At 73.2% G+C, this 169754-nt stretch carries 108 protein-coding genes and 1 pseudogene (1 of these 109 only partly in view); 58 read left to right on the top strand and 51 right to left on the bottom strand.

Features of this window, described 5'->3' with window-relative positions:
• Positions 1–974 carry the 5' portion of a catalase/peroxidase HPI gene (gene katG, locus V1L54_RS11730; protein ID WP_330117879.1) on the bottom strand. Its footprint begins 1261 nt before the window's first position, so only the first 974 of its 2235 coding nucleotides appear in the window; the start codon lies at positions 972–974; its stop codon lies beyond the left edge, outside the window.
• Between the two features lie 461 nt (positions 975–1435).
• Here katG and V1L54_RS11735 point away from each other — a divergent pair, with 461 nt between their 5' ends.
• Positions 1436–1846 (top strand): Fur family transcriptional regulator, encoded by a 411-nt coding sequence (locus tag V1L54_RS11735; protein WP_330117880.1) that lies wholly within the window; start codon positions 1436–1438, stop codon positions 1844–1846.
• Between the two features lie 129 nt (positions 1847–1975).
• On the opposite strand, the gene V1L54_RS11740 is transcribed toward V1L54_RS11735, so the two are convergent.
• The 7 genes from V1L54_RS11740 to chvE form a co-directional block, all read right to left on the bottom strand.
• A complete protein-coding gene (locus V1L54_RS11740; protein ID WP_330117881.1) occupies positions 1976–3571 on the bottom strand; it encodes a non-reducing end alpha-L-arabinofuranosidase family hydrolase in 1596 nt (531 codons plus the stop codon).
• A gap of 153 nt (positions 3572–3724) precedes the next feature.
• Entirely contained in the window at positions 3725–4702 is a 978-nt protein-coding gene (locus V1L54_RS11745) for an arabinan endo-1,5-alpha-L-arabinosidase (protein WP_330117882.1), read from the bottom strand.
• Between the two features lie 180 nt (positions 4703–4882).
• On the bottom strand, positions 4883–6277 hold the full coding sequence (locus V1L54_RS11750) for a glycoside hydrolase family 43 protein (protein ID WP_330117883.1): 1395 nt from the start codon (positions 6275–6277) through the stop codon (positions 4883–4885).
• Between the two features lie 101 nt (positions 6278–6378).
• The gene (locus V1L54_RS11755) at positions 6379–7893 is read right to left on the bottom strand and encodes a family 43 glycosylhydrolase (protein ID WP_330117884.1); all 1515 of its coding nucleotides are present in this window, start codon (positions 7891–7893) and stop codon (positions 6379–6381) included.
• A 101-nt stretch (positions 7894–7994) separates the two neighbouring features.
• The gene (gene mmsB, locus V1L54_RS11760) at positions 7995–9242 is read right to left on the bottom strand and encodes a multiple monosaccharide ABC transporter permease (protein WP_330117885.1); all 1248 of its coding nucleotides are present in this window, start codon (positions 9240–9242) and stop codon (positions 7995–7997) included.
• The gene (gene mmsA / locus V1L54_RS11765) at positions 9239–10807 is read right to left on the bottom strand and encodes a multiple monosaccharide ABC transporter ATP-binding protein (protein ID WP_330117980.1); all 1569 of its coding nucleotides are present in this window, start codon (positions 10805–10807) and stop codon (positions 9239–9241) included. The genes mmsB and mmsA overlap by 4 nt, the downstream gene beginning before the upstream one ends.
• A 56-nt stretch (positions 10808–10863) precedes the next feature.
• A complete protein-coding gene (chvE, locus tag V1L54_RS11770; RefSeq protein ID WP_330117886.1) occupies positions 10864–11976 on the bottom strand; it encodes a multiple monosaccharide ABC transporter substrate-binding protein in 1113 nt (370 codons plus the stop codon).
• A 470-nt stretch (positions 11977–12446) separates the two neighbouring features.
• Here chvE and araB point away from each other — a divergent pair, with 470 nt between their 5' ends.
• The 4 genes from araB to V1L54_RS11790 all read left to right on the top strand — a co-directional run bounded on the left by araB (position 12447) and on the right by V1L54_RS11790 (position 18120).
• On the top strand, positions 12447–14156 hold the full coding sequence (gene araB / locus V1L54_RS11775; protein WP_330117887.1) for a ribulokinase: 1710 nt from the start codon (positions 12447–12449) through the stop codon (positions 14154–14156).
• Between the two features lie 73 nt (positions 14157–14229).
• Positions 14230–15738, top strand: a complete 1509-nt coding sequence (gene araA / locus V1L54_RS11780) for an L-arabinose isomerase (RefSeq protein WP_330117888.1) — start codon at positions 14230–14232, stop codon at positions 15736–15738.
• Between the two features lie 92 nt (positions 15739–15830).
• Positions 15831–16544, top strand: a complete 714-nt coding sequence (gene araD, locus V1L54_RS11785; RefSeq protein ID WP_330117889.1) for an L-ribulose-5-phosphate 4-epimerase AraD — start codon at positions 15831–15833, stop codon at positions 16542–16544.
• Between the two features lie 130 nt (positions 16545–16674).
• Entirely contained in the window at positions 16675–18120 is a 1446-nt protein-coding gene (locus V1L54_RS11790) for a family 43 glycosylhydrolase (protein WP_330117890.1), read from the top strand.
• A 190-nt stretch (positions 18121–18310) separates the two neighbouring features.
• Here the strand turns inward: V1L54_RS11790 and V1L54_RS11795 are convergent, their stop codons facing one another.
• Complete coding sequence (locus V1L54_RS11795; protein WP_330117891.1) at positions 18311–19297, bottom strand: LacI family DNA-binding transcriptional regulator; 987 nt, start codon at positions 19295–19297, stop codon at positions 18311–18313.
• A gap of 360 nt (positions 19298–19657) precedes the next feature.
• Between V1L54_RS11795 and V1L54_RS11800 the strand changes: the two genes are divergently transcribed.
• The 4 genes from V1L54_RS11800 (at position 19658) to yjfF (ending at position 24261) form a co-directional block, all read left to right on the top strand.
• Positions 19658–20626 carry an ABC transporter substrate-binding protein gene (locus V1L54_RS11800; RefSeq protein WP_443076603.1) on the top strand — a complete coding sequence of 323 codons (969 nt, stop codon included), beginning with the start codon at positions 19658–19660 and terminating at the stop codon, positions 20624–20626.
• A gap of 88 nt (positions 20627–20714) precedes the next feature.
• A complete protein-coding gene (locus V1L54_RS11805; RefSeq protein ID WP_330117892.1) occupies positions 20715–22262 on the top strand; it encodes a sugar ABC transporter ATP-binding protein in 1548 nt (515 codons plus the stop codon).
• Positions 22259–23266, top strand: coding sequence for an ABC transporter permease (locus V1L54_RS11810; RefSeq protein ID WP_330117893.1), 1008 nt, complete (start codon positions 22259–22261; stop codon positions 23264–23266). Before V1L54_RS11805 ends, V1L54_RS11810 begins: the two co-directional genes overlap by 4 nt.
• Complete coding sequence (yjfF, locus tag V1L54_RS11815) at positions 23263–24261, top strand: galactofuranose ABC transporter, permease protein YjfF (RefSeq protein WP_330117894.1); 999 nt, start codon at positions 23263–23265, stop codon at positions 24259–24261. The genes V1L54_RS11810 and yjfF overlap by 4 nt, the downstream gene beginning before the upstream one ends.
• An 81-nt stretch (positions 24262–24342) precedes the next feature.
• Here the strand turns inward: yjfF and V1L54_RS11820 are convergent, their stop codons facing one another.
• The 3 genes from V1L54_RS11820 to V1L54_RS11830 form a co-directional block, all read right to left on the bottom strand.
• Positions 24343–24762 (bottom strand): PPOX class F420-dependent oxidoreductase, encoded by a 420-nt coding sequence (locus V1L54_RS11820; protein WP_330117895.1) that lies wholly within the window; start codon positions 24760–24762, stop codon positions 24343–24345.
• 115 nt (positions 24763–24877) lie between these two features.
• The gene (locus tag V1L54_RS11825) at positions 24878–25465 is read right to left on the bottom strand and encodes a TetR/AcrR family transcriptional regulator (protein WP_330117896.1); all 588 of its coding nucleotides are present in this window, start codon (positions 25463–25465) and stop codon (positions 24878–24880) included.
• Between the two features lie 54 nt (positions 25466–25519).
• Positions 25520–27034 (bottom strand): FAD-dependent monooxygenase, encoded by a 1515-nt coding sequence (locus V1L54_RS11830; protein ID WP_330117982.1) that lies wholly within the window; start codon positions 27032–27034, stop codon positions 25520–25522.
• 314 nt (positions 27035–27348) lie between these two features.
• On the opposite strand from V1L54_RS11830, the gene V1L54_RS11835 reads away from it, so the two are divergent.
• Positions 27349–28185: a class I SAM-dependent methyltransferase gene (locus V1L54_RS11835; protein ID WP_330117983.1), complete on the top strand. Its 837-nt coding sequence runs from the start codon at positions 27349–27351 to the stop codon at positions 28183–28185.
• 89 nt (positions 28186–28274) lie between these two features.
• Here the strand turns inward: V1L54_RS11835 and V1L54_RS11840 are convergent, their stop codons facing one another.
• Positions 28275–30143 (bottom strand): LamG-like jellyroll fold domain-containing protein, encoded by a 1869-nt coding sequence (locus V1L54_RS11840; RefSeq protein ID WP_443076592.1) that lies wholly within the window; start codon positions 30141–30143, stop codon positions 28275–28277.
• Between the two features lie 305 nt (positions 30144–30448).
• Between V1L54_RS11840 and V1L54_RS11845 the strand changes: the two genes are divergently transcribed.
• A complete protein-coding gene (locus V1L54_RS11845) occupies positions 30449–31303 on the top strand; it encodes an SCO6745 family protein (RefSeq protein WP_330117898.1) in 855 nt (284 codons plus the stop codon).
• Positions 31304–31508: 205 nt separating this feature from the next.
• Here the strand turns inward: V1L54_RS11845 and V1L54_RS11850 are convergent, their stop codons facing one another.
• Positions 31509–32390, bottom strand: a complete 882-nt coding sequence (locus V1L54_RS11850; protein ID WP_330117899.1) for a CAP domain-containing protein — start codon at positions 32388–32390, stop codon at positions 31509–31511.
• A gap of 547 nt (positions 32391–32937) precedes the next feature.
• Positions 32938–33342, bottom strand: a complete 405-nt coding sequence (locus V1L54_RS11855; RefSeq protein ID WP_330117900.1) for a DUF5997 family protein — start codon at positions 33340–33342, stop codon at positions 32938–32940.
• A 118-nt stretch (positions 33343–33460) separates the two neighbouring features.
• Between V1L54_RS11855 and V1L54_RS11860 the strand changes: the two genes are divergently transcribed.
• From V1L54_RS11860 to V1L54_RS11875, 4 genes are all read left to right on the top strand, one after another.
• Positions 33461–34207 (top strand): LysR family substrate-binding domain-containing protein, encoded by a 747-nt coding sequence (locus tag V1L54_RS11860; protein WP_330117901.1) that lies wholly within the window; start codon positions 33461–33463, stop codon positions 34205–34207.
• Positions 34208–34891: 684 nt separating this feature from the next.
• Positions 34892–35218, top strand: coding sequence for a MerR family transcriptional regulator (locus V1L54_RS11865; RefSeq protein ID WP_443076594.1), 327 nt, complete (start codon positions 34892–34894; stop codon positions 35216–35218).
• Positions 35219–35582: 364 nt separating this feature from the next.
• Positions 35583–35786, top strand: coding sequence for a cold-shock protein (locus V1L54_RS11870; protein ID WP_006604579.1), 204 nt, complete (start codon positions 35583–35585; stop codon positions 35784–35786).
• Positions 35787–36080: 294 nt separating this feature from the next.
• Positions 36081–37517: a DEAD/DEAH box helicase gene (locus tag V1L54_RS11875; RefSeq protein WP_330117903.1), complete on the top strand. Its 1437-nt coding sequence runs from the start codon at positions 36081–36083 to the stop codon at positions 37515–37517.
• Between the two features lie 93 nt (positions 37518–37610).
• Here V1L54_RS11875 and V1L54_RS11880 read toward each other — a convergent pair whose 3' ends face one another.
• Positions 37611–39011 (bottom strand): FAD-dependent oxidoreductase, encoded by a 1401-nt coding sequence (locus tag V1L54_RS11880; RefSeq protein ID WP_330117904.1) that lies wholly within the window; start codon positions 39009–39011, stop codon positions 37611–37613.
• 196 nt (positions 39012–39207) lie between these two features.
• Here V1L54_RS11880 and V1L54_RS11885 point away from each other — a divergent pair, with 196 nt between their 5' ends.
• Complete coding sequence (locus V1L54_RS11885; protein ID WP_330117905.1) at positions 39208–39828, top strand: L-threonylcarbamoyladenylate synthase; 621 nt, start codon at positions 39208–39210, stop codon at positions 39826–39828.
• A gap of 48 nt (positions 39829–39876) precedes the next feature.
• Here V1L54_RS11885 and V1L54_RS11890 read toward each other — a convergent pair whose 3' ends face one another.
• Complete coding sequence (locus tag V1L54_RS11890) at positions 39877–40440, bottom strand: snapalysin family zinc-dependent metalloprotease (RefSeq protein ID WP_330117906.1); 564 nt, start codon at positions 40438–40440, stop codon at positions 39877–39879.
• 401 nt (positions 40441–40841) lie between these two features.
• Between V1L54_RS11890 and V1L54_RS11895 the strand changes: the two genes are divergently transcribed.
• The 6 genes from V1L54_RS11895 (at position 40842) to V1L54_RS11920 (ending at position 46696) form a co-directional block, all read left to right on the top strand.
• Positions 40842–41969, top strand: a complete 1128-nt coding sequence (locus V1L54_RS11895) for a glycerophosphodiester phosphodiesterase family protein (RefSeq protein WP_330117907.1) — start codon at positions 40842–40844, stop codon at positions 41967–41969.
• A 325-nt stretch (positions 41970–42294) separates the two neighbouring features.
• Positions 42295–43914, top strand: coding sequence for a sensor histidine kinase (locus V1L54_RS11900; RefSeq protein WP_443076595.1), 1620 nt, complete (start codon positions 42295–42297; stop codon positions 43912–43914).
• Positions 43915–44048: 134 nt separating this feature from the next.
• Positions 44049–44468, top strand: a complete 420-nt coding sequence (locus tag V1L54_RS11905; RefSeq protein WP_330117909.1) for a roadblock/LC7 domain-containing protein — start codon at positions 44049–44051, stop codon at positions 44466–44468.
• The gene (locus tag V1L54_RS11910) at positions 44465–44824 is read left to right on the top strand and encodes a DUF742 domain-containing protein (protein ID WP_330117910.1); all 360 of its coding nucleotides are present in this window, start codon (positions 44465–44467) and stop codon (positions 44822–44824) included. The genes V1L54_RS11905 and V1L54_RS11910 overlap by 4 nt, the downstream gene beginning before the upstream one ends.
• Positions 44805–45422 carry a GTP-binding protein gene (locus V1L54_RS11915; RefSeq protein ID WP_330117911.1) on the top strand — a complete coding sequence of 206 codons (618 nt, stop codon included), beginning with the start codon at positions 44805–44807 and terminating at the stop codon, positions 45420–45422. The genes V1L54_RS11910 and V1L54_RS11915 overlap by 20 nt, the downstream gene beginning before the upstream one ends.
• Complete coding sequence (locus V1L54_RS11920; RefSeq protein ID WP_330117912.1) at positions 45419–46696, top strand: cytochrome P450; 1278 nt, start codon at positions 45419–45421, stop codon at positions 46694–46696. Before V1L54_RS11915 ends, V1L54_RS11920 begins: the two co-directional genes overlap by 4 nt.
• Positions 46697–46763: 67 nt before the next feature.
• Here V1L54_RS11920 and V1L54_RS11925 read toward each other — a convergent pair whose 3' ends face one another.
• Positions 46764–47984: a cytochrome P450 gene (locus tag V1L54_RS11925; protein ID WP_330117913.1), complete on the bottom strand. Its 1221-nt coding sequence runs from the start codon at positions 47982–47984 to the stop codon at positions 46764–46766.
• A gap of 278 nt (positions 47985–48262) precedes the next feature.
• Between V1L54_RS11925 and V1L54_RS11930 the strand changes: the two genes are divergently transcribed.
• From V1L54_RS11930 to V1L54_RS11940, 3 genes are all read left to right on the top strand, one after another.
• On the top strand, positions 48263–48505 hold the full coding sequence (locus V1L54_RS11930) for a type II TA system antitoxin, ParD family (RefSeq protein ID WP_100201457.1): 243 nt from the start codon (positions 48263–48265) through the stop codon (positions 48503–48505).
• Positions 48505–48882, top strand: coding sequence for a toxin Doc (locus V1L54_RS11935; RefSeq protein ID WP_330117914.1), 378 nt, complete (start codon positions 48505–48507; stop codon positions 48880–48882). The genes V1L54_RS11930 and V1L54_RS11935 overlap by 1 nt, the downstream gene beginning before the upstream one ends.
• A 167-nt stretch (positions 48883–49049) precedes the next feature.
• Positions 49050–50141, top strand: a complete 1092-nt coding sequence (locus tag V1L54_RS11940) for a sugar-binding transcriptional regulator (protein ID WP_330117915.1) — start codon at positions 49050–49052, stop codon at positions 50139–50141.
• 143 nt (positions 50142–50284) lie between these two features.
• Here V1L54_RS11940 and V1L54_RS11945 read toward each other — a convergent pair whose 3' ends face one another.
• The 14 genes from V1L54_RS11945 to eccD all read right to left on the bottom strand — a co-directional run bounded on the left by V1L54_RS11945 (position 50285) and on the right by eccD (position 102465).
• Positions 50285–51610 carry an RICIN domain-containing protein gene (locus tag V1L54_RS11945; protein WP_330117916.1) on the bottom strand — a complete coding sequence of 442 codons (1326 nt, stop codon included), beginning with the start codon at positions 51608–51610 and terminating at the stop codon, positions 50285–50287.
• Positions 51611–52390: 780 nt separating this feature from the next.
• Positions 52391–53623 (bottom strand): ricin-type beta-trefoil lectin domain protein, encoded by a 1233-nt coding sequence (locus tag V1L54_RS11950; protein ID WP_330117917.1) that lies wholly within the window; start codon positions 53621–53623, stop codon positions 52391–52393.
• Positions 53624–53713: 90 nt separating this feature from the next.
• On the bottom strand, positions 53714–56623 hold the full coding sequence (locus tag V1L54_RS11955) for a hypothetical protein (RefSeq protein WP_330117918.1): 2910 nt from the start codon (positions 56621–56623) through the stop codon (positions 53714–53716).
• A complete protein-coding gene (locus V1L54_RS11960; protein WP_330117919.1) occupies positions 56620–57651 on the bottom strand; it encodes a type VII secretion system-associated protein in 1032 nt (343 codons plus the stop codon). Before V1L54_RS11960 ends, V1L54_RS11955 begins: the two co-directional genes overlap by 4 nt.
• 548 nt (positions 57652–58199) lie before the next feature.
• Positions 58200–59135, bottom strand: a complete 936-nt coding sequence (locus tag V1L54_RS11965; protein WP_330117920.1) for a type VII secretion system-associated protein — start codon at positions 59133–59135, stop codon at positions 58200–58202.
• Between the two features lie 424 nt (positions 59136–59559).
• The gene (locus V1L54_RS11970; RefSeq protein WP_330117921.1) at positions 59560–92925 is read right to left on the bottom strand and encodes a lonely Cys domain-containing protein; all 33366 of its coding nucleotides are present in this window, start codon (positions 92923–92925) and stop codon (positions 59560–59562) included.
• 10 nt (positions 92926–92935) lie between these two features.
• Complete coding sequence (locus V1L54_RS11975) at positions 92936–93289, bottom strand: hypothetical protein (protein ID WP_330117922.1); 354 nt, start codon at positions 93287–93289, stop codon at positions 92936–92938.
• The gene (locus V1L54_RS11980; RefSeq protein ID WP_330117923.1) at positions 93286–93789 is read right to left on the bottom strand and encodes a YbaB/EbfC family nucleoid-associated protein; all 504 of its coding nucleotides are present in this window, start codon (positions 93787–93789) and stop codon (positions 93286–93288) included. The genes V1L54_RS11975 and V1L54_RS11980 overlap by 4 nt, the downstream gene beginning before the upstream one ends.
• Positions 93790–93817: 28 nt before the next feature.
• Complete coding sequence (locus V1L54_RS11985) at positions 93818–97507, bottom strand: AAWKG family protein (RefSeq protein ID WP_330117924.1); 3690 nt, start codon at positions 97505–97507, stop codon at positions 93818–93820.
• A 63-nt stretch (positions 97508–97570) separates the two neighbouring features.
• Positions 97571–98038, bottom strand: coding sequence for a type VII secretion system-associated protein (locus V1L54_RS11990; RefSeq protein WP_330117925.1), 468 nt, complete (start codon positions 98036–98038; stop codon positions 97571–97573).
• Between the two features lie 249 nt (positions 98039–98287).
• Entirely contained in the window at positions 98288–98608 is a 321-nt protein-coding gene (locus V1L54_RS11995; protein WP_330117926.1) for a WXG100 family type VII secretion target, read from the bottom strand.
• A gap of 146 nt (positions 98609–98754) precedes the next feature.
• A complete protein-coding gene (locus V1L54_RS12000) occupies positions 98755–99159 on the bottom strand; it encodes a WXG100 family type VII secretion target (protein ID WP_330117927.1) in 405 nt (134 codons plus the stop codon).
• Between the two features lie 372 nt (positions 99160–99531).
• A complete protein-coding gene (eccB, locus tag V1L54_RS12005) occupies positions 99532–101022 on the bottom strand; it encodes a type VII secretion protein EccB (RefSeq protein WP_330117928.1) in 1491 nt (496 codons plus the stop codon).
• 66 nt (positions 101023–101088) lie between these two features.
• Positions 101089–102465, bottom strand: coding sequence for a type VII secretion integral membrane protein EccD (gene eccD, locus V1L54_RS12010; protein ID WP_330117929.1), 1377 nt, complete (start codon positions 102463–102465; stop codon positions 101089–101091).
• A 439-nt stretch (positions 102466–102904) separates the two neighbouring features.
• Here eccD and eccCa point away from each other — a divergent pair, with 439 nt between their 5' ends.
• Entirely contained in the window at positions 102905–106909 is a 4005-nt protein-coding gene (eccCa, locus tag V1L54_RS12015; RefSeq protein WP_443076598.1) for a type VII secretion protein EccCa, read from the top strand.
• A 578-nt stretch (positions 106910–107487) separates the two neighbouring features.
• On the opposite strand, the gene V1L54_RS12020 is transcribed toward eccCa, so the two are convergent.
• Positions 107488–108726: a S8 family serine peptidase gene (locus tag V1L54_RS12020; protein ID WP_330117930.1), complete on the bottom strand. Its 1239-nt coding sequence runs from the start codon at positions 108724–108726 to the stop codon at positions 107488–107490.
• 227 nt (positions 108727–108953) lie between these two features.
• On the opposite strand from V1L54_RS12020, the gene V1L54_RS12025 reads away from it, so the two are divergent.
• Together V1L54_RS12025 and V1L54_RS12030 are read left to right on the top strand one after the other, a co-directional pair.
• A complete protein-coding gene (locus tag V1L54_RS12025; RefSeq protein ID WP_330117931.1) occupies positions 108954–112298 on the top strand; it encodes a right-handed parallel beta-helix repeat-containing protein in 3345 nt (1114 codons plus the stop codon).
• 7 nt (positions 112299–112305) lie between these two features.
• Entirely contained in the window at positions 112306–114450 is a 2145-nt protein-coding gene (locus V1L54_RS12030; RefSeq protein ID WP_330117932.1) for a sensor histidine kinase, read from the top strand.
• A 39-nt stretch (positions 114451–114489) separates the two neighbouring features.
• Here V1L54_RS12030 and V1L54_RS12035 read toward each other — a convergent pair whose 3' ends face one another.
• From V1L54_RS12035 to V1L54_RS12050, 4 genes are all read right to left on the bottom strand, one after another.
• Positions 114490–114807 (bottom strand): SCO4225 family membrane protein, encoded by a 318-nt coding sequence (locus tag V1L54_RS12035; protein ID WP_330117933.1) that lies wholly within the window; start codon positions 114805–114807, stop codon positions 114490–114492.
• 180 nt (positions 114808–114987) lie between these two features.
• Positions 114988–115311: a DoxX family protein gene (locus V1L54_RS12040; RefSeq protein WP_330117985.1), complete on the bottom strand. Its 324-nt coding sequence runs from the start codon at positions 115309–115311 to the stop codon at positions 114988–114990.
• A gap of 100 nt (positions 115312–115411) precedes the next feature.
• The gene (locus V1L54_RS12045) at positions 115412–115738 is read right to left on the bottom strand and encodes a hypothetical protein (protein ID WP_330117934.1); all 327 of its coding nucleotides are present in this window, start codon (positions 115736–115738) and stop codon (positions 115412–115414) included.
• A gap of 126 nt (positions 115739–115864) precedes the next feature.
• Complete coding sequence (locus tag V1L54_RS12050; protein ID WP_330117935.1) at positions 115865–116449, bottom strand: sigma-70 family RNA polymerase sigma factor; 585 nt, start codon at positions 116447–116449, stop codon at positions 115865–115867.
• A 297-nt stretch (positions 116450–116746) separates the two neighbouring features.
• Between V1L54_RS12050 and V1L54_RS12055 the strand changes: the two genes are divergently transcribed.
• Positions 116747–117418 (top strand): response regulator, encoded by a 672-nt coding sequence (locus V1L54_RS12055; protein ID WP_330117986.1) that lies wholly within the window; start codon positions 116747–116749, stop codon positions 117416–117418.
• Here the strand turns inward: V1L54_RS12055 and V1L54_RS12060 are convergent.
• Entirely contained in the window at positions 117390–118382 is a 993-nt protein-coding gene (locus V1L54_RS12060) for a histidine kinase (RefSeq protein WP_330117936.1), read from the bottom strand. The genes V1L54_RS12055 and V1L54_RS12060 overlap by 29 nt on opposite strands.
• 285 nt (positions 118383–118667) lie before the next feature.
• On the opposite strand from V1L54_RS12060, the gene V1L54_RS12065 reads away from it, so the two are divergent.
• Positions 118668–119498, top strand: a complete 831-nt coding sequence (locus V1L54_RS12065; protein ID WP_330117937.1) for an AfsR/SARP family transcriptional regulator — start codon at positions 118668–118670, stop codon at positions 119496–119498.
• A 130-nt stretch (positions 119499–119628) separates the two neighbouring features.
• Here V1L54_RS12065 and V1L54_RS12070 read toward each other — a convergent pair whose 3' ends face one another.
• Positions 119629–120840 (bottom strand): RNA-guided endonuclease InsQ/TnpB family protein, encoded by a 1212-nt coding sequence (locus tag V1L54_RS12070; protein WP_330117938.1) that lies wholly within the window; start codon positions 120838–120840, stop codon positions 119629–119631.
• A 185-nt stretch (positions 120841–121025) separates the two neighbouring features.
• On the opposite strand from V1L54_RS12070, the gene V1L54_RS12075 reads away from it, so the two are divergent.
• Both V1L54_RS12075 and V1L54_RS12080 read left to right on the top strand, forming a co-directional pair.
• The gene (locus V1L54_RS12075; protein WP_330117939.1) at positions 121026–121355 is read left to right on the top strand and encodes an SCO4225 family membrane protein; all 330 of its coding nucleotides are present in this window, start codon (positions 121026–121028) and stop codon (positions 121353–121355) included.
• Between the two features lie 167 nt (positions 121356–121522).
• Positions 121523–121894 carry an MmcQ/YjbR family DNA-binding protein gene (locus V1L54_RS12080; protein ID WP_330117940.1) on the top strand — a complete coding sequence of 124 codons (372 nt, stop codon included), beginning with the start codon at positions 121523–121525 and terminating at the stop codon, positions 121892–121894.
• Between the two features lie 57 nt (positions 121895–121951).
• Here the strand turns inward: V1L54_RS12080 and V1L54_RS12085 are convergent, their stop codons facing one another.
• The 3 genes from V1L54_RS12085 to V1L54_RS12095 form a co-directional block, all read right to left on the bottom strand.
• Positions 121952–122383 carry an FhaA domain-containing protein gene (locus tag V1L54_RS12085; protein ID WP_443076600.1) on the bottom strand — a complete coding sequence of 144 codons (432 nt, stop codon included), beginning with the start codon at positions 122381–122383 and terminating at the stop codon, positions 121952–121954.
• Between the two features lie 39 nt (positions 122384–122422).
• Entirely contained in the window at positions 122423–122632 is a 210-nt protein-coding gene (locus V1L54_RS12090) for a hypothetical protein (RefSeq protein ID WP_330117942.1), read from the bottom strand.
• 80 nt (positions 122633–122712) lie between these two features.
• Positions 122713–123705, bottom strand: a complete 993-nt coding sequence (locus V1L54_RS12095; protein WP_330117943.1) for a magnesium and cobalt transport protein CorA — start codon at positions 123703–123705, stop codon at positions 122713–122715.
• Between the two features lie 103 nt (positions 123706–123808).
• Between V1L54_RS12095 and V1L54_RS12100 the strand changes: the two genes are divergently transcribed.
• The 7 genes from V1L54_RS12100 (at position 123809) to V1L54_RS12130 (ending at position 133310) form a co-directional block, all read left to right on the top strand.
• Positions 123809–124795 (top strand): NADPH:quinone reductase, encoded by a 987-nt coding sequence (locus V1L54_RS12100; protein ID WP_330117944.1) that lies wholly within the window; start codon positions 123809–123811, stop codon positions 124793–124795.
• Between the two features lie 69 nt (positions 124796–124864).
• On the top strand, positions 124865–125407 hold the full coding sequence (locus V1L54_RS12105; RefSeq protein WP_330117945.1) for an SRPBCC family protein: 543 nt from the start codon (positions 124865–124867) through the stop codon (positions 125405–125407).
• Between the two features lie 37 nt (positions 125408–125444).
• Positions 125445–127016: a class I adenylate-forming enzyme family protein gene (locus V1L54_RS12110; protein WP_330117946.1), complete on the top strand. Its 1572-nt coding sequence runs from the start codon at positions 125445–125447 to the stop codon at positions 127014–127016.
• Between the two features lie 115 nt (positions 127017–127131).
• Entirely contained in the window at positions 127132–128505 is a 1374-nt protein-coding gene (locus V1L54_RS12115; RefSeq protein ID WP_330117947.1) for an MFS transporter, read from the top strand.
• Positions 128498–130594, top strand: a complete 2097-nt coding sequence (locus V1L54_RS12120; protein ID WP_330117948.1) for a molybdopterin oxidoreductase family protein — start codon at positions 128498–128500, stop codon at positions 130592–130594. Before V1L54_RS12115 ends, V1L54_RS12120 begins: the two co-directional genes overlap by 8 nt.
• Positions 130591–131961 (top strand): FAD-dependent oxidoreductase, encoded by a 1371-nt coding sequence (locus tag V1L54_RS12125; protein WP_330117949.1) that lies wholly within the window; start codon positions 130591–130593, stop codon positions 131959–131961. Before V1L54_RS12120 ends, V1L54_RS12125 begins: the two co-directional genes overlap by 4 nt.
• 80 nt (positions 131962–132041) lie before the next feature.
• A complete protein-coding gene (locus tag V1L54_RS12130; protein WP_330117950.1) occupies positions 132042–133310 on the top strand; it encodes an NAD(P)/FAD-dependent oxidoreductase in 1269 nt (422 codons plus the stop codon).
• Here the strand turns inward: V1L54_RS12130 and V1L54_RS12135 are convergent.
• A complete protein-coding gene (locus V1L54_RS12135; protein ID WP_330117951.1) occupies positions 133196–133966 on the bottom strand; it encodes a DsbA family oxidoreductase in 771 nt (256 codons plus the stop codon). The two genes, V1L54_RS12130 and V1L54_RS12135, sit on opposite strands and share 115 nt — an antisense overlap.
• A gap of 283 nt (positions 133967–134249) precedes the next feature.
• Here V1L54_RS12135 and V1L54_RS12140 point away from each other — a divergent pair, with 283 nt between their 5' ends.
• The 8 genes from V1L54_RS12140 to V1L54_RS12175 all read left to right on the top strand — a co-directional run bounded on the left by V1L54_RS12140 (position 134250) and on the right by V1L54_RS12175 (position 144386).
• The gene (locus tag V1L54_RS12140) at positions 134250–135854 is read left to right on the top strand and encodes a carboxylesterase/lipase family protein (RefSeq protein ID WP_330117952.1); all 1605 of its coding nucleotides are present in this window, start codon (positions 134250–134252) and stop codon (positions 135852–135854) included.
• A gap of 71 nt (positions 135855–135925) precedes the next feature.
• Positions 135926–137782 (top strand): asparagine synthase (glutamine-hydrolyzing), encoded by a 1857-nt coding sequence (asnB, locus tag V1L54_RS12145; protein WP_330117953.1) that lies wholly within the window; start codon positions 135926–135928, stop codon positions 137780–137782.
• A gap of 58 nt (positions 137783–137840) precedes the next feature.
• Entirely contained in the window at positions 137841–138695 is an 855-nt protein-coding gene (locus V1L54_RS12150) for an arylamine N-acetyltransferase family protein (protein ID WP_330117954.1), read from the top strand.
• A gap of 471 nt (positions 138696–139166) precedes the next feature.
• Positions 139167–140339 carry a 3-deoxy-7-phosphoheptulonate synthase gene (locus tag V1L54_RS12155; protein ID WP_330117955.1) on the top strand — a complete coding sequence of 391 codons (1173 nt, stop codon included), beginning with the start codon at positions 139167–139169 and terminating at the stop codon, positions 140337–140339.
• A 68-nt stretch (positions 140340–140407) separates the two neighbouring features.
• Positions 140408–141178 (top strand): 2,3-dihydro-2,3-dihydroxybenzoate dehydrogenase, encoded by a 771-nt coding sequence (locus V1L54_RS12160; protein WP_330117956.1) that lies wholly within the window; start codon positions 140408–140410, stop codon positions 141176–141178.
• A gap of 128 nt (positions 141179–141306) precedes the next feature.
• Entirely contained in the window at positions 141307–141930 is a 624-nt protein-coding gene (locus V1L54_RS12165; protein WP_330117957.1) for an isochorismatase family protein, read from the top strand.
• On the top strand, positions 141927–143804 hold the full coding sequence (locus tag V1L54_RS12170) for an anthranilate synthase family protein (protein ID WP_330117958.1): 1878 nt from the start codon (positions 141927–141929) through the stop codon (positions 143802–143804). The genes V1L54_RS12165 and V1L54_RS12170 overlap by 4 nt, the downstream gene beginning before the upstream one ends.
• An 81-nt stretch (positions 143805–143885) precedes the next feature.
• Complete coding sequence (locus tag V1L54_RS12175) at positions 143886–144386, top strand: RrF2 family transcriptional regulator (RefSeq protein ID WP_330117987.1); 501 nt, start codon at positions 143886–143888, stop codon at positions 144384–144386.
• A 57-nt stretch (positions 144387–144443) separates the two neighbouring features.
• Here V1L54_RS12175 and V1L54_RS12180 read toward each other — a convergent pair whose 3' ends face one another.
• Positions 144444–147116 carry an ATP-binding protein gene (locus tag V1L54_RS12180; RefSeq protein ID WP_330117959.1) on the bottom strand — a complete coding sequence of 891 codons (2673 nt, stop codon included), beginning with the start codon at positions 147114–147116 and terminating at the stop codon, positions 144444–144446.
• A 156-nt stretch (positions 147117–147272) separates the two neighbouring features.
• On the opposite strand from V1L54_RS12180, the gene V1L54_RS12185 reads away from it, so the two are divergent.
• From V1L54_RS12185 to V1L54_RS12200, 4 genes are all read left to right on the top strand, one after another.
• The gene (locus tag V1L54_RS12185) at positions 147273–148346 is read left to right on the top strand and encodes an alkene reductase (protein WP_330117960.1); all 1074 of its coding nucleotides are present in this window, start codon (positions 147273–147275) and stop codon (positions 148344–148346) included.
• Between the two features lie 49 nt (positions 148347–148395).
• Positions 148396–149628: an MFS transporter gene (locus tag V1L54_RS12190; RefSeq protein ID WP_330117961.1), complete on the top strand. Its 1233-nt coding sequence runs from the start codon at positions 148396–148398 to the stop codon at positions 149626–149628.
• A gap of 103 nt (positions 149629–149731) precedes the next feature.
• On the top strand, positions 149732–150856 hold the full coding sequence (locus V1L54_RS12195) for a transaldolase family protein (RefSeq protein ID WP_330117962.1): 1125 nt from the start codon (positions 149732–149734) through the stop codon (positions 150854–150856).
• Between the two features lie 482 nt (positions 150857–151338).
• A complete protein-coding gene (locus tag V1L54_RS12200) occupies positions 151339–153279 on the top strand; it encodes a helix-turn-helix domain-containing protein (protein WP_330117963.1) in 1941 nt (646 codons plus the stop codon).
• 30 nt (positions 153280–153309) lie between these two features.
• Here the strand turns inward: V1L54_RS12200 and V1L54_RS12205 are convergent, their stop codons facing one another.
• Complete coding sequence (locus tag V1L54_RS12205) at positions 153310–154521, bottom strand: IS701 family transposase (RefSeq protein ID WP_330117964.1); 1212 nt, start codon at positions 154519–154521, stop codon at positions 153310–153312.
• A 449-nt stretch (positions 154522–154970) separates the two neighbouring features.
• Here V1L54_RS12205 and V1L54_RS12210 point away from each other — a divergent pair, with 449 nt between their 5' ends.
• Together V1L54_RS12210 and V1L54_RS12215 are read left to right on the top strand one after the other, a co-directional pair.
• Positions 154971–156065, top strand: a complete 1095-nt coding sequence (locus V1L54_RS12210) for a glycoside hydrolase family 5 protein (RefSeq protein WP_330117965.1) — start codon at positions 154971–154973, stop codon at positions 156063–156065.
• A gap of 124 nt (positions 156066–156189) precedes the next feature.
• The gene (locus V1L54_RS12215; protein ID WP_330117966.1) at positions 156190–157011 is read left to right on the top strand and encodes an SDR family NAD(P)-dependent oxidoreductase; all 822 of its coding nucleotides are present in this window, start codon (positions 156190–156192) and stop codon (positions 157009–157011) included.
• A 272-nt stretch (positions 157012–157283) separates the two neighbouring features.
• On the opposite strand, the gene V1L54_RS12220 is transcribed toward V1L54_RS12215, so the two are convergent.
• The 3 genes from V1L54_RS12220 to V1L54_RS12230 are packed head-to-tail and all read right to left on the bottom strand — an operon-like array spanning position 157284 to position 161108.
• Positions 157284–159494 carry a xanthine dehydrogenase family protein molybdopterin-binding subunit gene (locus V1L54_RS12220; RefSeq protein WP_330117967.1) on the bottom strand — a complete coding sequence of 737 codons (2211 nt, stop codon included), beginning with the start codon at positions 159492–159494 and terminating at the stop codon, positions 157284–157286.
• A 1-nt stretch (position 159495) separates the two neighbouring features.
• Entirely contained in the window at positions 159496–160464 is a 969-nt protein-coding gene (locus V1L54_RS12225) for an FAD binding domain-containing protein (RefSeq protein ID WP_330117968.1), read from the bottom strand.
• Positions 160461–161108, bottom strand: coding sequence for a (2Fe-2S)-binding protein (locus V1L54_RS12230; protein ID WP_330117969.1), 648 nt, complete (start codon positions 161106–161108; stop codon positions 160461–160463). Before V1L54_RS12230 ends, V1L54_RS12225 begins: the two co-directional genes overlap by 4 nt.
• A 275-nt stretch (positions 161109–161383) precedes the next feature.
• Between V1L54_RS12230 and V1L54_RS12235 the strand changes: the two genes are divergently transcribed.
• Positions 161384–162436, top strand: a complete 1053-nt coding sequence (locus V1L54_RS12235; RefSeq protein WP_330117970.1) for an NAD(P)/FAD-dependent oxidoreductase — start codon at positions 161384–161386, stop codon at positions 162434–162436.
• A pseudogene (locus V1L54_RS12240) lies at positions 162437–163041 on the top strand (SAM-dependent methyltransferase); the annotation flags it as partial.
• A gap of 122 nt (positions 163042–163163) precedes the next feature.
• Here V1L54_RS12240 and V1L54_RS12245 read toward each other — a convergent pair.
• From V1L54_RS12245 to V1L54_RS12255, 3 genes are all read right to left on the bottom strand, one after another.
• A complete protein-coding gene (locus V1L54_RS12245; protein ID WP_330117971.1) occupies positions 163164–163592 on the bottom strand; it encodes an OsmC family protein in 429 nt (142 codons plus the stop codon).
• Between the two features lie 165 nt (positions 163593–163757).
• A complete protein-coding gene (locus V1L54_RS12250) occupies positions 163758–164486 on the bottom strand; it encodes a class I SAM-dependent methyltransferase (RefSeq protein WP_330117972.1) in 729 nt (242 codons plus the stop codon).
• A gap of 51 nt (positions 164487–164537) precedes the next feature.
• Positions 164538–167042 (bottom strand): galactose oxidase family protein, encoded by a 2505-nt coding sequence (locus tag V1L54_RS12255; protein ID WP_330117973.1) that lies wholly within the window; start codon positions 167040–167042, stop codon positions 164538–164540.
• Positions 167043–167391: 349 nt separating this feature from the next.
• On the opposite strand from V1L54_RS12255, the gene V1L54_RS12260 reads away from it, so the two are divergent.
• The 3 genes from V1L54_RS12260 (at position 167392) to V1L54_RS12270 (ending at position 169711) form a co-directional block, all read left to right on the top strand.
• Entirely contained in the window at positions 167392–167997 is a 606-nt protein-coding gene (locus V1L54_RS12260) for a VanZ family protein (protein WP_330117974.1), read from the top strand.
• A gap of 96 nt (positions 167998–168093) precedes the next feature.
• Entirely contained in the window at positions 168094–168918 is an 825-nt protein-coding gene (locus tag V1L54_RS12265; RefSeq protein WP_330117988.1) for a YndJ family protein, read from the top strand.
• 328 nt (positions 168919–169246) lie between these two features.
• Positions 169247–169711 carry an FG-GAP repeat domain-containing protein gene (locus V1L54_RS12270; protein ID WP_330117975.1) on the top strand — a complete coding sequence of 155 codons (465 nt, stop codon included), beginning with the start codon at positions 169247–169249 and terminating at the stop codon, positions 169709–169711.
• Positions 169712–169754 lie beyond the last annotated feature (43 nt).

Below are 169754 nucleotides of genomic sequence, written 5' to 3' on the forward strand. Positions count from 1 at the left end.
GTCCAGGCACCCTCCAGACCGCTGGTGATCGTGTCGCCGCCCTTGCCGGCGCCGTGGGTGTTCTTCCAGCCCAGGCCCTGCTGCTCGATCGGGGCGGCCTCGGGGTCGGGGCCGACGCTCTCCGCCGGGCCCGCGCCGTGGGTCTTGCCGAAGGTGTGGCCGCCCGCGATGAGGGCGACGGTCTCCTCGTCGTTCATCGCCATCCGGCGGAACGTCTCGCGGATGTCGCGGGCCGAGGCGACCGGGTCCGGATTGCCGTTCGGGCCCTCCGGGTTGACGTAGATGAGGCCCATCTGGACCGCGGCCAGGGGTTCCTCCAGATCCCGGTCGCCGCTGTAGCGCTCGTCGCCGAGCCAGGTGGTCTCGGGGCCCCAGTAGACGTCCTCGTCGGGCTCCCAGACGTCCTCACGGCCGCCGGCGAAGCCGAAGGTCTTGAAGCCCATCGTCTCCAGGGCGACGTTGCCGGTGAGGATCATGAGGTCGGCCCACGAGATCCGCCGGCCGTACTTCTTCTTGACCGGCCACAGCAGGCGGCGGGCCTTGTCGAGGTTCCCGTTGTCCGGCCAGCTGTTGAGGGGGGCGAAGCGCTGCTGGCCGGCCCCGGCGCCACCGCGGCCGTCGCTGATCCGGTAGGTGCCCGCGCTGTGCCACGCCATCCGGATCATGAGCGGGCCGTAGTGGCCGTAGTCGGCCGGCCACCAGTCCTGCGAGGTCGTCAGCACCTCCGCGATGTCCCGCTTCACGGCCGCGAGGTCGAGGGACTTGAACTCCTCGGCGTAGTCGAAGTCCTCGCCGAGGGGGTTGGCCACCGCCGGGTTCTTGGCGAGGATCTTCAGGTTGAGCCGCTCGGGCCACCACTGGTGGTTTCCGCCGCCCTGGGTCGGGTGCGGGGCACGGCCGTGCGCGACCGGGCAGCCGCCGGTCTCGCCCTCCGTCTTGGGGTCTGTGACGATTGCGTCATGGTTCTCGGACAACTGGGAATCCTTCCGGACTGGGCAGATCGCGGTGCTCGGGAGCTGCGGGTGGTGGGACAGTGAGGTGTGGACTCCAGGGGTGGCCCGGGCTTCGCCGGCCGGGGGCCCGGGTCCGCCGGGCGCCGGCGGACGGTGCGGTGGCGGCTGCCGCCGGCGTCCTCCCCGGCCGTCCCGGTGACGGTCGCCCCGGTGCCGGGGTGGTCACCCTCCCGGGTGGTCCCGGGTGGTGTGACACGGGCGGCCGTCATCCGCGGGCCGGCACCGCGCAGCTCCCGGGCGGTGGTCCCGTCATGTCTGTCTCCTGCCGTGCTGGAGTTTTCCTGTCCCTTGGCTGTCGCCGGAGTCGATCCTACGATGGACAGAGTCCAAGTCAAGAAACATGCCAAGCACATATCCAGTCGAAAACCGGACGTCCCCTGTAAACTTCGGACATCCCGCCGAACCCGAATAGGTGAACCGATATGAGCGACCTGCTGGAGCGACTGCGAGGACGCGGCTGGCGGATGACCTCCCAGCGGCGTGTCGTTGCGGAGGTCCTCGACGGCGACCACGTGCACCTCACCGCCGACGAGGTGCACGCCCGCGCGGCGCGGCGGCTGCCCGAGATCTCCCGGGCCACCGTCTACAACACCCTGGGCGAACTGGTCTCCCTCGGTGAGGTCACGGAGGTCTCCACCGACGGCCGCGCCAAGCGCTACGACCCCAACGCGCACCGTCCGCACCAGCACCTGGTGTGCTCCGGCTGCGGCACCATCCGCGACGTCCACCCGACCGGCGACCCGCTGGCCGACCTCCCGGCGGAGGAACGATTCGGCTTCACGGTCTCGGAGGCCGAGATCACCTATCGCGGGCTGTGCCCGTCCTGCGCCTGACACCGTGACCGGCGCCGGCCGGCCGTGACCGGGCCGAAGGGGCGCGGACACGGCGCCCCTTCGGCCCGGCGGGCAACCCCTGCCCTCGGTGTGGCCGGCCCCCGCGAGAGGCGGGGACGCCGGACGGGATCAGCAGGCGGAGTCGGTCTGGGTGAGCAGGCCCATGCGCCAGGGCAGTGCGATGTAGTCGCCGCCGGCGTTCGGGTCGAGTCCCTGGTAGAGGAACTGCAGACGGCACGGATCGATGGTGAGTGTCTGGTCGTTGTCCGCCCTGATCAGTTCACCGTGGCTGAAGTCCCGTGTCCACGCCGGAGTTCCCGCCGGGAAGGTCACGTTGTTGGACCGGGCGAACGGGTTGGACTCGGTGTCGGCCAGCGGGTTCCACGGGCCCTCGATGCGGCCGGAGGTGAAGGACCGGTACCAGCGGCGGCCGTCGGAGCCGATGGCCTCCTGGAGCAGCAGGTACTCGCCGGTGTCCCCGACCCTGTAGACCGCGGTGCCCTCGAACAGGCGGTTGGGGTCGGAGTCCTCCATCGCGATGACCGTGTTGCCGAATCCGTTCGGGAAGTCCTGCACCGAGGTCTGGGCGCGGTAGATGTGGCCGTTGTCGTCACTGGAGAACAGGTGGCAGTCGGCCGCGTCGCAGATCACCCAGAAGTCGAGCCAGTGCCCGTCGCCCTTGTTCCGCGTCACGATCGCCGGCTCGGCGGACATGAAGTTGCGCGGCTCGGACCAGGACGTGGGGTCGCTGGGGTCGCTGCTGACCGAGTACGACGGCAGCCCGGTCTGGTAGACCAGGTACCACAGGCCCTGCGGCTCGAAGTAGAACAGATGGGGAGCGGCGCGATAGCCGGACCCGACCGCGGACTCGGTGTCCAGGAACGTGTGGTCCGCCCCCGCCGCCCGGTCCCAGTCGGGGAAGGAGAAGTGCCCCAGGTTCCAGCCGGTGCCCGGCACGGCGGTCGTGAAGTACACCTGCCACTCACCGTTGTGCCGGACCACGGTGTAGTCCTTGATCGCGGCCACGTCGGGGTGGCTCCCGTCGGTCTTCGGACCCGCCAGCACACCGCTGGAGCTCCACTGGAACGACGACGGCAGCGACGAGTCGGGCGAGTCGTCACCGCCCACGGGGACGAGCCGCCACTGCTGGTTGGCGCCGTTCCAGTCGCGGTACTGGACGACGTCGGCGCCGTCCGCGGTGGACGCGCCCTGCACCTCCACCGCCTTGCCGCTGTGGCGGTTGATCAGCTGGATGTATCCGCCGGACAGTTCCTCGATCCGGAACTGCTGGTTGGCGCCGCCCGAGTCGGCCCACTGGACGATGTCGCCGCCGTCGGAGGTGGACTGGTTGTGGACGTCCAGGACCTTGCCCGAGTGCCGGGACACCAGGCGGTAGTGTCCGCCGCCCGAGTCGACGAACCGCCACTGCTGCTGGGCCTGGTCGTTACGGGTCCACTGGACGACGTCCCCGCCGTCCGCGGTGGACAGGTTGTACACGTCCAGCGCCTTCCCGCTGCCGCGGTTCACCAGCACGTACCAGGTACCGGTGTCGGGCGCGGCCGAGGCGGGCGAGGCGCCGAGGACGGCCGTCAGGCCCGCCAGGAGGGAGGCCACGACGAACGCGACCGTCGTGCTCTGCCGACGGCGCCGCCGGAGCCGGCGGTGCGGCCCTCCGGGCGCCGGGGTCCGCGGCGCGGACCCCGGTAAGCCTTCTGTCCTGGTCATGGAATGCTCCTTTTCGATGGTCAGGGCCACATCGCGCGGTCCGCGTGTGACCGTCGGGCCGCCCCGCCTCCGGTCGCCGGTGGCCCGGTCGCCGTCCGTACCGGTGACACCGGTGCCGCTGCCGGGCGGCGGGCTCGTCGGAGGGCACGGGGCTCAGTGGACGTAGGGCCAGCCGGCCGAGTCGTAGGCCAGCAGGTTGAGGCCCAGCAGCGCCGCGCCGTTGTCGGCGTAGTAGTGGTAGCCGAGGATGTCGCTGTCGGTGTCGGTGAACACGTCCTGGTGGCCGGGGCCGTGGACGCCGCCGTGGCCGGCCAGCACCTCGGTGCCGCCGCCGGAGGTCATCGCCACACCGTCGCGGTCGCGGTACGGGCCGGTGACGTCGGTGGAGCGGCCGGCCATGATCCGGTAGGTGCTGGACGCGCCCCGGCAGCACAGGTCGAACGAGACGTACAGGTAGTAGTGGGCGCCGCGCCTGACGATGGTGGGGGCCTCGATCGCGCCGCCGCCGCGCCCGGCGAGGGAGTGGAGGGCGGTGCCGCTCCGCTTCCCGGTGGACGGGTCGAGCCGGATCATCTTGATGCCCGACCAGAAGGAGCCGAACGACAGCCACCAGCGGCCCTGGTCGTCCACGACGAGGTCGGGGTCGATGGCGTTGAAGTCGTCCGTCTCCCGGGACTCGATCACCAGGCCGTGGTCGGTCCAGGTGCCGGCGTTGCCGCTGGCGCTGGTCGCCAGGAAGATCGCCGAACGGTTGGAGCCGAAGGTCGAGGCCGAGTAGTACAGGTGGTAGCGGCCGTTGTGGTACGAGAGGTCCGGTGCCCACAGGTTGCGGCTGCCGCCGGTGTAGGCGGTGGTCCAGGGCGCTCCGCCGGGGAAGGCCGACCCGGCGTTGCGGAAGGCGGTGCGGTCGGTGGAGGTCTTCAGGGCGATGCCGTCGCCGGTGTGCGCGACCAGGTAGCCGCCGTCGGGCCGCTTGACGAAGGTCGGGTCGTGCACTCCGGTGTCCCCGGTGACGTGGCCGGGGCCCGGGTACGCCGCGGCGGTGACGGTACCGGCCGCCGCCGGCCGCTGCCCGGCCGTGCCGATGACGGACGTCGCGGCCAGCGCGCACACCGCCAGCAGCGCTCCCATGGTCCGGCTGGTCCGGCGTCGCCGGGATCGCGGCGCGGGACGCGGCTCAGGCCGGCCCGCGGGCGCCGCCGGTGCCGACCTTCCGGCCGCTTCGGTCGTTCCGGTGTTGCCGTTCACCGCCGTGGTCTCCTTACTCCGGTGTGAAGGGGTGGTCTTTCGCGGGAACGGGCAGGGCGGGGCCTAGTAGCCGATCCGGAAGGTGGCGTCCTGCCGGTCCGCGGCCGGTGATCCGCTGCCGACCGGGGCGATGCGCAGTCGGAAGCCCGTGTGCCGGATGTGGTGGTCGGGGAGGTTGTGGGACCGGAACGAGGTCCAGCCGCCGTCGGCGAGGCCGGGGACGCGGTGGAAGGTGGCGTCGGCGGCGAACGCGGCGGAGCCGTCGTTCCCGTTCAGCACCAGGGCGTAGTCCGCGTGCCGCAGGTAGCGGTCGGGGAAGTTGACGGACCGGAAGGAGAACCCCGCCGGGTCCGCGAGGCCGGGGACGAGCCGCCACTGGGCGTCCTGGTAGGGGTCGAACGGATAGGGGTCGATCCGTGCGGCGTTGTTCGCGTGCCGGATCAGGTGGTCCGGATAGTTGTAGGACGTGATCCGGTGCCACGCCGGGGCGCCCCACCGGGCGAGCAGGTTCGCGTGCTCGGTGCCCGTGATGGGGGCGATGGTGGGGTGTTTGGCGTTCAGGGGCTGGGCGTACCGGTCCTTGGTCAGGGGGGTCCAGGCGTCGGAGCCCAGATCGCGGCTGCGCCAGACGTAAAGCTCACCGTTGACGGGTGAGAAGGAGTCGCCCCACAGGTACCACTCGTCGCGGTCGTTGGCCCGCACCACGATCGGCGCCTCGATGCCTCCCTCGGCGACCCCGGCCGTGTAGGTGTTCCGGTCGAAGCTGCGGGGGTTCAGGGTGGTGGACCGCGCGCCGTGGAGCCGGCCGTCGGCGAAACTCTTGTAGTACAGGTAGTTCGTCCCGCCGGCGGTGTGCACCGTTCCGTCCAGCACGTCGAAGCCGGGGTCGAAGAAGACCTGGGGCGCGCCGACGTCGCGGAAGTCGGTGGTGTAGTTCACGTACAGGGCGTCGCGGCCGCCGCTGCGCGCCGAGTAGAGGATGCCGTACTGCCCGCGGGAGGCGTCCCAGAACGCCTCGGGTGCCCAGGTGTGCGTCGGCATGGAGTGCATCCGCAGCCGCCGGTATCCGGTGAAGGAGCGCAGATCGGCGGAGTCCCAGGCGTGGATGTACTGGTTGGGCAGGGTGAAGTCGGTTCCCGTCAGATCGGTGGCCAGAACGATGAAGGTGCCGTCCTGCCGGCGCATGATGAACGGGTCGCGCAGGCCCCCGGTGCCGGCGGTGGGGGTCGCCACGGGGTCGTTCTGGTTCAGGGGTGTCCAGTTCAGTCCGTCCGCGCTGACCGCCAGGTGGAGCCCGTAGTTGTCGGCGGTCTTCGCCGGGGACTCGGTGAAGTACCCCATCACGTATGCCGTGTGGGCGGGGGCCGCGTGGGCCGTGGTGGCCGTTTTGGCGACCTCGGCGCCGGCCGGCGCCAGCGAGGACAGTCCCCAGGACAGCAGCGTGCGTCGTTGCAGCATGACCGGTCGGCCTCTCTCACCCCGCCCGTTCCTCCTCCGGCGAGGTGGTGGAGGAGGAACGGGCGGGGCAGTGGTGGGGAGATGAGGGCGGCGGGGGCTCTTTACTCGCCGGACGGCGCGGTGAGCGGGACGCCCGTCCTGACCGGGGTGCCGAAGTCGGGTGTGCCGTCGGCGTTCCAGGTGAACTTCTGGGCGCGGGTGGACCGGTTCATGTCGCAGCCGCCGCTCGCCGAGTCGTTGGCGTGGTAGACGATCCAGTCCTCGGTGCCGTCGGGGGACTTGAAGAACCCGTTGTGCCCCGGCGCGAAGACGCCGTTGGCGTCACTGCGCTGGAACACCGGGTCCGGTGACTTGGTCCAGTGGTCCCGGTTGAGCGGGTCGGTGCCGGTGAGGGTGAGCAGGCCCAGCTTGTAGTCCGGGCCCCAGCAGGCGCTGGCCGAGTAGACGAGCATGGTCCGGCCGTTGTGGTAGAGGGGCTCCGCTCCCTCGTTCACCGCAGCGGTCTGCCGTTCCCAGGGCAGGGTCGGCGAGCTGATCGTCCGGCGCGGGCCGCTGGGGGTCCAGGGGTTGCTCAGCGGGGTGACGGACAGGCTCTGCGTGCCGTCCATGGCGCTGCCCAGGAGGTACAGTCTGCCGCTCACCTTCAGGATGCTGGGGTCGAGCTCCCAGGTGTTCCCCAGGTCCGCCTTGAAGTGGTACGGGCCCATCGGGTTCGTACCCTCGCTCTCCAGCACGTGCAGCCGCTGGGTGGGGTTGTAGTCGGAGACGTTCTGCCCGGCGGTGTAGTACAGGTACCAGCGCGGGCCGTTGGGGCCGTCGAGGAGGTGGAACTCCGGGGCCCACATGTTGCAGCAGCCGTTCGGCCGGCCGGACAGGTCGAACACCACGGTGTCGGGCGCGGTGGAGAGGCCGGCGAGGGTGGCCGAGCGCCGCATGGTGATCGTGGAGTTCCAGGTGGTCGTGGCCAGGTAGTAGTGGCCGTCGTGGTACTGCAGCCACGGGTCCGGGCCGTTGCGCTTGATCGGGTTGGTGAACGTGCCGGCGGCACCGGGGCCCAGCCTGACCAGCTGCCACTGCTGGTTGGCGCCGCCGGTGTCCGGCCACTGGATGATCTGGGCCCCGTCGGCGGTGGAGAAGTCGAGGACGTCGAGCGCCTTGCCGCTGTTGCGGTTGATCAGGCGCACATGGCCGCCGTCGGAGTCGGCCAGGCGGAACTGCTGGCTGGCCCGGTTCTGGTCGGTCTGCTGGACCAGTCCCGCCCGGTCCGCGGTGGAGCCGCCCTCGATGTCGAGGACCTTGCCCGAGTGCCGGGACCTGAGCCGGTACCAGCCGCCGCCGGAGTCGACGAACTGCCACTGCTGCCAGGCCCCGTCGTTGCGGGACCACTGGGTGATCCGCGCCCCGTCGGCGGTGGCCAGGTCGTACACGTCCAGCGCCTTGCCGCTGTGCCGGTTGACCAGCACGTAGGAAGCGCCGGGGTCCACCACCGCCGCCGAGGCCGTCCGCGGTACGGCGATGCCGCTCACCCCGATCAGGACGGCGGTCAGGGCGGCGGCGAGGCGGGCGCGCCACCACCGCGGGCGTAACGGTGTGCGCGGTGTTCCGCTGGCTGGCATCGTGTGTTCCTTCCTGGGGCGGCGGCCGGGGGGACGGGCCGCCGCGTACGGGCGGGTACCGCGCCGCCGCGGGGACGGCGGCGCGGTCGCCGGGGCACCGCTCAGGTGCCGACCTTCCGCTTGTTCCACACGTCGAAGCCGACCGCGGCGAGCAGCACCAGGCCCTTGATCACCTGCTGCCAGTCGGTGCCGACCCCGACGAGGTTCATGCCGTTGTTGAGCACTCCGAGGACCAGGCCGCCGATGATGGCGCCCAGGACGGTGCCGACGCCGCCGCTCATCGAGGCGCCGCCGATGAAGGCGGCCGCGATGGCCTCCAGCTCGAAGTTGATGCCCGCCTTGGGGGAGGCCGCGTTGAAGCGGGCCGCGAAGACCAGGCCGGCGAGCGCCGCGAGTATCCCCATGTTCAGGAACACCGCGAACGTGATCTTCTTGTCCTTGACCCCCGACAGCTTCGCCGCCGGCAGGTTCCCGCCGATGGCGTACACATGGCGCCCCACCACCGCGTTGCGCATGACGTAGCTGAACCCGACCAGCAGGACGGCCAGGATGATCAGGACCACGGGGGCGCCCTTGTAGCTGGCCAGCAGGAGTGTCGTCGTCAGCACGGCGGCGATCAGCGCCGTCAGCTTCAGGGCGAACAGGCCGGCCGGGAGTGTCTCCAGGGCGAACTCCCGCTGGCGGCGCCGGTCGCGCAGCTCCTGCCACACCACGAAGGCGATCAGCGCCAGCCCGAGGAGCAGGGTCAGGTTGTGGTAGTTGGTCGAGGGGCCGGCCTCGGGCAGGAAGCCGTTGGCGATCTTCTGCAGCTCCTCCGGGAACGGGCCCAGGGTCTGCCCCTTCAGGAAGATCTCCGTCAGGCCGCGGAACAGCAGCATCCCGGCGAGCGTCACGATGAACGACGGGATGCCGACATAGGCGATGAAGAACCCCTGGAGGGCGCCGGCGGCGGCTCCCAGCAGGAGGGTGATGCCCACCGCGACGGGCCAGGGCACCTGGTGCTGCACCATGAGCACCGCCGCCACGGCGCCCACCAGGGCCGTCAGGGAGCCCACCGACAGATCGATGTGCCCGGCGATGATGACGATCATCATGCCGATGGCCAGGATGAGGATGTAGCTGTTCTGCAGCACCAGGTTGGAGACGTTGCGCGGCAGCAGCAGGTCACCGCCCGTCCAGACCTGGAACAGGACGACGATCAGCCCGAGGGCGAACAGCATTCCGTACTGGCGCATGTTGCGCCGGGCGCCCTCCAGCAGGGCGCGTACCACCGGCGATCCGGTGCGGGGGCCCTGGGTGCCGCCCGTGGGTGCCGGGGCGGCCGGGCCGGTGGTCAGGTCGGTGGTCATGCCTGGTGTCCTTTGCTGGGCGCGCCGGTGGCAGCGGCAGTCGGTGCGTGGGTGTCCTGCGTCATGTGCCGCATCAGCACTTCCTGGGTGGCCTCCGCGCGCCCCACCTCCCCGGTGAGCCGGCCGGCGGCCATGGTGTAGATGCGGTCGCACATGCCGAGCAGTTCGGGCAGTTCGGAGGAGATGAAGAGGATGGCCTTGCCCTCGGCTGCGAGCCGGTCGATCACGGTGTAGATCTCGAACTTCGCGCCGATGTCGATGCCGCGGGTGGGTTCGTCCAGGATGAGCACGTCCGGACCGGCCAGGATCCACTTGCTGAGGACGACCTTCTGCTGGTTGCCGCCGGACAGGCGGCCGACCTTCTCGAAGACGTGGGGGGCCTTGATGTTCATGGTCCGGCGGTACCGTTCGGCCACCCGCCGTTCCTCGTGCTCGTCGACCACTCCGCGCCGGGCGAGCCTGCCCAGGGAGGTGAGCGAGATGTTCCGGCTGATGGAGTCGCCGAGGTTCAGGCCGTAGTGCTTGCGGTCCTCGGTGACGTAGGCGATTCCGTTGGCGACCGCCTCGGGCACGGTGCGGTTCCGGATCTCCCGCCCGTCCTTGTACACGGTGCCCCGTGCGTACCGGCCGTAGGAGCGGCCGAAGACGCTCATCGCCAGTTCGGTGCGGCCGGCGCCCATCAGCCCCGCGATGCCGACGATCTCTCCGCGGCGGACGGTGAGCGACACTCCGTCCACGACCTTGCGGTGCTGGTCGACGGGGTGGTGCACGGTCCAGTCGCGGATCTCCAGCGCGGGCCGGTCCCCGGCGGGGCCCGCGTACGGAGTGCGGTCGGGGAAGCGGCTGTCCAGGTCGCGCCCGACCATTCCGCGGATGATGCGTTCCTCGGTGGTCTCCGGCGCCCTGACGTCCAGCGTCTCGATGGAACGCCCGTCGCGCAGGATGGTGACGGAGTCGGCCACCTGGGCGATCTCGTTCAGCTTGTGCGAGATGATGATCGAGGTGATGCCCTGGTGCCTCAGCTCCTGGATCAGCCGGATCAGTTTCGCGCTGTCCTCGTCGTTGAGCGCCGCGGTGGGCTCGTCGAGGATGAGCAGTCTGACGTCCTTCGCCAGGGCCTTCGCGATCTCCACGAGCTGCTGCTTGCCCACCCCCAGGTCGGCGACCCTGGTCTCCGGGTGCTCGTCGAGGCCCACCCGCCCGAGCAGTGCGGCGGCCCTGCGCAGCGCTTCGCGCCAGTCGATGACACCGCGCCGGGACGGCTCGTTGCCGAGGAAGATGTTCTCGGCGATGGACAGCTGGGGAACGAGCGCGAGTTCCTGGTGGATGATGACGATGCCGCGCTGCTCGCTGGCGCGGATGTCCCTGAAGCGGCACGGCTCGCCCTCGAAGAGGATCTCCCCCTCGTACGTCCCGTGCGGGTGCACGCCGGAGAGGACCTTCATCAGGGTCGACTTGCCCGCGCCGTTCTCGCCGCACAGCGCGTGGACCTCACCGCGCCGCACGGAGAGCGTCACGTCGGACAGCGCCCTGACCCCGGGGAAGGTCTTCACGATGGAGCGCATCTCAAGGACGGGACCGGCCGTGGGGCCCGCCTCGCGGCGGGCCCCCGGGGTGGGGGTCACTTGAGCTCCCCGGCGTCGATGTAGCCGGAGTCGACCAGGACCTCCTGGTAGTTCGACTTGTCCACGCTGACCGGGTCGAGCAGGTAGGCGGGGACGGTCTTCTCGCCGTTGTCGTACGTCTTGTCGTCGTTGATCTCGGGCTTCTCGTCGTTGAGGACGGCGGTGACCATGTCCGCGGCGACCTTGGCCAGTGCGCGCGTGTCCTTGTAGACCGTCTGCGTCTGCTCCCCGGCGATGATCGACTTCACGGACGCGACCTCCGCGTCCTGGCCCGTGACGATCGGCAGGGGCTTGGCGGCGCTCCCGTAGTCGTCCGACTTGAGGGCCGACAGGATGCCGATGGAGATGCCGTCGTAGGGCGACAGGACGGCGTCCACCCGGGCCCTGGAGTAGGTGGAGGTCAGCAGGTCGTCCATGCGCTTCTGCGCCGTTCCGCCGTCCCAGCGCAGGGTCGTGACCTGGTTGAGGGCGGTCTGCTTCGACCGGACGACGAGCTGCCCCTCGTCGAGGTAGGGCTTGAGGACCTTCATCGCCCCGTTGAAGAAGTACTTGGTGTTGTTGTCGTCGTTGGAGCCGGCGAACAGCTCGATGTTGAAGGGCCCCTTCTCCGAGCCGTCCTTCAGACCGAGCTTCTCGACGATGTACGTGGCCTGGAGCTCGCCGACCTTCTCGTTGTCGAAGGAGGCGTAGTAGTCCACATGGGGGGAGCCCAGGATGAGCCGGTCGTAGGAGATCACCGGGATGTCGGCGTCCGCGGCCTGCTGGAGGACGTTGGAGAGCGCCTCGCCGTTGATGGCGGCCACGACCAGCGCGTCGACCCCCTGAGTGATCATGTTCTCGATCTGGGACACCTGCTGGTCGGGGTCGTCCTCGCCGTACTGCAGGGTGGTCCGGTAACCGGCCTTCTCCAGGACCTTGGTCATGTTCCGGCCGTCGGCGATCCAGCGCTCGGAGGACTTGGTCGGCATGGCGATGCCGATGGTGAGGTCCTCCTTGTCCTTCGCCTCCTTGCTTCCCCCCTCGCTGCTCTGTCCGCAGGCGGTGAGGAGGAGCATGGCGCAACTGGCGGTGACGGCCAGGGCGGCGGATACGGCTCGGCGGTTCTTCATAGTCTTTCCCTGCTGTCTCGTCCGTGGGGAAGCGGCTCTGTACGGTTCGAGACCCTGCGCGAGCGGGGTTGCGCCGGTGGGGAACCGTGTCCGCACGGCCGACCTGGAAGCGGTCAGCCTGCCGAGAAGATTGTTAGCGCTAACTTGCGGTCGCAGCAAGAGGTTGTACACGTTTTCCCTCACCGACACACATCTGTGAACAGCGCGGCGGGGAAGACGGCGCGTCCGCGGGTCCGGCCGCAGACGCCTCCGGCCTCCGTGAAGGATCATCCCGCGGGCGGCGTCCGACGGCAGGGAGCGTCCTCCGGCCCGGTCACGGCACCGGCCGTCCGCCCGGACCGGCCCCCGGGGGTTTCCGGCAAAACCACACGCACCTCTTGTCCAACCGTCTTGTTATCGCTAACAATCTGTTGGACCGGTCAGCTGCCTCTCCCTGACCGCCCCGCTGCTCCTGACGAGAGACCCATACTGTGACCACCACACCTGCCCCTGACGGCACCCCCGATCACCGGCACCCCGAGGCCTGCACGGTCGGAGTCGACTTCGGCACCCTCTCCGGCCGCGCCGTGGTCGTCCGGGTCCGCGACGGCGCCGAACTCGGGTCGGCGGTCCACGAGTACCGCCACGCCGTCATCGAGGAACGCCTTCCCGCCACCGGTGATCCGCTGCCGCCCGACTGGGCCCTGCAGCATCCCGCGGACTGGCGTGAGGTGCTGCGCACCGCCGTCCCCGCGGCGGTCGCCGAGGCCGGGATCGACCCCGCCCTGGTCATCGGCATCGCCACGGACTTCACCGCCTGCACCGTGCTCCCGACCACCTCCGACGGCACCCCGCTGGCCGAGACGGCCGAGTGGGCGGCCCGCCCGCACGCCTGGCCCAAACTGTGGAAGCACCACGCGGCCCAGGACCAGGCCGACCGCATCAACGCCCTTGCCCACGCCCGCGGCGAGAAGTGGATCACCCGGTACGGCGGCAGGATCTCGTCCGAGTGGCAGTACGCGAAGGCCCTGCAGGTCCTGGAGGAGGATCCCGAGCTCTACGCCGCCTGCTCCCGCTGGATCGAGGCCGCCGACTGGATCGTGTGGCAGCTGACCGGCAGCGAGTCGCGCAACACCTGCACCGCCGGCTACAAGGGAATCCACCAGGACGGCGCCTACCCCTCCGCCGACTTCCTGGCCCGGCTGCACCCCGGCTTCGCCGACTTCGCCGCCACCCGCCTGGAGCACCCGCTGTCCCCGCTGGGCTCCCGGGTCGGCGGACTGAGCCCGCGGGCAGCGGCCTGGACCGGGCTGCGCGAGGGCACGGCCGTCGCCGCCGGCAACGTGGACGCCCATGTCACCGCCCCCGCCGCGGACGCCGTCGAGAACGGCCGGCTGCTGGCCATCATGGGCACCTCGACCTGCCACGTCCTCAACGGCCCCGCCCTCTGCGAGGTCCCGGGCATCTGCGGCGTCGTCGACGGCGGCATCGTCGAGGGCGCCTACGGATACGAGGCCGGCCAGAGCGGGGTCGGCGACATCTTCGCCTGGTGGCTGCGGCAGGGCGTCCCCGACGACTACCGTGCCGAGGCCGCGGCCTCGGGCGAGGACCTGCACCGGCTGCTGACCCGCAAGAGCGCCGCGCAGCCCGTCGGCGCACACGGCCTGGTCGCCCTGGACTGGATGAACGGCAACCGCTCCACGCTGGTCGACCACCACCTGTCCGGCGTCATCGTCGGTCTCACCCTCGACACCCGTCCCGAGGACGTCTACCGCGCCCTGCTGGAATCCACCGCCTACGGCACACGTGTGATCGTCGAGGCGTTCGAGAACGGCGGCGTCCCGGTCGAGGAGTTCATCGTGGCCGGCGGCCTGAAGAAGAACCCCCTGCTCATGCAGATCTACGCGGACGTGCTCCGCCGTCCCGTCTCCCTGGCCACGTCCGAGCAGGGGCCGGCGCTCGGCTCCGCCATCCACGCCGCCGTCGCCGCGGGCGCCCACCCCGACATACGGTCCGCGGCCGCCGCCATGGGCAGTGTCCGGCGCCACGCGTACGTGCCCGACCCCGGCCGGGCCGACGCCTACGACGCGCTCTTCGCCGAGTACCGCCTGCTGCACGACCGTTTCGGCACCGGCGCCGACCTCATGCTGCACCGCCTGCGCCGCATCCGGAACGCCGCACGCACGGCCTCCGCCCGCTGAACCGGCCCCGACCGGCCCCGCCGGCGTTCCCCCACTTCCGCCCCACCCGTCCCGTCCGAGGAGCACGTCCGCCATGGCCATCGCCCAGCCCGACCACGAGATCTGGTTCCTCACCGGCAGCCAGGCTCTCTACGGCGACGAGACCCTGACCCAGGTCGCCGAGCAGTCGCGGAGCATCTGCGACACCCTCGGGGCGCAGCCGCAGATGCCGGTGCGCCTCGTGTGGAAGCCCGTGCTCACCGACGCCGCCGCCATCCGCAGGGTCTGCCTCGACGCCAACGCCGACGACCGCTGCATCGGCCTGATCGCGTGGATGCACACCTTCTCCCCGGCCAAGATGTGGATCTCCGGCCTGGACGCGCTGCAGAAACCGCTGCTGCACCTGCACACCCAGGCCAACCGCGAGCTGCCCTGGGCCACCATCGACATGGACTTCATGAACCTGAACCAGGCCGCCCACGGCGACCGCGAGTTCGGTTTCGTCCAGACGCGGCTCGGGGTCCCCCGCAAGACCGTCGCCGGCCACGTCTCCTCCCCGGACGTCGTCCACCGCGTCGCCGCCTGGGCGCGGGCGGCCACCGGCCGCGCCGAGCTGGCCGGCCTGAGACTCGCGCGGTTCGGCGACAACATGCGCGACGTGGCCGTCACCGAGGGGGACAAGGTCGAGGCCCAGCTGCGGTTCGGCGTCTCGGTCAACACCTACGGCGTCAACGACCTCGTCGCGGCGGTCGACTCCGCCGCGGAGGACACGGTCACCGCGCTGGTCAAGGAGTACCTGGAGCTCTACCGCCTCGCGCCCGAGCTGCGGCCGGGCGGTGAGCACCACGACTCCCTGCGGTACGCCGCACGGATCGAGGCCGGACTGCGCGCCTTCCTCACCGAGGGCGGTTTCCACGCCTTCACCACCAACTTCGAGGATCTCGGCGGTCTGCGGCAACTGCCCGGCCTCGCCGTCCAGCGCCTCATGGCGGACGGTTACGGCTTCGGCGGCGAAGGCGACTGGAAGACCTCCGTCCTGCTGCGCACGTTCAAGGCGATGGGGCAGGGCCTGCCCGGCGGCGCCTCCTTCATGGAGGACTACACCTACGACCTCGCCGAGGGCCGGGAACTCGTCCTGGGGGCCCACATGCTGGAGGTCTGTCCCTCCATCGCGTCCGCGGTCCCCTCGTGCGAGATCCATCCGCTCAGCATCGGCGGGCGCGAGGACCCCGTCCGTCTCGTCTTCGACGCCGCCCCCGGACCGGCCGTCGTCGTCGGCCTGGCCGACATGGGAGACCGCTTCCGCCTCGTCGCCAACCGCATCGACGTCGTCGCCCCGCCCGAGCCGCTGCCCCGGCTGCCGGTGGCCCGCGCGGTCTGGCGTCCCCACCCGAACCTGCGCACCTCCACCGAGGCCTGGCTGACCGCCGGAGCACCGCACCACACCGTCCTGACCACGGCACTGGGCGAGGAGGAGATCGAGGACCTCGCGGAGATGCTGAGCACCGAACTCGCCGTCATCGACGGCGACACCACCATCCGCCGGTTCACCCGGGAGCTGCGCTGGAACCAGGCCTACCACCGTCTGGCGCAGCCCCTGTGACCGGCATCGCCGCCGGACGCCCGGCCCTCCGCGCGGTCCGGAGGCGCGCGTGACCGGCCCCGGTTCCCCTCTCCCCCAGGACGGAGTCACCCATGGGTAAGACTGTCTCCGACGAGCTGCGCAACGAGGTGCTGAGAGCCAACCTCCGGATACCCGAGGCCGGCCTGGCCACCCTGACCTGGGGAAACGTCAGCGGCGTGGACCGGGACGCCGGGGTGTTCGTCATCAAGCCCTCCGGCGTGTCCTACGAGGTGCTCGGTGAGGAGCACCTGGTCGTCGTCGCCCTGGAGGACGGGCGTGTCGTGGAGGGCGACCTGCGCCCGTCCACCGACACGGAGACGCACCGCAGCCTCTACCGGGCGTTCCCCTCCATCGGCGGGATCACCCACACGCACTCCACCCACGCCGTCGCCTTCGCCCAGGCCTGCCGCTCCATACCGGTCCTCGGCACCACCCACGCCGACACCTTCAACGGTCCGGTCCCGGTCACGGCGGCCCTCACCGCGGAGCAGTGCGCCGAGGACTACGAGTACAACACCGGTCAGGTCATCGTCGACCTGCTGGACGGCGACGACACCCGGGCGGTGGAGGTGCCCGGTGCCCTGGTGGCGCACCACGGCCCGTTCACCTGGGGTGCCGACGCCGCCAAGTCCCTCGAACACGCCGTCGTCTGCGAGGCGGTGGCCGAGATGGCCCTCCACACCCTCGCCCTGGGCACGGTCGTGCCCCCGCAGCACCTGCTGGACCGCCACTTCACGCGCAAGCACGGCCCGGGCGCCTACTACGGCAATCCCGGTCGCGTGTGACCGGGACGCCCGGCGGCGGTGACGGCGCGCACGCCACCCCCGCCGGGCGTCCCGCGGCTGCCCCGCCCCACCGGACGAAGGAACACGGCACCCGCCGACAACCCGCAGCCGCCCCCCACAGGAGAACACCATGAGACGCCTCACCAGCCGCGGCCCGTTAACGGTGATCGCCGCACTGGCCGTGCTCGTCGCCGCCGTCCCCGCTCAGGCGGCGGTCCCCGCCTCCCCCGCCGTGAGCTTCACCAACCCGATAGCGCTCCAGCGCGCCGATCCCCATGTCTTCCGGCACACCGACGGCTACTACTACTTCACCGCGACCGTACCCGCGTACGACCGCATCGTGCTGCGCAGGGCCACCACCCTCCAGGGTCTCTCCACGGCGCCGGAGACCACGATCTGGACCAGGCACGCCACCGGCGAGATGGGTGCGCACATCTGGGCGCCGGAGATCCACTTCATCGACGGGAAGTGGTACGTCTACTTCTCCGCCGGCACCACCGACGACGTGTGGAAGATCCGCCCCTACGTCCTGGAGAGCAGTGCCGCCAACCCCCTCACCGGCACCTGGACCGAGAAGGGCCGCATCCGGCTGCCGCTGGACACCTTCTCGCTGGACGCGACGACCTTCGTGCACAACGGCACCCGCTACCTCAGCTGGGCGCAGAACGACCCGGCCGTCGGCAGCGGAACCAGCATCTACCTCGCCAGGATGTCCAATCCCTGGACCATCAGCGGCACCCCCGCGCGGATCTCCACGCCCACCCACGCCTGGGAGACCGTCGGACACCGCGTCAACGAGGCGCCGGCCGTCATCCGGAGGGGCGGCAAGGTCTTCATGACCTTCTCGGCCAGCGCCACCGACAGCAACTACTGCCTCGGGCTGCTGACCGCCGACGCCACCGCCGACCTGACGAGACCGGCCTCCTGGCGGAAGCACCCGGCCCCGGTCCTCACCAGCAACGCCGCGACCAGCCAGTACGGCCCCGGCCACAACTCCTTCACCACGTCCGAGGACGGCAGGTCGGACATCCTGGTCTACCACTCCCGCGACTACCGGGACATCAACGGCGATCCGCTCGACGACCCCAACCGCCGCACCCGCTACCAGAAGCTGTACTGGAACGCCGACGGCACCCCCAACTTCGGCATCCCCGTGGCGGACGGCGCCACCCCGGTCCGCTTCTCGTCCTACAACTTCCCCGACCGCTACATCCGGCACTCGGAGTTCCGGGCCAGGACCGATCCGAACGTCACCGACCTCGCCGACTCCCAGTTCCGCGTCGCCACCGGCCTCGCCGGTGACGGCACCGTCTCCCTCGAATCGGCGAACCATCCCGGCCACTACCTGCGCCACAAGGACTCCGAGGTGTGGCTGGAGAGGAACGACGGCTCGGCCGCCTTCGCGGAGGACGCCTCCTTCCACCGCAGGGCGGGCCTGGCCGACTCCGCGTCCGGCGTCTCCTTCGAGTCCCTCAACCGCCCCGGACACTACCTCCGGCACTTCGACCACCTGCTGTACGTCCAGGCTCCGGGCACCGCGCTCGACCGCGCCGACGCCACCTACTACGCCGAGTAGGGGCGGGGCTCGCCCGGCTCCGCCGCGCACCCGGGTCCGGCCCGACGGGGCCGGGTTCCGGGTGCCCGGAACCGCCATGGCCGACGGAAGGGAGACCGGGGGCATGCCCGCTGGAGGTACACGCCCCCGTGCACGCGGGCAGGCCGGCCCCGGGGTGTCCTCGCGGGCGCCCCGGGGCCGGGAAGCGGGGTCAGCGGGGCGGGGCCGCCACGCTCTGCCGCTCGACGAGCGTGGGGGTGATGATGCGCTGGGCGGGGCCCGTCTCCCCGGAGGAGATCCGGTTCAGGAGCAGGGACAGGGTCTCGGTGGCCACCGCGTCGAAGTCGGGCCGCACGGTCGTCAGCGGCGGGATGAAGTAGGCCGACTCGGGCACGTCGTCGAAGCCGACGACGCTCACCTCCCCGGGAACGGACCGGCCCCGCTCGCTCATCGCGCGCAGGATGCCCAGCGCCAGGTGGTCGTTCGCGGCGAACACCGCGGTCACGTCCGGGATACGGGCCAGCATCAGGCCCGCGCGGTATCCGGCCGCCGCGCTCCAGTCGACCGTGGTGACCGGCGGTACCTCCGCGCCCGCGTCCTCCAGCGCCCGCTGCCACCCGCGCACCCGGCCCGCGGCGTCGAGCCAGTCGGGCGGGCCGGAGACGTGCCAGACGGTCTGGTGTCCCGCGTCCAGCAGGTGCCGGGTGGCGGCGGAGGCGCCCGCCTCCTGGTCCACGGTGACCAGCGCTGCGCCCCGGCCGACGTCGCCGTCCACGGTGACCAGGGGAACGTCCGCGGGCACCTCGGCCAGTGCCTCGTTGGCCGAGACCGTGGGCGCGATGACCACCATGCCGGCGACCCGCTGGTCGCGGTGGTGCTCCACGGCGGCGGCGATCGACGGCTGGTCCAGCTCCCGGACCCGCCGCACGCTCACCGTGAAGCCCGCCGCCGCGGCGGCCAGTTCGAAGGCGGCCAGCAGTGAGGCCGGGCCGAACAGGGTGGAGTTCTGCGCCACCACCCCGATCAGCTGGGTCTGCCCGGTCACCAGGGCGCGGGCGGCACGGTTTGGCCGGTAGCCCAGCTCCTCGATGGCGGCGCGCACCCGCAGCCGGGTCTGCTCCCGGACGTTGGGGTGTCCGTTGAGCACGCGGGAGACCGTCTGGTGGGAGACGCCCGCGAGCCGGGCGACGTCGGTCATGGCCGGACTGCGTGCCGTCCGGCCGCCCGCTGAGGTGCCTTCCACCCGTACTCCCTCGGTTCCGGTGTTCCCGTCTGCCCTGCCGCTTGTCAACGATAACCACCCGGGTGATCAGCCATGGCGGGGAACCGGCGCGGCCCCGCCGCCCCGGCCGCGCCGCGGGGGACCTGCGCAAACAGGCGGCACCGGCTTGGATTAGCGCTAACATAGCCCATTCCATAGGCGCATCAGAAGTGCGAAATCCTGGTGTCAGAAGGGTTGACGCTCTTAATGTTAGCGCTCACTCTTACCGCTACGTGACGACGGTCACGCAGGCTCCCCAGAGCGGGCGAGCGCGGTCCCACGGAGGAATGAGCAGTGCTGAAGAAGATCGCCACGGCCGCCGGCGTGCTCCTGCTGGCCACACTGACCGCCTGCGGCGGGGGCGGGACGGGTTCCGCCTCTGGCGGGCAGGACGACGGCAAGATCACCATGGGCTTCGCACAGGTCGGCGCGGAGAGCGGTTGGCGGACGGCCAACACCAAGTCCATCCAGGAAGCGGCCAAGGCCGCCGGAGTCGAACTGCAGTTCTCCGACGCACAGCAGAAGCAGGAGAACCAGATCAAGGCGATCCGCTCCTTCATCCAGCAGAAGGTCGACGTCATCGCCTTCAGCCCGGTCGTGGAGACCGGCTGGGACGCGGTCCTGCTGGAGGCCCAGCGCGCCAAGATCCCGGTGATCCTCACCGACCGCGCCATCGACTCCGACGACGGCTCGCTGTACGAGACCTTCCTCGGCTCCGACTTCGTCGAGGAGGGCCGCAAGGCGGGCCAGTGGCTGGTGGACAACTCCGAGGGCCCGGTCAACGTGGTGGAACTGCAGGGCACCACCGGCGCCGCGCCCGCCATCGACCGCAAGAAGGGCTTCGAGGAGGTCATCGGCAAGCGTCCCGACATCAAGATCACGGCCACCCAGAGCGGTGACTTCACCCGCGCCGGCGGCAAGCAGGTCATGGAGGCGTTCCTCAAGTCCAACTCCGACATCGACGTGGTCTACGCCCACAACGACGACATGGGCCTGGGCGCCATCGAGGCCATCAAGGCGGCGGGCAAGAAGCCGGGCGAGGACATCAGGATCATCACCGTGGACGCGGTCAAGGACGGCATGCAGGCCCTGGCCGACGGCGAGATCAACTTCATCGTCGAGTGCAACCCGCTGCTCGGCGAGCAGCTGATGGACCTGGCCGAGAAGGTCGTGGCGGGCGAGGAGGTCCCCGAGCGCGTGGTCACCGAGGAGACCACGTTCACCCCCGAGCAGGCCCGGGCCGCCCTCCCGGACCGCAAGTACTGACACGAGCGGCGGTCCCCGCCGCCGCGACCTCGCCCGGTCCGGGCGAGCGGCGGCGGGGACCGCGTCCACCACGACGAAAGCACTGGTCATGACCGATTCCTCAGCGTGCGACGGCGCTCCGGTGGTCGACATGCGCGGCATCAGCGTCGAGTTCCCCGGCGTCAAGGCGCTCTCGGAGGTCGACTTCCGGCTGTTCCCCGGTGAGGTGCACGCCCTGATGGGCGAGAACGGGGCGGGCAAGTCCACCCTGATCAAGGCACTCACCGGTGTGTACCGCCCGAGCGCGGGCGTGATCCGCCTGGACGGCGAACCGGTCGCCTTCCCCGGCCCCGCCCAGGCGCAGGAGGCCGGGATCAGCACCGTCTACCAGGAGGTCAACCTCTGCCCCAACCTGTCGGTGGCGGAGAACATCCTGCTCGGCCGTGAGCCGCGCCGCTTCGGCGGCATCGACGGCAGGGCCACCAGGGCCCGTGCGGCGCAGCTGCTGGACCGCATCGGTCTGGCCGTCGACCCCGCCTCCACCCTGGGCAGTCATCCCATCGCGGTCCAGCAGCTCGTGGCGATCGCCCGGGCGCTGGCCGTGGACGCGCGGGTGCTGGTCCTGGACGAGCCGACCTCCAGCCTGGACGCCGGTGAGGTCGCCGAGCTGTTCCGGATCATCCGGGTGCTGCGCGCGGAGGGGGTGGCGATCCTGTTCGTCTCCCACTTCATCGACCAGGTCTACGAGATCGCCGACCGGATGACGGTGCTGCGCAACGGCACCCTGGTCGGTGAGTACCTGCCCACCGAGCTGGACCGGCTCGAACTGGTGTCGGCGATGCTCGGCCGCGCGGTCGGCACCCTTGAGGAGGTACGGCGCCGCTCCGAGCACCGGGTCCCGGACTCCGCCCCGGTGCTGACGGCCCGCGGCCTCGGCCGGGCCGGCGCGATCGAGCCGTTCGACCTGGAGATCCACGCGGGCGAGGTGGTGGGCCTGGCCGGGCTCCTCGGATCGGGCCGCACCGAACTGGCCCGGCTGCTGTTCGGCGCGGACCGCCCGGACACCGGCACCCTCACCGTCGGAGGAAGACCCGTCCGCCCCCGCGGCCCGCGGTCGATGATCGCCGGCGGTGTCGCGTTCTCCTCCGAGGACCGCAAGGCCGAGGGCCTCATCGCGGACCTGAGCGTGCGCGACAACCTGCTGCTGGCCCTGCAGGCCGCGCGGGGGTGGGCGCGCCCGATCCCGCGCCGCACCGCCGAGTCGCTGGTGGACGAGTACATCGCCAGGCTCGACATCCGTCCCGCCGACCCCGGTGCCGTCATCGGCACCCTCTCGGGCGGCAACCAGCAGAAGGTGCTGCTCGCGCGGTGGCTGGTGACCCGGCCCCGCCTGCTCATCCTCGACGAGCCCACCCGGGGCATCGACGTCGGGGCCAAGGCGCAGATCCAGCAGATGGTGGCCGACCTGGCCGCCGAAGGCATGGCGGTGCTGTTCGTCTCCGCCGAACTGGAGGAGGTGGTACGCGTGTCCGACCGGGTCGTCGTGCTGCGCGACCGGCACAAGGTGGCCGAACTGTCCGGCCACGACATCTCCGTGGACAAGGTCATGTCCGCCATCGCCGCGCAGGACGGGCACACCCCGGCGGTGGCCTCGTGAGACCGGGACGCCTGCTCTGGCCGCTGGCCGCCCTGGCCGCCCTGATCGTGCTCAACGTGGTGGTCACGCCCTCGTTCCTGGAACTCAGGATGCAGGACGGGCACCTGTTCGGCAGCACCGTCGACATCCTCCGCAACGGGGCGCCGACGCTCCTCATCGCCGTCGGCATGACCCTCGTGATCGCCACCCGCGGCATCGACCTGTCGGTGGGAGCGGTCGCCGCGATCGCGGGCGCGATCGCCTGCACCTGGATCGCCGGAACCGGCGACGCGGTCACGGCCGTGCTGCTGGCCCTGGGCGTGTGCGTACTGCTCGGGCTGTGGAACGGATTCCTGGTCTCCGTCCTGGGCATCCAGCCGATCATCGCGACACTGGTGCTGATGACCGCGGGACGCGGTCTGGCGATGCTGCTCACCGAGGGGCAGATCATCACCGTCAAGAACTCGCTGTACCGCCAGATCGGCGCGGGTTTCCTGATACTGCCGGTGGCGATCCTGATCAGCCTGGCCGTCCTGGTCGGCGTCGCGCTGCTGACCCGACGGACCGCCCTGGGCATGCTGATCGAGGCGGTCGGGGTCAATCCGGAGGCCGGCAGGCTGGCGGGGATCCGCTCGCGCACGATCATCTGGACGGTGTACGTCTTCGCCGCCCTGTGCGCGGGAGTGGCGGGCCTGATGATCAGCTCCAACGTCAGCGCCGCCGACGCCAACAACGCCGGACTGTGGATCGAGATGGACGCCATCCTCGCCGTGGTCATCGGCGGCACCTCGCTGGCGGGCGGCCGGTACTCGCTGACCGGGACCCTGGTCGGCGCCCTGGTCATCCAGACCCTGACCACCACCGTCTACACCATCGGCGTCCCGCCCAACGTCACCCTGGTGTTCAAGGCGCTCGTGGTGATCGCCGTGTGCCTGCTCCAGTCGCCGCGCACGGCGGGGCTCGTGCGGGCCCGGCGCAAGCCCTCGGCCTCCGCCGTCCGACCCCAGAAGGTGGGTGCCCGATGAGCGTCTCCGCTCCCACACGTCTCCCCCGGCGCCTGGTGCCCGGGCGCCTTCCCCGGCGTTTCCTGCCGGTGGTCGCGACGTTCGTGGTCTTCATGGTCACCTTCGGCGCCGGCTCGGTCCGCTACGAGGGGTTCGCCTCGGGGCAGGTCGTCACCAACCTGTTCGTGGACAACGCCTTCCTCATCGTGCTCGCGGTCGGGATGACCTTCGTCATCCTCACCGGAGGCATCGACCTGTCCGTGGGGGCGGTGGCCGCGCTGTCCACCATGATCGCGGCCGCCACGCTGAACGCGGGCTGGCCGCTGTGGCTGGCCGTGCTCACCGTGCTCGCCGCGGGCGGCACCCTCGGCCTGCTGATGGGCCTGGTCATCCACCACTTCGACGTCCAGCCCTTCATCGTCACGCTCGCGGGCATGTTCCTGGCCCGCGGGCTGTGCTTCCTCATCAGTGTCGAGTCGGTGTCCATCAAGGACCCGGTCTTCCGCTCCGTCGCGACCGGGACCATCGGACTGCCCGGCGGCATCACCCTGACCTACAGCGTGCTGATCGCCCTGGCCACCGTGGCGGCCGGGGCGTACGTGCTGCACCTGACCCGCTTCGGCCGCACCGTCTACGCACTGGGCGGCAGCGAGTCCTCGGCACGGCTGATGGGCCTGGCCACCGGCCGCACCAAGGTCGGGGTGTACGCGGTCAGCGGGTTCTGCTCGGCACTGGGCGGGCTGCTGTTCGGCCTCTACATGCTCTCCGGCTACGGCCTGCACGCGGTCGGCATGGAGCTGGACGTCATCGCCGCCGTGGTGATCGGCGGAACCCTGCTGACCGGCGGGGTCGGCTATGTGGCGGGCTCGGTGGCGGGGGTGCTGGTGCTCGGCACCGTGCAGACCCTGATCTCCTTCGAGGGCACCCTCAGCTCCTGGTGGACCAGGATCGTCATCGGTGTGCTGCTGCTCGCCTTCATCGTGCTCCAGCGCCTGATCGTACGAAGACGGCGCTGAGCGCCTCCGTGCCGGATCGGGGAGGGGGCGCCGCGGCGCCCCCCTCCCCGATCCGGCCTCCTCGCGGCGGCGGGCCGGACGTCAGCCGGGCTGGTCGCTGTCCTTCAGCGATCCCCAGCCGTGCCAGCGGTCGATCTCGATCAGGGCGCTGACCCGGCGGCGGTCCCGCCGCGGGTACGGCTTCCCCAGGTAGTGCCGGGCCAGCCGGTCGATGTCGGCCAGCTCCTCGTCGTCGCGGAGTTCGACGACGCGGCCGATGAGGCTGACGTGCGTGTACCAGTCGCCCTCGGCGAGCACCGTGAGCGTGACCCGGGGGTCACGGCGCACGTGCTCCAGCCGTTTGCGGCCCTCGTCCATGTTGACCAGCACCCGGCCGTCCTCCCACAGGTACCAGGTGGCGGTGGACACCGGCTGGCCGTCCGGCCGCAGCGTCGTGATGACAGCAGGATTGGCCTTCTCCAGCATCGCGACGGCCGTCTCGGGAAGCGGTGGTTTCGACATGCGCGGTACTCCTTGCTGCGTCGTTGCTCGCTGTCCGGCCCGTACTGCCTTCCCCATGATCACATGCCGCGGTGCCGCCGCCAGGGCGGCACGGCTCCCGCACGGCACCCCCGTCTCAGCCGTGCAGGGCCTCGAACGCCCGGTCCACCAGCGTCGGCAGGTCTTCGGCACCCTGGCCGTCCACCCACACGGTGAGGGCGATGTTCAGCGCGGCCAGTGCGGCCGCGGCGAGAACACGGGTGCGCAGAACGTCGGCTTCCGGCCGGCGGGCGGCGAGGGCCTGTGCGAACAACCGCTCGGTGGCGTACTGGTTGTCCCAGAGCCGGGCGCGGAGGGCCGGTGTGGCCAGAATGAGCCGGGTACGGGCCAGGAGCGCGTCCCTGTCGTCGGCGTACACGGTCTCCAGAGCCTGTGCCAGTGCCCGGCGCAGGGCGGTGAGCGCGTCCTCGTCCGGGGGCCGCTGCTCGATGAGCCGGACGATCATCGGGTCGTAGTCGTCGGTCTCGACGACGGCCTCCTTGGTGGGGAAGTTCCGGAAGAACGTCATGTGGGAGACCCCGGCGGCGGTGGCGATCTCCCCGACGGTGGTGTTCTCGTACCCCTTGCTCAGGAAGAGCCGCAGCGCGTGCTCCTGGATGGCGCGGCGGACCTGGGCCTTCTTGCGGGCGCGCAGACCCGTCGGCGGAGTCGCGGACGCCCTCATGGCCTTGTGCCTCCCGGAGCCGGTCAGGTACGGCGGAGCGGGATCACCGGACGATCACCGCACATGGCCGTCACCGAGCACACGGGCCAGCCACCGGTCCAGCGTAGCCGGGGAGGTCCCGGACCATGCCAGGTGGCCGTCGGGCCGCACCAGCAGCGCGCGCCTCCCTCCGGCGACAGGGACCAGCACGGCCGTGTTCGTCTCCCCGAGGCGGCGCCGGGCGGCAGTCGCGAGGTCCGCCGCGGCGGCGGCAGGGGCGACAAGGGCCCAACGGGCCCCGAGCTCGGGGTGCAGACGGGTCCGGCCGCCGTCCTCGCGGACGCACTCCAGGTCGGGAACGCGGTCACCGGCGCGCGGGCGGGGGGTCGCCGCGGTCCGAAGCCGCCGGGAAGCCAGCGGACCGCGGCGGTAGCTGACCTTGAGCTGGGACATCTCCTCCCAGACCAGCCGCTGGACGAGTGGCCGGTTCAGCAACGGGGCGAAGAGGCGGTCGCGCGCCATCCGGGCCGGCGGATTCTCCCCGACGACCAGGCGGGTCGCGGCACTGGTGGACTTCAGGACCCCCTCCGCGACGGGCCGCCGTTCGGCCTGGTAGGTGTCCAGCAGCGCGTCGTGAGCACGCCCGGTGGCGACGAGGGCGAGTTTCCAGGCCAGGTTCTCGGCGTCGCCCAGACCGGTGTTCAGGCCCTGGCCGCCGAACGGGCTGTGGATGTGGGCGGCGTCCCCGCCCAGCAGGATCCGTGCGCGCCGATAGGTGGAGGCCAGGCGGCGGTGGATGCGGAACGTGGAGGTCCACAGCGTCTCCCGTACCTCTTCCCCGGCCAGGCCCGCCTGGTCCCGCAGCACCCCGAGCAGCGCGGCGAGCACGGCATCGGTGCCGGTGCCGGTGTCGTCGCCGGTCCCGGCGGGTGCCGGGGCCATCAGGCGCCACAGGTCGGTGCCGGGCAGGGGGAAGACGCCGATCATCCGGTCGGCGCTCAACCACACCGACACCGCGTCCCGGGGCAACGGCAGGGCGACCCGCACGTCCGCGAGCAGGAAGCGCTCGACGACGGGGACGCCGGGGAAGTCGATGCCCGCCGCCTTGCGCACCCGGCTGTGCGCGCCGTCGCATCCCACCAGCCAGCCGGCGCGCAGCCGCTCGTCGGGGAGACGGACGGTCACGCCCTCACCGTCCTGGTCGGCGGCCAGCAGTTCCCGGTCCCACTCCACTTCGGTGCCCAGCTCGGCGAGCCGCTGCCGGAGCCGGGCCTCCACCTCGGCCTGGGACACGAGCAGGGCGGGTCTGGTCACCAGGCTGGTCCGCCGGCCGAACCGCAGCCGGGCCACGGGTTCGCCGTCGGCATGGAGGACCGTCTGGCGGACCGGCAGCGAACGCTGCGGCAGGCCGTCCAGCGCACCCAGCCGGTCCAGGACCTCCAGACCCCGCGGCTGCAGTCCCAGGGCCCGCGAGGTCACCGACGGTTCCCGCGCCTTGTCCACCACCCGTACGGAAATCCCGGCGGCCCGCAGTCCGCACGCCAGGGCGAGCCCGGTGGGACCCGCTCCGGCGACCACGACGGTCGGCATGCTCACCCGCACCCCATCCGTTAGGAAGTAACAGTTGTTAGAAGCTAACACCCAGGGCAGTGAAGTCAACAGCCCCACCGCACCGGGAGCGCCGGAGCCCGGCACCGCCCGCACAGCCGCCGGTGGCGGCGGGGAGCGGGATCGGCGCCGCCGAGGCCACCTGCGGAGTGACGGCACCTCCTCTCGGCCTCCCGGAAAGACGGTCCGCGGGGTTGGATGGAGGCATGACCACAGCATCGGAGCAGCCGCAGCCGCAGCCGCAGCCGCCTGACCAGGACCGGGGCCGGGCGGGGTTCGACCCCGCCGTCCGTGAGATGTTCCGCGCCAACCAGGCCAACTGGGACGCGCGGACCACCGTCCACGCCGCCAGCCGCTTCTACGACCTGGCCGGCGCCGGAGCCGGGCCCGAGGACGTCCTGGCCTGGTCCGCCCGGTGGTTCGCCCCCTGCGAATGGGAGGACCTCGGCGACCTGGCCGGGAAGGACACCGTGCACCTGCAGTGCCATCTGGGCACCGAGACCCTCGCGCTGGCCGCCCGCGGCGCGCGCACCACCGGACTGGACCTCTCGCACGCCTCCGTCGCCGCGGCCCGGGAACTGGCCGCCCGGACGGGGCTGGCGGTGGACTACCACCAGGGCAACGTCTACGACGCCGTGGAGATCCTGGGCGGACGGCGCTTCGACCTGGTCTACACCGGCAAGGGCGCCCTGCACTACCTGCCCGACCTGGACCGCTGGGCGCGGGTCGTCGCCGGTCTGCTGCGCGACGGGGGCCGGGCCTACGTGGTGGAGTTCCACCCCCTGCTGCACTCGCTGGGCGACATGCCGCAGGAGGGCGAGGGGAACGAACTGCTGCTGCGCCACGACTATCTGGGCGGTCACGGCCCCCGGCACCGCCGGGTGCGCCACACCTACACCGACGGGCCTCCCGTCGAGGGTGCCGCCGACAGCTACGAGTGGGCGCACGGCCTGGGCGAGACCGTCGGCGCCCTGGTCCGCGCCGGACTGACCCTCACCCGGCTCACCGAGAGCGACGAGCTGCCCTGGCCCCGCTGGCCGCACATGGTCCGCGCCTCCTCGGGCTGGTGGCGCCTGCCCGACGACCGGCCGCGGATCCCCCTGGTGTACGCCCTGCTGGCCACCCGGTCCTGACCCCGGTGCCCTTCCGGCGATCGCCGGAAGGGCACCGGGAGGCCGCCTCCCGCCGGGGCCGCGCACCCGCGGAAGGCGGGTGCGCGGCGTCAGGAGGGATAGGGCGCCAGGAAGTCGCCCGGGTCCAGGGCCCGGGCGACGATGCGGGTGTCGCCGATCCACCCGTGGAAGCCCTGGCCGAACCGCTCGGCGAACTGGGTCGCGCCGATGACGAAGGGCTTGCCGAGCGTGGCGATACCGGTCGAGCGCTGGGCGGGATTGCGGGCGATCTTCGAGCCGTCGATGTACATCACGGTGCGGCGGCCGTCGTTGACCACGGCCACGTGCGTCCAGCGGCCGACCGGGATCGCGTGGCTCCAGGAGGTGGGGTCGGCGTCCTGGCGGTGGGGATAGACGACGAACTGCACGAAGCGCTCGCCGGACAGGTTGAGGCTGCACGTCGGTTCGTCGGGCGACCAGCCGGTGGTCTTGCCCGCGTCGCCGCTGCGTCCCTCCCAGCTGAGGAGGCCCATCCAGGCGTGGTCGCCCTCGAAGGGGTCGGGAAGCTTGAAGAAGGTCTCGATGGTGTATCCGGAGGTGAACTTCCGGCTGTTGAGCGGGGCGTGGGGGCCGGTGGTCAGGATCGCGCCCCGGTCCGGGTTCTTGCCGCCGTCGAACCGGAGGCTGGCGTGGGCGGGCTGGCCGCCGTGGTGGTCGGCCGACCAGGTGAGCGCCCGCGGGCCGGAGGCGTGCAGCCGCCGGGCCGTCAGGTCGTTGCCGTGGCCCGACAGGTCGCGCACCACGCTCCCGTCCGGTACGGGGGCGCCGTCCTCACCGGCGGCGGCCGTCCCCGCGGTGTCGAACCGCCAGTAGGCGGCGGTGTCCGGCAGCAGCACCGCGGAGGCCGGGCGCGGCCGGGGCGGTGTGACGGGGGCGAAGCCCCGGAAACGGGCGGCGAAGTCGATGTCCATGCTGAACCGGTCGGCGGGACCGGTCAGTTCGACGGTCTCCGCCTCCAGCGGCGTCCGCTCGCCCGGGTCGCGGGCCAGCAGCCAGGGCGAGAAGGTCTCCACGTCCACGGTGTTGCGGACCAGGTCGAAGGAGTACAGGCGGAGCATCGCCGCACCGCCGTAGTAGCGGTCCTGGTAGTTGGTGATGTGGACGTGGACGTCGTTGCCCGCGCGGTTGGTCAGCACGGTGCGGCCGGGGGGCCAGTAGTGGCCGCCCAGTGCCAGGAAGATCTGGTCGTTGCGGTCGATGAGCGCGTCCCACAGCCGCTGCCCGTGGGGCGACAGCCGCGCGGTGCCGGCGGCGTCGGCGTGGGCCAGGTCGTGGGTGGTCAGGATGGCGGGCAGCCGGGGATGTCCGTCGAGCACCTCCTGCGCCCACCGCACCCCCTTGTCCGACACCCGCCAGTCCAGCGCCAGGACCAGCCACCGGCGGCCGCCGGCCCGCAGCACGTGGTAGGTGTTGTAGCCGTCCGGGGAGGCCCCGCCGAAGGTCGGCACGGAGGCGAGGCGCCCGGGCCCGAACGCGTCCAGGTAGGGGGAGTCGCCGCGCTGGTCGTCGGTGGAGCCCGGTATGTCGTGGTTGCCCGCCAGCACGCTGTAGGGCACCTTGCGGTGGAGGGTGCGGAAGGTGTCCGCGGCGAGTCCGGTCTCCTCCCGCGTGCCGTGCTCGGTGATGTCGCCCAGGTGCGCGACGAAGGCGATGTTCGTCCTCCCGCGCTCGGCGACCAGGTAGCGGAAGGTCTCCCGCAGCGGCGCGGGATCGGCGCTGTCGGCGTCGAAGAGGTACTGGGTGTCGGGGAGGACGGCCACCGTGAAACGGGGGCTGTCGGGGTCGAACCGGCCTCCGCCGCCCGGTGCCGCGGCGTGTGCCGGCCGGGCTCCGAGAGCCGTCGCCGCGGCACCGGCCGAGGGCGCGGCGACGGCGGTCCGCAGCAGGGCACGCCGGTTCACACCGTTCCGTCTGTCCATGTCTGTCATTCCGGCTCCCTGCGCGGCTGTGCGGTCGTGCGGTCGTCAAGGCACTGTGCTGACCTGCCGTGGCCGCACGGTGGCCCGGGGCTGAACGGCGGCCGCCGGTTCACCGTATGCCGGGCGGGAATCCGGCCGTACGGCCCGGATCGGGCGGTGGCCGCCGGAACGCGCCGCTCCCGGCGGTGTGCTCGTCGCACCGGTACCGGCCCCCTCCGCGCCGTCCGAGGTTTCCCCGGGGCCCCGCCGTGGGCAGCACCCTCAGGTGCCCCGGACGGCCGGCGGCCCGGCGAGGAGGTGGCGGCGTGGAGGACGCGGAGCACACCGCTCGCGCACTGTGGAAGCTGATCGAGCCGGTCCACGCGGTGACCTACTTCGCGCCGCAGGCCCGGGCCGCCTTCGAGGAGGCGGGCCTGCGCGGTTTCTGGCGGGGGTACTTCGCCGGGCGCGCCGCGCCGCTGGGAGAGGTCGGCCCGGGGCCGGTCACGGCCGCGTTCTTCGGCTTCGCCCCGGCCATGGTCGCGCGGGCGCTGCCGGGTGTCTGGGGGACGGCGTCTCCCGGGCGCGCGCTGGAGGCCCGGCGGGCCGGCGCCGCCGCGGCTCTGGAACACCTGCTGCCCGGGGACGGCCGCCGGGTGGCGGAGGCCGCCGCTCTGCTGGTGCCCGTGGCCCTGGGGGCGGACTGCGCCGGACGGGTGCTGGCCGCCGCCAACCAGGCCCTCCCGGTGCCGCCGAACGCCGTCGACCGTCTGTGGCACGCGGCGACCGTCCTGCGGGAGCACCGCGGCGACGGTCATGTCGCGGCTCTGGTCGCGGCGGGCCTGGACGGCTGTGAGGCCCTGGTGCTGCGGGCCGGTGTCGACCTGCCGCGCGCCGAACTCCAGCCCTACCGGGGGTGGAGCGACGAGCAGTGGCAGGCCGCCCGGCACCGGCTGACCGACCGCGGGTGGCTGGCCGGCGACGGGACGGCGACACCGGACGGACGCCGGGCACACCGCGCGCTGGAGGCGGCGACCGACCGGGCGGCCGCCCGCCCCTGGCAGGCTCTCGACGCCACCGCGGTGGACCGGCTGCGGTACCTGCTCACCCCCCTGGCCCGCGCGTGCGCGGCGGCTCTGCGGTTCCCCAACCCGATGGGCCTGCCCGCCCCGGCCGGGTGAAACCACCCGGCCGCGCGGCGCCGCACGGGCAGCGGCCGGCCCCGGTGCGGTGCGCACCGGTCCGGGCGGCGGGGCACCCGCCGGAAGCCCGGCGGGCCGCCGGTGAACGGCGTGCGTCCGTGCGGTCAGGGGCCGGTCCGGTTCCGGGGCTGCCGGGGCTGCCGGGGCGGGGCCGTACCGCGCGCTGTGGCCCGCCGGGCGCCGCTCAGCGGCCCGTGCCGAAGTTCTGGGTCCACCACGGGCCGCCGTCACCGAAGTGGACCCCGACGCCCAGCTCCTCGAAGGCGCAGTTGAGTATGTTGGCGCGGTGGCCGGGGCTGTTCATCCAGGCGTCCATGACCGCGGCGGCGTCGGGCTGGCCCCGGGCTATGTTCTCGCCCAGGTTGGACCAGGCGTATCCGGCCGCCTCCACCCGGTCGGCCATCGTGGAGCCGTCGGGGCCGGTGTGGGACATCACGCCGGACGCGGCCATCACGTCGCTGTAGTCGTCCGCGGCCCGCGTCAGCCGGGCGTTGGCGGTGACCGGTTCGCAGCCGGCGGTCTTCCGTTCCTCATTGACGAGCGCGAGCACCTGGGCCTCCGGCCCGCCGCCGTCCGGCGCGGTACCGGCTCCGGAGTCGCCGGGTGCGCGCTCCCCGCCGCCGTTCCCGGCGGTCCCCTCGGTGCCGGTCCCCTTGTTCCCCGTGTTGTTCCCCGTGTTCTTCTCGGGGGACTTCCGCGCGCTCTTCCTCGGGGCCTCGGCCCGCTTCGTCCTCCCGGGGGAGGCGGAGGAGGAAGCGCCGCGTCCGGGCTCGGCGGACGTTCCGGCGCCGGGTGAGGGGGAGGTGCTCGCGCCGGGGGCGGGTGAGGCGGAAGGGGAGGCACCGTCCGTGGTCTCGTCCACCGCCGTGTCGTTCGCGGTGTCGGTGGCGTTCGCCGTCACCCGCTCCGCCGGCCCGTTCCGGTCCCCGCTCGCGAGGAACGTGACACCGGCGCCCGCGGCCACGGTGAGCACGCTGAGCGCGAGCGCGATGTCGCGGGCCGGTGTGCCGCTCCGGGGACGGGCGTGGGAACGGGGCCGGGAACGATCGGCTCGGCGGGAGCTCATGCGGACGGCACCTCGGGGAGTCGCTCGAAGGGCGGCCGGTTCGGGGAAGATCCCGGCGGGCGCGGCCCCGCCCACCGGGATTCTCGGGAGTCGGACGAGAGCGTAGGCGAACCTGTGACCGAGAAAGCGACTGGTGCCGGCTTCCTCACAAAGCCTTAAGGAAGCCATGAGGTTCGGACAAGGTACGTGTGGCCTCCCGGCGGTGCCGGGCCCCCGGGGGCCGGAGAGCAGGGCCGCGGCGGCGGGACGTGTGTCCCGCCGGGTCGGCGCTTCCACCGGCTGCTCCCCCTCGTCAGGGGCCACCGGCCGCGCCAGGCGCGCCGAGAGGGCCACCGCCGGCCGGAGCAGGCGCTGCAGGCGGAGCTGCGGCACGGAGACCGAGCCCGGTGGGGGTCAGCGGCCGGCCGCTCTGACCTCCGTCAGGCCGGGGCACCGCCGCCGGTCCGCCGGTCTCCGTCACCCCGCGGCGGTCACTCCACGGCGCCCCCGGCGCGGGCCGCGCACCGGAGGGGCCCCGGCACCGCCGGGGGACGCACGGGAGCGGGCGTCAGGAACGCGGCTGGGCGGACTGCTCGTCCCGCCCGGCGTTCCTCTCCCTGATACGCGCCGCCTCCTTGCGGACCTCGGCCTGGGTGGCGCGTTCCTTCTGCAGCCACTCGGGGTTCTCCGCCTTCAGCGCTTCGATCTGCGCCGTGGTGAGGGGCTCGGTGATGCCGCCGCGCGCGAGTCCCGAGTTGGAGATCCCCAGCTTCGCCGCGACCACCGGACGGGGGTGCGGGCCGTCGCGCCGCAGTTCCCGCAGCCACTCGGGCGGGTCGGCCTGCAGCGCGTTCAGTTCGGCGCGCGAGACGACGCCCTCCCGGAACTCGGCGGGGGTGGCCTCGAGGTACACACCCAGCTTCTTCGCCGCGGTGGCGGGCTTCATCGTCTGGGCGGTCTGGTGCGACTTCATGGCGCCCAGGGTATCGAGCGGGCGCGCCGCCGCCGACCTCGCCCGGTAGCCTGGCGCGGTGACAGGCTCGACAGGTCCGGAAGCGTCCCCCTCGTTCCGGCTCGCGTACGTTCCCGGGGTGACGCCCGCCAAGTGGGTGCGGATCTGGCACGAGCGCCTGCCCGGCGTCCCGCTGGTCCTCCTCCAAGTGCCCGCCGCCGAGGCGGCCGACGTGCTGCGGGCCCGCGGCGCCGACGCCGGTCTCCTGCGGCTGCCGACCGACCGGACGGATCTCAGCGCGATCCCCCTCTACACCGAGACGACGGTGGTCGTGGTGCCGAAGGACCACTTCCTCACCGCGGCCGACGAGGTGTCCGCCGGGGACCTGGCCGACGAAGTCGTCCTGCACCCCCTCGACGACACCCTCGACTGGGAGTGCCCGCCGGGACGGCCCGCGGTCGAGCGTCCCGCCACGACGTCGGACGCCGTCGAACTGGTGGCGGCGGGGGTGGGCCTGCTCGTCGTCCCGCAGTCACTCGCCCGTCTCCACCACCGCAGGGACCTCACCTACCGGCCGGTCGCGGAGACCCCCCAGTCGCGTGTCGCACTGTCGTGGCGGGAGGACGGGACCACCGATCTGGTGGACGACTTCATCGGGATCGTCCGCGGCCGGACCGTCAACAGCACACGGGGCCGTCGCCGCGCCGCACCGGCGGAGACGGAGGCGAAGGGGGAGGCGAAGGCGGAGGAGGCGTCCGGGCGCTCCGGCAGGAGCGGCGCACGGCGGAAGCCGGCGATCGGCGGATCGGCCGGCCGCCGGAACCCGCGGAGCGGCTCCGGCGGCTCCAGGGGCGGCAGGCGGGGCAGACCCCGCCGCCGGTCGTGACCACCCGCACCGCGTTCCCCGGTCCCGCGCGGTCCTCCCGTCCGCCTCTTCGAAGGGGCGCCCCTTCCGCGGGGTGTCCCGGGGCCGGCCTGTGCCGCCGTCCTCTCCGTGCCGGTTCTCTCCGGAAGGGGACGCACCACCCCGCCGGGAGCGGTCCCCCTCCGGGTCCCGGGGCACCCGGCAACGGGCACACGGGCCATGGCGTACGTCACACCCCCGGCCCCTGCCCGTCCCCCGGCGGACGGACTCCGGCTCCTGACCTGACGGGGACCTCCCGGAACGCCTGAGGCCGTTCTGCTCCCCCAAGACCCGAAAACCTTCTCTGGTCACAGTAGACATCCATAGATCCCGGGGCTAGGATCTCTGACGTAGTCAGCGAAGTCCGAGACGCGCGGCGCAGCAGACACGAGCCGCCGCGAGGAAGTCCCCGGAGAGAAGACCGACAGAGAGGAGCAGACGCCATCAGGATCGCCCGGGCGGCCACCTAAACGCTCGGGTACCGCAGACCCCGGATTGGCAGGTGGTCCCCGGTCACGCGTTCACGATCCCCGCTCCCCCGCCCTCCGGGCGGCCGGGCGGACGACAAGGAGTCGGCGTACGGCGCCGACAGATGGTGTTGACACTCTCGGGGCCCTGGTGCCGTACGGCACCAGGGCCCCTCGACGCGTCCGACGAGAGGTGCAAGTGCCCCAGGAAAACCGACCGAACACCGCCGACAGGCTCGACGACGACGACTTCCCCGCCTACACCATGGGCCGCGCCGCGGAGATGATCGGCACCACCCCCGCCTTCCTCCGGGCCGTCGGCGAGGCCGGGCTCATCACTCCCCTGCGGTCCGAGGGCGGGCACCGCCGCTACTCCCGCTACCAGCTGCGCATCGCGGCACGCGCCCGCGAGCTCGTCGACCAGGGCAATCCGATAGAGGCGGCCTGCCGCATCGTCATCCTCGAGGACCAGCTCGAGGAGGCCCTGCGTCTCAACGAGGAGCTGCGGCGGTCCGCGGACGCCTGAGCGAAGGCTCCCGCCCGCGCCCGGGGACACCGCGCGGACGCCCCCGCCCGCGCAGGAGCGCTCCAGCCGGCGAAGACGAATATCTGCTGCCGCGAGAACAGAAAACAGCGGGACGGCGTACGAGTTCCCCGCGACACGGCGGAGGAGGCCGGAAAGTCTTCCTCCCGCCGCCGCCCTTCCCGTGCTACTGTCGATCTCAGTTGCAGTTGTGGTTCCCAAAGACTTACAAGTGCCCCCATCGACGCCCCGCGTCGTGGGTGCATTTTCTTGTTTCCGGCCTTGCTTTTCCGGACGGGGTAATCATCGCGGCGACTCGGGGATCGCACAAGGCGGTCTCTGACACTGCCCCGTTAAGGAGACAGACATGGCTACTGGAACCGTGAAGTGGTTCAACTCGGAAAAGGGCTTCGGCTTCATCGAGCAGGACGGCGGCGGCGCCGACGTCTTCGCCCACTACTCGAACATCGCCGCCCAGGGCTTCCGTGAGCTCCAGGAAGGCCAGAAGGTGAGCTTCGACGTCACCCAGGGCCAGAAGGGCCCGCAGGCGGAGAACATCGTCCCCGCCTGACGCCTGGCGCAGTCGAGAGCCGGGGCCCGCACCTTGGGGTGCGGGCCCCGGCTCTTCGCCTTTCCCCGGGCCACCCCGGCGTATGACGGCCCCCGGTTCCGGACCGTGGTCCGGCTCCCCCGCCGCCCGCCGGGTGAATCCCGCAGTTCCGCCGTTCCGGGGCTTCCCGGGCCATGTCATTTCCCGGCCCACCCGGATCGCATTCCACCGTCCACCGGCACGTTCCTGCGTTTTCCCGCACGTCTGCTTCAGTCAGGGGAATCCTCGACACGCGCCGTTTCGAGGAGGTTCCGCATGAACCGCACCACCCGTACGCCCAACCGTCACTCCTTCGCCGGCCGGGGTTCCTCCGCCGGTTCGGACAGAAGCGGTGGATTCCGCTCGCGGAACCCCGGCCGTTCGAACGGTTACGGGCGCCGGCCCGCCGCGCTCCAGGGGGAGTTCGCGCCGCCGGTCACCGTCACCCCCGCCCTGCCCGCGGTCACCGCGTTCGCCGAACTGGACATGCCGGCCGCGCTGCTGCGGACGCTCACCGGGCTGGGCATGAACGAGCCGTTCCCGATCCAGGCGGCCACCCTGCCGAACTCGCTGGCCGGCCGGGACGTCCTGGGCCGGGGACGCACCGGTTCGGGCAAGACCCTCGCGTTCGGACTGGCGCTGCTCGCCCGCATCGACGGGCAGCGGGCCACACCGCGCCGGCCGCTGTCCCTGGTGCTCGTGCCCACCCGGGAACTGGCCCAGCAGGTCACCGACGCCCTCACCCCGTACGCCCGGTCCCTGTCCCTGCGGATGGCCACCGTGGTCGGCGGCATGTCCATCGGCCGGCAGGCCGGTGCCCTGCGGGCCGGGGCCGAGGTCGTGGTGGCCACCCCGGGGCGGCTCAAGGACCTCATCGAGCGGGGCGACTGCCGGCTGGACCAGGTCGGCGCCGTCGTGCTGGACGAGGCCGACCAGATGGCGGACATGGGCTTCATGCCCCAGGTCACCGCGCTGCTCGACCAGGTGCGTCCCGGCGGGCAGCGGATGCTCTTCTCGGCCACCCTGGACCGCAACGTCGACCTCCTGGTGCGGCGCTACCTGAACGACCCGGTGGTCCACTCGGTCGATCCCTCGGCGGGCGCGGTCACCGCGATGGAGCACCACACCCTGCACGTCCACGGCGCCGACAAGCACGCCGTCACCACCGAGATCGCGGCCCGCGACGGCCGGGTGCTCATGTTCCTCGACACCAAGCACGCCGTGGACCGGCTCACCAGGCACCTGCTGAACAGCGGAGTGCGCGCCGCCGCCCTGCACGGCGGCAAGTCACAGCCCCAGCGCACCCGCACCCTCACCCAGTTCAAGGCCGGCCATGTCACCGTGCTGGTGGCCACCAATGTCGCGGCCCGCGGCATCCACGTCGACAACCTCGACCTGGTCGTCAACGTCGACCCGCCCAGCGACCACAAGGACTATCTGCACCGCGGCGGCCGCACCGCCCGCGCGGGCGAGTCCGGCAGCGTCGTCACCCTGGTCACCCCCGACCAGCGGCGCGACATGGACCGTCTGATGGCCTGCGCCGGCATCGTCCCGCGCACCGCCCGGGTCCGCTCCGGAGAGGCCGAACTGAGCCGCATCACCGGGGCCCAGGCTCCCTCCGGCATCCCCGTGACCATCGCCGCGCCGGCACCGGAGCGTGCCGGACGCGCCGGGCGCGGTGCCCCGTCGCGCCGCCGGAACCGCGGCCGCTGACCGCTTCCTGCCGCGCGGGCCGGAGGGCCCGGACCGTACGGTCCGGGCCCTCCGGCTCTCCGGACACGGCCGCGCGGCGGACGACCGGCCCGGTCAGTGCGTGCCGGCCACCCGCGCGGCCGCCTTCCGGGCCGCCACCAGGACCGGGTCCCACAGCGGGGAGAACGGCGGAGCGTACCCCAGGTCCAGGGACGTCATCCGCTCGACCGTCATCCCGGCGGTCAGCGCGACCACGGCGATGTCCACGCGTTTGCCCGCGCCCTCGCGTCCGACGATCTGCACGCCCAGCAGGCGGCCCGTGCGGTGTTCGGCGAGCATCTTCACATGCATCGGCGCGGCGCCCGGGTAGTAGCCCGCCCGGCTGGTGGACTCGACCGTCACGGTGACGAACCGCAGCCCGGCCGCGGCGGCCTGGCTCTCCAGCAGACCGGTGCGGGCGATCTCCAGGTCGCAGACCTTGCTGACCGCGGTGCCGACGACACCGGGGAAGGTGGCGTAACCGCCGCCGATGTTGGTGCCGATGACCTGGCCGTGCTTGTTCGCGTGGGTGCCCAGCGCGATGTGCCGGGTACGGCCCGAGACGAGGTCGAGGACCTCGGCGCAGTCGCCCCCCGCCCAGATGTTCTCCCGGCCCCGTACCCGCATGGCCAGGTCCGTCAGCAGTCCCCCGGAGTCCCCCAGCGGCAGTCCCGCCGCACGGGCGAGCCCGGTCTCGGGCCGTACGCCCAGCCCGAGCACCACCACGTCGGCCTCGTGCTCGGCGTCCTCGGTGACCACCGCGCGCGTCCGCCCGTCCCGGCCGGTGGCCACGGCGGTGGCGGTGGCGCCGGTGACCGTCTCGATGCCCATGCGGCACATCGCCTCGTGCACCAGCCGGCCCATGTCGGGATCGAGCGTGCTCATCGGCTGCTCGCCCCGGTCCAGCACCGTGACCCGGTAGCCGCGGCGGACCAGCGCCTCGGCCATCTCCACACCGATGTAGCCGGCGCCGATGACGACCGCACGCCGCGGGGTGTCCGCCGGGCGCCCGGTCTCGGTCTTCTCCAGGTCGTCCAGCAGGGCCCGGCCGTCGTCCAGGGTCTGTACCCCGTGGACGCCCGGCGCGTCGATGCCCGGCAGCGGCGGCCGCAGCGGAGCGGCACCGGTGGCGAGGACCAGGTGGTCGAAGCCCAGCCAGGTCCCGGACGCCGGGTCGCTCCCGCGGACGCGGACCCGTCCGCGGTCCGGGTCGATCTCGGTGACCTCGGTGTGCAGGCGCAGCTCGATGTCCCGTTCGCGGTGCTGTTCGGGGGTGCGCGCGATCAGGTCGCCGGCGTCGGTGACGTCACCGCCGATCCAGTAGGGGATGCCGCACGCGGAGTAGGAGGTGTGGCCGCCGCGTTCGAGGGCGATGATCTCCAGGTCCCCGGCCCCTCTGAGCCTGCGCGCCTGGGAGGCGGCCGACATGCCCGCCGCGTTCGCCCCGATGACCACCATGCGCTGTGCGGCCGCCATGCCGTGTCCTCCCTCCGCCGGGGCGGGCGTCCCCGGCCCCGGATCCTCGTATGCCCCGCCTCGCGCCGCGGCACCGCCGCCATCCGTGGACCGCGGCGGACGCGGCCCCGGTGCTCCGGCCGGACGGGAGCGCACCGCCCGGGACGTACGGCCCCGGGCGCGCCGGTCACGCGAGGTCATCGCATAAGGTCGGTGGATGGCGAAGTACTTCGATGTGCACCCCGACAACCCCCAGCAGCGCACCATCGGCAACGTGGTCGACAGCATCCGCTCCGGCGCGCTCGTCGCGTACCCGACGGACTCCTGTTTCGCACTGGGCTGCCAGCTGGGCAACCGTGACGGCATCGCCCGGATCCGGTCGATCCGGAACCTCGACGACCGTCACCACTTCACGCTGGTGTGCCAGAACTTCGCGCAGCTGAGTCAGTTCGTGCGCGTCGACAACACCGTGTTCCGGGCGGTCAAGGCCGCCACCCCCGGAAGCTACACCTTCATCCTCCCGGCGACGAAGGAGGTGCCGCGCCAGCTGATGCACCCGAAGAAGAGGACGGTCGGGGTCCGCATCCCCGACCATGTCGTCACCCAGGCGCTGCTCGCCGAGCTGGGTGAGCCGCTGCTGTCCAGCACACTGCTGCTGCCCGGGGAGGAGGAGCCGATGACGCAGGGCTGGGAGATCAAGGAGCGGCTCGACCACGTGGTGGACGCCGTGGTCGACTCCGGTGACTGCGGCACCGAGCCGACCACGGTCGTCGACTTCTCCGGGGGCGAGGCCGAGATCGTCCGCCGGGGAGCGGGCGACGTCACGCGGTTCGAGTGACCGCGCGCGGAGGGGGCGGGGGCGCGGCGTCGCCCGCGTCCGCCCGGCTCAGTCCGTGATCATCACCTTGTGCGGCAGTTCCGCGGGCCGGACGAGCGCGCCGCCGAAGTTGTCCTCGACCTCGGCCTTCTCCGCCGCGTTGGGGTAGGGGTTGGTGCACGCGGTCCCGGCGCTGGAGCCGGACATCAGGCTTGAGCAGGGGCCGGGCTTGCGGTCCGGCAGGCCCAGGATGTGGCCGAGTTCGTGCGCGGAGATCCGGACCGTGTCGTAGCCCTGGTCGACGGCCTGCCGACCCATGTAGACGACCCCGCGGCCCAGCGCGGTGGTCATGGCGCGGGGCCAGCCGTTGTCCGCCAGGATCCGTATGTCGGCCCGCTGCCCGGCTCTGGCCGGCCGCAGCTCGACGCTCTCGACGCTCTGGTTCCAGATCGCCGCGCCCCGGTCGACCGCGGCCCTGAACTCGGCGGACGCGCTCGCGTCGTAGGTCAGGACGCGGGGGGCGAGGGCGCGGTCGCCGACGGGGGCGGGGGCGGCCGCGGCCTGTCCGCCGACCAGGGCGAAGGCTGCCGCCAGGGCGGCGACGAGGACACGGATGAGCACACGGGAGTGCATGGTCGGCCTCCTTGTGGGGGAAAGGTGGACGTGCGCATGACATGCTCCAGGTCTCTGCCCACCGGAAACGGAAGCCAATCCGTCAATCGGCACGGCCGGCCGCAGCACGGCGGTACGGAAGCGGATGCGGCCCCCTCCGCGGGAACGGCACGGCGGAACCGCGGGACCAGCCGGGGGCGGGGGTCCGCGCGGGTCCCCTGCGGTCCGCCCGGGCGTTCCGGAGGACGGCACCTCCCCGAGAAGACCGGACACCGGAGCCCGCGAGGCCGTCCGCCGGGGCGGTGCGCGACCGACGCCGGTGCGCCACCAGGGGGCCACCCGCGCCTCGCCCGTGGTCCACCACGCCGTCGCATGCTCTGCCGTACGGAAGTCCCGGGTTCCTCCTCGGAAGAAGGTGTGGCATGGTGCACCACCCCCTGTCCGGCCGTTCCGGCCGCCCGCGCCGGTACGGACTGCCGGCAGCCGTACTCGCCGCCGTCTGCGTCATGACCGCGGCCCCCTCCCCCGCCGCCGCGGCGTCCCCCGCCGACCACGGGCACGACGGGGGACGGGGCATCAGGCACCACCACTTCGATCTGCAGGCCCACCGCGGCGGACTGGGGCTGGTGGTGGAGAACACCCTCGCCTCCTTCGCCAACGCGTTGGAGACCGGTGTCAGCACCCTCGAACTGGACGTGCAGATCACCGGGGACGGCCGGGCGGTGGTGACGCACGACCGGCGGGTCTCCGCGGCCAAGTGCCGCGACACCGGCCCGGTCCGAGAAGGGGATCCGCAGTATCCCTACGTGGGCAAGTACGTCGTCGACCTCACCCTCGCACAGGTGCGGACACTGGACTGCGGCTCGCTGACGCTCCCGCAGCACCCGGGCCAGCGCCCCAGCCCGGGGGCGCGGATGCCGCTGCTGTCGGAGGTCTTCGCGCTGGTGGACCGCTACCGGGCGCACAAGGTCACGGTGAACGTCGAGACCAAGGTGGAGGCCGGCGCGCCGCACGAGACCGCACCGCGGGAGCGGTTCGTCCAGGTGGTGGCGCGCGAGGTGCGCAGAGCGCGCATGCTGGACCAGGTCACGATCCAGAGCTTCGACTGGGGCGCGCTGATGCGCATGCGGCAGGTCGAGCCGCGGCTGCCGATCGTCGCCCTGACCAACGGCCGGCAGTTCCTGCAGCCCGGCGTGGAGGGCAGGTCCCCGTGGCTGGGCGGTATCGACATCGACGACTACGACGGCGATCCGGTCGCGGCCGCCGCGTCCTTCGGCGCCGACGCCCTCTCGCCGGTGCACGGGGACCCGCAGGACGGCGCGGTCGGCGATCCGGACTACCGGCCGTATGTGACCGCCGCGATGGTGGCCAGGGCCCACGCCGCCGGTATGAGGGTGATCCCGTGGACGGTCAACGACCCGGCCACCATGCACAAGCTGATCGACGACGGAGTCGACGGCATCATCACCGACTACCCGGACCGGCTGCGCACCGTCATGGCGCGGCACGGCATGAAACCGCCCCGGGCCTACCGGACGCCCCGGTCCTGATCCCGGAAGCGCGACGCAACCGTGGCGGCCGGCCCGGGGATCCGGTGACGGACGAGCCGTCCGCCGTACCCGGCAGGCGGGTGACCTGCTCCGACGATCCGAGTGATCACTTGTACGGGCAACCGCACACACGCCCCACCAGTCATGACTAGTATGACGGCACCAACGGTGTGAGCGAGCAACGCCCTTTCCCCAGAAGGACTTTGAGGCGTTGCGCGTCTTCCGACCCACATCACTCACCCCACACAGCCACAGGGAATGCGCGATGTCACAGCCCGCCGCCCCCAGCCCGCACCGAGCGCCCGGGGGGCGTCTGCCCCTTGCCGTGTCCGTCATCTGCCTGGCCGTGCTCGCGGCGGCCGGCGGCGCCGTCACCGCGGCGGCCCCGGACGACGCACGTCCCTGGGTGCTGGGCACCGCGGCCGCCGCCGGCCTGATCACCGCGGTGGCCGTCCTCGTCACCGCGCTGTCGGTGCGGAGGCTGCGCGCCTCCTCCACCACGGCGGCCGGTGAACTCGACGCGCTGCGGCAGCAGGTGGACCGGACCTCGGCGCAGGCCGCGCACCTGGTCAACGTCAGCCTGCCGGCGGTCGCCAACCGCCTGCGGGCCGGGGCGCGCGCCGAGGAGGCGCTGGCGGCGGTCCCCGCCCCGGACGGCGTCCAGCTGCGGCAGGTACTCCGCGTCTTCGCCGAGGAGGTGGCCGCCGGCGTCGGACAGCGGCAGGCCGCGCAGGCGGAACGCGACGAGGTCGTACGGCAGGCCGCGCATCTGGCGGAGGGCGTCGACCACCTCGTCGCGAAGACCCTCCCGGAGGCCTTCGAGCGGCTGCGTGCGGGGGCCTCGGCCGACACGGTCCTGGCGGATCTGCCGCGGCCGGCCGCGGAACGGCTGGGCGCGCTGGCGGAGTTCGTGGTCCGGGAGTACGCGACCAGTGAGCGGCGGTCCGCCGCCGCCCGGGTGGCCGGCGCCAAGGCGCTCAGCCGGGTGCAGGCCGCGGCCGTGAGCATGCTGGCGGACCTGCGCGAGATGCAGGAGCGCCACGGCGAGGAGATGCTCGGCGACCTGCTCAGGCTCGACCACAGCACCTCGCAGATCGGCCTGCTCACCGACCGGCTGGCCCTGCTGATGGGCGGACGGGCCAGCCGGGCGTGGAACAAGCCGATCGTGATGGAGAACATCCTGCGCGGCTCGGTGGGGCGGATCGCCGCCTACCGGCGGGTCCGCATGCACTGCGCAAGCGGCGCGGCGATCGCCGGTTTCGCCGCCGAGGGCGTGATGCACCTGCTCGCGGAGCTCGTCGACAACGCGGCGAACTTCTCCCCGCCCATCGACGAGGTCAACGTGTACGTCGAGGAGCGCACCGCGGGCATCGTGGTGACCATCGAGGACAGCGGACTGCGGATGTCGGACGCGGCGATGCGCCGCGCCGAGGAGGCCGTGTCCGGCAGGTCCACCGACCTGTCCTCCCTGCAGGGCACCCGGCTGGGCCTGGCCGTCGTGGGCCTGCTGGCCGACAAGTACGACATCTCCGTGAGCTACCGGCCGTCCTCCCGGGGCGGCACCGGTGTCGTGGTGCTGCTGCCGCCGCACCTGCTGGCCCAGCAGCGCGTCGAGGTCCCCGCCTCGACCGCCCTTCCGGCCTCCCCGGCGCCGCCGGAGACCGCCGCCGTGCCGGCCGAGCCCGAGCCCGCCGCTCCGGCCGTCGCCGCCCCGGCCGACGCGGCCGGGGAGACCGCCCACGGGCTGCCGGTGCGGCCCCGGGGCCGCACCATGGCCCGCGCCGACCGCGTCCGCGAGAGAGCTGCCGAGGCAGGCGCCGCCCGGGAACGGGAGCGTCCCGCCAGGGACACCGGAGCGCGCTTCGGGGCGTTCCACCGGGCCAGACGCCCCGAGCCGGGTTCCGGGACCGACTCCGGTACCGGCTTCGAGCAGGACTCCGAGTAGACGCGCGTCCGCGCCGTCTCCGGGACGCCCCCACCGCGGCGGGCACCCTATCCCTCCCCCTTTTGTAAGACCGTGAGATTGGAGGCACGGGCCGAGTGACGGGCCGGACGGCCCGAACTGGCCCGATGCAGATCATGGAGACCACCGACAACAGCCTGACCTGGTTTCTCGAGAGCCTGCTGCAGCGCACTCCCGGGACGCGACACGCCCTGGTGCTCTCCCGCGACGGCCTCAAACTGTGCTGGACCGGCAGCCTGTCCCTGGACCAGGCGGACCAGCTCTCGGCCATCTCCTCCGGCATACAGGCCCTGGCCCAGGGCGCCTCGGTGGAGTTCGGCGACGGGACCGGGGGCGTACGGCACTCGATGACGGAGTTCCACGGCGGCCTGCTGTTCATCGTCGAGGCGGGCCAGGGAGCCCACCTGGCCGTCGTGGCCGACGACACCGCGGACCCGGGCGTGGTGGGCCACCACATGGACGAGGCGGTCGAGCAGATCGGCGACCATCTGCGCGCGGAGCCCCGCAAGCCGACCCAGGACGGTGTCCCGTCGTGATCCGCAAACCCGTCGACACCGGGGACCCCCACCGGCTCTACACCGTCACCGGCGGGCGCAGCCATGCCGGGGACGTCCGGCTGGACCTGGTCACGCTCATCGTCAGCGAGTGCCGGCCGACGGAGGGCATGCAGTCCGAGCACACCCGGATCCTGGAACTGTGCCGCCACCCCACCGCGGTGGTCGAGATCGCCGCGGACCTGCAACTGCCCATCACCGTGGTGAAGATCCTGCTCGGCGATCTGCTCACCGCCGGGCGCGTCACCGCGCGGAACCCGCGCCCGGCCGCGGAGCACGGCGACACGCCCGACTCCGCCCTGCTGAAGGAGGTGCTCATTGGACTCCGCAACCTCTGAGGTCCCGGCGGCCCGCACACCGCTCGCGGACGCCGCCGAGACCGGACTGAAGATCGTCGTCGTGGGAGGGTTCGGCGTCGGCAAGACGACGCTGGTGCGGTCCGTCAGCGAGATCCGGCCCCTGAACACCGAGGAGGTGATGACCCAGGCCGGCGCCGGGGTGGACGACACCGCGGGGCTGCGGGGCAAGCACACCACCACGGTCGCCTTCGACTTCGGCCGCATCAGCCTGAACGAGCGCACGGTGCTGTACCTGTTCGGGGCGCCCGGCCAGGAGCGCTTCTGGTTCCTGTGGGACCGGCTGTTCTCCGGAACGCTCGGCGCGGTGGTGCTGGTCGACACCCGGCGGATGGCCGACTCCTGGTACGCCATCGACCGGCTGGAGCACCACCGGACCCCGTTCGTGGTGGCCGTCAACCGGTTCGACGACGACACCGCGCGCTTCTCGCTCGCGGAGATCCGTCAGGCACTGGACCTGTCGGAGGACATCCCCCTGGTCGACTGCGACGCCCGGGTCCGCGAGTCGGGCAAGAACGTGCTGATCACCCTTGTCGACCACCTCTACCAGCAGGCGCTGGCACGGGAGCTGACCCCATGACCGACACCTCCGTCCCGAACCGCGCGCCGGACGGCGCCGCGGCCCCGGCCTGCCCCGCAGCGCATCCCGACGCCGTGGCCCTGAGCGGCCTGCAGTACCAGCAGACGCCCTTCGAGCTGTACCGGGAGCTGCGCCGGAAGCACGGCGCTGTCGCCCCCGTGCTGCTGGAGGGCGACATCCCCGCCTGGCTGGTGCTGGGCTACGCCGAGGTCTCCTACGTCACCAGCCACGACGAGCTGTTCGCGCGCGACTCGCGGCGCTGGAACCAGTGGCCCAACATCCCCGCCGACTGGCCGCTGCTGCCGTACGTCGGCTACCAGCCGTCCGTGCTGTTCACCGAGGGCGCCGAGCACCAGCGCCGGGCGGGCGTCATCAGCGACGCCCTGGAGGGGGTCGACCAGCTGGAGCTGTCCCAGCACTGCCAGCGGATCGCCGACCAGCTGGTCGACCGGTTCGCCGGCAGCGGGCAGGCGGAGCTGATGTCCTCCTACGCCCATGCCCTGCCGATGCGCGCGGCGGTCCAGATGTGCGGCATGCCGCTCGACGGCGCCGACACCGAGGCGCTGGTGGAGGATCTGCGGATGTCCCTGGACGCCGCGGAGGGCGACGACCCGGTCGCCGCCTACGTCCGTGTCCAGGGGCGCATCCAGCAGCTGGTGGCGGACAAGCGCCGCTCCCCCGGCCCGGACGTCACCTCCCGCATGATCAACAATCCGGCGGGGCTGACGGACGAGGAGATCGTCCAGGACCTGATCTCCGTCATCGCCGCCGCGCAGCAGCCGACCGGCAACTGGATCGGCAACACCCTGCGGCTGCTGCTCACCGACGACCGGTTCGCCCTCAACGTCTCCGGGGGCCGGGTGAGCGTGGGGCAGGCCCTCAACGAGGTGCTGTGGCTGGACACCCCCACCCAGAACTTCATCGGCCGCTGGGCGGTGCGCGACATCCAGCTCGGCGGCCGTCAGATCAGGGCCGGCGACTGCGTGGTGCTGGGGCTGGCCGCGGCCAACACCGATCCGCAGATCTGGCCCGAGGGGCATGTCGGCGCCCAGGTCAACTCGGCCCATCTGAGTTTCAGCAACGGTGAGCACCGCTGCCCCTTCCCCGCGCCCCAGCTGGCCGACGTCATCGCCCGCACCGCCGTGGAGACGCTGCTGGAGCGGCTGCCGGACATCGTGCTGGCCGTGGAGCCCGAGGAGCTGGCCTGGCGGCCGTCGGTCTGGATGCGGGGCCTGACCGCCCTGCCGGTGGCCTTCACCCCGGTGGTGCAGTGACCGCCGTCCTGACCACCGTCGCCGCGGGACCGCGGTCCCGCGGCGACAGCCTCCGGCCTGCGTCCGGTCAGCCGGCGGGGGTGAACGTCACCCGCACGGCCTTCGGCCCGCGGGTGAAGACGCCGTCCTCGACGAACTCGGCACCGTCGGCCGGCCGTACGTCGGGCATGGCGTCCAGCAGCTGGTTGACGCCGATCTCCACCTCGGTCTTGGCCAGCAGCGCGCCGACGCAGAAATGCCGCCCCAGGGCGAAGGCCAGGTGGTCGGCCGCCGCGGAGAACGCGGTGGTGGTGTTCAGGTCGTCCCGGAAGATGTCGAAGGTGTCCGGGTCGCGGTAGCGGTCGGGGTCGCGGTTGGCGGCCCCGATCAGGCAGGTGACGGTCGCCCCCGCGGGGATGGTGCCGCCGCTGACGGTCACCTCCCGCGCCGTCTGCCGCATGATCATGTGGACCGGCGGCGTGTAGCGCAGGGTCTCGGCGAACGCCCGGTCGATCAGGGAGCGGTCGGCCCGCACGGCGGCCAGCTGGTCGGGATGGGCGAGCAGGTTGGCGAACAGGGCGGCGATGGCCTTGTCGGTGGTCTCCCCGCCGGCGGCCAGCAGCAGGCTGCAGAACGCCTTGATGTCCTCGTCGCTCATCCGCACGCCGTCGACCTCGGCGACGCACAGCGTGGACAGCAGGTCGTCCCCCAGGTTCTCCCGGCGCTGCCGGATGATCGGGATCATGTACTCGGCGAACTCCACCCTGGTCCGCTCGCCGTCCGCCGCCACCTCCGGGTCGCCGGAGAGGTTGCCGAGGAAGGCGATCACCGAGGTGTACCAGCGGTGGAACCTGTCGTGGTCGGCCTTGTCCAGTCCCAGCATGTCGGCGATGACGTTCACCGGGAAGCGGGTGGCGAAGGCGTCGACCAGGTCCACCGAGCCGGTGTGGCGGAAGCCGTCGATCAGTTCGCGCGCGTTGCGCTCGATCACCGGGAGGAACTTCTCCCGCAGGTCGCTGCCCCGGAAGGCGGGTGCCACCAGCGCCCGGCGCACCGCGTGCTCGCGTCCGCTCAGCTGCAGGATCGTCTTCCCGTGGACCGGCTCGATCTGCCACTCGTAGTTGTCGGTGGTGAAGGTCGCGCCGTCCTTGAAGGCCGCCGCCACGTCCTCGTAGCGGGAGATGATGTAGCTGCGGGTCGCCTCGTGCCAGATGAGCGGCGCGTCCTTCCGCATCACCCGGTAGGCGGTGTAGGGGTCGGCAGCGAATTCGGACGAGAGTATGTCGGGGATCTGCTGCGCGGTGGTCAAGGCGGAACTCCTCGATGAGGTGACAGGCCGTGGACCCAGAGTATTGATCTTCGGCCGGGGAGAACAGACTTGCCAAAACCGTCCAGTTGTGTCTCACACCTTTCCAACTGACCGGTCAGCACATGGAGTTGGAGCCCGGGACGGCGGCGATCCCGGCCGCCCGCGGCGAGCCCCCGGCGGGCCCGTGCCACGGCGCGCCGGAGCGGGCACGGGCCCGCGTCCGGTGCACGGCACCCTCTCACTGGCACGGCCGGTACCTACTAGGTACCATGCAGGGTATGCCGTCGCTGAACATCACCTTCACCGAGGAAGAGCTGGAGGCGGTCCGCGCCGCCGCCGCCGCCGAGGGAAAGTCCCTCAAGCAGTACGTCCACGACCTGCCGCTGCGCGAGAAACAGCGTCTGCAGTTCGTCGGCTACGCGCTCACCTGGGGCGACGAGCACCGGACGGAGTTCGACGAGGCGTTCCCGGACGAGGTCCCGCCGGTCCGCCACGGCGGCCGGGAAGCCGAAGCAGCCTGATGCCCCCGCTGTACGTCGACGTCTCCTGGCTGCTGGACGTCCAGGAGAAGGCCGTCCCCGAGGACCTGTCGGTGGCCGACTACTCCGCGCTGGTCGCCGCCGTCGCCCGCCACCGCACCCGCATCCCCCATCCGGACGCCACCGACCCCGACGCGGCCTGGCGCGCGGCCTCCCTGCTGCACACCCTGGTGCGGCTGGAGCCGCTGCCCTACCGCAACAGCCTGTACGCCTGCCAGGCCGCGGTCGCCTACATGCACGCCTGCGGTGAGGGGATCGACCCTCCGTACGGAGCGCTGGTGGAACTCGTCCGCGACATCCGGGACCGCAAGGCGAGTGTCTACCGGGTCGCCGACCGCATACGCGCCTGGCGGCTGTGACCGGGTCCGGCCGCGGCGGGGCAGGCGCGGGGCCGGGAGTTCGTCCATCTCGTCCGCGCGGCAGATGAACCCACGGCTCCGAACGGTCGTCGTACGAGGCAGAAGGGTAGGCTCCGGCCTTCCTTCCGTACCGATGTGAATCCCACAGGCCACACTCCCGGACGGACATGAGCGAGCACGACACCAGACGGGCCCGGGCGACGGTCCCGCCCGCACCCGGCGAACCGGCCGAGACCTCCCACGACGAGTTGCTGCTGGCCGCCACCGCCGCCAGGCGCTTCTACCTGGACCACGCCTCCAAGGTGGAGATCGCCCAGGAACTGGGCGTCAGCCGGTTCAAGGTCGCGCGCCTTCTGGAGCTCGCCCACGCCCGCGGCATCGTCCGCATCGACATCGCCTTCCCCACCGACACCGATCCCCGTCTCGCCGCGGCGCTGTGCGAACGCTTCGGGCTGGAGCACGCCGTCGTCGTCAATCCGCCCGGCACCGACCCGGGCGGCCCCGAACCGTTCACCGACCTGCTCGCCCAGCCCGCCGCGCGGCTGGTCACCGACCTGCTGGGCGAGGACGACGTCCTGGGGCTGGCCTGGGGCCGGGCGGTGACGGCCGTCACCCACGCCCTCACCCGGCTGCCGCCGTGCACGGTGGTCCAGATCACAGGGGTCCACCCGCCCACCGCCATCAACGACCAGACCGTCCGCGCCGTCCACCGCGCCGCCGCCCTCGCGCAGGGCCCCGCCCACCCCCTGTACGTCCCCCTGGTCCTGCCCAACGCCCTGACCGCGCACGTCCTGCGCCACCAGCCCGGCATAGCCGCCGTCCTGGGCCGCTTCCCCACCGTCACCACCGCGGTGGTCGCCATCGGCGCCTGGGGGCCGGGGCTGTCCACCGTCCACGACGCCCTGGAGGAGGACGAGCGGGACCGCTGCGCCGCCCTGGGCACCGTCGCCGAGATGGCCTCCCATCTCTTCGACGCCGAGGGCGGGCTCGTCGGCGCCGGCCTGGACGAGCGCACCGTCGCCATCTCCGCCGGGCAGTTGCGCGGTGTCCCCCGCGTCATCGGTGTCGCCGGCGGCCGGCACAAGGCCCGGGCGGTGCTGGCGGTGCTCCGGTCCGGTCTCCTCACCGGCCTCGTCACCGACGCCCACACCGCGCGCCGGGCCCTGGAGGAGTCGTCGCCCGTGCCGGTACCCCCGCGGTCCCGCGCCCACGGCCGCGCCGAGCCGCCGGACCGTTTCCCGGCACGCACCCGTCTCTGACAGGACCGTCCAGGCCGGAAACGCGAAGGACCCCCGGGGCTCCTCCCGCGGTGAGGCGGAAGAGGGCCCCGGGGGCCCGGTTCACCAGGAGGACGGTGTGCTCCGGCCGCGGCCGGAGCACACCACCCGGCCCGCCGCGGGTGCTATCCCCGCGTCCAGGTCTGGTTGGCGGTACCGACGCACGGCCACAGCTTCACCGGCGTACCGTCTTCCTCCTTGCCCCACCACACGTCCGCGCACTTGTTCCCGGCCTTCAGCGAGACCAGGTCCTCGGTGGCGTTGAGGCGGAACTTCTGCGCGTCAGAGCCGTTGCAGTTCTCCAGCCTCAGGGCGGTTCCGTCCTCGATGGAACCGCCGGCCAGAGCCATGCACAGCTCGCCGTTGCGGATGGTGTCGTCGGGGTGGAAGGCCCAGTACTGCTCCTCACCCGTCCCACAAGGCGCGATCGCCAGCTCCCCGCCCACCGAGCGGGCCGTGGTGACCAGGCACTTGCCCGTGTCGGCACTGACCAGCCGGTAGGCGTAGACGGTGACGACCTTCTTCTCGACGGTGGTTCCCTCCACCGCCTGCACCTGCTCCTGCTCCCGCGAACCGTCCGGAGCATCCGTCCGCACCGGGGCCTTGGCCTCGGCGCGACCTGTCTCCAGCTCGGCAGACTCGCGGGACTGCTCCTCCTCCGACTTCTCCGGCTTGCGCTGCTTCTCCGTCTCCTCCGTCCGGACCGGGGGTACCACCCCGCGTCCGTCGTGGAGCGCCTTGATCTCCTTCTTGGTGGGGATCAGGGCGACAGCAGGCTCCGACTTCTCCTCCGGCGCCCCGGAGGGCGAGGCGGAAGGTGAACCGGAGGGCGAGGCGAGGGTCTCGAACTCGTCTCCCTTCTCCTCTTCCTCCTTGTCCTCCCCGGCCTTGGCGGCAGCGGCCGCCTTGACGGCCTTCACCGCCTTCTTGTGCTTCTCCGGCTCGATCGTGGGAGCGACGGTCACCACACGCACCATCGGCTCCCGCTCCTGCTCGACCGGCTCGGTCATCAGCGGCACCGACAGCCCTCGCTTCGCGACGGTCTCCGGTGTCGCCGGCACGGCCGGCTCCTGGGCGGCGGTGTCGGGCTCCTGCTGATCCCCGGCACGCTGGTCGACCAGGACCGCGCCCGGAGCCGCCTTCTTCACCACCGTCACCGGCTGCTCCACATCCGGCTCCCCCGACTTCGGCGGGGTCGACACGGTGGAGGAGCCGGGTCCGGAGGCGCTGCCCTCCTCGGACTTCTGGGGGGCGTAGGTGCGGGGCGAGGATTCCAGACGCTCGTCGTAGAGCGTCTCGGTCTCCGCTTCCCGCTCTCCCCCCAGGCCCTTGGAGTCGGCGGCTATGGACACCCGCTCCCGCTCGGTCCGGTCCTCGGAGTCGTCGCCGACCATGACCAGCAGCGGCACGGAGATCAGCACCGCGCCGGCGATTCCCGCCGCGGCCAGCATGGGCTTCTTCGGCCTGCCCGGCGAACCGTCGCCGGCACCGTCCGCCGCACCACTGCCACCACGGGCCGACGCACCCGCCGCGGCCGCGGTACCACCCGCGACCGCGGTGAGGCCGCGGGTGGCCCCGGCACTCCGGGACTCGCCCTCGGCTCGCGAGCGCGTATCGGCCGCACCGGTCTGTGCGTCGTTCCGCGTGTCGGCCTGTGCGTCGGCAGGTGGCTCGGCCTGCGGCCGCGGCGCCGTCGCCGCGGTGTCCGCGGAGGCCCCCGAGGTGTTCTCCGCAGTGCCCTCCGGCCGTGTCACCTCCTCCGGGCGCCTCTCCCCGTCGGTGCCGGAGGACCGTGCCGCAGGCCGCAGGGCCTGCAGCGAATCCTCCCCCACCGACGGCATCGCCACCGCTCTGCGGACCGGTGGCCCGCCCGCGGCAGCGGCCGGACGGGCGGATTCCCCGCCGTCCGGCCTTTCCTGACCTGACATCAATCGTTCTCCTTAGGAGCTCTCGCTCTGTCGGCAGTACTCCGTCTCCCGACTGTCCGGAAGACGGTTTTCCGCAGAACCGGGCACCACGGGCATACGCCGGAGAAGGCCGTGTCCGGATCCTTCTCCGGGCCGGACCGGACGGGCGGACCCGCCCGGCTGTCTCCGGCAGTCCTGTGGGCGGCGGTCCCGGGAAACCCACACAGCAGGATCACGAACCGATCCCGCGGGTTCACCGCGCCGGGCCACCGGCTGAAACGGCATGCGGCAGCGGTATACGGCGGCCGGCGGCGGAGCCGGGACTCAGCCCCGCGTCCAGGTCTGGTTGGCGCTGCCGCCACACGGCCACAACTGCACCGGTGTGCCGTCCTCCTCCTTGCCCCAGGCCACGTCCACGCACTTGTTCCCGGCCTTCAGCGAGACCAGGTCATCAGCGGCGTTGAGGCGGAACTTCTGGGCGTCCGAGCCGTCGCACTTCTCCAGCCGGACCGCCGCACCGTCCTCGGTGGACCCGTCGGCCAGTGCCATGCACAGGCTGCCGCTGCGGACGGTGTCATCGGGATGGAAGGCCCAGTACTGCTCCTCACCCGTCCCGCAGGACCGGATCGTCAGCCGATCACCCACCGAACGGGCCCCGGCGCTCAGGCACTTGCCGGAGTCCGCGCCGACCAACCGGTAGGCGTAGACGGTGATGCTCTTCTCCTGCGCCACGGTCTTCCGCGGCGGCGCCTTCTTCGCCGCGGAAGTGTCCCGTTGCGGAGTGGCCTTCGGAGATCCGGCAGAGGGAGAGGACCGCCGCACCGGCTCGGAGCCGGACTTGCCGTCCGTCTTCTTCCCTTTCTCCTCCTCGCCCTTCCCCTTGCCCTTCTCCTCGGTCTTGGGGCTCTGGGGCGCGTAGGACTGCATGGGCCGCTCCCGGCCCTGTTCGTAGAGGGCCTCGGAGTCAGCGGCCGTGGCGGTCCTGTTCTTCTCCGGCTCCTCGTCGGAGTCGTCACCGACCATGACCAGCAGCGGAACGGAGATCAGCACCGCACCGGCGATACCCGCCGCGGCCAGCATCGGCTTCTTCGGCCGCCCCGGTGAGCCGCCACCGGCACCCGGACCATGGCCGGCCGCACCGGCGACGGCCGTACCGCCGACGCCCCTCGCGCTCCTCGCGGCGGCGGTGTCAGTGTCCGCGTCGGTATCGGCTGCGGCCCCGGGGCGGGCCACGGCGGTGGCGGACGCGGTGTCCTGACCGTCCGGCCGAGGTTCCGGTGTCGGCTCCGGCTGTGCGCGAGGCGCCGCCGCGGTGCCGGCGTCACCGTCCGCGGCGGTGCCGGAGGCGGTCCGCGATCGCCGCGCCGCCGACCGGTCCGTCCCCTCGGCGGTCGTCCCGTCGGCGGCAGTCGCCTCACCCCGCATGGCGGGCCTGAGTGCCTGCAGGGGCTCCTGTGCCACCGACGGCAGCGCCACCGCCCGGCGGACTGCCTGCCCGTCCTCGGCGGCCGCCGGACGGCTCGGCTCCTCGTCCTGCGGCCGGTGCTGGTCGGACATCTGTGTCTTCTCCTCGTTGTCGCTGTCGCTGTCGCTGGTGCGGGGCTTCCGGAGGTGCCGGGAGCGCCTCCGGGCGGCGGACGCCGCTTCTCAACCGACCGGCCCCACCGGCCCGGTGCAGCGCCGCGGCCAGTGCGGGCCCCGCCCGGCGTCGGCCTCCCCCTCCAGGGCCTTCTCCAGCCGGGCCAGTGCCGAGCGGTCCAGCGCGCCGAGTTCCTCGACGCTGTCCATCCAGGTGGCCGCGGTACCGGGCAACTCCCGCAGCAGGACCACCCGCGAGCCGCGCAGCTCCCGGGTGTCCAGCACGCGGAACCCCGTCCCCGGGGTGAAGACGATCTCCTCCTGCGGCTGCGGCGTCCCGCCGGCGGTGTCCAGCAGGTGCCGCACCCTGCGGCCGGTCACCGACCAGATGGCGTACCGCACCGGAGGGCCGTCGGGCTGCTTCCGGGGCAGCACCAGCGCGCTGACCGGACCCGGTTCCACCAGCAGGGTGCCCTGGTCCGGGTCGTGGCCGGGAGCGTCCGCGCCCCGCACCACCACACCCCGGTAGGAGGGCAGTCTGCGCAGGGCCGACGCCAGGCATGCGGCGTACGGCAGCAGGTTCTCCTCGCCGGTGCGCAGCTCACGGACCAGCGCGTCGTGGTGCAGTGCCGTGTCCTCCTCGGCGGTCAGGTAGGCGTGGACGGCCATCAGGTCCTCCCGGGCCGCCTCCAGTTCCAGGCCGCGCAGCGCGGGCATCCGGGTCAGCCACCGGGCCACGGCGGCACTGTGCCGCTCCCACTCCCCGGCGGCCAGCGCACGGAAGGCGGCGCGCTCGGCGGCACTGCTGACATGTCCCGGGGCGAGCGGGGCGGACATGGCCGGGGCCGCCGATCCGGGGGCCGTCCCGGACGGGTGGGCCGGTGGGGCGGAACCGTGCCCGGGGACGGACCTGGATTCGGGCCGGGGCTCGGACTCGGGCCGGGGCCCGGGGGTACGCACCGGAGCGGGTTCGGTGTCCGGCGCGGGCACTGGTTCCGGCTCGGGTCCGGACGCCGGTTCGGGTCCGGACGCCGGTTCGGGTTCCCGCTCCGGCTCCGGTTCGGGTTCCCGCTCCGGCTCCGGTTCGGACGGGGACTCGTCCACCGGGACGGGCCCGGTCTCAGGCTCCGGCCCGTCCGTGCCCTCCGCGGTCTTCCGTGCGGGAGCGGGCGTGGTGGACACGGCGGGCGCCGAGGAGGCCGACGCCGTCGCCGCGCCCGAGTCCGGCCGTGCCGCGGACCGTACCGGCGCGCTCCCACGCGCCGGCGGTTCCTCCGCTCCGGCTCCGGCGACCTCGGTGGGGGCTGGAGAGGACATGGTGGGCGGGACGGAGAGGGCGGAGGAGACTGTGGCGGCGTTCACCGGTGGGGCCGTGTCCTCCTGCCGTGCCGCACCGTCCCGCTCCCCGTGTCCGGTCCGCTCCATCGTCTGCGCCGCGGGGTGGCCGTCGGTACGCGGAGGCGTCCGCGGACCGGGCCGCGCGGCGCTCTGGGTCGGCACCGGGGCCGGCGAGACCGGAGCAGCCGCCGGGGCGGCCGGACGCGGCCCGGACAGGGCGAGATGCGTGATGTAGCGGATACCGGCCACCCGGTGCCGGGCCGCCAGTTCGCGCAGCGCCGTCTCCCCCATGGTCAGACGTCCGCACACCACCAGGGTCGCCCTGGCACGCAGTTGGGGACCCAGGTCGGTCAGCAGCCGGGCCAGGGCCGGGAGCAGGGATTCGTCCAGGGATTCGCCCCGCACGCCGAGTTCGACGGTGAGGCTGTCGGGGTCCACCGTGCGCGCGGCCACCGGCGGTGGCGGCGCGCCGACGGGGACCACCGCCACACCGGCCCGGGTCGGCGCCGCCGCCCAGCGGTCGGTCAGCCGTACGGTGCCCTCCTCCGTGAGCGGAACACCGGGCAGGGGCGAGTCACTGTGCAACGGCCGGGGCGCGGGCGGACGGCCGTCGGCGCCGGACGGGGCGCACATCACGGCCGTCACCAGTGGCTGCCAGGTCAGCTCTCCGCCGGCGCCGATCAGGGTCGGGCGGACCGTGCCCCCGGCCACCGCCTCGCCGGTGGCCAGCGGGAGCCCGGTGAGGACCTCGATCTCGCCGCCGAGCATGTCGGCGACCGACTGGCCCAGCCGTAGCAGGTCGCGCCGGCCCCCGGGAACCAGCCGGACCTGGGAGCGCTGGGCGACGGGCAGGGCCGCCAGCACCGCCGCCACCTCCTCGGCCGCCACGTCCTCCGCGTAGGGGGCACCGACCAGCACCACGGGCCGCCGGGGGTGGACGGGGACCGCGAAGGGCAGGTCGCCGGTGCCCGGCTGGGGAGCCTCGGCCGGGCGTACGGCCACTCCGGCCGGGATCGGGTGCACCACGCAGCCGCCCGAGGTCCGCTCGGGCAGGCGGGTGAAGGCGTCCTGCCAGGCGGGCACCGGGGTGCGCAGCCCCAGCAGCCGAGGTCCCGTGCCGGGGGCGAAGTGCCACCAGCCGCCTCCGCCGGGCCGGGGGGCGTCCTGCACGAACAGCACGCCTCCAGGGGTGATGAGCACGGCCCCGTCCGGGGCGATGACCTCCATCTCCCACGCGTCTGCGATACGGCGGGCCACACTCGGCGCCCCGGGGCGGTCGTGCCCGGCCCCGGAGAGCACCAGGCGTACCCGGGTGGTGCCCTTCTCCCGCAGGGTGTCCAGCAGGGCGGCCAGCCGCCCCCAGTGGCCGGCACCGCCGTCCCCGCCCTGCGGGGGCGCGCCGACCAGCACGGTGGCGGTGTCCTCCGCGTCGCCGTCGGCATGGACGGCACGGGCGACCTCGGCCAGTTCGGCCAGTGAGGGGAAGCCGTCGTCGACGGAGCGCAGGAGCAGGACGCCGTCGACCTCCTCCACCAGCGGCGGCGCGGGCGCCTCCCGCGAGCCGCCGTCCGCCGGGAAGGTGCCGCGCGACGGACCGGACCTGCCGTTCCTGCGCGAGAAGACCGAGGCCCAGCGGCTCACGCCTTGCGCTCCTGTGAGGTGTCGCCGCTGAGGATGCGCTGTGCCTGGGCCGCGGCGTCCAGGGCCTCGTTCTCGCCGTCACCGCCTCCGGAGGCGGCGGTGTTGTCCGCGCGGGTGTCGTCGGCCTCCGTACCCGTGCCGGCCTCGGCGTCGCCGGCACTGTCGGGCGCGCCGGAGCCGGGGGCAGCGGGGACGTCGGAGCTGGTGGTGATCATCGGGACGGGAGCCGCGGCGGGAGCGGTGGGCGCCGGGCTCCCCTCCCCGGCCGGGCCGCCGGTCTCCTCGGACTTCCCGGCGGGCCCCTCGTCGGACCTCCCGTCGGTCTCCTCGGTGCTTTCAGTGCTTCCGGTGCCCTCGACGGCCTCGCGCACCGGTCCGGTCTCCAGGGTCATGGAAACCGGACCGGAGGGGTTGAGGTACAGCAGGTGGCCCTCGGGCACCTGGTCCAGAAACTCCCTGTCGACCCGCATCAGTTCGAAACCGAACCGGCCGGAGGTGTGCAGGTACACCGGCGAGGTGTAGAGCGGGACGGCCGCGGCGCCGTCGGGGGTGGTGACCGACAGCAGGCCGCCGCCGGGGGCGGTGAGGACCGCCACCTCGTAGTCGGCCAGTTCCCTGGTCACCGCCTCGCCGGGGCCGTAGCCGGTGGCGGCCAGCTGCACGGCCTGGTCCACCTCGTCCTCCGGCTCGGGCCAGCCGAGGGCGCGGGGGGAGGGCCGGTACTCGGGGTTGTCCTGCCACTCGACGATCTCGCCCTCGGGGCTGGAGCGCCAGCGGCCGACCGTCGCCCACTCCGGCGGCTCGCCCTCGCCCGACCAGGTGGGGTCGACCATGCCCAGCCAGTGGTCGGGGGCGAGCCTGGCCGCCTCGCGGATCTCGTCGGGAACGGGCGGGGTGTTCTCATCGGCACCGGCGATCCGGGAGTCGGTGGCTTCGGGGGTCTCGGGGGTGCCCGTGCCGCTCTCGTCCGCCGCCGGGCCGGACTCCGCCTCGGGAACGGCGCTGTCGCCGGTGGTGCTCTCGCTCATCGTCGTCCTCAGCTCAGTGGTGGGTCGTCACCCGGCCCACCGCCCTCACGAGGACGTGCTCACCGTTCCGGTGGACCGGTTCCGCGGCCCTTGCCCGGTGTCGCATGCGGATGCGGTGCGACGGGGAGAGGCCTGTGACCGGTGAACGGGGAGGCGAGTACGCGCCCGAACGGCGGCGGGTGCCGTGTTGCGGTGTTCTCCTGCGGTTGCGGCGCTGTCCGTGAAATGTCACGTCGGCGCCCGCCGACCGGTTCACGTCCGCCCACGGACGCACCGGCCGTGCCCGGTCCCCTGCCGCGCCGCACGGGCGTGGCGGAAGGACCGTCGCTGACGACCCGGCCGTCGATGCCGCTCACGACTCCCGGCCGGCGGAGTGCCGTCCGCGGCCGGTCGGGTGAACTGTGCCGGGTACCGGCCCGCTCCGGGCCGGACCCCGCATCGAGGCCCCACTGCGCAGACATCTTAGCCACGCCTTCCGGGCCCGCGCAGCACGCGCCGTGCTCCCGCACACACCGCCCACGGACGGCCACGGGGCGTACTCGGATGGTTCATGTCCCGGCTGCCTGCCGGGACGCCGGGACATCCGGCGGGGCGGGGGTGTCCGCCGCGGTGGGCACCGTCTGTCCGCCGTCCCCGGCCAGCACGTCGTCCACCTCGACCACGACGCTCACCGGAGCGGTGGTGCTGAGGTACAGCAGCGGCCGCTCCCCCACCACGCCGGGCAGGTCCGCCACGGGCACCGTCCGGTGGGCGGGCAGGTCGGCGTCGGCCGGATCGGCGGCGGCCTGGCGGGGCGGCACGGTGAAGACCGGGACGGCGGTGGTCCCGTCCGGGACGGTGGCGAGCGCCGGTGTGCCGTCGTCCTCCAGGATGACGGCGACCTCGGCGACGGCGGCCAGCGCGCGCGGCACGTCCGCCATGGGGCCGTAGCCGGTCACGGCCAACTGGGCCGCGGCATCGGCCTCGTCGGCGGGCCGCGGCCAGCCCAGCGCCCGCGGGGACGGCCGGTACTCGTCGTTGTCCTCCCAGCCCGTGACCTCACCGCGTTCGTCGCTGTTCCACCGGCCGACGACCGCCCAGGCCGGCGGAGTGCCCTCGCCCTGCCAGGTGGGATCGGTGATGAAGAAGGCGTTTCCGGGGGCGACCCGGGCCAGCTCGACGATGTGCGGCGGGGGCGGGATGTCCTCCTCCGGCGGTTCCTCCGCCGAGAAGGACCGGAGCCCGCCCTCGGGCAGCATTCCCTCCGGCGCGGGCCGGGCACCCCCATCGGACGCTTCCTCCCCCGGTGCCGTGTCCGCCGAGGGCGGCGCCTCTCCGGTCACCGCCCGGTCCCGGCCGTCACCCCCGGCGGGTACGGCGGCGTCCCGCTCCCGGCTTTCCCGGTCCTTCGCCGACGCGTCGGCGGAACGGTGCTGCCCCACCGGCTCCTTCGCCGCCTGGCCCAGCAGCGCCGAGGTCACTCGGTCGGCGTCTTCGTCGTTCATGCGGTGCTTCCTCTTCTCACTGCCCTCTGCCGTTCTCTCACTGCTCTCCGGACTGCTGCCTCCGGGCGCGGCCGGCAGAGCGGTCGAGTATCCGGCGCGGTGCCCTGCCCGCCGGGTACAGTCCGCCGACGGGAGCCCTCGGCCGTCGATCCACCGGACGAGTTCCTCGGCATCACCGAGCACCCGCTCCCTCAGGGCCTGTTCCGGGAAGAGGAGTCCTCCCCGCCGTCCTCCTGGCCGGAGGAACCGGCAGGCATGGCGACGGAAACCGACGTCCAGGCCGGACCATCCGCCATGTCCAGATCCTGAACCGATCCCCCGTCGGAGGAACTGGCGAAGTCCTCATCGAGGGAGTCTTCCGAATCCGAGCTGTACACCGAGTGGATCGGCGCCTCGTCGTCATCCTCCTCGATATCCGCGCCGCCTAGCCCGAAGAACCACCGACGACACCTTTCATGGCCTCCACCAGCGCCGACCACACCCCTGCCTCCTGCCATCCCTGGAAGCGCGCCCGGATGTTCCTGGCCGTGCCGTACTGCTCGGGGATGCTGGTCCAGGCACCGCCGTTGCGGGCCAGCCATACCAGCCCATCGAGAACCTTTCTGTCCGCTATGAGAATTTTGTCGCCCTTACCAAGGCGCGAGGCGTTCTTCCTGTTCGCCCTACGGTGCGCCAGCAGAACCGGCTCCACCGCCGCCCACACCCCATCGGTGATCCGCTCGTCCTCCCCCACCAGAACATCCAGATCAAGCCCGTCGAGACTCCCCCGCAACCGCTCGAACGGACCTCCATACTTGCCCCGGCCCGTACCGACCCGAGGAAGCGGTCCGGCCGCCCCCTCTCCCTGTTCCCGTTCTCTCTGCTCGGAGGAAGACGCCTGTCCAGAGGAAACCGCCATGGCCTCCACCAGCGCCGACCACACCCCTTCCTCCTGCCATATCTGGAAGCTCTTCTGGATGCTGTTGTGTTTGCCGTACCGCTCGGGAATGCTGGACCAGCGACCACCCTTGCGGACCAGCCACACCAGCCCGCCAAGGGCCTCCCTCTGCGCCCCGAGAATTCTGTCGTCCTCGTTAAGGCGCGAGGTGTTCTTCCTCTTCGCCATACGGCGCGCCAGCAGAACCGGCTCCACCGCCGCCCACACCCCATCGGTGATCCGCTCGTCCTCCCCCACCAGAACATCCAGATCAAGCCCGTCGAGACTCCCCCGCAACCGCTCGAGCGGCCCTCCGTACGATCCCCGCGACGTGTCGGGCGGGCCCGGCTGCGCACCGGACGCTGCCGGAAGGCCGGTCTCCCCGTCGTCCTCCTGGCCGGAGGAACCGGCAGGCACGGCGACGGAAGCCGGCGCCCCGGCCGGACCATCCGCCATGTCCAGATCCTGAACCGATCCCCCGTCGGAGGAACTGGCGAAGTCCTCATCGAGGGAGTCTTCCGAATCCGAGCTGTACACCGAGTGGATCGACGCCTCGTCGTCATCCTCCTCGATGTCCGCGACCCCCTGGCCCGAAGAACCACCGACGGCACCTTCCATGGCCTCCACCAGCGCCGACCACACCCCTGCCTCCTGCCATCTCCTCACCCCTTCTTCCTGCCATCTCCACACCCTTTCCCTCTGCCATTTCCGGAAGCGCTTCTCGATCTCCTCGCTCGCGCCGTACCGGTTGGGAATGTCGGTCGAGGGACCACCGTGGCGGGCCAGCCACACCAGTCCGCCGAGAACCTTCCTGTCCTCAAGAGGTCTGTTGTCCTCGTCAGCGCGCGAGGTGTTCGCCCTGTTCGCCCTACGGCGCGCCAGCAGAACCGGCTCCACCGCCGCCCACACCTCATCGGTGATCTGCTCGTCCTCCCCCACCACAGCGCCCAGATCAAGCCCCGCGAAGCTCCCGCGCAACCGCTCGAACAGCTTTCCGCGCCGTCCACCCGGGTTGTCGGGCAGAGCTGGCCGCGCGCCGGGCACTGCCGGGGGGCTGGTTTCCTGCCGGTCCTGGGGATCGAGGTCCATCTCTCCGTCATGAGGTGCGGCATCCGTGTCCGCGGTCCGCACGTCGGACGGGGCTTGGCCCTCTCCCATGCCCTCCCACGGGGAACCGATCCCGGCATCCTCCCCCAGGGCGGCCAAAGTCCGGTCCAGTTCATCCAAGTCGAACTGATCGAACTCGTCCACGTTCCCCGGCACGCCGGTCCCGTCGACCGCTCCGTCACCACCAAGCCCATGTTGCGGAAGCCCATCCGGCCCCATGAACCCGAAGTCGCCGACACCCATACCACCGGCGAGCGGGTCCTGACTCTCTCCCATGCCCTCCCACGGGAAACCGATCCCGGCATCCTCCCCCCAGGTGGCCGGGACATCACCGAACTCCCACTGGCCGAACGAATCCAACTGATCGAACGGGACGAACGGGTCGACGTCCTCCTGCGCCGCCTGCCGGGGGATGTCGCCGGAAGGCATGGACGCTGCCGCGGTATCTGCGGCCTCCTGATCCTCCATGACGATGTCGCCGTCGTCCTGCCCGAACGAACCGGGGCCCTGCTGGAATTCAACGGCCCAGTTCAGGCCCATCGAGAAGTCCTCGAGACCCAGATCGTTCTCCAGGAAGGAGAAGTCCACCGGCGCGAGAGCGTCCGCACCGGACACGGACGCTCCCGGCTCCTCCGGCAGGCCCCTGGTGGAGAGCTCGTCGAGCCACGCGAGATGGCTGCCGACCTTGCGCTTCCTGAGGGCCTCCCAGGTCCCGTTGTCCTTCCAGCGGCGGAGGTGTTCCAGGGTCTGGTCGGGGAGGGCCGAGAGGTCCCGCGGCCGTGTCTCAGGACTCTTGCCGTATCCCACCAGGGAATCCAGCACATGGAAGACATCCAGGTCCGCGTGCTCGCCCCGCGCCTGCAGCCACGTCCTCAGCCGCAGCCAGGAACGGACGGTGAGACCGGGAGACTCCTGCCCGGCCCCCTCGCCGCCACCACCCGGCCCCTCCCGCGACTCGGCGGACACCGCCCGCAACGCGGCAGCCGTCAGGCCGTTCCACAGGTCATACCGCCCCCCGTCCCGAAGGGGGGCGTGGGAGGCAGATGTGTATCCGGGTCTCTCGCCGGAGGCGATGAGTTCACCGACCACGTCACGCAGCGCCCGGACTTTTTCAGTCTGCTCGGCGTCGAGCAGCAGGGGGGCCAGTTCTCCAATCTCCGATTCCGACAGGGGCCGCCAGTCCCCGTCCGGACCGATGCTCTCCCGGCGCCCGCCGATCCACTCCTTGACGATCTCGATCCCCGGCTCGCCCAGCCGCACACCCAGGTGGGAGACGGTGCGGGGGTCCACCCTGTACCTCGGCCCCGCCTCCGCGACCGGTACTCCGGTGGCGAGGTGGTGAACCAGCGCGTTGAGCTCCCCACGTGGGGAGGCCCGGACCTCGCGAGCCAGCAGATAGAGCTCCATCGCCCGCCAGGCGGCCTCCTTCAGACGTCCCTCACCGTCCAGCAGCGGGACCAAAGGCTCCTCCACACCGCCGACGCCACGGGCCCGCGTGTTCACCCGCAGCAGCCCGGCGCCCTGAGCCGCGGCCCGGTCCACCCCCGCAGCAGCCAGCATCTCCGCCCAGACACCGTTCCTGACCCAGTTCCCCATGGTCTCGCGGATGATCGCGCCGCTCCCGTACGCCGCGGGTATGTCGCGCCAGCCCCGGCCGGGGTTGCTCAGGTACCACAGCATGCCGCTGATCCATCTGCGGTGGGCGTCCTCCATCTCCGCGAAACGGTCCTCGGTCACGTTGCCGGTATTCGAGTAGTACAGCCGCAGCGGCTCCCGCATGGCACTCCAGGCCGCGTCGGTGAGCCGACGGTTCCCGAGGTCACCTTCCGTCAAGGAAGCCAGCAGCGCGGCCGCCTCCCCGCCCTCTTCCACTTCACCGGCAGGACTGTTCGACGCCGCCTCCGACCCCGGAAAGACCGGCACCAGCTCACTCTGGCTCGGCGGAATGCCGGACGGGACTTCCGTATCAAGGGGGTTCGCCTCCGGTGTGTTCCTGGCATCCGCTGTGCTCACAGATCCGTGGACATCCCTCATGTGGGAGTTTGTCCGGGAGGTGTCGTCGGCGGATTCCCTCTCTGCGACCTTGACGAATCGGCCACCGTTGTCGACGTTGATGCCCGCGAAGTGCGGAACGATGTTTATCGTTTCGGTCGGGGCGTGGACATCCCTGGGGTGACCTTGTCTCTTCAGTCTTGCACCGAAGTCGTGCCCGCCTCCGCCGGGCCTGCTCTCCTTTCCTGATTCACAGGCCAGTAGCGCCACCAAGGAATCAGGATTCTCTTCCAGGATCCTCAGGAAATGCCGGTTGCTGAGGCACATCTCGGCCAGAGTTTCCCCGTCCACTCGGAGACTCCGCCCGCTTTTGGTTTTTATCCTGAAAGTCTCGGGGTCCGCATGCAGGAAGACGAACACCGGAATCTCACCGAGGCCGCCCTCACGCCAGTGAAGCTTGGGGTAGGAGGGCGGACTCAACACCTGGTAAGCCACCACAGGCCGTTCGGTGGTCCGCCGACTCCACCACTCAACCATCCACGTGTCGCGCGGCTTACTGGGGAAGTAAACGCCGATGGACTTTCCATCGCCGTCGGTCATCACATCAAACTCTACGTCACTCAGCTTGAATGTCGTCGGCCTCTTGAGGATGCTCAGCGCAGGAAGTTCCTTGTCCTGGATCCACGGCGAATCCGGGGTTTCCGGTGCGGCAGCCTCCCGGATCTGTTCCGAACGGACGTCGGCGGGCCCGGAATCCGCCGGTGCTCCGCCTTCTCCCGCATCACCGGCAGGGCTGTTCCACGCCCCCGACTCCGGGAAGACCCGCGCCGGTTCGCTCTCCTCCCGGGACGTACCGGACGGGCCGGACTGCCCGGCCCGCTCCTCCCCCGAAGGCTGGGCAGACGGAGGCTGAGCACTCCGCCCGCCCGGCAGCGGGCCGTCGTCCCAGGCAGCCGGGTCCAGGGCGGCGGGCAGCGGATCGGCGGGCCCGGCAAGAGCCGCGGACTGCTCAATGAACTGGGTGAGCGTCAGCCCCGGAGCATCGGCCCGCGAGTCCAGCGCCTTGCCCAGCAGCTCACGCACCACCACCAGCTCGGACCGGCTCCCCGGACCGTGCCCCTGCCGGGACTCGTACTGCCCGGCGATCTCCACCAGCAGCGCCCAGGTCAGCGGACCGCTTCGGTCACCGGCGTAGGCCGGATCGGCCAGCCGCATCCGCTCCAGCCTGCCGAACGCATCCAGCAACCGCGGCTCGGACTCGGCACGGACACCGAAGACCTCGCTGACGGCGCGCACCATGCGCAGAACCCGCTCCTGCCGCTCCGCCGGCGGCAAGTGGCCCAACCCCAGGTACTGGTCCGCCAGTTCCAGCAGCCTCTCCCCGAACGGCTCCGGGTGGAACACCCGCGGAACCGCCTCGGGGACATCGCTGTAGCTCCACAGCCACAGCACCGCCGGATCCCCGCGGTACGGTTCTTTGAGACCGACCGATGCGGGCGTGGCGCGTATCACCTCTCCGGTGGCGTTGGCCGTCTTCTGGCCGTTGCGGGGTACGACCAGCGGGTCACCGCCCGCTGCCAGCCCGCCCGCCTGGCAGAATTGCACCTGCACGGCCTGGCCCGCCCGCAGCTTCCGGAAACTGGGCCTGCGCCGCATGATCCCGCCCAGCTCCCCGTGATCCACCAGCACCTTGGTGCCGTCGTCCAGGCACAACACGACGTCCGTCGTGCTGCCGTGGCCGGCCACCGAGTACCCGATCTCCGGGCTCTCCAGATCATGGAGAGGACCAAGGGCCTTCCGGTGCTCGTAGTACCGGCGCCAGTGCCGCACAGAAGACAGGTAGGAGTAGCCCTTCTCCCTCTTGGCCATGTCTTCGGCGCTGTGGCTGGCCCAGCCGTGGATATCCGTGCCGTCCTCGGTGAGCAGCGTGTACCGCATCAGCCGGCTGTCCGGGTACACCTGGCCGTCCACCGTGGTGAAGGACCCCGGTGCCGTGCCCGGCGGAAGGACATAACCGGGCCTGCTGGGAATCCACTTGCCTACCGGGACCTTCTCCTTCTCGGAGCTGTGACGGTGCAGCAGTGGACGGAGGGCGCTCCTGCCCGGGGCACGATTGAAAGCGATGTCGCCGTCGGTGGTCCACACCGTGCGGTTCGTACCGCCCAGCCGGTCGGCCACCAGCCGGGGCAACTCCAGACCCCGCGCCCCCGCGCGGCCAACCAGGAACACCACCGGACCATCCGGCGGCATCGCCGGGTCGTGCCGGAGCAGCTCCGCCAGCTCCTCCGCCCCCACCCGGTACACGCCACTGGGACCGGTCACGGTGACGGTCCGGTGGTCCCCGTTCGCCAGCAGCACATACGGACGCTCACCGGCCCACTTGGCACCCTCCAGCCTCAGCGTGTTGCCATCGAGGACACCGACCTGGTCCAGGTCCAGGGAACCGTACGCCGGGCCGAGCCAGTTGCGCCCCGGGAGCCGTCCGGCTGGGGTGTCCACACCATCCGGTCCCGAAAGCACCCCGAGGTAACGGTCGAGATGGAACGCCGCCAGCGCCGCCACACTCCCCGCCCGGCCGGCCTCCGCAGCCTGGACCGCGACGTCGTAGAGCTTCCACAGATGGTCGCGGGTGAGCTTCTGTCCACCGGACAGGTGGAGCACCCTGCGAGCCATCTCCCCCAGCACATCGAAATCCAGCGGACGGCCGGAGAGCTCACCGTCCGCGGCCCGCGCCGCATCCAGAACGTCGAATCCGGCGGCGAAGGCGTCGAAGCCCGCGTCATCCGGCTGAACGCCCAAGGCGTAGTTCAGCAGCTCTGTCCAGTCGGTGTCGGGTGCCACCGACGACGTCTCGCTGTCGCTGTCGGCGTCACTGCCGTCGTAGGAGTGGGCATCACTGCCGGTGCCGGGACTGTTCCACACCCCCGACTCCGGAAAGACCGGCGCCGACTCGCTCTGGGGCGGGGAGACAGCGGACGGTCCGGCCTGCCCGACGGTCGTCTCCGCCGGCTCCCCGGTTCCGTCGGTCTCGTCGACCTCCTCGATCGTGGGCATGGGGGAGGAAGTGGTGGCACGAGCGGCGTCCAGCAGGGGCTGGAGCGCGTCCTGCAGCCCGCCGTCGAGGGTCCTGCCGTCCTCGGCCAGCGGCAGTTTCCCGAACAGGGCGTGGTCCACGTCCAGCCGGACGGTCCCGCCGGGGCCGTGGAGGACCAGCCGCGCGTCGAAGGCGAAGTGGCGGAAGTGGCGGGTCCCCTCCTTGTTGCTCTCGTCGGTCTCGGCGACCTTGTATTCGTGCTTCTCGCCGTCCTCGAACGCGATGAGCTCGATCGGGTTCCGCTCGATGAGGTGGCCGTTGTCGTGGGAGTCGCCGCCTTCGGGGCCGAAGGCCAGTGACCAGCCCGAGGCCTTCTCGCGGCTGCTGCTCGGGGCCTGGTCGTCCTGCTGGTAGCGGCGGGCCTTGAACCTGGCCACGGCCTCGGGCAGCAGCGGGTGGGCGGCGGTCAGCTCAAGGCCCACCAGGACGGTGTCGTCTCCCACCGGGACCGGGTAGGCGCCGAGCAGCAGCGGAGCGATGTTCGCCTTCAGCATGCCCTCGTCGGTGTAGTGCTCGAACGTCGGCCTCGTCAGGTCGTTCAGCAGGCCGGCCGTGCGCGGAGGCCGACCGCCGGTGAGGTCCGGGGCCTTGTCCTTGGCATAGCGGCGGACGGCCAGCGGGGCCCAGCGCTGGACGGCCGCGGCGGCCGGGACCGCCCAGGGGTGAAGGTTGTCGACCAGTTCCCGCGGCGGGGTGCCGGTCATGGGGGCCGGGGCGTGGCGGTTGGCCTTGGTGGTGCGCTCCCAGCGCGGGTTGGTGCCGGGGGAGGCAGGCAGGTGGGCCGCGACGCTCTCGACCTCCGCGTCGGTCACGGTCCCGGCTCCGGTTCCGGCCGGGACGGTCAGGTGCTGGGGCACCAGCAGCCGTGCCGTTCCCGTCACCGGGGAGCCGCCAGCGGCGCTGTCCTCGTGCCACGTCCAGGGGCGGTGGGTCTCCCACAGCCGGTGCAGGGTGTTGGTGCCCAGCTTCCGCCCGAGGGTGAACAAGGCCCACTTGGCTCCGCGTACGGGCAGTTCGACGATCGCGGGCGGCCGGGTGCTCATTCCCATCTCGATGCGGAACACCATCGGGTGGGTGAACTCGTGGGCGGTGTCCTTGGGCGCGGTGCGGTAGATGTCCTTGATCTCGCGGGCCTCCCCCTGGCCCCGGGAGGTCTTGGACTCGTAGCCGGCGCCGAACTCGGCACCGCCGTGCTCACCGCCGACGCCGCCGCGGGTGCTGAAGTGGAAGCCGCCGTGGAGGCGGTCGGTGACGGAGTCCTCGGTCTCCTCCTCGGTGATTCCCTCACTGCGCAGGGTCAACGTGACGTCGGGACGCGGCCGGTCGTCGGTGGCGGGCTGGGGGACGGCGGTGACCTTGATCCACAGGTAGCGGGTGGCGCCGAACAGGCCGGGGAGGGGTATCCAGCGCCGTATCCCGGAGGTGATCAGGGAGGAGTGCCGGGCTTCCATCCGCTCGGAGGAGTAGGTGTCGGCCAGCGTGCGCATCAGCAGGTTCGGTCGGTTCCCGCCGTCCCCTTCCTTGCGCAGGACGCCGCGGGCGCGCAGCAGGGACAGGATCGCGGGCAGGACGTCGTCGGCCTTGAGCAGCTCGGGGTGGGCGATGCCGGGGAGCATGGCCGGATAGGCCACGGTGCGGGGTTCCGACCGCTCCCGCGGGGCGGGCGCGGCGCCGGGCATGAGGTCCTCCATGCGGCGCTCGGGCACCAGCAGGTCCAGGGCGTCGCGCACCGCCAGGTGGCGGGTGGTCTCCTTCCAGGTGTCCCCCATCCACCGCATGGCGGTGACCTCGAAGACCGGGGTGGTGCGCACGGTGTGGGTGACACCGCCGTAGGTGGCCCGGGTGATGGTGATGTTGCCGGACTTCTGCTTGCTGCTCTGACCCCACTTGTGCTGGCGTCCGAAGAGGAAGGCGAGGATGAAGCGGCCGCCGGGTCCCTTGCCCTTCTCCTCCCGCGCCGGTGCGCCGTGGCCTTCCTCGTCGCCCTCGTCCTGTTCCTGGGCGGCGTCGCTTCCCAGGAGGAACTGCGGACCGGCCGAACCGGCGAACTCCAGGCCCTCGTTGTACTCCACGCCCAGCTGGTGGTGGTCGGCCGCCTGCAGGTAGTGCTCGATCTCCGTGCCGTCCTCGGCGGGCGTCAGCCCCAGGTCGGTGGGGTTCAGGGCTCGCAGCCGCAACCGGACGGCCTGCTTGTGCCCGTCGCGGTCGGGCAGGTCGATCACCCAGCCCGCGGCGCCGACCAGGGCGCCGAACTGGTTGGCCAGTTCGGTGGGCGTGGTGTCGTTGCGGATGTCGTCGGGCCAGTTCTTCCAGTCCTCGGACCACTTCCTGGCCTCCTCCTCCGGCATGCCGTTGATCCGGGCGTGCAGGAAGGCCGCCAGGGTCGCCAGTTGCGGCATGGTGAAGAAGGCCGGGTAGACGCCCGAGGTGCCGCCCTGCTCGAAGGCCACCTGCGGCGCGTCGGCCCCGGGCACGATGCTGCTGACGGCCCACTGCCCGGCGGCACGGAGCTGGGCCGCGGTCAGAGGCCTGGCGGGCACGTGCTGGTGGGGGACGTCGACCAGGGTGATGTTCTCCCCGGGCCGGTCGATCCACCAGGTGGTGGGGGTGCTGTCTGAGTTGTCCGGGTCGGGGTGGAGGAACAGCTCGTAGACGATGTTGTAGCCGTGCTCGTCGACGTCCTTGGTGGTCTCGGTGCGACGGTAGCTCTTGACGCTGCCGGACAGCTCGTGGCTGACGTCCTTCCCGCCGCTGCCGATCAGGCGGAACATTCCGAGCTGGACGCGGAACCAGTCGCGGATCGACAGCCGCGCCCCGCCGCCGAAACCGACCTCCCAGGCCCACTTGCGCTTGAGGTGGCCGGCGGCCTTGCGGGCCGAGGCCGCCCGGGCGTTGACCGTGCGCGGGTAGGTGGAGGAGGCGTCCTCCAGCCGTTCCTGCAGGTGCCCGCGGACTCCGGCCCGGTAGGTGCGTCCGCCGACGGTGACGGTGTGCGCGATGCCGTGGAGCAGGGTCGGCAGGTCGGACTCCAGCGCCGGGGTGCCGAAGAACGTCAGCAGGTCCTTGTCGGCCACCGTCCAGTCGGCCTTGCCGGCCTTGTCCCCGAGGTCGTTCCGGATCGCCCAGCGCAGTTGTTCGAGGACCAGCTCCGAACCGGGCAGATTGCTGAGCATGCCCAGGCCCTGTCCCTTCCGGGTGGCCAGCGCCAGGGGCTCGCGGGGGTGCGGAGGCGGCAGGGGGAGGTCCAGGCGCGGGGGACGGGTGGTGGTACGGACCGGGGCCGTGTCCGAGGCCCGCAGCAGCGCGCGGACCCACGGCTGGGCGGCCACCGGACCGGGCGGGAGCTGACCGCGCAGGTGCAGCAGGGCGGGGGTGACCACCGCGCCCAGCAGGCGGTGTTCGAAGTCGCCCGCCTCCCGCAGCGGCATGCCGAGCTCGCCGGTGACGGAGCCGGTGGCCGGGGCGACGGTGTGGCTGGTGGAGCTGGTGGTCACCGTCAGACGCAGCCGACTGCGGTAGCGGGCCTGATCGGCCTTGGTGTTCAGAACGGTGTGCAACTGCCCCTGGGTGTTGAGGGAGTGACCGTCGGAGCGCTCGGAGGTGGCCTTGGGCCCGAAGGCGGGGAAGAAGCCGTCGGCGATGTCGCCGTCCTTGGTGCCGCCCAGGAGGTTGGCCAGGAAGGCCGCACCGGCCTTGGTGCCGCCGTCCTTCTTCTGCTCCGACGACAGGCCGCCGCCCATGTCGTCGCGGATACCCACGCCCTCGGTCGTTCCCAGGTACTGGACGGACTCGATCTGGGCGTGGATGTGGAAGTGGCCGCGGAAGGACTTGGCCGCCACGGTCGCGATGTGGACGGGGTTGGTCAGGTCGCCGCTGGTGAGCAGCCAGCGGCTGCGGTTGAGCAGGGACCGCTCGTTGATCGTGGCCTGCGCCTGCGCCGTGGCCTTCAGGGCGGCGTCGGCGCTCAGGCCCGCCGCGCGCAGGGCGCCCTGCAACTGGGCGACGATGTCCGTCACCTCAAGGGCGTTGAGGGTGATCTTCGCCCGTGTGGGCGTCTGGAAGGGCCCCTCGGCGTCCCCCTCCCGCCGCGGTGCGGCAGGGGGTTCGGGGACGTTGTCGTCCGGGCGCGGGGCGCCGGGGACGGAGTAGTCGGCGGGCAGTCCGACGCCCAGCTCGCGGGGGGTGACCACGCCGTGGCGGCGCTCCTGGCCGTCGACGAAGACCCGCACCTCCACGCCGGCGTCGAAGCCCGTGGTGTCGCTGATGAACAGCTTGCGGCCGGAGACCACGTCGCGCTTCCACTTGCGGACCTTCTTGCGGGACACCTGCGCGCTGATGCTGGGCAGGCCCAGCAGGAGCACGGAGGCCGCCCTGGAGGCGGTGTTGATGGCGGTCGTCAGGGCCGACTCGAAGCCGTGCGCGACGTCCCGCGACCTCTCCCCGCCGGTGGCCGTCGCCGCGAAGCCCACCGAGTAGTCGCGCACCGCCCCGGGGGCCTTCCTGGCCTGCGGACGCGGGTCGCGCACCTGGGGGCGCAGCCACACCAGGCGGCCGTCCGCGACCAACATCCGGCCCTTGGCCAGCAGTTCGTTCCACTGCTTGGGGTCGGTGGTGAGCAGCAGGTCGACCAGCGCGGTCCGCAGTGGCGCGTACAGTGCCTCGTCGCCCGGAGCGGCGTGGGCACGCAGGCCGTCGAGGACGGCGTCGGCCCAGTCCTCGGCCACGGCCCGCGGTGCCAGGACCCAGGAGGGCATGTCGGCGCGCTGTGTGAAGGCGTGGCCGAGCGCGCCGTGCTCCAGGTACCAGGGTGCCTCGGGCGGGTCCTCCCGCGGCGGTTCCTCCTGGTTCTGGGGCTGGTCCTGGATCTGGTCGTTCTCCTGGGGCTGGTCGTGCCGCTCCTCGTCCCGCTGCCGGTCCTGGAAGCCCTCGCCGCCGGGCTCCGTCGTCTCCTCCGCGCCCAGTGCCTCGGTGATCCGGCCGTGCACGTCTCCGGTCAGGTCCGTGGCCCGGTCCAGCAGCGCCTCCCGGATCTCTCCCAGCCACTCCCCGCCGTCGAGGCTCTCCGCGAGCGCGCTGATCCCCTCGGCCACCAGCCCGTCGAACTCCGCGTCCCGCGTCAGCAGCGTGGGGAAGGTGAAGGAGCCGTCGGCCAGTCCGTCCTCGACGGCCTGCTCTATCGCCTCCGCCATCGGGTCCGGGCCGCCCTCGGCGGGAGCGGTGGAGGCGTCCCCGGCGTCGAAGGCCCGCAGCAGCCGCGCGTCGGCGTCGTTGAACCCCGGCGGCAGCAGGACGGGCACGACGGGGGCGGGGAGCTCCTCTGCGGCCGGCTCGGGCGCCTGGCCGGGTTCGAAGGACAGTTCCTCGTCGGTGGCGGCCAGCACGGCGCCCGTCTCGCCGAGCAGGGGGGCCAGATGGAGGCCGGGGTCGTCGATGTGGCCGTCCGCCAGCAGTCGTTCGGCGGAGGAGCGCGCCATGCGCAGCGCCATGGGGACGTGCAGCGGGATCTCGATGCTGCCGATCGAGGTGGTGGCCGACTTGCCGTCGGCGGGACGGCTCGTGGCGGTGTCCTCGTCGGAGACCTCCTGGATCCGGGAGGAGTCGGCAGCGGAGTCCTCGAGTTCGGTCTCCAGGCGCAGGTCCACGTCGAACTGCACCAGCACCGACTCCTCGGTGATCACCGTGATCGGCAGTTCACCGGAGACCCGGGCGGACTCGGAGACCGTCGTGCGGGCCAGCGCGCGGTTCCCGGTGCCGATGTGCTGCTGTACGGCGCTGGGGGCGGGGTTCAGCCAGCCGCCGCCGGCCGGCGGCGAGCCGCCGGACTCGACCGCGGCGTTGACGGTGGCGGCCGTCTCCTCGGACGTCCGGGGGTGGCCGGAGGTGACGCCGGGGGTGTACTCGAACGTCATGGACTCCCCCACCCCCAGGATCTCCCCGTTGGTGAAGCGGGCGTTGGCCTGGAGCCTGAGCTTCTTGCCCTTCGGCAGACCGGAGACGAGATGGTCCGGCAGGGAGCCGCCCACGGCGGCGAGCGTCGGCAGCATGCTGGTGATCCACTCGGTCGCCAGCGCGTCGTCCACCGTCAGCGACGGCACGGTGCCGGTCATGTGGAAGTCCTTCGACGCCTTCAGCCCGGCCAGCAGCCGGCGCAGCCCGGCTTGGACCTGGGGGGTGCCCGCGAAGGAGAAGACGTGCGACTCGGGCGGCACCGGGGCACCGTTCCCCCGCCACCGCGCGAGGGACGGGGTGCGGGCCGCGGACTGCCAGTCCGGGGCGGGCAGTGCCCTGGCGGGCCGCATCCTGGCCAGCGCCCGTACGTCGGACTCCAGCATCCTCTGGACCAACCGGCGGTCGTCCTCGCCCTCCGCGGGCGCGGGCAGTGGGACGACCGCGGTCGGGTCGCCGTCCTCGTCCTGGCCCGGCTTGAACAGCTCCAGGGACGCGGTGAAGGAGGAGCGCATGTACAGCGCCGGAACGTCGGCCGACGCGGTCAGCTTCTTCTTGAAGCCGTACTTGACGGAGTCGACGCGTGCGTTGGCGGCGGTCGAGCCGACCGGCAGCGCGGCGGTGTAGGGGATCGTGCCCCCCTTGTCGCCGGCGACGTCGCCGATACCGAAGACCGCCGCGTTGGCGGTGTCGGTCACCGAGCGCACCGTGCCCCGGGACCGCTCCGTACCGACCTCGGCGGCGAAGATCAGGGACTTGCGGTCGGTGGGGCGGCCGTGGAAGACGCCGGGGCCGCGCCGGCCGGTGAGGCGGGCCACGTAGGCGACCTTGCCGTCCGGTTCGTACAGCGTCACCTTCACTCCGCCGTCCGCCACACCGGCCTGCAGTCCCCGGAAGCCGACCCGGCTCAGGACCGCCATCAGGCGCTGGGTGTTGCGGTGCCGGTCGGCCACCAGGTGACGCGGCAGAACGCGGTCGGCGAACTTCTGCCCGCGCAGCCGGGCCAGTTCGGTGCGCAGGGCGGGCAGCAGCCTGCTGAGATCGGGAGTCTTCTCCAGCGCCGCGAAGATCACCGCGCCGTTGTTCTCCAGGCGCAGGCCGGCGGCCTTGTCGACCGGTGCGGTGACGGACGGACCGGCGGGGACGTCGGTGGTCTCGTCGGCGGGTGTCTCCGCGGGACCGCCGTCGGTCTCCTCCGCGGGCGTCCCGGAGGAGTCGGCCGGTTCGGTGGAGACGGTGGACGGCAGGGGCGGCGCGGGCGGCAAGGACGAGGAAGTCTCCAGGCTGGGCCGGGCCAGGAACTCCTCAAGTTCCTCCGCCATGCCCAGTTCGCGCACCTGGGTCTCGGAGAGCCACACCGACACCACACCGGGCAGCTTCCCGCCGTAGGTCTCCAGCTTCGGGGTCCTGCCGCGGACGGAGACCTCCGCCGCCATCAGCACGTCCAGATCGGCCTGTACGAGCACCATCCGCTCGCCGGGCTCGGTGGAGGTGGAGTACTTCACCTTCGCCGAGACACCCGAGGAGAACTCCCGTGCCCAGCTCCAGGTGCGGTTGTAGCCCGTCCCGCCGAGCTGCCACACCAGTTTCGCCAGAGAGCCTGCCCCGCCGAGGAAGAGCTCCGCCGAGGCCGACGGGCCCCTCATCCGGTTGCCGACCGCCTGATGGCCGCCGATGGCCACCTCGTCGGTCGGGGGGCCGCCGGCCACATGGCGGATGCGGGGCCGTACCGCGTGCAGGCGCACTCCCACCGCGCCCAGCAGATCGGAGACACGCCGGTCGAAGTGGAGGTTGTCCGCCAGCCACACATGGTGGGCGGCGATCTCGAATCCCTCGTCGATCGCGTCCGGGCCGAAGACCTCCTCGATCTTCCGCGCCGGTTCCAGCCCCGGCGTGCCCAGCGCTCCGTCGCCGCCCGAGGCCCTGACCAGCAGCTCAAGTGCTCTCTCGTACAGGAACCGGGCCACCCCGGGGTCCTCCAGCAGCAGCCACTGGGTGATCCTGCGCTCCCCCGGCCGCGGCGGCGCCCACCCAGTCTCGTACATGTCGCTCAGACCGCGCAGCGGGGGTACGGGGATGGGTGCGGCCGACGGAAGCCGCCCGGCGGCGGGCGGGTGGGCGTCCCCGGGCCGCTGCGGCCCGGAGCGGGTCATCGAGGTGGGCGAGGTCAGCCGTACCGGGGCGGGGGGAACGCTCAGGGCGGCCGTACTCCGGTCGGAGAGGGCTCCAGTGCTGGCGATGAGCCGCGTCTCCGGGGTCTGGCGGCCCGGCCAGCCGGGGGTGGCCACCCGTCGCCAGTCGCGGGGCCGGCTCACCAGGGTGACGTCGACTTCCAGGTTCAGCACGGTGTCGAACCCGCTGACGGGAGCCTGTCCCTCGGTGAGGGAACCGGTGGCGGTACCGAGCAGTGTGCCGCCCTGCCCGTCGCGGACACCGGAGTAGGCGCCGCCGAACGTGCCGTTGAGGTACAGGTGGCCGGGGACGAGCGTGCTGTTGAGCCGGAACCGCAGCGAGAAGCCGCGCCGCCTGTTGTCCCCCGCCAGCAGTTCGCTGGTCAGCTCCGGCCCGTACAGCAGCTGCCAGGAGTCCACGTCGCCCAGGTAGCGGCTCGGGCCCTCCTGCCGGGCCCGCACCCGCACGACGGCGTGGTCGGTGCTGAGCGGGCCCTTGCGCACCAGATGGACGTGGACCCCGCCGCCCAGCAGCGCCTTGCGGTGGTTGTACAGGTACGCCGGGGAGAGCTTGTTGTCCAGCTCGCGCTGGTTGGAGCGCATCCGCCTCCCCTCGTTCTCGGAGGAGCGCCACACCGGGACCTCGTCGCGCCGGCCGAAGCCGGGGAGGAACCCCTTGAGCCGCGCGTCGTCGGCGAACAGCCGCATGAGACGGTCCAGCAGCGGCGCGGTGTCCAGTCCGGACCACACCGTGCTGGTGGCCGCGGGGCCCACGGCCAGCCACCGTTCGAAGCCCGGGTGGGTGAACAGCGGTTTCGGCTCCATTCCCGGCGGCAGCGGCAGCCCCAGGTCGGCCGCCTCCTGCGCGCGCAGGTACAGCCACGCGCGGACGTGGACCACCGACGGTCCGCGCCGCACCCGGGGGGAGGTGGGGCCGGTGCCCTCCACCTCCACCCGCAGCCGTGCCAGGTACAGCACCCGGTCCCCGCCGATCGCCGCGCCCTGGAGCGTCATTCCCTCCTGGGACAGAACCGACCGGCGGGACCGGGCGAGGGACAGGCCCGGCTGGAGGAAGAACCGGACGCGGGGACCGGCCGGCGGCAGGACGAATCCGGCCCCCGGCCCCAGCTCGACCGACCCGCCGTAGGCGTCGTCGTCCTGGACCGCGTGCTTGCGTGCCGCCAGTTGCAGGGAGACCAGTGTCGGGAAGGAGGGTGAGCCGGTTTCCAGGCTCTGCTTGTCGGTACCGGGGCGGCGGATCACCGGGGTCATCTCCGTGACCGCCGCCCGGATGCGGTAGCCGCCGGTGTTCTTGCCCCAGGAACTGGCCAGGTCCTCGGAGAGGGTCCAGCCGGTGAGCATCCGCGGCAGGTCCCGGGTGAAGACGTCGATCCTCGACGCGCTGTGTGCGTCCGACCGGCCGCGCGTGCCGGGTCCGACCAGTGCGGGGTGGAGCTGGGCCGTGATGGCGTCGAACACCCCTCTGCCGCCGGAGTAGGGCGCTCCGGGGTCGGCCCACAGCGGCAGCAGGCTGGGCGCGAGGGCGATGCGCCGCGCGGTGACCGCGTCGATCCGCCTGGTCGGTCCCAGCCTGCTCGGCTCCTTCTCGGGTACCAGTTCCTCCAGCGGCACCTTGGCGATCGCGTGTCCGTCACCCTTCAGTGACCTGGCGTTCGGCACCCCGGCCTTCTGGATCCGCAGGTTCCACTGCACCCGGCGCGGGACCTCCACCGTCCCGTCCTCGCTGATCAGGACCTGCACCTGCCCGCTGGTGTGCTGCTCGGCGCGGGTGGTGACGTGCCGCCTGAGGGAGAAGTTGACGTTGAGGGCCGCTCCCGCCAGGGCGGGGACGGGGATGTCGGGGATGGGGACCAGGAAGTAGCCGTTGCCGCTCAGTACCCAGCCGCGGGTGACCTGGGTGGCCCGACCGGTCACCGCGAGGGAAGTGCGCTCGACGGCGGCCGTGTGCGCCTCCGCCTTGGTGCCCGCGGTGGTGCCCGCCGGGGCGGAGGACGTGCCCAGCACGGTGATCAGCGGGCGCGGTTCGTCGGGGTGGCGGTTCATCGCCACGGTGACGTCGTACCAGCCGTCGCGGCCCTTGACCTGGAAGGAGCGGCCGTGGTTCAGGAAGGTCTCGGGGGTCTTCTTCAGAGCGGTGAGGATCTCCTGCGGGGAACCGCCCCCGGTGCTCGTCCCGATCTGCGTCCCGATCCAGTCGGTGCCCGTCAGGTCGTGGAAGGTCGTCGTGCCGGCGGCCTTCATCGATTCCAGGTAGGCCGGCAGGTGCCACCGGGGCTTCTCCGGGGCGGGGCCGGACCCGGCGTGGAGCGGTACCGGCGGGAGGTCGGAACCGTGCTCGGAGAGGTAGATCCACGGGGTCCGGACCGACGGGCCCGGTACCGGCGAGTCCTGCGCCGGTGCCGTCACCGGGCCGGCCTTGCGGGCGGAGACCGTCAGCGCCCGCTCCCGCGACCACTTCTCGGCCGGGACGGTGTCACCGGGGACGGGCAGGGGCAGGTCGTGGACCACCGGGCCGGAGTCGGTGGCGTTCTCGATCGCCGCCAGGTAGTCGGCGGGCAGCCGGCCGTCGGCCGGGGTGGTCAGATCGGCCATCACCCCGGTGGTGAACGCCTTGTCGGGGCGGTTGCGGTACAGCGACTCGGGGTCGAAGTAGCGGTCCGGCACGCCGCTGTACTGGAACAGTTCGTGCAGGACCGTGTTGTCGTCGAGCAGCCGGTTCGCCGCCCGCGGGCCGGCGTCGGCATCGCCGTCGGCGGGAGCGGTGTGCAGCCGGAAGTGCAGTTGGTCCGAACGCCCGGGCCGCTCGGTGCGGGAGATCTCCACCGCCTGCCGGTGGTGGGGCGCGTGGATCAGCCGGACACTCATGTGCAGTTGGTCGCCGGAGGCCGGCAGGGTGAAGCCGGTGTTGACCCGCTGGTTCAGCAGCGCGTTCACCTCGGCCTCGAAGGCGGGCAGCTCCTCCGCGGTGAAACCCTCGCCCGGCCGGACCGGCAGGGCGATCTCCAGGTCCCGCACCCACCGGCCGTCCGCCGCCTGGATCCGGCGGATGCGGGCGCGTATCAGACTCTGGCGGCCGGACAGCAGTCCGCGGCGGCCGTCCGGCCGCGGGGCGTCCGGACGGCGGGCCGGGTCGTAGCTCTCGGTGTACAGCGAGGCGGGTGCGGCCTCGGCTCGGCGGGACCACCAGGCATCCAGGGGGATCGGAGCGGCGGCCGGGGTCACCATCCGCGGGGCCCGGGTGCCGGGGGCCGAGGACGGGCCCGGCGCGAAGGCGGGCGGGAACAGCGAGAACTCGTCGCTGTTGTCGGAGGGCCTGCGCTGGGAGTTGCCCGAGCCGCCGGAGGCCGCCACCGCCTCGTTGATCGTTCCGGCGAGCTGGGCCAGGTAGTCCTGCCGCAGCCGGTTCCACGACTGCCGGTCCGACCGGTCCGCGCCGTTCGCCGCGATGTCCCGCAGCCCCAGCCGCCGCCCCAACTGGAGCGCCAGCTCCACCGGCGCGGCGTTCACCGGCAGGGTCCGGGCCGAGACCGTCCCGCCGAGCGTCACCTCGGCGTTCCAGTGCGCCCCCTCCGGGTCGTTGTCGTCCACCGGCTGCACGGTCACATGCAGCAGCCGCTCCCCGTCCGGCAGCCGCAGCCGGTGCCGGGGCGCGTTGAACAGCACCTCCACCTGCTCCCGCAGCCGGTCGAGGACCGCCTCCACCTGGGACGCGGTCACCCCCGGCCCGGGACGCAATGCCACCCGCACCGTCACGTCGACATAGTTCCGGCGGGAGAAGAACCGCCGCACGTCGAAGTCCCACCCCCGGTGCCGCTGGGCCGCCCTTCTCCGGTCCGCCCACATCTGGGTGCCCGGCCGGCCCGAGTCGTTCTGGCTCTGCGCGGCCCAGGTGGTCTGCTGGGTGATCTCCTCGGGTGTCGGCCTGCGGTCGATGGGACGGCCCTGCGGGTCGAGTTCGATCGAGCGGAAGTCGACGCCCTCGTACAGGGGCCGCTCGCCCACCCGACCGTACTGGCCGTCGATCCACAGCACCTGGTCCCCGTGGTTGACTCCCACGACCGCGTGCACGTTGCCGTTGGGACGCTGGAAGGTCACCACCGCCGCCGAGCCGTGACCGCGGGACCGCAGCGTGTGGTGCACCGAGGCCCACGCGGCGTCCGAGTTGCCGCCCAGGTTCCGCCAGCCGGCGTCCAGCCACCGGGAGGTCAGCCTTCCTCCACTGCCCTCGATGCCCTGGGCCGTGGCGGCCGCCACGGTGGGAACGCCGTACCAGGACGCCAGCACGCTGCGCGCGACGTCCATGCAGTTGTCGAGGCGGCCTTCCGTACCCCGGGTCTCGCGCTGTGCGTTGACCAGGCGCACCCACTCCGCCGCGCCCATGTCGGTGGCGAAGTTGTTGCGGACGTTCACCCGGTTCAACGCCCTGATCGGCCCGGCGAAGGAGTAGCTACCGCTCCGCGGATCCGGGTACTGCTGGAACCGCCCGTCCTGGACCGGGAAGACACGCTCCAGGGCGGCCTGCTCCTCCGGCCGCGGCGGCCGCAGCCTGCCCTCGGGAGATTCGCCCTCCCGGGTATAGGGGCGGATCTCCTCCAGCGGCCGGAAAACCCCCTGCCCCGCCGAGAACACCCGCGGATCGGCGAACGTCCCGCCCCTCCAGCTCCGCACGCCCGCCGTACCCGATGCCCGGGTGTCCCTGCCGACGGGGGAGTGCCAGCCGACGGGGGCGGCCGGGGCGGCTTCCAGCTCCTCCGCAAGTGTCAGCCCGGCGGTGTCCTCGACGAGTCGCTTCAGCTGCTCGTCATCGTTCTCCAACGATTCCGTGTCGCTCTCGTCGTCCTCGAGGACGTGCTCGTCCGGATCGGTGAACCGCGAGAACCACGCCACGCTCGGGTCACCGGGCGGAAGCGGTCCGGCCCTCCGTGCCTCGGCCCGCAGCACACCGCCGGTTCCGTCGTCCTCGAAGGAGACGATCCGCAGCAGCGCGCCCTGCGGAAAGCGAGCCTCGCGCCGCTCCGGATACGCGGAGAACGGTGACACGTCCCGCGCCCCGGCACCCTCCACCTTGACCAACAACGTACGGCGGTCACCGGATCCACCCGCCAGTCTGAGCGCGGCCAGAGCCGCCTCCTCGCTCAGATGGGCGACCCCCAGCTCCGACACCGTGAGCTCCTGGAAACGGGTGGTCCGGTCCGGCACGGGCACTGCCAGCCACACCGGACCGCCCGTCTCCGGCAGCCGCTCCAGCGCCTCCGCCGCCATTCCCAGGTGCTCCGGGATCTCCCGGTACAGCCGGTCGGCCAGCTCCTCGACCCGCTGCCACACCCGGCGCGTGTCTCCCCGGAACACCGCGTCGCGGTATTCCTCGTCCCGCCACAGCAGAAACGGGTGACCGCCGTGGCCGACCACAGTTCCCAGCCGCTGGAGCAGGAGCTCGGTACCGGACTCCGGATCGACGACGGTGAAACGCCGGTCCAGCAGAGCGCCGTCAGGGCCGCCCAGCAGGTACAGCGCCAGTACATGCCCCCAGCCCACCACTGCCAGCGGTGAGCGGCTCGGGTTCTCCGGCCGGGCCGGGTGACCCGCCATCCAGGCCGCCAGCGCCTCCTCCCGGGGGGCCGAGGCCGCGGGGGCGGTTCCGGAGCCGGCCATCAGGCCCTGGTGGAGCCGGCCCAGCTCGGCCCACAGCTCGGCGGGCCTTGTCCCGCCCGCGTCGATCAGTCCTGCGGACCAGGTATGGTGCCGCTCCTCGTAGAGCACATGGTGGGGGAGCCTCAGAGCGCTCTGGAGCTCCTGGGGCACATCTCCCGTCAACAGGTGGGTCAGTGCCCATACGTACGGCTGGGTTCCCCGGCCGTACAGCAGTGCCCGCTCCGCCGGGGCGATGGCGAGCAGCCGCTGCTCTTCGACGGCCTTCTTCCCGAGATCGGCGATCACCGCCTGCTCCAGGATGTCGGTCAGGCCGTGGCTGTTGCCCGGCAGCAGCCAGGCCAGCATCGACACCAGCAACTTCCGCAGATCGTTCTCGGACACACCGGCAACGTCCCGGAAGCCCGCCAGCATGCGGAAGACGTCCCGCACCGACGCGCCGGGCGGAGCCGCGGGGGCTGTCGAGCCACGGGTCGCGCGGTACAGGGCCGCCATCAGGTCCGACAGCGACGACTCACCGGCGGGACGGAGCAGCCGCTCCATCCGCTGCCGGGGGGAGGCGGGCGGGTCCCCCGGCGCTGGAGGCGCGAGGAACTTCTCCGCGGCCCGGTCCGCATCACTGCCGTCCTGACCGGCCAGATGTTCGTAGAGCGCCCTGACCGCACCGCGCGCACTCTCCAGCCACCGCGAATCGGCTGACAGCGCCCGTCCCAGCGCGTCCTCGAACCGTTTCGCGACACTCCTCCACTCGGGAGTGCCGTAGTAGGCCGCGAAGTCGGCGGCATGGCCGGGGACGTCCCGTACGGCCGACCGCCGGGCGGCCTCCTCCCACACACTGGCATCGGGCAGTCGCCGTCCTGCGCGCGACACCAGCCGCGGTCGGCGAATGGCCGGCTCGAGCCTTCCACCGATCGAGAAACGTCCGCCGCGCATCCTGGTGACGGCCAGCGTGTTGAAAGCGTGGCCGCTGAGCTGCCTGCTGTGATCAGTGATTGTCTGGAGCGCGGAAGGCTCGCCCCGGTACTCCGAACCCATGTAGCACGAGTCCACCACGAGGTCCAGCAACTCGCCCGGTCTGGTCGCCTCGATGATCCGCCGTACGGCCTTGCCGTAACCGACGGGGGTCTTCTGCATGCTCCCGCGCCGCGTCTGCACCGTCACGGTGTGCCCGGTGCCGTGCGCGGCGGCGTACACCGTGGCGTCCTCCGACCAGGGCGCGGCCAGTTCGGGCCCGATGTCGGAGGTGCTCCGGGTGCCCGGGGCCTGAGCGCTCTGGAAAAAGTAGGTGGTACTCAGCCTGACGGGCCTGGCCACAATCTTCTTGTAGGCGTCACGGGTGTTGAAGTTCCGGTAGGCGACGGCCTGGCCGGTGTCGCGGAGGTGGACCACCTGGGTCATGACCGGGCGCCGCCACACCTCCTCCGCCAGCGGTGCGTCCTGCTCCACCACAGTGACGCGCACGTACTCGTGGACACCGGTGCTGTCGATGACACTGCTGACGGTGACGTCCATGACCCGGAAGAAGACCGACTCCGGGTAAACCAGTTGCCGTCTGTAAGGGTTGCGGGCGAAGAGCGTCACATCCCGGGCGGTGGATTCCAGGATCTCCCACACCACCGGCCGCCCTCCCCGGCCCGAAGTGTCCGGCTGCCGCACAGCACGCATCACTTGCTGCCAGTCGGACGTCACCTGATGCAGAGCCGGCTTCTCCACCACCTCCGACCTGGTCGGCTGCCAGGCGCCCTCGTACGTGATCCACCAGGCGGCGGACATTTCCTCGGGCAGCCGCTCCACCGCAGCCATCGCCATCTCCCGGTGCACGGGCAGCTCCGGGCTGAACGATGTGTCCACCAAGTCCTGGGCCAGCGTGGTGAAGTAGTCCTTCCACTGCTGCCGGAGCTCCCCGGTGGCCGCGTGGAACACTCGCCCAGCCGCGCGGACGGCCGTGCGGAAACCGTCGTCCGCCAGGAACAACAGGGGCAGCGAGAACCACGGGGTGCCGGAGTCGAACGCCTCCGTTACCACCTTCCGGGCGACTTCCCTGAGCCGTTCCCGGTCCACGGAGCCGTCCGGGAGCACCGCGCTCAGCAGCCGGTAGTCCGGCCCGCTCAGATACAGCGCAGGCAGCATCTCCAGGGAGAGGTTCTCTCCCGGCGTGGAGTGGGGGTGGCGCAGGGTCAGCGACCGCATCGCCGCTTCCCTGACGGCTTTCTCCGGGAGCTGCCCGGCCTCGGCGGTGAGGTACCGGGACTTCTCCCCGCCCATGGTGATACGCGCCAGCCGACTGATGGAGGCCATGGCCGGGAGTGCGCCGAGGGGCTCGGAGTTCATCCACTTCGAGTGGTCGACGTACCACGCCCACTGCGGAAGGACCAGGTCGCTCCACGTCACGCCGACGTTCCCGGCTGCTTCCGGCGGAAGTTTGCCCAGCCATCTGACCGGATCGACCAGGGAGTCGGTCAGCCCGTACAGGTCCGCGCCGTCCAGCTCCGAGATCTCCGGCTCCCTGTCGTCGCGCACTCCCGCGCGGTGGGACGCCTCGTAGATGTCCGCCAGGGTCTGCCGCTGCCCGGGATCGGCATGCGTCAGGAGCCAGCCCATCAGCGCCTCACGGAAGAGCAGCGGGTGGTGCCTGTCGAACGACAGCGCCTGGTAGACCCGCAGCAACCACTCCACCTGGTCCGCCGGGTACTGGCCCATCACCAGTCCCCGTTCGCTGCGCTCCATCACCCACGGCCCGGGGTACTTCACCCGCCGGGTGACCGGTCCTGGCATCACCTGGTCGTCCGAGTGCCTGCGCGAACTCTTGCCCCAGAGCCCGCGCAGCACATCCACCACGTACTTGTCCGTGGTCACGCGGTAGAGGGCGTCCATCACCTCGGACAGCGGAACATCCTCGCCCAGCATCAGACGTTCGGCCTCGGCAAACGCCTCCTTCAGATTCCGGCTGTCCCTGGACGTGAGGAGCACGGCAAGCAGCTCCTCCTGGTCCTTCTCCGCACTGATCCCCCTCTTCTCCATGTCCAGGACCAGTTGGCCGGACAGCTCCTCGAGGACTTTCCGCACCTCTGCGAGCACGAGAGGGTCCGCGGCCAGCACCTTGCCGATGTGTCGCTCGTACGTACGGCCGAACTGGTACCAGTCCGCGGTTCGGTAGACGGACGAGAGCGCTGTCCGCGGCTTCTCCGGCAGCGCTGCCGGGCCGGCGGTGCTCCCGGTACCGCCCTCGGTGACGACCGTGCCCTGGCCGTCCGGGGAGTGCCAGCCGACGGGGGCGGCCGGGGCGGCGTCCGACGTTCCCGGGTCCGGGTGGAGGCTCATGCCCCGGGTGAGGTCCGCCAGGCCGTGCTCGTCCGGGGCGGTGAACGGCAGCAGCCTCGCCACCGCCGGACCGCCGTCCCGCACGGCCTGTCCGGCCTCCACCGCCTCGATCCGTTCGATCCCGTCGGCCCCGGCTTTCCGGCGGGAGACCACCCGCAGGGCCGCGCTCTGCGGGTACCACGCCTTGCGCCGGTCCGGATCCGGATCCGGGGAGAACGGCAGCACACGTGCCGAGGAGGCCGGCACCTTCACCAGCACCACCCGCCGCCCCGGTCCGGCATCCGCGGCACCCAGGGCGTTCAGCGCCGCCTGCTCGCTCAGGTGGACGGCACCAGATTCCGGCAGTGCGAGCTCGTCGAAACCGGTGGTCTCCCCGTCCGGCACGGACAGCGCCAGCCAGACCGGACCGTCTGCCTCCGGCAGCCGCTCCAGGCCGCCTGCCGCCATCCCCAGGTGCTCCGGTATCTCCGCGTAGATCCCGGGGGCCAGTGCCTTCGCCCGGTCCCGCGCCCGCTCCCGGTCCCCCGCCTCCACCGCGGCGCGGAAGTCCGTATCCCGCAGCAGCAGGAGGGGGAGGCTCCCGGAGTCGAACGCCTCGTCGACCAGGGTTTCGAGTTCCTGTGCCAGCGCCGCGGCGCCGCTCAGCGGACCGGCGTCGGTGAACTCCCGGTCCAGCAGCGGGCCGTCGGAGCCGCCCAGCAGGTGCAGCGCCAGTACGTGCGCCGCGTTCGGCGCGGTCCCGTCCGACGGCGGGGCGACCGTGCCGTCGAGCAGACCGCGCGCCTCCTCCAGCGCCGCACGCACCTCGCCGGGCAGCGGAGGGCCCCCGGCCGCGGCCTGTTCGGTGAACCACTCCAGATGCCGTTCCAGATAGACCCGGTGGTGCGGCAGCAGCAGACCGCCCCGGAGTCCACTGGGCACCTCACCCAGCGGCAGGCCCGACAGCGCCCACTCGTACAGGTGCGTGCCCTCGCCCACCAGCAGTGCCTGCTCGGCGACGGAGTCGCCGACCCCCGCCTCCTGCGCCTGCCGCAGAACATCGGCCAGGCCGTCCCGGTTCCCCGGCAGCCGCCAGGCCAGCACCGAGACCACCAGTTCCCGCAGGTCGGCGTCGGACAACCCGACGGTGTCGCGGAGATATTCCAGCAGGGCGGAGAGCGGGCCCGCAGAGCCGGTGGTGCTGAACGCCCTGCTCGGGACCACCGAGTACAGCACCTCCATCAGCTCCGGCAGCCCCGTGCCGGGCGGCGGCGCGCTCAGCCACGCCGCCTTCTCCTCCTCGGAGAGACCGTCCAGGCGGGCGGGGAAGGAGAACTTCCGGGTGGCCGCATCCGGACCGCTCAGCCCGGCCAGCCGCCCGTAGAGCCGCCGGACCGCCTCCCGTGCGGCCTCCGTCCGTCGCGGATCGGCCGCCAGCGCCCGGCCCAGCCCGTCCGTGAACCGCCGCACGGCCTCCGCCCACTCGGGCGTGCCGTAGTACGCCGCGAAGTCGACCGCGTGCCCGGGAAGATCCCGCGCCCCCGCGCGGCCGGCCGCGTCCGCCGCCGTCAGCGGCCTCGGGGGGTGGGATCGGAACTCGGCACGCGGACCGTCCGGGGTGGTCAGCAGGGACAGCCTCATGGGCTCCTGCTTCCGGAAGCGGGTCTCCACCGTGGCGCCGTCGGCGCTCACCGCTCCCAGGTGGTCGGTCATCGTCTGGGCCGCCGTCTCCACGCCCCGGCGCCGCAGGGAGATGTCGCACGGGAGCAGGCCGGCGACGAACCCGGTGCCTTCGAAGAAGGCCCTGTGGTGGGTGCCGTACTCGGCGGGGGAGAACAGTTTCTCCCCGTAGGCTGTCATGCCCGCGAGGACGGTGCCGTCGCTGTGCCCGGCGGAAAGCACGGTTCGGCCGGTCCTGCGGGCCCATGGTGCGTCAGGCTCGGCGACCAGGCGTCCCTGCCCGTCCTCCGGGGTGACCTCCCGCACCTCATAGGTGTCCTGCTCCAGCACCGCGGCGTAGAACCGGTCGTTCTGGGCCGAGTCCCGGGTGTTGTAGGTGCCGTATCCGAGGACCTCGCCGGTGTCCGGGTGCCTGACCTCGCGGACGGCGAGGGGGGTGTCCCATCGTCCGGGCCGCGGGGGCGCCGGCTGTTCCACCAGCGTGACCCGCACGTACTCACGGTCCCCGCCGGGCCTCCGGCCGAGAGCGCGGACGGTGGTCACATCCGTCGCACGGAAGGTGGCCCGCGCCGGGTAGACCAGCAGCCCGCCTTCCGCGTCGCGGGTGACATGCGCCACGCCCCGTGCCGTGGAGCGCTCGATCTCCCCCACCACCGGGCGGCTACGCCCCCCCGCTCCGGTGGAACCGGCCAGACGCCGGGCTGAGCGCACGGTCCGCGACCGGTCGGTGGTCACCTGGTGCAGCGCGGGCACCTCCACCGTCCGGCCGGGCAGGCCCTGGTCCTGTCCGGCCCTCCGCGCCCGCGCCTCGGCCACCAGCGCGTCGGCGTCCTGCCCCTGGATGATCCACCAGGCGGTGGACAGTTCCATGGGGAGTTGCTCCACCGCCTCGATCGCCATCTCACGCTGCTCGTGCAGTGTGTCCAGCACCGTGTTCGGGAGGGTGTCCACCAGCTCCTCGGCACGGCGGAGCAGTTGCTTGCGGAGCCTTTTCAGGTCCTTGGCGCGGCGGGGCGCGTCATGGGGCACCGCGCGGGCCCGGTCGGCGGCCTCGCGGAACTCGGGGTCCGCCAGGAACAGCAGCGGCAGCGAGAAGCGGAGATCACCGGAGTCGAACGCCTCCTCCACCACCTGCCGGGCGGTCTCCGCAAGACGCTGCCGGTTCACGGAGCCGTCCGGGGAGAACTCGCCCAGCAGCCGGTAGTCCGGCCCGCTCAGGTACAGCGCCGGCAGCAGCTCCTCCTGGATGTTGGCGGCGAGCAGCTTCGGGTAGGGGTGGCGCAGGTACCAGGACCGCAACGCCCGCTCGCGTGCCGGATCCACCGCCCGTGCGGATGTCTCCGGTCCCGCGCCGGGCGGTCCGTGGAGATGTCCGTGCGTCTCCCGCTCTCCGCGCCCGCGGAGCCGCAGCAGCTCGGCGATCGACCGCAGGGATGTGCCGTCTCCCACGATCTCGGGGGTCGTCCACTCCCCGGCCAGCTGTGCGTACAGCACCCTGTGCGGTTTGACCAGGTCACCGCGGTCGACCCCCTTGAGCGGAACCCGCCCCTGCATACCCGCCAGCCACCGCCGGGGGGTGAGCAGGCCGTCGGCCAGGTCGTACAGCCGGGCACCGTCCAGTTCCGCGACGTCCGGTTCCAGTTCGTCGCGCACCCCGGCCCGCTGGGCGGCGGTGTGGATCTCCACCAGCGACCGCCGCTGGTAGGAGTCGGAGTGGGACAGCAGCCACCCCGTCAGCGCCTCACGGAAGTGCACCGCGGGCGCCTCGCTCTCGATGCCCAGCGCCCGGTGGACCCGCAGCAGCCACTCCACCCGGTCCGCCGGTCCCCGCGTCAGCCGCAGCCCCCGGGCCCGGTGACTGTCGATCACCTCGCCGGAGTGCTCCTCCTCGTCGGCCGGAGGAGCCGGCAGCACTCCTCCCGGTTGTCCGGGACTCAGCGCGCGCAGCGTCCTGATGGAGCTCTCATGGGCGGCGGCGGTGTAGAGGGCCTCCATCAGCTCCTCGAGTGAGGCTCTCCGCTCCTCGTCCAGGAGACGGTCCACATCCTGGCGGGCCTCGAAGATGTCATCGGCGTAGGGGACGAGCACCATGTCCGCCGCGTCCGGCCCGTAAGCGTCCTTCAGGACTTCGCGCAGCCGCACCAGCGTCTTCCGCGCGACATCGGCCATGGCAGGGTCGGCGGCCAGCACCTTGCCGACGCTCAGCTCGTAGCGCTGGGCGCGTTCCTGCCAGCGGGGGTCGGCGTAGTAGGACGGGAACCGCGGTGGCTGCTCCGCACGGGTGGCCGGCGACGTGCCGCCCTCGACGGTGGTGGCGGTCCCCTGGTCGTCCGGGGAGTGCCAGCCGACGGGGGCGGCCGGGGCGGCGTCCGACTCCCCCGAGGGGGCGGCCGCGGGAGTGGTGTCGGTGGCCGGTCCGGCAGGCGCGTTCCCGGGTCGCGCCAGACCCAGACTCCGGAGGAACCGGTCGAAGTCACCGGCCTGGGCGGGCTGGTTCCTCTTCTGCCCCCCTGCCCCCTTGACCAAGGCGTTGAAGAACTCGCGGGTGAGCACGGGCGCATGGCCGGTGAGCCCGCGGCTCCGGTTCTCCCACTGCCGCAGCATCTCCGCGGTGAGAGGCTGCCTGTCAGTGTGAGAGGGGTCCGCCAGCCGCAGGTTCTCCACCGTCACCAGGGTCCGCAGAGCGTTCTCCAGGTCACTACGGCGGTTCGGGTCGATCGCGACGGCGAAGCGGAGGTAGCGGAGCGCCCGTATCCAGCGCAGGACACGCTCGGACCGCTGGTCGACACGGGTATCCAGTCCGATGCGGTCGGCGATTTGCGTGAGCTCTGCCTCAGTGGGTTCCGCGTAAAAGACATCCCATACGTGCCGGGGATTGTCGGGGTCGCCCTGGACGGCGATTCTCACCTCGGGTCGGTCGGGGTCGTCGACCTCGATGACCACACCGTCCAGCGCGTGGACCGGACGGCTTTTCCCTCTCCCCACCTCGTTCGCCATGTACTGCGCATGAGGGGGGTGGACGAGAGGGTCCCGGTGAGACCGGGAACCGGCAAGGCAGCTCACCTCGATGAGCGGTTTTCCCTCGTGCAGGCGTTCCAGACTCGGCCGACGCCTCAGATACCTGCCGTACTCACCGCCGCTGACCCTGACCATGGTTCCGTTCTGCAGCCAGAGTACGACGTTCTCCCTGTTCGCGTGGGCGAGTCCGACATAGGCGTCACCGACACCGGCTGCCGTGAAGGGCAAGGGCCTGGGCGGGCTCTGCCTCTTGCCGTCGGGTGACACGGTGGCGGTGTGGGTACCGTCCAGGATCCCCTCGTGGACCCTCGCCTGGACCAGGTGTTCCAGGTCCCCATGAGTCCGGCCGATCGGCTCGTGTCCTTTGAGTACGGTGTACGAGCGCACCGCGCTCATCGGGAAGGAACGACCGTCCAGGGTGCGCAGCATCTCCTGGGACGGATCGTCCGCCGGGCGCATCACGAAGCCCGGCCTGCTGGCTATCCACCGCCCGACGGGGACCTTCCCCGGCATGTGGTCGACCACGGAGATCAGGTGATCGGGATGGAGCACCCTCTTGGCACCCGTAACCGGCGGATCCAGCCTGCCGTCGTTGCTCCAGACCGTCGTCTCCGTCCCGTCGACCGCGCTCACCCGGGCGGCGATCAGCCTGGGAAGTTCCAGGTGCTGGGCACCGGCCTCGGACACCAGCAGGACGACGGGAGCACCCTTGGGGCGGTTCGGGTCGTGGGCCAGCAGCTCGGCCAGCTCCTCCGGCTTCACCTGGTAGGGGCCGCTGGGCAGGCGCACCTCCACGTGGGTGTGTCCCCCACGAGCGACCAGCACGTAGAAACTCTTGTGCCCGTCCCTGCCCCAGGGAGCCCGGAAGGTTCCTTCTGTCTTCCCCGACGCCGACTTCACCCGGTAGTTGTCCAGGAAGGGCGGGGAGATTTTGGCACCGGTCCAGTTCAGGCCGCTGACGCCGTCCTTGGGTTTCAGCGCGTTGTCCCCCGACAGGACTCCCGACCGCTGGAGGTGGTAGGCCTGCAGCGCGGCCAGCGTCTCCGCCCGCCCGGCCGCCTCCGCGTCGTAGACCAGATCGAGCAGCTCGCGGCGCTGCCGGTGCCCCACCGCCGAACCGGACCGCAGGTGCAGCACCCGGCGGGCCAGTTCGTCGAAGTCCATCCGCCCGTGCCGGAGGTCACGGTCACCGCTCCTGGCGGCCTCCAGCACGCCGACAGCTCGTGCCAGCCGCCCGAACGACGGATCAGCGGTGACACCCGGCCCGAACACCCGGTGCAGTACCTCGGCCGGCTGCTCGGGAGCCGTGGTGCCGGACGGGGAGTGCCAGCCGACGGGGGCGGCCGGGGCGCTCGTTCCCTGCATCGCGCCGTCGGTGCCGTCTCGCGAGGAGGTGTCGGCGACCGAAGTCGGGATGATCCGGCCGACGGGGCGTGAACGCGCTCGGAACGTACTGAAGAAGGTGGCTCTGCCGCGCTCGTCGTGGTCCAGGTAGATCGTACGCTTGCCGCTTCTGTCGAGTTGTGCGCCGACCTGGCCCAGCGTCGCGTCGACCGGCAGGTCGGCGACCTCGGCGACGATCTCGGCGACGGTCTGCGCCTCGGCCGGGCTCACTCTGCAGGAGATGAGCGCGACCCCTTCGAAGTTCTCGGGGCCGTAGCGCAGAAGCAGGTCCCGGACGTGGGCGCCGAACCTCCGCGCGTCCATGATCTCGGTGCTGCCGCCGTCCAGCGTGACGTGGAAGCCCTGCTGGTCGTGATGAGCGGCCACGAAGAAGGCCCTGCCGAACCTCTTCGGTGGCGCTCCCCTCCGGTAGACGGTTTCGCCCCGGTCGTTGACGGACTTGTGGGAGACACCGGCCTCCCGCAGTTCGGAGAAGTGCGGAAGGCGCTCCGCCAGCTGCTTCTCCGGCAGGGAGGCCACACCGATGATCTGCCCACTGCCGTCGGTGATGGGACGGAAGTCCACCGGTGAGTGGTTCCACTCCGAGCGGTCCGGTGCCGACTTGGGCGGCCGGGGCGGTGCGGCGGTGAAGACCGCCCGCTGCCGCGGCGAGGGGCCCCCTGTCCGTGAGGTCGCCGCAGTGGTGGCCTCACGGCCGGGGGCCGGACCGGTCGTCCGCACCGCGGCAGCGGTGGCCTCAGGCGATGCCGTGGTCGCGGGCGGCCCGCCCGCGACCACGGGAGCGCTCCGCTCCCGGACCGGCTGGGCGTGGAAGGAGAACGGACCGCTCTGCACCACGGGCCTGGTGAAACCGGAGGTCGGCTTCGGGCTCTGCGGCGCCGGGTGCGCGGGAGAACCGACCGCGGAGTTCGCGGGAGGAGCGGAAGACCCCGGGACGGCCGGAGTCCGGGAGGTGGCAGGTGGCGGTGTGGCCGGGTCCGTGCCGGTGGTCGCCACCGGGACCGGGGCGGCGGGCGCGGGTGCGACGGGCAGGTCGGCCGGGTCGGTGTCCTGGGTGGTGGTGGGCTGCCCCACGGTGTCCGGCTGCCCCGACTCGGGGAGGCTCGCCACCCAGCTGCGGATCTGGGTGTCCCGCTCTCCCGGGGTGGGAGCGGCGGGCAGGTCGGCCGGGTTCCGCGGAGCAAGACCGGTGGTGTCCTGCCCGTCCGGCCGCTCCGGCACCGGGCGGGCGGCGGGCGGGGCGCCGGTAGTGGTGAAGGCCGAAGAAACCGGCGCGGTACCACCGAGGTCGCTCGACGTACTGACGACGCTGTGGTCGACGGAGGGCGTGGCAGGGGTCACCTGATCGGTGGTGCCGGTGGTCTGTTGCCGGGTGTCCGGCTGTCCCGCCGGGGTCGCGCCGATGTTCTGGTCGGGCGTGTTCTGGTCGAGCGTGTTCTGGTCGAGCGTGTTCTGGTCGGTGACCGGTGCGGTGGTGTCCGGTGCGGGTTGTCCCGTCGCGAGGGGAGCGGGGGCAGCCGGGTCGTCGGTCCGCCGTCCGGTGAGGTCGGTCGGCACCTGCCCCCGGTTCTGGGTCTGTCCCTGGGGTTGTACCGGGCTCTGGCCCTGCTGGTGCTGGTTCTGGCCCGGGGACGCGGTGGACGGGGCGGAGAAAGGAGTGGTGGCCGGCACGCCGGGTGTGAGGGGCAGCCCACTGCCCGTGGTGTCGGCCGAGGGGTCTTTCACTCCGGTCCCGACAGCACTGGCGTCCGGCTCGGTGATCGCCGTGTCGTCACTGGCGACCGACCATGCGTCGTTATCGTCCCTGAGATCACTGACATCGCTGTACAGCGAGACGTTGTCGTCGAAGTCGCTCGCGGCGAGGTTGTGGCCGAAACCGGAAGAAGAAGAGGACGGGGACGGGGACGGGGTGAGACCCGCACCGTTCATCCCACCGGTGCCACCCGTGCTACCGGTACCGCTGACCTCACCGGTATCGCTGAGATCACTGACGTCGCTGTAGAGCGAGACGTTGTCACCGAAGCCGCTGAGATCACTGACATCGCTGTAGAGCGAGGCGTTGTCGTCGAAGGCACCGCGGGAGTCGGCGTCGCCGGGGGTGGGCGAGGAGTACGGCGAGACATGCGGCGCGGTGGGGGAAACGCCGGGGAGGTCGGGACGGAGGACGGTGTCGCCGCCCGCATACGGCGTCTCGGCGGTGAAGTCGCCGCCGGTGCCGGGGGTGTGCGAGGCGGCCGGGACGTCGGAGCTGGTCGGCGGCGGCTGGAAGGCGGGCAATGGGCCGGGAAGATTGACAGTGGCCGTGTCACCGCCGGCACCGACGACGCCCGTCGGCCCCGGCTGGAAGACACCGGTCCCGTACGCCGCCCCCGGCTGGAAGACGCCGTTGTACCCGTCGGCGGCCAGGGGGCCGCCGACGACCCCCGGGCCCAGCACCGGCTCCGGCCCGTCGGACCCGGAGGAGACCGTGGAGGGCTGCTTGCCGCCCGAGGTCTTGTCGACGGAGAACTTGTTGTAGAAGTCGTTGGCGTTGTTGGTGTACTGCGTACCGAACTTCTGGTTGAACTTGTGGGCCAGGAGCTCCGTGACCCTGATCGTCACATCGGCGGCGGCCTCGAACAGCACACCGCTGATACCGGCCTGCACGAAGGTGCTGGGCTTGAACTCCCACTTGCCGAAGACGACACCCTTGACGAACCATTCGGCGATCGACTCCGCGGCGCCCTCGTTGATGAAGGCTTCGGGGAACTGCAGCATTTCCTTGAACCACTGCGGCTTGTTCTTGAGGAAGTCCCTCAGCCCCCAGCGGGCCGCCTGGCCCAGTGCCCCGCCGATCAGACCGGCGGTCGCGCCGAAGAAGGCCGCGATCCCGATGTCCTTCCCGTCCAGCTCCTTCCGCTTCCGGTCCGGGTTGTCCGGCGCGATCATCGAGGTCAGCTGCGCGGCCAGGGAGGTGAGGGCCTCCTCGATCGCCTCCGTGACCGTGGTGGAGAAGATCGGGACCCGGCGTGACAGACGCTGCATGATCAGCATCATCCGCAGCGCGGTACGGGCCTCGACCAGCGGGATCTGAGCGGCCGCGGCACCACCGGAGAACGCCACCTCCACGGCGATCGCGGCCAGCTCGATCTTCATGAAGATGAATTCCCAGATGATCTCGTACTTGGCCTCGGCGAGCCGTCTGGAGTACTCCACCTGCCGCTCGCCGGCCTTGTCCGCCTCGTCGGCCAGCTCGCTGAGACGGTCCTTCCCGTCGTCGGAGACGAACTGCCGCATCGCCGCGGAGAACTGCTTCCCGATGGCAGGCGGAAGTGAGGTCTCGGCCCACGACAGCACGCGCTGGGCCAGGGCGCGGTACTCCCTGACATCGGTCGCCAGATCGTGGTAGGGCATACGGCTGTCGTAGCCCAGGTCCTCGTTGCCGCGGGCGACGTTCGCCCCCAGCCAGACCTCCAAGAACTCCGCCAGTCCCGGCGGGAAGTTGATCGCCATCGGTGGCCGGTCAGCGCCTCACGTCGGCGTCGTCGTCGAAGCTGCCGCGCTGGCGGTCGATGTCCACGTGTGCGTCGTCCTTCGGTTTCCTGATGGCGTCCGCCTCGGTCGCGAGGGTCTCGACAACCCCGTCGGCCACCTGGTCGACGGTCCCGGCCGCCCTCCCGAGCGCCTCCTTCGTCTTCCTCACCTGAGGGACCACGTTGTTGGCGAACTCGTCGTCGCCCTCCACTCCCCAGCAGCCCTCGTAGTACGAGGTGCCCTCCTCGAACCGCTGAACCATCTGCTTGCCGAGGTGCATCAGCTGGCGCAGCTCCCGGCTGCTGGCCAGGATCTCCTCGACATCGGCGGAGAACTCGCTCACCGTGCACCATCCTTCGGCCGCTGCCAGTCGCCGGCGGGCTGCCCTGGCGCGGCGGACGGCAGCTCGTCGTCCTCGTGGATCTCGTCGTGGAACCGGCTGGAACGCCTCGGCTGCCGCTGGGAGTCGTCGTCGAGCAGCGAGCCGAACACCTGGCCCCAGTCGACGCCCCGCACCTGTCGCGGGCTGCCGGCCGGGGCGCGCCTGGTGATCGGGTCGAGCACCTCCACCGCCGCGCGCGCCATGGCGGCACGGGCGGCGGTGAGGGCCTCCAGCACCGCGGTGGACAGCTGGGCGGCGGCCATGGTCCGGTACTTGCCGTCGAGGAACTCCACGGCGGTCACCTCGCCCCGGCCGTTGACGGTGGCCTGCACCGACCGGTCGGACGAACGGGCGGTGTGCGCGGCACTCTCCAGCCGTGCCTGGGCGGTGACCACGTCCTTCTCCAGCCGCTCGATCTCGGCCGTGGCCCTGGTGATGCGGTCCTCCAGTGAATCGCTCAACGCCCTCTCCCCTCTTCCCGGCCGGCTCTCATCGGCCCAGTGCCTGCGGGGCGCCGCCCTCGTCGGTGCCCCAGACGTCCTCGTCCTCGGCCAGCCAGGTGGTGCGCTCGCGGTCGCTGCTCTCGGTCTGCTGGCCTCCGTTCCCGCCGCCCATCGGGCCCATGGGGGGCATGAACGGCATGCCGCTGCTGGTGGTCTGCGTTCCGCGCGGCGCCACCCGGTGCTCCTCGTCCACCCCCGGGCCGCCCGCGGCCCGGACGGGGCGGGCGATGGAGGTGTCCAGCACCTGGCGGCCCCGCTCTCCCGAGCCGCTGCCCGAGGCACCCGCGCCGCCCATGCCGCCCATCATCGGCGGCATCATCGGCGCGCCGGGCGCCCCCGGCTGCGAGGAGCCGGCGCCGACCGCGGCGTCCTGGCGGCCCAGCGCGGCGGCGGGGGCGTCGGAGCCGTAGAGGTTGTCCTCGCTGAAGGCCGACGAGTAGGGGGAGGAGCCGTAGAGGGAGGTCGCGCCGACTCCGGCGGGAACACCGCCGGGCTCGGGGACGGGGGGCAGGTCCGCCAGGCGCTGCTGGATCAGTTCCCCGATGTTCTTGTCGCCGCTGTTCAGACGGTCCTGTTCGGCCTGGATCTCGGCCATCCGCTCGTCGTAGCGGGCCCGGGCGTCCCGGCGGGCCTCCTCGGCCTCGGCCCTGGCCTCCTGACGGGCCTCGCGGGCGGCCTCCCGCTCCTGCTCGTACTCGGCCCTGGCCTGGTTCTGGGCCTCGTCGGCGGCGGCGATGGCCTCGGCCTCGGTCCGGTCGATCTCGGCGAGCCGATCCTCGTACTGGGCGCGGGCCTCCTCCTGACTGACACGCCCCTCGGCCAGCTGCCGCTCGTACTCCGCCCTCGCCTCGGCGCGCTCGGCCTCGGCGTCGGCCCTGGCCTGCTCGCGCCGCTCCTCGGCGGCTTCCTTCGCCTGCTCGTACTCCCGGCGTGCCTCGGCCTCGCGCTCGTTGGCCTCGCGCTCGGCGGCGTCCCGTTCGGCGCGGACCTCGTTCTGCTCGCGCTGGAACTGCTCCTGGGCGTCGTTCTTGGCCTGCTCGGCCTCGAACCTGGCCTGGGCCTGTTCCTTGAGGGCCTGCTGGCGGAGCTCCTCCTGGGTGGCCTTCGCCGCCTCGCGCTCCTTCTCGGCTTCGGCGCGCGCCTCCTCCTGCGCGGCCCTGGCCTCGTTGCGCGCCTCTTCCTGAGCCGCCTTGGCCTCCGCCCGGTCCTGCTCCTGCTGGGCCCTGGCCGCCTCGCGCTCCTGCTCCGCCTCGGCGCGCGCCTCCTCCTGGGCGGCCTTGGCCGCCGCCTTCTCCTGCTCGTACTCGGCCCTGGCCTGGTTCTGGGCCTCGTCGGCGGCGGCGATGGCCTCGGCCTCGGTCCGGTCGATCTCGGCGAGCCGATCCTCGTACTGGGCGCGGGCCTCCTCCTGACTGACACGCCCCTCGGCCAGCTGCCGCTCGTACTCCGCCCTCGCCTCGGCGCGCTCGGCCTCGGCGTCGCTCCTGGCCTGCTCGCGCTGTTCCTCGGCGGCTTCCTTGGCCTGCTCGTACTCCCGGCGGGCCTCGGCCTGCTCGCGCTGGAGCTGCTCCTGGGCGTCGTTCTTGGCCTGCTCGGCCTCGGAGCGCGCCTCCTCCTGGGCCGCCTTGGCCTCGTTACGGGCCTCTTCCTGAGCCGCCTTGGCCTCCGCCCGGTCCTGCTCCTGCTGGGCCCTGGCCGCCTCGCGCTCCTGCTCCGCCTCGGCGCGCGCCTCCTCCTGGGCGGCCTTGGCCGCCGCCTTCTCCTGCTCCTGCTCGGCCTTGGCCGCCGCGCGGTCCTCCTCGGCCTGCTTGCGCTGCCGCTCCTGCTCGGCCTTGGCCTCCGCCCGCTGCTGGGCGGCGTACTGCGCCGCCAGGGCCTGCTGGTTCTGTGCTTCCTGCCGCTGTCTGTCCTGCTCGGCCTTGGCCTCTTCCCGGTCCTGCTGCGCCTGCCGCTGGGCCTCCTCCTGCGCGGCCTTGGCCTCGTTGCGGGCCTCCTCCTGGGCGGCCTTGGCCTCTTCCCGGTCCTGCTGCGCCTGCCGCTGGGCCTCCTCCTGGGCGGCCTTGGCCTCTTCCTGCGCCTTCTTCTGCTCGGCCTTGGCCTCTTCCCGGTCCTGCTGCGCCTGCCGCTGAGCTTCCTCCTGGGCGGCCTTGGCCTCTTCCTGCGCCTTCTTCTGCTCGGCCTTGGCCTCTTCCCGGTCCTGCTGCGCCTGCCGCTGGGCCTCCTCCTGCGCGGCCTTGGCTGCCGCCCGGTCCTCCTCGTAGTCCTTCTTGCGCTTCTCCTGCTCCTCCTTGGCCTCCTGCCGGTCCTTCTCGTAGTCCTCTTTCTGCTTCTTGAGGAACTCCTCGTTGTCCTTCTTCTGCTTGGCCGCCTCCTCCTTGGCCGCGATCTCGGACAGCGAGCGCTGGTCCTTGTCGGTGAGTTCGGGGACGAAGCTGTCCTTCGCGTCGGCGAACGCCTGCGAGATGTTCTTGATCGCCGTGGCGGCGATCTCGTTCAGATAGGCCTTCGCGGCTTCCTCCCAGCCCGAGACGGCCTTCTCGCCGATCTTCTTCCAGGTCGTCATATCGTCGGGCGGGCCGTAGGAGACTCCGTCGATGATGATGGCGTTCTTGAAGCCCTCCGCGGCCACCACCACCGTGCGGGAGGAGCCGTACATGCCACCGGTGGTGTAGGTCTCGAAGTCGATCTTGTCGTACTGGTGGTCGAACAGCTCGAAAGTGGCCTTCTCCAGCAGGTCGTACAGCCAGCGCTGCGGGGACCGCACGGGGCTCCAGGCGTTCCAGGCTGTGATGAGGTTGTTCACCTCGTCGATGATCGTCTGCTGGATGCGGGCCAGGGCACGGCCGGGCGCGGTGCTGACGGAGTAGCCGTCGATGGTGACCTCGGTCCCCTGCTGGCCCTCGGCTCCCTCGCTGAGCTGGTCGACGTAACCGCTGTAGTTGCGGGCCAGCTTCTCGACGAGTTCCTTGAAGATGCTCGCTCCGGTGCCGGCCCAGGACTCGCTGCCGTCACCGATGTCCTTCTTCTCCCAGTCCCCGACCGTCGTGGCGCTGTCCTGGAAGAACTTCACCGCCCGCTCGAAGGCCTTGGCGGTCTCGGTGAAGGAGGCCAGATCGACGTAGTCCTTGTCCTCCACCTTCAGACCACGGTCGGCGAAGCCCACGGTGGAGTGGTTGTCACGGAGATGTTTCAGCGCCAGGACCGACCCGTGTATGTACTGGGTCATGGGCTTGGTGCTCCACTTGATGTGCTCGCCCTCCTTGTTCCAGCCGCCCTTGTCCTTGAGGACCTTGCTGGTGAGGTCGACGCCGGCCAGGATGTCCTCGCCGCTGGGGATCTTCTCGTCGATGGTGCCCAGGATGGTGATGTACGCGTAGTAGTGGTAGAGCATCCTTCCCTTCTCGATGTCCTCCGGCTGGCTGTTGGGCGGCTTCATGTAGGGGATGATCAGGTCGGTGTTGTGCTTGCGCCACCCGATCGCCGAGTAGAAGCCGGACTGGTTGCCGGAGTTGTCATCCCCCACCTTGTGCAGCCGCACGTGCATCAGGGGGATGTCCTCATTGCCCTTGAGGGTGTCGAACAGTGTGCTGCGCGTCGGCAGGACGTAGCCGGTGAGCATGTCGACTGCCTGTTTCCAGTAGTCGTCGTTGTTGTTGAAGTCGTTCTCACTGGGCACTGAGGGCTCCGCGACGCGTTACAAGGAGGAGAGGACGGGCGGGGATACGGCTACCGGTTCGGGTCAGTCGTCATCGTCGTCATCGTCGTCACCGCCGGAGTAGGTGCCGCCCCCCTCCATACCGGCGTCGACGTCGTCGAAGATGTCCATGAACGTCTCGGCGGTGATCTTGTCCAGGCTGCCCTTCTGGTTCTTCGTCAGCTCCTCAACGGTCTCCTCAAGGGCTTCCTCGATGTCGTCGAACAGCATGCGGTGGTCCTTGATGACGCGGTGGATCGCGTCCGCGGCCTCCTGGATCTGCTCGTTCAGCGCGCTGCCGCCGACTCCGTTCTCGCCCGCCATCTGCCCGATCACCAGCGGCCGGGTGGACTTGAGCGTGGTGACCTCCGGGTCACCGACGGAGGAGATGGCCTGGCCGTCCGGGGAATCCTTGAGCATCTTGCCCAGGGCGGCCTTGAACTCGACGATCTCCTCATTGATGAAGTTCTTCAGGAACTCGCTGTCGAGCACCGTGGTCTTGTTCTCGGCCATGTCCTCACCTTCTGCCTGGCGGTGTCGGGACCACCGGCGTCCGCGCCGCGGGGTTCCCGCGCGACGCGGACGCCGACATGTGCTGCGTGTGGTGGCCGAGGGCCGGCCTCTCGCCCGGCACGGCGGGAAACCGGTGCCCCCGAACGGTGTGCGCCGTGGCCTCTCCGCGCCTCCCGCCCGCTCGCCCCGGGTCGTCGGGGGGGCTTGCGGAGCAGGGGTGCGGCAGGGCCGTCCGGCGAGGAAGGAAGGTCAGCGGCTGCCGATCGTGATGCTCGACCAGCGGTCGGAGAGGGCCTTCTCGGTGTAGCGGTAGTTGTCGGAGATGTCGGTCAGCAGGTGCGAGTTGCTGGCCAGCAGGTTCTTGATGTTCTGCACGGCCTGGTTCCAGTTGGCCTGCACCTGCCGGTAGACGTCGCTGTCCTCACCGATCCAGGTGTTCTTCAGCTCGGTCAGCTCCATCTCGAGGTTCTCGATGATGCTCATGATGGCCTGTGACTGTTCGACCATGTCGTCGGCCGCGTTCTCCGCGTGCCGGTAGTCGATGTAGATGTAGCCGTCGCTCAGGTTCACGGGGTCCTCGATTCAGCGCGGGTGCGGGCAGGGAGACGGTCGCCGCCTGTGGGCGGGGCGGGGACCGGCGGAAAGGGCGGGCCGGCGGTGGGCACGCCGGCGGGGTGGGGTGCGGCGTGCGGTGGGAGCACGCCGGGGCCGGAAGGTCAGCCGCCGAGCGGCTTGAGGCGCTCGTCCGAGCTGAACTCCGAGGAGGCCGTCCCCGGTTCGCCCGCGGGAGGCGGGTTCAGCTCGTCGAACACCGTGGTGGAGCGGTTGTACTGCTCGTTGATGGCCTCGTTGGAGGAGCCCTGCGCCAGGCCGTGCTCGCGCAGGGTCTCGTTCAACTCGTCGACCATCCGGTCCAGGTTGAGCAGGATCGTGTCGACGTTGCGGTCCCACTCGTCCAGGAGCTTTCCGAAGGCACCGCCGTCGCTGCCGCCGTACGAGGTGCCGAGGTTCTGGCGGGTACCCTGGACGTCCTGCTGACAGCGCTGGACCCCCTTGAAGGCCATGCTGAGCGCCTCAATCCCGTTCCGGGTGGATTCCTCCGTGGACTGCTGCAAAGACATGGGGGGTTCCCCTTTTCTCCACTGATTCGCCCCGTCGCAACCGAGTAAACGCCGCGCGCGGCAGCGTACGGCGCCGCTCTTGCCGCGACAGGCCCGCGACAGGGAATAGGGCCATTGAGTCGGAGCAGATGATAAGCACGCCCGAACGAGCCGCGCAAACACTCCCGCACCACCACCCCCTTTACCCAATTGCTCACCTGAGCAGAAATTCCGGGAATTCCTTGCTCGAACGAGCGAATAGCGTGCGCGAAGGCGGTCACAGCGGACATAAAGCCACCGGCGGAACCGGTGGCACGGCAGCGGCCGTCACCCGGGGTTGCCCGAGTGGACCCGGCATCGTTGCCCGCCGCCCGCCTCCGCGACACGGCCGGACTACCGGTTCTCCCGGTCCGGACGCGCGCAGCGCACCGAGATGCGCGGCTCACCGGTCGCGGCGGACTCCTTGGTCAGATCGGGGCCGGTGGGCAGCATCGACAGCACGTGCGCGGGCAGGGTCCGTTCCTCCACGCCGCCGTACCCCAGCGCCTCGACGGCCTCCTTGGAGAGCAGCCGGTGTTTCACGCCGGTGTCGGTGACCAGGAACGTGGTGTCCCCCAGGGTGCTTCCGGCCGCGCTCAGCGCCCGTACCAGCACTCCGGCGCCGGGCCGCACCGAGACGGCGTCCACCGGCAGGCAGGCCGGCTCGAACTCCGGCTCGGGGGCCTGGACGGGGTCGCCCAGCACCGTCTCGGGCAGTATCGCGGTGCCCACCCGGGCACTGCCGTCGGCGGACGCGACGTCCGCGCACACCGCCTGGTCCGGGGCGGCCCGGACGGGCTCGGGCGGAGTGGGCGGCAGCCCGGCCTCGTCCCCGGACCCGGCGGCACCGGGGGCCAGATGACCGGTGAGGGCGTCGGCTCCGAGGGTGGGCACCTGTGTCTCGCCGCCCCCGTAGGCCTCCTCGGCGGTACGCGGGTCCCCCAGGACGAGCGCGGCGACGGTGTCGCTGAGCGGCACCAGCCCCTCCTTGCCCAGCAGGTGGTACCGGGGGTCGGAGCCGGGCACGTCCACCCGGAAGACCTGGCCGACACGGGTGTCCCGCCCGCCCAGGCGCGGGCCGTCCTCGCCCCGGCCGGGCACCTCGGGCGGGGCCAGGTCGGGCCCCTGGGGGAAGGCGTCCAGGAAGGCCGCGGAGACCGGGCGGGGGGTGACGGACCCGTAGCCCAGCGCCCGGACGGCCTCGGCCTTCTCGTCCAGCCGCAGCCTGCTGCCCTGCCACAGCAGGTACTCCCGGTCGTCGGGGCCGGTGACGAGCACCCCGCCGCCGTCGCCCGGCCGCCGCGCCCCGGAGATGTCCTCGACCTCCCCGGCGCCGATGGCCAGGACGGTGCGGGCCCGGGGCTCACCCGTCTCGGTGGGCTCGGTGACCGAGCACACCAGCCAGGGGCCGGTCTCCAGCTCACCACCGCCGGGCAGCGCGTCGGGGGCACCGGGGACGCCCACCGGGGTGCCGTGGGGGGTGTCACCCAGGGAGGAGGTGCCCACCGAGGAGACCTCGGGGGCGCCGCCGGTGATCAGCCGGGCGGACGCGTAGTTGCGCACCGGGCGCAGCCGGCCGTCCAGATACAGGTAGGAGGCTCCGGTCTGCTTGTCGACCACGAGCTTGCCCTCGGCCTTCCAGGTGGTGTTCCCACCGGGTTTGAGCAGGCCGAAGACGAAGGCACCGGCACACACCAGCACGGCGATGATCAGGCCGATCACGGCCCCGCGGTTGGTGCGGCCCGACGGGCTCTCGGGGTCGTCGGGGTCCGCGCGCAGCATGGCCGAGGCCAGGCGGCCCATCACGAACAGGTGGGCCTGTACTTGATCGCGTTTGTTCTGCATCGGTGAAGTCGGGTTCCCGGGTCTGGTGGACGGTGGAGTGGGCCGGGGCGGGCCGTTCGGCCGGGGTCAGCCGTTGAGGCCGCGCAGCAGGCCGTAGACGCCCACCGACCACAGCATCAGCGGCAGCATGCTGATGGCGGCCGCGGAGTGCAGCAGTTCGGCCGCCCGGCCCCAGTAGGGCACCAGCCGGCGGCCGGGCACCGTCCACGAGGCGATCGCCAGGGTGGCGGTCAGGCCCAGCAGGGCGACGGCCACCGCCAGCCGGTCGCCGCCGTCCAGCCGCTGGGCCCCGGCGTACACCAGCAGGGCCGCTCCCCAGGCACCGGCGGCGGTCAGGGACAGCCGCTGCCAGACGTTGCCCAGGCCCCGACTGTGCAGCAGCAGCAGGAGGGACAGGGCCACCGTGACACAGATCTCGGCCCATTCGGGATCGGCGGTCAGCGCGATCAGGCAGGGCAGGCACACCAGGGCGATGGCGCCGTAGAAGGCGGTCATCCAGCCGTCGGCCAGGATGGAGCGGGTCTCGACCTCGTCGGTGGGGTACGGGTCGATGCCCTCCTGAAGCTGCTGGACGTTGGTGGGCAGCGGCGGCATCCGCATCCCCGCCAGCCGGAAGGACAGCGAGGGGACGAAGCCGCCGAAGAGCACCACCACCACCGCCACCACACTGGCGGCCCGCTCGCTGGTCAGCCCCGCCAGCAGCAGACCGGCGCCGATGGCGCCGGCCACCGCGACCGCGACCACGCCCAGGAACAGCGCCGGATAGGTGCCCACCGCCGCCAGGGCCAGGACGGCCGCGCCGGCGGCGGCGGCCGAGGCGGCCAGGGGGACGTTGCCGAGGGCGGGGGCGTCGCCCGGCAGCAGCCAGCCGGCCAGTGCGAAGTACGGGACGGCCGCCATGCCCAGCACGGCCGCGGCACCGGTGTCGCCCACCGCGCGGGAGGCCGAGCCGGCCCCGGCGATCAGCAGCAGTCCGAAGACGGCGGCGGCCAGGGCCCGTATCCAGGCATCGGCCCCGTTCTGGGCCAGCAGCACCAGGCCCAGGGCGAGGGTGGCGCCGACCAGGCCGTGCAGCAGACGGCGGCTGGCCAGCGGACTCCAGCCGTGCGGGCGGCCGCGCATGGTGGTGGAGATGCCGTCCACCAGGTCGTCCAGATGGACCTCGGGCAGGGCGTCCTCGCGGGGCCGCAGATACAGCACCTCGCCGTCGCGCAGGTTGAGGGAGTCCAGGGTACTCTCGGGGTCCAGCGGTGGGCCGCCCAGGCGCTGGAGCACCCAGCCGCCGTGTTCCAGCCCGGACTCCGCCAGCTCCTCCCCGCCGTAGCCGATCACCGTGGGCAGCAGGTCGGCGACGGGCACATCGGCCGGCACGGCCAGGTCGATGGTGCGGGCGGGAGCCCGTACGGTCAGGCGGCACAGGGCTGCGGTCTGGGTGTCAGTCATGGTCGTGGTTCGCGCTTCCTGGCAGACCGCACATTGTCGCGGTGGCATGGGAAAACCGGTGAAAAGGTGAAGAAGGGGCGGACACGCCGTCCGGCGGCCGGGTGCGGGGGCCGGTGGTGTGACACGTGTCCGGTGAGTTTGACCGGCGGCCGCCCCATTGTGCAACGTCCGGTGCGTCTCACGGACCACTGTACAAAGACCCTGTGCCGACGGCCGGGCGGGGAAAAGGGCAGGGGAAGTTGCCCTTTCACCCCTCCCCGGATCGACCGGCTGCCCGAAGGTTTCCCTATTCTATGCCCCGTCCGCACCCGGTCGCCGGGTATCGGCGGACCGGCCGAGGAATCCCGGCGATATCCCGCTCCGCACTCCGGGGCGGAACCGGGCATCCTGTTCCTTGCCGGAAAGCCGGCCGGAAAACCACGAGAAAAGGACGTTTTCGTTGAGCGTGATCCTGTTCCGCAGGCCGGCCCGGCGGCGCGGCCCGGACATGCCGTCCGGGGAGCTGAGCCTCCAGGAACCGCCGACGCTCCCGGAAGTGACGCCCGACTCCTCGGCGGTGTGGACCTACCTGCCGATGGCGCTGATGTCGGTGTCGATGATGCTGATGTTCATGCGGCCGGGCATGACCCGCGGCGGCGGCAGCTTCATCTATCTGGCGCTGGGTCTGATGGTGGTGGCCTCCGCGGCGATGATGCTGGGCCAGATCATGCGCCGCAACGCCGAGCGCAAGCAGCGGCTGAAGGGCGAGCGCCGCGACTACCTGCGCTACCTCGGCCAGGTGCGGCGCAAGGTGCGCTCGGCCATCGCCGATCAGCAGAAGGCCCTGGCCTGGCGCCACCCCCACCCCCACACGCTGGAGTGCCTGGTGCGCACCACCCGGCTGTGGGAACGCCGCGCCACCGACGAGGACTTCGCCGAGGTCCGCATGGGCGTGGGCGACCAGCGCATGGCGCTGAAGCTGAGCCCGCTGTCCACCAAGCCGGTCGAGGACCTGGAGCCGCTCTCGGCCCACGCGCTGCGCAGCTTCACCCGCGCCTACTCCACCGTCCCCGACCAGCCCATCGCGATCTACCTGCGGGCCTGGTCCAAGGTCCTCTTCCGCGGTGAGACCGAGGCGGTGCGCGCCATGGTCCGCGGCATGCTGGCCCAGCTCGCGGTCTTTCACTCCCCCGAGGACGTGTGGATCACACTGTGCGTGTCCGACGAGCGGCGCGAGCAGTGGGAGTGGGCCAAGTGGCTGCCGCACAGCCTCCACCGGCACGAGCAGGACGGCGCCGGCCCGGTGCGGATGATCGTCTCGGCCTTCGGCGAGCTGGAGAACCTGCTGGGCGCGGAGTTCACCGAGCGCCCCGCCGCCGACCCGGACGCCCAGGCCGGCCGGGAGGAGCCCTTCACCGTCGTCGTCATCGACGGTGTCACCGTCCCCGCCGGCCACCGCTTCGACTCCATGGGCTTCCGCAACGCGGTGGTCCTGGACATCGACGGAACGCTGACCTGGCGTCCCGGGCGGACCACGCTCCGTCTGGAGGTCGCCGACGGCCAGGTGGCGCTGGTGCGCACCGACCGGGAGCGCAAGGAGCAGACCACCTCCCTGGGCGCCCCCGACGCCCTGGGACCGGTCACCGCCGAGGCCCTGGCCCGGCTGCTGGCCCCCTACCGGATGAGCACCGGGGGCGTGGACGCCGCCCAGCCGCTGGCCAGCGACGTGGAGCTCACCACCCTGCTGGGCATCCCCGACCTGTACCGGCACGATCCGCCCACCCTGTGGGAGCGGCACACCGGCAGCGCCCGGCTGCGGGTGCCCATCGCCGTCAGCGCCGAGGGCACCCCGGTGGAGCTGGACATCAAGGAGTCCGCGCAGGGCGGCACCGGGCCGCACGGCATGCTCATCGGCGCCACCGGCTCCGGCAAGAGCGAGCTGCTGCGCACCCTGGTGCTGGCGCTGGCACTGACCAACTCCTCCGAGACGCTCAACTTCGTGCTGGTGGACTTCAAGGGCGGCGCCACCTTCCTGGGCCTGGACGAGCTGCCCCACACCTCGGCGGTCATCACCAACCTGGCCGACGAGGTCTCCCTGGTGGCCCGCATGCAGGACGCCCTGCACGGTGAGCTGATCCGCCGCCAGGAGCTGCTGCGCGCGGCCGGCAACTACACCTCCGCCCTGGAGTACGAGAAGGCCCGTGCCGCCGGCACCCCGCTCCAGCCGCTGCCCAGCCTGTTCGTCGTCGTCGACGAGTTCAGTGAACTGCTCGCCGCCCACCGCGAGTTCATGGACCTGTTCGTGGTGATCGGCCGACTGGGCCGCTCCCTGGGCGTCCATCTGCTGCTGGCCTCCCAGCGCCTGGACGAGGGCCGCATCCACCAGCTGGAGGGCCATCTGTCCTACCGCGTCGGCCTGCGCACCTTCTCCGCCATGGAGAGCCGCGGCGTCCTCGGTGTCCCCGACGCCTACGAGCTGCCGTCGCAGCCGGGCAGCGGCTACCTCAAGAGCGGGGTGGACGCCCTCACCCGGTTCCGCGCCGCCTACGTCTCCGGTCCCTACAAGCAGCGCCGGGTCACCGCGCCCTCCCAGGTGGCCAGCCAGGTGGTGCCCTGGTCCTCCGGCTGGGTGGTGCCGCGCACCCGTACCGACGCCGACGCCGCGCAGCCGGAGGAGCCCGGGGCCGACGAGCCGAAGGACGGGGACGAGGGCGAGGAGAACGCGCAGAGTCTGCTGTCGGTCGCCGTGGAGCGGCTGCGCGACTCCGGTCCGCCCGCCCACCAGGTGTGGCTGCCACCGCTGGACACCCCACCCACCCTCGACCAGCTGCTGCCGCCGCTCGTTCCCGACCCCCACCTGGGCCTGACCACCGCCGACTGGCCGATGCGGGGCAGGCTGACCGTCCCGATCGGCATCGTCGACAAGCCCTTCGAGCAGCTGCGCGACCTGCTGACGGTGAACCTGTCCGGGGCCGGCGGCCATGTCGCCATCGCCGGCGGCCCGCAGAGCGGCAAGAGCACCATGGTCCGCACCCTGATCACCGCGCTGGCACTGACCCACACCCCCCGCGAGGTGCAGTTCTACTGCCTGGACTTCGGCGGCGGCACCCTGGTCGGACTGACCGGCCTGCCGCACGTGTCCGGGGTGGCCACCCGGGTGGACACCGAGCGGGTGAGCCGCACCGTCTCCGAGGTCACCTCGCTGCTGGCCCGGCGCGAGAAGTTCTTCCTGGACAACGGCATCGACTCCATGGCCACCTACCGCCGCCGGCGCGCGAACGGGGAGTTCGCCGACGAGCCCCACGGGGACGTCTTCCTCGTCGTCGACGGCTGGTCCACCGTCCGCCAGGACCTCGACCGGCAGATTCCCACCTTCAACGCGCTGGCGGCCCGCGGCCTGAACTACGGCATCCATCTGATCGTCACCACCGCCCGCTGGGTGGAGCTGTCCGCCGGGGTCCGCGACCAGGCCGGCACCAAGCTGGAACTGCGCATGGGCGACGCGATGGACTCCCAGGTCGGCTCGCGCGTGGCCGCCACCGTCCCCCGCGTCCCCGGCCGCGGCCTGACCCCCGACAAGTTCCACTACCTCACCGCGCTGCCCCGCATCGACGGCGTCGAGGACGCCGAGGACCTCGCCGAGGGCATCGAGGGGCTGGTGGCCGCCGTCACCGAGAGCTGGACGGGCCCGGCCGCCCCGGCGGTGCGGATGCTGCCCGCCACCCTGCCCGTGGCCGAACTGCCCCCCGCCGCCGAGGGCGAGTACAACCTGCGCATCCCCCTCGGCCTGGAGGAGAACCAGCTGTCGCCGGTCTGGCACGACTTCTCCGAGAGCCCCCACCTGCTCGTGGTCGGCGACACCGAGTGCGGCAAGACCAACCTGCTGCGGGTGATCGCCAAGGCCATCACCGGCACCTACTCCCCCGCCCAGGCCCGTGTCATGACCGTGGACTACCGCCGCGAGCTGGTCGAGGCCGTTCCCGAGGAGTACCGCCTGGGGCACGCGGTCTCCATGGACGCCCTGAAGGAGTTCGTCGACGGGGCGGCCCGCGCCATCAAGCAGCGCATCCCCGGCGAGGACATCGCCCCCGCCCGCATGCGGCGCTCCGACTGGTGGCACGGGCCGCGGCTGTTCATCCTGGTCGACGACTACGACATGATCGGCTCCGGCCCGATGAACCAGCCCTTCGCGCCGCTCTACGACCACCTCGCCCTCGGCCACGAGGTCGGTCTGCACGTGATCGTCTCCCGTTCCGCCGCCGGTGTCGGGCGCGGCCTGAACGATCCGCTGCTGCGGCGCATGCTGGAGGTCAACACCCCCGCCCTGCTGATGTCCTGCCCGCCCGGCGAGGGCTACCTCTTCGGCAACATCAAGGGGCGCGAGCTCATCCCGGGGCGGGCACTGCGGATCGCCCGCCGCAAGAGCCTGCAGATCCAGACACCGCTGCTGGAGGAGGCCCGGTGACCGGGGCCCGGGCGGGCAGGTGCCCGGCGGGCCCCGCGGAGCGCCGCCCGGGCCCGGCCGCCCGGGGGCGCCCGGGGCAAGGACGGCCCCCCGCCGCACAGCCTCTCCCCCGTTCCCGGCGGGGACGCCCCGGGTACCGGGTACCACGGTTCCTCCGGCGTTCCTCCCCGGCCATGGCGGCCCGGGGGCGCTCCGGGAGGCACCCCCACCCCGGCTGCGACCGGGGAACGCCTCCCTCCGGTGCCACCGGAACCGCCCGGGTGCGCCCGGAGCGAGGACGGCCCCCCGCCGCACCGGCGGGCGGGGCTCCCGAAGACGCGCGGCCACGGGGCGGAAGGGGAGCCGTGCGCCCCCGCGAGGACACCATCGGCGCGGCGGTGCCGGAGCCCGTCCCGGCCGCGCCGCTCCGAGGGGACCGCGAAGCGGGCGGGAGCCGCCGAGCGGGGCCCGGCAGCCGGTCCGTGGCCTCCAGTGGGCCCGCGGCGCCGGCCCCCGTGTCCCACCGTGTCGTCGCACCGCCCGGACACCCCCCGGTGCGGGCGCCGGGGACCGGCCCGCGGCGGGGCGCGGGCCGGGTCTCAGCCCGAGCCGGGCAGCCCGGGCGGTGTCCAGCGGCGGGCCCGCCCCCGGGGGAGCACCACCGCCAGGGCGGCGAGCAGCGCCACCACCCCCGCCGAGACGGCGGCCACGGTCAGCGCCGTGACACGCGGCCCGGGGTCGGCCGGCGGCCGCACCCGGGCGGCGGGCGGAGCGGCGTACTCGTCCATCTCGGCCGTGGTCAGGGAGAGCGCGGCGTAGGGGTCCACCCGCTTCGGGTTGGCCGGGTAACCGGTGGCCGTCAGCCGCCGGCCGACCTCGGCGGCGCTCAGTTCCGGATGGCGCTCGCGCACCAGCGCCGCGGCCCCGGCGACGCAGGCGGCCGCCAGCGAGGCGCCGGAGGCGATGTAGTGGCCCTCGCCGCCCGGTCCGGCGCTGACCATCGACGCCCCCGGTGCCGCCAGATCGGGGTCGTGGGAGGGCGGCGCGTCGCGCTGCCGCAGCCCGTCGGGGCCGAACTCGACCACCGCCAGCACCTCGGGCACCGCCGCCGGCCAGTACGGCCCGCGCGGGGGCTGCCCGCCGTTCGCCTCCACCTCCTCGCGCGATACGGCGTCGGGCGCGGCCGGGGCGACCACCAGGGCGTCCTTGTCCGCGGCGTGCTCGACGGCGGCGGTCAGCTCCGCGCGGCCGGTGCGCAGCGTGTGGCCGACGTAGATGACGTCCGCGCCGCGGTCGGCGGCCTCCCGGATGCCGGCGGCGACCAGTTCCGGGGAGGGCACCCCGCGGTCGTCGGTGCCCTTGAGGGCAAGGATGTCTGCCCCGGGGGCCACCCCCGTGACACCGCTGTCGGAACGCACGGCCCCGGCGATGAGCGCCGCGGCGAAGCTGCCGTGTCCCGCGCAGTCCTGTCCGGCTGCCCCCTCGGCCGTCACCCGGCCCTTCAGCCCGGGGATGCCGGGTGCCACGCCGGTGTCGACGACCGCCACCGTCACACCGCTGCCGTCGGCCAGCCGGTGGGCCCGGGACAGGCCCAGGACCGGGACGGCCCACGGGGCGCCGGTGGCCTTCTGCGCGGAGGGCCCGGTGCACGGCTGCCCCTCCCCCAGCCGCACCGGCAGCGGCGGCAGCAGCGTCACGTCCCCCTCCCCGGAGGAGGGCCGCGACGCGCCGGGCGAGGGCTCGGCCCGCGCCACCGGGGCGGTTCCGGCCGCGGCCACCACGGCGGCGGCCAGGACGGCGGCCAGGAGGGGCGTGCGCTTGGCGGGGATGCTCGACATGGCGCGCATGATAGGCACGCCCCTTCGGCGCGCGCCGGTGGCCTCGGCGGCCGCCGGGACGGGGGGCCGGGTACGGCATACTCCGTCCTGAGCCGCCATCGGGCCCGCCCCGCACGGCGCCGTCCACCCACCCGTTCCCCGCTACCGGTTCTCCCCCCGCACCCTCTCCGCGCACCCGCACACCCCGCGGCGGGCGGCAGCGACGATCCCCAGGAGGTTCAAGGCGCGTGTCACGGCAGTTGCTGACGGTCGGCTCCCAGGGGCCAGGCGCTTTCGCCACCATCGGTGAAGCCCTGACCCAGGCCCGTACCGGGGCGGTCATCCGCGTCGGTCCCGGCCGCTACCCCGAGAACCTGGAGATCACCACCCGGGTGACCCTGGTCGGCGAGGGTTCGCCGGACCAAGTGGAGATCTGTCCCCGCCGGGGCAGCGCGGTCAGCCTGCGGGCCGACACGGTGCTGCTCACCGGGCTGACCCTGCGCGGGTTCGACAAGGACAACCCGGTGCTGGACGTCCCCGCCGGCCAGGTGGCGCTGGACGGCTGCACCGTCAACGGGGCCGGCTGGACCGCGCTGCTGACCCGCGGCTCCGGCTCCCTGGCCGTCCGCGGCTGCCGCATCACCAATCCCGGCGGTGCCGGGATCGTGGAGACCTCCCAGTCCCCGAGCACCATCGAGGACTGTGTCTTCGACAACTTCGGCACCTCCGCGGTGGTCATCGGCGAGCAGGGCCGCCCCACCGTGCGCGGCTGCCGGATGCGCGGCGCCCGGGGCAACGGCATCCTGGCCAACGGCGAGTCCGCCGGCGTGATCGAGGACTGCGACATCTCCGGCAGCGACAAGCCCGCCATCGCCCTGGAGGGCCACAGTTCCACCCGCGTGGTGCGCACCACCGTCCACGACACCGCCGTCGGGCTGCTGGTCACCAGCGTCGCCCGGCCCGAGGTGGAGGACACCGTCTTCGAGGCGATCTCCACCAACGCCGTCGTCATCACCGGCGGCGCCGACCCGTACCTGCGGCGCTGCACCACCCGCCGCACCCAGCAGAGCGGGCTGCTGGTGATGGACCGCTCCCGGGGCGTCCTGGAGGAGTGCGTCTTCCAGGACGCGCGGAACGAGCCGGCCGTCCGCGTCACCGAGGGCAGTTCCCCGCTGCTGCGCGACACGACGGTGCGCGACTGCGGGCACGAGGCCGGCGCGGTGGTCCTCGAACAGGACTCGGTGGCCGAGTTCGACCGGCTGACCGTCACCGGCGCGGCCGGGGTGGGCGTGGCCGTCCGCTCCGCGGCCGACCCGCTGCTGCGGCACGCCCGCATCACCGGCACCGGCGGCCACGGCTTCGAGGCCGCCGACGACGGGCGCGGGCGCGTCGAGCACTGCGAGATCGAGAACGCCGGCGCGGCGGCCGTGCACATATCCGACGACGCCCGGCCCCGCATCAGCGACAGCGTGCTGAGTTCCCCCGCGGCGGCGGGCGTGGTCTTCGGCAAGGGCGCCCTGGGCGAACTGCGCGACTGCCGCGTCACCGGCAGCGGCGAGGCGGGCGTCACCGTGGACGACGGCGCCGAGGCCGTCCTGGAGCGGCTGCGGGTGGAGGAGGCCGGCGCCCACGGCATCCACCTGCTGCGCGGCGCCCGCGCCGAGATCACCGACTGCACCGTCACCGGGGCCCGGGGCGACGGCGTCCGCGCCGACACCGACCAGTCCCTCACCCTCACCGGCTGCACCGTGCGCGAGAACCGCGGTGCCGGGGTGAAGCAGACCCGCCCCGGCGAGCACGTCACCGTCGAGCACCTGATCAGCGCCGACAACGGCGCCGAGGACGCCTGGGGCGAGAACGCCGCCGTCGGCGCCGCCGACACCGGCTCCGGCTCCGGCTCCTCCGGCGGCTCCGCCGGACCGCTGGAGGAGCTGGAGACCCTCACCGGTCTGGAGAACGTCAAGCACCAGGTCCGCACCCTGGTCAACCTCAACCAGCTCGCCGAGCGCCGCAGGCGGCTGGGCATGCCCGTCGCCTCGATGAGCCGCCATCTGGTGTTCGCCGGGCCGCCCGGCACCGGCAAGACCACCGTCGCCCGGCTCTACGGCGCCATCCTGGCGGAGCTGGGCGTGCTGCGCTCCGGCCACCTGGTGGAGGTCTCCCGCGCCGACCTGGTCGCCCAGGTCATCGGCGGCACCGCCATCAAGACCACCGAGGCGTTCAACAGCGCGCTGGGCGGGGTGCTGTTCATCGACGAGGCCTACACCCTCACCCCCGAGGGCGCGGCCTCCAACGACTTCGGCCGCGAGGCCGTGGACACCCTGCTGAAGCTCATGGAGGACCACCGCGACGACGTGGTGGTCATCGCCGCCGGCTACTCCGAGCAGATGGCGTCCTTCCTGTCCGCCAACCCGGGCATGGCCTCCCGCTTCACCCGCACCGTGGAGTTCGCCAACTACTCGGTGGAGGACCTGGTCACCATCACCGAGAGCATGTGCGCCCGCCACCAGTACGTGCTGGGGCCGGGCACCCGCGAGGCGCTGGCCGAGCACTTCGAGCAGATGACCCGGGACGAGACCTTCGGCAACGGCCGCGCCGCCCGCGGGGTGTTCGAGGAGATGATCGACCGACAGGCCTTCCGGCTCGCCACCATGGCCGACCCCGGCGAGGACGACCTGACGCTGCTGCTGCCGCAGGACATCAGCGAGGCCGCCGCCGCGGCCGCGAGCGGCACCGCCGACGGCTCCGGCGGCGCGGAGGAACCCGGCCCGCTGGAGCGGCTGGAGGCCATGGTGGGTCTGGGGGCGGTCAAGCGCGAGGTCACCGACCTGGTCAGCCTGCTGTCCACCGCCCGGCAGCGGGCCGCGGCGGGGCTGCCCGCCCCGAAGCTCAGCAACCACCTGGTCTTCACCGGCCCGCCCGGCACCGGCAAGACCACCGTCGCCCGGCTCTACGCCGAACTGCTGCACTCCCTGGGCGTGCTGCGCTCGGACCGCCTGGTGGAGGTGGCCCGCGCCGATCTGGTGGGCCAGTACGTCGGCCACACCGCCCAGCTCACCAAGGAGGTCTTCACCAGCGCGCTGGGCGGGGTGCTGTTCATCGACGAGGCCTACACCCTCACCCCCGAGGGGGGCTCCGGCAACGACTTCGGCCGCGAGGCCGTGGACACCCTCCTCAAGCTCATGGAGGACCACCGCGACGACGTGGTGGTCATCGCCGCCGGCTACACCGCCGAGATGGACCGCTTCCTGGCCTCCAACCCGGGGCTGGCCTCGCGGTTCTCCCGGACCGTGGAGTTCGAGGACTACAGCACCGACGAGCTGGTCACCATCATCGGCCACCACGCGGCCGCCTCCGGTTACGAGTGCGCCCCGGACACCCTGGCCGCGCTGCGCGCCCATGTGGACGCCATCCCGCGGGACCGCTCCTTCGGCAACGCCCGCCTGGCCCGCCGCCTGCTGGAGAACATGATCACCCGGCAGGCCCGGCGGCTCGCCGGCCTGGACCTGCCCAGCGTCACCGATCTCAAGACGCTGCTCCCGGGGGACCTGCCGGACGCGCCGGTGGCCGCGGCGCAGCGGGCCGCCCGGTGAGCGCCCGGTGAGCACTCCCGGCGGCCGCGGGGACACGCCGGCCGGGGGCGCCCCGGACCCCCCTCCCGGCGCGGTGTTCCCCCGGGTCCTGCGCTCCCGGGCCGCGCGGGACTGGCTGCCGCCGGCGGCCCTGGCCGTCGCCCAGCTGCTGTGGTGGCCGCTGGACGCGCTGCGGCACCCCGGTGCGGCGGGTGCGGTGCCGGTGGGGGCGGGGCTGCTGGCGGTGGCACTGACGGCGGTGCTGCTGGCCCGCCGACGGCGGGCACCGGTCCATGTGCTGGCCGCGGTCACGGCCGTGGCGGCCGTCGCGCCGTCCGTGTCGTTCCCCGGCGCACTGGACGTGTTCGCCGGGGCCGGGGCGGCCCTCGCCCTGTACACGGTGGCGGTGCGGTACGACGCCCCCACCGCCCTGATCGCCGGTCTGACCCAGCTGTGCTGGCAGCTGGTGTGGTCCGCCGCCCTGCACGGCACCGGCGGGGGCACCGCCTTCCTGCTGGTCATGGTGCCGCAGGTGGCCGCCCTCGGCGCCGGGCTGAGCCGGCGCCGCCTGCTGCTGGCGCGCCGCGCCGCGGCGGCGCGGCAGGCCGAGGCCGAGCAGGCCCGGCTGCGGGCGGCCGACGACGAACGCCACCGGCTGGCCCGCGAGCTGCACGACGTCAGCGCACACCATCTGACCTCGGTGGTGGTCTCGGCGGAGGCGGCCCGCCGGCTGGGCGCCTCCCGGCCCGAACTGACCGCCGAGGCGCTGCGGGCCTCGGCCGACGACGGGCGCGCCACCCTGTCCTCGCTGCGCGAGCTGGTGGCCGTGATGGACACCCTCCAGCAGGGGGAGCCCTCCCGGGTGTGGCGGCGCAGGATCGGGGAACTGGCCGCCGGTTTCGCCAAGCTGGGCCGGCCGGTCCGGGTGGAGCTGGCGGCGGAACTGCCCGGACCGACGGGCGAGACGGTCTTCGGCATCGTGCGCGAGGCCCTGACGAACAGCCTGCGGCACGCCCCCGGGAGCGATGTCCGGGTCACGGTGCGGCCGCACCGGGGCGTGCTGGAGGTGGTCGTCGACAACGACGCCCCCGGCGGCGCGAGCGGCGACCGCGCGAGCGGCGGTACGGGCGGCGGCGCGGTGCGCGGTCTGGGGTCCGGACGCGGTCTGGCGGGGCTGCGCCGGCGCGCGGCGGAGGCCGGGGGCCGTCTGGAGGCCGGACCGCGGTCCGGCGGCGGGTGGCGGGTGCGCGCCGAACTGCCCGTCCCCGGCACGGCCCCGCGGGGCGGGCGGCTGCCCCTCCCGGCCGGCCGGCGGGTGGCCCAGGTGGTCGTCGCGCTCCTGGCCTTCTTCAACCCGCTGGTACCCGTGCTGATGAGCGTTCCGGAGGAGCGGGGCCCGTACGACCCGGCGGCCGACGCCCTGTACCTGCTGCTGCTGTCCGTCCACGCCCTGCCGCTGCTGTGGCGGCGGCGCGCCCCGCTGGCAGCACTGGCGGCCGCCCTGGTGTCAGCGCTGCTGTGGCCCGCGGCCGCCGGTTACGGGGCGCTGCCCGCCCCGCTGCTGCCGGCGCTGTGGGCGGGCGCGGCGGTGGAGGGCGCGGTGGTGTACGCCGTGGCGGCACACGGCCGCCACGGCGGGCGGGCACGGTGGACCGTCCCCGTCGCCGGCTGCGTCCTGGGGGCGGTGGTGGGCGCGACCGCGGCCGCCGGGGAGCTGCTGCCGCACCGCTTCGGGCCGGCGGCGTACCTGCTGCTGACCGCGGTGGCGGCCGGTGTCCTGACCCTGCTGTTCGCACTGGTGTGGCGGACGGGGGCGGCCACGCGCGACCGGCGTTCCCGGACCGCGGCCCGGGAGCGGGCCGAGCTCGACGCGACGGTGCGGCAGGCGGAGCGGGCGGTGCGGGCCCAGCGGGAGCACGTCGCCGCCGGGCTGCGGGAGGCCGTGATGGCGCGGGCCGAACGGGTGGTGCGCCACGCCGAAGAGGGGCGGCTGGCGGAGGTGGCCGCCGAGGCCCGCGCGGCGCTGGCCGCCATGCGGGAGTTGCTGGCCACCCTGCACGAACCGGACCGGGAGGGTGCGGGCTCCGGCACCGGAGACGCCGGGAACGCGGTGCCCTCCCTCGCCGGCACCGCCGCCGGGGCGGCGCGGAACGAGACGGCGAACGCCGGGTGACCGGGCCGCGCGAACGGCAGGAGTGCGGGCCGCGCGGTCTCAGTGGACCCCGGTGGTGCTGCCGGACCGTCGCACCGCCCGCACGCACCAGTTGAGCACGGCGGCGTTGACCAGCGCGGCGACCGAGATCAGCAGCACGTAGCCGGCCAGGTTCCCCGCCGGCGGCAGGAACATCAGCAGAACGCTCGTCGGGGCCGTGGCCAGCAGCGGCCACAGGGCGGCGAACGAGGCGTCCTCGTGGTCGACGAAAGCCGTGTCGAAGGCCGCCCAGATCAGCAGGGCGCCGCACAGCGCGAGATAGCCGCGCGCGGTCCACGTCCCGGCCACCGCCGTCAGGACACGCCGTACGACGTTCATGCGTCCCTCTTCCCGTTCCCCGGCGCTCTGCCGGTCCCCGCCCCGCTCCGGTACGCCGCTCAGGCTACCGGTGACGGACCCCGTCCCCCGCCGCGCCGGGACGGCGGGCGACGGGGGACGGGAGTGGTGGGGGTAGGACGGGAGCGGCGGGGGCGGGGCGGGGAACCGGGACGGGGCCGCTCAGCCCAGGAACCGGGTGGCGGCGGCGAAGAGCATGGCCGCCGTGGTGACCACCGCGGGCAGCAGGCGCGCCGGCCGGTCCCCGGCCCAGTGGTGGTACTGCAGGGCGGACGCGGCGAGGAGGAACAGGCCGGAGGCGGCGAAGCCGCTCAGGACGGGCGCGTAGTGGCCCAGCAGCAGGCCGGCGCCGCCCAGCAGCTCCAGCACCCCGACGCCCTGGCGGCCCCGGGGTGAGAAGCCCAGCCGCGCGGCGGGGGTGCGCGGCAGCAGGCGGCCCAGTATGTTCCCCGCTCCGCTCACCGTGAAGAAGGTGCCGTACAGCACGGTCAAGGCTGTCAGCGTGACGTCCACTCGAGTTCTTTCCGTTCCTGTTCGTCCACGTGCTTCGGTGCGTTGCGGGCCGGACACGGGCGCGGCGGCGCCGTCAGCGGAGGCGGCCGGAGCGCGGGTACCGCCGCCGGCCGCCGGGCACCGGTCCGTACCGCGGCGCTCCGGGTACGACCGTCCCCGCGGCGGGTTCCGCATGGCGGATGGTCTCGACGGCCCGCCCCGGGTCGGGACGGGGGACGCCGTCCACCTCGTACGGCCGTACCGCCGCCAGCAGGGCGGCCGTCTCCGCCAGCGCACGCCGCTCACGGCGGCAGGCCGGGCAGCGGATCAGATGCGCGGCGACCGGGCCGCCGCCGGGACCGTCCCCGCCGGAACCGTCCCGGTCACCGCCCAGCGCCCGGAGGGCCAGTCGTTCTCTCACCTGCTCGCAGTCCACGGACCCTTCCCCTCGTCGACCTGTCGGAGTCCACCACCGCAGCTACGCCGCCACCGTCGTGGCGGTTCACTCGCGGCACCCCGGGATTCGGCCGACGGGGCGGGAGGTGTCTCACGCCTCCGCGAGACCGCGCTCCCGCAGCGCCCTGCGCAGTGCCCGCATGGCGTAGTAGGTGCGGGACTTGACCGTGCCGGGCGGGATCCCCAGGTACTCGGCGGTCTGGGCCACGCTGTACTCCAGGTAGTACACGAGCCGGATCACCTCCCGGTGCTGCCCGCTCAGGTCCTGCAGCGCCTCGACGACGACCTGGGAGGTCAGGGCGCGGTCCATGCCGTCCTCGACCGTCGCGTCGAGCTCCTCCAGGGCCATGAACTCCACCGGCCGGAGCCGGCGCGACCGGTGATGGTCGATCACCAGGTTCCGGACGACCGTGAACAGCCAGGGCCGTGCCTCCCGGGCATCGCCGTCCAGGACGGCGGAGTGCCGCCAGGCCCGGGCGGCGGTCTCCTGCAGGATGTCCTCGGCCTTGTGCCAGTCCCCGCCCAGCAGCCGGGCGGCGTACCGCAGGAGCAGCGTGCCGTGCCGCGCGTACAGGTCCCGGACGAACTCCTCGCAGTCGGCGTGCGGGGGCCGGGTGGGGGCGTGTGCCCGGCCGCGGGTGGCTGTGCCCCGGCCGGCTTCCGTGCTCCGCCTCATCGAAGGTGCGTCCTCATCCGTCGGTCGAGCAGCGTCGGGTGCCGCCTCCCGCGCCTCGATGTCCCGGTGCGGGGGCGGGATCACGCTCGCCGGGGTGTCTTGGCCAAACCTTGTCGCCGTCTTGTCGCCGCCGCGGCCCGGCGCCGGTACCCGCTCCCCCGTCACCACGTCGTACGCGCGCCGCGGTTCACCGGTGCTTCCGCTTCCGCGGTGACATGGCCGGAAAGGGCCGGTGCGTGGGAGGATGGCCCGGTGCCGGACGGAGGGGAGACCGGCCCGAGCCGAGGAGTAGGAGCCATCACCGTCCGTGTGCTGATCGCCGACGACCAGGCCGTGGTCCGCGCGGGTTTCGCCGCCATCGTCGACGCCGAACCGGATCTGTCGGTGGTCGGCCAGGCCGGTGACGGCGCCACGGCCGTGGCGCTGGCGACCGAACTGAAGCCCGATGTGGTCCTGATGGACATCCGCATGCCCGGCATGGACGGGCTGACGGCCACCCGGCTGATCATCGAGGGCGCGGGGACGGCCCGGGTCCTGGTGCTGACCACCTTCGACCTGGACTCCTACGTCTTCGAGGCGCTGCGCGCCGGGGCCTCCGGTTTCCTGCTCAAGGACTCCGAGGCCGACGGCCTGCTGTCCGCGATCCGGGTGGTCGCCTCCGGTGACGGTGTGCTGGCCCCGACGGTGACCCGCCGGCTGATCTCCGCCTTCGCCCACGGCGCCCCCGTCCGGCCCGAGGCCGCCGGCACGCTGGACCGGCTCACGCCGCGCGAGCGGGAGGTGCTCTTCCTGGTGGCCTCGGGGCTGACCAACGCCGAGATCGGCGAGCGGCTGAAGGTGACCACCGGCACGGTCAAGAGCCATGTCAACGCGCTGCTGAGCAAACTGGGGCTGCGCGACCGGGTCCAGGCCACCATCCTCGCCTACGACACCGGCCTGATCAGACCGCGCGCCACCCCGACCGGGTAGCGTTCCCGGGCCCGCGCCACCGGGCCGCCGGCCGGTCCGGCCCGGTCGGCAGCCGCACCCGCACCACCCCGGCGGGGTCCAGCTCGGCGTGTCCGCCCGCCGCCTTCGAACGCAGCCGCAGCAGGTCGGCGACCGGCCCCGCGGCGGCCGAGGGCACCCCGGTGACGGTGACGGTGAACTCCTCCCGCCCGTGTCCCAGCACGACCCGGGCGGCACCGGTGTCCCCCGCGCCCAGCGCCGCCTCCACGACCCGGAAGGCCGACAGCCCGACCACCGCGGGCAGACCGGCCAGCGCGGCGGGCGGGGCGTGCAGCGCCACCCGCCGTCCGTCCGCCCGCCGGGCACCGCACAGGCCGCCGATGTCCTCGGCGGTCGGCAGGGGCGCGGGCCCGGCGGCCGGTTCCGGTGCCGGGCCCGGCCACGGATCCGGCGGCCGCAGGGCGGCGGCCAGTTCCCGCAGGGCGGCGAGCGCGGACCGCGCCTCGGCCGCCACGCCGTCCAGCCGCTCCTCCTCCGCCAGGGACACCATCCGGTCCGTCGGGCACCGGACGGCCTCGTACGCGGCACCTCCGGGACGCCCGGGGCGGTCCCCCGTACCGGACGGGCCGTCCGGCGGGAGGACCGCCACCAGCCGCCGCAGCGCCGTCAGCATCTCGCGGCCGGTGCGCACCGCGAGCGTCCGGGCCTCCCCCCGCAGCTCCGGCCGCCGCCCGCCGAGCCGCCGCGCGGCGTCGGCACTCACGACGACCGCGGCCAGATGATGGGCGCACAGGTCGCACCACTCCCGGACCAGCCGCCCGTGCGCCTCCCGCACCGCCCGCCGGCGCGACGCGCGCCGGGCACGCCGCAGCGCGGCCCCGGTGCCCAGCGCCGCCGCGGCGGCGCACAGGAGCACGCACAGGAACACGTACGGGGCCGGACTCGGAACCGCGCTCAGCGCCGCGGCGGTGGTGGTCTCTGTCATGTCGGTACGAGCCTACGAACAGGGCGGCGCCAAGCGGATCCCCCGGTGGTACGGGGCCTTCTCCACCCAGGGATAGAGGCGCCTTTCGTGCCGTCGGCCGAGGAACGGGCCACGGACGGCCGCAATGCTGGTCACATGACGTTTCCGCAGCCCGCCGGGGCAACTCCGCACCGCCGGTCCGGCCCGTCGGCCCGGGTCCCGACCGGCCGGGGGGCCTTCCCCCCGCCGCCTTCCGCACCTCCGGTCCGCGCCCGGCACCGCACGGCACCGGCGGACGTCTGCCGGATGCGTGCGGAGGCGGCGCACCGCGTCCCCGCCGGGGAACGGGGCCGGACCCGCGGTCTGTGGTTCGGCCTGCTCGGGCCGCTGGAGGTCCGCAGGGCGGGTGGCCCGGTCGACCCGGGACCGCCGCAGCGGCGCGTACTGCTCCTCCGCCTGCTGCTGGAGGAGGGGCGGTTCGTCGGCGTGGACCGGCTCTGCGAGGACCTGTGGGCGGGCCGTCCGCCCGCCAAGGCACAGGCCGCGCTGCACGCGCACCTCAGCAGGCTGCGGTCCGCGCTGGAGCCGGACCGCGCGGCACGGGAGCGGGAGCCGCTGCTGGTCCGCGGCCCCGGCGGGTACGCGCTGCGCGCCGACGTCTCCGCCCGGGACTCGGCCGGTTTCGAGCGGTCCCTGGAACTGGCCCGCGCCCTGCTGGCGGACGGGCGGCCGGCGGCGGCCCGTACGGAGGTGGACCGGGCGCTGGGGCTCTGGCGCGGTCCCGCGCTGGCCGAGGCGGGCGACCACCCCTTCGCCGCCGAGGAGGTCCGGCGGCTGGAGGAGGCCCGGATCGCCGGTCGGGAACTGCACGTGGAGGTGCTGCTGGCCCAGGGGTGCCAGGGGCAGGCGGTCGCTGCCGCACGCGCCCTGACCGACCGGGAGCCGCTGCGGGAGTCCTGCTGGGACCTGCTGCTGCGCTCGCTGCGGCAGGCCGGACGGCCCGCCGAGGCGGTGCGGGAGTACGAGCGGTGCCGCCGGCTGCTGCGGGCCGAACTCGGGGTGGAGCCCGGACCGGCGCTGCGCCGGCTGAACGAGGCCATCCGGCAGCACCGGCCCGTGCTGCCGCTGGCGGGCTGAGGAGCCACCGGCGGGGCGCACCCCGCCGCGACAGACGACAAATTGACACAACTACACAGAGATTCGCCGACACGGCGACTCGACGGCACGAACACGACGAGAGGCAGACCGAGTTGACTTCCTCCCCCGCCTAATGGCGGGGGGTTCCAGCGGTCGCCCGCTGGGGTTCCTGCTTCACCGACGACCGCCCCGTCCGGGAGGACTCCCGTTGAGGTCTTACACCGTCTCCACAGGCAGACGCCGCCAGCCCGGCGGCCAGGATGTTGCATGCCGCGTTCACATCGCGGTCATGGGTGGTGCCGCAGTGGTCGCACGTCCAGGTACGGACGTTCAGCGGCAGTTTCTCGCGGACCGTGCCGCAGGCCCCGCACAGCTTCGAGCTGGGAAAGAAGCGGTCGATCACGACGAGGTCGCGCCCGTACCAGGCGCACTTGTACTCCAGCATGGAGCGCAGGTCCGTCCACGACGCATCCGAGACGGCTCGCGCGAGCTTGCCGTTCTTGAGCAGATTGCGGACGGTGAGATCCTCGATCACGACCGTTTGGTTCTCACGGACGAGCCGAGTGGTCAGCTTGTGCAGGAAGTCCCGACGCCGGTCGGCGATCCGCGCGTGCACACGGGCGACCTTACGCCGGGCCTTCTCGCGGTTGGCCGAGCCCTTCGCCTTCCGCGACAGCTCGCGCTGCGCTTTCGCCAGCTTGGCGCGGTCCCGCCGCTCGTGCTTCGGGTTGGTGACCTTCTCCCCGGTGGAGAGCGTCACCAGCGACGTGATGCCCGCGTCGATACCGACCGCCGCCGTGGTGGCCGGTGCCGGCGCGATGGTGTCCTCGCACAGCAGGGACACGAACCAGCGCCCGGCCGCGTCGCGGGACACTGTCACGGTCGTCGGCTCCGCCCCTTCGGGCAGGGGCCGCGACCAGCGGATGTCCAGCGGTTCGGACATTTTCGCCAGGGTCAGTTGCCCCTCGCGCCAGGTGAAGGCGGAGCGGGTGTACTCGGCCGACGCGCGGGACTTCTTCTTCGACTTGAAGCGCGGGTACTTCGCTCGCTTGGCGAAGAAGTTGGCGAACGCGGTCTGAAGGTGCCGCAGTGCCTGCTGGAGCGGAACGGAGGACACCTCCGCCAAGAAGGCCAGTTCCTGGGTCTTCTTCCACTGCGTGAGCATCGCCGAGGACTGTGTGTAGGAGATCCGGCGCTGCTCGCCGTACCAGGCCCGGGTGCGCTCCTGAAGCGCCTTGTTGTACACCAGGCGGACGCAGCCGAACGTGCGCGACAGCTCCGCCGCCTGCTCGTCCGTGGGGTAGAAGCGGTACCGATACGCCCGCTTGACCTGCTGCGTCACGCCTCACACCCTGTCAGTTCCCGTGTGAGTGCCGGGTGTCGGCCGGCGGACGGCGCACGCCGGTCCGCCCTGGCGGCGAACCGGCTTCCCCTGCCCCGCTACGCGGGAGCTCCGTTTCTCCCCCGCAAGCGGGAGGTACCCCCACCCCGGCCCGAAGGCCGGGGCATCCACGAAGGAGAGGCTCGATGAACGACAACCAGCCCAGCACCCTGCGGCGGATCGCCGACAGCGTCGCGGACAACTGGATCGCCCGGGGCTATCTGGCGGTCTGTGCCGCCCTGCTGCTGTGGGTGGCCTTCGACGCGGCCTTCGTCCAGCACGAGGACGCCTCGTTCGCGGGGATATGGCCGATCCTGTTCACCCTCCCGACCGGGCTGATCAACACCCTCGGTCCCGATGAGGGAACGGCCGCGGCGGTGTCCTACTTCGTGCTGACCCCGGTGGCCGCGGTGGTCAACGCCTGGCTGTTCAGCGCCCTGCTGCGCAGGCTGCGCGGCCGGGCCGTCCACGCCTGACCCCCCGCGGCCGGCTGCTCCGGCCGGTGCGGCGCCGTCGGTGCCGCACCGGCCGGAGCAGCCGCGCGTCCGGGACCGCGGCGGGGAAGGCGGGAGGCGCCGGGGGAAGGACGGGAAAAACCGGGGAGACGGTCGAACCGGTGCGCGGGGCTGGCTACCGTAGGGGCGTGATCGATGCCGACGACGTCCGCCGTATCGCGCTGTCCCTTCCCGAGACCGTGGAGAAGGAGGCCTGGCGCATGCCCACCTTCCGGGTGGCGGGCAGGATGTACCTCACCGTTCCGGACGACGAGACCTCCATCGCGGTGCGCTGCCCCCGGCACGAGCGCGAGGAACTGATGGCGGCCGAGCCGGAGAAGTTCTGGGTGCCGCCGCACGAGGCGTCCTCCGCGTGGGTGCGGGTACGGCTGGCGGCCCTGGAGGATCTGGCCGAACTGCGCGACGTCGTCGTCGACTCCTGGCGGCAGGCCGCGCCCGACCGGCTGCGCGAGGCCCACCCGGAGCTGGTGCCGGGCGCGGAGGCCGTCGGCGGGCGGTGAGCCCGCGGTCGGCACGGCCCGGAAGAGGACCCGGCAGAGGGAGCAGTCCCGTCCCCGCTAGTCGTGGCCGGGGAACGCGGCGGCGCTGACGTTGGGGGCGGCGGCACTGGTGACGCGGTAGCGGCCGTTGGGCAGCGGTTCGGAGGTGGTGACGACGCGGACGGTGAGCGGGCCGGCCCACTCGTAGCCCTTGCGCTCCCCGTAGCGCGCCAGGTTCTCGGTCAGGACCTGGCCGCCGTGCCGCGCCAGTTCCCCGGAGACGCCCTCGGGGAGTTCCACCTCGTAGAGATTGGGGGCCACCACCCGGCTGTGGCTGCACACCACGGCCCGGGCGTCGCACTCCCGGCGCAGGGCGGTGAGCAGTTCGGCCTCGGCCGGCTCCCGGCGGAGGATCCTGTCGAGCAGCGCCCGCTCCCAGCGTTCCATCCTCTGTTCCCAGCGGCTCAGCGTTCCCATGGAGGAACGACTGCCCCCGGCGCTTCGTCCCATACGTCCGCCTGGGCGGGTACGGCCCGGCGCCCGGTGCCCTCAGGCCGCGCGCCCGGTCCGCTCCGCCGCGGAGGAGGCCGCCGGGGCGGGCGCCTGGGCGGGCTCGTCGGGCACGGCACGCAGATGGCGCCTGCGCGAGGCGTGCCGCGGCGCCCCCGGGTCACCGCCGAGCATGCGTTCCTCGTAGCGTCCCAGGACGACCAGGACACACAGCATCAGGGGAGGTATGACGAAGGCTGCGACAACCACGGACACTCCATTCCGAAAAGGGCGTTACGTGCGTCGCGTTGCCTCGCGCCTCCGGCTGAAACCCTGTCGTGACCTCGCCGTTACAACCATCCGCTGCGGCGGAAGGCCCGGTACAGCAGACCCGAGAGAAGGGCCATGCCGCCCACGGTGAGCGGATATCCGTAGGCCCAGCCCAGTTCGGGCATGTGCTGGAAGTTCATGCCGTACACACCGGCGACCATGGTGGGGACGGCCAGGATCGCGGCCCACGCGGAGATCCGGCGCATGTCGTCGTTCTGCCAGGTGCCCACCCGGGCGAGCTGGGCGTCGAGCACGGAGTTGAGCAGCTCGTCCAGGGAGCGGACCTCGGTGTCGGTGCGGTGCAGGTGGTCGGCCACGTCGCGCAGGTACGGCAGAAACTCCTCGGGCCACCGGGCGTGCGGGCCGTCGAACAGCTCCCGCACCACCGGGACCAGGGGCTGGACGGCGTCGCGGAACTCCAGCACCTCCCGTTTGAGCGAGTAGATCTCCTCGGTGACGTCGTCGCGCGAGGACGAGAAGACGCACCGCTCCAGTCCGGTGAGCTCCCCGCGCACCTTGCCGGCGGCCTCGCCGTAGGCGTCCACCACCACGTCCAGGACGGCGTGCAGGACCGCGGCGGGGCCGAAGCGCAGTGTCGTGGGGTCGGCCGCCAGCCGGCGGGCGGCCTCGGCGGCCGGATCGGCCCCGCCGTGCCGGACCGTCACCACGAAGCGGGGCCCGAGGAAGACCATCATCTCCCCCGTCTCCACCTCGACCTCCGCCGGCAGGTACCACAGCGTCTTCAGCGCCACCGCCAGCAGTTGGCCGTACCGCTCCCACTTGGGGCGCTGGTGGGCCTGGACGGCGTCCTCGACCGCCAGCGGATGCAGTCCCAGGCCCGCGGTGAGCCGGTCCATGTCGCGTTCCGAGGGGGCGTCGAGGCGCACCCACCCGAACTCCTCGCCGGCCAGGTCCCGCAGGTTCTCCAGCACCGCCCGCCCCGCGTCGGCGGCCTGCCCGCAGTCGACCTCCCGGGCCTCGCCGGATCCCTGCCGGTAAATCACACACCTCATGTCACCCGGATGCTTCGACGGGCCGGATTCATGCCTGGCCGACCTGACAGACACCCCCGGCACGGGGCGACGGCCGGGGTGGCGGGCTGTCAGAATCCGAGCCATGCGTGCTGCCTACATCGAGGAGCTCGGTGGGCCGGACGTCATCCGCCACGGCGAACTGCCCACCCCCCGGCCGGGCCCCACCGACGTTCTGGTGAACGTCGAGGTCACGGCCGTCAACCATGTGGACACCTTCGTGCGCTCCGGAGCGTGGCGCACCCCGGTGGCCTTTCCGTTCGTGATCGGCCGCGACCTGGTCGGCACGGTGGCCGCCGCGTCTCCCGGCGCGCCCGGGTTCGCGGCCGGTGACCGCGTGTGGTGCAACAGCCTGGGCCACGCCGGGCGGCAGGGCGCCGCCGCCGAGCAGGTGGTCGTACCGGCGGACCGGCTCTACCACCTGCCCCCGGGCGTGGATCCCGTCGCCGCGGTGGCCGTGGCCCATCCCGCCGCCACCGCCCATCTGGCACTGTTCACCCACGGCCGGCTGCGTGCCGGGGAGACCGTCGTCGTCATCGGCGGCGGCGGCAACGTGGGCAGTGCCCTGGTCGCGATGGCCTCACGGGCCGGTGCCCGGGTCGTCGCCACGGCGAGCGCCCGGGACACGGAGCGCTGCCGCGCCCTGGGCGCCGCCGAGGTGGTCGACCACCGGGACCCCGGTGTCCTCAAACGGCTGCGGGAGGCGTGCCCGCACGGCGCGGACCTCTACGTCGACACCTCCGCCGGGAACGACCTGGAGGGCGCGGTCGACCTGCTGGCGCGGCGCGGACGTGTGGTGCTCCTGGCCGGGATGCGGACCCGGCCGGTGCTGCCCGCCGGGCCGCTCTACCTCAAGGACTGCTCGGTCGTCGGCTTCGCCATCTCCCAGGCCACGGTCACCGAACTGGCGGACGCGGCCGCGTCGATCAACCGGCTGCTCGCCGAGGGGACGCTGCGCCCGCCGGCCGTCGAGCCGCTGCCGCTGAGCGCCGCCGCCGAGGCGCACCGCCGGCTGGAGGCGGGCACGGTGCGCGGGAAAATCGTTCTCCGCGTGGCCGGTGCGGAGGACTGAGCACAACGACTTGACGGACCATTACGGCGCCCGTTGACCGGCCCCGGTGATTCTCGCAGCATTTTCGACATGAGCGAATCAATCATCGACACCTCTCCCCTTTTCGAACTCCGCGCCGATATCCATGTGTCGGCCTCGCCGCTGGAGGTCTACGACGTCGTCAGCGATCTGGGCCGCAGTGGTGAATGGAGCCCGGAATGCCGGGGCGGTGAGTGGATTTCCGGAGAACCCCGCACGGTGGGGGCCGTCTTCCGCGGCGAGAACCTCCGCAGCGAGGACGTGGTCGGCTGGGCGCCGCTGGTCCGCGGCACCTGGTACACCGAGGCCAGGGTGGTGGCGGCCGAGCCGGGCCGCACCTTCCGCTGGATGATGCTCTCGCACGCCCGCGAGGACCAGGAGAGCGTCTGGGGCTTCGACATGGCGCCCGCGGCCGGCGGCTGCGTACTGACCCACCATTTCCGCATGGGCCGGGCCACCGCCGGAATTCACAAGATAGTGGCCGACCTGGACGAGACGGACCGCAAGAAGTTCGTCCAGGAGTGGACGGAGAAGCTCGAGAAGGACCTCGACGAGACCCTCAAGCGCATCAAGGGCGTCATCGAGAAGCAGTGAGAAGAAATCTCCCGCCGGACGCACGAGAGAGCGAAAAATGCTTCTGCAGCGTATAGGAAACAGGGGGATCCGACTGGGCACGCTCTTCGACCGGGCGGCGGCGCGCCACCCGGCGAGCCCGGTGATCCTCGACCACGATCTCGACATCGCCCCCGAGCGCGGCCGCCGGCTGACCCTGACCGAGGTCGCCGATCTGGTCGACGACTTCGCGTCCCGGCTGTGGGCAGCCGGGATCCGGCCCGGCGAGTACGTCGTGGTCCACAAGACCGACGGCTTCGACATCTCCCTCCTGGCCTGTGCCGTGGCGCGGATCGGCGCGATCCCCGCGCTGCTGTCGCCCAAGCTGGACGGCGGGACCGTCGCCGAGCTGGTGCGCCGCGTGAACCGGCCGTACCTGGTGACCGACCAGGCCAAGCTGGACGGCGAACTGCCGGAGAGGGTCTTCGAGCTGTCCGAGCGGGTGCTCCTGACCTCCGGCGACCACCCGCGGGCCACCCCGCTCGCGGAGTTCGCCGGCGTCCGGCGGGTCTCCCCGGTACGGATGGCACCGGACCATCCGACCCTGATCACGCACACCTCCGGGACCACCGGTACACCGAAGCTGGCCGTCCACACCGGCTTCACCTTCCAGGCCCGCTACCGGCCGCAGGCGACCGTGGTCTTCTCCGCCGTCCGCAGGCGCGAGCCGGTCGCGATCCACGTGTCCTTCGTGCACTCGCGGATGTTCACCGCCATGCCCATCTCGGTGCTCCAGGGACACCCGCTGATCATCCTGCGGGACGACGACCCGGAGAGCGTGGGCACGCTGTTCGCCCAGTGCCCGCCGGGGCTGATCGAGGCGCACCCCAACACCTTCCTGCGCTGGGAGGTACTGGCCGACGACCCGCGCGAGCCGCTGGCCAACGTGAAGTACTTCTCCAGCACCTTCGACGCCATCCACCCCCGGACGGTGCACCGGCTGCTGGGCGCCTCGCGGCGCCGGATGCCGCTGTTCGCCCAGGCGTACGGGCAGAGCGAGGTCGGCCCGATCGCGGCCCGCACCTACACCCGCAGGCGCGGCGCCGAGGCCGACGGCCGGTGCGTGGGGTCCCCCTTCCCCGGCATGACCGACGTGCGGGTGGTCAGCCGCGACGGCAATCCGCCCACCAAGGAGAACCCCGGGTACATCGAGGTCAGGAGCGACGGACGGATCGTCACCTACCTCGGCGAACACGAGCGCTGGAAGAAGCAGGTCAACGACGGCTGGTGGCGCATGGGCGACCTGGGCTACCGCACCAGGTGGGGCTGTCTGCACCTGCTGGACCGCGAGGTCGACCGGATCCCCGGCGTCGACAGCACGCTGGAGATCGAGGACAAGCTCTTCGCGCGGCTGCCGGAGCTGGTGGAGGTCATCATCGTCCCCGACGCCGACCGCCGCCCCGTGCCCGTGGTGTGCACCCGGGACGACAAGCCGCTGGACCCGGTCGCCTGGCAGGCCGCCACGGTGGGTCTGCCGGCGATGGCCGAGCCCGTCCACTGGCGGCTGGAGGACCTGCCGCAGACCGCCACGACGAAGATCAAGCGGCTCGAGCTCGCCCGCCTGCTGACCGCGGGAGGCGATCGGGCGTGAGCCGCGTCCACCGCGTGGTCCGCCGGCCCGGTGCGCGAAGGGCCGCGCGGGGAGTCCGCCGGGACCTGCCGCCGTGCGGGTCCGGCGGCCTCCCGCCGCTCCGGGCGGTGCGGCCGTGACCGCACGACGCACCTCCCGCTGGCTCACCGGCTGGGACCCGGAGGACGAGGAGGCATGGCAGCGGGGCGGCCGGCGCGTCGCCCTGCGCAACCTGGCCCTGTCGGTCCTCGCCGAGCACATCGGGTTCTCGGTGTGGACGATGTGGTCGGTCCTGGTGCTGTTCCTGTCCCCGGAGATCGGCTTCGCCTTCGGACCGGACGAGAAGTTCCTGCTGGTGGTGGTCCCGACCCTGGTCGGCGCGGTGCTGCGGCTGCCGTACAGCCGGGCGGTGACGCGGTTCGGCGGCCGGAACTGGACCGTGTTCTCCTGTCTGGTGCTGTTCGTGCCCACCCTGCTGACGCTGTGGGCCGTGCGGCGGCCGGGCACCCCGCTGTGGGTGTTCCTGCTGATCGGCGCGGTGGCCGGGGTCGGCGGCGGCAACTTCGCCTCCTCGATGACCAACATCGCCGCGTTCTTCCCGCGGCGGCACCAGGGCTGGGCGCTCGGGCTCAACGCGGGAGGCGGCAATCTGGGGGTCGCCGCGGTCCAGCTGGTCGGACTGCTGGTCATCGCCACGGCGGGCGACACCCACCCGTCGTACGTGGTGGCGGCCTACCTGCCGCTGATCGCCCTGGCCGCGCTGCTGGCCGCGTGGAAGATGGACAACGTGGACGCCGTGCGCGCCGGCCCCGGCACCCTGCGCCGGGCCGTCGCGTGCGCCGACACCTGGTGGATCTCACTGCTGTACGTCGGCACCTTCGGTTCCTTCATCGGCTACGGTTTCGCCTTCGGCCTGGTGCTGCAGACCCAGTTCGGCGCCACCCCCCTGGAGGCGGCCGGCCACACCTTCCTGGGGCCGCTGCTAGGCTCGCTCTCCCGCCCGCTGGGCGGCTGGCTCGCGGACCGCTTCGGCGCGGGCCGGGTGACCCTGTGGAACTTCGCCGGGATGGGGGCGGGCACCGTGGTGCTGCTGGTGGCCGCCGGACAGAACTCCCTGCCCCTGTTCACGGCCGGCTTCACGGCGCTGTTCGTGCTCAGCGGGCTCGGCAACGGCTCGACGTACAAGATGATCCCGGTGGCCTTCGCCCGGCGTGCCGAGGAAGCCGTCACCGCCGGGCACGACGCGGCCGCTGCCTTCGCCGAGGCGCGCCGGCTCGCCGGTGCCGCGATCGCCGTCGCCGGGGCGGTCGGCACGCTCGGCGGGGTGGCCGTCAACCTGGCGTTCCGCGCCGCGTACGGCGACGGATCCGGGTCCGGGGAGCCGGCCTTCGTCGCCTTCCTGTGCTACTACGCGCTGTGCGTACCGATGGTCCTGGCCCTCCGGCCGCGGCGCGGGCGGTCCGGTGCCACCCCGGCCGCGCCCGTACGACGGGAGGTCACCCGTGCCTGAGACGACCGCCGGGGCCACCGCGCCGGTGGCGACGCACTGCCCGTACTGCGCCCTGCAGTGCGGCACACTGCTGGGCCGCGAGCACGGCGCGGTGACGGTCCGTCCGTCCGCCTTCCCGGTCAACTCCGGGCGCCTGTGCCAGAAGGGCTGGACCGCCCCGTCGGTCCTGAGCGCCCCGGACCGGCTCCGCGCCCCGCTGGTGCGCGGCGGCGACGGCCGCCCGCGGCCGGCGGGCTGGGACGAGGCACTGGACCTGGTGGCGGAGCGACTGCGCGCCGTCCGGGCCGAACACGGCGCGGACGCCGTCGCCGTCTTCGGCGGCGGCGGGCTGACGAACGAGAAGGCGTATCTGCTGGGCAAGTTCGCCCGGCTGGCGCTGGGCACCTCGCAGATCGACTACAACGGCCGGTTCTGCATGTCCTCGGCCGCCGCCGCGGCCAACGCCGCCTTCGGCGTGGACCGGGGGCTGCCGTTCCCCGTGACCGACCTCGGCGAGGCCGACGCCGTCCTGCTGGCGGGCGCCAACCCGGCCGAGACCATGCCGCCGCTGATGCGCCTGCTGGACCGCGCCGACCTGGTGGTCGTCGACCCGCGCCGCACCCGCACCGCCGAGCGGGCCGCCCTCCATCTGCAGCCCGCGCCCGGCACCGACCTGGCCCTCGCCCTGGGCCTGCTGCACATCGCGGTCGCCGAAGGCCACCTCGACAAGGAGTACGTGGCCGAGCGCACCACCGGCTTCGACGCCGCCTGGCGCCGGGCCGCGGCCTGGTGGCCCGAGCGCGCCGAGCGCGTCACGGGCGTACCGGCCGCGGAGCAGTACGAGGCGGTGCGCAGGCTCGCCCGGGCACCGCGGGCGTACCTGCTCACCGGCCGGGGCGTCGAGCAGCACAGCAAGGGCACCGACACGGCGGCCGCCTTCGTCAACCTCGCCCTGGCGCTGGGCCTGCCGGGCCGTCAGGGCAGCGGCTGCGGCACCCTGACCGGGCAGGGCAACGGACAGGGCGGCCGCGAACACGGCCAGAAGACCGACCAGCTGCCCGGCTACCGGAGCATCACCGACCCGGAGGCGCGGGCCCGGGTGGCGAAGGTGTGGGGCGTGGACCCCGGCTCACTGCCCGGTCCGGGCCGCAGCGCGTACGAGCTCCTCGACGCGCTCGGCACCGCCGGCGGCCCGCGCGCGCTGCTGGTCTTCGGCTCCAATCCCGTGGTCTCCGCGCCCCGCGCCGCCCGTGTCACCGAGCGGCTGGCCGCCCTGGACCTGCTGGTGGTGGCCGACTTCGTGCCCTCCGAGACGGCCGCCATGGCCGATGTGGTGCTTCCCGTGGCCCAGTGGGCCGAGGAGGAGGGCACGATGACCAGCCTGGAGGGGCGGGTGCTGCGCCGCCGGGCGCTGCTGCCGCCCCCCGCCGGGGTGCGCACCGACCTGGAGGTCCTGCACGGCCTGGCCGTCCGCCTGGGCGAGCCCCGCCACCGCTACCCCACCGATCCCCGGGTGGTCTTCGACGAGCTGCGCGCCGCCTCCGCCGGCGGCCGGGCCGACTACTCGGGCATCACCTACGACCGGCTGGAGTCGGGCGAGGCGCTGTACTGGCCGTGCCCGCGGACGCCCGGCGCCCCGCACCCGGGCACCCCGCGGCTGTTCCTGGACCGCTTCGCCCACCCCGACGGGCGGGCCCGGTTCGCCGAGGTGGACCACCGCGAGCCCGCGGAGCCGGTCACGGCGGACCGCCCCCTGTACGCCACCACCGGGCGCGTCCTGGCCCAGTACCAGTCCGGTGCCCAGACCCGGCGGGTGCCGGAGCTGAACGCGGCCGCGGGCGAGGCCTTCGTCCAGGTGCATCCCGACACCGCCGAACGCTTCGGCCTGAGGGAGGGAGAGCTCGCGCTGGTGTCCTCGGCGCGCGGCGGCACCGTCGCGCGGGTGCGCCTGGACGGGACGCTGCGCACCGACACCGTCTTCCTGCCGTTCCACTTCCCGGGGCGGGGGCGGGCCAACCTGCTGACCCACCCCGCCCTGGACCCGGTCAGCCGGATGCCGGAGTTCAAGGTGTGCGCCGTGCGCGTCGAGCCCTGGACGGAGCCGTCGTGAGCGGCGTCCTGGTCGTCGGTTACGGACCGGCCGCGCACCGGCTGGTGGAGCGGCTGCGCCACCACGGCCACCACGGTCCGGTCACGGTCCTCGGCGCGGAGCCGGCCTGCCACCGCCCCCTGCTGACCTCCGTGCTCGCGGGCGAGCTGCCGCCGGAGGCGGCCGTGCTGCCGCCGCCTCCCGGGGACACCCGGGTGCTGCTGGGGGTGCGGGCCGTCCGCGTCGACCGGCGGGCCCGCGCGGTGCACACCGACGACGGGGGCGTCCACCCGTACGACACGCTGGTACTGGCCACCGGGGCGCGCCCTGACGTCCCCCGGCTGCCGGGCGTCCCGGGCGAGGGGGTGCGCACGGTGCGGTCCCCGGCCGACGTCACCGGACTCGGCGGCGGCTCGGGCGGCGGTCCCGGTGACGGCCCGGTGGCCGTGCTGGGCGGCGGGGTCCTCGGTGTGGAGACCGCGTTCGCGCTGCGCCGCGCCGGACGCGAGGTCACCCTCGTCCACCCCGGTCCGCACCCGATGGACCGCCTGCTGGACGCCCGGGCCGGGGCCGTGCTCACCGCCCGGCTGGCGGAGTGCGGCGTCCGGCTGTACTCCGGGCGGCATGCCGCGGAGTACACGCCCGGGAAGCTGACCCTGGCGGACGGCCGGATGGCCGAGGCCGACACGCTGCTGCTGTGCACCGGGGTGGTCCCCGACACCCGGCTCGCCCGGCAGGCCGGCCTGCCGGTGCGCCGGGGCGTGGTCGTCGACGACCGGCTGCGCACCGGCGATCCCCGCGTCCACGCGATCGGGGACTGCGCCGAGTACGCCGGGCAGGTGCCGGGGCTGCTCTCCTGCGCCTGGGAACAGGCCGAGACCCTCGCCCGGCTGCTGGCCGGGCAGCGGGTCCGCCACCGGCCGGCCAGGACCGTCGTCCGGCTCCGGGCGCCCGGGACCGACCTGGCCGTCCTCGGTCCGCCCGGCGCCCCGGGTGACGAGTCGGTGACCCTGTCCGACCCGGCCCGCGGCCGCTACGCCTCGCTGACGCTCGACGGGGGCCGGATCGCGGGCGGGGTGCTGCTCGGCCTGCCCCGGGCCATCGCCGCCGTCAGCCAGCTCCACGACCGCGACCAGCCGGTGCCCGCCGGACGGCTCGCCCTGCTGCTGGGCAGTGCCGCGCCCGAGCCCGGCCGGGTCGAACTGCCGGACGACACGGTGCTCTGCTTCTGCAACAACGTCACCAGGGGCGCGCTCGCCGCGGCCTGGCACGAGGGTGCCCGCGACCTGCCCGCGCTGGCCGCCGCGACCCGGGCGACCACCGGCTGCGGCACCTGCGCCGACGACGTCCGGCGCCTGTGCGAGACGCTGCCGACCGCCGCGCGATGACGTCCCGGAAGCGCGCCCCGGCGGATCGCCGCGGACCGGGGAACGCGAGAGAACGCGAGAAATCCGAAGGACCGCCACCCATGACCCGCACACTCGTCGTCGTCGGCCACGGCATGGTGGGCCACCACCTCGTCCGGAACCTGCGATCCCGCGACCCGGCCGGCACCTGGCGCGTCACCGTCCTGGCCGAGGAACCCCGCCCCGCCTACGACCGGACCCGGCTCTCCTCCTGGCTGGCCGGCCCGGGCGGCCACGGTGCCGACGGCGCCGACGGGCTCGCGCTGGCCGGGCCGGACCCGGCGGCGGACCCGCGGGTGGAACTGCGGCTGGCCACCCCGGTCACCGCCGTCGACCGGCACCGCCGCACGGTGCGCACCGCACACGGCGACCTCGTCGGCTACGACGCGCTGGTGCTCGCCACCGGCTCGCGCCCCCTCGTACCGCCGGTGCCCGGACGCGAGCTGCCCGGCTGCTTCGCCTACCGCACCGTCGAGGACCTGGAGGCCGTCCGCGCCGCGGCCGCCCCCGGCCGTCCCGGTGTCGTCGTCGGCGGCGGCCTGCTGGGTCTGGAGGCCGCCGGGGCGCTGCGGCGGCTGGGCATGCGCCCGCACGTCGTGGAGCTGGCGCCGCACCTGATGCCGGCGCAGCTCGACGAGGCCGCCGGACGGCTGCTGGCCGGGTACGTCACCGAGCTGGGCCTGACGGTGCGCTGCGGTACGGCCCTCCGGTCCGTCGAGGCGGGTCCCGGCGGCCGGGTGCGCGCGGTGGTCCTCGGCGACGGCACCGAACTGGAGGCCGACCTGGTGGTGTTCTCCACCGGGATCCGGCCGCGCGACGAACTGGCCGGGCCGGCGGGCCTGGAGACGGGTCCGCGCGGCGGCTTCCTGGTGGACCGGCGCTGCCGCACCGCCGATCCGCGGATCTGGGCGGTCGGCGAGTGCGCGGCCGTGGAGGGCCGCTGCCACGGGCTGGTGGCGCCCGGCTACCGGATGGCGGAGGCCGTCGCCGGCCAGTTGCTGGGCCTGCGCGACGCGTCCTTCCCCGGCGCGGACCTGTCCACCCGCCTGAAACTGCTCGGCGTGGACGTCGCCAGTTTCGGCGACGCCCACGCCTCGGCGCAGGGGGCGATGGAGCTGGTCTACGCCGACCGGGCCGCCCGGACGTACGCCAAGCTGGTGCTCGCCCCCGACGCGGTCACCCTGCTGGGCGGGGTGCTGGCCGGGGACGCCACCGCCTATCCCGTGCTGCGCTCGCTGGTCGGACGGGAGCTGCCCGCGCCTCCGGAGCGGCTGCTGTCACCGGCGCGGTGCAGCCGCCGCAGCAGTTCCTCGGCCCACTCGGGACGGTAGTCGTCCAGCCGCGGGAAGCCGTCGCCCTTCAGCGGGTCGCCGTGCCAGGCGTACACCGCCCCGGGGTTGTGTGCGCGGTAGCCGCCGGGGGCGAACAGGTGCGGGCTGCCCTGGATCTCCGGTCCCCGCGCCGTGCGCCACTGCTCGTACACCTCGGCCCGCCCGGCGCCCCGGGCCAGCGCCTCGGCCAGCCTCCCGGCGTCCACGTGCGGGCACTGCCCGGCGACGTCCAGGATCACCGCGGGGACGCTGACGCACCGGCTGTCGGTGTAGTACGCCCGGCGCAGCGCGGCGTCCAGTTCGTCGCTGCCGCGCAGACCGCCGATTCCGGGGTCCTTGGCGGCCTGGACGGCCTCCATGGCGGGCAGCAGGGTCACCGGGTAGGTCCACTCCGGCGCCGACCAGCGCCGCCAGCCCAGTTCGGGCAGCCGGCCGGCGATCACCGCCACCTCGGCGTCGACGATGTACTTCGGGTTGGGCACTCCGTTGAACAGCTCCAGCGGGAAGGCCCGGTGGTCCACCAGCACCGGCAGCGCCAGGCGCTCGGCGGCGCGGTGCAGCGTGTGCAGGGCGAGCGTCGCCCACGGGCAGCTGATGTCCGACCAGACGGTCACCACCGGCGTGTCGTCGTCCCGCGCGGTCCCCAGGACGGTCATGGTGTGCGGTCTCCCTCTCTGCTCCTGCGGCCGGGCCCCGACGGGCCCGGCCCGGTGACGGACACGGTCGTCGCGTACCGGCACCGTACGCCGCCCGGTACGGTCCCGCCGTACCCGACCTGACACAGTGCCGCCGCGACCTGACACAGATGCCGGGCGGTGTTGGAGGCCGCCGCGGCACCGGTTGCACGATCGTTGCGGTTCCCCGACTGTCACCGCGTCCACCGTGACCGCGTCCCCGTCGCACCGTCCCGTCGCAACACGCTGAAGCGAGGATCGGCGAATGTCCCGACGAGAGCAACACCCACCGCGTACCTCCTCCTCCGCGGCGGCGGGGCGGGGCGGCACGGTGGTCACCGAGACCACCGCCGGCCGGATCGCCGGACTGCGCACCGGCCGGGTCACCGTGTTCCGGGGGGTGCCCTACGCCGCGCCCCCGGTGGGGCGGCTGCGCTTCGCCTCGCCGCGCCCTCCCGAGCCCTGGGGCGGGGTGCGCGAGGCCACCGCGTTCGCCCCGCCGTCCCTGCAGGGCGACTACCTGCCCGGCAGCGCCGAGGACAGCCTGTACGCCAACGTCTGGACCCCCGGCCTCCGGGGACGCCGTCCGGTCCTGGTCTACGTCCACGGCGGCGGCTGGCTGCTGGGGGCGGGGAGCGAGCCGGACTACGACGGCGCCCGCACCGCGGAGCGCGGCGATCTGGTCGTGGTCACCTTCAACTACCGCCTGGGCGCCTTCGGCTGGGGTCTGCACGAGGACCTCGCGGATCCCGCCACCGGCTCCTTCGCCAACTGGGGCCTGCAGGACCAGGCGGCGCTGCTGCGCTGGGTGCGGGACAACGCCGAGGCGTTCGGGGGCGACCCCGGCAACATCACGCTCGCCGGCACCTCCGCGGGCGGTTCCAGCGCCTGGCAGCTGAGCCTGCTGCCCGAACTGCGCGGCATCGTGCGGCGGATCGTCGCCGTCAGCACCAAGCACGTGTGGGCGCCGGCGAGTTCGACGACCCCCGAGGAGTCCCGCACCGTCTTCGAGCGCCTGGCACGGCGGTTCGGCACGACGGTGCCGGGTCTGCGCCGGGTGCCGGCCGCCGCGCTCCGGGACGCCTGGGACGGGACGTTCTCCGGCGATCCGGCCGGGCGCGCGGTGGAGGGCTGGCGCGAGTACCGGGGTCCGGTGGTCGACGGGCGGTGGATGCGCGGGTACGACCACGCGCTGCCCACCCCCGCCGTACCGGTGATGTGCGTCTTCGCCCGCACCGAGGGGTCGTTCTTCACCACCGGTCCGGGCTACCCCTTCGACGGCCCGCTCCCGGCCGACGAGCCCGGGCTGCGCGCCGCGGTGCGCGCCGTGCTGGACAAGTGCGCCGCCAAGGTCGGCGACGAGCAGGTCGACGAGTGCCTCGCCCACTACCGGGAGGCCCTGCCGGCCGCGGGCCGGGCCGCCGACCCGGTGTCGCTGTGGACCGAGGTGTGGGGTGACGCGCTCTTCCGGTACCAGATCGTCCGGCTGGCCGAGCGGCACGCGCGGGAGGGGAGGTCGCCGCAGTACGTCATGGAGTTCGCCCACCCGGTGCGCCCGCCCTACGCCGGCACGCCGCACGAGGCCACCTCGAAGTTCCTCTTCGGCACCCACCGGCTGCCGGTCCACGCCCCGGTGTACGGGGACGGACCGCTGGAGCGGCGGATCTCCGACACCCTGATCGACCTGGTGGCCTCCTTCGCCCGGGACGGGAGACCCACCAGCCGGTACGCCCCCGCGTGGCCCGTCTTCGACCCCGCCGGGCCCACCGCGATGCTCCTCGGCGGCGCCCGGGCGGCACACACCGGCCCGCTCTCCGCCCTGCCCCAGCTGCGGTACTGGGACACCGCCGGTCTGGTGCCCCGGCCCTGAGCGCCCGGGGCCCCTCCCCCCACCCCGTCGCCCGCCCTCACCATCTCTCATCGGAAAGGAGCCCACCTTCCATGTGCGGACTCGCAGGCTGGGTCGGATACGACCGCGACCTGACACGGCACGCCGACACGGTGTCGGCCATGGCAGGAACACTGGAGTGCCGAGGACCGGACGACCACGGCACCTGGGTGTCGCGCCACGCCGCCCTCGGACACCGCCGGCTGTCGGTCATCGACCTGGCGGGCGGCCGGCAGCCGATGCACGTCACCGGCGCGGACGACGGCCTGCCGGTGATCGTCTACACCGGCGAGGTCTACAACTACCGGGAGCTGCGCCGGGAGCTGGCCGGACTCGGACACACCTTCCGCACCACCAGCGACACCGAGGTCGTCCTGCACGCCTACCTGGAGTGGGGACAGGAGTTCGCCGAGCGCCTCAACGGCATGTACGCCCTGGCCGTCTGGGACCCGCGCGGCGAGGAGCTGCTGCTGGTGCGCGACCGCATGGGCGTCAAGCCGCTGTTCTACTACCCCACCCGGGACGGGGTGCTGTTCGGCTCCGAGGCCAAGGCGATCCTGGCCCACCCCGAGGCCCGGGCGGCGGTCGACCGCGAGGGGCTGGCGGAGATCTTCGCCATCATCAACACCCCCGGCCACGCGGTCTTCAAGGGCATGCACGAGGTGGTGCCCGGCACCGTCGTCCGCTTCACCCGCGGCGGCCGCACCACCCGGACGTACTGGGAGCTGCGGGCCCGGCCGCACACCGACGACCTCGACACCACCGTCGCCCGGGTCCGCGAGCTGCTGGAGGACATCGTCGAGCGCCAGCTGGTCGCCGACGTGAAGGTCGGCACGCTGCTCTCCGGCGGTCTGGACTCCAGCGCCATCACCGCGCTCGCGGCGAAGGCGCTCCGGGACCAGGGCGCCGAGGAGCGCATCAAGGCGTTCTCCGTCGACTTCCGCGACAACGAGCGGGACTTCAGGGGCAACGGCATCTGGCTGGACCCCGACACCCCGTACGCCGTGGAGGTCGCCCGGCACTGCGGGGCCGAGCACATCGTCGTCGAGCTGGAGAACAACGACGTCCTGGACGAGGACGTGCGCCGGCGCGTCCTGCTCGCCCAGGACCTGCCGATCTCCACCGGCGACATGGAGCACTCGCTCTACCACCTGTGCAGGGCGCTCAAGGAGCGGGTGACGGTCGCCCTGTCCGGTGAGACCTCCGACGAGCTGTTCGGCGGCTACAACTGGTTCTTCGACCGGGAGGCGGTGGAGGGCGACACCTTCCCCTGGTACGACGCCTGGCGCAGGCTCGGCGGCCTGGCCGCCATCCGGGAGATCGGCCTGTGGGACCGGCTGGGCATGGAGGAGTACGTCAAGCAGCGGTACGCCGAGGCCCTGGCGGAGGTGCCGCGGCTGGCGGGCGAGTCCGGCACCGAGGCGCGGATGCGCGAGCTGTCCTACCTCAACATCTCCCGCTGGGAGAAGTTCCTGCTGGACCGCAAGGACCGCATCAGCATGGCCACCGGCCTGGAGGTCCGGGTGCCGTTCACCGACCACCGGCTGGTGGAGTACGTCTTCAACGTCCCCTGGGAGATGAAGAACTTCGACGGCCGGGAGAAGAGCCTGCTGCGCGCGGCCACCGCCCACGTGCTGCCCGAGTCGGTGCTCAGGCGCAGGAAGAGCCCCTACCCCTCCACCCAGGACCAGGGGTACGTACGGGCGCTGCGCGACAAGGTGGCCGCCCTGCTGCGCACGGACTCGCCCGTTCTGGAGCTGGTCCCGGCCGCCGGCCTGCGCGCGCTGCTGGACAAGCCGCTCGAGTCCTACGCCGGGCTGGGCGGTCTGTGGGGGACCCGGGCCGTCATGGAGCGCCTGGTGGAGTACGACGCCTGGGTCAGGGAGTACGGCGTGCGGGTCGAGGACTGACGGGGCCGGGCCCCGCCCGGTCCCCGGCCCGGCCGACGCCGAGAAGGGACACGATGCGATGGTCAACTCCGAACCCGCCGCCGTGGTCGACGACTCGCCGGAGTGGGGCAGCGCCGGGCTCGATCTGGACGCCTACCTCGCCCGGGTCGGCTACGACGGGCCGCGCGACAACTCCGGGGAGACGCTGCGTCGGCTCCACCGGGCGCACATGGGCACGGTGTGCTTCGAGAACGTCGACATGGTGCTCGGCAGAACGGTCTCGATCGATCTGGAGAGCATCGAGCGGAAGGTGGTGCGCGCGGGCCGCGGCGGCTACTGCTACGAGTCCAACCTGCTGTTCGCGGCGGCGCTGGACCGCCTCGGCTTCCCCGTCACCCGGTTGCTGGCGCGCATCCGCGAGGGCGACCGCAAACGCCGGTTCCGTTCCCACACCTGTCTGCTGGTGCGGGCCGACGACACGGTGTGGCTCGCGGACCCCGGCTACGGCTACGCGGGCCTGATCGAACCCGTCCCCTGGCGGGAGGGCGCCGTGCGCACCGTCGACGGCTGGACCTGGCGGCTGGTGGTGGACGAGGGCCACTGGGTGCTGCAGTCCCGGCGGCCCGGGGACTGGTTCGACCTGTACGCCTTCCGTCCGGAGCCCCAGTTCGCGGTCGACTACCAGGCCGCGCACTACATCAGCTCGACCAGACCGGGCTCGCCCTTCGTCGGCCGGCTGGTGGTGCAGCGCGGTCTGGCCAAGGCCCGGTACCTGCTGCGGGACAACGTGCTGGTGACGGAGTACCCCGACGGGCGGGAGGAGCGCGAGACGCTGTCCGCGCGGTCCGTGGTGGACGTCCTGCGGGGCGTCTTCGACCTCCCCCTGGACGAGGAGGACGAACGGCTCCTGCTGCGTTTCCTCGCCCGCCTCTGACCCGCCGTCCGCGGACGGGCAACACAAGGGCGCGCCCCCGGCCGGGGGCGCGCCCCGCGCCGTTCCCGGGGGCTCACCGGTCCGGGGGCGCGGGGCGGTGCGCGGCACCCCTCGTGCCCCGGCACGCCGGGGAGCCCGGCGTAAATCCTGGACATTATTCATCCGGAATCCGATCGCGCAAGCTCCGGCCGGTCCCCGGGGGCCGCGACTTGACGGAGTCCCCGCCAGGTGACGAAGTGCCGCCACCGGCGTTGGCAGGCTCCGCCGCCCGGCCCAGGATCGAGGTGACGGCCGAGGACCGCGGCCGGGACCGCCCGGCACCACCGCCGGCACCGGCGCCGTCCGTACCGCCCGCCCGCCGTCCCGCCGCGACCGGACGGACGGCCCGGCGGCCGAGCGCACGAGGAGTCCCCGGGGCGGCGCCCCGACGGGCCGGTCCGCCGTTCCGGCCCCTTCACCCCTGGAGGCACAGTGGAGACCCTTCTGCCCGATGTCCGGCGAAAACCGGCCCTGCAGCAGCCGGAGTGGGAGGACACGGCACTGCTGAGGCGGGTCCGGAAGGAACTCGCCGCCCGGCCGCCGCTGGTGCGGCCCCGGGACCTGCGCAGGCTCCGCGCCCTGCTGGCCCGGGTCGCCGCGGGAGAGGCCCAGGTCGTCCAGGCGGGCGACTGCGCCGAGGACCCGGCCGAGAGCACCCCCGGATACGTCGCCCGCAAGGCCGCCGTACTGGACCTCCTGGCCGGCACCCTGAAGATGATCACGCACCGGCCGGTGGTGCGGGTGGGCCGTATCGCGGGCCAGTTCGGCAAGCCCCGCTCCAAGCCGGTCGAGCGGGTCGGCGACCTCGAACTGCCCGCGTTCCGCGGCCACATGGTCAACAGCCCGGAGCCCGAGCCGGAGGGCCGGCGCCCCGACCCCGGGCGCCTGCTGGCCGGGTACGAGGCGGCCGCCGCCGTCATGCGCCACCTCGGGTGGTACGGCCCCGGGCGGCGGGCGGTCGTCGAGCCGCCCGTGTGGACCAGCCACGAGGCACTGCTGCTCGACTACGAACTGCCCATGGTCCGTCCCGACGAGGACGGCCGCCCGGTGCTGGCCTCGACGCACCTGCCCTGGATCGGCGAGCGGACCCGGCAGCCCGACGGCGCCCATGTCGCCCTGCTCGCCCGGGTCGGCAACCCGGTGGCCTGCAAGGTCGGCCCCGCCATGACCGTTCCCGAACTGCTCGACCTGTGCGAACGGCTCGACCCCCGGCGGGAGCCCGGCAGGCTGACCCTCGTCGTCCGGATGGGCGCCGAGCTGGTCGCCGACCGGCTGCCCCCGCTGGTCGAGGCCGTACGGACCGCCGGGCATCCGGTGGTGTGGCTCTGCGACCCCCTGCACGCCAACACCGTCACCACCCCCGACGGTCTCAAGACGCGCTATCTGGAGACGGTCGAGCGGGAGGTGCGGGACTTCCAGGCCGCCGTCCGCTCCCGGGGCGGTGTCGCCGGGGGGCTCCATCTGGAGACCACCCCGGACAACGTCACCGAGTGCGTGTCCAACGCCTCCTACGCCGACCGGGTCGGCACCAAGTACACGACCTTCTGCGATCCGCGGCTCAACCCCTCGCAGGCCGTCTCCGTCGCCTCCGCGTGGCGCGGCTGACACACGTACGGCACACCCGGCCGGCACACCCTGCCGGCACCGTTCCAGCACTCTGGGAGGAACCGCACATGGACAGTCAGGTGGCCCTCGTCACGGGGGCGGCCGGAGGCATCGGAGCGGCCGTCGTCCGGGCCCTGGGCGAGCGGGGCGCGGTGGTGGCCGCCGTCGACCGGGACGGGCCGCGGCTCACGGAGCTGACGGAGAAGCTGGCCGCGGACGGGCTCCGGGTGCGGGCGTTCCCCGCCGACGTCACCGACGGCAGCCGGGTGAAGGCCGCGGTCGACGAGGTCGAGCGGGTCCTCGGCCCGGTGGAGTACCTGGTCAACGCCGCGGGGGTGCTGCGGCTGGGCGAGGCGCACACCCTGACCGACGAGGACTGGGCGGCCACCTTCGCGGTCAACGTCGACGGCGTCTTCCACGTCTGCCGGGCCGTGGTCGACCGCATGATCCCCCGTTCGCGCGGCGCGATCGTCACCGTCACCTCGAACGCCGCGGCGGTCCCGCGCACCGGGATGGCCGCGTACGGCGCCTCGAAGGCGGCGGCAACCATGTTCACCAAGGCCCTCGCCCTGGAGGTCGCCCGGTACGGCATCCGGTGCAACCTGGTGGCCCCCGGCTCCACCGACACCCCCATGCTCCGGTCGATGTGGCACGACGAGTCCGGCCCGCGGGCGACCGTCGAGGGCCGGCCGGACGCCTACCGGGTCGGCATCCCGCTGAAGCGGATCGCCCGGCCCTCGGACATCGCGGAGGCCGTGGTGTTCCTGCTGTCCGACCACGCCGGACACATCACCATGCACGACCTCACGGTGGACGGCGGGGCCTCCCTGGGCGCGTGACCGCCCCGGTACTCCCCGCCCCCACGGCACAGGCACGCACCGGCCCCGCACGGGGCGGACGGCAACCATCCGCTTCAGGGGAGCGACCCCACCGGCCGAAGCCGGTGGTCCCCTCGCTAGGAGGATTGATGGCAGGCATAGGGGTCATCGAGCCCTATCCGATGCCGGCAGCGGGCGACCTGCCGGACAACACCGCCGGGTGGAGCGTCGACCCCGCCCGGGCGGTGCTCCTCGTCCACGACATGCAGCGCTACTTCGTGCGGTTCCTGCCCGAGGGGCTCCGCGACGAACTGCTGCGCAACATCGCCGCGCTGCGCGAGCACTGCGCCGCCCGCGGCGTCCCCGTCGCCTACACGGCGCAGCCCGGCGGCATGACCGCCGAACAGCGCGGTCTGCTCAGGGACTTCTGGGGGCCGGGCATGCGCGGGGAGCCCGGCCAGCGGCGGATCGTCGAGCCGCTGGCCCCCGCCCCCGGGGACTGGGTGCTCACCAAGTGGCGCTACAGCGCCTTCTTCCGCACCGATCTGGCCGAGCGGATGCGCGCGCACGGCCGCGACCAGCTCGTGGTGTGCGGGGTCTACGCGCACATCGGCGTACTGGCCACCGCCGTCGACGCCTTCACCCGCGACATCGAGACCTTCCTGGTGGCCGACGCGGTGGCCGACTTCTCCGCGGCGGACCACCGGATGGCACTCGACTACGCCGCGCGCCGCTGTGCCGTGGTGCTCGGCACCAAGGAGGTCCTGGGATGAGCGGCGAGATACTGGACCGGATCCTGGCGGCGGACCCGCCCGCCTTCGCCCTGCTCCACCGCCCCGAGACGACCGGGGTCGGCGTCCTGGACGTGCTGGTCGGCGAGGTGTCCACGCCGCGGACGCTGGCGGAGATCCCGCTGCCCGACTCCCCGGGCTCCGACCCCGGCGGACCGCGCCACGACGTACTGGCCCTGGTCCCCTACCGGCAGATCGCCGAGCGCGGCTTCGCCGCCCCCGACGACGGGACGCCGCTGGTCGCGATGACGGTCACCGGGCAGGAGCAGCGGTCGGTGGCCGAGGTGCTGGCCCGCATCCCGGACGACCCGATCGAGCTGTCCGGCGGCCGCTTCGACCTCACCGACGAGGAGTACGCCGAGACCGTCCGCCGGATCGTCGCCGACGAGATCGGCACCGGCGAGGGCGCCAACTTCGTGTTCCGGCGCTCCTTCACCGCCGACATCACCGGCTACACGCCGCGCGCCGCCCTCACCTTCTTCCGGCGCCTGCTGGAACAAGAGTCCGGCGCGTACTGGACCTTCGTCGTCCACACCGGCGAGCGGACCCTCGTCGGCGCCACCCCCGAGCGGCACGTCAGCCTGCACGGGGGCCGGGCCGTGATGAACCCCATCAGCGGCACCTACCGCTATCCGCCGACCGGGCCCACCCTGCCGGAGGTGATGGAGTTCCTCGCCGACCGCAAGGAGGCCGACGAACTGTACATGGTGGTCGACGAGGAACTGAAGATGATGGCCCGGATCTGCGAGTCCGGCGGCCGGGTGGTCGGCCCGTTCCTCAAGGAGATGGCCCGGCTCGCCCACACCGAGTACTTCATCGAGGGGCACAGCACCCGCGACCCGCGGGAGATCCTGCGCGAGACGATGTTCGCGCCCACCGTCACCGGGTCCCCGCTGGAGAACGCCTGCCGGGTCATCGCACGGTACGAGCCCGCGGGGCGCGGCTACTACAGCGGCGTCCTCGCCCTCGTCGGCCGCGACGGACACGGCGGACACGCCCTGGACTCCGCCATCCTCATCCGCACCGCGGACATCGACCGCGGCGGCCGGCTGCGGATCGGGGCGGGCGCCACCCTGGTGCGCCACTCCGACCCCGGCGCGGAGGCCGACGAGACCCGGGCCAAGGCGTCCGGCCTTCTCTCGGCGCTGGAGACCCGCGACACCGAGCGGTTCTCCGCACACCCCGGCGTCCGCGCCGCCCTGGAGCGGCGCAACCACGGCATCGCCGACTTCTGGCTGGCCGGGACCGAGGCGCGCGAGCGGCACGATCCCGCCCTCGCCGGCCGCCGGGTGCTGGTCGTGGACGCCGAGGACACCTTCACCGCGATGATCGCCCATCAGTTGCGCGCCACGGGGCTGGAGGTGACGGTGCGCCGGTTCGACGAGGAGTACTCCTTCGACGGGTACGACCTGACCGTCATGGGCCCGGGTCCGGGCGATCCCCGCGAGGAGGAGCACCCCAAGATCGCCCGGCTGCGGTCGGCGGTGCGGAGCCTGCTGGCGCGGCAGCGGCCCTTCCTGGCGGTCTGCCTCAGCCACCAGGTGCTGTGCCGGCTGCTCGGCCTCCCGATGGTCCGGCGCGAGGTGCCCAACCAGGGCGTGCAGCGGGAGATCGACCTGTTCGGCTCCCGCGAGCGGGTGGGGTTCTACAACACGTTCGCCGCCCGCTGCGGCGAGGACAAGATCGACTGCCCGGGAGTGGGCGTGGTGGAGGTGAGCCGGGACGCGGCCACCGGCGAGGTGCACGCACTGCGGGGCCCGCACTTCGCCTCGACGCAGTTCCACGCCGAGTCGGTGCTCACCCGGGACGGCGTGCGCATCGTCCGCGGACTGCTCGCCGGGCTGCCGGGCGTCTGACGGCCCGGCGGGCCGGGTCCGGGACGGTGGTACGGCCCCGGACCCGGCCGGCCGCCGGTGCGTAGCATCTGTGCCATGCGGATGAGCGAAGGCGTGGAGTGGGCCCTCCACAGCATCCTCAACCTGGCCTGGGCCGGGCCGGAGCACGCGGTGTCCGCCGCCCGGCTGGCCGCCTACTACGACCTTCCGCCGGCGTACCTGAACAAGCAGCTCCAGGCGCTGGTCCGGGCGGGCCTGGTCTCCTCCGGCAGCGGGCCCCGGGGCGGCTTCCGGCTCGCCCGGCGGCTGGAGGACATCACCCTGATGGACGTGGTGGCGGCCGTGGAGGGCCCCGAGGAGGCGTTCCGGTGCGCCGGGATCCGGCTGCGGGCACCACGGGGCCGCCCCCACGAGGACGACCCCCTGCCCGAGCCCGCCGAGGACTGCCAGATCCACCAGGCCATGCGGGAGGCCGAGCTGGTGTGGCGGCGGGAGCTGGCCGGACGGACCCTGGCGGACGTCAGGGACCGGGTGGAGCGGGTCTCCCCCGGTGTGCCGCGGCGCGCCCGCCGCTGGTTCGCCGCGCCCCGGGCCACGTCCTGAGTTCCCGGTCCGGGCCGGCCGGCCCGGACCGGGAACCGGGCCCCGGCACCGGCGCCCTCAGTCCAGCTCCAGCCGGGCCAGCTCCCGGCGGGACCCGACACCGAGCTTCGGATAGGCCTTGTAGAGGTGGTGCTCGACGGTCCGGGGGCTGAGGAAGAGCTGCGCGGCGATCTCCCGGCTGCTGCTCCCCCGCGCCGCGAGCCGCACCACCTGGAGCTCCTGGGGGGTCAGCCGGTCGATCAGGTTCGCCGCGGCCGTCCGGGCCGCCGTGCCCGGTTCGCCGGTGGCCCGCAGCTCGGCCCGGGTCCGCTCCGCCCAGGGGACGGCGCGCAGCCGTTCGAACGTCTCCAGGGCCGACCGCAGCGGTGCGCGGGCGTCGGTGCGGCGCCGGGAGCGGCGCAGCCACTCGCCGTAGAGCAGCTGGGTGCGGGCCCGTTCGAACGGTCTGCCGTCGCGCGCGTGCAGCCGCAGCGCCTCGGTGTAGTGCTCCTCCGCCTCCCCGGTCGTCCCCCCGGCAGCCTCGTCGGCCAGGGCCCGGCAGCGCAGGGCGACCGCCCGTGCCCAGGGGCGGCGGCCGGCCGCCGCCCAGGTCTCGAAGCGGCGCAGCGGCTCCTCCACGCGTTCCCGGCTGCCCAGCCGTACCGCCGCCTCGACCTGGTCCGCGGCCGAGGCGACGAGCAGCGCCGGGTAGCCCCCGGCCCCGGACTCCCCGGGCATCTCCAGCCGCCGCAGCGCGGCCTCGTGGTCCCCGGTGCCCAGCTCCAGCAGGGCCAGGACGCCGTCGGCCGCCGTCCGGTCGGCCTCCGGCGCCTCCCGGGCCAGCCGGCGGCACCGCTCCGCGTCGCCCTCGACGGCCGCGACGCGGGCCGGTACGTCCCCGAACCAGTCGGTGCGCCGGTGCGGGCCGGTGTCGCGGGCGATCTCCGCCGCCTCGGCGGCCGACGCCTCGGCGTCGCGGTGCAGTCCGGCCAGCACCTGGGTCCGCGCCAGGATGTGCAGCACCTGCGGCAGTGCGCCGATCAGCCCGTGCTTGCGGCGGCGTTCCACCTCGGCGGCGGCCAGGGCCAGCACCGCGGTGTCGTCGCCCAGGATCACGGCGCTGTGCAGGACGCGCATGCGCTCCGCCTCGTCGTCGGTCTCCTGGGCGGCCACCCGGTGCCGTTCCAGGAACTCGGCCACCAGCGGCAGCCCGCCGGTGTGGTCGCCGTCGGCCAGCCGGGCCATGCCCCGCACCAGGAGGTCGGGGCGGCCGACGGCCGCCAGGTGCCGGGCGGCGGTGCGCACCGCGGACTGGTCGCCGCAGGACCAGGCGTAGGTGGCGCCGGTGCGCAGCAGGGCGGCGGCCCGTTCCGCGTCCGCCCCGGCCGCGCGCTCGATCAGCAGCCGGGCGGCCCGACGCTGGTCGCCGGTCTCGAACACGACGGCCGCGCGGATCGGGGCGAGGTCGGCCAGTGCGGCCGGCTCGTCGGTGCACGCCTCCGCCTGCTCCGCCAGTTCCTCGGCCGGCCCCGCCTGTCCGGCCGCGAGGGCGAGACCGGCCGCCTCGCCCAGCCACCCGGCCCGGGCCGCGCGGTCGGTGGCGAGCCGGGCGGCGTGCCGGTACAGGCCGGCCGCGGCGGCGTAGGCGCTGCGGTGGCGGGCCCGCTCGGCGGCGGCGGCGAGTTCGGCGGCGATCTCCGGGTCGGGTTCCATGGTGGCGGCGGCCAGGTGCCGGGCGCGGCAGTCGGGGTCCGTCGCCGCCTCGGCCAGGGCCCGGTGCACGGCGACCCGCCGGGCCAGTACGGCCCCCTGGTAGGCGGCGGACGCGATCAGGGGATGGCGGAAGGCGACGCTGCTCTCGGTCACGAGCACCAGCCGCTCCCGTTCGGCCTCCTCCAGGTCCTCCAGACCCACGTTCATCAGCTGTGCGGCCTTCAGCAGCATGGGCAGGTCGCCCCGGCCCTCGGCGGCCGCGATCAGCATCATCAGCCGGGTCCGTTCGGGCAGCCGGCCGATCTGGGCGCGGAAGGAGGTCAGCACCCGGTCGGCGACCGGCAGGGGCATCGCGCGGTCGGGGTGCTGCCGCTGCGCGGCGGCGAACTCGATCAGCGCGAGCGGGTTCCCGGCGGACTCGGCGATCACCTGCTCGCGCAGTGCCGGGGCGAGCCCCCGGTCGGCCAGCAGCCGGGCCGCGTCCCGGGGATCCAGCCGGGACGGCCGCAGTTCGGTGAGGCCGGGGGCGGTGAACCCCTCCTCCCTCGTCGCGAACACCATCGCCACCCGCTCCGCGGACAGCCGCCGGGCGGCGAACAGCAGCGCCTCGGCGGTGGCCCGGTCGAGCCACTGGGCGTCGTCGACCAGGCACAGCAGCGGTTCCTCGTCGGCCAGTTCGGCGAGGAGGGTGAGGACCGCCAGACCGGTGAGGAAGCGGTCCTGGCCGGACAGCCGGCCGGCGCCGAGCACCGCCCTGAGGGTGTCGGCCTGCGCGCCGGGCAGCGCCGCCAGCCGGTCCTGGACCGGCCACAGCAGCTGGACCAGGCCGCCGAAGGCCAGGTCCGCCTCCGGCTCGACGCCCCGTACCCGCAGCAGGCGCAAGCCCCGCCGGGGCGCGGTCCGGGCCAGCCAGTCCAGCAGCGCCGTCTTGCCGATGCCCGCCTCGCCGCGCAGCACCAGCGCGCCGCTGCGGCCGGAGTCCACGGCGGCGAGCAGCCCCTCGAGCTCGGCCTGCTCGGTGGACCTGCCGTATAACACGAATCCGACCTCCGCTCGCCCTCGGTGATCCGGTGGACCGCCTCCGTAGGTGCCCTGCCAAATCTACGTAAGGAACATCAGAAAACCTACTGATTCGGTGGGCCTGACCTGCTCCTACCTTCGTTCTCAGGTTGTTCGGTACCCACGGAGGAGACCATGGAAGAACTCTTCGAGCCACTGCGACTGGGCGGCCTGACCCTCCCCAACCGGCTCGTGATGGCCCCGATGACCCGCAGCCGGGCGTCCAAGGGAGTGATCAACGACCTGGCGCCCGAGTACTACTCCCAGCGGGCCGGCGCGGGCCTGATCATCACCGAGGGCACCCAGCCCAGCGTGATCGGGCAGGGCTACATCGACACCCCGGGCCTGCACTCGGCGGAGCACGTCCAGGCCTGGCGGAAGGTCACCGACGCCGTCCACGGCAGGGGCGGCCGGATCTTCGTGCAGCTGATGCACTCCGGCCGGGTCGGCCACCCCAGCCTCTACCCGGACGGCGCGCTGCCGGTGGCGCCCTCGCCGATCGCCTCGGGCGAGCGGATGTACACCCCGCAGGGGATGCTGGACCACCCCGTGCCCCGGGAGATGACGCTCGACGACATCGCGGCCACGGTCGAGGACTTCGTCTCCGCCGCCCGTCTCGCGGTCGAGGCCGGCTTCGACGGTGTGGAACTGCACGGCGCCAACGGTTACCTCATCCAGCAGTTCCTCGCCGACGGCTCCAACACGCGCACCGACGGCTACGGAGGGTCGGTGGAGAACCGGATCCGTTTCGCCGTCGAGGTCGCCCGGGCGGTCGGCGACGCGATCGGCCCGGAGCGGGTCGGCATCCGCCTGTCGCCGGGCAACACCGCCAACGGCATCCGGGAGAGCGACCCCGCCGGGCTGTACCGGGCCCTGATCCGGGCGCTGGCGCCGTACCACCTGGCCTATGTGCACCTCATGGAGTTCGGCCACCGCGAGGTCACCGAGCTGATCCGCCGGGAGTGGCCGGGGACGCTGATCCTCAACCCGCACGCGACCGGCACGGAGGAGCGGGTGACCCCGGAGGCGGCCGCCGAGGTGCTGCGCGGCGGGCTGGCGGACGCGGTCGCCCTCGCCTCGCTCTGGCTCGCCAACCCCGACCTGCCCGCCCGCATCAGGGCCGGCGGTCCGTACAACGAGCCCGACCCGTCGACCTTCTACGGCGGCGACCACCGCGGCTACACCGACTACCCCACGCTCGGCGGCTGATCCCGGCGGTCGCACCCCGGCACAGCCTCCATTCCACGAAGGAGGAACGATGAGCGAATCACTGGCCGAGTCCGGCGTCGCCCCCTCCGCCGGGCGCGGCCGGGCGGCGGCACCCGGTCCGGCCCGGACCGGAGCCCTCTGGCTGGCCCTGCTGGCCGGGCCGCTGTCCTTCGGCATCGCGGGCCCGGCGCTCGTCCTGGACGACGTGGCCGCGGCTCTCGGTGTCCGGACCGGGGCGGCGACCTGGGCCGTGACGGCGTTCGGCTGGGGCATCGCGGTCGGCACACCGCTGCTGGCCGGGCTGCTGGGCCGCCGCGGGCTGCGGGCCGCCCTGACCGTCTGCGGCCTGCTGGTGGCGGCCGGGGCGGTCCTGGCCGCGACCGTGCCGGTGCTTCCCGCCGTGGTCCTGGGCACCGCACTGCAGGGGCTGGGCACCGCCGGGCTGACGGCGACCGCCATGAGCCTGGCGGTGACACCGCTGCGGATGGGCTGTGTCACCGCCTCGCTCGCCGTGGTCGGTTCGACGGCCCCGCTGGTCGGGTCGCTGGTGAACGACGTGTTCTCCTGGCGGGCCACCCTCGCGCTGCCGGTGCTGAGCCTGCTGGCGCTGCCCGCCGTGCTGCGGGGCGCGCCGCCGGACACGGTGGCGCGGGACCGGTTCGACGCGGCCGGCGCCGTCCTGATGACGGCCCTGGTCACCGCGCTGGTCTTCGTCCCGCACCAGCCGCCGGCCGCGGGGGTCTGCGCCGTCGCCGCCGCCGTGCTGCTCGGGCTGCACCTGCGCGCGCGGCCGGACGGCTTCGTCCCGGCGGTGCTGGTCCGTACGCCCGCGTTCCTGTTCTCCGCGGGGACGGCGTTCGCCCTGGCGGTCGTCAACTTCGGCCTGATGTACGCGATACCGGAGCGGCTGTCGGAGCACACGGACTGGACGAGCAGCCAGATCGGGGTGGCCATGGTGTGGCCGCTGCTGCTCGGCGGCACGCTCTCCTGGTTCGTCGTGGCGGCCTCGGCCCGGGTGGGCCGCGTCCCGGTGGCGGCCGTCCTGGCGGCCATGGGCGTCGCGGGCGCCGTGACGGCGTGGCTCGCCACCGCGCCGCCGGTGCTGCTGGTCGCCCAGGGGCTGGCGTCGATCGCCGCGGCCTCCGGGCAGGGTGTGCTGGCGGTCCACGCCACGTCCGCGGTGCCCGACGGCCACCGGCCGGCGGCGATCGGGCTGTTCAACCTCTGCTATCTGCTGGGGGCGGCGTTCGGTCCGGCCGTCGTGGGGCTGCTGGCCCTGTGACCACTGCCGATCCGCGGGGCGGACCGCCGGCCCGGGCCGGCGGTCCGCCCCGCGGCCCGTTCCGGAAGGACCTGAGAGGACCTGAGAGGAGTCGCATGCGCCCATGGCTTCCGAGCAGGCGGCACCGTACGAGGAGCACCCGCTGGAGGAACTGGTCGCGGAAGGGGTCTCCCCCTGGGTCGAGGGGATCACCCGCGACCGGATCGCCTCCGGGTATCTGGCACGTCTCGTCCGGCGGACCGGGGTCCGCGGTGCCACCACCGATCTCGCCGCCCTGCTGCGGGCCCTGACCCGTACGACCGCCTACCGCGAGCAGCTGGTCCGGTACGGCGCGCGGGACGCGTCCGCCGAGGCGGTCCTGCGGGAGATCCTGGTCCGGGACGCCCGGTCGGCCTGTGACTGCCTCCGGGGGGTGTTCGAGGAGACCGGCGGCGCGGACGGGCTGGTGTCGGTGGACCTGGACCCCCGCCACGCCCACGACGCCGCGGCCGCGGTGGCGGACGCCGTGGCCGTGGCCGGTGCGGTGGACCGGCCCAACGCGCTGGTCAAGATCCCCGCCACGCCCCAGGGCCTGCGGGCCGCCGCCGACTGCCTCGGCCGGGGCATCGGGGTGCAGATCACGGAGATCTTCTCGGTGCGCCGCTACGAGGCGGCCGTCGCGGCGTACTTCGAGGGGCTGGAGCGCGCCCTGGCGGCAGGCCGGCGGCTGTCGGCGATCGCCTCGGTGGCCGCCTTCCCCGTGGCGCGGCTGGACGCCGGGGCCGACGCGCGGCTGGCCGCGCTGGGCACCCCGGACGCGGAACGGCTGCGCGGTACGGCGGGGACCGCGACCGCCCGGCTGGCGTACGAGGTCTACGAGGAGTGGCTGGGCCGGAGCCGCTGGCGTCCGCTGCGGGCGGCCGGGGCCCGGCCGCAGCGCCTGATGTGGACCGACGCCCTCGCCGCGCCGCCGCCCCGGGCCCGGTACGTCGACCGGCTGGTGGCCTGGGGCACCGTCAGCGCGATGTCCCCTCCGGTGCTCGAGACCGCCGTCCGTTCCTGCGCGCTCCGGGGCGACACGCTCTCCGGGCAGGCAGAGGCGGCCCGTACCGTCTGGGAGCGGCTGGAGCGGGCCGGTGTGCCGTCCGAGGCGGTCGCCGCGGAGCTGTCGGCCGACGGCGTGCGGCGGCTGGCGGACCGGTGGCGGCGGCTGCTCGCGGTGGTGGCCGACGAGCTCGCCGCGGCGTAGCGACCGGGCCGGCCCCGGCGGGGACCGGCCCGGTACCGGCACCGGGAGAATTTCTGCGACGCGCTCGCATATGACACGGACACCGGAATCACACATTCCACACGGCACGCGGTACGCCGCTTATGGCCTCGAAGTGTGAAATCACAGCGCCCGTCCCACCGGGAATCCCCGGGAGTGAACGTTACAGCTCCTCTTCCGAAAATAGCTGCTGCGACCATCCTTTTCCCTCCGCGTCCCTTCCGCCACCGTCCCCGGCAAATCCGCCGTCGAGCAATGTTTCCCTTCCCCGCAATGACGCGGCGGGCGGTGCCCTCCCAACACCTTCGGAGACCTCCGGCGGTGGCCCCGTCACCCCTCCGGCCGCCCCCGGACCAGTGCCTTACCGTTCTTGATCATGACCGGTTGACTAGTTCGTCATGTGGTGCGTAACTTCCAATTCATGGCCGAACAGCCAAAGACTCGAATACGGGGGAAGGGCTATCGTGGCTCAGCAGCAGCCCGCAACAGGTCCCAATGCCTTTGCCGTACTGGAGCTGTTGGCCAGCGAGGCGCCGGCTGACCGTTTCGATTCCCTGGTCTCCCAGGCCCGGGACGCGGGGCTTTCCGAGGCGGATGTGGCGCAGTTGGAGAACGCCCGCCGACTGGCCCTGCGCGTCCAGTCGCAACTCGACAGGAGACAGCAGCGCGAGGCGGACCTGTCCGCCCTGGTCGACACCGCGCGCGAGCTCGCCGCCCCGTACGACCTCGACACCGTGCTGCGGATCGGCATCCGGCGCGCACGGTTACTGCTGGGCACCGACCTGGCCTGTGCAGGCCTGCCCGGGGATGAGCGGGAGACCCTCCGCGTACGGGCCTGCGAGGGCAACATCTCGGCGCTCCCCCTGGAACTGCGGCTGCCGCGGGGGCCCGGGGCCGACCACGGCGCCCTGACCGGTCCGGCCCCCGCCTGGACACCCGACTACCTCGCCGACACCAGGTTCCGGGACGGCGACGCCTTCGGCGAGATGGTCCGGGCCGAGGGACTGCGGGCCGTCCTGGCGGTGCCGCTGAGCCACGGCCGTGATCCGTTCGGCACCCTGTACGTGGCCGACCGGGACGTCCGGCACTTCACCACGGACGAGATCTCCCTGCTGACCTCCCTCGGCGACCTGGTGGGCGCGGCCGTCGAGCGGGCCCTGCTGCTGGAGCGGGCCGCCGCCGAGGTGGCCGCGCTGGAACGGTACGCCGCGCGGACCGAGGCGGGCCTGCGCGAGCTGCGCGAGACCGGCGACCTCCAGGACCAGCTGCTCGACCGGGTGCTCCGCGGCGGCAGCCTGCCGGCCCTGGCGGAGGAGGCGTCCCACTGCCTCGCCGGGCCGCTGCGGGTCCACGCCGCGGACGGCACCCTCCTGGCCGGCGCCGGGGAGCTGTCCGAGCCCGGCGGGACCGACGTGGCCGCCGCGACGCTGGACGCCTGCGCCGCCCGGGAGCCCGTGGAGCTCGACGACGGCCTCCAGGTGGCCCCCGTCTTCGCGGGCGACGATTACCTGGGCAGACTGCTGTTCCGGCCCACCGCCCCGGTCACCGACCACACCCGGCGGCTGCTCGGCCTGGTCACCCAGGCGGTGGCGGTCCTGCTGACCCTGCAGAACGGCAGGTCCGCGGCCCTGGCGGACCAGGGCCGCGACGAGTTGCTCGGCGATCTGCTGGCCGCCGCCGGCCGCCCCGTGCCGCATCTGGAGAAGCGGGCCCGCCGGCTCGGCCTCGACCTCCACAGGCCGCATGTGGTGGCCGTGGTCCACCCCGAGAACGGCGTCCGGGACAAGGAGCCCGTGTGGGCCGTCTCGTACGCCCACCGCCGGAGCGGGCTCGGGAACACGCACGAGGGCCACATCGTGCTCCTGCTCCCGGGCGAGGACGCCGGAGCGGTCGCCCGGGAGGTGTTCGACGAGCTCTCCCCGCTGCTGCGGAAGGCGGTGACGGTGGGCGCGGCGGGCCCGGTGTCGTCCCCGGAGTCGGTTCACCGGGCCTTCCTGGAGGCACGGCGCTGCCTCGCCGCCATGTCCGCGCTGGGCATCACCGGGCGGTCGGCCTCGGCGCGGGAACTGGGCTTCCTGGGGCTTCTGCTGTCCGAGAAGCACGACGTGGAGGGCTTCATCGAGTCCGCCGTCGGACCGGTGCTCGACTACGACCGGCAGCGTCTGACCGAGCTCGCCCGCACGCTGGAGGTGTACTTCGAGGCCGGGGGCAGCCCGACGCACGCCGCCAAGCGGCTCCATGTGCACCCCAACACCGTCGCCCGCCGTCTGGAGCGCATCGGTGAACTCCTGGGCGCCGACTGGCAGCAGGCCGACCGGTCCCTGGAGATCCAGGTGGCCCTCCGGCTGTCCCGGCTGCGGCATGTGCTGCGGGTCCCCGGTCCCCCGCCGGCGGTGAGGGAGTGACGCGGCGGCGGGGGAGGCCGGGAGCGCGGGTCAGCATGCCTCCCGGTACTCGGGAACCCCGCCCAGCGCGGCGACGGCGTGGGCGGCCGACGCCAGGGTGATGTGCCGGTGCCACCCGCCGAAGGAACGGCCCGTGTAGTCCCGCAGGCCCACCCGTTCGGCGATCTCGGAGAAGTCCCGGTCCACCCGGCGGACGGTCTTCGTCAGACGCAGCAGTTCGGCGGGGGAGGCGGACACCAGGTCGGTGAGCCACAGTTCCCCGGGCCAGGACCGTCCCACCCCGCCCACCGCCAGCAGCAGCAGTTCGCCCCGCGCCGCGGGACGGCCCGCGCGCACCGGACACGGGGAGGTGCCGACCCGCACCGCCGCGGCGAAGCCGTGGCGGGCTCCCCCCGGCAGTCCGGGGTCGCGCCAGATCACCGGACGCCGCATGTCCCTGGCCTCCCGCATGATCTGGTGGCACGGCAGCCGCCGGCCGCGCACGCGCAGGGCGGGGTCGGCCGCCCACAGCCGGACACCGCCGCCCACCCGGACCAGGAACGGCGCGCGGGCCGCACGGAACAGGCCGACCAGGACCGGCGTGTCCACGTCCTGGAGGTCCGCCACGACGGGCCGCACCGGCAGGCCCCAGCTTCCGGCCATCTCCAGATAGGCGCGGGCCGCGCAGTCGGCCGGCGTCTCCGGGGAGAGGTCCTCGGGGATGGCGGCCCTGCTGCGCCGCTCACCGTCGCCCAGCCAGGCCGGGGGGAGGTGCAGGCGCCAGTTGACGGGCACGCTCACCCGGTCGGAGACGGCCCACACGCCGAAGGCCTGCTGCGCGTTCATGATCTGGCCCAGTGAGGGGACGTAGCGCCGTTCCACACCGACCGAGTTCTCCCCGGCCTTCGGAATCGTCATGGAGCGCACCACCCATGCCGTCGGCGGCGCGGTGTCCGTCACGTGGCGGGCCAGCGCGCGGCGGACCGGGGCCCAGTCCCAGGGGGAGCCGGAGACGAAGTGGTGCAGGCTCTGCTCGGCCGCCCGGCCACCGGTCACCGCCGCTATGTTGCGGATGGTCTTGCGCCCCCGGGCGCCCAGCAGCCCCTGGAGGTACTCCATTCCCCTGCGCCGCTGGTCGCTGCGGGGAAGGGAGACGAACAGCGCGGAACCGAGTTCCGCGAGCACATTCTCATGAGCCGCCACCAGGCGGCTGACCTGCGCGTTCCGTGCGTCGTTGCGCGTCGCGTGCAGGACGGCGCTCATCCTCTCTCCTTGGGGTAGTCGGCTTCCGGCACTGGGACAAGCGTGCGGAAGCGGTCCCGGACCGGCCAGGTGCGCCGGGCACACGGTCCGCGGGCGGAGCGGGTGGTGTACGCACCTCCCCCGCTTCTCCGCACCACCCGGATGCGCCGCGCACGGCGCTGTGCGACGGCGGCACCCGGTGCCAGGACCACCGCGGGGAGCATCCGCGCGTACGGCGGACCGCCGGATTCTCCCGTCACCGCCCCCGGGGCACCCGTTCCGAACAGCCCTTTCGGGAGGTCTCGCGGCATGCCCGGTTCACCACCGCCCCTTCGGGACGGTTACGGGCCGGACCGCCGACCGCTCCCCCGGGAACCTCCGCCCCCATTGACAGGAAACCTAACTGACGGTTACCTGCTGGTCTGACCGAAGCACCTCCCCCACAACGCTCGGCCAAGGAGCAGTCAGCGATGCCCGCTTCTCCCCGATTCCGTGTCAGGTCCCTGCCGACCGCCATGGCGGCGCTCACCTCGACCGCCCTGCTCGGCGCCCTGCTCGCCCTCGCCCCCACCGCCGGGGCCGGCACCACCGCCGCCGCCCCGCCCGGCGCCGGTGCGGCCACCGCGCCGCCCGGCTCCCCCGTCGCGGCCAACGGCCCCCTGGAGGTCTGCGGCGTCCGGCTCTGCAACAGCCACGGCACCGCCGTCCAGTTGCGCGGCATGAGCACCCACGGCACCCAGTGGTACGCCCAGTGCGTGACCGACGGATCCCTGGACGCCCTGGCGACCGACTGGCGCGCGGACGTGCTCCGGGTGTCCACCTACGTCCAGGAGGACGGCTACGAGACCGACCCCCGGCGCTTCACCGACCTCGTCCACCGGATCGTGGAGCAGGCCAGCGACCGCGGGCTGTACGTGATCGTCGACTGGCACATGCTCAGCCCCGGCGACCCGCACCACAACCTGGAGCGCGCCCGGACCTTCTTCGCCGAGATCGCCGAGCGCCACCGGGACCGGCCCAACGTCCTCTACGAGATCGCCAACGAGCCCAACGGGGTGGGCTGGAACCGGATCCGGGACTACGCCGAGCAGGTCGTCCCGGTCATCCGCGACCGGGACCCGGACGGCGTCGTCCTGGTCGGCACCCGGGCCTGGTCCTCGCTCGGCGTCTCCGAGGGCGCGGACGAACAGGAGATCGTCGACGCTCCGGTGCGCGCCGACAACATCATGTACACCTTCCACTTCTACGCCGCCTCGCACCGGGAGGAGTACCTGGCGACCCTCTCCCGGGCGGCCGACCGGCTGCCGGTGTTCGTCACCGAGTTCGGCACCCAGGACTACAGCGGCGAGGGAGCCAACGACTTCGCCATGGCACAGCGCTACCTGGACCTGATGGAGCAGAAGAAGATCAGCTGGGTCAACTGGAACTTCTCCGACGACCACCGCTCCGGGGCGGTCTTCCGGCCGGGCACCTGCGCCGCGGACTCCGGCTGGGCCGGGACGTCGTCCCTGAAGGAGGCCGGGGTGTGGATCCGGGACCGCATCCGTACGCCCGACGACTTCTGACCGCGGACGCGCGGTACGCACACCGCGCCCGCGCGGGCCGGGGAGCCGGGCCCGCGCGGGCGCGGCGCGGGCGGAAAGCGGGACGGGAGGTGAGGGAGGGCCGCTGCGGGATACCCGGGTACCCATGAGCGAATACCACACCAACGGCACCCGCCCCCTGGCCCTGGTCACCGGGGCCTCCAGCGGCATCGGCCTCGAACTCGCCCGGCAGTTCGCCGAGCACGGCTTCGACCTGGTGGTCAACGCCGAGGACGACCGGCTGGCGGACGCCGCCGAAGAGCTGCGCGTGGCGGGTACCGACGTCCTTCTCGTCCGGGCGGACCTGCGCGGCTACGACGAGGTCGAGCGGCTGTGGTCGGCCGTCACCGCGACGGGACGGCCGGTGGCCGCCGCCGCCCTCAACGCCGGAGTGGGACAGGGCGGCGCGTTCACCGACACCGATCTGGCCGACGAGCTCGACATCATCGACCTCAACATCACCTCCACCGTGCACCTGGCCAAACGGCTGCTGACCGACATGGCCGCCCGCGGCGAGGGCAGGCTGCTGATCACCTCGTCCATCGCGTCCACCATGCCCGGCCCCTTCCAGGCGGTCTACAACGCCTCGAAGTCCTTCCTGCAGTCCTTCGCCGAGGCCGTCCGCAGCGAGCTGAAGGACACCGGGGTGACGGTCACCTCGCTGATGCCGGGGCCCACCGACACCGACTTCTTCCGCCGGGGCGACCTGGAGGACACCAAGCTGGCCGAGATGGCCACGGACGATCCGGCGCTGGTCGCCCGGCAGGGCTTCGAGGCCCTGATGGCGGGCGAGGAGAAGAAGCTCGCCGGCTCGGTGAAGTCCCGTGCCCAGGCCCGGGCCAACGCCGTCCTGCCCGACCGGCTCAAGGCCGCCGGCCACCGGAAGACGGCCGAGCCCGGCTCCGGCGACGCGTCGGACCGGTCCTGACCCGGCCGCCGGGCGCGCCGGCGGACCGGACGGGCCCGGCCCGGCGGCGGGACGCCTCAGCAGACGGGACATGGCGGGAGGCCGGATGCCTGACCGCGGAGAGGCCGAAGTGGGGTTCCCTCCGGTCGGAGACGAGGACGGCGCCGGTCTCCGGCGCGGCGTTCCGGATCAGGCCGCAGGCCGGGCGGAGCAGCTCCGCCCGGCCCTCGAAGCCGACCCGTCCGCCGCCTCCGGGGCTCCCGCGTTCCCGGGACCGCGGACGGCGCCGGCGGTCAGCCCAGCAGCTTGTCCAGGGTGATGGGCAGCTCCCTGACACGTTTTCCGGTGGCGTGGTGGACGGCGTTGGCGACCGCCGCCGCCATGCCCACGGTGCCGATCTCGCCGGCCCCCCGGATGCCCAGCGGGTGGTGCACCGTGTCGGGGTGGTTCAGGAAGTGCACCTCCACCTCGGGGATGTCGGCGTTCACCGGGATCAGGTAGTCGGCGAAGGAGGCGTTGCCCCAGCGTCCGCCGCTGTCGGCGCGGAGGCCCTCGTGGAGCGCCGCGGACACCCCCCAGATCATCCCGCCGAGGATCTGGCCGCGGGCCGTCTTGGGGTTGACGACGGTGCCCACGTCCATCACCGACAGCAGCCGCGACACCCGGATCTCGGAGGTCCACCGGTTCACCCGCACCTCGCAGAACTGGGCTCCGAAGGAGGCGGAGGCGTAGCGCTGCGCCTCGGGCCCCGGGACTCCCGAGGACCCCTCGGCCTCGACGCCGTCCCGGCCGACCGCCGCGAGCAGCGAACCGAAGTCCTCGCTGCGGCCGGACGCGGTGAGCCTGCCGTTCTCATAGCGCACCTGGCCGGGGTCCATGCCGTTGAACGGGGAGCGGGCGTCCCGCACCGCCAGGTCGATCAGCGCCTTCCTGGCGTTCTCCGCCGCCGCCAGGATCGCGGCGGAGACGGTGGCGGTGCCCGAGGAGCCGCCGACGAACCCGGCCGCCGACAGCTCCGAGTCGCCCAGGTCGGGCCGGACGCGCTGCGCCGGGATGCCCAGCGCCTGCGCGCCGACCACCGACAGCACCGTCCACATGCCGGTGCCCAGGTCGGCGGTGGAGCCGGAGACGGCGGCGGTGCCGTCCGCCCGGAAGCGGACCTTCATGGTGGCCTGGAAGCGGTAGGCCGGGAAGGAGGCGGTGGCCATGCCGGTGCCGACGTACCAGTCGCCGTCGACCGTCCCGCCCGGTGTGCGGTCGCGGCCGTTCCAGCCGAAGCGCTCGGCTCCGGTGCGGTAGCACTCCAGCAGGTGCTTGCTCGACCAGGGCCGGCCGCTGCCCGGCTCGGTGTCCGCGTGGTTCCTGACGCGCAGCTCCACCGGGTCCATCCCGAGCTTCACCGCGAGCTCGTCCATGGCGCTCTCCAGCGCGAAGGAGCCGGGGGCCTCCCCCGGGGCCCGCATGATGGTGGCCTCGGGGACGTTCAGCGGCACGTACTTGGCACTGACCTCGATGTTCGGCGAGGCGTACCAGCGGCGCGAGGTGGTGTGCGCGGCGGCCTCGACGGTGGTCGACCCCGGCGACGCGCTCGACCAGGAGTGGTGCTTGACCGCGGTGAGGGTGCCGTCCCGGCGGGCCCCCAGCGCGACCGTCTGCCGGGTCTCGGGGCGGCCCGCGGTCGCGGTGAAGACCTGTTCGCGGGTGAGGGCCACCTTCACCGGGCGGCCCAGCTCCCGCGCGGCGGCCGCGGCGAGCCTGGTCTGCGCGTAGGTGTAGAACTTCCCGCCGAAGGCCCCGCCGATGTACGGACTGACGGCGCGCACCTGGGAGGTCTGCAGCCCCAGTGCCGCGGCGATGTCCCCCGCCAGGAACGCCGGTCCCTGGGTGCTGCTGTGGACCGTCATCCGGTCGTTCTCCCAGACGGCCACGGCCGAGTGGGGCTCCATCGCCGCGTGGTTCTGCGCGGCGGTGCGGTAGGTGGCCGAGACGGTGACCTCGCTGCTCTCCAGGGCCCGGTCGATGGTGGGGACCCCGTCGGCGAGGATGGTGACCACGGCCGGCTCCCCGCTGACGTTCCGGGGTGCCTGCGCCCGGGAGAGGTCGTCCTCCAGGGAGTGGGCGGGGGCCCGCTCCGCGTAGTCGAACCTGATCGTCCCGGCCGCCTCCCGGGCCAGTTCGAAGCTCTCCGCGACGACGAAGCCGACCGGCTGCCCGTGGAAGGCGACCTCCTTGTCCTGCAGGGGTGCCCACGCCGGGCCCATCGCGCCCTGGGGGAGGATGCGCAGCGGGTTGAAGGGCGTGTAGACGCCCAGGACTCCCGGGGTCCCGGTGGCCGCCCGGGTGTCCACGGCCGTGATGGTGGCGCTGGCCACCGTGCTGACGACGACGTATCCGTGGGCGGTGCGGGCCGGGAGCCGGTCCATGGCGTAGTCGGCCGCGCCGGTGACCTTGAGCCTGCCGTCCACCCGGTCGACGGGGGCGCCGAGCGCCTTCCTCCTGGCCATCTCAGCCTCCCAGGGTCAGCAGGGCCCGTACCAGGGCGCGTTGGACAAGGGTGGTCTTGAAGCGGTTGCCGCTCAGCGGCCGGGCCCCCTCGACGGCGAGCGCAGCCGCCCGCGCGTAGCTCTCCTCGGTGGCCGGACGGCCGGTGAGTTCCGCCTCGACCGCCGGCAGCCGCCACGGCCTGGTGCCCACCCCGCCCACCGCGATCCGGGCCCGGGACACGGTGTTCCCGTCCAGTTCCAGGGCCACGGCGGCGGAGGCCAGGGCGAACGCGTACGACTGCCGGTCACTGATCTTGAGGTAGGCCGAACGGGTCGCCCACGGCAGCGCGGGGACGACGATCTCGGCGAGCAGCTCGCCCGGCTCCAGCACGTTCTCCAGGTGGGGGGTGGCGCCGGGCAGCCGGTAGAAGTCCGCCAGGCGCACCGTGCGCTCCCCGCCCCGGCCCAGCAGCCGGACCGAGGCGTCCAGGGCGACGAGGGCGACGGCCGCGTCGCTGGGGTGGGTGGCCACGCAGGCGTCGCTGGTGCCCAGGACGGCGTGGGTGCGGTTGGCGCCGGTGACGGCCGGACAGCCGCTGCCCGGCTGCCGCTTGTTGCACCGGGAGCCGGTGTCGCGGAAGTAGTCGCACCGGGTCCGCTGGAGCAGGTTGCCGCCCATGCTCGCCATGTTGCGGATCTGCTGGGAGGCGCCCCGCAGGGCCTGGGCGAGCACCGGGTAGTCCGCCGTCACCCGCGGGTGTCCGGCGACGTCGGCCATCCTCTCCAGGGCGCCGACGCGCAGCCCGCCGTCGTCGGCCCGGATGCCGCGCAGCGGAAGGGCGTTGATGTCCAGGACCCGCGCCGGGGACGTCACCCCGAGCTTCATCAGGTCGACCAGTGTGGTGCCGCCGGCGAGGAACGCGGTGTCCTCCCCGGCCCCGTCGAGCGCCTGCTCGGTGGTGGCGGGCGCCGTGTAGACGAACTCCCTCATCCTCGCCCGCCTCCCCGCTCCATGGCCTGCCGGACGGCGTCGACGATGTTGGGGTAGGCCGCGCAGCGGCACAGGTTGCCGGACATGTACTCGCGGATCTCGCCGTCCCCGGCGGTGCGGCCGCTGTCGACCAGCGCGGCGGCGGACATGAGCTGGCCGGAGGTGCAGAACCCGCACTGGAAGGCGTCGCGGTCGATGAAAGCCTCCTGCACGGGGTGCAGTTCCTCGCCCCGGGCCAGGCCCTCGACGGTGGTGATCTCCCTGTCCCGTGCGGCGGCGGCCAGCGTCAGGCACGCCAGTACGGGCCGGCCGCCGTCCTGCACGGTGCAGGCACCGCACTGGCCGCGGTCGCAGCCCTTCTTCGGGCCGGTGGTGCCCAGCTGCTCCCGCAGGGCGTCCAGCAGGGTGGTGCGGGGATCGACGCTCAGGGTCCGGCGCTCTCCGTTGAGGGTGAACACCACCTCGACGGGATACTCCGGGGCGGCGGCCTCCGGCCGGGCCGCGGGCGCCGCGGCGGCCGGCGGCGCACCGCGCAGCAGGGCACCGGCCGCCGCGCCGGCCGCGGCCGAGCCGCGCAGGAATCCTCTTCGGGACGCCGCTAAAGGGGCGCCGTCTTCCGCTGTGTGCCGCGCGGGAGGTGACATGGAGCTTCTCCTTCGGGGACGCGAGCGCGCCGTGATGTGGGGGGTGGGCACGGACGTCCGGGGCCGGACGGGACCCCTGTGAGCCGTGTCACAGGGAGTGAAGCACGGGTCGGCGGCGGAGCGCTACGGCGCTTTCGGACCTGCCGTCGGCGCCCTGTCCCTCCGTCCATCTTGCCGTTCCGGCAAGGTTTCTTGTCGCAGAGGGCTGCCCGGAGCGAGGCTTCCGGTGAGCCCGGGAGACGGGACACGGCACACGAGAACCGATGAGGTGGAGCATGACGGCACACAGCCACCGCTCCCCGGCCGCCGCCGGGGACGCGCAGCGCCGCTACGACGTGGCGGTCGTCGGAGGAGGCGCCGCAGGACTGGGCGGGGCGCTGGCCCTGACCCGGGCGCGGCGCTCGGTACTGGTGATCGATTCCGGGGCACCGCGCAACGCCCCGGCGGACGGCGTCCACGTCTACCCGGGGCACGAGGGCACCCCTCCCGCACAGCTGCTGGCCACCGCCCGCGCGGAGGTGACCGGCTACGGCGGCGAGATCACCACGGGCACCGTGGTGGCCGCCGGGCGCCGGGGGCCGGGGGGCTTCCGGCTCGTCCTCGACGGCGGTGCCGTCGTCGAGGCCGCCCGGCTGCTGGTGACCACCGGCCTGGTCGACGAGCTTCCCCCGGTGCCGGGCCTGGCCGAGCGCTGGGGCCGCGACGTGCTGCACTGCCCGTACTGCCACGGCTGGGAGGTGCGCGACACGCCGATCGGCGTGCTGGCCACCGGGCCGCTGGCGGTCCACCAGGCCCTGCTGTGGCGGCAGTGGAGCGAGGATGTGACGCTCTTCCGGCACACCGCGCCGGAGTTCGGGGACGAGGAGTACGAGAAGCTCGCCGCCCGCGGCGTCTCCGTCGTCGACGGCGAGGTGACCGGACTGGAGGTGACCGGCGACCGTCTCACCGGGGTACGGCTGGCCGGTGGCCGGACCGTTCCCCGGCGGGCGCTGGCCACCGCCACACGGCTGACCGCCCGTGCGGACTTCCTCGACGGGCTCGGGCTGAAGCCGGCCGAGCAGGAGGTGGGCGGCCAGGTGATCGGCACGGCGATCCCCGCCGACCCCACCGGGGCGACCGCCGTACCCGGGGTGTGGGCGGCCGGCAATGTCACCTCGCCGACCGAGCAGGTCGTCGGTTCCGCCGCCGCGGGCGTACGCGCCGGCGCGGCGATCAACGCCGACCTGATCGCCGAGGAGACCGGCCGGGCCGTCGCGGCCCGCCGCGCCGCGGGCGCGCCCCCGGCGGCGGCCGACACCGGGGCCGGGACCGGGGCCGGGGAGTTCTGAGACTCCTTATACGGCGCGGAGGAGCGGGTCTGGAGCGGCCGGCCCAACGCCGCACTGGTCCGCGAGGCGGCCGGGCTGCCCCCGGGCCGGGCCCTGGACCTGGGCTGCGGCGAGGGCGCCGACGCGATCTGGCTCGCCGAGCGGAGCTGGCGGGTCACCGCCGTCGACGTCTCGCAGGTCGCCCTCGACCGCGGCGCCCGGCACGCCCGGGACGCGGGTGTCGCCGACCGGATCGACTGGCAGCGGCACGACCTGGCCGAGTCCTTCCCCGAAGGCCCCTTCGACCTGGTCTCCACCCACTCCTCCACTCCCCCGACCCCGTCGGACTGCCCCGGGCGGAGATCCTGCGCACCGCCGCGGCGGCCGTCGCGCCGGGCGGGGTGCTGCTGGTCGTCGGGCACGCCGGACCTCCGCCGAGGGCGGACGAGCACCAGCGGAAGGTGGAGCTGCCCACCGCCGGGGAGACCCGGGAGGCGCTCGGGCTGCCGGAGGAGGAGTGGGAGACGCTGCTGTGCGAGGACCGGCCGCGCGAGGTGACCGGCCCCGACGGGGAGCCCGCGACCGTGCTGGACGCCGTCGTCGAGCTCGGGCGCCGCTCCGGCTGAGAGCCGAAAGGGTCCGTCGCCCCACCGGAAGCGCCGGTGGGGCGACGGACCCTTGTGCGGAACCGGCGCGGCGCCGGGCCGGCCGCGTACCGGCGCCGCGCCGTCGTCACGCCGTTGCGGCCTCAGACCAGCTGGGCGTCCAGGGTGATGTTCTTGACCCCGGCCAGGGCCTGGCTGACCGGGCAGTTGGCCTTGGCGTCCTGGGCGGCGGCCTGGAAGTCCTCCTCGGACAGTCCCGGGACGGTGGCGCGGACGGTCAGCTTGATGCCGGTGATGCCCTCACCCGGCTGGAAGGTGACGTCGGCCTGGGTGTCGACCTTCTCCACGGTGTAGCCCTTGCCCGCCAGGCCGTGGGAGAAGGCCATGGAGTAGCAGGAGGAGTGGGCCGCGGCGATGAGCTCCTCGGGGCTGGTCCTGCCACCGGGCTCCTCGGCACGGGCGGGCCAGCTCACGTCGTAGGTGCCGATCCTGGAGGACTCGAGGGCGACGGTGCCCTTGCCCTCCATCAGGTTGCCCTCCCAGTGGGTCTTGGCCGTACGGATGGTTGCCATCGTGATCACTCCCGGTGATATGGGCGACGAGTGGAAGAAAGAACAACTGCGTTGATCAGTTTAGGCAGTAGCCCGGTCGCGACCGGGCGTACGGCACGCCTCCGGGCTGCTTTCCGGACCGTCGTACGGGCAGCGGATCCTGCCCGCGCGGCTGCCCGGGCCCGCTCACTCCCGCCGGGCCACGACGAGCCGGGCACGGGGGCTGCCGTCCGGCCGCCGACCCAGGTCCTCCAGCGGCAGGGTCTCCACCGCGAACCCCGCCCCGGCCAGCTCCCGGCGCACCTCGGGGAGCCGGAAGGTGCGGTAGTACATGACGAAGGGCGGGCGCCACAGCGCGTTGCGCACCCGCATCGCGGCGTCGAAGCCCCACAGCGTCCAGTAGAGCGCCGAGCCGATCCGCGGCGGCGCCCCGACGGGGAAGGCGAACCGGCCGCCGGGCCGCAGCGCCGCGTGGACCCGCGCGAACAGCGCGGGCCGCTGTTCGGGCAGGAAGTGGCCGAACGCCCCGAAGCTGACGGCCAGGTCGAAGGCCGGTACGAAGGGCAGCCGCAGGGCGTCGGCGCGCACCCAGTGCACCGCCGGACCTCCCGGCACGCCCGGGTGGGCGGACCGGGCCGCGGCGAGCATGCCCGCGCTGAAGTCCACCCCGGTGATCCGCCGTTCGCACAGCCGGGCGAGGACGCCCATGCCCGCGCCGGTGCCGCAGCAGACGTCCAGCCCCGACTCGAACGGCCCGAGCGGCCGCAGCGTGTCCACCACCGCGTCCAGCACCTTCTCCGGGGTCCGGAACGGGGTCCGGTCGAACTTCGGCGCGAGCAGGTCGTAGCCGCGCTCGACGGATGACAGCGCCTGCACGGTCAGTTCGCGGAGGGTCGGGCCCTGTGGGTCGAACATGCGGTCACCGTACCGGTCCGGTGGGGGCGGCGCGCCGCCCCCACCGGGTGGTCACGGCCGCCCGACGGTGACCTGCCGGGCCACGCTGGGCACCCCGTCGGCGTCCAGCGCGAACAGCATGTACCGGCCGGGCAGGGCCACCCCGGGGTCGTCGGGGACGTCCAGTGCGTAACTGCTGCCTCCGGTGGCCCGGAACTCCAGCGGCACGCGCCGCTGGTCGTTGTCGACCGAGTGGGTGGCCGCCCCGGTGCGCACCAGCGAGAAGGCGGTGACCGGCTTGTCGGTCGTCACCGTCACCGTCGTGCCGTGCTCCAGTTCGGCGGGCACGGATCCGGTGATGACCGGCCGCGGCTTCGGCGTGCCGTCGGGGTCGAGCAGGTAGGGCGGGGTGAAGACCGCCCCGTCGAAGTGGTTGGTGGCGCAGTCGCCGCACAGCCCGCCGCCGCCGGAGAAGATCCGGCCGTCGGGCAGCAGGTTGGCGACGCTGTGGTAGTTGCGCGGCACCGCCATGGTGGCCAGCTCGGTGAACTCGCCGGTGGCCGGATCCCAGATCTCCGGAGTCAGCACCGAGGTGGCGTCGCTGAAGGGGACGGGACGGTGCTGCCCGCCGAAGACGGCCACCTTCCCGTCCGGCATGACGACGCTGTTGGCGAAGGCGCGGGGCTGCGCCATGCCGCCGGTGCGGCGGCTGACGGGCTGTCCGCCGCCGCTGACGTCGACGGTGTGGGCGCGGCTGGTGGCGGTGACGTTCTCGTAGGCGGTGGCGCCGCCGAGGGTGAGGAGCTTGCCGATGTCGTAGGAGACCGCGTTGCCGTTCATGGCGTCCTGGCTGTCGGCACGGTTCCCGGCCGGGGTGACCGACCCGTCGCCGGCGGTGTCGATCCAGTTCATCTGCCGGCTGGGGCCCAGGTGCAGGACGCGGCCGCCCGAGGTGGCGTACAGCCACTGGTGGTTGTCGGCCCGGTAGGGACCGGCCGGGTCGGCGGTCATGGTGCCGGTGACGGGCACGCCGGGCAGCTCGCGCCAGGTCTCGGTGTCCGCGGACCACACCTCGCCGTTCTTGTCCTGCGCCGCGTCACCGCTCCAGGAGCCGCCCAGCACGAAGACGTCGCCGGTGGACAGTGGGGTCATGGCCTGGTAGCCGCGGGGGATGTTCATCCGGTCGGTGGCGGACCAGGTGTCGGTGCGCGGGTCGTACAGGCTGGCGCGGTCCGCGTTGCTGCCGCCGGTGACCAGCACCCGGCCGTCGGCGAGGACCGCGGTGCCGGGACAGAACATGTCGTGCCCGGTGTTGTCCACCCGCCGTCTGCTCACCTCGCCGGTCCGCAGGTCCAGGACGGCCGTCTGGGTGTAGCCGTTGCTGCCGCCGAACCGGTCGGTGGCGTACGCCGACCAGGCCAGCAGCTTGTCGCCCGGCAGGACGGTGGTGGCCACCGGGACGAGCGGGAAGCCGATCAGCGGGCCCCAGGAGCCGTGCCGGGCGGGGTCGGCCGGGCCGGCGAGGCGGATCTCGGCGGCCGAGGACCACGGGCCGCGCCCGCCCGCCTCGCTGGTGGCCGTCAGCCGGACGTACCGGGCGGTGACCGGCCGGGTGAAGGTGGCGGTCTTGACGGTGTCGTCGTCCCGCCAGGTGCCGGTGGCCACCGGGTCCGTGAAGGTGGTGCCGTCGGTGCTGGTGGTGACGGTGTACGCGCCGATCCGGCCGTTGGCCCCGCCCCGGCGCGGCTGGTAGGTGAGCGCCGAGACGGTCTGGGCGCGGTGCATGTCGACGGTGATGGAGTGCGGCAGCGGCGCGGCCGTGCCCGACCACCTGCTGTGCCAGATCGTCTCCGCGTTCCCGTCCAGCACGTTGGCCGCCCGGCCGTCCTCCCCTTCCGTCTCCGCGTCGCTCGCGGTGGCCGTCCAGCCGGACCGGGGCAGGTCCACCACTCCGGCCGGCCGCCCCGGGTCGCCCAGCAGGTCTATCTCGGCGGCCGAGGACCACGGGCCGCGCCCGCCCGCCTCGCTGGTGGCCGTCAGCCGCACATAGCGGGCGCCCTGCGCGGCGAAGCCGAGCGTCTTGACGGTGGCGTCGTCGGCCAGGGTGCCGGTGGCCACCGGTGTGCCCCAGTCCCGCCCGTCGGTGCTGAGGTCGACGGTGTACGTGCCGATCCGGCCGTTGGGGCCGTCGGCGCGCGGCCGGTAGACCAGGGCGGAGACGACCTGGACGGTGCCCATGTCGACGGTGATGCTGTGCGGCAGCGGCGCGGCCGTGCCCGACCACCTGCTGTGCCAGATGGTCTCGGGGTTGCCGTCCAGGACGTTGGCCGCCCGGCCGTCCTCCGCCGCCGTCTCCTCGTCGCTCGCGGTGACCTCCCAGCCGGACCGGGGCAGCACCTCGGCCGCCGGTTCCATGGCGGCCGCCGGGAGGAGCGGGGGTGCGGTGTGATGGGCGGACGGCCGGGCGGCGCGGTCCCCGGCGGCGGGATCCAGTAAGGGCAGGAGCGCGACGGTGACCGAGACCAGGGCCACCGGGACGAGCGCTCTGACACGCAGGCGGGACAGGACTGATCGCACGACGGCTCCCCCCGTATGGCCGGCCGCGCCCTACGCCGCGCGCCCGGCCGGTCGGACCGACCGGCCCTGGTACGGACCGATCGCGCTGACAGGGCCCTGACGCTGGCAGCGCGGTGGCCGGGTGTAAAGGGTGCGTTCCGGCCACCCTCGGCCCGCCGGGGAGCACACCGGGACACCGTCCGGAACCGGACGCGGCCGGACGTGCCCCCACGGGCCGTGTCCGGCCCGCATACGCCCCCTCACCCCGGGTATCCGGTCGGCTGTACGGCCGGTGCCGCCGGGTACCGGCCGTACCGGCCAGACCGATCGAGGCCGTCGGGACCGACGACGAGCACGCCGGGGGGAAGCAATGGGGTTCAGCCCGCTCTCCAGGGGGAAGGACCGCGCTCCGGCCGACGGCCGGCACGGGGACGGCGACACGTCCGCGACCGCGCCCTCCCCCACCGGTCCGCCGCCGGTGGTGCGGGCGCTGGTGATGCTGGTGGCGCTGGCCGCGACGGTGCTGTTCGCCGTGGTGCTCGCCCGGCTCACCCTGACCCCCTCGTACGCCTCCCAGCCGCTGACGCACAGCAATCTCCAGCCCGGCGACTCCATCCGCGACTACCTCTCCCAGCCCGCCTTCCGCGACACCCTCAAACAGCTCGGCGGGAACATCGCGCTGGGCGTGCCCTTCGGCCTGCTGCTGCCGGTGGCCTGGCCGCGCGCGGGGGGACTGCTGCGGATCGGCGCGCTGACCGTGCTGGTGATGACCATGGTGGAGCTGGTACAGGGAGCGGTCGTCACGGGCCGGGCGTTCGACATCGACGACGTCATCCTGAACACCACCGGCGCGCTCCTGGGCTACCTGCTGCTCGGCCGCCGGCTGGGCCGCGCGGTCCATCCGCCCCGCCGCCGCTGGTGGCACCGGTTCGGCGGACGGGAGCGCTCCGGGGCGGCGCGGGCCGGGGAAGGCTGAGGGCCGGGGAACCCTGGCGCCCCGGAGGAACGGCGGGTCCGGGCGGGGCCTAGGCTCGGTGCCAGTCGGCTGCTGGGGGGCTTGGCCATGACCGCTCTGACCGTGCTGGTGAACCTCGTCGTCATGCTGGGCATGTTCGCCGTCGTGCCCATGGGGCTGGCGCTCGTCGGCGGTCCCGAACCGGCCCGGGCGCGTCCGTGGTGGCTGCTGGGCGCCGCCCCCGGGGCGGTGGCCCTGTGGCTGCCGCGCGGTGGCCTCGCCACCGCGCTGGCCGTGCTGTACGCGCTGGCCACCGCCGTCCTCGCCGCGCAGGCCCCGCTCCGGCTGGCCCGCACCCGGTCCCTGGCGCCCGCCGAGGTCGCCGTCCTGACCGCGCTGGCGGCGCCGTCCGTCGCCGGGGTGGCTCTGGTCGCCGAGCGCGCGGGGTACGAACTGTTCGGCTTCGAGCTCGCGATCCTGGCGCTGACCGTGCCGCACTTCCACTTCGCCGGGTTCGCCGCCGCACTGGTCGCCGGCCTGGTCTGCCGGGCCGACGGCGGCCGTGCGGCCCGGTCCGCCGCGTGGAGCGTGCCGGTCGGCACCCTGCTCGTCCTCGTCGGCTACTTCCTCGGCGACTGGGCCGAACTCGTCGGGGCCGCCGTGCTCACCGCCGGAATGTGGCTGGTGGGGTACGCCGTCTGGCGCGGACCGCGAGCCGACAGCGCCGACCGCACGACCCGTGTGCTGCTCACCGTCTCGGCGGCGGTGCTCGTCGCGACCATGGCCCTCGCCCTGAGCTGGGCCCTGGGCGAGGCCACCGGCCTCCCCCACCTCTCCCTGACCTGGACGGCCGCCACCCACGGCGTGGGCAACGCCCTGGGTTTCGCCCTGTGCTCACTGCTCGCCTGGCGCCGCCTGACGGGATCCGCCACCGGACCGTGACCGGGGCCGGCCCGGCCGCCGACCCGGGGGATGACATCCCCTGGTTCCGCCCGCCGGGGCCGTGCACCGTGGAGGACATGGCCGCGGACCGTCCCGCCCCCGTTCCCCCTCCGGCAGCCGCGCGGGCCGCCGTCATCAGCGGCGGAACACGCAGCCTCGGCAGGGCGGTCTCCGTGCGGACAGACACGGCGGGCGAGAAGGCGCTCGCCGCACCGCGGCAGTCACGGCTGACGAGCCGAGCCTGACCGGCGCCGGTACCTCCGGCGTCGGTCCGGGCCCACCACCACCGTCCGGAACGCGAGTTCCCTCACTCCCCAGGAGACCGTCCATGTCCTTGCCCGAGGCCGTCGTGGCTCGTGATGGCACGACTCCATCGCGGCGGCTCAGATGCTGCCTTCTCGCGCTGTCCCTGCTCGCGGCAGGGACGACCTCCACCATGACCGGCCCCGAGGCCGAAGCCGCCGACCAGTGCGCACTGGACGGCGGATGGGCCCCTCTGGGTCAGGTGGCCCCGGCTGTGCCCGGCGTCACCGACTTCGAACTCGTCCGCTTCGCCGACCTCGACGGTGACGGAGACGACGACCGCCTGCTGCTGGACGAGATCGGCGGCGTCCGGCAGTGGCGCAACGACCGGGACGGGAGATGGTCGTACCGGGGGCGCACAGCCATGGGCACCGGATACCCGCCGGAGCGGGTCAAGTTCGCCGACCTGAACGGTGACGGCAGGGACGACTACCTCGTGGTGAAGGACGACGGCGCGCTCGAAGCCTGGCTCAACAGGGGTGGCGACTAGGCGGTTTCGTTTGGATCAGCGGGCGGACCAGAGGAAGATGCCG

The sequence above is a fragment of the Streptomyces rubellus genome (genome assembly GCF_036323805.1).
In the GTDB taxonomy this organism is placed as follows: Bacteria; Actinomycetota; Actinomycetes; order Streptomycetales; family Streptomycetaceae; genus Streptomyces.

Excerpts from the sequence above, each read along its gene's own strand:
- V1L54_RS11735 (WP_330117880.1), top strand. The coding sequence starts at position 1,436 with ATGAGCGACCTGCTGGAGCGACTGCGAGGACGCGGCTGGCGGATGACC.
- V1L54_RS11740 (WP_330117881.1), bottom strand. The coding sequence starts at position 3,571 with ATGACCAGGACAGAAGGCTTACCGGGGTCCGCGCCGCGGACCCCGGCG.
- V1L54_RS11745 (WP_330117882.1), bottom strand. The coding sequence starts at position 4,702 with ATGGGAGCGCTGCTGGCGGTGTGCGCGCTGGCCGCGACGTCCGTCATC.
- V1L54_RS11750 (WP_330117883.1), bottom strand. The coding sequence starts at position 6,277 with ATGCTGCAACGACGCACGCTGCTGTCCTGGGGACTGTCCTCGCTGGCG.
- V1L54_RS11755 (WP_330117884.1), bottom strand. The coding sequence starts at position 7,893 with ATGCCAGCCAGCGGAACACCGCGCACACCGTTACGCCCGCGGTGGTGG.
- mmsB (WP_330117885.1), bottom strand. The coding sequence starts at position 9,242 with ATGACCACCGACCTGACCACCGGCCCGGCCGCCCCGGCACCCACGGGC.
- mmsA (WP_330117980.1), bottom strand. The coding sequence starts at position 10,807 with ATGCGCTCCATCGTGAAGACCTTCCCCGGGGTCAGGGCGCTGTCCGAC.
- chvE (WP_330117886.1), bottom strand. The coding sequence starts at position 11,976 with ATGAAGAACCGCCGAGCCGTATCCGCCGCCCTGGCCGTCACCGCCAGT.
- araA (WP_330117888.1), top strand. The coding sequence starts at position 14,230 with ATGGCCATCGCCCAGCCCGACCACGAGATCTGGTTCCTCACCGGCAGC.
- araD (WP_330117889.1), top strand. The coding sequence starts at position 15,831 with ATGGGTAAGACTGTCTCCGACGAGCTGCGCAACGAGGTGCTGAGAGCC.
- V1L54_RS11790 (WP_330117890.1), top strand. The coding sequence starts at position 16,675 with ATGAGACGCCTCACCAGCCGCGGCCCGTTAACGGTGATCGCCGCACTG.
- V1L54_RS11795 (WP_330117891.1), bottom strand. The coding sequence starts at position 19,297 with ATGACCGACGTCGCCCGGCTCGCGGGCGTCTCCCACCAGACGGTCTCC.
- V1L54_RS11805 (WP_330117892.1), top strand. The coding sequence starts at position 20,715 with ATGACCGATTCCTCAGCGTGCGACGGCGCTCCGGTGGTCGACATGCGC.
- yjfF (WP_330117894.1), top strand. The coding sequence starts at position 23,263 with ATGAGCGTCTCCGCTCCCACACGTCTCCCCCGGCGCCTGGTGCCCGGG.
- V1L54_RS11820 (WP_330117895.1), bottom strand. The coding sequence starts at position 24,762 with ATGTCGAAACCACCGCTTCCCGAGACGGCCGTCGCGATGCTGGAGAAG.
- V1L54_RS11825 (WP_330117896.1), bottom strand. The coding sequence starts at position 25,465 with ATGAGGGCGTCCGCGACTCCGCCGACGGGTCTGCGCGCCCGCAAGAAG.
- V1L54_RS11830 (WP_330117982.1), bottom strand. The coding sequence starts at position 27,034 with ATGCCGACCGTCGTGGTCGCCGGAGCGGGTCCCACCGGGCTCGCCCTG.
- V1L54_RS11835 (WP_330117983.1), top strand. The coding sequence starts at position 27,349 with ATGTTCCGCGCCAACCAGGCCAACTGGGACGCGCGGACCACCGTCCAC.
- V1L54_RS11840 (WP_443076592.1), bottom strand. The coding sequence starts at position 30,143 with ATGGACAGACGGAACGGTGTGAACCGGCGTGCCCTGCTGCGGACCGCC.
- V1L54_RS11850 (WP_330117899.1), bottom strand. The coding sequence starts at position 32,390 with ATGAGCTCCCGCCGAGCCGATCGTTCCCGGCCCCGTTCCCACGCCCGT.
- V1L54_RS11855 (WP_330117900.1), bottom strand. The coding sequence starts at position 33,342 with ATGAAGTCGCACCAGACCGCCCAGACGATGAAGCCCGCCACCGCGGCG.
- V1L54_RS11870 (WP_006604579.1), top strand. The coding sequence starts at position 35,583 with ATGGCTACTGGAACCGTGAAGTGGTTCAACTCGGAAAAGGGCTTCGGC.
- V1L54_RS11875 (WP_330117903.1), top strand. The coding sequence starts at position 36,081 with ATGAACCGCACCACCCGTACGCCCAACCGTCACTCCTTCGCCGGCCGG.
- V1L54_RS11880 (WP_330117904.1), bottom strand. The coding sequence starts at position 39,011 with ATGGCGGCCGCACAGCGCATGGTGGTCATCGGGGCGAACGCGGCGGGC.
- V1L54_RS11885 (WP_330117905.1), top strand. The coding sequence starts at position 39,208 with ATGGCGAAGTACTTCGATGTGCACCCCGACAACCCCCAGCAGCGCACC.
- V1L54_RS11890 (WP_330117906.1), bottom strand. The coding sequence starts at position 40,440 with ATGCACTCCCGTGTGCTCATCCGTGTCCTCGTCGCCGCCCTGGCGGCA.
- V1L54_RS11895 (WP_330117907.1), top strand. The coding sequence starts at position 40,842 with ATGGTGCACCACCCCCTGTCCGGCCGTTCCGGCCGCCCGCGCCGGTAC.
- V1L54_RS11905 (WP_330117909.1), top strand. The coding sequence starts at position 44,049 with ATGGAGACCACCGACAACAGCCTGACCTGGTTTCTCGAGAGCCTGCTG.
- V1L54_RS11920 (WP_330117912.1), top strand. The coding sequence starts at position 45,419 with ATGACCGACACCTCCGTCCCGAACCGCGCGCCGGACGGCGCCGCGGCC.
- V1L54_RS11930 (WP_100201457.1), top strand. The coding sequence starts at position 48,263 with ATGCCGTCGCTGAACATCACCTTCACCGAGGAAGAGCTGGAGGCGGTC.
- V1L54_RS11935 (WP_330117914.1), top strand. The coding sequence starts at position 48,505 with ATGCCCCCGCTGTACGTCGACGTCTCCTGGCTGCTGGACGTCCAGGAG.
- V1L54_RS11940 (WP_330117915.1), top strand. The coding sequence starts at position 49,050 with ATGAGCGAGCACGACACCAGACGGGCCCGGGCGACGGTCCCGCCCGCA.
- V1L54_RS11945 (WP_330117916.1), bottom strand. The coding sequence starts at position 51,610 with ATGCTGGCCGCGGCGGGAATCGCCGGCGCGGTGCTGATCTCCGTGCCG.
- V1L54_RS11950 (WP_330117917.1), bottom strand. The coding sequence starts at position 53,623 with ATGTCCGACCAGCACCGGCCGCAGGACGAGGAGCCGAGCCGTCCGGCG.
- V1L54_RS11960 (WP_330117919.1), bottom strand. The coding sequence starts at position 57,651 with ATGAGCGAGAGCACCACCGGCGACAGCGCCGTTCCCGAGGCGGAGTCC.
- V1L54_RS11965 (WP_330117920.1), bottom strand. The coding sequence starts at position 59,135 with ATGAACGACGAAGACGCCGACCGAGTGACCTCGGCGCTGCTGGGCCAG.
- V1L54_RS11970 (WP_330117921.1), bottom strand. The coding sequence starts at position 92,925 with ATGGCGATCAACTTCCCGCCGGGACTGGCGGAGTTCTTGGAGGTCTGG.
- V1L54_RS11990 (WP_330117925.1), bottom strand. The coding sequence starts at position 98,038 with ATGGCCGAGAACAAGACCACGGTGCTCGACAGCGAGTTCCTGAAGAAC.
- V1L54_RS12000 (WP_330117927.1), bottom strand. The coding sequence starts at position 99,159 with ATGTCTTTGCAGCAGTCCACGGAGGAATCCACCCGGAACGGGATTGAG.
- eccB (WP_330117928.1), bottom strand. The coding sequence starts at position 101,022 with ATGCAGAACAAACGCGATCAAGTACAGGCCCACCTGTTCGTGATGGGC.
- eccD (WP_330117929.1), bottom strand. The coding sequence starts at position 102,465 with ATGACTGACACCCAGACCGCAGCCCTGTGCCGCCTGACCGTACGGGCT.
- V1L54_RS12020 (WP_330117930.1), bottom strand. The coding sequence starts at position 108,726 with ATGTCGAGCATCCCCGCCAAGCGCACGCCCCTCCTGGCCGCCGTCCTG.
- V1L54_RS12035 (WP_330117933.1), bottom strand. The coding sequence starts at position 114,807 with ATGAACGTCGTACGGCGTGTCCTGACGGCGGTGGCCGGGACGTGGACC.
- V1L54_RS12050 (WP_330117935.1), bottom strand. The coding sequence starts at position 116,449 with ATGAGGCGGAGCACGGAAGCCGGCCGGGGCACAGCCACCCGCGGCCGG.
- V1L54_RS12060 (WP_330117936.1), bottom strand. The coding sequence starts at position 118,382 with ATGACAGAGACCACCACCGCCGCGGCGCTGAGCGCGGTTCCGAGTCCG.
- V1L54_RS12065 (WP_330117937.1), top strand. The coding sequence starts at position 118,668 with ATGCGTGCGGAGGCGGCGCACCGCGTCCCCGCCGGGGAACGGGGCCGG.
- V1L54_RS12075 (WP_330117939.1), top strand. The coding sequence starts at position 121,026 with ATGAACGACAACCAGCCCAGCACCCTGCGGCGGATCGCCGACAGCGTC.
- V1L54_RS12085 (WP_443076600.1), bottom strand. The coding sequence starts at position 122,383 with ATGGGACGAAGCGCCGGGGGCAGTCGTTCCTCCATGGGAACGCTGAGC.
- V1L54_RS12095 (WP_330117943.1), bottom strand. The coding sequence starts at position 123,705 with ATGAGGTGTGTGATTTACCGGCAGGGATCCGGCGAGGCCCGGGAGGTC.
- V1L54_RS12100 (WP_330117944.1), top strand. The coding sequence starts at position 123,809 with ATGCGTGCTGCCTACATCGAGGAGCTCGGTGGGCCGGACGTCATCCGC.
- V1L54_RS12105 (WP_330117945.1), top strand. The coding sequence starts at position 124,865 with ATGAGCGAATCAATCATCGACACCTCTCCCCTTTTCGAACTCCGCGCC.
- V1L54_RS12110 (WP_330117946.1), top strand. The coding sequence starts at position 125,445 with ATGCTTCTGCAGCGTATAGGAAACAGGGGGATCCGACTGGGCACGCTC.
- V1L54_RS12130 (WP_330117950.1), top strand. The coding sequence starts at position 132,042 with ATGACCCGCACACTCGTCGTCGTCGGCCACGGCATGGTGGGCCACCAC.
- V1L54_RS12135 (WP_330117951.1), bottom strand. The coding sequence starts at position 133,966 with ATGACCGTCCTGGGGACCGCGCGGGACGACGACACGCCGGTGGTGACC.
- V1L54_RS12140 (WP_330117952.1), top strand. The coding sequence starts at position 134,250 with ATGTCCCGACGAGAGCAACACCCACCGCGTACCTCCTCCTCCGCGGCG.
- asnB (WP_330117953.1), top strand. The coding sequence starts at position 135,926 with ATGTGCGGACTCGCAGGCTGGGTCGGATACGACCGCGACCTGACACGG.
- V1L54_RS12150 (WP_330117954.1), top strand. The coding sequence starts at position 137,841 with ATGGTCAACTCCGAACCCGCCGCCGTGGTCGACGACTCGCCGGAGTGG.
- V1L54_RS12160 (WP_330117956.1), top strand. The coding sequence starts at position 140,408 with ATGGACAGTCAGGTGGCCCTCGTCACGGGGGCGGCCGGAGGCATCGGA.
- V1L54_RS12165 (WP_330117957.1), top strand. The coding sequence starts at position 141,307 with ATGGCAGGCATAGGGGTCATCGAGCCCTATCCGATGCCGGCAGCGGGC.
- V1L54_RS12170 (WP_330117958.1), top strand. The coding sequence starts at position 141,927 with ATGAGCGGCGAGATACTGGACCGGATCCTGGCGGCGGACCCGCCCGCC.
- V1L54_RS12175 (WP_330117987.1), top strand. The coding sequence starts at position 143,886 with ATGAGCGAAGGCGTGGAGTGGGCCCTCCACAGCATCCTCAACCTGGCC.
- V1L54_RS12185 (WP_330117960.1), top strand. The coding sequence starts at position 147,273 with ATGGAAGAACTCTTCGAGCCACTGCGACTGGGCGGCCTGACCCTCCCC.
- V1L54_RS12190 (WP_330117961.1), top strand. The coding sequence starts at position 148,396 with ATGAGCGAATCACTGGCCGAGTCCGGCGTCGCCCCCTCCGCCGGGCGC.
- V1L54_RS12195 (WP_330117962.1), top strand. The coding sequence starts at position 149,732 with ATGGCTTCCGAGCAGGCGGCACCGTACGAGGAGCACCCGCTGGAGGAA.
- V1L54_RS12205 (WP_330117964.1), bottom strand. The coding sequence starts at position 154,521 with ATGAGCGCCGTCCTGCACGCGACGCGCAACGACGCACGGAACGCGCAG.
- V1L54_RS12210 (WP_330117965.1), top strand. The coding sequence starts at position 154,971 with ATGCCCGCTTCTCCCCGATTCCGTGTCAGGTCCCTGCCGACCGCCATG.
- V1L54_RS12215 (WP_330117966.1), top strand. The coding sequence starts at position 156,190 with ATGAGCGAATACCACACCAACGGCACCCGCCCCCTGGCCCTGGTCACC.
- V1L54_RS12220 (WP_330117967.1), bottom strand. The coding sequence starts at position 159,494 with ATGGCCAGGAGGAAGGCGCTCGGCGCCCCCGTCGACCGGGTGGACGGC.
- V1L54_RS12225 (WP_330117968.1), bottom strand. The coding sequence starts at position 160,464 with ATGAGGGAGTTCGTCTACACGGCGCCCGCCACCACCGAGCAGGCGCTC.
- V1L54_RS12230 (WP_330117969.1), bottom strand. The coding sequence starts at position 161,108 with ATGTCACCTCCCGCGCGGCACACAGCGGAAGACGGCGCCCCTTTAGCG.
- V1L54_RS12235 (WP_330117970.1), top strand. The coding sequence starts at position 161,384 with ATGACGGCACACAGCCACCGCTCCCCGGCCGCCGCCGGGGACGCGCAG.
- V1L54_RS12245 (WP_330117971.1), bottom strand. The coding sequence starts at position 163,592 with ATGGCAACCATCCGTACGGCCAAGACCCACTGGGAGGGCAACCTGATG.
- V1L54_RS12250 (WP_330117972.1), bottom strand. The coding sequence starts at position 164,486 with ATGTTCGACCCACAGGGCCCGACCCTCCGCGAACTGACCGTGCAGGCG.
- V1L54_RS12260 (WP_330117974.1), top strand. The coding sequence starts at position 167,392 with ATGGGGTTCAGCCCGCTCTCCAGGGGGAAGGACCGCGCTCCGGCCGAC.
- V1L54_RS12270 (WP_330117975.1), top strand. The coding sequence starts at position 169,247 with ATGTCCTTGCCCGAGGCCGTCGTGGCTCGTGATGGCACGACTCCATCG.